207 protein-coding genes are annotated in these 207,749 nt (G+C 60.7%); 128 read left to right on the top strand and 79 right to left on the bottom strand.

All coding sequences use genetic code 11. From position 1 onward, the window contains the following. The first annotated feature begins 42 nt into the window (after positions 1 to 42). The 22 genes from INT12_RS05145 to recX all read left to right on the top strand — a co-directional run bounded on the left by INT12_RS05145 (position 43) and on the right by recX (position 13,528). Positions 43 to 558, top strand: a complete 516-nt coding sequence (locus tag INT12_RS05145) for a hypothetical protein (RefSeq protein WP_102617347.1) — start codon at positions 43 to 45, stop codon at positions 556 to 558. 3 nt (positions 559 to 561) lie between these two features. Then, positions 562 to 1,173, top strand: coding sequence for a phage baseplate assembly protein V (locus INT12_RS05140; protein WP_102617348.1), 612 nt, complete (start codon positions 562 to 564; stop codon positions 1,171 to 1,173). A gap of 9 nt (positions 1,174 to 1,182) precedes the next feature. Further along, the gene (locus INT12_RS05135; protein WP_017844644.1) at positions 1,183 to 1,515 is read left to right on the top strand and encodes a phage baseplate protein; all 333 of its coding nucleotides are present in this window, start codon (positions 1,183 to 1,185) and stop codon (positions 1,513 to 1,515) included. Beyond that, complete coding sequence (locus INT12_RS05130) at positions 1,512 to 2,507, top strand: baseplate J/gp47 family protein (RefSeq protein ID WP_169883789.1); 996 nt, start codon at positions 1,512 to 1,514, stop codon at positions 2,505 to 2,507. Before INT12_RS05135 ends, INT12_RS05130 begins: the two co-directional genes overlap by 4 nt. Next, a complete protein-coding gene (locus tag INT12_RS05125) occupies positions 2,504 to 3,142 on the top strand; it encodes a phage tail protein I (protein WP_046384531.1) in 639 nt (212 codons plus the stop codon). The genes INT12_RS05130 and INT12_RS05125 overlap by 4 nt, the downstream gene beginning before the upstream one ends. Beyond that, on the top strand, positions 3,139 to 3,672 hold the full coding sequence (locus INT12_RS05120) for a hypothetical protein (RefSeq protein ID WP_193040191.1): 534 nt from the start codon (positions 3,139 to 3,141) through the stop codon (positions 3,670 to 3,672). The genes INT12_RS05125 and INT12_RS05120 overlap by 4 nt, the downstream gene beginning before the upstream one ends. 88 nt (positions 3,673 to 3,760) lie before the next feature. Beyond that, the gene (locus tag INT12_RS05115; protein WP_226925996.1) at positions 3,761 to 4,507 is read left to right on the top strand and encodes a hypothetical protein; all 747 of its coding nucleotides are present in this window, start codon (positions 3,761 to 3,763) and stop codon (positions 4,505 to 4,507) included. 9 nt (positions 4,508 to 4,516) lie between these two features. Further along, the gene (locus INT12_RS05110; protein WP_104903827.1) at positions 4,517 to 4,753 is read left to right on the top strand and encodes a tail fiber assembly protein; all 237 of its coding nucleotides are present in this window, start codon (positions 4,517 to 4,519) and stop codon (positions 4,751 to 4,753) included. An 87-nt stretch (positions 4,754 to 4,840) separates the two neighbouring features. After that, the gene (locus INT12_RS05105; protein WP_177410562.1) at positions 4,841 to 5,014 is read left to right on the top strand and encodes a hypothetical protein; all 174 of its coding nucleotides are present in this window, start codon (positions 4,841 to 4,843) and stop codon (positions 5,012 to 5,014) included. Positions 5,015 to 5,016: 2 nt separating this feature from the next. Then, complete coding sequence (locus tag INT12_RS05100; protein WP_193040193.1) at positions 5,017 to 6,183, top strand: phage tail protein; 1,167 nt, start codon at positions 5,017 to 5,019, stop codon at positions 6,181 to 6,183. Beyond that, positions 6,183 to 6,689: a phage major tail tube protein gene (locus tag INT12_RS05095; RefSeq protein WP_017844651.1), complete on the top strand. Its 507-nt coding sequence runs from the start codon at positions 6,183 to 6,185 to the stop codon at positions 6,687 to 6,689. The genes INT12_RS05100 and INT12_RS05095 overlap by 1 nt, the downstream gene beginning before the upstream one ends. A gap of 51 nt (positions 6,690 to 6,740) precedes the next feature. After that, entirely contained in the window at positions 6,741 to 7,313 is a 573-nt protein-coding gene (locus tag INT12_RS05090; RefSeq protein WP_046384528.1) for a phage tail assembly protein, read from the top strand. Then, positions 7,310 to 7,435 carry a hypothetical protein gene (locus tag INT12_RS31625; RefSeq protein WP_260473885.1) on the top strand — a complete coding sequence of 42 codons (126 nt, stop codon included), beginning with the start codon at positions 7,310 to 7,312 and terminating at the stop codon, positions 7,433 to 7,435. The genes INT12_RS05090 and INT12_RS31625 overlap by 4 nt, the downstream gene beginning before the upstream one ends. A 5-nt stretch (positions 7,436 to 7,440) precedes the next feature. Beyond that, a complete protein-coding gene (locus tag INT12_RS05085) occupies positions 7,441 to 8,649 on the top strand; it encodes a hypothetical protein (RefSeq protein WP_193040194.1) in 1,209 nt (402 codons plus the stop codon). Next, positions 8,649 to 9,032 carry a phage tail protein gene (locus INT12_RS05080; protein ID WP_102617353.1) on the top strand — a complete coding sequence of 128 codons (384 nt, stop codon included), beginning with the start codon at positions 8,649 to 8,651 and terminating at the stop codon, positions 9,030 to 9,032. The genes INT12_RS05085 and INT12_RS05080 overlap by 1 nt, the downstream gene beginning before the upstream one ends. Then, positions 9,025 to 9,237, top strand: coding sequence for a tail protein X (locus tag INT12_RS05075; protein ID WP_193040195.1), 213 nt, complete (start codon positions 9,025 to 9,027; stop codon positions 9,235 to 9,237). Before INT12_RS05080 ends, INT12_RS05075 begins: the two co-directional genes overlap by 8 nt. Before the next feature lie 12 nt (positions 9,238 to 9,249). Beyond that, complete coding sequence (locus INT12_RS05070) at positions 9,250 to 10,260, top strand: contractile injection system protein, VgrG/Pvc8 family (protein WP_193040196.1); 1,011 nt, start codon at positions 9,250 to 9,252, stop codon at positions 10,258 to 10,260. A gap of 22 nt (positions 10,261 to 10,282) precedes the next feature. Further along, on the top strand, positions 10,283 to 10,840 hold the full coding sequence (locus INT12_RS05065) for a glycoside hydrolase family 19 protein (protein ID WP_017844658.1): 558 nt from the start codon (positions 10,283 to 10,285) through the stop codon (positions 10,838 to 10,840). Beyond that, the gene (locus tag INT12_RS05060; RefSeq protein ID WP_193040197.1) at positions 10,828 to 11,328 is read left to right on the top strand and encodes a lysis system i-spanin subunit Rz; all 501 of its coding nucleotides are present in this window, start codon (positions 10,828 to 10,830) and stop codon (positions 11,326 to 11,328) included. Before INT12_RS05065 ends, INT12_RS05060 begins: the two co-directional genes overlap by 13 nt. 81 nt (positions 11,329 to 11,409) lie before the next feature. Beyond that, the gene (locus INT12_RS05055) at positions 11,410 to 11,910 is read left to right on the top strand and encodes a CinA family protein (RefSeq protein ID WP_017844660.1); all 501 of its coding nucleotides are present in this window, start codon (positions 11,410 to 11,412) and stop codon (positions 11,908 to 11,910) included. An 83-nt stretch (positions 11,911 to 11,993) separates the two neighbouring features. Next, positions 11,994 to 13,052, top strand: coding sequence for a recombinase RecA (gene recA / locus INT12_RS05050; protein WP_193058774.1), 1,059 nt, complete (start codon positions 11,994 to 11,996; stop codon positions 13,050 to 13,052). An 8-nt stretch (positions 13,053 to 13,060) separates the two neighbouring features. Then, a complete protein-coding gene (gene recX, locus INT12_RS05045; protein WP_017844662.1) occupies positions 13,061 to 13,528 on the top strand; it encodes a recombination regulator RecX in 468 nt (155 codons plus the stop codon). A 60-nt stretch (positions 13,529 to 13,588) separates the two neighbouring features. On the opposite strand, the gene INT12_RS05040 is transcribed toward recX, so the two are convergent. Then, positions 13,589 to 14,701, bottom strand: coding sequence for a TIGR00730 family Rossman fold protein (locus INT12_RS05040; RefSeq protein ID WP_104903823.1), 1,113 nt, complete (start codon positions 14,699 to 14,701; stop codon positions 13,589 to 13,591). Positions 14,702 to 15,080: 379 nt separating this feature from the next. Beyond that, positions 15,081 to 15,521, bottom strand: coding sequence for a PA3611 family quorum-sensing-regulated virulence factor (locus tag INT12_RS05035; protein ID WP_017844664.1), 441 nt, complete (start codon positions 15,519 to 15,521; stop codon positions 15,081 to 15,083). Between the two features lie 198 nt (positions 15,522 to 15,719). Between INT12_RS05035 and INT12_RS05030 the strand changes: the two genes are divergently transcribed. The 3 genes from INT12_RS05030 to INT12_RS05020 all read left to right on the top strand — a co-directional run bounded on the left by INT12_RS05030 (position 15,720) and on the right by INT12_RS05020 (position 17,780). Further along, positions 15,720 to 16,439 (top strand): tRNA-uridine aminocarboxypropyltransferase, encoded by a 720-nt coding sequence (locus INT12_RS05030; protein WP_193040198.1) that lies wholly within the window; start codon positions 15,720 to 15,722, stop codon positions 16,437 to 16,439. Between the two features lie 252 nt (positions 16,440 to 16,691). Continuing rightward, on the top strand, positions 16,692 to 17,342 hold the full coding sequence (erdR, locus tag INT12_RS05025; RefSeq protein WP_017844666.1) for a response regulator transcription factor ErdR: 651 nt from the start codon (positions 16,692 to 16,694) through the stop codon (positions 17,340 to 17,342). Positions 17,343 to 17,417: 75 nt separating this feature from the next. After that, positions 17,418 to 17,780 carry a diacylglycerol kinase gene (locus tag INT12_RS05020; RefSeq protein WP_017137081.1) on the top strand — a complete coding sequence of 121 codons (363 nt, stop codon included), beginning with the start codon at positions 17,418 to 17,420 and terminating at the stop codon, positions 17,778 to 17,780. A 3-nt stretch (positions 17,781 to 17,783) separates the two neighbouring features. Here INT12_RS05020 and INT12_RS05015 read toward each other — a convergent pair whose 3' ends face one another. Further along, the gene (locus INT12_RS05015) at positions 17,784 to 18,710 is read right to left on the bottom strand and encodes a LysR family transcriptional regulator (RefSeq protein WP_017844668.1); all 927 of its coding nucleotides are present in this window, start codon (positions 18,708 to 18,710) and stop codon (positions 17,784 to 17,786) included. Between the two features lie 125 nt (positions 18,711 to 18,835). Here INT12_RS05015 and fpr point away from each other — a divergent pair, with 125 nt between their 5' ends. Further along, complete coding sequence (gene fpr, locus INT12_RS05010; protein WP_017844669.1) at positions 18,836 to 19,615, top strand: ferredoxin-NADP reductase; 780 nt, start codon at positions 18,836 to 18,838, stop codon at positions 19,613 to 19,615. Positions 19,616 to 19,732: 117 nt separating this feature from the next. On the opposite strand, the gene tsaA is transcribed toward fpr, so the two are convergent. From tsaA to rimO, 5 genes are all read right to left on the bottom strand, one after another. After that, positions 19,733 to 20,428: a tRNA (N6-threonylcarbamoyladenosine(37)-N6)-methyltransferase TrmO gene (gene tsaA, locus INT12_RS05005; RefSeq protein WP_193058773.1), complete on the bottom strand. Its 696-nt coding sequence runs from the start codon at positions 20,426 to 20,428 to the stop codon at positions 19,733 to 19,735. Between the two features lie 3 nt (positions 20,429 to 20,431). Then, positions 20,432 to 20,893: a DUF1456 family protein gene (locus INT12_RS05000; protein ID WP_017844671.1), complete on the bottom strand. Its 462-nt coding sequence runs from the start codon at positions 20,891 to 20,893 to the stop codon at positions 20,432 to 20,434. A gap of 68 nt (positions 20,894 to 20,961) precedes the next feature. Next, positions 20,962 to 21,672 carry an rRNA pseudouridine synthase gene (locus INT12_RS04995; protein WP_053254683.1) on the bottom strand — a complete coding sequence of 237 codons (711 nt, stop codon included), beginning with the start codon at positions 21,670 to 21,672 and terminating at the stop codon, positions 20,962 to 20,964. A 71-nt stretch (positions 21,673 to 21,743) separates the two neighbouring features. Beyond that, on the bottom strand, positions 21,744 to 22,217 hold the full coding sequence (locus tag INT12_RS04990) for a GNAT family N-acetyltransferase (RefSeq protein WP_126586102.1): 474 nt from the start codon (positions 22,215 to 22,217) through the stop codon (positions 21,744 to 21,746). Between the two features lie 115 nt (positions 22,218 to 22,332). Continuing rightward, positions 22,333 to 23,673: a 30S ribosomal protein S12 methylthiotransferase RimO gene (gene rimO, locus INT12_RS04985; RefSeq protein WP_046384502.1), complete on the bottom strand. Its 1,341-nt coding sequence runs from the start codon at positions 23,671 to 23,673 to the stop codon at positions 22,333 to 22,335. A 312-nt stretch (positions 23,674 to 23,985) separates the two neighbouring features. Between rimO and INT12_RS04980 the strand changes: the two genes are divergently transcribed. From INT12_RS04980 to INT12_RS04970, 3 genes are all read left to right on the top strand, one after another. Beyond that, the gene (locus tag INT12_RS04980; RefSeq protein ID WP_017844675.1) at positions 23,986 to 25,887 is read left to right on the top strand and encodes a potassium transporter Kup; all 1,902 of its coding nucleotides are present in this window, start codon (positions 23,986 to 23,988) and stop codon (positions 25,885 to 25,887) included. Positions 25,888 to 26,112: 225 nt separating this feature from the next. Beyond that, positions 26,113 to 27,219, top strand: a complete 1,107-nt coding sequence (locus INT12_RS04975; protein WP_017844676.1) for an NADH:flavin oxidoreductase/NADH oxidase — start codon at positions 26,113 to 26,115, stop codon at positions 27,217 to 27,219. Positions 27,220 to 27,490: 271 nt separating this feature from the next. Next, entirely contained in the window at positions 27,491 to 27,676 is a 186-nt protein-coding gene (locus tag INT12_RS04970) for a hypothetical protein (RefSeq protein WP_017844677.1), read from the top strand. A gap of 59 nt (positions 27,677 to 27,735) precedes the next feature. On the opposite strand, the gene INT12_RS04965 is transcribed toward INT12_RS04970, so the two are convergent. The 8 genes from INT12_RS04965 to INT12_RS04930 form a co-directional block, all read right to left on the bottom strand. Then, complete coding sequence (locus INT12_RS04965; RefSeq protein ID WP_169883785.1) at positions 27,736 to 29,361, bottom strand: glucan biosynthesis protein D; 1,626 nt, start codon at positions 29,359 to 29,361, stop codon at positions 27,736 to 27,738. Between the two features lie 355 nt (positions 29,362 to 29,716). Then, positions 29,717 to 31,141, bottom strand: coding sequence for a gamma-aminobutyraldehyde dehydrogenase (locus tag INT12_RS04960; RefSeq protein WP_046484929.1), 1,425 nt, complete (start codon positions 31,139 to 31,141; stop codon positions 29,717 to 29,719). 82 nt (positions 31,142 to 31,223) lie between these two features. Then, entirely contained in the window at positions 31,224 to 32,033 is an 810-nt protein-coding gene (locus INT12_RS04955; RefSeq protein ID WP_010563467.1) for an ABC transporter permease, read from the bottom strand. Then, complete coding sequence (locus INT12_RS04950; protein ID WP_046484936.1) at positions 32,023 to 32,946, bottom strand: ABC transporter permease; 924 nt, start codon at positions 32,944 to 32,946, stop codon at positions 32,023 to 32,025. The genes INT12_RS04955 and INT12_RS04950 overlap by 11 nt, the downstream gene beginning before the upstream one ends. A 1-nt stretch (position 32,947) precedes the next feature. Then, positions 32,948 to 33,982: an ABC transporter ATP-binding protein gene (locus INT12_RS04945; protein WP_017844681.1), complete on the bottom strand. Its 1,035-nt coding sequence runs from the start codon at positions 33,980 to 33,982 to the stop codon at positions 32,948 to 32,950. Positions 33,983 to 34,102: 120 nt separating this feature from the next. Beyond that, positions 34,103 to 35,254 carry a putative ABC transporter substrate-binding protein YdcS gene (gene ydcS / locus INT12_RS04940; RefSeq protein ID WP_017844682.1) on the bottom strand — a complete coding sequence of 384 codons (1,152 nt, stop codon included), beginning with the start codon at positions 35,252 to 35,254 and terminating at the stop codon, positions 34,103 to 34,105. 73 nt (positions 35,255 to 35,327) lie between these two features. Beyond that, positions 35,328 to 36,785: a gamma-aminobutyraldehyde dehydrogenase gene (locus INT12_RS04935; protein WP_017844683.1), complete on the bottom strand. Its 1,458-nt coding sequence runs from the start codon at positions 36,783 to 36,785 to the stop codon at positions 35,328 to 35,330. A gap of 131 nt (positions 36,786 to 36,916) precedes the next feature. Continuing rightward, positions 36,917 to 37,828 (bottom strand): LysR family transcriptional regulator, encoded by a 912-nt coding sequence (locus tag INT12_RS04930; RefSeq protein ID WP_017844684.1) that lies wholly within the window; start codon positions 37,826 to 37,828, stop codon positions 36,917 to 36,919. 168 nt (positions 37,829 to 37,996) lie between these two features. Between INT12_RS04930 and INT12_RS04925 the strand changes: the two genes are divergently transcribed. Continuing rightward, the gene (locus INT12_RS04925) at positions 37,997 to 38,707 is read left to right on the top strand and encodes a tellurite resistance TerB family protein (protein ID WP_017844685.1); all 711 of its coding nucleotides are present in this window, start codon (positions 37,997 to 37,999) and stop codon (positions 38,705 to 38,707) included. Between the two features lie 356 nt (positions 38,708 to 39,063). On the opposite strand, the gene INT12_RS04920 is transcribed toward INT12_RS04925, so the two are convergent. Together INT12_RS04920 and INT12_RS04915 are read right to left on the bottom strand one after the other, a co-directional pair. Then, a complete protein-coding gene (locus INT12_RS04920; protein ID WP_193039370.1) occupies positions 39,064 to 39,675 on the bottom strand; it encodes a hypothetical protein in 612 nt (203 codons plus the stop codon). 106 nt (positions 39,676 to 39,781) lie between these two features. Continuing rightward, positions 39,782 to 40,081, bottom strand: a complete 300-nt coding sequence (locus tag INT12_RS04915; protein WP_193039371.1) for a PAAR domain-containing protein — start codon at positions 40,079 to 40,081, stop codon at positions 39,782 to 39,784. A gap of 216 nt (positions 40,082 to 40,297) precedes the next feature. Here INT12_RS04915 and INT12_RS04910 point away from each other — a divergent pair, with 216 nt between their 5' ends. The 15 genes from INT12_RS04910 (at position 40,298) to INT12_RS04840 (ending at position 56,097) form a co-directional block, all read left to right on the top strand. Then, complete coding sequence (locus INT12_RS04910; RefSeq protein ID WP_017844689.1) at positions 40,298 to 41,920, top strand: methyl-accepting chemotaxis protein; 1,623 nt, start codon at positions 40,298 to 40,300, stop codon at positions 41,918 to 41,920. Then, on the top strand, positions 41,920 to 42,432 hold the full coding sequence (locus INT12_RS04905; protein ID WP_017844690.1) for a chemotaxis protein CheW: 513 nt from the start codon (positions 41,920 to 41,922) through the stop codon (positions 42,430 to 42,432). The genes INT12_RS04910 and INT12_RS04905 overlap by 1 nt, the downstream gene beginning before the upstream one ends. After that, positions 42,429 to 43,688 (top strand): CheR family methyltransferase, encoded by a 1,260-nt coding sequence (locus INT12_RS04900; RefSeq protein WP_193039372.1) that lies wholly within the window; start codon positions 42,429 to 42,431, stop codon positions 43,686 to 43,688. The genes INT12_RS04905 and INT12_RS04900 overlap by 4 nt, the downstream gene beginning before the upstream one ends. After that, positions 43,681 to 44,382 (top strand): chemotaxis protein CheW, encoded by a 702-nt coding sequence (locus INT12_RS04895; RefSeq protein WP_193039373.1) that lies wholly within the window; start codon positions 43,681 to 43,683, stop codon positions 44,380 to 44,382. The genes INT12_RS04900 and INT12_RS04895 overlap by 8 nt, the downstream gene beginning before the upstream one ends. Beyond that, positions 44,379 to 46,661 carry a hybrid sensor histidine kinase/response regulator gene (locus INT12_RS04890; protein ID WP_102617366.1) on the top strand — a complete coding sequence of 761 codons (2,283 nt, stop codon included), beginning with the start codon at positions 44,379 to 44,381 and terminating at the stop codon, positions 46,659 to 46,661. The genes INT12_RS04895 and INT12_RS04890 overlap by 4 nt, the downstream gene beginning before the upstream one ends. Then, entirely contained in the window at positions 46,658 to 47,668 is a 1,011-nt protein-coding gene (locus INT12_RS04885) for a chemotaxis response regulator protein-glutamate methylesterase (protein WP_026139760.1), read from the top strand. The genes INT12_RS04890 and INT12_RS04885 overlap by 4 nt, the downstream gene beginning before the upstream one ends. A gap of 51 nt (positions 47,669 to 47,719) precedes the next feature. Further along, positions 47,720 to 48,721, top strand: a complete 1,002-nt coding sequence (locus INT12_RS04880) for a response regulator (protein ID WP_017844695.1) — start codon at positions 47,720 to 47,722, stop codon at positions 48,719 to 48,721. 240 nt (positions 48,722 to 48,961) lie between these two features. Further along, a protein-coding gene (gene prfB / locus INT12_RS04875) for a peptide chain release factor 2 (RefSeq protein WP_098100956.1) occupies positions 48,962 to 50,057 on the top strand; the annotation gives its coding sequence in 2 pieces (ribosomal slippage) (positions 48,962 to 49,033 and positions 49,035 to 50,057; 1,095 coding nt in all). Positions 50,058 to 50,127: 70 nt separating this feature from the next. Further along, positions 50,128 to 51,630, top strand: a complete 1,503-nt coding sequence (gene lysS, locus INT12_RS04870; RefSeq protein ID WP_046490136.1) for a lysine--tRNA ligase — start codon at positions 50,128 to 50,130, stop codon at positions 51,628 to 51,630. A 106-nt stretch (positions 51,631 to 51,736) separates the two neighbouring features. After that, a complete protein-coding gene (locus INT12_RS04865; protein ID WP_193039375.1) occupies positions 51,737 to 52,453 on the top strand; it encodes a TetR/AcrR family transcriptional regulator in 717 nt (238 codons plus the stop codon). Between the two features lie 15 nt (positions 52,454 to 52,468). Beyond that, positions 52,469 to 53,017, top strand: a complete 549-nt coding sequence (locus INT12_RS04860; protein ID WP_193039376.1) for a hypothetical protein — start codon at positions 52,469 to 52,471, stop codon at positions 53,015 to 53,017. A 21-nt stretch (positions 53,018 to 53,038) separates the two neighbouring features. Further along, the gene (locus INT12_RS04855) at positions 53,039 to 54,316 is read left to right on the top strand and encodes a flavohemoglobin expression-modulating QEGLA motif protein (RefSeq protein ID WP_017844700.1); all 1,278 of its coding nucleotides are present in this window, start codon (positions 53,039 to 53,041) and stop codon (positions 54,314 to 54,316) included. Positions 54,317 to 54,419: 103 nt separating this feature from the next. After that, complete coding sequence (locus INT12_RS04850; RefSeq protein ID WP_046490139.1) at positions 54,420 to 55,325, top strand: alpha/beta hydrolase; 906 nt, start codon at positions 54,420 to 54,422, stop codon at positions 55,323 to 55,325. Further along, entirely contained in the window at positions 55,322 to 55,648 is a 327-nt protein-coding gene (locus INT12_RS04845; protein WP_017844702.1) for a hypothetical protein, read from the top strand. The genes INT12_RS04850 and INT12_RS04845 overlap by 4 nt, the downstream gene beginning before the upstream one ends. Positions 55,649 to 55,767: 119 nt before the next feature. Further along, positions 55,768 to 56,097 (top strand): hypothetical protein, encoded by a 330-nt coding sequence (locus INT12_RS04840; RefSeq protein WP_193039377.1) that lies wholly within the window; start codon positions 55,768 to 55,770, stop codon positions 56,095 to 56,097. A gap of 46 nt (positions 56,098 to 56,143) precedes the next feature. On the opposite strand, the gene INT12_RS04835 is transcribed toward INT12_RS04840, so the two are convergent. From INT12_RS04835 to INT12_RS04825, 3 genes are all read right to left on the bottom strand, one after another. Further along, the gene (locus INT12_RS04835) at positions 56,144 to 56,929 is read right to left on the bottom strand and encodes an OmpA family protein (RefSeq protein ID WP_017844704.1); all 786 of its coding nucleotides are present in this window, start codon (positions 56,927 to 56,929) and stop codon (positions 56,144 to 56,146) included. A 56-nt stretch (positions 56,930 to 56,985) separates the two neighbouring features. Further along, positions 56,986 to 57,411, bottom strand: coding sequence for a DUF4398 domain-containing protein (locus INT12_RS04830; protein ID WP_026139763.1), 426 nt, complete (start codon positions 57,409 to 57,411; stop codon positions 56,986 to 56,988). Between the two features lie 284 nt (positions 57,412 to 57,695). After that, the gene (locus INT12_RS04825; protein WP_017844706.1) at positions 57,696 to 58,040 is read right to left on the bottom strand and encodes a hypothetical protein; all 345 of its coding nucleotides are present in this window, start codon (positions 58,038 to 58,040) and stop codon (positions 57,696 to 57,698) included. Positions 58,041 to 58,238: 198 nt separating this feature from the next. Between INT12_RS04825 and ppc the strand changes: the two genes are divergently transcribed. The 6 genes from ppc (at position 58,239) to INT12_RS04795 (ending at position 64,763) form a co-directional block, all read left to right on the top strand. After that, a complete protein-coding gene (gene ppc, locus INT12_RS04820) occupies positions 58,239 to 60,884 on the top strand; it encodes a phosphoenolpyruvate carboxylase (protein WP_193039378.1) in 2,646 nt (881 codons plus the stop codon). 279 nt (positions 60,885 to 61,163) lie between these two features. Then, positions 61,164 to 61,811, top strand: a complete 648-nt coding sequence (gene adk / locus INT12_RS04815) for an adenylate kinase (protein WP_017844708.1) — start codon at positions 61,164 to 61,166, stop codon at positions 61,809 to 61,811. A 90-nt stretch (positions 61,812 to 61,901) separates the two neighbouring features. Further along, positions 61,902 to 62,588, top strand: coding sequence for a tRNA (adenosine(37)-N6)-threonylcarbamoyltransferase complex dimerization subunit type 1 TsaB (gene tsaB / locus INT12_RS04810; RefSeq protein ID WP_126585656.1), 687 nt, complete (start codon positions 61,902 to 61,904; stop codon positions 62,586 to 62,588). A gap of 160 nt (positions 62,589 to 62,748) precedes the next feature. Continuing rightward, positions 62,749 to 63,048, top strand: coding sequence for a hypothetical protein (locus INT12_RS04805; RefSeq protein ID WP_017844710.1), 300 nt, complete (start codon positions 62,749 to 62,751; stop codon positions 63,046 to 63,048). After that, positions 63,048 to 63,908 carry a DUF72 domain-containing protein gene (locus tag INT12_RS04800; RefSeq protein WP_193039380.1) on the top strand — a complete coding sequence of 287 codons (861 nt, stop codon included), beginning with the start codon at positions 63,048 to 63,050 and terminating at the stop codon, positions 63,906 to 63,908. The genes INT12_RS04805 and INT12_RS04800 overlap by 1 nt, the downstream gene beginning before the upstream one ends. A 27-nt stretch (positions 63,909 to 63,935) precedes the next feature. Next, complete coding sequence (locus INT12_RS04795) at positions 63,936 to 64,763, top strand: isocitrate lyase/PEP mutase family protein (RefSeq protein WP_193039381.1); 828 nt, start codon at positions 63,936 to 63,938, stop codon at positions 64,761 to 64,763. 40 nt (positions 64,764 to 64,803) lie between these two features. Here INT12_RS04795 and INT12_RS04790 read toward each other — a convergent pair whose 3' ends face one another. Then, on the bottom strand, positions 64,804 to 65,424 hold the full coding sequence (locus INT12_RS04790; RefSeq protein WP_046384481.1) for a hypothetical protein: 621 nt from the start codon (positions 65,422 to 65,424) through the stop codon (positions 64,804 to 64,806). 96 nt (positions 65,425 to 65,520) lie between these two features. Between INT12_RS04790 and INT12_RS04785 the strand changes: the two genes are divergently transcribed. Continuing rightward, entirely contained in the window at positions 65,521 to 66,303 is a 783-nt protein-coding gene (locus tag INT12_RS04785; protein ID WP_017844714.1) for a class I SAM-dependent methyltransferase, read from the top strand. Between the two features lie 18 nt (positions 66,304 to 66,321). Here the strand turns inward: INT12_RS04785 and INT12_RS04780 are convergent, their stop codons facing one another. Beyond that, positions 66,322 to 66,981: a TetR/AcrR family transcriptional regulator gene (locus tag INT12_RS04780; protein ID WP_046490153.1), complete on the bottom strand. Its 660-nt coding sequence runs from the start codon at positions 66,979 to 66,981 to the stop codon at positions 66,322 to 66,324. 93 nt (positions 66,982 to 67,074) lie between these two features. On the opposite strand from INT12_RS04780, the gene INT12_RS04775 reads away from it, so the two are divergent. Genes INT12_RS04775 through INT12_RS04765 form a run of 3 tightly spaced genes read left to right on the top strand, consistent with a single transcriptional unit; the run spans position 67,075 to position 71,843 of the window. Next, on the top strand, positions 67,075 to 68,175 hold the full coding sequence (locus tag INT12_RS04775) for an efflux RND transporter periplasmic adaptor subunit (protein ID WP_017844716.1): 1,101 nt from the start codon (positions 67,075 to 67,077) through the stop codon (positions 68,173 to 68,175). Positions 68,176 to 68,181: 6 nt separating this feature from the next. After that, positions 68,182 to 71,247, top strand: a complete 3,066-nt coding sequence (locus INT12_RS04770; RefSeq protein ID WP_169883770.1) for an efflux RND transporter permease subunit — start codon at positions 68,182 to 68,184, stop codon at positions 71,245 to 71,247. A gap of 2 nt (positions 71,248 to 71,249) precedes the next feature. Beyond that, positions 71,250 to 71,843 carry a LysE family translocator gene (locus INT12_RS04765; protein ID WP_193039384.1) on the top strand — a complete coding sequence of 198 codons (594 nt, stop codon included), beginning with the start codon at positions 71,250 to 71,252 and terminating at the stop codon, positions 71,841 to 71,843. 475 nt (positions 71,844 to 72,318) lie between these two features. On the opposite strand, the gene INT12_RS04760 is transcribed toward INT12_RS04765, so the two are convergent. From INT12_RS04760 to plsB, 3 genes are read right to left on the bottom strand one after another with little or no spacing between them, the layout of a single operon-like run. Further along, the gene (locus INT12_RS04760) at positions 72,319 to 73,008 is read right to left on the bottom strand and encodes a DUF4197 domain-containing protein (RefSeq protein WP_017844721.1); all 690 of its coding nucleotides are present in this window, start codon (positions 73,006 to 73,008) and stop codon (positions 72,319 to 72,321) included. A gap of 27 nt (positions 73,009 to 73,035) precedes the next feature. Continuing rightward, a complete protein-coding gene (locus INT12_RS04755) occupies positions 73,036 to 73,437 on the bottom strand; it encodes a YbaY family lipoprotein (protein WP_017844722.1) in 402 nt (133 codons plus the stop codon). A 50-nt stretch (positions 73,438 to 73,487) separates the two neighbouring features. After that, a complete protein-coding gene (gene plsB, locus INT12_RS04750; protein WP_193039385.1) occupies positions 73,488 to 76,007 on the bottom strand; it encodes a glycerol-3-phosphate 1-O-acyltransferase PlsB in 2,520 nt (839 codons plus the stop codon). Positions 76,008 to 76,187: 180 nt separating this feature from the next. Here plsB and INT12_RS04745 point away from each other — a divergent pair, with 180 nt between their 5' ends. Beyond that, positions 76,188 to 76,397 (top strand): cold-shock protein, encoded by a 210-nt coding sequence (locus INT12_RS04745; protein WP_017844724.1) that lies wholly within the window; start codon positions 76,188 to 76,190, stop codon positions 76,395 to 76,397. Positions 76,398 to 76,540: 143 nt separating this feature from the next. Here the strand turns inward: INT12_RS04745 and INT12_RS04740 are convergent, their stop codons facing one another. The 4 genes from INT12_RS04740 to INT12_RS04725 form a co-directional block, all read right to left on the bottom strand. Beyond that, positions 76,541 to 76,918: a hypothetical protein gene (locus INT12_RS04740; protein ID WP_046490163.1), complete on the bottom strand. Its 378-nt coding sequence runs from the start codon at positions 76,916 to 76,918 to the stop codon at positions 76,541 to 76,543. Between the two features lie 71 nt (positions 76,919 to 76,989). Continuing rightward, positions 76,990 to 77,799: a putative RNA methyltransferase gene (locus tag INT12_RS04735; RefSeq protein WP_017844726.1), complete on the bottom strand. Its 810-nt coding sequence runs from the start codon at positions 77,797 to 77,799 to the stop codon at positions 76,990 to 76,992. Then, positions 77,799 to 78,950, bottom strand: coding sequence for a succinyl-diaminopimelate desuccinylase (gene dapE / locus INT12_RS04730; protein ID WP_108525949.1), 1,152 nt, complete (start codon positions 78,948 to 78,950; stop codon positions 77,799 to 77,801). Before dapE ends, INT12_RS04735 begins: the two co-directional genes overlap by 1 nt. A gap of 226 nt (positions 78,951 to 79,176) precedes the next feature. After that, on the bottom strand, positions 79,177 to 81,768 hold the full coding sequence (locus tag INT12_RS04725; RefSeq protein ID WP_193039386.1) for a glycosyltransferase: 2,592 nt from the start codon (positions 81,766 to 81,768) through the stop codon (positions 79,177 to 79,179). 218 nt (positions 81,769 to 81,986) lie between these two features. Here INT12_RS04725 and tcdA point away from each other — a divergent pair, with 218 nt between their 5' ends. Continuing rightward, complete coding sequence (gene tcdA, locus INT12_RS04720) at positions 81,987 to 82,796, top strand: tRNA cyclic N6-threonylcarbamoyladenosine(37) synthase TcdA (RefSeq protein ID WP_026139765.1); 810 nt, start codon at positions 81,987 to 81,989, stop codon at positions 82,794 to 82,796. An 89-nt stretch (positions 82,797 to 82,885) separates the two neighbouring features. Here the strand turns inward: tcdA and INT12_RS04715 are convergent, their stop codons facing one another. The 4 genes from INT12_RS04715 to INT12_RS04700 all read right to left on the bottom strand — a co-directional run bounded on the left by INT12_RS04715 (position 82,886) and on the right by INT12_RS04700 (position 86,022). Next, positions 82,886 to 83,326, bottom strand: a complete 441-nt coding sequence (locus INT12_RS04715) for a SufE family protein (protein ID WP_193039387.1) — start codon at positions 83,324 to 83,326, stop codon at positions 82,886 to 82,888. Next, positions 83,323 to 84,528: an aminotransferase class V-fold PLP-dependent enzyme gene (locus INT12_RS04710; protein ID WP_079442985.1), complete on the bottom strand. Its 1,206-nt coding sequence runs from the start codon at positions 84,526 to 84,528 to the stop codon at positions 83,323 to 83,325. The genes INT12_RS04715 and INT12_RS04710 overlap by 4 nt, the downstream gene beginning before the upstream one ends. A gap of 64 nt (positions 84,529 to 84,592) precedes the next feature. Beyond that, the gene (dapD, locus tag INT12_RS04705) at positions 84,593 to 85,627 is read right to left on the bottom strand and encodes a 2,3,4,5-tetrahydropyridine-2,6-dicarboxylate N-succinyltransferase (protein WP_193058772.1); all 1,035 of its coding nucleotides are present in this window, start codon (positions 85,625 to 85,627) and stop codon (positions 84,593 to 84,595) included. Between the two features lie 32 nt (positions 85,628 to 85,659). Then, positions 85,660 to 86,022, bottom strand: coding sequence for an ArsC family reductase (locus INT12_RS04700; RefSeq protein WP_193039388.1), 363 nt, complete (start codon positions 86,020 to 86,022; stop codon positions 85,660 to 85,662). Positions 86,023 to 86,234: 212 nt separating this feature from the next. Between INT12_RS04700 and INT12_RS04695 the strand changes: the two genes are divergently transcribed. Beyond that, positions 86,235 to 87,878, top strand: coding sequence for a Na+/H+ antiporter (locus tag INT12_RS04695; RefSeq protein ID WP_017844735.1), 1,644 nt, complete (start codon positions 86,235 to 86,237; stop codon positions 87,876 to 87,878). Between the two features lie 196 nt (positions 87,879 to 88,074). Here INT12_RS04695 and INT12_RS04690 read toward each other — a convergent pair whose 3' ends face one another. From INT12_RS04690 to map, 4 genes are all read right to left on the bottom strand, one after another. Beyond that, positions 88,075 to 88,788, bottom strand: coding sequence for a M12 family metallopeptidase (locus INT12_RS04690; RefSeq protein WP_193039389.1), 714 nt, complete (start codon positions 88,786 to 88,788; stop codon positions 88,075 to 88,077). 89 nt (positions 88,789 to 88,877) lie between these two features. After that, entirely contained in the window at positions 88,878 to 90,077 is a 1,200-nt protein-coding gene (dapC, locus tag INT12_RS04685; RefSeq protein ID WP_046490180.1) for a succinyldiaminopimelate transaminase, read from the bottom strand. A gap of 39 nt (positions 90,078 to 90,116) precedes the next feature. Further along, positions 90,117 to 92,819, bottom strand: a complete 2,703-nt coding sequence (locus INT12_RS04680; protein WP_046490182.1) for a [protein-PII] uridylyltransferase — start codon at positions 92,817 to 92,819, stop codon at positions 90,117 to 90,119. 64 nt (positions 92,820 to 92,883) lie between these two features. Next, complete coding sequence (map, locus tag INT12_RS04675) at positions 92,884 to 93,666, bottom strand: type I methionyl aminopeptidase (protein WP_017844739.1); 783 nt, start codon at positions 93,664 to 93,666, stop codon at positions 92,884 to 92,886. A gap of 389 nt (positions 93,667 to 94,055) precedes the next feature. On the opposite strand from map, the gene rpsB reads away from it, so the two are divergent. The 23 genes from rpsB to ispD all read left to right on the top strand — a co-directional run bounded on the left by rpsB (position 94,056) and on the right by ispD (position 120,208). After that, entirely contained in the window at positions 94,056 to 94,793 is a 738-nt protein-coding gene (gene rpsB, locus INT12_RS04670; protein WP_017844740.1) for a 30S ribosomal protein S2, read from the top strand. Positions 94,794 to 94,984: 191 nt separating this feature from the next. Next, positions 94,985 to 95,848 (top strand): translation elongation factor Ts, encoded by an 864-nt coding sequence (gene tsf, locus INT12_RS04665; RefSeq protein ID WP_017844741.1) that lies wholly within the window; start codon positions 94,985 to 94,987, stop codon positions 95,846 to 95,848. Positions 95,849 to 96,058: 210 nt separating this feature from the next. Further along, complete coding sequence (gene pyrH / locus INT12_RS04660; protein WP_003172271.1) at positions 96,059 to 96,802, top strand: UMP kinase; 744 nt, start codon at positions 96,059 to 96,061, stop codon at positions 96,800 to 96,802. After that, positions 96,799 to 97,356, top strand: coding sequence for a ribosome recycling factor (gene frr / locus INT12_RS04655; protein WP_017844742.1), 558 nt, complete (start codon positions 96,799 to 96,801; stop codon positions 97,354 to 97,356). Before pyrH ends, frr begins: the two co-directional genes overlap by 4 nt. Before the next feature lie 16 nt (positions 97,357 to 97,372). Continuing rightward, positions 97,373 to 98,128, top strand: coding sequence for a polyprenyl diphosphate synthase (gene uppS, locus INT12_RS04650; protein ID WP_017844743.1), 756 nt, complete (start codon positions 97,373 to 97,375; stop codon positions 98,126 to 98,128). Continuing rightward, positions 98,128 to 98,934 carry a phosphatidate cytidylyltransferase gene (locus tag INT12_RS04645; protein ID WP_193039390.1) on the top strand — a complete coding sequence of 269 codons (807 nt, stop codon included), beginning with the start codon at positions 98,128 to 98,130 and terminating at the stop codon, positions 98,932 to 98,934. Before uppS ends, INT12_RS04645 begins: the two co-directional genes overlap by 1 nt. Continuing rightward, positions 98,931 to 100,121 (top strand): 1-deoxy-D-xylulose-5-phosphate reductoisomerase, encoded by a 1,191-nt coding sequence (gene ispC, locus INT12_RS04640; RefSeq protein WP_193039391.1) that lies wholly within the window; start codon positions 98,931 to 98,933, stop codon positions 100,119 to 100,121. The genes INT12_RS04645 and ispC overlap by 4 nt, the downstream gene beginning before the upstream one ends. Positions 100,122 to 100,174: 53 nt before the next feature. After that, the gene (gene rseP / locus INT12_RS04635; RefSeq protein WP_017844746.1) at positions 100,175 to 101,527 is read left to right on the top strand and encodes a sigma E protease regulator RseP; all 1,353 of its coding nucleotides are present in this window, start codon (positions 100,175 to 100,177) and stop codon (positions 101,525 to 101,527) included. Positions 101,528 to 101,601: 74 nt separating this feature from the next. After that, positions 101,602 to 103,989: an outer membrane protein assembly factor BamA gene (gene bamA / locus INT12_RS04630; protein WP_017844747.1), complete on the top strand. Its 2,388-nt coding sequence runs from the start codon at positions 101,602 to 101,604 to the stop codon at positions 103,987 to 103,989. A 44-nt stretch (positions 103,990 to 104,033) separates the two neighbouring features. Next, positions 104,034 to 104,537: an OmpH family outer membrane protein gene (locus INT12_RS04625; RefSeq protein ID WP_003172279.1), complete on the top strand. Its 504-nt coding sequence runs from the start codon at positions 104,034 to 104,036 to the stop codon at positions 104,535 to 104,537. Between the two features lie 3 nt (positions 104,538 to 104,540). Beyond that, entirely contained in the window at positions 104,541 to 105,596 is a 1,056-nt protein-coding gene (gene lpxD / locus INT12_RS04620; RefSeq protein ID WP_017844748.1) for a UDP-3-O-(3-hydroxymyristoyl)glucosamine N-acyltransferase, read from the top strand. Positions 105,597 to 105,706: 110 nt separating this feature from the next. Next, on the top strand, positions 105,707 to 106,147 hold the full coding sequence (fabZ, locus tag INT12_RS04615) for a 3-hydroxyacyl-ACP dehydratase FabZ (RefSeq protein ID WP_003172281.1): 441 nt from the start codon (positions 105,707 to 105,709) through the stop codon (positions 106,145 to 106,147). Continuing rightward, positions 106,144 to 106,920, top strand: coding sequence for an acyl-ACP--UDP-N-acetylglucosamine O-acyltransferase (lpxA, locus tag INT12_RS04610; protein WP_017844749.1), 777 nt, complete (start codon positions 106,144 to 106,146; stop codon positions 106,918 to 106,920). Before fabZ ends, lpxA begins: the two co-directional genes overlap by 4 nt. A 2-nt stretch (positions 106,921 to 106,922) precedes the next feature. Then, positions 106,923 to 108,062 carry a lipid-A-disaccharide synthase gene (lpxB, locus tag INT12_RS04605; protein WP_017844750.1) on the top strand — a complete coding sequence of 380 codons (1,140 nt, stop codon included), beginning with the start codon at positions 106,923 to 106,925 and terminating at the stop codon, positions 108,060 to 108,062. After that, positions 108,059 to 108,691, top strand: a complete 633-nt coding sequence (rnhB, locus tag INT12_RS04600) for a ribonuclease HII (protein WP_017844751.1) — start codon at positions 108,059 to 108,061, stop codon at positions 108,689 to 108,691. Before lpxB ends, rnhB begins: the two co-directional genes overlap by 4 nt. A 76-nt stretch (positions 108,692 to 108,767) precedes the next feature. Beyond that, a complete protein-coding gene (dnaE, locus tag INT12_RS04595) occupies positions 108,768 to 112,289 on the top strand; it encodes a DNA polymerase III subunit alpha (protein WP_046384461.1) in 3,522 nt (1,173 codons plus the stop codon). Between the two features lie 138 nt (positions 112,290 to 112,427). Next, the gene (locus INT12_RS04590) at positions 112,428 to 113,375 is read left to right on the top strand and encodes an acetyl-CoA carboxylase carboxyltransferase subunit alpha (protein ID WP_017844753.1); all 948 of its coding nucleotides are present in this window, start codon (positions 112,428 to 112,430) and stop codon (positions 113,373 to 113,375) included. A 161-nt stretch (positions 113,376 to 113,536) separates the two neighbouring features. Next, positions 113,537 to 114,856 carry a tRNA lysidine(34) synthetase TilS gene (gene tilS / locus INT12_RS04585; protein WP_102617375.1) on the top strand — a complete coding sequence of 440 codons (1,320 nt, stop codon included), beginning with the start codon at positions 113,537 to 113,539 and terminating at the stop codon, positions 114,854 to 114,856. Between the two features lie 273 nt (positions 114,857 to 115,129). Further along, the gene (locus tag INT12_RS04580; RefSeq protein WP_026139768.1) at positions 115,130 to 116,761 is read left to right on the top strand and encodes a CTP synthase; all 1,632 of its coding nucleotides are present in this window, start codon (positions 115,130 to 115,132) and stop codon (positions 116,759 to 116,761) included. Positions 116,762 to 116,766: 5 nt separating this feature from the next. Next, on the top strand, positions 116,767 to 117,612 hold the full coding sequence (gene kdsA / locus INT12_RS04575; protein ID WP_010563535.1) for a 3-deoxy-8-phosphooctulonate synthase: 846 nt from the start codon (positions 116,767 to 116,769) through the stop codon (positions 117,610 to 117,612). Between the two features lie 152 nt (positions 117,613 to 117,764). After that, positions 117,765 to 119,054, top strand: coding sequence for a phosphopyruvate hydratase (gene eno / locus INT12_RS04570; protein ID WP_017844757.1), 1,290 nt, complete (start codon positions 117,765 to 117,767; stop codon positions 119,052 to 119,054). A 171-nt stretch (positions 119,055 to 119,225) separates the two neighbouring features. Next, positions 119,226 to 119,504 carry a cell division protein FtsB gene (ftsB, locus tag INT12_RS04565; RefSeq protein WP_017844758.1) on the top strand — a complete coding sequence of 93 codons (279 nt, stop codon included), beginning with the start codon at positions 119,226 to 119,228 and terminating at the stop codon, positions 119,502 to 119,504. Continuing rightward, positions 119,501 to 120,208: a 2-C-methyl-D-erythritol 4-phosphate cytidylyltransferase gene (ispD, locus tag INT12_RS04560; RefSeq protein WP_017844759.1), complete on the top strand. Its 708-nt coding sequence runs from the start codon at positions 119,501 to 119,503 to the stop codon at positions 120,206 to 120,208. Before ftsB ends, ispD begins: the two co-directional genes overlap by 4 nt. A gap of 111 nt (positions 120,209 to 120,319) precedes the next feature. Here the strand turns inward: ispD and INT12_RS04555 are convergent, their stop codons facing one another. Beyond that, entirely contained in the window at positions 120,320 to 121,222 is a 903-nt protein-coding gene (locus tag INT12_RS04555) for a LysR substrate-binding domain-containing protein (protein ID WP_046384458.1), read from the bottom strand. Between the two features lie 109 nt (positions 121,223 to 121,331). Here INT12_RS04555 and INT12_RS04550 point away from each other — a divergent pair, with 109 nt between their 5' ends. From INT12_RS04550 to rpoS, 8 genes are all read left to right on the top strand, one after another. Then, positions 121,332 to 122,444, top strand: a complete 1,113-nt coding sequence (locus INT12_RS04550) for an S-(hydroxymethyl)glutathione dehydrogenase/class III alcohol dehydrogenase (RefSeq protein ID WP_193039393.1) — start codon at positions 121,332 to 121,334, stop codon at positions 122,442 to 122,444. Between the two features lie 8 nt (positions 122,445 to 122,452). Then, complete coding sequence (gene fghA / locus INT12_RS04545; protein WP_017844762.1) at positions 122,453 to 123,298, top strand: S-formylglutathione hydrolase; 846 nt, start codon at positions 122,453 to 122,455, stop codon at positions 123,296 to 123,298. A gap of 54 nt (positions 123,299 to 123,352) precedes the next feature. Then, positions 123,353 to 123,826: a 2-C-methyl-D-erythritol 2,4-cyclodiphosphate synthase gene (ispF, locus tag INT12_RS04540; protein ID WP_017844763.1), complete on the top strand. Its 474-nt coding sequence runs from the start codon at positions 123,353 to 123,355 to the stop codon at positions 123,824 to 123,826. Further along, complete coding sequence (gene truD, locus INT12_RS04535) at positions 123,823 to 124,881, top strand: tRNA pseudouridine(13) synthase TruD (protein ID WP_193058771.1); 1,059 nt, start codon at positions 123,823 to 123,825, stop codon at positions 124,879 to 124,881. The genes ispF and truD overlap by 4 nt, the downstream gene beginning before the upstream one ends. Further along, on the top strand, positions 124,869 to 125,618 hold the full coding sequence (gene surE / locus INT12_RS04530; protein WP_017844765.1) for a 5'/3'-nucleotidase SurE: 750 nt from the start codon (positions 124,869 to 124,871) through the stop codon (positions 125,616 to 125,618). The genes truD and surE overlap by 13 nt, the downstream gene beginning before the upstream one ends. Before the next feature lie 41 nt (positions 125,619 to 125,659). Beyond that, entirely contained in the window at positions 125,660 to 126,295 is a 636-nt protein-coding gene (locus INT12_RS04525) for a protein-L-isoaspartate(D-aspartate) O-methyltransferase (RefSeq protein WP_169850588.1), read from the top strand. 209 nt (positions 126,296 to 126,504) lie between these two features. Continuing rightward, positions 126,505 to 127,341: a peptidoglycan DD-metalloendopeptidase family protein gene (locus tag INT12_RS04520; RefSeq protein ID WP_026139769.1), complete on the top strand. Its 837-nt coding sequence runs from the start codon at positions 126,505 to 126,507 to the stop codon at positions 127,339 to 127,341. A gap of 105 nt (positions 127,342 to 127,446) precedes the next feature. Next, on the top strand, positions 127,447 to 128,451 hold the full coding sequence (rpoS, locus tag INT12_RS04515; RefSeq protein WP_017844767.1) for an RNA polymerase sigma factor RpoS: 1,005 nt from the start codon (positions 127,447 to 127,449) through the stop codon (positions 128,449 to 128,451). 190 nt (positions 128,452 to 128,641) lie between these two features. Here rpoS and INT12_RS04510 read toward each other — a convergent pair whose 3' ends face one another. Beyond that, positions 128,642 to 128,851, bottom strand: coding sequence for a cold-shock protein (locus tag INT12_RS04510; RefSeq protein ID WP_002554837.1), 210 nt, complete (start codon positions 128,849 to 128,851; stop codon positions 128,642 to 128,644). Positions 128,852 to 129,250: 399 nt separating this feature from the next. On the opposite strand from INT12_RS04510, the gene dcd reads away from it, so the two are divergent. After that, positions 129,251 to 129,817 (top strand): dCTP deaminase, encoded by a 567-nt coding sequence (gene dcd / locus INT12_RS04505; protein ID WP_017844768.1) that lies wholly within the window; start codon positions 129,251 to 129,253, stop codon positions 129,815 to 129,817. 107 nt (positions 129,818 to 129,924) lie between these two features. After that, the gene (locus INT12_RS04500) at positions 129,925 to 130,131 is read left to right on the top strand and encodes a hypothetical protein (RefSeq protein ID WP_017844769.1); all 207 of its coding nucleotides are present in this window, start codon (positions 129,925 to 129,927) and stop codon (positions 130,129 to 130,131) included. A gap of 232 nt (positions 130,132 to 130,363) precedes the next feature. Here INT12_RS04500 and INT12_RS04495 read toward each other — a convergent pair whose 3' ends face one another. From INT12_RS04495 to INT12_RS04460, 8 genes are all read right to left on the bottom strand, one after another. After that, positions 130,364 to 131,128 carry an ABC transporter ATP-binding protein gene (locus INT12_RS04495; RefSeq protein ID WP_046384454.1) on the bottom strand — a complete coding sequence of 255 codons (765 nt, stop codon included), beginning with the start codon at positions 131,126 to 131,128 and terminating at the stop codon, positions 130,364 to 130,366. Between the two features lie 13 nt (positions 131,129 to 131,141). Next, on the bottom strand, positions 131,142 to 132,260 hold the full coding sequence (locus tag INT12_RS04490; RefSeq protein ID WP_126585671.1) for a succinylglutamate desuccinylase/aspartoacylase family protein: 1,119 nt from the start codon (positions 132,258 to 132,260) through the stop codon (positions 131,142 to 131,144). A 9-nt stretch (positions 132,261 to 132,269) separates the two neighbouring features. Continuing rightward, positions 132,270 to 132,980: an ABC transporter permease gene (locus INT12_RS04485; RefSeq protein WP_017844772.1), complete on the bottom strand. Its 711-nt coding sequence runs from the start codon at positions 132,978 to 132,980 to the stop codon at positions 132,270 to 132,272. Next, positions 132,977 to 133,705 carry an ABC transporter permease gene (locus INT12_RS04480; protein WP_046384452.1) on the bottom strand — a complete coding sequence of 243 codons (729 nt, stop codon included), beginning with the start codon at positions 133,703 to 133,705 and terminating at the stop codon, positions 132,977 to 132,979. Before INT12_RS04480 ends, INT12_RS04485 begins: the two co-directional genes overlap by 4 nt. A 57-nt stretch (positions 133,706 to 133,762) precedes the next feature. Next, positions 133,763 to 134,542, bottom strand: coding sequence for a transporter substrate-binding domain-containing protein (locus tag INT12_RS04475; protein ID WP_046384451.1), 780 nt, complete (start codon positions 134,540 to 134,542; stop codon positions 133,763 to 133,765). A gap of 263 nt (positions 134,543 to 134,805) precedes the next feature. Then, a complete protein-coding gene (locus INT12_RS04470; protein ID WP_193039396.1) occupies positions 134,806 to 137,247 on the bottom strand; it encodes a penicillin acylase family protein in 2,442 nt (813 codons plus the stop codon). A 102-nt stretch (positions 137,248 to 137,349) separates the two neighbouring features. Beyond that, on the bottom strand, positions 137,350 to 137,550 hold the full coding sequence (locus INT12_RS04465) for an SEC-C metal-binding domain-containing protein (RefSeq protein ID WP_003189235.1): 201 nt from the start codon (positions 137,548 to 137,550) through the stop codon (positions 137,350 to 137,352). Next, positions 137,547 to 138,029 carry an LEA type 2 family protein gene (locus tag INT12_RS04460; protein WP_017844776.1) on the bottom strand — a complete coding sequence of 161 codons (483 nt, stop codon included), beginning with the start codon at positions 138,027 to 138,029 and terminating at the stop codon, positions 137,547 to 137,549. The genes INT12_RS04465 and INT12_RS04460 overlap by 4 nt, the downstream gene beginning before the upstream one ends. A gap of 889 nt (positions 138,030 to 138,918) precedes the next feature. On the opposite strand from INT12_RS04460, the gene INT12_RS04455 reads away from it, so the two are divergent. The 8 genes from INT12_RS04455 (at position 138,919) to INT12_RS04420 (ending at position 145,082) form a co-directional block, all read left to right on the top strand. Then, complete coding sequence (locus INT12_RS04455; protein WP_193039397.1) at positions 138,919 to 139,476, top strand: hypothetical protein; 558 nt, start codon at positions 138,919 to 138,921, stop codon at positions 139,474 to 139,476. Further along, positions 139,476 to 139,811 carry a hypothetical protein gene (locus INT12_RS04450; protein ID WP_193039398.1) on the top strand — a complete coding sequence of 112 codons (336 nt, stop codon included), beginning with the start codon at positions 139,476 to 139,478 and terminating at the stop codon, positions 139,809 to 139,811. The genes INT12_RS04455 and INT12_RS04450 overlap by 1 nt, the downstream gene beginning before the upstream one ends. Beyond that, entirely contained in the window at positions 139,811 to 140,218 is a 408-nt protein-coding gene (locus INT12_RS04445; protein ID WP_193039399.1) for a hypothetical protein, read from the top strand. The genes INT12_RS04450 and INT12_RS04445 overlap by 1 nt, the downstream gene beginning before the upstream one ends. Continuing rightward, positions 140,215 to 140,511 (top strand): hypothetical protein, encoded by a 297-nt coding sequence (locus tag INT12_RS04440; protein ID WP_193039400.1) that lies wholly within the window; start codon positions 140,215 to 140,217, stop codon positions 140,509 to 140,511. Before INT12_RS04445 ends, INT12_RS04440 begins: the two co-directional genes overlap by 4 nt. A 5-nt stretch (positions 140,512 to 140,516) precedes the next feature. Continuing rightward, on the top strand, positions 140,517 to 142,808 hold the full coding sequence (locus tag INT12_RS04435) for a hypothetical protein (protein ID WP_193039401.1): 2,292 nt from the start codon (positions 140,517 to 140,519) through the stop codon (positions 142,806 to 142,808). 64 nt (positions 142,809 to 142,872) lie between these two features. Beyond that, the gene (locus INT12_RS04430) at positions 142,873 to 143,202 is read left to right on the top strand and encodes a hypothetical protein (RefSeq protein WP_193039402.1); all 330 of its coding nucleotides are present in this window, start codon (positions 142,873 to 142,875) and stop codon (positions 143,200 to 143,202) included. Continuing rightward, positions 143,199 to 143,405 (top strand): hypothetical protein, encoded by a 207-nt coding sequence (locus INT12_RS04425; RefSeq protein WP_193039403.1) that lies wholly within the window; start codon positions 143,199 to 143,201, stop codon positions 143,403 to 143,405. Before INT12_RS04430 ends, INT12_RS04425 begins: the two co-directional genes overlap by 4 nt. Positions 143,406 to 143,858: 453 nt before the next feature. Beyond that, a complete protein-coding gene (locus INT12_RS04420; protein ID WP_193039404.1) occupies positions 143,859 to 145,082 on the top strand; it encodes a hypothetical protein in 1,224 nt (407 codons plus the stop codon). Between the two features lie 268 nt (positions 145,083 to 145,350). Here INT12_RS04420 and INT12_RS04415 read toward each other — a convergent pair whose 3' ends face one another. Then, positions 145,351 to 145,758, bottom strand: a complete 408-nt coding sequence (locus INT12_RS04415) for a hypothetical protein (RefSeq protein ID WP_193039405.1) — start codon at positions 145,756 to 145,758, stop codon at positions 145,351 to 145,353. A gap of 333 nt (positions 145,759 to 146,091) precedes the next feature. Here INT12_RS04415 and INT12_RS04410 point away from each other — a divergent pair, with 333 nt between their 5' ends. From INT12_RS04410 to INT12_RS04400, 3 genes are all read left to right on the top strand, one after another. Next, positions 146,092 to 146,415: a hypothetical protein gene (locus INT12_RS04410; RefSeq protein WP_193039406.1), complete on the top strand. Its 324-nt coding sequence runs from the start codon at positions 146,092 to 146,094 to the stop codon at positions 146,413 to 146,415. 294 nt (positions 146,416 to 146,709) lie between these two features. Next, complete coding sequence (locus tag INT12_RS04405; RefSeq protein WP_193039407.1) at positions 146,710 to 146,925, top strand: hypothetical protein; 216 nt, start codon at positions 146,710 to 146,712, stop codon at positions 146,923 to 146,925. Positions 146,926 to 146,989: 64 nt separating this feature from the next. Beyond that, entirely contained in the window at positions 146,990 to 147,685 is a 696-nt protein-coding gene (locus tag INT12_RS04400) for a recombinase family protein (protein WP_193039408.1), read from the top strand. A gap of 841 nt (positions 147,686 to 148,526) precedes the next feature. On the opposite strand, the gene INT12_RS04395 is transcribed toward INT12_RS04400, so the two are convergent. Genes INT12_RS04395 through INT12_RS04385 form a run of 3 tightly spaced genes read right to left on the bottom strand, consistent with a single transcriptional unit; the run spans position 148,527 to position 151,223 of the window. Beyond that, complete coding sequence (locus INT12_RS04395) at positions 148,527 to 150,224, bottom strand: recombinase family protein (protein ID WP_193039409.1); 1,698 nt, start codon at positions 150,222 to 150,224, stop codon at positions 148,527 to 148,529. Positions 150,225 to 150,232: 8 nt separating this feature from the next. Continuing rightward, the gene (locus INT12_RS04390; RefSeq protein WP_193039410.1) at positions 150,233 to 150,721 is read right to left on the bottom strand and encodes a YchJ family protein; all 489 of its coding nucleotides are present in this window, start codon (positions 150,719 to 150,721) and stop codon (positions 150,233 to 150,235) included. Positions 150,722 to 150,725: 4 nt separating this feature from the next. Then, complete coding sequence (locus INT12_RS04385; RefSeq protein ID WP_017844778.1) at positions 150,726 to 151,223, bottom strand: DUF6231 family protein; 498 nt, start codon at positions 151,221 to 151,223, stop codon at positions 150,726 to 150,728. 190 nt (positions 151,224 to 151,413) lie between these two features. On the opposite strand from INT12_RS04385, the gene INT12_RS04380 reads away from it, so the two are divergent. Continuing rightward, entirely contained in the window at positions 151,414 to 152,109 is a 696-nt protein-coding gene (locus INT12_RS04380; RefSeq protein ID WP_193039411.1) for an OmpA family protein, read from the top strand. 171 nt (positions 152,110 to 152,280) lie between these two features. Further along, positions 152,281 to 153,039 carry a hypothetical protein gene (locus INT12_RS04375; protein ID WP_017844780.1) on the top strand — a complete coding sequence of 253 codons (759 nt, stop codon included), beginning with the start codon at positions 152,281 to 152,283 and terminating at the stop codon, positions 153,037 to 153,039. A 60-nt stretch (positions 153,040 to 153,099) separates the two neighbouring features. Here the strand turns inward: INT12_RS04375 and INT12_RS04370 are convergent, their stop codons facing one another. Continuing rightward, positions 153,100 to 153,564, bottom strand: a complete 465-nt coding sequence (locus INT12_RS04370) for a CopD family protein (protein ID WP_193039412.1) — start codon at positions 153,562 to 153,564, stop codon at positions 153,100 to 153,102. Between the two features lie 99 nt (positions 153,565 to 153,663). Here INT12_RS04370 and dinG point away from each other — a divergent pair, with 99 nt between their 5' ends. The 5 genes from dinG (at position 153,664) to pdxH (ending at position 161,488) form a co-directional block, all read left to right on the top strand. Continuing rightward, positions 153,664 to 155,808, top strand: coding sequence for an ATP-dependent DNA helicase DinG (dinG, locus tag INT12_RS04365; RefSeq protein WP_017844782.1), 2,145 nt, complete (start codon positions 153,664 to 153,666; stop codon positions 155,806 to 155,808). Positions 155,809 to 155,906: 98 nt separating this feature from the next. After that, complete coding sequence (locus tag INT12_RS04360) at positions 155,907 to 158,204, top strand: beta-galactosidase (RefSeq protein WP_193039413.1); 2,298 nt, start codon at positions 155,907 to 155,909, stop codon at positions 158,202 to 158,204. Between the two features lie 82 nt (positions 158,205 to 158,286). Next, positions 158,287 to 159,432: an EstA family serine hydrolase gene (locus tag INT12_RS04355; RefSeq protein ID WP_017844784.1), complete on the top strand. Its 1,146-nt coding sequence runs from the start codon at positions 158,287 to 158,289 to the stop codon at positions 159,430 to 159,432. Positions 159,433 to 159,574: 142 nt separating this feature from the next. Beyond that, positions 159,575 to 160,813 (top strand): OmpA family protein, encoded by a 1,239-nt coding sequence (locus tag INT12_RS04350; RefSeq protein ID WP_104903804.1) that lies wholly within the window; start codon positions 159,575 to 159,577, stop codon positions 160,811 to 160,813. A 27-nt stretch (positions 160,814 to 160,840) separates the two neighbouring features. Then, positions 160,841 to 161,488 carry a pyridoxamine 5'-phosphate oxidase gene (gene pdxH / locus INT12_RS04345; RefSeq protein ID WP_017844786.1) on the top strand — a complete coding sequence of 216 codons (648 nt, stop codon included), beginning with the start codon at positions 160,841 to 160,843 and terminating at the stop codon, positions 161,486 to 161,488. Between the two features lie 54 nt (positions 161,489 to 161,542). Here pdxH and INT12_RS04340 read toward each other — a convergent pair whose 3' ends face one another. Next, positions 161,543 to 161,785, bottom strand: a complete 243-nt coding sequence (locus INT12_RS04340; RefSeq protein ID WP_017844787.1) for a hypothetical protein — start codon at positions 161,783 to 161,785, stop codon at positions 161,543 to 161,545. A gap of 157 nt (positions 161,786 to 161,942) precedes the next feature. Between INT12_RS04340 and INT12_RS04335 the strand changes: the two genes are divergently transcribed. Then, positions 161,943 to 162,407 (top strand): glycine zipper 2TM domain-containing protein, encoded by a 465-nt coding sequence (locus INT12_RS04335; RefSeq protein ID WP_003189251.1) that lies wholly within the window; start codon positions 161,943 to 161,945, stop codon positions 162,405 to 162,407. 76 nt (positions 162,408 to 162,483) lie between these two features. Here INT12_RS04335 and nhaA read toward each other — a convergent pair whose 3' ends face one another. Continuing rightward, positions 162,484 to 163,659 carry a Na+/H+ antiporter NhaA gene (gene nhaA, locus INT12_RS04330; RefSeq protein ID WP_017844788.1) on the bottom strand — a complete coding sequence of 392 codons (1,176 nt, stop codon included), beginning with the start codon at positions 163,657 to 163,659 and terminating at the stop codon, positions 162,484 to 162,486. 215 nt (positions 163,660 to 163,874) lie between these two features. Between nhaA and INT12_RS04325 the strand changes: the two genes are divergently transcribed. After that, positions 163,875 to 164,969 carry a PLP-dependent cysteine synthase family protein gene (locus INT12_RS04325; protein WP_169883707.1) on the top strand — a complete coding sequence of 365 codons (1,095 nt, stop codon included), beginning with the start codon at positions 163,875 to 163,877 and terminating at the stop codon, positions 164,967 to 164,969. Between the two features lie 58 nt (positions 164,970 to 165,027). Here the strand turns inward: INT12_RS04325 and INT12_RS04320 are convergent, their stop codons facing one another. From INT12_RS04320 to INT12_RS04310, 3 genes are all read right to left on the bottom strand, one after another. Continuing rightward, a complete protein-coding gene (locus INT12_RS04320) occupies positions 165,028 to 166,641 on the bottom strand; it encodes an NAD(P)/FAD-dependent oxidoreductase (protein ID WP_017844790.1) in 1,614 nt (537 codons plus the stop codon). A 106-nt stretch (positions 166,642 to 166,747) separates the two neighbouring features. Beyond that, complete coding sequence (locus INT12_RS04315; RefSeq protein WP_193039414.1) at positions 166,748 to 167,419, bottom strand: COG3650 family protein; 672 nt, start codon at positions 167,417 to 167,419, stop codon at positions 166,748 to 166,750. 96 nt (positions 167,420 to 167,515) lie between these two features. Further along, positions 167,516 to 168,115: a short chain dehydrogenase gene (locus INT12_RS04310; RefSeq protein WP_017844792.1), complete on the bottom strand. Its 600-nt coding sequence runs from the start codon at positions 168,113 to 168,115 to the stop codon at positions 167,516 to 167,518. Positions 168,116 to 168,219: 104 nt separating this feature from the next. On the opposite strand from INT12_RS04310, the gene INT12_RS04305 reads away from it, so the two are divergent. Next, positions 168,220 to 169,128, top strand: coding sequence for a LysR family transcriptional regulator (locus INT12_RS04305; RefSeq protein WP_017844793.1), 909 nt, complete (start codon positions 168,220 to 168,222; stop codon positions 169,126 to 169,128). Here INT12_RS04305 and INT12_RS04300 read toward each other — a convergent pair. The 9 genes from INT12_RS04300 to INT12_RS04260 form a co-directional block, all read right to left on the bottom strand. Further along, complete coding sequence (locus INT12_RS04300) at positions 169,125 to 169,610, bottom strand: DoxX family protein (protein ID WP_046384439.1); 486 nt, start codon at positions 169,608 to 169,610, stop codon at positions 169,125 to 169,127. The genes INT12_RS04305 and INT12_RS04300 overlap by 4 nt on opposite strands. After that, a complete protein-coding gene (locus INT12_RS04295; RefSeq protein ID WP_193039415.1) occupies positions 169,607 to 170,383 on the bottom strand; it encodes a DUF2063 domain-containing protein in 777 nt (258 codons plus the stop codon). Before INT12_RS04295 ends, INT12_RS04300 begins: the two co-directional genes overlap by 4 nt. Then, entirely contained in the window at positions 170,380 to 171,258 is an 879-nt protein-coding gene (locus tag INT12_RS04290) for a DUF692 domain-containing protein (protein WP_193039416.1), read from the bottom strand. The genes INT12_RS04295 and INT12_RS04290 overlap by 4 nt, the downstream gene beginning before the upstream one ends. A 23-nt stretch (positions 171,259 to 171,281) precedes the next feature. Continuing rightward, positions 171,282 to 171,587, bottom strand: coding sequence for a DUF2282 domain-containing protein (locus INT12_RS04285; RefSeq protein ID WP_017844797.1), 306 nt, complete (start codon positions 171,585 to 171,587; stop codon positions 171,282 to 171,284). A gap of 225 nt (positions 171,588 to 171,812) precedes the next feature. After that, positions 171,813 to 172,514: an ABC transporter ATP-binding protein gene (locus tag INT12_RS04280; protein ID WP_017844798.1), complete on the bottom strand. Its 702-nt coding sequence runs from the start codon at positions 172,512 to 172,514 to the stop codon at positions 171,813 to 171,815. Between the two features lies 1 nt (position 172,515). Continuing rightward, positions 172,516 to 173,283, bottom strand: coding sequence for a high-affinity branched-chain amino acid ABC transporter ATP-binding protein LivG (gene livG / locus INT12_RS04275; protein WP_017844799.1), 768 nt, complete (start codon positions 173,281 to 173,283; stop codon positions 172,516 to 172,518). After that, positions 173,280 to 174,533 (bottom strand): high-affinity branched-chain amino acid ABC transporter permease LivM, encoded by a 1,254-nt coding sequence (locus tag INT12_RS04270; RefSeq protein ID WP_017844800.1) that lies wholly within the window; start codon positions 174,531 to 174,533, stop codon positions 173,280 to 173,282. The genes livG and INT12_RS04270 overlap by 4 nt, the downstream gene beginning before the upstream one ends. Next, positions 174,530 to 175,453 carry a high-affinity branched-chain amino acid ABC transporter permease LivH gene (gene livH / locus INT12_RS04265; RefSeq protein ID WP_003231100.1) on the bottom strand — a complete coding sequence of 308 codons (924 nt, stop codon included), beginning with the start codon at positions 175,451 to 175,453 and terminating at the stop codon, positions 174,530 to 174,532. The genes INT12_RS04270 and livH overlap by 4 nt, the downstream gene beginning before the upstream one ends. A 228-nt stretch (positions 175,454 to 175,681) precedes the next feature. Next, positions 175,682 to 176,809, bottom strand: coding sequence for a branched-chain amino acid ABC transporter substrate-binding protein (locus INT12_RS04260; RefSeq protein WP_017844801.1), 1,128 nt, complete (start codon positions 176,807 to 176,809; stop codon positions 175,682 to 175,684). Positions 176,810 to 177,150: 341 nt separating this feature from the next. Between INT12_RS04260 and INT12_RS04255 the strand changes: the two genes are divergently transcribed. Beyond that, entirely contained in the window at positions 177,151 to 177,453 is a 303-nt protein-coding gene (locus INT12_RS04255) for a DUF2288 domain-containing protein (RefSeq protein ID WP_017844802.1), read from the top strand. A gap of 221 nt (positions 177,454 to 177,674) precedes the next feature. Here the strand turns inward: INT12_RS04255 and INT12_RS04250 are convergent, their stop codons facing one another. Further along, positions 177,675 to 179,852, bottom strand: a complete 2,178-nt coding sequence (locus INT12_RS04250) for a hypothetical protein (RefSeq protein ID WP_193039417.1) — start codon at positions 179,850 to 179,852, stop codon at positions 177,675 to 177,677. Positions 179,853 to 180,165: 313 nt separating this feature from the next. Continuing rightward, positions 180,166 to 180,534: a YkgJ family cysteine cluster protein gene (locus INT12_RS04245; RefSeq protein WP_046490246.1), complete on the bottom strand. Its 369-nt coding sequence runs from the start codon at positions 180,532 to 180,534 to the stop codon at positions 180,166 to 180,168. Positions 180,535 to 180,787: 253 nt separating this feature from the next. On the opposite strand from INT12_RS04245, the gene INT12_RS04240 reads away from it, so the two are divergent. Next, positions 180,788 to 182,140 carry a spinster family MFS transporter gene (locus INT12_RS04240; protein ID WP_193039418.1) on the top strand — a complete coding sequence of 451 codons (1,353 nt, stop codon included), beginning with the start codon at positions 180,788 to 180,790 and terminating at the stop codon, positions 182,138 to 182,140. 167 nt (positions 182,141 to 182,307) lie between these two features. On the opposite strand, the gene rapA is transcribed toward INT12_RS04240, so the two are convergent. After that, positions 182,308 to 185,154 carry an RNA polymerase-associated protein RapA gene (rapA, locus tag INT12_RS04235; protein ID WP_193058770.1) on the bottom strand — a complete coding sequence of 949 codons (2,847 nt, stop codon included), beginning with the start codon at positions 185,152 to 185,154 and terminating at the stop codon, positions 182,308 to 182,310. Between the two features lie 218 nt (positions 185,155 to 185,372). On the opposite strand from rapA, the gene INT12_RS04230 reads away from it, so the two are divergent. Next, the gene (locus tag INT12_RS04230) at positions 185,373 to 185,714 is read left to right on the top strand and encodes a hypothetical protein (protein ID WP_017844807.1); all 342 of its coding nucleotides are present in this window, start codon (positions 185,373 to 185,375) and stop codon (positions 185,712 to 185,714) included. On the opposite strand, the gene INT12_RS04225 is transcribed toward INT12_RS04230, so the two are convergent. The 3 genes from INT12_RS04225 to INT12_RS04215 all read right to left on the bottom strand — a co-directional run bounded on the left by INT12_RS04225 (position 185,711) and on the right by INT12_RS04215 (position 188,126). Further along, complete coding sequence (locus tag INT12_RS04225; protein WP_193058769.1) at positions 185,711 to 186,892, bottom strand: aminotransferase class V-fold PLP-dependent enzyme; 1,182 nt, start codon at positions 186,890 to 186,892, stop codon at positions 185,711 to 185,713. The two genes, INT12_RS04230 and INT12_RS04225, sit on opposite strands and share 4 nt — an antisense overlap. Then, positions 186,889 to 187,164: a RidA family protein gene (locus INT12_RS04220; RefSeq protein ID WP_017844809.1), complete on the bottom strand. Its 276-nt coding sequence runs from the start codon at positions 187,162 to 187,164 to the stop codon at positions 186,889 to 186,891. The genes INT12_RS04225 and INT12_RS04220 overlap by 4 nt, the downstream gene beginning before the upstream one ends. An 89-nt stretch (positions 187,165 to 187,253) precedes the next feature. Beyond that, positions 187,254 to 188,126 carry a LysR substrate-binding domain-containing protein gene (locus INT12_RS04215; RefSeq protein ID WP_126585681.1) on the bottom strand — a complete coding sequence of 291 codons (873 nt, stop codon included), beginning with the start codon at positions 188,124 to 188,126 and terminating at the stop codon, positions 187,254 to 187,256. A gap of 132 nt (positions 188,127 to 188,258) precedes the next feature. Here INT12_RS04215 and INT12_RS04210 point away from each other — a divergent pair, with 132 nt between their 5' ends. Together INT12_RS04210 and ccoM are read left to right on the top strand one after the other, a co-directional pair. Beyond that, positions 188,259 to 188,420: a hypothetical protein gene (locus INT12_RS04210; RefSeq protein ID WP_017844811.1), complete on the top strand. Its 162-nt coding sequence runs from the start codon at positions 188,259 to 188,261 to the stop codon at positions 188,418 to 188,420. Between the two features lie 143 nt (positions 188,421 to 188,563). Beyond that, on the top strand, positions 188,564 to 188,680 hold the full coding sequence (gene ccoM, locus INT12_RS31755) for a cytochrome c oxidase subunit CcoM (protein WP_017844812.1): 117 nt from the start codon (positions 188,564 to 188,566) through the stop codon (positions 188,678 to 188,680). Between the two features lie 176 nt (positions 188,681 to 188,856). Here ccoM and INT12_RS04200 read toward each other — a convergent pair whose 3' ends face one another. Beyond that, entirely contained in the window at positions 188,857 to 190,332 is a 1,476-nt protein-coding gene (locus INT12_RS04200; RefSeq protein WP_017844813.1) for an inorganic phosphate transporter, read from the bottom strand. Positions 190,333 to 190,665: 333 nt separating this feature from the next. Then, positions 190,666 to 190,866 (bottom strand): hypothetical protein, encoded by a 201-nt coding sequence (locus INT12_RS04195; RefSeq protein WP_003189295.1) that lies wholly within the window; start codon positions 190,864 to 190,866, stop codon positions 190,666 to 190,668. Positions 190,867 to 191,407: 541 nt separating this feature from the next. Here INT12_RS04195 and pcaR point away from each other — a divergent pair. The 11 genes from pcaR (at position 191,408) to pcaC (ending at position 202,098) form a co-directional block, all read left to right on the top strand. Next, entirely contained in the window at positions 191,408 to 192,250 is an 843-nt protein-coding gene (gene pcaR, locus INT12_RS04190; protein ID WP_193040800.1) for a pca regulon transcriptional regulator PcaR, read from the top strand. Positions 192,251 to 192,394: 144 nt separating this feature from the next. Further along, entirely contained in the window at positions 192,395 to 193,735 is a 1,341-nt protein-coding gene (locus INT12_RS04185; RefSeq protein ID WP_046384428.1) for an MFS transporter, read from the top strand. Positions 193,736 to 193,906: 171 nt separating this feature from the next. Next, positions 193,907 to 194,764, top strand: coding sequence for a CoA transferase subunit A (locus INT12_RS04180; RefSeq protein ID WP_017844816.1), 858 nt, complete (start codon positions 193,907 to 193,909; stop codon positions 194,762 to 194,764). Next, complete coding sequence (locus INT12_RS04175) at positions 194,764 to 195,543, top strand: CoA-transferase subunit beta (protein ID WP_017844817.1); 780 nt, start codon at positions 194,764 to 194,766, stop codon at positions 195,541 to 195,543. Before INT12_RS04180 ends, INT12_RS04175 begins: the two co-directional genes overlap by 1 nt. Continuing rightward, positions 195,540 to 196,745 (top strand): 3-oxoadipyl-CoA thiolase, encoded by a 1,206-nt coding sequence (gene pcaF / locus INT12_RS04170; protein ID WP_169850589.1) that lies wholly within the window; start codon positions 195,540 to 195,542, stop codon positions 196,743 to 196,745. The genes INT12_RS04175 and pcaF overlap by 4 nt, the downstream gene beginning before the upstream one ends. A gap of 17 nt (positions 196,746 to 196,762) precedes the next feature. Further along, positions 196,763 to 197,467: a protocatechuate 3,4-dioxygenase subunit beta gene (pcaH, locus tag INT12_RS04165; RefSeq protein WP_017844819.1), complete on the top strand. Its 705-nt coding sequence runs from the start codon at positions 196,763 to 196,765 to the stop codon at positions 197,465 to 197,467. Between the two features lies 1 nt (position 197,468). Then, complete coding sequence (gene pcaG / locus INT12_RS04160; RefSeq protein ID WP_193040801.1) at positions 197,469 to 198,035, top strand: protocatechuate 3,4-dioxygenase subunit alpha; 567 nt, start codon at positions 197,469 to 197,471, stop codon at positions 198,033 to 198,035. A 187-nt stretch (positions 198,036 to 198,222) separates the two neighbouring features. Further along, positions 198,223 to 199,518, top strand: coding sequence for an MFS family transporter (locus INT12_RS04155; RefSeq protein ID WP_046490261.1), 1,296 nt, complete (start codon positions 198,223 to 198,225; stop codon positions 199,516 to 199,518). Positions 199,519 to 199,528: 10 nt separating this feature from the next. Beyond that, positions 199,529 to 200,893 (top strand): 3-carboxy-cis,cis-muconate cycloisomerase, encoded by a 1,365-nt coding sequence (locus INT12_RS04150; protein WP_104903795.1) that lies wholly within the window; start codon positions 199,529 to 199,531, stop codon positions 200,891 to 200,893. 10 nt (positions 200,894 to 200,903) lie between these two features. After that, on the top strand, positions 200,904 to 201,695 hold the full coding sequence (gene pcaD, locus INT12_RS04145; protein WP_193040802.1) for a 3-oxoadipate enol-lactonase: 792 nt from the start codon (positions 200,904 to 200,906) through the stop codon (positions 201,693 to 201,695). 10 nt (positions 201,696 to 201,705) lie between these two features. After that, positions 201,706 to 202,098 (top strand): 4-carboxymuconolactone decarboxylase, encoded by a 393-nt coding sequence (gene pcaC, locus INT12_RS04140; protein ID WP_017844824.1) that lies wholly within the window; start codon positions 201,706 to 201,708, stop codon positions 202,096 to 202,098. An 88-nt stretch (positions 202,099 to 202,186) separates the two neighbouring features. Here the strand turns inward: pcaC and INT12_RS04135 are convergent, their stop codons facing one another. From INT12_RS04135 to INT12_RS04120, 4 genes are all read right to left on the bottom strand, one after another. Beyond that, a complete protein-coding gene (locus INT12_RS04135) occupies positions 202,187 to 203,653 on the bottom strand; it encodes a M91 family zinc metallopeptidase (RefSeq protein ID WP_193040803.1) in 1,467 nt (488 codons plus the stop codon). A gap of 137 nt (positions 203,654 to 203,790) precedes the next feature. Then, on the bottom strand, positions 203,791 to 204,690 hold the full coding sequence (locus INT12_RS04130) for a polysaccharide deacetylase family protein (protein WP_193040804.1): 900 nt from the start codon (positions 204,688 to 204,690) through the stop codon (positions 203,791 to 203,793). Between the two features lie 111 nt (positions 204,691 to 204,801). Further along, on the bottom strand, positions 204,802 to 206,274 hold the full coding sequence (locus INT12_RS04125) for a M91 family zinc metallopeptidase (protein ID WP_319017507.1): 1,473 nt from the start codon (positions 206,272 to 206,274) through the stop codon (positions 204,802 to 204,804). A gap of 160 nt (positions 206,275 to 206,434) precedes the next feature. After that, positions 206,435 to 207,685, bottom strand: a complete 1,251-nt coding sequence (locus INT12_RS04120; protein WP_193040805.1) for an OprD family porin — start codon at positions 207,683 to 207,685, stop codon at positions 206,435 to 206,437. Between the last annotated feature and the right edge of the window lie 64 nt (positions 207,686 to 207,749).

The following is a 207,749-nucleotide window of genomic DNA, read 5'->3' as shown; positions in this document are numbered from 1 at the left end:
CTCCCGCCCGGATCAGCAGTAACCGCTGCAAGGACGCGACTGATGACATCTATTGAAAAACCTTCCCAACTGCCCATCGCAATTGGCGAAGCGCTCAAGGGCGCCTTCCCACAATTGCGTGTGGGCAACCACCAGGACTTCCAGGGCACCGGGGATAAAACCGGCGTGCTGATTACCGTGGAACGCAACGGCCCCGGCGTTCGATCCCTTGAAGGACGTAAGGCCCATGCACTGTCGGTGTCACTCATGGCCAGGGTTGTCAGTGGTTCGGCGCCTTACGACGCCTGCGACCTGGCCAGTCAATTGATGGATTTGGCCCTCGATAATCGCTGGGGCCTGCCGTCGGACCAGTGTGACCTGCCAAGCGCCATCGTCGCGGCGCCGAGCCTACAGGGCAGTGCCGAAACCGACTACGACAGTTGGACAGTGTCCTTCACCCAAAACATCTACCTCGGCCCGCCGATACTCGAAGATCCCACCGGAAAACCGCTGTTTGCCTGCAGGTGGGAAGTCTCGAATATCGACGATCCTGACCAATACCGACCTTTGCAGGAGTAGTCCATGTTCGATGCTTTGTTACGCATGCAACTGGGACCGATCGTCGAGCGCCTGGCGGAAATGGAGGCCCAGCTCGAAGACCTGTACCGACGCGCTGAAAGCTTTTGTCGGATCGGCATATGCCAGCAGGTCGACGCCGCCAGCAATACCTGCATCGTCAGCCACGGCGATTTGCTTACCCCGGCAATTGGTTTTTTCAACCCCAGCGCGGGCGCGCAGACCGAAACGCGCATCCCGTCAGTGGGCGAGCAATGTTTGTTGCTCAACTATGGCGGTGGGGAAGGCGCTGCACAGTCGGTAGCGCTTTTCGGCCTCAACAGTAGCCTGTTTCCGCCGGTCTCCAGCGTTGCATCGTTGACCCGGCGCCGCCACCAGGACGGGACGCAAAGTGACTATGACGACGCCAGCCACACATTCAACTGGACCAACGGGCCCACCGTGTTCAGCGGTTCCCGCGAACAGGTCGAGGCGAAGGTCGGCGCTGCCACGCTGCAGATGAGCGCCAAGCACATCACCTTGCAACTCGGCGCCGTCGGTGTGCTGCTGGATGCCGGCGGCGTGCATTTGAGCGGCCCGCTGGTGGATCACCAAGGCCGCGTGATCAGCACCGCATAAGGATTTGCCATGATCGGAATCGATAGGAATACCGGGGCAGCGGTCGATGACTGGCTGCAATTCGTACAGCGTGCCACCCGAGCGCTGACCACCCCCGTGGGCACTCGCCAGAAGCGCCCGTTGTACGGCTCGCTGATCCCCCAACTGCTCGGGCAGAACCTCGGCGACGACCTCTTGATCCTCGCCCAAAGCCACGCCGCCAAAGCGTTCTACAACGTCGAGAACGGCATCGCCGACTTTCAACCCCAGGTCATCGTCGCCAGTCGCCAGGGCGCCGGTCTGTTGCTGCGGTTTGCCGGCACGTGGAAAAACCGCCAACAATCCTTCGAGGTCATGACATGAGCATGCTGATCCCTGGCCAGAACCAACTGGCGGAGCCGGCCATCATTGCCGTCGACGCGTTCGAGCCGTTGCTGGCGCAATTCAAGGCGTTCGTCATCGACTACGTCGCCGCCCGCGCGCCACAAAGTGCCGCCAAACTCAAGGTCAGCCTCGATAACGAAAGCGAACTGCTGAGTCTGGCCCTGGAAGCGTTTTGCGTGCGTCTGCAAACCCACGAACGCCAGTACAACGCACGCATCAAGCAGATGCTGGCGTGGTGGGCCACCGGCAGTAACCTCGACGCACGCCTGGCCGATATGGGCCTGGAGCGCCAGGTGCTGGACCCCGGCGACCCAGCGGCCTTCCCGCCGGTGCCGCCGACACTGGAAAGCGACGACGACGCCCGCTTGCGCTATTACTTGGCGCCCCACGCGCCGGCGGCGGGTTCTCGCATGCAGTATCGCCGCGAGGTGTTCACCCTCGGCGAACGACCTGCGGTCAATGTAGAAAGCGCGACACCGGGTGTGGTCACGGTCACCTATACCTTCGACCCGGATGGTTATGCGGCTCAGGTCAAGGATGGCAGCGGCCGACGCACCGCCCCCGGTGAGGTGATGGTGACGGTGCTGTCCAGGGACGGCGATGGAAGCGCTTCCGCCGATTTGCTTGACGGCGTGCGCAGACATTTCGCACGCCCCGATGTACGGCCGGAAACTGATCTCGTCACTGTCCAAAGTGCGCAGATCCAACGCTACAAGATTCGCGTGGTGGCCAAGATCAACGCCGGCCCGGACTCGGGCCTGACCCAAGTGGCCGCGCAACACTTGCTGCAAACCTACGCCGAATCCTGTCACCGCCTGGAAGGGCGCGTAGACCCGAGCTGGATCGACTACGCCATCCACAGCGCCGGAGCGGCGCAGCTGCAAATCCTTGAACCGCTGGCACCGATTGTCTGCTCGGCGTTCCAGGCGCCGTATTGCACGGGTGTCGAGGTGGAGGTACGCACGCTATGAGTGAGCCCAAACCGAGTCTGTTGCCCGCCAATAGCTCACCGCTGGAGAAAGCGTTGGACCTGGGGTTTGGCAGGTTGCTCGAGCGGATCATGCCGCCGTTTCCGGCCTTGATGAACCCGCTGCAAACACCCTCCGAATTCCTTCCTTACCTGGCCGCCGACCGAGGCGTCAGCGAATGGGACGCGGATGCCAGCGAAACGGAAAAGCGCCTCACCGTGGGCTTGTCCTGGCAGATCCAGCGCCAGGCCGGCACGCCCAAGGCTTTGAGTTATGCGGTGGAGTCGCTGGGTTTCAGCCCCAACATCAGCGCCTGGTATCAACAGCGGCCGCAGGGCGTGCCTTACACCTTCGATGTGCAGGCGATCATCGGACGCAGTTGGTCCAGCGGTGACCATAACCGATTGATCCGCCGTATCAACGCCGCGAAGAGCGAGCGCGACCAGGCGACGATTACCGTGGTTCACCAGACACAAGCACGCCTTGGCCTGACCGCGATTGTCCACGCCCCGTTTAACGACAGCGAGTTAAGCCTGCAAGGCGCGTTACCCGAACTTGCCTTGGGCGCTCGACTTAACAGTGCCGGCGTTGCCCGGCACTACACCATTAACGACTACGACCTCAGGGCGCAGCCATGACAGATGACATTACGCGCCTGGTGCGCTTCACCTCCAAGGGTTTGGATGAAGTGCTGCAGGCAAAGAACCAGGGCTTGAAAGGCGAAATCACCCACATCGGCGCCGGCACCGGCCGCTACAACCCAGACGGCACGGAAGTGGCCTTGCGTGACGAGCGCCAGCGGGTGGCGATTGTGGATTACGAGGAATTGGGCGAGCGCCAACTCAGGATGGCCGCGCTGTTCGATGGCGATGGCGAGTATGAGATTGGTGAGTTCGGTTTTTACCTCGCCAGTGGGACGTTGTTGGCGGTGTATTCCGTCGCTGGGAAGTTGCTGACGTATAAAGCGGCGGCGGCTCGGGTGCTGCAGAAGTTCACGTTGGATGTTTCGCCGTTGCCGGCGGAGAGCGTGACGATTGTGGTGGGGAGTGAAAACCTGAATGTGTTGCTGGCTGAGGAGTTGGCGGCACTATCGGCAGCGAGTATCGATAATATGGCGCGAGGTGTCGGTTTGTTGTTTCGTGTAATTGAAGGTGAGCGAAAAGTATAGGGTTCCATTAGTCTTGGGACTTATCCGAATTAATGGCTGAGTTTTTTGGTGCTCTGGATACAAAACTTAAGGAGTTATAATTTTGAGTATGGAACAACAGCTTGCTGCCGTCGTCAGTGCGGCTAATAATCTGGCCGGTGTGGTTACTGGGAAAATTGACGAGATAGATGAGGCAATCGCTAATGCTCGATTGGCATACGATTCGCAGCTTTTAGATCTCAAGCGTAAATTGCCACGGTTGGCAGTTACGAAGAATTTTAACTTGTACCCTAATGCTGATGCTACCTTGATTGATGGTTGGGGGATTCATGGCGAGGTTGCCTGCACTAAGCTGCGCTCAATTACGACTGAATCGCAAGCTACCGGGCGTCCGCAAGCGGATGTAGATTTTATGCTAAAAGTCCAAGCAGATATTCGCGAACAGTTTCCAACGTTTGATATTAGGGCGAGTGAATACTGGCGGACCGTTGTGAATGTCTGGCAAATGAAGTGGGCAGCCTCTGGGGTTAGCCCGTGGTTAGCATTTCCTTATACTGTTGACACCGCGCTTTCCAATGGTACGCGTGCGGTTCCTCTAAATTCTTATATAACGCTCGGTGCTTTCGTTCGGGTGTTGGAAGGCAGTGTTACCGGCGCTTGGAGTGTCGGTGCTGAAAAAGGTAAGTGGCGCTGGTGTTCGACGGTCGTTGCCCCGACAGAACTATTTGGTGCTTATTATCATCTTCATCCTATGCGAACTTCATCTTCCGGTGTCATTGAGGTGATGTTGGCGGGAGCATGCACGGGTGTGGTAACCAATCCAGGTGATTGGGGAACTATGTTGGCTTTGAGCTAAGGATATTTTATGAAACCTGTTTTTGTACCTTCAGAACTTCATCCACTTATTAAGTGGCAGGTCATTCGTAGTGCTCGTGATCAGGATTTGTCTGCCAGTGACTATGCGGCTATGCCCGATTATCCAATGCAGGATAAAAATAAATCGGCCTTCCTGGCGTACCGGCAGGGCTTGAGAGATATTCCTGATCAGGGAGGCGATCCTGACGCCGTTGTATGGCCCCCCAAGCCTGAGTTTCTCAAATAAACCAACCGCGAAAGCGGTTTTTTTTCGCCCCCCCCAAAGCCCCTCCCGCAGGGGCTTTGGCGTTCTACACCCGGAGATTTTCCCACCATGCCTAACCGCCAAACCTACACCGTCCTAATCCCATTCCCCACCGGCGCCGGCCATTGGTCCACCGCCGGCCAGGAACTGGAACTGCTGGACGTCGAAGCATCCGCCCTGCGCACCGCTGGCCGCTTGGAACTGACCAGCGTCCTCAATACCACCCCCAAGAAGGCTGAATAATCATGGCTGAGGTTTTGAACTTCGAGCACAACGGCATCACTGTGAACGCAACTGAGTCCCCCGAGGCCATGGGCGGCCTTGGCGACAACGTCATCGGCCTGGTCGGCACCGCGCCGAATGCCCACGCGTCGATCCCGAAAAACGCCCCGTTCCGCATCAACAGCTTCACCACCCAGGCGCTGCTGGACCCTACCGGCAGTGAGGCGGGCACGCTGTTTCAGGCGGTGTACCAGATCCTCAAAGTGGTCAAGGTACCGGTCTACGTGGTGATCGTGGAGGAGGGCGCAACCCCGGCTGACACGATCAACCATGTGATCGGCGGTAACGAACCGGTCACCGGGCGCAAACTTGGCCTGGCGGCCCTGAGCAGTGTGGCGGAAGATCTGACCATCATCGGCGCCCCAGGCTTCACCGGCACCAAGGCCGTGGCGAGCGAGTTCGCCGCCTTCGGCAAGCGCATCAAGGCCCGTGTGGTGCTGGATGGCAAGGACGCTTCTGTTGCCGATCAGGTGACCTACAGTGGTGAACTGGGCGGTGCCGATCTCGGTTTCGACCGCTGCCTGCTGGTACACAACATGCCGTCGGTGTACTCCAAGGCCGCGAAGAAGAACGTGTTTCTTTCGCCGTCGTCCCTGGCCATCGCAGCACTGGCCAAGGTCAAGCAGTGGGAAAGCCCGGGTAATCAGGTGACCTTCGCCGAGGACGTTTCCCGCGTGGTCGAGTACAACATTCTCGACACGTCCACCGAAGGCGACCTGCTCAACCGCTACGGCGTGAGCTACTACGCCCGCACCATCCTCGGCGGTTTTTCGCTGCTGGGTAACCGCTCAATCACCGGCAAGTTCATCAGCTACGTCGGCCTGGAAGACGCCATCAGCCGCAAGCTGGTCAAGGCCGGCCAGAAGGCCATGGCCAAGAACCTCACCAAGTCCTTCATGGACCAGGAGGTCAAGCGCATCAACGATTGGCTGCAAACCCTGGTCGCCGACGAAACCATCCCCGGTGGCAGTGTGTACCTGCACCCGGAGTTGAACAGTGTCGAGAAGTACAAGAACGGCACCTGGTTCATCGTTATCGACTACGGCCGCTATGCGCCCAATGAACACATGATTTATCAACTCAACGCCCGCGATGAAATCATCGAGCAGTTCCTGGAGGACGTTCTCTAATGTTTACCAACCGAGTCAGACAGGCCATTGCGGCCACCCTCCAAGGCCTGCCGCTGTCCGCGACCGTGGAAGAGTTCACCCCGCCGAAGATCGAGTTCGACATGGAGTCCATGTCCGGCGGGCGCTTCATTGCCGAGGAAATGGCCAAGAGCGGCAAAGTGCTCAACGCCAAGCTGATCCTGCAAGGCGCCGGCCCGGAAATCATGCTGGCCCTGGGCGTGCGGATGGGGGACGACATTCTGCTGAACGTGCGTGAAGCCGGCCAGGACCAGGACGGCAAGACCTACTTCACCTACCACACCGTGGGCGGCAAGCTCAAATCCCTGGAGGAGGCAAAGCTGAAGATGGGCGAGAAGGCCACCACCACGCTGGAGTTGTCCTGCCGCACCTATAACCGCCTGGAAAACGGCATTTCGGTGATCGACATCGACGTGCGTACCCAGAAGTTCGTCCTCAACGGCGTCGATATTCTGGGCGACGCCCGCCGCGCGGTGTTGATGCCGTAACCCCTCGGGGGCGGGTTCGCTCGCCCCCATACTTGACCAAGGAATTGCCTCATGGCCTGGATGCCACCGCTGCACCTCCTGCTGGCCCCGATCACCGCCGACACCGGCGCGACGATCGAGCAGGTGCAACTCAAACCGCTGTACTACGCCGCGCAAAAAGACGCGCTGGCCCGGGCCGGTGATGACGAGGACGACCAGTTCTTCGAACTGGCGAAACTCGCCACCGGCCTGTCGGAAAAAGAGCTCGACCAACTCAAGCGCCCGGACTACGTGAGCATCGCCCAATACGTACATGAGATGTCGACGCGCCCGGCGTCATTCTTCCTGCAAGCGCCCGAAGCTGCGACCCACGACCAGCCCGTCCACCTGCTGTTGCCCCTCGACGCGGCCGGCCGCACCTGGACCGAGCTGCCCCTGGAAATGCCCGCCCTGCGCGCGACCAAAGTGATGAAAAAACTCGCCACCAACAAAGAGCGCGCCGAGTTCATCACCGCCCACTGCACCGGCCTGATGATCCCCGACCTGGCTGGCCTGACCGTGCCTGACTGGACGGAATTGCAGGAGCGCATCGATGATTTTTTAAACAAACCGGCGGACTTCTTTCGGAGCGCGACATCGAAGTGATCCTCGACGTGGTGCCGCTGATTTACTCGGTCAATGAAGCGGAAATCCTCGACTGGGACGCCGGAAAAGCACTGCGCCGCTACGACATCGCGATCAATCGCCTTGGCGTTAAACAGGAGTAAGCGGGATGCAAGAGACTCAATACGAGATCAGGCTCGCCGAAGAAGACAAGCGCTGGATGACCTTTGCGGCCCTGTCCAACGAGGCGACACTCAACAGTGTGCTGACCCCCCTTCCTGATAGTTTTGTCGGGCCTTCCAGCCTGGATGCCGAACCGCAGCCATCGTCGGAACTCGGCCTGGCGCTGGTCACGGTGAGCCTGGATATCAACGCATTGACCCTTGAGCAAGTGCGGTTGCGCGAGACGTTGGAAACGCTCAACAGCACATTATTCATTACCAGTGATTCACTGGCGCTCAGGACGGTCGAGACCGTCTCGCAGGCGCAGAACAGTCAACCCAGGGAGCCGCCGCCGGCCGCCGACTCCTGGGTCGACAAAAGCCTGCAGTTCGGGGCCGATGCGGCGAAGACCATTGCCAAGGATGTGGGCTCGAGTTTGTGGGATACGGCCAAGAGCAGGGTCTCGGGCAAGGCCATCGATGCACTGGCGCAAAAGTTTCCCAAAGCCGGCAAGTGGCTTAAAGACGACAAAGACAAAGACAAAGACAAAGACAAAGACAAAGACAAAGACAAGGACAAGGACAACGACAAGGACTGCTGCTGCCGCGGCGAGTCTCTTCGTGGCGCCGTTACCCCGAGCATCATCTTGCCGCCTGGCTATGAGCGTTCTGGCGGGAAAAAGACTTCCGCGAAAAAGACCGCCAAGTCGACGCGGTGGCGGGAGTTGCCCGTCCCCCGTGGCCTCGGCCCGTTGAAGTATGCCGACACCGCCATCAATGTGATCCAGGGCATACGCGATGGCGACGCAAAAGCAGTCACCACCGGCCTGTCTACGGCCGGTGGTGCCTGGGCCGGCGCCTCTGCCGGCGCGGCCATTGGCACCCTGGTTTTGCCTGGCATCGGCACGGCTGTAGGCGGCGCAATCGGCGGCTTGCTCGGCAGTGAAGCGGGCGCTTGGCTTGGGGACAAACTGTTCAGCCCCGCTGACCGCCTGCCCGCACCCAATGCCGTCAGCAAGGAACTCAACAGCGCATGCACGGACAATGTGCAAGTCACCCTGGCCCCCAGCATCCAGATCACCGGCGTCAACCCCGCCGATGCCCAGCAGGTGGTCAATCAGGTGATCCAGGCTCTGCAATTCCAATGCCTGCCGATGCTCTCCGACACCCTCGGGGTTCGGCGCAATGCGGCACTGGCCGATCCAGGAGGTGATTGATGCGACAACAGATGGTGCTGGGCGATTTTATTTTTGGGCTCGCCCGTGGGTTTGCCTATTCCTCGCTGACCCGTAACAGCGACGGCGGCTGGGCTGACCTGGCGATTATCGCGAGCAAACCGCAGTCGCGGCAGAACGGCCAGAAGCTGGAAAAACTCACCTTCAGCGGCACGGCGATGTACGGCGTGGGCATGCAACGCCTGGACGAGTTGCGCGCCCTGCAAAATCAACGCGTGCCGCTGCCTCTGGTGGATGGCATCGGCCGCAACTGGGGCCTGTGGCGGATCAATTCGGTGATGGAAACCCAAAGCAACGTGATCGATGACGGTACCGCCATGCTCATGACCTGGAGCCTTGAATTGGAGGAATTCATCAATGCGTAGAGTGCGAAGTATTGCCGGTTATTCGGTCAACCTGCTGCTCTACCGCGAGCTGGGGCGTTGCGATGACGCCGCGGAAGAAACCCTCTGGCGCTTGAACCCCACGCTTGCTGAATACGGCCCGGTGCTGCCGGCTGGCGTGTGGGTGATCGTACCCGAAATGGCTTCGCGGCCGGCAGCGTTGCGCCTCGTTTCGGCGTGGGATTAAGAAGGAGGCTACATGGCTCAGGGATTTACGCCCATTGTGGAGTTCTATGGCGCCAACGCGGCGCTGCTCAATCAACGTCTGATGCACTGGAGCCATACCGACGCGGCGGGCCTTGAGTCCGACCGCCTTGAACTGACGCTCAACATCGAGGGCCTGGAGGGCCTGCCCAGTCTGAGTGGCAAGATCGGTTTGCGTGTCGGTTATCAAGAGTCCGGCTTGGTGGAAAAAGGCGAATTTGTCATTACCCAGCGCACGCCGGTGCTGTTTCCCATGCGCTTGATGATCGTCGCCACCGCGGCGCCCTTCAGCGCGGGCGATGCCAGTGGTTACCGCCAGCGTCGATCCGCCAGTTATGGACCGATCACCCTGGGCGCGCTGTTTCGCCAACTGGTCAGCCGCCACGGCTATTCGCCGCGGGTGGCACCGGCGCTGGAGGGTATTGCGATTGCCCACATCGACCAATCCAATGAAAGCGACATGGCGTTCATCACCCGCCTTGCCAAACGTTATGGCGCCGTCACCAAACCGATCAACGAACTGTACGTGCTCGCCGAGGCCGGGCAGGTCAAGTCACTCTCCGGCCTGCAACTGCCGGACGTGAAACTGTCGGTCACCGAGGACAATCGCCCCGGCGATCAAGCATTCATCACCGCCAAGCTCGACGAAACCTCGCGCGCCAAATACCAGGGCAGCCGCGTCACCTGGTGGGATGCCGCCGCGGGCAAGCAGCGGGTGGTTCAGGTCGGGGTTGCGCCCTTCAAGACCTTGCGCCAGCGCTGCCAGAACGAAGCCGAGGCGCGGGCGGTGGCTGAGGGTGAATTGCGCCGCGTGGGCCGTGAAGACCTCAAGCTGCAGATCGATTGTCCGGGGAACCCGCTGTTATCGGCCGAAGGGCTGTTGCTGCTGGATGACACCTGGCCTTCCTACATGCAGGGGCGCTGGTCGATCACCAAGGTGACGCATGTCGGCGACCCGGTGACGGGCTATCGCAGTTCGGTCACGGCCGGCGGGTTGTCGGCGTAGTACCTTTTACGGAGTAGGCACCATGCTGATAACACTGCCCCAGCTTCTTTACATCATGCCGGGCGCTCGCCTCAGCGCGGGCATTTTTCTATCCCCGTTAAATGCGGCATTCGCTCGCTACGCGATCGACAATCCGAAACGCCTCGCCGCCTGCCTCGCCCAGATCGGCCATGAATCCGGCGAATTGCGCTACGTCCGCGAACTCGGCAGCGATCAATACCTGAGCAAATACGACACCGGCCCCCTGGCCGTTCGCCTGGGTAACACCGCCGACGCGGATGGCGACGGCCAGAAGTATCGGGGCCGGGGGCTGATTCAGGTCACCGGGCGTCGCAACTATTTAATCTGCAGCCAAGCGCTGTTTGGCGATGAGCGCCTGCTCCTGCAACCGGAACTGTTGGAGCAGCCGCAATGGGCCGCCGAATCCGCCGCCTGGTTCTGGCACAGCAACGGCCTGAACGAACTGGCGGACAACGACCAGTTCACCACCATCACCCGACGCATCAACGGCGGGCTCAACGGCCTGGAGGAGCGTTTGCGCTTGTGGACGCGTGCGAAGGCGGTGCTATGCGTTTCCTAGCGGCCTGGCGTCTGATCGGCGCGTGCCTGTTGAGCGCGCTCGTGTGGCAGGTGCAAGCCTGGCGTTATGGCGCGCAGCTTGAGGCGCAATCGGCGGCCCAGGCGCAGGCGCTCAGCCAGCAAAGCCAGGTAGCTTTGCGCCAGCAACAGGCGCAGCAGGACAAACGGCTGGCGCTTGAGCAACAACTCAGCGCCATCGACCAACAACATGCTCGGGAGTTGAGCGATGCACAACGTCATCAGGCCGCTCTGCGTGATCGCCTGGCCACTGCTGATGTGCGGTTGTCAGTCCTTCTCGACGCCAGCGACAGCGCCAGTGGTTGCGCAATGCCTGCCGCCACCGCCGCCGGCGGCGTGGTTCATGCAGCCCCGCGAGCCCGACTTGACCCGGCGCATGCTCAGCGAATTATCGCCATCACCGACGACGCGGATAACGCCGTGATCGCCTTGCGCGCCTGTCAGGCATATGTGCGGGCCATCGTGCGTTAGTGTCTTGATGCACGCTGCAACTTGCATGGCCGATGGGCTCATGTAGGGTAGGCCAATGCCCGCTCATTCCAGGAGACCTCCGTGAAAGAAATCACCCAACTGGCCGCTGAACTGGGTCGCCGTCTACAGGTGCTCAATGCCCACGTCACCACCGCCGAGTCCTGTACCGGCGGCGGCATCGCCGAAGCCATCACGCGCATACCGGGGAGTTCGGCGTGGTTCGAGGCGGGATATGTCACCTATTCCAACCGGCAGAAAACTCGGCAGTTGGATGTGCCGGAGGCACTGTTCGGCAAAGTGGGGGCGGTCAGCCGCGAGGTGGTGGAGGCCATGGTCAGGGGCGCCCAGGAAAAAAGCCTGGCGCGCTTTGCCGTGGCGGTCAGCGGCGTGGCCGGGCCCGATGGCGGGTCACCGGAAAAACCGGTGGGCACGGTATGGCTGGCGTTCGGCGTGGGTGACGAGGTCACGGCCGAGCGCCAGCACTTCCCCGGCAACCGCGATGAGGTCCGCCGACAAACGGTAAAGGCCGCGCTAGAGGGCTTGTTGCGACGAGCTGCAGCAGAAATAGAAAATCAGGGGTAGGCGATCTCCGATCTTTGTGGAACAATACTGTCTACTTATACAGGTGTTGGCCGTCAGGCCTTATTGATTACGTGAGGACTTTAATGGACGAGAACAAGAAGAAAGCCTTGGCTGCGGCCCTGGGTCAGATCGAACGTCAATTCGGCAAGGGTGCCGTAATGCGTATGGGCGATCACGACCGTCAGGCGATCCCGGCTATTTCCACTGGCTCTCTGGGTCTGGACATCGCGCTCGGCATTGGCGGCCTGCCAAAAGGCCGTATCGTTGAAATCTACGGTCCTGAATCTTCCGGTAAAACCACCCTGACGCTGTCGGTGATTGCCCAGGCGCAAAAGATGGGCGCGACCTGCGCGTTCGTCGACGCCGAGCACGCCCTGGACCCTGAATACGCCGGCAAGCTGGGCGTGAATGTTGACGACCTGCTGGTTTCCCAGCCGGACACCGGTGAGCAAGCCCTGGAAATCACCGACATGCTGGTGCGCTCCAACGCCATCGATGTGATCGTGGTCGACTCCGTGGCGGCCCTGGTGCCAAAAGCTGAAATCGAAGGCGAAATGGGCGACATGCACGTCGGCCTGCAGGCCCGTCTGATGTCCCAGGCGCTGCGTAAAATCACCGGTAACATCAAGAACGCCAACTGCCTGGTGATCTTCATCAACCAGATCCGGATGAAGATCGGCGTCATGTTCGGCAGCCCGGAAACCACCACCGGTGGTAACGCGCTGAAGTTCTACGCGTCGGTCCGTCTGGACATCCGCCGTACCGGCGCGGTGAAGGAAGGTGACGAGGTTGTCGGTAGCGAACCCCGCGTCAAAGTCGTTAAGAACAAAGTGGCCCCGCCATTCCGTCAGGCTGAGTTCCAGATTCTCTACGGCAAGGGTATCTACCTGAACGGCGAGATGATCGACCTGGGCGTGCTGCACGGTTTCGTCGAGAAATCCGGTGCCTGGTATGCCTACAACGGCAGCAAGATCGGTCAGGGCAAGGCCAACTCGGCCAAGTTCCTGGCGGACAACCCGGACGTCGCCGCCGCGCTTGAGAAGCAGATCCGCGACAAGCTGCTGACCCCCGCGCCGGACGTGAAAGCAGCAGCCAACCGTGCGCCGGTTGACGAAATGGAAGAAGTCGACACTGACGTCTGAACCAAACGATGACCGTTGTGCTGGATACACTCGTCGCCGTTCGGCGCACTGCGATGGACCTGCTCGCGCGTCGCGAGCATGGTCGAGTCGAACTGACGCGTAAACTGCGTCAGCGCGGTGCGTCCGCCGAGATGATCGACACTGCCCTCGACCGGTTGACGGAAGAAGGGCTGCTGTCGGAAGCCCGTTACCTCGAAAGTTTTGTGTCCTACCGAGCGCGCTCCGGCTACGGCCCGGCGCGAATTCGTGAAGAGCTGAGCCAGCGCGGCCTGCAACGCGCCGACATCGACCTCGCCCTGCGCGAGTGCGGTATCAGCTGGCAGTCACAGCTGGAAGATACCTGGCGTCGCAAGTTTTCTGGGCATCTTCCGATTGATGCCAGGGAACGCGCGAAACAAGGGCGCTTCCTGAGTTATCGCGGGTTTTCGATGGAAATGATCAATCGGTTGTTCAGCGGTCGGGACATGGACGACTGAACAACGCAAAAAATAAAAGGCCCGCTATGAAAATAGCGGGCCTTTTTTTTTGCTCAAAAATCACGCCGGCTCCGGCGCCACCCGTTGTTGTGTCTTGCCCTGAGCCTGCGCCCAGTTCTCCGGCAAGTTGATGTAATCCACCAACTCCCGCAACCGGCCCTGATCACGCCCGTTGAAGTTGAACACCAGTCGCGTCAGATGACTGAACTGCGGCTCATCGTGCTCTTCTCCGGTGTAGGCGAGCTGCTGGAAGTCTCCACTCAGTCGCAGGCTAGCGAACTCTTTTTGCACCTGAGCCAGCGCCCGCTCACTGAGCGGATGATTCATGCGTATCACAAACTCACGCTTCAGCCAGCGGGTAGAGTGGAAGTTGGCATAGAACTGGTTGATCTCGTCCACCGCGTCTTCAGCGCTGTACACCAGGCGCATCAGCTTCAGGTCGGTAGGCAGCACATAGCGATTGGCTTCCAGCTGGCTGCGGATAAAGTCCAGGGCGCCTTGCCAGAAGCCACCACCTGGTGCATCGAGTAACACCACCGGCACCAGTGGGCTCTTGCCGGTCTGGATCAGCGTCAACACTTCAAGCGCTTCATCCAGGGTGCCGAAACCGCCGGGGCACAACACCAGCGCATCGGCCTCCTTGACGAAGAACAGCTTGCGCGTAAAGAAGAAGTGGAACGACAGCAGGTTCTCGGTGCCGTCGATGGTCGGGTTGGCATGCTGTTCGAACGGCAGGGTAATGTTGAAGCCCAGGCTGTGCTCCAGGCCGGCACCTTCGTGGGCGGCGGCCATGATCCCGCCGCCGCCGCCGGTGATCACCATCAGATCGGAGCGCGCCAGTGCCGCGCCCACTTCCCGGGCCAGGGCATAGATCGGGCTTTCCACCGGCGTGCGCGCCGAGCCGAATACCGTGACTTTGCGCCGCCCCTTGAACTGTTCCAGCACGCGGAAGGCGTGGTCCAGTTCGCGGATGGCTTGCAAGGTGATTTTGGCGTTCCAGCGGCTGCGGTCGTCCTGTGCCATGCGTAGCGCGGTGAGGATCATGTCGCGGTAAAGGGGGATATTCGGGCTGTTGGGTGCGATCAACTGGAGTTGAGCTTCGACCTGCTGCGTGAGGTCGACCCCGTTTGCTTCAAAATGCTGGAGCAGGCGGTCATTCGGTTCGTAAGGCATTCAACTTCTCCTTCTTCACAGAGCCTGGGCGGGCGGCGAAATATTCGTCCGTGGCCACGACACTGCATGTGTCGCTGCATGCCCATGGCATTGCACGGTGTTCGCCAAGCGGCAAAGCGCGACTCTGTATGTTCCTTGTGATTTAAAAACCTTTGCACTGCACATGGCAGGAGGACAACTCTGTTTTGCCCTGAAAATGTTACAGAACAGCATGGGAACTGGGCTGAGCGGGTTGTGGGAATGAGACGATCATGGGCCGAAAAACCCTTGGCTGGCAACCGCTTATTGGTCTCACGTCACAGCGTGCAGCGTTCGGCGGCAAACACAAACGAGGGAATTGCGCGCCACTGGACAGCAGCGCGCGGGGGGCATGCGCGAGTTACTTTTTCTTCTTCGCCGCAGTCGGTGCCGGGCAGTCTGCTTCGACGAATTTCACCGAAGCCACCGGGCGGTTGGTCTTGTTTTCGGTGATCTCGTAGCGCATCACCGCGCCCTTGGCCATCAGCTCGCGGTAGCCGTGGTTCAGGCACACGCTTTGTCCGAGCTGGAAATACACCGCCTTGGGGTTGGCACGCATCTGTTCGGCACGATCAGGCTGCACGCTGAGGTGATCGATCAACTGCATGCCTTCAACGGTGTAGGCCACTTCCAGGGTTTTTTCATCGATTTCCCGGGGCAGGTCTTTGTTGCTTTCAGCCGCGACGCTTTGCAGCTTCTTGTTCATTTGGGCCTCCAGCAGCGAGGCCGCCTGGGCGCCAACAGGCAAGACCAGCGCGAGGGCGACGGATGGGGCGACAAGACGCAGCATGGAACGCAGCATGAAACTCTCCTGATTCGGTTACTGGTGCATAGACCAGCCACTGGGCTGTGCGTTCAGTGGCGCGCAATTATAGGTGAGCCCTGGCCGGTACAGCCAGGCGTATTGCTGGGAAGTGCGTGTGGCTCTGGTAAACTGCGGCCACTTAAGCCTTCCTCGAGTTCCCCCAGTGTCGATTTTCCTTTCCGTGCGGCGCATCCGATGAGCCACGCCGTCTCTCGTCTGCGTACCCAGCGCCTGGCGCGCGCCATCAGGCCTTTCGTCAATCGGGGTTCGCGTGCCGAGCGCTGCCCCGGCTGCCGGGTGATCCCCGCGTATTGCTTGTGTGCCTGGCGGCCCAAGGTCCAGGCCCGGTCTGCGATGTGCCTGTTGATGCACGACGTCGAACCGATGAAGCCCAGCAACACCGGCTGGCTGATCGCCGATGTGATTGACGACACCAGCGCGTTCGCCTGGTCACGCACCGAGGTCGACCCCGGGCTGCTCACTTTACTGGCTGACCCGCAGTGGCAGCCCTACATCGTGTTCCCCGGCGAATTTGTCGCGCCGGAACGGGTTGTCAGTGAGGTCAAGGTGGGGGAGGGCAAACGCCCGCTGTTTATCCTGCTGGACGGCACGTGGAGCGAAGCGCGCAAGATGTTCCGCAAAAGTCCCTATTTGGAGCATTTGCCGGTCCTCAGCCTGGCTCCCGAGCAGTTGTCGCGCTACAAACTGCGTCGTTCCAAGCGGGATGATCATTTCTGCACCGCCGAAGTCGCCGCGCTGTGCCTGGAACTGGCCGACGACGACGCGGCCAGCGAAGTGCTGGACGCTTACCTTGATGTGTTCAGCACCCATTATCTGGCCGCCAAGTTCCAGTTACCGCTGGACTCGACGGATATCGTCCATACTCGTCTAGCGCCCTACATCCCGGCGGTATAACCAGACGACGTTTGCATGATGGCACCGTAAATCCGACAACCGCTAAACTGCCCATTGGCGTAGTGCTTGACCACCCAGGCTGCGCTGGGCATGCTGGGCGCCGATCAGGGCGCAACCGTGAATTTCCAACGTCGTTTCAGGTGCTTTTGACGTTGAGCATGCCCTGTGGTGATGGCTGCCTGGCCGTTACCTTGTGTATTGGCGAACCCTGAACCCATCAGGGCTGCCATAAAAAACAGGATCATTTAATCAATGGCCACATACGAAATCCTGATAGCTGATGACCACCCGCTGTTTCGCAGTGCGCTGCATCAGGCAGTAACGCTGGGCTTGGGCCCCGATGTCCGTCTGGTTGAAGTGGCCAGCATTGCCGAGCTGGAAACCCGCCTCACCGAAAAATCCGACTGGGACCTGGTGCTGCTCGACCTGAACATGCCTGGCGCCTATGGGTTTTCGGGGCTGGTGCTGTTGCGCGGGCAATACCCGCAGATTCCCGTGGTGATGGTCTCGGCCCAGGAAGAAGCCGATGTAGTGGTGCGCTCCAAGGAGTTTGGCGCCAGCGGTTTCATTCCCAAGTCGAGCTCCATGGAAGAGATCCAGAAAGCCGTGCGCGCGGTGCTGGAGGGCGATGTGTCCTGGCCGCCGCAAGCGTTTGAAGAGATCAACGTGTCCGACGAAGCCAAGGCTGCCCGCGATGGCCTGGCCAGCTTGACGCCCCAGCAGTTCCGGGTGCTCACCATGGTCTGCGAAGGCTTGTTGAACAAGCAGATCGCCTACGAGTTGAGCGTGTCGGAAGCGACCATCAAGGCCCACGTCACCGCGATCTTTCGCAAGCTGGGGGTGCGAACGCGAACCCAGGCGGCGTTGCTCTTGCAACAACTTGAGTCAATTTCGCAGCATTAAGCTATTGTCGATTCACGCTTTTTTGACTTCGCGTGATCTAGTTTTCCCACTTCTTTGGTTCAGTTGCCTACATTTATGTCGCCTTTCAAGGGTCAAACCGGTATCAAACGTATCTTCAACGCAGGGGGCTATTCCCTGGATGGCCTGCGCGCAGCCTTCACCGGTGAGGCGGCGTTCCGTCAGTTGGTGTTGCTGAACGTCATCCTGATCCCGCTGAGTTTTTTCCTGCATGTCAGCCGCGTCGAACGGGCGCTGTTGATCGCGGTGTGCCTGCTTGCGTTGATCGTCGAGTTGCTCAACTCAGCCGTGGAAGCGGCCATCGACCGCATTTCCCTGGACCGTCACCCACTGTCGAAAAACGCCAAGGACATGGGCAGCGCCGCGCAATTCGTGGCACTGACCATGATCACCCTGGTGTGGGCCGTGATCCTGATCTAAGCCTCAGGCAATGTTCGGCAGCACGATTTCGTCGCTGCGCTGAACCCCGGCGGTGAAGGCGCGGCACAGCTCGAGAAACTCGCGCATCGCCGAGGTCTGGTACTTCTGCTTGTGCCAGATGAAGTAGAACTGCCGGGCCAGGTCCAGGTCCGGGGTTTCTACCGGCACCAGGCTGCCGCGGCGGAAAGCATCGCGCAGCGCCAGCCGGGAAATGCAGCCAATCCCCAGCCCCGACTCCACCGCACGCTTGATCGCTTCGGTGTGTTCCAGCTCGAGGCGAATGTTCAGCACGCTGCGATGATGGCGCATGGCCTGATCAAAGGTCAGGCGCGTGCCCGAGCCCTGTTCGCGCAGAATCCACGCTTCATGGGTCAATTCCTCCATGGTCGCTACGCCGCGCTGGGCCAGGTGATGCTGAGGCGCGCAAAATACCACCAGCTCATCTTCCACCCAGGTCTGCACTTCGATATCCGGGTGGCTGCAGTCGCCTTCGATTAGACCCAAGTCAATTTCATAATGCGCAACCTGGTGCACGATATGTGCAGTGTTCTGCACGTGCAGCTTCACCTGGCTCTCGGGGTGCTGCTGCATGAAGCTGCCGATCAGCAGCGTGGCCAGGTAATTGCCGATGGTCAGCGTGGCGCCGACGGCCAGTGAACCGAAGCCAGACTTGCCGTTGAGCAGGTCTTCGATCTCCTTGGCCTGGTCCAGCAGGGCTACCGCCTGGGGCAACAACTGACGGCCGAGGGCGTTGAGGCTCAGGCGTTTACCCGCCCGGTCGAATAACTGGCAGCTGGATTGACGCTCCAGCTCGGTGATTGAGGTGCTGGCGGCGGATTGAGATAAGGCCAGAAGGCCAGCAGCGCGTGAGACGCTTTCCTGCTGGGCGACGGCGACGAAGACTTGCAGTTGACGGAGAGTAAATCGCATATCGATATAACCGATAACCCTTATCTTAATAATCCAGTTAACAGATATTGTCGCCGCCATTAGAATGCTGTGCAATTGCGCACTTATCATTTTGGCGCAGACCCATCTCCAGGAGTCCCCCGTACATGAGCAACATGAACCACGAGCGTGTCCTCAGTGTTCATCACTGGAACGACACTCTGTTCAGCTTCAAGTGCACCCGCGATCCGGGCTTGCGCTTCGAGAACGGTCAGTTCGTGATGATCGGCCTGCAACAACCCAACGGCCGCCCGCTCATGCGCGCTTATTCGATTGCCAGCCCGAACTGGGAAGAGCATCTGGAGTTCTTCAGCATCAAGGTGCCTGATGGCCCGCTGACTTCCCAGTTGCAGCATCTGAAGGAAGGCGACGAGATCATCATCAGCAAAAAACCGACAGGCACCCTGGTGCTTGACGATTTGAAGCCGGGTAAACACCTGTACCTGCTCAGCACCGGTACCGGCCTTGCGCCATTTATGAGCGTGATCCAGGACCCGGAAACCTATGAGCGTTTCGAAAAAGTGATCCTGTGCCACGGCGTGCGTTACGTCAACGAAGTCGCCTACCGCGAATTCATCACCAAGCACCTGCCGCAGAATGAATTCTTCGGCGAAGCCCTGCGTGAAAAGTTGATCTACTACCCCACCGTGACCCGCGAACCGTTCGAAAACCAAGGCCGTCTGACCGACCTGATGCGCAGTGGCAAGCTGTTCCGCGATATCGGCCTGCCACCGATCAACCCCCAGGACGACCGCGCCATGCTGTGCGGCAGCCCAAGCATGTTGGACGAGACCAGCGAAGTGTTGAACAGCTTCGGCCTGAAAGTTTCGCCACGCATGCGTGAACCGGGTGACTACCTGATCGAACGCGCCTTCGTCGAGAAGTAAGCGCGGTCAAAAAAATGTGGGAGGGAGCTTGCTCCCGATTGCTGAGTGTCAGTCAATGCATCCGGTGACTGACCCGCCGCTATCGGGAGCAAGCTCCCTCCCACATTGGTTTTTGGTTTATTTAGCTGCAATCACTTCCAGTACACAGATGACGCCCGCCTCGGGATAGTGCCAGCGCACATCCACGTCCCAGAACTGCGCGCCATATTCCCGCTCGGGCCCGGGCGTTTGATAGGCCGGCCGCGGGTCTTGTGCCAAACACTGTTCGATCAACGCCACCAGCGGTTCAGCAAGGCGCTGAGCGTGGCCTTGCGCCTGGTGCAGAGCCGTCTTCCGCCACTGCACGGGAATCAGTGGCGGCGTGCCATTGGCGATGCCGTTGGTGGCGTTGTCGACAATGTCGGCATACGGCACATACGGCTTGATATCCAGCACCGGCGTGCCATCGAGCAGATCGATCCCGGAGATCCACAACCGGCCCGGTTCGACCTTGTCCAGCTTCACCACCGACTGGCCAATCCCGTTGGGCCGATGGGTCGCACGGGTGGCAAACACGCCCATGGACTTATTGCCGCCCAGACGGGGCGGGCGCACTTTCAGGCGGGGTTTGTCTTCCAGGGCCTGGTGGAACAGAAACAGCAGCCACACATGGCTGACCTGCTCCAGGCCCTGCACCGCCTCGCCGTGGTCGAACGGCGCGACCAGCTCCAGCACGCCGCGGGCGGCAGGCGCCAGTTGCGGTTGGCGCGGGATGGCGAACTTCTCCTTGAAGCAGGAGCGCACGAAGCCGACGGGCGAGACCTGGTAACTCATGGCTTACGCGCGAACCCGCAGGGTCAGGCCCTTGAGGAAGTTGCGCAGCAACTGATCGCCGCAGGTGCGGTAATTGGTGTGGCCGAACTTGCGGAACAGCGCGCTCAGCTCAGGCTTGGACACCGGGAACTCGGCAGCCTTGAGGATGGCGTGCATGTCGTCTTCCTTCAGTTCGAAGGCCACGCGCAGCTTCTTGAGGATGATGTTGTTGGTCACCGGGGTTTCGATCGGTTGCGGCGGACGGCTGTCGTCCTTGCCGCGCTTGAAAATCACCAGGCCGTCAAGGAAGTGCGCCATGACCTCGTCCGGGCAGAACACAAAGCCTTCTTCCTCGTCTTTCTTGAGGTAAGTCAGCAGGTCTTCCTTGGTCACGTCCATGCCGCCGAGTTTGATCAGCTCGACCATCTTGTTGTCGCTGATGTCGAGCATGTAGCGCACGCTGCGCAGTACGTCGTTGTGAATCATGGTGGGCAATCCTGGTTTTCAACGGTGGACACCGCCCACGCAGGCGGTGTCGAAAAAGGGGGAGTGGCTCAGAACTTCTCTTTGCCGGACAGGTAACGCCATTGGCCGACCGGCACCTTGCCGATGGACACGCCGCCGATGCGGATACGACGGATGGCGATGACTTTCAAGCCGACAGCTTCGCAGAACAAGGCGATCACCCCCGGTTGCGGGTTTTTCATCGCAAAGCGCAGGCGGTTTTCGTTCTGCCAGCTGGCTTTCACCGCCGGCAGCTCTTTGCCTTTGTAGGTCAGGCCATGGTTGAGGCGGTTCAGGCCGTGAGCAACCATGTCACCTTCGACCTCCACCACGTATTCCTGCTCGATCTTGGCGGCATCGGCGGTCAGTTTGCGCAGAATCTTCCAATCCTGGGTGAACACCAGCAGGCCGCTGGCCTTGGCTTGCAGGTCAGCGCTGGCGGTCAGGCGCAGGAAGTGGCCCTTGAGCGGGCGCTTGCTGAAGCGGTGTTCTTCCGACAGCGTTTCGGCGCTGATCGACGCCATTGCCGTCTCGGCATCCACGCCCACCGGCGCGTGCAGCAGGATGGTCACAGGCTCTGGCGCGGTGGCCTTGGCCTCGGGGTCCAGTTCGACCTTCTGGGTGGTGACCTTGAACTGTGGCTCGTCGATCACTTCACCGTCCACCGAGACCCAGCCGCCTTCGATAAACAGCTCAGCCTCCCGACGGGAGCAACCGACCAGTTCGATAAGGCGTTTGGAGAGGCGTATGGGGTCAGTCATGACAAGGGCCGTAGCAAAAGGGGGCCGCTATTGTACCTGTGTGGGCGCGGTTAATCCCGGCCCCATTTCATTTAGCCCTGACGCGCCTCTTGCTGCACCTGGCGCAAACGCATGTGCAGCAGCGGATAAGGCTGCCCCAGGCCATCATGCTCCGTGCGGCCGATGACTTCGAAGCCTTGCTTGAAGTAAAAGCCCAGCGCCTGCGGGTTCTGTTCGTTGACGTCCAGCTCATCGGCGTTCATGCGCTCGATCGCGTAACGCAGCAATTGCCGGCCGAGGCCCTGGCCACGGTGCTGCGGGTCGATGAACAGCATCTCGACCTTGCCCGCGGCCACCCCGGCGAACCCGGTGATGCGCTGGCGCGTGTCCTTGGTGCAGATCAGCATCACCGCATCGAGGTAGCGGGTCAGCACCAGGTTTTTCAGCAGCGTGATGTAGCTGTCCGGCAGAAAGTCATGGGTGGCGCGCACCGACGCCTCCCAGATCCGCGCCAACTCGGCGTAGTCGCTGGTTTTAGGGGTGTGGATAACCGAATGCTGACGCATGCCCGCTGCCCTTTGTGGATGTTCGGTGTCGATGGGCAAAACGATAGACCCAAAAAAGCCCCGCATCTTGTCCAGAAGCAGGGCTTTTTCACTTTTTTATCCGCGCCTGATGCGATCAGTCGCGCTTTTCGGCCCACAGGTCGTATTCGTCGGCATCGGTCACCGTACACCAGACCTTGTCGCCGGGTTTCAAACCGCTGGCGTCGTCGATAAATACGTTACCGTCGATTTCCGGGGCGTCGAAGAAGCAGCGGCCTACGGCGCCTTGCTCGTCGACTTCGTCGATCAGCACTTCGATTTCCTTGCCGATGCGCAGTTGCAGGCGCGCCGAGCTGATCGCCTGCTGGTGCGCCATGAAGCGCTCCCAACGGTCCTGCTTGACGTCATCCGGTACTACGGCCAGGTCCAGCAGGTTGGCCGGGGCGCCTTCGACCGGCGAGTACTGGAAGCAGCCGACGCGGTCCAGTTGGGCTTCGGTCAGCCAGTCGAGCAGGTACTGGAAGTCTTCTTCGGTTTCGCCCGGGAAGCCGACGATGAAGGTCGAACGGATGATCAGTTCCGGGCAGATCTCGCGCCAGTTCTTGATGCGCGCCAGGGTCTTGTCTTCGAAGGCCGGGCGTTTCATGGCCTTGAGCACTTTCGGGCTGGCGTGCTGGAACGGGATGTCCAGGTACGGCAGGATCTTGCCGGCGGCCATCAACGGGATCAACTCGTCCACGTGCGGGTACGGGTACACGTAATGCAGGCGCACCCACACGCCCAGGCTGCTGAGGGCTTCGCACAGCTCGGTCATGCGGGTTTTCACCGGCGCGCCGTTCCAGAAACCGGTGCGGTATTTCACGTCGACGCCGTAGGCGCTGGTGTCCTGGGAGATCACCAGCAGTTCTTTCACGCCGGATTTGACCAGGCGCTGGGCTTCGTCCAGCACATCGCCCACCGGGCGGCTGACCAGCTTGCCGCGCATCGACGGGATGATGCAGAAGCTGCAACTGTGGTTGCAGCCTTCGGAAATCTTCAGGTACGCGTAGTGACGCGGGGTCAGCTTGATGCCTTGCGGCGGCACCAGGTCGATCAGCGGGTTGTGGTCCTGGCGCGGCGGCACCACTTGATGCACGGCGTTGACCACCTGCTCGTACTGCTGCGGGCCGGTCACGGCCAGCACGCTCGGGTGTACGTTGCGGATATTGCCTTCTTCCACACCCATGCAGCCGGTGACGATGACCTTGCCGTTTTCCTTGATGGCCTCGCCGATCACTTCCAGGGATTCCGCCTTGGCCGAGTCGATGAAGCCACAGGTGTTGACCACCACCACGTCCGCGTCCTGGTAAGTGGACACGACGTCATAACCTTCCATGCGCAGTTGCGTCAGGATGCGTTCGGAGTCGACCAGAGCCTTCGGGCAGCCCAGGGAAACAAAGCCGACCTTGGGGTTGGCTTTTGCGATGGTGGTGGACATGTCTAACCTCGGTATTGAATGACGCCGCCAGTCGGGCACGACAAGGCGGTAGACGGGCACTTGGCGCGCTCGTAAAAGAGCATGCTTTTGTGCCTCTGATCAAAAAGTGCGCAATTCTAGCGACGGGCAACGCACTTGACCAGCTTTATGCAGGGAAATACGACGAGTGCTGCGCTATGCTTCGCGCCGTTGCGAACGGGTGAAATCCTTGGGTCAACAAAACGTCTGTTACGAGAAGTAAAACAGCGCATGCTAAGGTCCGCTTAGATGCGTTGTTTATAAGAGACCTCAGGTATAGGGCAGGAGTGGTTGATGGGTCAGGCAAGTAGTCAGGCAGCGGGTGCCGAGCATTCCAATGCCAAGCCGATTGGCATGCTGGTGGCAGCGGTCGGGGTGGTTTATGGCGATATCGGGACCAGCCCGCTCTATACCCTTAAAGAGGTGTTCGGTGGAGGGTATGGGGTTCAGGTCAACCAGGACGGAGTCTTCGGGATACTGGCGCTGATCTTCTGGTCGCTGATCTGGGTCGTTTCGATCAAGTACGTGTTGTTCATCCTGCGCGCCGACAACCAGGGCGAGGGCGGGATCATGGCCCTCACTGCGTTGGCGCGGCGAGCGGCGTCGCCGTATCCGAAGCTGCGTTCGGTGCTGGTGATTCTCGGGTTGATCGGCGCGGCGCTGTTTTACGGCGACAGCATGATCACCCCGGCAATCTCGGTGCTCTCGGCGGTAGAAGGCCTGGAACTGGCCTTCGAAGGGCTTGAACGCTGGGTCGTACCGCTGTCGCTGGTGGTGCTGGTGGGGCTGTTCCTGATCCAGAAACATGGCACCGACCGTATCGGCAAGCTGTTCGGGCCGGTCATGGTGTTGTGGTTCCTGGTGCTGGCGGGCCTGGGCGTGCATGGCATCAGCCAGCATCCGGAAGTGCTCAACGCATTGAACCCGGTGTGGGGTGTGCGTTTCTTCATAGTCCACCCAGGCATGGGTGTGGCGATTCTCGGCGCCGTGGTGCTGGCATTGACCGGTGCCGAAGCGCTGTACGCCGACATGGGCCACTTCGGGCGCAAACCCATTGCCCGTGCCTGGTTCGCCCTGGTGCTGCCGGCGCTGGTGCTCAACTATTTCGGCCAAGGTGCGTTGCTGCTGGAAAACCCCGAAGCGGCGCGTAACCCGTTCTACCTGCTCGCACCGAGCTGGGCGCTGATTCCGTTGGTGGTGTTGTCTACCCTGGCCACGGTGATTGCGTCCCAGGCGGTGATTTCCGGCGCGTTCTCCCTGACCCGTCAGGCGATCCAACTGGGTTACATCCCGCGCATGCACATTCAGCATACGTCCAGCGCCGAACAGGGCCAGATCTACATCGGCGCGGTGAATTGGTCGCTGATGGTCGGCGTGATCCTGCTGGTGCTGGGTTTCGAGTCGTCCAACGCGCTGGCTTCAGCCTACGGCGTGGCGGTCACCGGCACCATGCTGATCACCAGCATCCTGGTGTCGGCAGTGATGCTGTTGCTGTGGAAATGGCCACCGGTGTTGGCGATTCCGGTACTGATCGGTTTCCTGTTGGTCGACGGGCTGTTCTTCGCCGCCAACGTGCCGAAAATCGTCCAGGGCGGTGCATTCCCGGTATTGGCGGGGATTGTGCTGTTTATCCTGATGACGACGTGGAAACGCGGCAAGGAACTGCTGATGGACCGCCTCGACGAGGGCGGCCTGCCGCTGCCGATCTTTATCAGCAGTATCCGCGTGCAGCCGCCCCATCGCGTGCAGGGCACCGCCGTGTTCCTCACCGCGCGGCCCGACGCGGTGCCCCATGCGCTGTTGCATAACCTGCTGCATAACCAGGTGTTGCACGAGCAAGTGGTGTTGCTGACGGTGGTCTACGAAGACATTCCCCGCGTTCCCGCCGCACGGCGCTTCGAGGTGGATGCCTACGGTGAAGGGTTCTTCCGCGTGATCCTGCACTTCGGTTTCACCGATGAGCCGGACGTGCCCGAAGCGCTGAAGCTGTGCCACCTGGATGATCTGGATTTCAGCCCGATGCGTACCACGTACTTCCTCAGCCGCGAAACGGTCATCGCCTCGCGCATCAAAGGCATGGCCCGCTGGCGCGAAGGCTTGTTTGCGTTCATGTTGAAGAACGCCAACGGCAACCTGCGGTTCTTCAAACTCCCGGTCAACCGGGTGATCGAGCTGGGCACCCAGGTCGAAATGTAAGCGGTTGTTGGACGGGAGCCGGCAATCGGCTCCCGCTTTGTCTTCTGAACCCTGTGCAATCCCTCGTTGTCGACTAGGCTCTAAGCACTGTTGTGTAGGAGCGGGCTTGCCCGCGAAAAACCTTAACGGTAACGCGTCGATCCTGGATAAACGCGGTGCCCATGAGGCTTTCGCGAGCAAGCTCGCTCCTACAGAAGTGCCCAAAAAGCCAAGAAGAGGTGCGCCATGAGTCAGTTGCTCGAACCGTATACCCTGCGCCAATTGACCCTGCTCAATCGCATTGCCGTGTCGCCGATGTGCCAGTACTCCAGCGTCGATGGCCTGGCCAACGACTGGCACCTGGTCCACCTCGGCAGCCGCGCTGTCGGCGGGGCGGGGCTGATTTTCACCGAAGCCACCGCCGTGACCGCCGAGGGCCGTATCACCGCCGAAGACCTGGGCCTGTGGAACGACGCACAGATCGCCCCGCTGCAACGCATCACGCGCTTTATCACTGCCCAGGGCGCCGTGGCCGGGATTCAACTGGCTCACGCCGGGCGCAAAGCCAGTACCCATCGGCCGTGGATCGGCAAACACGGCAGCCTCAAGCCGCAAGACGGCGGCTGGGTGCCGGTGGGGCCCTCGCCGATTGCCTTTGACCCGAACCACACGCAGCCCAGGTCGCTGGACGAGGCGCAGATCGAGCAAGTGATCGCCGACTTCGTCGCCGCCGCCAAGCGCGCGTTGACCGCCGGTTTCAAAGTGGTGGAGATCCACGCTGCTCACGGTTACCTGCTGCATCAATTCCTCTCGCCCATCAGCAATCAGCGTCAGGACCAGTACGGCGGCACCTTTGAAAACCGTATCCGCCTGGTGCTGCAAGTCACCGAAGCGGTGCGCGAAGTCTGGCCGCAAGACCTGCCGCTGTTTGTGCGGGTGTCAGCCACCGATTGGGTGGAGGACGGCTGGAACCCCGATGAAACCGTGGAACTGGCACGTCGCCTGAAAGCTTTGGGGGTCGACCTGATCGACGTGTCCTCCGGCGGCACCGCCGCCAACGCCGAGATCCCCATCGGCCCCGGCTACCAGACGCGGTTTGCCGAGCGTGTGCGCAAAGAGTCGGGCATCGCTACCGGCACCGTGGGCATGATTACCGAGCCGGCCCAGGCCGAACACATCCTGCGTACCTGCCAGGCCGACATCATCTTCCTCGCCCGCGAGCTGCTGCGTGACCCGTATTGGCCATTGCATGCCGACGATGACCTGGGCGGGCGCAAGGCGACCTGGCCGGCCCAGTACCAGCGGGCGACCCATCGGGAGCAGCCGATTCATGAGTCTGATCTCAGGGATTGAGCCTTCTTAGGTTCCAACAAAACCCACCCTTATCCGGTGGGTTTTTTTTGCCAGGCGCTGTGGGATAGGGCTGTAGGTATTTATTCCTGACCCAATTATTTAAGTGAATACTCTAAAAAAATCCCACACGTCATGAGATTGTTTCTACGCTTAGGGTACGTCTGATTTCTGGCCCAGGGAGTCAGTCGGTTTGTCTACCGGGGCATTGCGCTTCACGGCAGGCGGGTAATGGGCACACGGAGTTTTTGATCGATATCAGGAGAAACAGTCCATGGCCAAGTCCTATGGTGTAGCGGGTGTGGTGGCGTCTTTTCTGACCCGCAGGGTGTCCTTGCGTGCCCGAAGGTTGAGTTCCGATGAAGCTGAATTGCTCGCGCAGTATCGCGCCTTGACCGAGAACGATCAGGTGGCGATGCGCTATTTGATTGGGGCGATGAAGAGTGTGTCGCGGTTCTGAGCGGGCTGTGACCCCATGTGGGGGCGGGCAAGCCCGCTCTCACATGGTCGGTCACGGTGTCAGGTGTATTTACGCTGCTCCGGTGCCGGCGGGAAGTACTGATACAACCAGGTTTCACTCAAGGTGCGGTCCTGCGTGCGGATAAACAGGCGCAGTTCCACTGGCTCCACGCTGTCGCTGGTCGGGTACCAGTCGAAGAGGATGCGATAGCCCTTGATGCTGTCGAGCACCAGCACGCTGAAGTCTTTCACCTCGCCGTGGGAACAGGTCACCACCGGCTCGATCCCGGTGCCGGCTGCCAGGCGATCCAGGCCGCCGCCCTTGAAGTCCACGGCAAACCGCCGCGCCCAGACTGGCGGGTAATGTTCGCCCGGTGCCCAGCCTTCGGTGAAGCCGCCCATGCCTGAACGCGTGGCGTCGACTTGCGCCAACGGCGTGCTCACCGGTGGCAGGGCGCTCCAGTACAACTTGTAGCCATAGTTGAGCGAGTCACCGGCGGCCACCGGTTTTTTCGGGGTCCAGAAGGCCACGATATTGTCCAGGGTCTCGCCGGTGGTCGGGATCTCCAGCAGGTCGATCGAGCCTTCGCCCCACGCGGTGGTCGGTTCGACCCACAGGCTTGGGCGCTTGCTGTACCAGTCGACGGTGTCCTGGTAGCTGGCGAACTCATGGTCGGTCTGCACCAGGCCGAAGCCTTTCGGGTCGGTGTCGGCGAACGCATTGAATTGCAGCTTGGCCGGGTTGTTCAGCGGGCGGCAGATCCACTCGCCGTTGCCGCGCCACATCGCCAGGCGGTCCGAGTCGTGGATCTGCGGGTGGATGGTGTCGCACATGCGCCGCTCGTGGGTGCCGCAGCTGAACATGCTGGTCATCGGCGCGATGCCCAGTTGTTCGATGGCGGTGCGCGCATTGATATGGGCGTCGATTGCCATGACCACCTGGTTGGCCTGGCAGTCGATATCGAAACGGTAGGCGCCGGTGGCGCTCGGCGAGTCGAGCAGGGCGTAGACCACAAAGCGCGTGGCATTTTTATCCGGGGTTTCGAACCAGAACTGCGTGAAGTCGGGGAATTCCTCGCGCTTTTTCGCGTAGGTATCGATCGCCAGGCCGCGTGCGGAAAGGCCATATTGCCCCGTGGAATCCACCGCGCGGAAGTAACTGGCGCCGAGAAACGACAGCACGTCATGGCGATCCAGTTCCGGCGCCTTGAACAGCTTGAAGCCGGAGAAACCCAGGTCGCCGGTCAGTTGTTGGGTGTCGACCGTGGTTTTTTCATAGTTGAACAGCGAAGGGCGGAAATGCACTTCGCGGGCCTCACGGGTCGTGGGGTCGACGGCGTGCATGCGAACGGGCGTCTTGAAGCCCATGCCGACGTGGAAAAACTGCACGTCCAACTGGCCGTTCACTTCCTTCCACAGCGAGCGTTTGCCGTCGTAGCCGATGGCATTGAAATTTTGCGGGGTCATGGTCGCCAGGGTGGGCGGCAGCACCTGTTTGGTGTCTTTATAGGCGGTCCCGGCGAGTTGCCTGGCCTGGGTCTTCAGCGTTTCGAAGTCGAACGCCACGGCCTTGCCGTCGGCGGCGCGGTTCCCGGCCCAGGCTTGCGCAGCCAACAGGCCGCTGGCCGATAAACCGGTGTAAGCCGCAATGGCCATGGACGCTTTAAGCAAATTCCTGCGGTGCATAGAGACAACCTGTCGTGAGCAAATCCCGCGCCGGCCCTGGCGCGTGCTGGATCAAAGATAACGGTTCGGACATGCCTTCGGCCAAACGCAACGGACATTAAACAGACGCCGCATAGCTTAAGCGGTTCGATGGCGTAGGAAAAATGATTGATGGCGGGATGATGGCTTGGCAAATGAGACAAGACATTTCCGGGCTTTGAGTGAGCACATTACCCAGGAATTATGAAGATCCAATGTGGGCGGGGGCTTGCTCGCGACAGGCGCCTGGACACCGCGTTTAATCGGATGCCCCGCATTATCGTTGGCGTTCTTCGCGAGCAAGCTTGCTCCTACAGTCAAGGTATCAGGGCGAGGTTCAGTGCTTGAACATCACATGGCGCACGGTGGTGTAGTCCTCCAGCCCATACATGGACATGTCCTTGCCATACCCCGACAGTTTCTGACCGCCGTGAGGCATTTCGCTGACGAGCATGAAGTGGGTGTTCACCCAGGTGCAGCCATACTGCAAGCGCGCAGCCAAGCGATGGGCGCGTCCCACGTCGGCGGTCCATACGGATGACGCCAGACCGTAGTCCGAATCGTTGGCCCAGCCCAGCACCTGTGCTTCATCGGCGAACTTGGTCACCGACACCACCGGCCCGAACACCTCGCGACGCACGATCTCATCGTCCTGCTGCGCATCGGCCAAAACCGTCGGCTCAAAGAAGAAGCCGTTGCCTTCCACCGCCTTGCCGCCGGTGACCAGGCGGATATGCGGCTGCGCCACGGCACGTTCGACGAAACCGGCCACGCGGTCGCGGTGTTGCGCGGTGATCAGCGGGCCCAGTTCGGTGGTCGGGTCATCCTGCAAGCCGTACTTGATACTGGCGACTGCCGCGCCGAGCTTCTCGACGAACGCGTCGTAGATTTCCGCCTGGGCATAGATGCGGCACGCCGCAGTGCAATCCTGGCCGGCGTTGTAGAAACCGAAGGTGCGGATGCCTTCCACCGCCGCGTCGATGTCTGCGTCGTTGAAGATGATCACTGGCGCCTTGCCGCCCAGTTCCATGTGCATGCGCTTCACGCGGTCGGCGGTGTTGGAAATGATGTTGGCGCCCGTGGCGATGGAGCCGGTCAGCGACACCATGCGTACTTTCGGGTGGTTCACCAACGGGCTGCCCACGGTGGGCCCACGGCCGAAGACCAGGTTGAGCACGCCGGCCGGGAAGATCTCCGACGCCAGTTCGACCATGCGCAACGCGGTCAGCGGGGTTTGTTCCGACGGCTTGAGCACCACGGTATTACCGGCGGCCAGGGCTGGGGCGATTTTCCAGGCGACCATCATCAGCGGGTAGTTCCACGGGGCGATGGAGGCGATCACGCCCACCGGATCGCGGCGGATCATTGAGGTGTGGCCCGGCAGGTATTCACCGCCGGCCGAGCCGCTCATGCAGCGGCTGGCACCGGCAAAAAAGCGGAACACGTCGGCAATCGCCGGGATCTCGTCGTTCAGTGCCGCACTGTAGGGTTTGCCGCAGTTGTCCGATTCCAGCTTGGCCAGTTCTTCGCCGTGGGCTTCGATCACGTCCGCCAGTTTCAGCAGCAACAGCGAGCGATCCTTGGGCGTGGTCTGTGACCAGCTTTCAAACGCTGCATCGGCGGCCCGCACAGCGGCGTCGACCTGGGCTTCGCTGGCTTCGTTGATTTCCACCAGCACACGGCCCAACGCCGGGTTGAATACGGCCTGCGCCGGGCCTTCGCCTTCGACCAGTTGGCCGTTGATCAAGAGTTTGGTTTGCATGGTTCACTCCTCCAAAAAACTGTTGTTATTGCCCTGAAGAAACCGGCTCTGAGTGTGGGGGGGCACTTCTCCAATACCCACATTATTTGCCACCACTGCCTGCCACGCTTTCACCGCCGCGGGTCAGGTAATAGGCACCCAGAATCGGGAACATCGTCACGATCATCACCAGCATCGCCACCACGTTGGTCACCGGCACATCCCGTGGGCGACTCAACTGGTTGAGCAGCCACAGCGGCAAGGTGCGCTCATGCCCGGCGGTGAAGGTGGTGACGATGATTTCGTCGAATGACAGCGCAAACGCCAGCATGCCGCCGGCCAGCAGCGCCGAGCCGAGGTTGGGCATGATGATGTAGCGGAAGGTCTGCCAGCCGTCGGCGCCCAGGTCCATCGAGGCTTCGATCAGGCTGTGGGAGGTGCGGCGCAAGCGGGCGATGACGTTGTTGTAGACGATCACCACGCAGAAGGTCGCGTGGCCGACGATGATGGTGAACATCCCCGGCTCGATGCCCAGGGTCTTGAACGTCGCCAGCAGGGCGATACCGGTGATGATCCCCGGCAGCGCGATCGGCAGGATCAGCATCAGCGACACACCTTGCTTGCCGAAGAACTCGCGGCGATACAGCGCGGCTGAAGCGAGGGTGCCGAGCACCATGGCGATCAGGGTGGCGATGGCCGCGATCTGCAGCGACAGCTTGATCGCTTCGAGCACATCCGGGCGGGCGAACGCCACGCTGAACCACCTCAGGGTGAAGCCCTGGGGTGGAAAGCTGAATGCCGCCTCTTCGGTGTTGAAGGCATACAGGAAGATGATCAGGATCGGGAAGTGCAGAAACACCAAGCCGCCCCAGGCCGCGATCTTCAGGCCGATGGATGATTTCTCAGAGTGCATCGAAGGCCCCCAGGCGTTTGACGATGGACAGGTAAACCGCGATCAGCACGATCGGCACCAGGGTGAACGCCGCGGCCATGGGCATGTTGCCGATGGCGCCTTGCTGGGCGTACACCATGCCGCCGACGAAATAGCCCGGCGGCCCGACCAGTTGCGGCACGATGAAGTCGCCCAGGGTCAGCGAAAACGTGAAGATCGAACCGGCGGCAATCCCCGGCACCGACAGCGGCAGGATCACCTGCATGAAGGTCTGGCGCGGCTTGGCGCCCAGGTCGGCCGAGGCTTGCAGCAACGATGGCGGCAAACGCTCCAGCGACGCCTGGATCGGCAGGATCATGAACGGCAGCCAGATGTAGACGAACACCATGAACCGCCCCAGGTGCGAGGTGCTCAAGGTGCTGCCGCCCACGCCGGGGATCCCCAGCACGAACTGCAACAGCGGCCCCAGCCCCAGGTGCTGCACAAACCATTGCGCCACGCCGCCCTTGGCCAGCAGCAGGGTCCAGGCATATGCCTTGACGATATAGCTGGCCCACATCGGCATCATCACCGCGATATAAAAGAACGCCTTGGTCTTGCCCGTGGTGTAGCGCGCCATGTAATAGGCGATGGGGAAGGCGACGATGGCGCTGGCGAGCGACACTACGATCGCCATGCTCAGGGTGCGCAGGATGATGTCGAAGTTCGATGGCTGGAACAATGCGGCGAAGTTGGCCAGGGTCAGGTCCGGCGTGACCGCCATGGTGAAGTCATCGAACGTGTAGAAGCCTTGCCACAGCAAGGTCAGCAACGAGCCCAGGTAGATCGCGCCGAACCAGATCAGCGGCGGTATCAGCAGCATTGCCAGGTAGAGGTTGGGTCTGCGATACAGCAGGTTGGAAAACCTGCGCATCGGCGCTTGGGTCAGGCTCATGTCACACCTCGCCTGCGTGGTCGGTCAGGGTGGTCATGGCGGCCCGCGCCCAGCGTGCGGTGATGGGCTGGCCGACCTGATAGCCGTTGCTGATGTCCAGCCACTGGTTATTCGCCTGGCTGATGTTCAACGCCTGTCCGTTCGCCAGTTTCAGTTCGTAGCGGGTGGCGCTGCCCTGGTACTGGATGTCATGCAACAGGCCGCTGATTTCCACTTCGTCGGCCGCCAGCGGGCCTTCGGCAAAGCGCACGTGCTCCGGGCGGATCGAGAACGGCTGCGGGCTGCCGCTGAGGCGCTGGGCCAAATCGCCGCGAATCACATTGGAGGTGCCGACGAATTCGGCGACGAACGCGGTGGCCGGTTTCATATAGAGGTTGCGCGGGGTGTCGACCTGTTCGATGCGGCCCTTGTTGAACACGGCCACGCGGTCGGACATCGACAGCGCTTCGGTCTGGTCGTGGGTCACGAAGATAAACGTGATGCCGAGCTGGCGTTGCAGCTTTTTCAGCTCGCTTTGCATCTGTTCGCGCAGCTTGAGGTCGAGGGCACCCAGCGGTTCATCCAGCAGCAACACGCGCGGGCGATTGACCAGTGCGCGGGCCAGGGCGACCCGTTGGCGCTGGCCGCCGGAGAGCTGCACCGGCTTGCGCTCGCCGTAGCCGCCGAGGGCGACCATGGTCAGGGCTTCTTCGGCGCGGTCGAGGCGCTCGGTCTTGCCCACGCCTTTGACTTTCAGGCCGTAGGCCACGTTGTCGCGTACATTCATGTGGGGGAACAGCGCGTAATCCTGGAATACCGTGTTGACGTCACGCTGATACGGCGGCAAGCCGGCGGCTTCCTCGCCATGAATCCGGATCGAGCCTGCGCTCGGCTGCTCGAACCCGGCGATCAGGCGCAGGCAGGTGGTCTTGCCCGAGCCGGAAGGGCCGAGCATGGAAAAGAACTCGCCGTCCTGGATATCGATGGAAACCCGGTCAACGGCTTTCACTTCGCCGAACTGACGGGAAACGTGGGTGAATTGGACTGCAAGCGTCATGGTGCGGTGCTCCCAAAAGGCGCGGGTCGTCGCAGCGGCCCGGCCTGGACTTCTGAAAAAACAGAACATCTGTGAATGCGGTCAATGTGGGAGGGAGCAAGCCCCCTCCCACAGGGGGGATTAGCGCCCGCCCATGATCGCGATGTAATCCTGGGTCCAGCGGCTGTACGGCACGAACTTGCCGCCCTCAGCCTGCGGGGTTTTCCAGAAGGCGATCTTGTCGAACTGGTCGAAGCCGTTGGTCTTGCAGCCCTCGGCGCCGAGCAATTCGCTGCCGGTACAGGCCGCCGGCACCGCTGGCAGGGAGCCGAACCAGGCGGCGACATCGCCCTGGACCTTCGGCTGCAGCGACCAGTCCATCCATTTATAGGCGCAGTTCGGGTGCTTGGCCTCGCTGTGCAGCATGGTGGTGTCGGCCCAGCCGGTGGCGCCTTCCTTGGGAATGGTCGAGGCAATCGGCTGCTTCTCGTTGATCAGGCCGTTGACCTGATACGGCCAGGCGCTGGAGGCGACCACGCCTTCGTTCTTGAAGTCACTCATCTGTACGGTGGTGTCGTGCCAGTAGCGGTGGATCAACGGTTGTTGCGCGCGCAACAGGTCGAGCACGGCTTTGTACTGGGTTTCGGTCAGCTCGTAGGGGCTCTGGATGCCCAGCTCCGGCTTGGTCGACTTGAGGTACAGCGCCGCATCGGCGATGTAGATCGGGCCGTCGTAGGCTTGCACGCGGCCTTTGTTCGGCTTGCCGTCCGGCAGGTTCTGCGCTTCGAACAGCACATTCCAACTGGTGGGCGCGGTCTTGAACACGTTGGTGTTGTACATCAGCACGTTCGGCCCCCACTGGTACGGAGTACCGTAGGTTTGCTGGCCGACCACGTACCACGGCGCGTCTTTCAGGCGCGGGTCGATAGTCTTCCAGTTGGGGATCAACGCGGTATTGATCGGCTGCACCCGCTTGCCGACGATCAACCGCAGCGACGCATCGCCTGACGCGGTGACCAGGTCGTAACCGCCCTTGGCCATCAAGCTGACCATTTCGTCAGAGGTAGCGGCGGTTTTCACATTGACCTTGCAGCCGGTTTCCTTCTCGAAACCTGTGACCCAGTCGTAAGCCTTGTCGCTTTCGCCCCGTTCGATATAGCCGGGCCAGGCGACGATATCCAGCTGGCCTTCGCCGGCGCCTACCGCTTTGAGCGGTTCGGCGGCCTGCAGGCTGGCGCTGGCCAGCAGCGCGGTGGTCAGGGCACTGAGCAGTGCGGTCTTATGCGCGGACATGGGGAATCCCTCTTCTTTAATTATGGTCGGGGCAGTTTTTTGCAGCCGGTGACGCTTGAGCTTAGTTGTTGTTTTAAAGGTGCTGGCCGTGGCGGGCCATGATGTGCCGCACCACGCTGTAGTCCTGTAGCGAATCGCTGGACAGATCTTTGCCGTACCCGGAGCGCTTCAAGCCGCCGTGGGGCATTTCGCTGACCAGCATGAAATGGCTGTTGATCCAGGTGCAGCCGTATTGCAGGCGCGCCGCCACCTGCATGGCCTTGTCCAAGTTCTGCGTCCACACCGACGAGGCCAGGCCGTATTCGGAGTCGTTGGCCCAGTCCACCGCTTGTTCCAGTTCGTCGAAGCGGGTCACGGTGACCACCGGGCCGAACACTTCGCGCTGGACGATTTCGTCACTTTGTTTACAGCCGGCGAGCAAGGTCGGCTGATAAAAGAAGCCCGCGCCGGAATGCACGGCGGCGCCGGTGACGCGTTCGATATGCGGCTGGCCGAGGGCGCGTTCGACAAAGCTGGCGACGCGGTCGCGCTGGCGCGTGCTGATCAGCGGGCCGAGTTCGTTGTCGGCATCGCGCTTGCCAGCAAAGCGCAGGCTGCTGACCGCCGCGCCCAGGTCGGCGACCAATTTGTCGTGAATCCCCGCCTGGGCGTAGATGCGGCACGCGGCGGTGCAGTCCTGGCCGGCGTTGTAGTAGCCGTAGGCGCGCACGCCTTCGACCACGGCTTGCAGGTCGGCGTCGTTGCACACGATCACTGGCGCCTTGCCGCCCAGTTCCAGGTGCGTGCGTTTAAGGGTTTTTGACGCGGCTTGCAGGATCTTTTGTCCGGTGACGATATCGCCGGTCAACGACACCATCCGCACCTTCGGGTGGCTGACCAGATGGCTGCCGACGCCTTCGCCGCCGCCGCACACAATGTTGATCACCCCGCGCGGCAACAACTGGTTGAGCGCTGGAGCGAGGGCGAGGATCGACAGCGGCGTGTGTTCCGACGGCTTGAACACCAGGGTATTACCGGCGGCGAGGGCGGGGGCGATCTTCCACGCGGCCATCATCAGCGGGTAATTCCACGGCGCAATCGAGGCCACCACGCCAATCGGGTCACGCCGCACCATGCTGGTGTAGCCCGGCAGGTATTCGCCGCTGAGCTGGCCGGTCTGGCAGCGCACGGCGCCGGCAAAGAAGCGGAACACATCGACGGTGGCGCTCAAGTCATCCTGGCGGGCCAGGTGCAACGGTTTGCCGCAGTTCAGGGATTCGAGGCGGGCCAGGTAGTCGGCTTGGTGCTCGATGGCATCGGCGATGCCCAGCAGAATGTTCGAACGTTGCTGCGGCGTGGTGCGGGACCAGCCGGCAAATGCGCGGTGGGCGGCGAGGATCGCGGCTTCGACCTGTTCGATGCTGGCTTCGGCGATCTGGGTCAGCACTTCGCCCGTGGCTGGGTTGAGAATCGGTTCGACAAAGCCCTGGCCCTGGACCAGTTCGCCGTCGATCAGCAACGCAGTAAGCAGCGGGGTGGGCGCAGCGGACATTTTTCGCGATCTCTTTTCTTGTGTGGCCATGGGCGTTCTCTTACAAGGCGCCCGACTTCTCTTATGGATGCACAGAGACTAGAGGTCAGGCGCGAGGTCAACAAATACTAAATACTGAATGCAGCATTCGATTAAATAGATGGCTTGCGTGGGTGCGGCTGTTCCCGCGCCACGGTCAGGAACGGGTCGACCAGTGCCGGGCGCGCGGTGCCACGGCGCCAGGCGAGGCCGACGTCGAGGGTCTGGCTGAGGTCGGCGATGGGGCGCGCTTCGATAATGTCGCCTTCCAGGGACCAGGGGCGGTAGGTCATGTCCGGCTGGATCGACACGCCCAGGCCGGCGGCCACCAGGCTGCGCACGGCTTCGGTGGAGGCGGTGCGCAAAGTGACGTGTGGTTGCAGGCAGGCAGAGGCCCACATGCGTTGAGCGTTGTGGCCCATTTCGTCGACGTTCAGCTGAATCAACGGCTCACGCGCCACATCGGCCAGGTTGATGCTGTCGTGCTCCAGCAGCGGATGTTGCGCCGGCAGCCATAGGCGGTGGGGCGAGTGGGTGAGTACTTCGGTCTGCAGGGCGTGGCGGTCTTCGAGGTTGGAGAGGATCAACACGCCCACATCGATCTCGCCGCTGACCAGCAAATGCTCGATGTACGGGCGCTCATCCTCCATCACGCGGATTTCCACATTGGGGTAGGCGCGTTGGAAGCGGGTGAGCAGGTCGGCCAGGTAATAACCGGCCACCAGGCTGGTCACGCCGACGATCAATTGCCCGGCCACCTGGTCGGTGCTCTGCTGCAGGCTGCGCTTGGCGTTGTCGACGGTGGCCAGGATCAAGTGCGCCTGGCGCAGGAACTGATGGCCCTGGTGGGTCAGGGTCATGCCCTTGGCGTGGCGGTTGAACAGGTTGACGCCGATTTCCTGTTCCAATTGCTGGATCGCCAGGGTCAGGGTCGACTGCGAAATAAACGCGGTTTGCGCAGCGGCGGAGATCGAACCGGTCTCGGCCACGGCGATGAAGTGGCGGATCTGACGCAAGGTCATCATGCTGGAGTTACCAGTGGGGTGTTTTTATCGATTTGCTCGAGTGTATATCGATTTAACCGAAGGATAGCCGCGTTACATCTGGAAGCACTCTAGATCGGGGTTTTTTGGCGCTAAGTTTTACGCTGGGAGTCTATTGGTCTTATGAACCCTGGTGTCTGGAGGCTACGCATGAATACCCGTGGATTACTCGAACAACTGCTCAAGTCTGGTCAGGACATGTTGCAGAACAAGGCCGGCGGCCAGCGCAAATCCGACGACAAAGGCGCCCTCGGCGGCCTGCTCGGCAGTGGCGGGCTCGGCAGTTTGCTCGGCGGCGCTGGCGGCGGGGCCCTGGCCGCTGGGGCCATGGGCCTGCTGCTGGGCAATAAAAAAGCGCGCAAATTCGGCGGCAAGGCCCTGACCTATGGCGGGTTGGCGGCATTGGGCGTGATCGCCTACAAAGCCTATGGCAACTGGCAGGCGCAACAGGCCAGCGCGCCCCAAGGCGAGCCGCAGACCATCGACCGCCTGCCGCCAGCCCAGGTCGAGCAACACAGCCAGGGCATCCTCAAGGCATTGGTGGCGGCGGCCAAGGCCGACGGGCATGTGGATGAGCGCGAGCGCGCGCTGATCGAAGGTGAATTCAACAAGCTGGATAACGACCGTGAATTGCAAAGCTGGCTGCACGGCGAGCTGAACAAACCCCTCGACCCGGCCGACGTGGCGCGGGCCGCCGGCACCCCGGAAATGGCCGCCGAGATGTACATCGCCAGTGTGATGCTGGTGGATGAGGAGAACTTTATGGAGAAGGCGTACCTGGATGAGCTGGCGCGACAGCTCAAGTTGGAGCCCGGTTTGAAGGTTGAATTGGAGAAACAGGTGCGCCAGGCGACGCTTTAGGGATCGTTCCTCCTCATAAATGTTCTGGCGCGACCGCAAGCAGGTCTCAAGTGAGCCCAACCCCCGGTCCTCACCTTCAAGGGCGATGTCCACTTGGGTGATGCGAAAGCCCGTCAAACCGCCGACGACGGTCCCGCCAGCGGTGGTTTTGGCTCCTCGGGTAATGAAATAGCGGCGCATGCCAGCGATGTCCTTTTGTTAGCAGGGACCAGCACGCTAGGCTCGGCGAGAAAAGCCTGGTAGTCGGACGCTGTAGGTTGGTTCTGTGAAAAGGGTGCCTCAGGCCACCCTCTAGGCATGCCTGCGCACGATGAAGATCGTTCTCACGTTCTGTGGAAACGATTTAACAAATCTATTTATGGCAGCCCCCACGGCCTGGATAATTCCAGTGTAATGAGGTACCGCTCTTCTGTGGGATGCTGATAGTCCTTGAAGCGCCCAACTACCAACATGACTTGGTATTTGTTTTCTGCCCGCCAGTAAGACTTGCCACCCCGGTTCACATTTCGCAATCGAGCACGCCATTCAGGTGTGTCGGCGAATGGAGGGTTGGAGGCGACTCGGATGGGCAGCCAGCCGGCATTGCTCCATTGTTTTTGCAAATACAGCACGACGTTGAGGGTGTCATCGAGCAATAGCGGTTCGATTTGGGGGGACATGCGGATACTACCAACGCGCTCGTTGTCGAAACTTACCGCGAGGAAGCGGGCAGGCGGGGTAACGAATCCATATTGAGGGTCTATAAAGCGTAGGCGCGCATCGGACTTTGGTAGCCTCCCCCATATTTCTCCGGGAATAGCAGGGGCGATTGCTGCACTGGAGCGCTGACACATGTCTTCCCAAGGCTCCCCAAGCATCAGTGCGATTTCTGGCGTACTGGTGAAGAAACGTATCATCCCTACCAGTAGTGCGGCAGCGAACAATACAAGTGCGGCATGTCGCCAGTTTACTTGTGAGAGCCGGTTCATCGCATGCCCCGACCTTCAGCGACGTCATCCAGCGCTTGTTCGATTCGATGCCGCTCACCGCTATTTAACAGCTTGTCAAATTGCGCCGCGGCCTTGAGCACGAAGGTCATGCGTTGATCGATGTAAGGGTCTGAAACCGCTCGAACTGGTCGGTCAGCAGGCGCGGGGGCGGGTCGCATTTACAGCGGCAGAGATCGTCCGAGAGCGCCACCCGTCGTCCTCGTGCCCACTGCTCCAGGCGCGGGCCAACACAAACTATGACCCCGGTGGTTTTGCACACCGGGCAAAGCACCTCATGACCTTCAAGGGCGATATCCACTTGGGTGATGCAAAAGCCCGTCAAACCGCCGACGACGGTCCCGCCAGCGGTGGTCTTGGCTCCTCGGGTAATGAAATAACGGCGCATGCCAGCCGTGTCCTTTTGTTAGCAGGGACCTGCACGCTAGGCTCGGCGAGAAAAGCCCGGTAGTCGGACGCTTCGCGGGTTTTTGTAGGTTGGTTCTGTAATTACCTTCAGGGATGTTTTTGCATTCTGTGGGCACCACGTCGAAACCCATTGATAAATGAAGGCTTGTGCTCAGCTATACTCCCCCCCATTTGAATGGCTCTTCGAGGAAACACTGTGAAGAATTGGACCTTGCGCCAGCGGATTTTGGCGAGCTTTGCGGTCATTGTCGCGATCATGCTGCTGATGGTTGTGGTGTCCTACTCGCGGTTGCTGAAGATCGAAGTCAGCCAGGAATCGGTCCGGGACGATGCGGTACCGGGGGTTTACCTCAGTTCGATGATCCGCAGCGCATGGGTCGACAGCTATCTGCTGACCATCGATATCATCGGCCTGCGCGCAGATAAAACCCTCACCAGTGCCGATAAGACGGACTTCAAGTCTTTCGAAGCGCGTATTGAACAGCAGATCGCCAATTACGAAAAAACCGTCAACAGCCAGGCTGATCGCATGGAGTTCGATAACTTCAAGGCGGCGCATATCAACTACAACAAGGCCCTCGCCGAGGTGCTGGCGCGCATTGAAGCCAATGATTTGCCGGGTGCGAGCGTCCTGGTCGAAGAGCAATTGACGCCGATCTGGATCGAAGGGCGCATGAAGCTCAATGACATCATCACCGAAAACAAGAGCATGTCTGACCGCGCCACTTCGGCCATCGACGAGTCGGTGCTGTCGGCCAAGCTCAGCATGGCGGTTTCGCTGATTATCGCCATCTTCGCCGCCGGCCTGTGCGGTCTGCTGTTGATGCGCGCAATCATGGCGCCGATGCAGCGTATCGTCGAGATCCTCGACGTCATGCGTACCGGTGACCTGAGCAAGCGCTTGAACCTGGAGCGCAAGGACGAATTCGGCGCGGTCGAAACCGGCTTCAACGACATGATGACCGAACTGACCGCCCTGGTGTCCCAGGCTCAGCGTTCGTCGGTGCAGGTGACTACCTCGGTCACCGAGATTGCCGCCACCTCCAAGCAACAACAGGCCACGGCCACGGAAACCGCGGCGACCACCACCGAGATCGGCGCTACTTCGCGGGAGATCGCCGCCACTTCCAAGGACCTGGTCCGCACCATGACCGAAGTTTCCACCGCCGCCGACCAGGCCTCGGTCGCCGCCGGTTCCGGCCAGCAAGGCCTGGCGCGCATGGAAGAAACCATGCACTCGGTGATGGGCGCGGCTGAGCTGGTCAACGCCAAGCTGGCGATCCTTAACGAGAAGGCCGGCAACATCAACCAGGTGGTGGTGACCATCGTCAAGGTTGCCGACCAGACCAACCTGTTGTCCCTCAATGCTGCCATCGAGGCCGAGAAGGCCGGTGAGTACGGCCGCGGTTTTGCCGTGGTGGCCACTGAAGTGCGCCGCCTGGCCGACCAGACCGCCGTGGCCACCTACGACATCGAGCAGATGGTGCGCGAGATCCAGTCGGCGGTGTCCGCCGGGGTGATGGGCATGGACAAGTTCTCCGAAGAAGTGCGCCGGGGCATGTTCGAAGTGCAGCAAGTGGGCGAGCAACTGTCGCAGATCATCCACCAGGTCCAGGCCCTGGCGCCGCGGGTGTTGATGGTCAACGAAGGCATGCAGGCCCAGGCCACCGGGGCCGAGCAGATCAACCACGCGCTGGTGCAATTGGGCGATGCCAGCAGCCAGACCGTGGAGTCCCTGCGCCAGGCCAGCTTTGCCATTGATGAACTGAGCCAGGTTGCGGTCGGTCTGCGCAGCGGCGTGTCGCGTTTCAAAGTCTGATGAGCGACCTCGCGGCTAAACACGGCGTCGTCCCGGCAGCAAAAAAGGCGTTGTTCCTGGTGTTCCACATCGGCCACGAACGGTATGCCCTCAAGGCCACCGAAGTGGCCGAAGTGCTGCCGCGCCTGCCGCTCAAACCCATCGCCCATGCACCGCTGTGGGTGGCGGGTATCTTTGCCCACCGCGGCGCGATGGTGCCGGTCATCGACCTCAGTGCCTTGACCTTCGGCGAGCCGGCCCAGGCGCGGACCAGCACGCGGCTGGTGCTGGTCAACTATAAACCTGAGCCCTGGCTCGAGGCGCGTTGGCTGGGACTGATTCTGGAGCAGGCCACCGAAACCCTGCGTTGCGACCCGGCGGAGTTCAAGCCCTACGGCCTGGACAATCCCCTGGCGCCCTACCTGGGGCCGGTGCGCGAAGATGCTTTGGGCTTGATGCAATGGATCGGCGTCGCAGATATGCTCACCGATGACGTGCGCGCCTTGCTGTTTTCTGCCGAGCCGAGCCTATGAGCAACGACCCGCGCTTCTTTGCCTTCTTGAAGGAACGCATTGGCCTGGACGTGGCCTCGGTGGGCGAAGCCATCATCGAACGCGCCGTGCGCCAGCGCAGCCAGGCCGTCGCGGCCCACACGGCGGATGAGTACTGGCAGCACCTGCAGCACTCCCAGGACGAACAGCAAGCGCTGATCGAAGCGGTGATCGTGCCCGAGACCTGGTTTTTCCGTTACCCCGAATCCTTCGCGACCCTGGCCCGTCTGGCCAAGGCGCGCCTGGCCGAGATCAACCAGTTGCGCGCGCTGCGCATCCTCAGCCTGCCCTGTTCCACCGGCGAAGAACCCTATTCGATCGCCATGGCCTTGCTCGATGCCGGCCTGGCGCCGCACCAGTTCAAGGTGCAGGGCATGGACGTCAGCCCGCTGTCGGTGGAGCGTGCCCAGCGCGGCGTGTATGGCCGCAACTCGTTTCGCGGCGGCGACCTTGAATTTCGCGACCGCCACTTCACCGAGCAGGCCGATGGTTATCGCATCGAAGACCGCGTGCGCGAACAGGTGCGCCTGCAAGTCGGCAACCTGCTGGACCCGGGGTTGCTCGCCAATGAGCCGAGCTACGACTTTGTGTTTTGCCGCAACCTGCTGATCTATTTCGACCAACCCACGCAAAAACAAGTGTTCGACGTGCTCAAGAACCTGACCCACGTGGACGGCGTGCTGTTTATCGGCCCGGCCGAAGGCAGCCTGTTGGGGCGTCATGGCATGCGTTCGATCGGCGTGCCGCAGTCGTTTGCATTCAGCCGGCACACCGAGCCGGTCAAGCCTGAGCCGGTATTCGTGCCGATACCCGCGCCCGCACCTCGACGCAGCATCGCAGCGGTCCGGCCCAAGCCGCGACCGTTCAGCACGCTCAACGCCCAGGTGGTGCCGATCAAGGCGCCGGCGTCGGAGGCTGGCGACCTGCTCAGCCAGATCGCGACCCTGGCCAACGAAGGCAAAAGCGCCGAGGCCCGTGCCGCCTGCGAGCGTTATTTAAGTCAACACCCGCCGGCCGCCCAGGTGTTTTACTGGTTGGGGCTGCTCAGCGATGTGGCCGGCAACGCCCTGGACGCCCAGGGGTTTTATCGAAAAGCCTTGTACCTGGAACCGCAGCACCCGCAGGCCCTGATGCAGCTGGCCGCGTTGCTCGAAGCCCAGGGCGACATTGCGGCGGCGCGTCGGTTGCAGGCGCGGGCCGCGCGTAGCGAGCTGACAGTGAGCAAAAACCATGAGTAGCCCCAACGCGCTCGACACTGCGGGCCTGGCCCTGACGATGGACGACACCCAGGCCATCGACGATTGCTGGAACCGGATCGGCATTCACGGCGACAAGTCCTGCCCGTTGCTGGCGGACCATATCCACTGCCGCAACTGCTCGGCGTACTCCGCCGCGGCTACCCGCTTGCTGGATCGCTATGCGTTGCAGCAGGACGATCATCGCCCGGTCGCCGATACCCAGGCGAACGAAGACATCGTCACCCGTTCCCTGCTGATATTCCGCCTCGGCGAAGAATGGCTGGGGATCGCCACCCGATGCCTGGTGGAAGTGGCAACCCTGCACCCGATCCATTCCCTGCCGCACCAACGTTCCCGTGCATTGCTTGGCGTGGCGAACGTGCGCGGCGCGCTGGTGGCGTGCCTGTCGCTGGTCGAGCTGTTGGGCCTGGACGCCATCAGCCACGGCACGCCGGGCGGGCGCATCATGCCGCGCATGTTGATCATCGCCGCGCAGGATGGCCCGGTGGTGGTGCCGGTGGATGAAGTCGACGGTATCCATGCCATCGACGAGCGTACTTTGACGGCGGCGTCAGCCTCCGGCACCCAGGCCAGCGGCCGCTTCACTCAGGGCGTGTTGCAGTGGAAGGGCCGTAGCCTGCGTTGGCTGGACGAGGCTCAGTTGCTGTCTGCCGTGACCCGGAGCCTCACATGACCCCCGACCAGATGCGCGATGCCTCGCTGCTGGAATTGTTCAGCCTGGAAGCCGATGCCCAGACCCAGATACTGAGCGCGGGCCTGCTGGCCCTGGAGCGCAACCCGACCCAGGCCGACCAGCTCGAAGCCTGCATGCGCGCCGCGCACTCGCTCAAAGGCGCGGCGCGGATTGTCGGGGTGGACGCCGGGGTCAGCGTGTCCCATGTCATGGAGGATTGCCTGGTCAGCGCCCAGGAAAGTCGCCTGTATCTGCAGCCGGAACACATCGACGCGCTGTTGCAAGGTACCGACCTGCTGATGCGTATCGCCACGCCGGGCAATACCGTGGGGCCGGCGGATGTCGAGGCGTATGTGGCCTTGATGGAGCGCCTGCTCGACCCGTCGCAGCCCACCGCCAAGGTGGCGCCTCCGCCAACTGCGCCTGCTCCAGCGCCCACTCCGCTGATTGAAGCACTGCCCGCCGAACCCGAGCCTGCGCCGTCCCTCGGCAGCGAACCGCTGCGTCAGAACAAGCGCATGACCGAAGGCGGCGAGCGCGTACTGCGTGTGACCGCCGAGCGTTTGAACAGCCTGCTGGACCTGTCGAGCAAATCCCTGGTCGAAACCCAGCGACTCAAGCCATACCTGGCCAGCCTGCAACGCCTCAAGCGTGTGCAGGGTAACGGTGTGCGTGCGCTGGACCACCTCGATGGTCACCTCAAGACCCTCGACTTGAGCCTGGAAGCCCAGGAGTCCCTGGCCGATGCCCGCCGCTTGCTGAGCGAAGCCCAAGCCCTGCTGGCGGAAAAAACCGCTGAGCTCGATGAGTTCGGCTGGCAGGCCGGGCAACGCGCCCAGGTGCTTTACGACACCGCGCTGGCCTGCCGCATGCGCCCGTTTGCCGATGTGCTCGCCGGCCAGGTCCGCATGGTGCGCGACCTCGGCCGCAGCCTGGGCAAGCAGGTGCGCCTGGAGATCGAGGGCGAAAAGACCCAGGTCGACCGTGATGTGCTGGAGAAGCTCGAAGCGCCGCTCACCCACTTATTGCGCAATGCCGTCGACCACGGCATCGAAACGCCGGAACAACGCCTGCTGGCGGGCAAGCCGGCCGAAGGCTTGATCCGCTTGCGGGCCTCCCACCAGGCCGGTTTGCTGGTGCTGGAGCTGAGCGACGACGGGAATGGTGTCGACCTCGAACGCCTGCGTGGCACGATCGTTGATCGGCATCTGTCGACGGTGGAAACCGCCTTGAACCTCAGCGAGGAGGAGTTGCTGACGTTCCTGTTCCTGCCGGGCTTCAGCCTGCGCGACAAGGTCACCGAAGTCTCCGGGCGCGGCGTCGGCCTGGATGCGGTGCAGCATATGGTCCGCCAACTGCGCGGCGCGGTGGTGCTGGAGCAAGCGGCGGGGCAGGGCAGTCGTTTCCATCTGGAAGTGCCGTTGACCCTGTCGGTGGTGCGCAGCCTGGTGGTGGAAGTCGGCGAAGAAGCCTATGCCTTCCCGCTGGCGCATATCGAGCGCATGTGCGACCTGGCGCCCGACGACATTGTGCAGCTCGAAGGCCGCCAGCATTTCTGGCACGAAGGCCGGCATGTCGGCCTGGTCGCCGCCAGCCAACTGTTGCAGCGCCCGCCGGGGCAAGGTAATGACGAGACGTTGAAGGTGGTGGTGATCCGCGAGCGCGATGCGGTGTATGGCATTGCCGTGGAGCGTTTTATCGGCGAACGCACGTTGGTGGTGCTGCCGCTGGATGATCGGTTGGGCAAGGTCCAGGATATTTCCGCCGGGGCGTTGCTGGACGATGGCTCGGTGGTGTTGATCGTCGACGTCGAAGATATGCTGCGTTCGGTGGACAAGCTGCTCAATACCGGCCGCCTGGAGCGTATCGCCCGGCGCAGCCAGCAGGCCGCCGAAGCCCCGCGCAAACGCGTGCTGGTGGTGGACGATTCGCTCACCGTGCGTGAGTTGCAACGTAAATTGCTGCTTAACCGCGGTTATGAAGTGGCCGTCGCCGTCGATGGCATGGACGGCTGGAACGCCTTGCGCTCCGAGGACTTCGACCTGCTCATCACTGATATTGATATGCCTCGTATGGACGGGATCGAATTGGTCACACTCTTGCGCCGGGATGCTCGCCTGCAATCGTTGCCGGTGATGGTGGTGTCCTACAAGGACCGCGAAGAAGACCGACGCCGTGGACTCGACGCCGGCGCCGATTACTATCTGGCCAAAGCCAGTTTCCACGATGACGCCCTCCTTGATGCCGTGGTGGAACTGATCGGAGGCGCGCGGGCATGAGGATTGCAATCGTCAATGACATGCCCATGGCTGTGGAGGCGTTACGCCGCGCCGTGAGCTTCGAGCCCGCGCACCAAGTGGTGTGGGTAGCCAGTAATGGCCTGGAAGCGGTGCAACGTTGCGCCGAATTGACCCCGGACCTGATCCTGATGGACCTGATTATGCCGGTGATGGACGGCGTGGAAGCCACCCGGCGGATCATGGCCGAGAGCCCGTGCGCGATTGTGATCGTCACCGTCGACCGCCAGGCCAATGTCAGCCGGGTGTTCGAAGCCATGGGCCATGGCGCCCTGGATGTGGTGGATACGCCGGCCCTGGGCGTCGGTAATCCCAAGGATGCCGCCGCGCCGTTGTTGCGCAAGATCCTCAATATTGGCTGGCTGATCGGCCAGCGCGGCAGCCGTGTGCGCGCCGAAACCGCGCCGCCGCGCAGCACCGGCAAACGCCAGAGCCTGGTGGCGATCGGTTCTTCGGCTGGCGGCCCGGCGGCCCTGGAAGTCCTGCTCAAGGGCCTGCCCCGGGACTTTCCCGCCGCCATCGTGCTGGTGCAGCATGTGGACCAGGTGTTCGCCGCCGGCATGGCCGAGTGGCTGAGCAGCGCCTCCGGCCTGCCGGTGCGCCTGGCCCGCGAGGGGGAGCCGCCACAAAGCGGGGTCGTGCTGCTGGCTGGCACCAATCACCACATTCGTCTGTTGAAAAATGGCACGCTAGCCTATACAGCCGAGCCGGTGAACGAGATTTACCGGCCATCCATCGATGTGTTTTTCGAAAGTGTGGCCAGCCACTGGAATGGTGATGCCGTCGGCGTGCTGCTGACCGGCATGGGTCGCGACGGAGCCCAGGGGCTCAAATTAATGCGGGACCAAGGATATCTGACCATCGCCCAGGACCAGCAGAGTTCGGCGGTGTATGGCATGCCCAAAGCGGCGGCGGCGATTGACGCTGCTGTTGAAATTCGCCCACTGGACAGAATTGCGCCCCGACTGCTGGAGGTATTTGCAAAATGATCAATATCCCCGGCGGTGCTGGTTTGCGGGCAGTAATTCAGGTGATTGCAGATGAATGATTTACAGATCGACGGCATCAAGACCGACGAAAATGCCGCCATGGTGTTGCTGGTCGACGACCAGGCCATGATCGGCGAAGCCGTGCGGCGTGGCCTGGCCCATGAAGAAAACATCGACTTCCACTTTTGCGCCGACCCGCACCAGGCCATCGCCCAGGCGATCCGCATCAAACCCACGGTGATTCTGCAGGACCTGGTGATGCCCGGCCTGGATGGCCTGACGCTGGTGCGCGAATACCGCAACCACCCGGCCACGCAGAACATCCCGATCATCGTGCTTTCCACCAAGGAAGACCCACTGATCAAAAGCGCGGCGTTCTCGGCCGGGGCCAACGATTATCTGGTCAAGCTGCCGGACAACATCGAACTGGTGGCGCGTATCCGCTATCACTCGCGCTCCTACATGACCCTGTTGCAGCGTGACGCGGCCTATCGCGCGCTGCGCGTCAGCCAGCAGCAACTGTTGGACACCAATCTGGTATTGCAACGGCTGATGAACTCCGACGGCCTCACCGGGCTGTCCAACCGCCGGCATTTCGACGAATACCTGGAACTGGAATGGCGCCGCGCCATGCGGGACCAGACCCAATTGTCGCTGCTGATGATCGACGTGGACTTCTTCAAGACCTACAACGACAGCTTCGGCCACGTTGAAGGCGACGAAGCCCTGCGCAAGGTTGCCGCCAGCATCCGCGAAGCCAGCAGCCGGCCTTCGGACCTGCCGGCGCGCTACGGCGGCGAAGAGTTCGCCCTGGTGCTGCCGAACACTTCGCCGGGTGGCGCACGGCTGGTCGCCGAAAAACTGCGCATGGCCGTCGCCGCCCTGAAAATCCCGCACATCGCCCCGGCCGAGGGTGCGAGCCTGACCATCAGCATCGGCCTGTCGACCATGACACCGGTGCAAGGCACCGATTGCCGCCAGTTGATCATGGCGGCGGACAAGGGGCTGTATACGGCCAAGAACAACGGGCGCAATCAAGTCGGTATCGAGTGATCCGAGGCCAGTGCAGGTCCACATGTGCGAGGGGCGGCGCGACGACTCGACTTGCCCCCCGATGGCGGTGTGACAGTCACCGGGTGTAGGGCTGACACACCGCCATCGGGGGCAAGCGCCCTCTCACAGTGGATTTTCATGGTTCTTGGGCCTGCCTTTTCGCCAAGCGGGCTGCCGTTTGCGCCTGTTTGTCGTTATACTCGTCGGCTTTCAAAAGTTCGCCAACGAGTGCTGCCCGCCATGGAAATCAACCCGATCCTTAACACCATCAAGGACCTGTCCGAGCGCTCCGAAACTATTCGGGGGTATCTTTGACTACGATCAAAAGCATGAGCGTCTGACCGAAGTCAATCGCGAGCTTGAAGATCCGAGTGTCTGGAACAAACCCGAATACGCCCAGGAACTGGGCCGCGAGCGCGCAGCGCTGGCGCAGATCGTCGACACCCTCGACGAACTGAACACCGGTCTGGCCGATTGCCGCGACCTGCTGGACATGGCTGTCGAAGAAAACGACGAAGGCGCGGTAGGCGATGTCGTCGCCGAGCTGGCCCGTCTCGAGGAAAACCTCGCCAAGCTTGAATTCCGCCGCATGTTCAGCCACGAAATGGACCCGAACAACGCCTACCTGGACATCCAGGCCGGTTCCGGCGGCACCGAAGCCCAGGACTGGGCCAACATCCTGCTGCGGATGTACCTGCGCTGGGCCGACAAACGCGGTTTCGACGCGACCATCATGGAGCTGTCGGCCGGTGAAGTCGCCGGCATCAAAGGCGCCACCGTTCACATCAAGGGTGAATACGCCTTCGGCTGGCTGCGTACCGAGATCGGTGTGCATCGCCTGGTGCGCAAGAGCCCGTTCGACTCCGGCAATCGTCGCCACACCTCGTTCTGCGCGGTGTTCGTCTCGCCCGAGATCGACGACAAGGTGGAAATCGAGATCAACCCGGCCGACCTGCGGATCGACACCTATCGCTCCTCCGGTGCCGGTGGCCAACACGTAAACACCACCGACTCGGCGGTACGTATCACCCACGTGCCGACCAACACCGTGGTCAGTTGCCAGAACGAACGTTCCCAGCACGCGAACAAGGACACCGCCATGAAAATGCTGCGGGCCAAGTTGTACGAGCAGGAAATGCAGAAGCGCAACGCCGCTTCCCAGGCGTTGGAAGACACCAAGTCGGATATCGGCTGGGGTCACCAGATCCGTTCCTATGTTCTGGACGCGTCGCGGATCAAGGATCTGCGCACTAACATCGAACGCAGCGACTGCGACAAGGTGCTCGACGGCGACATCGACGAATACCTGGAAGCCAGCCTGAAATCGGGGCTGTAAACCGCCAGCCCGACCTCAAGTCCCCCGCCAGTGGCGGGGGCAACGAACCTGTGATGGAAAATTTAAAGACATGAGCGACCAACAACTCGACCCGCAAGCCCTGCAACAGGAAGAAAACTCCCTGATCGCCCTGCGCAAGGAAAAGCTTGCTGCCGAGCGCGCCAAGGGCAATGCCTTCCCCAACGACTTCCGCCGCGATGCCTACTGCGAAGACTTGCAGAAACAGTACGCGGACAAGACCAAGGAAGAGCTGGCAGAGGCTGCGATCCCGGTCAAGGTGGCAGGTCGCATCATGCTCAACCGTGGCTCGTTCATGGTGATCCAGGACATGTCCGGGCGCATCCAGGTCTACGTCAACCGCAAGACCCTGCCGGAAGAAACCCTGGCCGCCGTGAAAACCTGGGACCTGGGCGACATCATCGCCGCCGAAGGCACCCTGGCCCGTTCCGGCAAGGGCGACCTGTACGTTGAAATGACCAGCGTGCGCCTGCTGACCAAATCCCTGCGCCCGCTGCCGGACAAGCACCACGGCCTGTCCGACACCGAGCAGCGTTATCGCCAGCGCTACGTTGACCTGATCGTCAACGAAGACGTGCGCCACACCTTCCGCGTGCGTTCGCAAGTGATTGCCCACACCCGCGCCTTCCTGATGAAGCGTGACTTCCTGGAAGTGGAAACGCCGATGCTGCAGACCATCCCCGGTGGTGCCGCAGCCAAGCCGTTCGAAACCCACCACAACGCGTTGGACATGGGCATGTACCTGCGGATCGCGCCGGAGCTGTACCTCAAGCGCCTCGTGGTCGGCGGCTTCGAAAAAGTCTTCGAGATCAACCGCAACTTCCGCAACGAAGGCGTCTCGACCCGGCACAACCCTGAGTTCACCATGTTGGAGTTCTACCAGGCCTACGCCGACTACGAAGACAACATGGACCTGACCGAAGAACTGTTCCGCGAACTCGCGCAACTGGTCCTGGGCAGCACCGACGTGCCGTATGGCGACAAGGTGTTCCACTTCGGCGAGCCGTTCGTGCGGCTGTCGGTATTCGACTCGATCCTCAAGTACAACCCTGAGCTGACCGCCGACGACCTGACCGACATCGACAAGGCCCGCGCCATCGCCAAGAAAGCCGGCGCCAAGGTGCTGGGCTTCGAAGGCCTGGGCAAGCTGCAGGTGATGATTTTCGAAGAGCTGGTGGAACACAAACTGGAACAGCCGCACTTCATTACCCAGTACCCGTTCGAAGTGTCGCCGCTGGCCCGTCGCAACGATGACAACCCGAACGTCACCGACCGTTTCGAACTGTTCATCGGCGGCCGCGAAATCGCCAACGCCTACTCCGAGCTCAACGACGCGGAAGACCAGGCCGAGCGCTTCATGGCCCAGGTGGCCGACAAGGACGCCGGCGACGACGAAGCCATGCACTACGACGCCGACTTCGTGCGCGCCCTGGAGTACGGCATGCCGCCGACCGCGGGCGAAGGCATCGGCATCGACCGCCTGGTGATGTTGCTGACCAACTCGCCGTCGATCCGCGACGTGATCTTGTTCCCGCATATGCGGCCACAAGCGTAACCGTAGCGAAATCCGAAGCCGCCTTTTATAAGGCGGCTTTTTTATGTGGCGTAAATAAGCGTCAAGCAAACAGCGCCAGGTTTTGATCTTTTCAAGGATGTGTGTCGTGAACCGCGTAATCGCTCAGGAAGGAGCCGCTGGCATTGCCGCTGCCGTGGCTGAAAGTGTCCAGTACCAGGGCCGCAAGGCCAGTCGTCGGGGCAGCGAGCAACGCAGGCAAGATATTCTCGATGCCGCCATGCGGATCGTGGTGCGTGATGGCGTGCGAGCCGTGCGTCACCGTGCCGTGGCGGCGGAAGCAGGGGTGCCCCTGTCGGCGACCACCTATTACTTCAAGGACATCGATGACCTGCTCACCGATACCTTCGCCCAATACGTCGAGCGCAGCGCCGCATTCATGGGCAAGCTGTGGGTGCGTAACGAAGGCTTGTTGCGCGAGATGGTCGCGTATGGCGATGGCAGCCCGGAGTCGCGTTCGCAACTGGCCGATGACATTGCGCGGTTGACCGTCGATTACGTGCAGCGCCAATTGAGCAATCGTCGCGAGTACTTGATGGCCGAACAGGCCTTTCGCCAGGAAGCCTTGCTCAACCCGCGTCTGGCCGAGCTGGTGCGTTCTCACCAGCAGATCCTGTTGCAAGGCACCGGGCAGTTTTTCCAGGTATTGGGCTCGCGCGAGCCGCAACAGGATGCCAAAGTGTTGACGGCGATTATCGGTCGGATGGAATATCAGGGCCTGCTGGACGGCGCGGAGCCGCTGAGCGCTGACGACATGCTTGAGATCCTCAAGCGTTACATGCATTTGGTGTTGGCCTCGGTCTGACACCGGGAGTGTCCAATGAAAGCCTGGCGTGTCGCGGTCGTCGCCTTGTCGTTCCTCTTCCTCAGCGGTTGCCTGGTGACCTTCAAGGAACCGCTGCCGGCCAGCGAGGCGGCGCCCGCTGCGCTGGTGGGCCAATGGACGAGCAAGAATGCCTGGGGCGAGCCGCTCAACCTGCAGATCAGCCGCGCCGGCAAACACCGCTACAAAGCCGTGAGCTACCCTCAGGCCAAGCCCGGCCAGCGTGATGAGTACGTGTTCAGCGTCTCGCGCCATGGCAATCGCTGGTATCTGTCGGCGCCGTTGCCGGGCAAACTCGGTGGGCATTACGTTCTGGCGGGGTTCGAACTCGACGAAACGCACGAATTGGTGGTCTATAACCTCGACCTCGAGCAAATTCACCAGGCCATCGGGCAGCGGTCGTTGCACGGCAGCACCGTGGACACCGTGGAAGGCCCCGGCATACTGGTCGACAGCCCGATGGATCAGGTGTTTGCCTACCTGGATGAGCCGGCCAATGCCGATGTGTTCGTTGAAGCTGCGCGCTACCGGCGTGCGGATAAATAACGTTTAAAGAGGAAGTACCGGGTGGACGATTACCAGCAGACGATACGCAGTTTGTCCGATCGCATTGTGCTGGCGCAAACACCGATCCGCGTCCTCGACGCAGTGAAATGGGACGACAACATTCGCCAAGGCTTCCTCAAGGCCAAGGGCAAGGCAATGCCCGCGGTAGACCGCGATTACTACCTGAACCGGCCGCTGTCGTTCGATTCGAGCGCGGTGAAGCTGGAGTTCCAGAACATCGAGCGCGACATCACCCGCCGCCTCGGCCAGTTCAGCCCCGTAGGGCAGATCATGCGCCGCATGTGCCGGGAGTACCGCATGGTGGTGCGTATGCTCGAAGCGCGCGGCACCGAGGATTTCGGCCTGATTTCCCAGGAACTCTACGGCGCCGCCTCCGATGCCTTCCATGCCGGCGACCCGACCCTGGCCGACCTCGGCCTGATGCTCTCCGACTACCTGAACAATATCGACGTGCGTGGCGACCTGAAGGACGAGGCCAAGACCCTCACCGCCAAGGACGCGGTCAGCCTGCTGCAAACCCGTCTGAACAAGGTGTTTGGCGAGGCCGAGGAAACCATCCGCGTGTTCGAGTCCGACGGCATCGTCGCCGACGCAGCGGCGGGGGCCGACTACATCAAGATCCGCGCCGATGCGATGTTCAACGAGCGCGACGTGCGCGCCCTCGAAGTGCATGAAGGCCTGGTGCATGTGGGCACCACCCTCAACGGCCTGAACCAGCCGATCTGCACCTTCCTGTCCAAGGGCCCGCCATCGTCGACCGTGACCCAGGAAGGCCTGGCGATCCTGATGGAAATCATCACCTTCGCCTCCTACCCGAGTCGCTTGCGCAAGCTGACCAACCGCACCCGTGCCATCCACATGGTGGAAGAGGGCGCCGATTTCCTGCAGGTGTTCGAGTTCTTCCGCGAGCAAGGTTTTGAAATGGCCGAGAGCTACGGCAACGCCAGTCGGGTGTTTCGCGGTTCGGTGCCGAATGGTCTGCCGTTTACCAAGGATTTGTCCTACCTCAAGGGCTTTATCATGGTCTACAACTACATCCAGCTGGCCGTGCGCAAAGGCAAGCTGGAACAAGTGCCGTTGCTGTTCTGCGGCAAGACCACCCTGGAAGACATGCGTACCCTGCGCCAACTGATCGACGAAGGCCTGGTGGTGCCGCCCAAATACCTGCCGGAGCAGTTCCGCGACATGAACGCCCTGGCGGCGTGGATGTGTTTCTCCAACTTCCTCAACCATTTGAGCCTGGATCGGATCGAGGCGGATTACTCCAACATCCTGTAAAGGCTGAACTGACCCAACCGGTCCAACAAGGTGGGAGGGGCGTGCTCCCACAGTTGGACCTGCACACGCCTGAACATTTCGACCATCAGCGAGGCTTCAACGGATGAGAATCCTCGGCATTCTTTGCCTGTTACTCACACTGAACGGCTGCAGCTCCCTGCTGTTCTACCCGGAGCCCGGCTTGCCGTTCACGCCGCAAAAGGCGCACCTGGCGTATCGCGACGTCACGCTCACCACCGCCGATGGCGTCAAGCTGCATGCCTGGTGGCTGCCGGCCAAACCGGGAGTGCCGCTCAAGGGCACGGTGCTGCACCTGCACGGCAACGGCGGCAACCTGGCCTGGCACCTGGGCGGCAGTTGGTGGTTGCCGGAGCAGGGCTATCAAGTGCTGTTGCTGGACTATCGCGGCTATGGGCTGTCGCAAGGCAAGCCGTCGCTGCCGGCGATCTATCAGGACGTCGACGCGGCTTTCAGCTGGATCGACAAGGCGCCCGAAACCCAGGGCCAGCCGTTGATCGTCCTCGGCCAAAGCCTGGGCGGCGCGCTGGCCGTGCATTACCTGGCGGCCCACCCCGAGCGGCAGGCCCACCTCAAGGCCCTGGTGCTGGACGGCGTGCCCGCCAGTTATCGTGATGTAGGACAATTCGCCCTGAGCACCTCCTGGTTAACATGGCCGTTTCAGGTGCCCTTGTCTTGGCTGGTGCCCGACGCCGACAGTGCGATCAATGGCATGCCCCAGTTGAGCGGAGTCCCGAAACTGCTGTTCCACAGCCTCGATGACCCGATCGTGCCGCTGTCCAATGGCATCCGCTTGTATCAGGCCGCGCCTGCACCCAGGGTGTTGCAACTGACCCGCGGCGGCCATGTGCAGACCTTTGCCGACAAGACCTGGCAAACTGTGATGCTGCGTTATCTGGACGACCCGCAACACTTCAACGGCCTGCGTCGCCTGGGCGAGATTCCGAATTACCCTATTCCTAAAGTTGACTCATCAGAGAGCCCGCAATGAGCGAAGAACGCAACATGATCCCGCTGATCCTCACCGGTATCGGCACCATCATCGGCACCGTCGGCTGCCTGTGGTTTTATGGCTACCTGCATTTCGCCAAACCGGAAGACGCGTTGCTGCTCAGCGACTTCACCATGCTCAAGACCGTGCCCGGCGAGGACTACAAGATCTCCCTGACCCCGGCGGCGCAAGTGGCGCAATGCGTCGATGGCGTGCTGGTGATGTTCGATACCGAGCAAAAAGGCCTCAGCGGTGTGCTGGTGAACAACAAAAAGCAGGCCGTGCGTTGTGTCGGTCAGGAAACCCCACAGTTGCAGCAATAAACCGCTGCGCGCAGTACCGCCCGGCCTGAAATTTCTGGAACCGTTTTGCGTAAGACGCCACTGATTGGCTTGTCAGCGTTGCTGATAACAATCCTTACGAAAAAATCCGGGAGAGCGGTATGGCTATCAGTGCACTCGATAGAGCAATGGGCATGGTCAATGGGCAGAACAGCCTTGATCAGGGGGGCTTGCAAGAGGTTGGCCAGCAGCCGGGTAAGATGCTCGCCGATATGAAGAAGCTTCTGGAGAAGCTGGAAGGCAGCAACGGTGCTCAGGGCGGTGGCGGTGCTCAGGGCAGTAGCGGTGCTCAGGGCGGTGGCGATTCCTCGGGCTCTGGCGGTTCCGGCGATCAACTGGATATGGAGAAACTGAAGAAGATGATGGCCGGGCGCCAAGGCATGGAAGCGATGATGCCGGACAGCGACAACGGTCGTAAGATCGGCGGCTGACAGGCAAAAAAACCCACCGTTCAGGTGGGTTTTTTTCCAGCATCGATCAGTAAGCGACGGACGAACGTGGCTTGACCGGCTGGTTGTCGTTGGAGATGGTCACTTCAACGCGGCGGTTCATGGCGCGCCCGGAAACGCTGCCGTTATCGGCCACCGGGTATTCCTTGCCATAGCCCTGGGTCACGATGCGCGAAATGTCCACGCCTTGCTGGGCCAGTGCGCGCTGCACGGAGGCCGCACGGCGCTCGGACAGGCTCTGGTTGTACGAATCGGAACCGGTGCTGTCGGTGTAGCCTTCGACGATCACTTTACGGTCCGGGTTATCGCGCAGGAACTGCGCCAGTTTGGTGATGTTGACCAGGCCGTTGGACTTCAGGTCGGACTTGTTGGTGGCAAACAGCACGTCACCGAAGGTCACCAGGGTGCCACGCTCGGTCTGCTTGGCGTTCAGGCTGTCTTGCAGTTGCTTGATCTGCGCATCGCGGGCATCGAGCAGGGCGCGGGCGCGCTCGTCACCGGCGTTTTTCAGTTTGGCTTCGGATTCGCGCAGCGCGATGGTGTCTTTGGCCACTTCAACGCGCTGGTTGGTCAGGTAGGCCAATTGGTCGACTTTCTTCTGGTCTTCCTTGTCGCGGTAAGCCTTGTCAGCCTTGTCCAGCCATTCGCTGGCGTCCTTGGTTTCCAGGGCCGCCACTTTGGTGGCTTGCGGGTTGGACTGCAGGGCCGAGAAGTTGGTCCGTGCATTTTCCAGGTTCGCGTTCGGCGGAGTGGAGCATGCTGCCAGAGCAACGCTCATCGCCAGCAGGGCAGGGATCATCAATTGTTTGCGCATAGTCGTGTCGTCCTTTCAATTCGATATCAGGTGCGATGCAGCCAAGGGGCGGCGGCTTATTTCTGTTGGATAGCAGCCGGGCGCATGCCTTCCTTGCGCAGTTCATCAACCGCTTTCTGCGAGTCCTTCACCGCCTGCTCGGCCTTGGCGGCCTGGGCTTTACGCTCAGCGACGCGGGCGTCCCATTCGGCTTGCTCGGCCAGGCGACGGGCTTCGTCATAGTTTTTGTCGTGCATGGCAATTTCGGCTTGCTTGAGCTTGTCCTGGGCCGACTTCATTTCCACGGCGGCGAACTCGGTGCCGCCGGCGCTGACTGCGCTGTTGACCGCAGACTGAGTCACCGCGTATTGCTCGGTCGGTGGGTTGCCCGCGCAGCCCGCCAGGACGAAGCTAGTGCCGATGGCCAACGCGGCCAGTTTGAGCCCGCGCAGGTGGTTAAACGTGGATTTGGCAGTGCTGGTCTTCATCGTCTTCAACTCCATTGGATAACGCCTCAAAAACATCAAAATCCATCGCACTGGTCAGCGGCTGCGGGCCCGGCGGTAAAGCACGAAACGCCTATTCAAACGGCCGTTCCAAGTGATGGCTTACTGGTTGTGACCTGCGGCTTTTTTCAAAAGTTCAGAGAAGATGGCTATTGGCCTGAAAAAATACCTGACTGATCGGTCAGCGCTTTTTGGCTTGAACTTTTGCCGCGCGCAGAGGTATGCCGGGCCCTTGTGAGGCCCGGAAATACGCGGGATGGAGGGTGTTTAAGAACGGCTGATCAGTGCTTCGGTTCGTCGGCGCCGGCCGACATGTCGTGCAGATAGCGGCGCGACAATGTCAGGAACCGCGGGGTGGGGCCAACGTCTTCATACAACGGATCACCCTCTTCGTCGGTGGCAATCACATGCTGGCCCTTGATGTACGGAAAGCTGGTTTCCAGCTCTTCGAGGGCGGCGCCGATCAGCTCGCCGAGCAATTCTTCGGGGTGGCGCTTGGGGTACATCTCCGCGATGGCCGCCAGGCGGGCGGCGGATTCCACGTCCAGATGGATCGCGTACTCCGTCTTGGTCAGGCGACCCTTGGCGTTTTCTTCCCAATGTTGGGCCAGTTCTCGAATTTTCATGGCAACCTCAATAAAACCCTGGGTAACGGGCGGTGATGAGTGACCAGCCGCCAGCGTGGATAAACACGGCGACTCACTCATGAGACTAGCTGTAAGCCACAAGGTTTAAAGTGGTTTGTGCTTGGCCTTGTCAGAAAGTGACGCGGGCGGCACTCTGGAAGGCCTGCGCGTCCCGGATTTCTGGCTGGAGATTGGCTGATGAGTGATATCGATGCACGCTTGCGTGAGGATGTTCACCTGCTGGGTGAACTGTTGGGCAACACCATTCGAGAGCAGTACGGCGATGATTTTCTCGACAAGATCGAGCAGATCCGCAAAGGCGCCAAGGCTGACCGGCGTGGCGCGGTGGCCGATCAGGCGGCGGGCGAGGAACTCAGCGCCAGTCTGAACCAACTGCAGGAAAACGAACTGTTGCCGGTCGCCCGGGCCTTCAACCAGTTCCTCAACCTGGCCAACATCGCCGAGCAGTATCAGTTGATTCATCGGCGCGATGAGTCGCAACCGGCGCCTTTCGAATCGCGGGTGTTGCCGGAGTTGTTGGCGCGCCTGCAACGCGAAGGCCACAGCAATGAATCCCTGGCCCGTCAATTGGGGCGCCTGGAGATCGAACTGGTCCTCACCGCGCACCCCACCGAAGTGGCCCGTCGCACCCTGATCCAGAAATACGACGCGATTGCTGCGCAACTGGCGCTGAAGGATCACCGTGACCTCACCACCGCCGAGCGCGAACAGATCCGCGAGCGCCTGCAACGGCTGATCGCCGAGGCCTGGCACACCGAGGAAATCCGCCGTACCCGGCCCACGCCCGTGGATGAAGCCAAATGGGGCTTCGCGGTGATCGAACACTCGTTATGGCAGGCAATCCCGAATTACCTGCGCAAGGCCGACCATGCGTTGCAGGCCGCCACCGGCCTGCGCCTGCCTTTGGAAGCGGCGCCGATTCGCTTCGCCTCGTGGATGGGCGGCGACCGTGACGGCAACCCGAATGTCACCGCGCCGGTCACCCGCGAAGTCTTGCTGCTGGCGCGCTGGATGGCGGCCGATCTGTACTTGCGCGATATCGATCAGTTGGCCTCGGAGCTGTCGATGCAGCAGGCCAGCCCGGCGTTGCAGGCCAAGGTCGGCGACAGCGTCGAGCCGTATCGCGTGCTGCTCAAGCAACTGCGTGATCGCCTGCGGGCGACCCGCCAATGGGCCCAAGCCGCATTGAGCGCGGCCATCCCGGCACCGGCGGATGTGCTGCAACACAACCGCGACCTGCTGGACCCGCTGGAGCTGTGCTACCAGTCGCTGCATGAGTGCGGCATGGGCGTGATCGCCGATGGTCCGTTGCTCGATTGCCTGCGCCGCGCCGTCACCTTTGGCCTGTTCCTGGTGCGCCTGGATGTGCGCCAGGACGCCAGCCGCCACACCGCGGCGATGACCGAAATCACCGATTACCTCGGTCTGGGGCGTTACGAAGACTGGAACGAAGAGATGCGTATCGGCTTCCTGATGAAGGAACTGGTCAATCGTCGACCGCTGCTACCGGGCTATTTCAAGCCGTCGGCGGATACCGCCGAGGTGTTGAACACCTGCCGCGAAATCGCCGCCGCCCCGGCCGCGTCCCTGGGCTCGTATGTCATTTCCATGGCCGGCGCCGCGTCGGATGTGCTGGCGGTGCAACTGTTGCTCAAAGAGTCGGGCGTGCAACGGCCGATGCGCGTGGCGCCGCTGTTCGAAACCCTGGCCGACCTGGACAACGCCGGCCCGGTGATCGAAAAACTGTTGCTGCTGCCGGGTTACCGCGCGCGGCTGCAAGGCCCGCAGGAAGTGATGATCGGCTACTCGGACTCGGCCAAGGACGCCGGCACCACCGCCGCCGCCTGGGCACAGTACCGGGCGCAGGAACGTCTGGTGGATATCTGTCGCGAGCAACAGGTGGAACTGCTGTTGTTTCATGGTCGCGGCGGCACCGTCGGACGAGGCGGCGGCCCGGCCCACGCGGCGATTCTGTCGCAACCGCCGGGCTCGGTGGCGGGGCGGTTCCGCACCACTGAACAAGGCGAAATGATCCGCTTCAAATTCGGCCTGCCGGACATCGCCGAGCAGAACCTCAATCTGTACCTGGCGGCGGTGTTGGAAGCGACGTTGTTGCCGCCGCCGCCACCGCAGCCGGCCTGGCGCCATTTGATGGATGAATTGGCAGCGGACGGCGTCAGCGCCTACCGCGCGGTGGTGCGGGAAAATCCGCAATTCGTCGAGTATTTCCGCCAGTCCACCCCGGAGCAGGAGCTGGGGCGCCTGCCCTTGGGCAGTCGCCCGGCCAAACGCCGTGCCGGTGGTATTGAAAGCCTGCGGGCGATCCCGTGGATCTTCGGCTGGACCCAGACCCGCCTGATGCTGCCCGCCTGGCTCGGCTGGGAAGCGGCGTTGAGCAAGGCGCTGGAGCGCGGGGAAGGCGAGTTGCTGGGGCAGATGCGCGAGCAATGGCCGTTCTTCCGTACCCGCATCGATATGCTGGAAATGGTGCTGGCCAAGGCCGATGCCGATATCGCGCGGCTCTATGACGAGCGCCTGGTGCAGCCCGAGCTGTTGCCGTTGGGCGCGCATTTACGCGACCTATTGTCGCAGGCCTGCCAGGTGGTGCTTGGCCTGACTGGCCAGTCGCAACTGCTGGCCCATAGCCCGGACACCCTGGAGTTCATCCGCCTGCGCAACACCTACCTCGACCCCTTGCACCTGTTGCAGGCCGAATTGCTGGCGCGCTCGCGTCGCCAGGAAGCGGCACAAGACAGCCCTCTGGAACAGGCGTTGCTGGTGTCCGTGGCCGGTATCGCCGCCGGCTTGCGCAATACAGGCTGAGGTTTTTTGCGTGTGCTCAACGGCTTGCAGATAACCCACGACGGCCGCCCTTAACAGGGCGGTCGGCGTTTAGGGGGGCGGGTTGCACTCAGGCACACCTCTCCTATGACGCATGCGTGGTGCGGGTTTTTCCTACTTTTGGCGGCTTGTGTGGTTAAGGCCTGCTGTGTATCTTGATCAGCCTTTGGCCGTTTGGGCGGCCTGGACCCACATTTTTACGAGATTGGCCCCCGCGGCGAATCCGAGCGTCATCTCTATAAAAAATTGAGGAGCACATCGATGCGCGTCATTCTGCTGGGAGCTCCCGGGGCCGGTAAAGGTACTCAGGCAAAGTTCATCACTGAAAAATTTGGCATTCCACAAATCTCCACCGGTGACATGCTGCGCGCTGCGGTAAAAGCAGGCACCGAGCTGGGCATTAAAGCCAAAAGCATCATGGATGCTGGCGGTCTGGTTTCCGATGACCTGATCATCGCGCTGGTCCAGGACCGTATCGCGCAACCTGATTGCGCCAATGGCTTCCTGTTCGACGGCTTCCCACGCACCATTCCCCAGGCGGAAGCCCTGGTGACGGCGGGTGTCGAGTTGGACGCCGTGGTCGAAATCGCGGTTGAAGACGAAGAGATCGTGCAGCGTATCGCCGGTCGCCGCGTTCACGAGGCCTCGGGTCGCGTGTACCACACCATCTACAACCCGCCGAAAGTCGAAGGCAAGGACGATGTCACCGGTGAAGACCTGGTGCAGCGTAAAGACGACACCGAAGAAACCGTGCGTCATCGCCTGTCGGTCTACCATTCCCAGACCAAGCCGCTGGTGGATTTCTACCAGAAGCTGTCGGCTGCCCAAGGCAAGCCGAAGTACAGCCACATCCCTGGCGTCGGCTCGGTGGAAGCGATCACCGGCAAGGTGCTGCAAGCACTGAGCTGATCGAACGATCGGCTTTACGCACAACGGCCCGCTTGCGGGCCGTTGTTGTTTATACTGGCGCACTTTTTTTCGACTTGGACACCGACACCGATGAGCACCCTGCTGGCCCTGGACACTGCGACTGAAGCTTGCTCGGTTGCCTTGCTGCACGATGGCAAGGTCACCAGCCACTACGAGGTGATCCCGCGCCTGCACGCGCAGAAGCTGTTGCCGATGATCAAGCAACTGCTGGAGGACGCCGGCACGAGCCTGTCGGCCGTGGACGCCATCGCCTTCGGCCGTGGCCCGGGCGCCTTTACCGGCGTGCGTATCGCCATCGGCGTGGTCCAGGGCCTGGCCTTTGCGTTGGAGCGCCCGGTGTTGCCGGTGTCCAACCTCGCCGTGCTGGCCCAGCGTGCGTTGCGTGAACACGGCGCACGGCAAGTGGCGGCGGCGATCGATGCGCGGATGGATGAAGTCTACTGGGGCTGCTACCGCGAAACCGACGGCGAGATGCGCCTGGCAGGCGTTGAGGCCGTGCTGCCCCCCGAAGCGGCGGAGTTGCCGAGCGATGCCAGCGGTGATTGGTTCGGTGCCGGTACGGGCTGGGGTTATGGCGAGCGCATCGGTGTGCCGCTGGTTGGCCAGGACGCCACACTGTTGCCGCATGCCGAAGACCTGCTGACCCTGGCGCGCTTTGCGTTCGAGCGCGGCGAAGCGATTGCTGCGGACCAGGCGGCGCCGGTGTATCTGCGCGATAAAGTGGCGCAGACCAAGGCCGAACGCGGGGTAATTTGACGTCAAAAATACGGGTGTTTTTGGCCAAAGCGCGCCAATCGTCAGAATTTGCCCCGGCGTTTAAACCTTTTTCCATTTATGTGTTCTAGTTATCACCAGAGCATTTGCGCGCTACGGATTGCGCCACTAAAATGCCATTACTGATACCGAGTTCGCATCGATGCGTATAGACGGCTTTTCCTCACAGTCCTACCCCCTCAAGCGTAAGCCGCGCAAGGCAAACGTCACGGTAGACGAGTCCGTCGAGGATTCGCCGGACTTCATCGAGGTCCAGTCCGAAGCGTCCAGCCCCCAAGGCGCTGCAAACGCGCGTACCAGCGGTCTTCCTGCCCGTCAGCAAGACATGGTCTTCCCGCGCTCCATGAGCAAAAGCGTCGCCACCGCCCTGGCCAGCTACCTGACCACTGCCGGCTTTGTCGAATGGGATATGGAAGTGCTGGGTCTCGACATCCACATCTGATGCGCCTGCCTTATTTCATCGGTTGCCCGTCCTGGAGTGAAAACGCCTGGCGCGAGTACCTGTACCCTGTCGATGCCCGTTCCAGCGATTACCTCGCCCTCTACTCGCAAGTCTTCAACGCGGTGGAAGGCAACACCACGTTTTATGCGCGCCCGTCAGCCGCCACCGTGCAGCGCTGGGCCGAGATCATGCCCGCGGATTTTCGTTTCACTGCCAAGTTCCCCGGTGACATCAGTCACGGTGGCGACCTGCGTGAGCAACTGCCGGCGGCACACAGTTTCGTCGGCTTGATGAGCCCGTTGGGTGAGCGCGTTTCGCCGCTGTGGCTGCAATTGTCGGCCAGCTTTTCGCCGCAGCGCCTCGCTGAACTGGCCGGGTTTATCGACGGGCTGGAACGCCCCCTGGCCGTGGAAGTGCGCCACCCGCAATTCTTCGCCAAGGGCGATGCCGAGCGCATGCTCAACCGCCTGCTGCGCGACCGTGGCGTCGAACGGATCTGCCTCGACCCTCGCGCCCTGTTCAGTTGCACATCCACCTCGGCCGCGGTGCTGCATGCCCAGGCGAAAAAACCCAAGGTACCACCGCGTCCGGCGGCGTTGACGCTGTTTCCCCAGGTGCGCTTCATCGGCCACCCCGAGCTTGAAGCCAACGACCCCTTCCTGATCCCGTGGGTGGAAAAGATCGCCGGTTGGATCGAAGAGGGGCGCACCCCCTACGTGTTCCTGCACACCTCGGATAATCGCCTCGCCGCGCAACTGGCGCTGCGTTTTCACACCAAGCTGATGGCACGTTTGCCTGGCTTGCCCGCGTTGCCGACCTTGCACCGCGAACCCGTCGCGCAGCAACTGGGGTTACTCTAAGGCTCCTTTTCCCGCCAGGAGTCAGTCATGGATGCCCAAACCCTTCGCGCCGAAACCTTCAAGGCCCTGCATGCACGCGATCGTGCGTTTGTGATGCCCAACCCGTGGGACGCAGGCTCGGCGATCATGCTCGCCAGCCTCGGCTTCGAAGCCCTGGCCACCACCAGCGCGGGCTACGCGTTCAGCCTGGGGCGCCCGGATGCCGAAGGGGCGCTGTCCCTGGAAGACACCCTGGTCAACGCCACGATGATCGCCAAGGCCACCGCGTTGCCGGTGGCCGCTGACCTCGAAAACGGCTTCAGCGACACCCCCGACGGTTGCGCCCGGACCATTTTGCGCGCGGCGGCCAGCGGTATCGTCGGTGGCTCCATCGAAGATGCCACGGGTATCGCCGTCGACCCGATCTATTCCTTTGACCTTTCCGTCGAGCGTGTGGAAGCTGCGGTCGTTGCTGCGCGCAGCCTGCCATTCCCGTTCATGCTGACGGCCCGTGCAGAAAACCTCCTGCATGGTCGCCTGGATTTGCCTGACACTATTCGCCGCCTGCAGGCCTACGCCGAAGCCGGTGCGGACGTGCTCTATGCGCCGGGGCTGCGCAGTGCCGAGGAGGTGCTGGCGGTGGTCAAGGCCGTGGCCCCAAAACCGGTGAATGTGTTGATGTCCGGCGGCCTGAAACTCAGTGTGGCGCAGTTGAGCGCGATGGGCGTCAAGCGCATCAGCGTGGGCTCGGCCATGGCGCTGGCGGCGTATGGCGAGTTTTACCGCGCGGCGCGGGAGGTGTACCAGTCCGGCACGTTTACTTTCACCGAGCGCTCGATGCCCTACAGCCAGGCCAGCCAATTCTTCAAGGATTAAGCGGCGCGTGTTCGCACGGCATGGGGCGCGGCGTTGAGGCTTATGCTGCCAGGCGCAGGTTGTTGACGATCAGCGGACGCGCCCAGTGGTAGTCGAAGTCCAGGGCCTTTTGTTGGGCGGCCAGCTCTTCTTGTGGGAACGGCGTGGCGGCCGCTGGCAGCAGGTCCAGTTCGAACTCGGCGATCGGCAAGTGCAATGGGCGCGGTTCCGGCGCGGCGCCGGGTTCCGGTAGCGGTTGGCCGGCGCTCAGCACGATCGGGCGCACCCAAGTGCTTTCGAAATTCTGCTGGCGCTGCTGGGCGACGATCTCTTCTTGCGGGAATGGCGTGGCGGCCGGTGGCAACAACTCGGTTTCGAATTCGGCAATCGGCAGGAACAGCGGTTCAGGCGGGGCGATCTCGGTGTCTTTCACGTCGCACTCACGCTGGGTGAGGATCTGCGACAGCAGGTCAGCACCAGCACTGGGTTCCACCGCTGGGTCCAGCGGCGCTGGCGCCTTGGCCGCGAGCGCGTCCGGCGTTTCGCCGAGCTGCTCGGCCAACGCGCGGGCGAAGAAGTCCTGCCACACATGACTGACGCCGGCCAGCGCTTGAGTATTGCGCAGGCCGTAGTGGTTGTGGGTCGGCAGTACACCGATGGTTAGCGGAAGAATGTCTGACATTTTTCTCGGTCGACGCTCAGCTCTGGCAAAATACCTGATCCTTGTTTCTATCGGCCGTTGTTGGCCGATCCTTAATATTTTTGAGCGTAGCGATTCATGAGCGAACAACCAGCGGCCAGCCGCATCCAGGTCGAGGCCTTGGCCGACGGCTTCCAGGCCCGCGCCGAACAGTGGGCTGCGCTGCTGGGCTTGCCGCTACAGCTGGCGGATGCGGAGTTTTCCCTGCAAGTCGGGGAGCAAGGCCTGCAGTTGCAACAGCTCGGGCCTGACGCGCCAGGGCCGGTGCGCGTGGATTTCGTCGAAGGCGGCGCGGCGCATCGGCGGTTGTACGGTGGCGGCAGCGGGCAGATGATCGCCAAGGCCGTGGGCATCGCCCAGGGCGTGCGCCCACGGGTGCTGGACGCCACGGCCGGGCTGGGCAAGGACGCATTCGTGCTGGCCAGCCTGGGCTGCGAGATGAGCCTGATCGAACGTCAGCCGCTGATCGGCGCATTGCTCGAGGATGGCCTGGCACGCGCGGCGGAGGATTTTGAGGTGGCGCCGATCGTGGCGCGGATGACGCTGCTCAAGGGCAACTCCATCGAGGTGATGCTCAATTGGCAAGGCGAGCCGCCCCAGGTGATCTACCTCGATCCGATGTTCCCGCACCGTGAGAAAACCGCCCTGGTGAAGAAGGAAATGCGCCTGTTCCGCCCCTTGGTGGGCGACGATCCAGACGCACCGGCCCTGCTGGCGGCGGCGCTGGCCCTGGCCAGTCACCGCGTGGTGGTCAAGCGCCCGCGCAAGGCGCCGTGCATCGAGGGGCCCAAGCCGAGCCATGCGCTGGATGGTAAATCCAGCCGCTACGACATCTATCCGAAAAAGGCACTCAAGTCCTGAGCCTCGCGCTGCAAGCGATCACCCGTTGCCGCTTGCAGCGGGTTCTCGGCGATAGGCCCGCATAAACAATCCCACCACATCCTGCACGTGGGCTTCGGCCGCTTCCTCGCTCAATTGCCCGCCGCAGCCATACAACAAGCAGAAGTTCGCCGTGCCCTTGAGCAGGCAGAAGAAGTGTTCGGCTGCGGTAAGGGGCTTGTCGATACTCAGCGCGCCGCTCTGGTCGATGTGCCCGAGCAGACGCTCCATGCCTTGCAACATCCGCATCGGCCCGGCTTCGAAGAAGATCTGCGAGAGTTTCACGTCCTGATTGCCCGTGGTCATCATCAGGCGGTGCAGGTTCACCGATTCCTTGCTGTTGACCAGGCGATGGAAGCGGCGCCCGATATTCAGCAGCACCGTCTCCACAGGCACACCCTCGGGCAGCTCAAAGTACATCACCGGCAACTGTTCTTCGCACTTGGCCATCACGGCGGCGGTGAACAAGGTCTCTTTGTCGGTGAAGTGGCTGTAGACGGTCAGTTTCGATACGCCGGCCTCAAGGGCCACGGCATCCATGCTGGTATTTGCGTAACCGTTGCTCAAAAACAGGATTTTCGCTGCTTCGAGGATTGCCTGGCGTTTTGCCATGTCCTTGGGACGCCCAGGGCTACTGGTATTGACAAGATTGTCGGACATTTCCACCTTTAATACTGGACTGGTGAGTTTGGTATTAATAACATACTGCCCAGTATAATTATTCCTAGCACCATTTGCGAAAGGTCCTTCAGCATGCGCAGCATTCTCCTGCCCCTTGCGTTGCCTGCCAGCCTGGTCTTTCTACTCGCCGCCTGCGGCCATGAAGAATCGCCCCAGACTACCCTCCGCCCGGCCATGGTGGTGCAACCACAGCCTGCAGCGCAGATGATGGACAGTTATCCAGGCGAGGTGCGTGCCCGGTACGAGCCGGACCTGGCCTTTCGCATCGGCGGCAAGGTCAGCAAACGGCTGGTGGAGGAGGGCGAGCGGGTCAAGGCCAATCAACCGCTGGCGGAACTCGACCCTCAGGATGTGCGCCTGCAACTGGAAGCCACCCGCGCCCAGGTGGCCGCCGCCGAGGCCAACCTGCGGCTGGTGCGTGCCGAGCGTGACCGCTACAAGACCCTGATGGATCGTCAGTTGGTCAGCCGTTCCCAGTACGACAATGCTGAAAATCTGTACCGATCAGGTGAGGCGCGCCTCAAGCAGATCAAGGCCGAGTTCGATGTGTCCAGTAACCAGGCCGGTTATGCCGTACTCCGCGCTCCGCAGGATGGCGTGGTTGCCAAGCGCGCGGTGGAAGTCGGCCAGGTGGTGTCCGCCGGCCAGACCGTGTTCACCCTGGCCACCGATGGCGAGCGTGAAGTGCTGATCAGCCTGCCCGAGCAAGGCTTCGGCCGGTTCAAGATCGGCCAGCCGGTGTCGGTCGAGTTATGGAGCCAGCCGGGCCAGCGATTTGCCGGACGTATTCGCGAACTGTCGCCCGCAGCCGATCCGAAATCGCGCACCTTCGCTGCGCGCATCGCCTTCACCGGCGGCAAGGTTCCGGCCGAGCTGGGCCAGAGCGCCCGCGTTTTCATACAGGCAGACGGTGTTATTCCGCTGTCGGTGCCGCTGTCAGCCCTGAGCGCGGAGAACGGCGTGTCCTACGTCTGGCGCGTGCAGCCGGATGACACCCTTGTGCGTACCCCGGTGCGTATCGGCGCCTTTGGCGAAAAAACCGTACCCGTGCTCGAAGGCTTGAGCCCTACCGACTGGGTGATTGCCGCCGGCGTTCATGTGCTCCATGAGGGGCAGCAAGTGCGCCCGGTGGATCGCTCCAACCGGGTGGTGAATCTGGCGGTCAAGGAGTAGTCCCCGATGGGTTTCAATCTTTCCGAATGGGCGTTGCGTAATCGCCAGATCGTACTGTTCCTGATGATCCTGCTGGCGGTGGTCGGCACTTTGTCCTACACCAAGCTTGGGCAAAGCGAAGACCCGCCGTTCACCTTCAAGGCCATGGTGATCAAGACCAATTGGCCCGGTGCCACGGCCCAGGACGTGTCGCGCCAGGTCACCGAACGCATCGAGAAAAAGCTCATGGAGACCGGTGAGTACGAGCGCATTGTGTCTTTCTCGCGCCCCGGCGAATCCCAGGTCACCTTCATCGCCCGCGATGCCATGCGCTCGGCGCAGATTCCCGAGCTGTGGTACCAGGTGCGCAAGAAGATCAGCGATATTCGCCAGACCTTGCCGCCGGATATCCAGGGACCGTTTTTCAACGATGAATTCGGCACCACCTTCGGCAATATCTACGCCCTGACCGGCGACGGCTTTGACTATGCCGTGCTCAAGGACTACGCCGACCGCATCCAGATTCAACTGCAACGCGTGCCGGATGTGGGCAAGGTCGAACTGCTCGGCCTGCAGGATGAGAAGATCTGGATCGAGCTGTCCAACCTTAAACTCGCCACGCTCGGCTTACCGCTGGCCGCTGTTCAACAAGCGCTGCAGGAGCAGAACGCGGTCTCCACTGCCGGCTTCTTTGAAACCCCGACTGAGCGCGTGCAACTGCGGGTGTCGGGTAACTTCAAGAGTGTGGAAGAGATTCGCAGCTTCCCGATTCGTGTAGGCGACCGAACCTTCCGTATTGGCGATGTGGCCGACATCCACCGTGGCTTCAATGATCCGCCGGCGCCGCGCATGCGCTTTATGGGCGAAGACGCGATCGGTCTGGCCGTCGCCATGCACGAGGGCGGCGACATTCTGGTGTTGGGCAAAGCCCTCGAAGGCGAGTTCGCACGCCTGCAGAAGAACCTTCCGGCGGGCATGCAACTGCGCAAGGTGTCGGACCAACCGGCGGCGGTGAAAACCGGTGTCGGAGAGTTCGTCCGGGTACTGGCCGAGGCGCTGGGCATTGTCTTGCTGGTGAGTTTTTTCTCCCTCGGTATACGCACTGGCATGGTCGTGGCCCTGGCGATTCCGCTGGTGCTGGCGATGACCTTTGCCTGCATGTACTACCTCGGCATCGGCTTGCATAAGATCTCCCTCGGCGCGCTGGTGCTGGCCCTGGGCTTGCTGGTGGATGACGCGATCATCGCCGTGGAAATGATGGCGATCAAAATGGAGCAGGGTTACGACCGCCTTAAAGCGGCCAGTTTTGCCTGGACCAGTACCGCGTTCCCGATGCTGACCGGTACGCTGATCACGGCGGCCGGCTTCCTGCCGATTGCCACCGCGCAATCGAGTACCGGTGAATACACCCGTTCGATCTTCCAGGTAGTGACCATCGCGTTGCTCGCCTCGTGGGTCGCGGCCGTGGTGTTCGTGCCGTACCTGGGCGAAAAACTCCTGCCGGACTTGGCGAAAATTCATGCGGCTAAACACGGCGCTGACGGTCCCGATCCCTACGGCACACCGTTCTACCAGCGTGTCAGACGTTTGCTGGAGTGGTGTGTCAGTCGGCGCAAGACCGTGATCGTGCTGACGCTGCTGCTGTTTGTCGGCTCGGTCGCACTGTTTCGTTTTGTGCCGCAACAGTTCTTCCCGGCTTCCGGCCGCCTGGAGTTGATGGTCGACCTGAAACTCGCCGAGGGCGCGTCCCTGAGCAACACCGCTGGCCAGGTCAAGCGCCTGGAAGCCCTGCTCAAGGAACACGCCGGCATCGACAACTACGTGGCCTATGTCGGCACCGGTTCGCCGCGCTTCTATCTGCCCCTCGACCAGCAACTGCCGGCCGCCAGCTTTGCGCAGTTCGTGGTGTTGGCCAAGTCCATCGAAGAGCGCGAAAGCCTGCGCATCTGGTTGATCGAAACCCTCAACGAGCAGTTCCCCGACCTGCGTTCACGGGTCACACGCCTGGAAAACGGCCCGCCCGTGGGTTACCCGGTGCAGTTTCGCGTGACCGGCGAGCATATCGACGAAGTCCGTGCCCTGGCGCGCAAAGTGGCGGCCAAGGTGCGCGAAAATACCCACGTAGCTAACGTGCATCTGGACTGGGAGGAACCGAGCAAGATCGTCTACCTCAATATCGACCAGGACCGTGCGCGCGCCCTCGGTGTGAGTACCGCCAACCTGTCGAAATTCCTGCAGAGTTCTCTGACCGGCGCCAGCGTCAGCCAGTACCGGGAAGACAACGAGTTGATCGAAATCCTTCTGCGCGGCACTGTCCATGAGCGCACTGAACTGTCGCTGCTGCCGAGCCTGGCCGTGCCGACCGACAACGGCAAAAGCGTCGCGCTGTCGCAGATCGCCACCCTCGAATACGGCTTCGAGGAAGGCATCATCTGGCACCGTAACCGCCTGCCCACCGTAACCGTGCGCGCCGACATCTACGGCAAGGAACAACCGGCGACCCTGGTTCAGCAGATCCTGCCGACCCTCGAAGGCGTGCGTGCCGAACTGCCGGACGGCTACCTGCTGGACGTCGGCGGTACCGTCGAGGACTCGGCCCGCGGGCAGAATTCGGTCAAGGCCGGTGTGCCGCTGTTTATCGTGGTGGTGCTGACGCTGCTGATGCTGCAACTGCGCAGCTTCTCACGCACGGTAATGGTATTTCTCACGGCGCCCCTGGGGCTGATCGGGGTCACGCTGTTCCTGCTGGTGTTCCGCCAACCCTTCGGCTTCGTGGCCATGCTCGGCACCATCGCCCTGTCAGGAATGATCATGCGCAACTCGGTGATTCTGGTGGACCAGATCGAGCAGGACATCAAGGCAGGGCTGGCGCCGTGGCAGGCGATTATCGAAGCCACTGTCCGACGCTTCCGGCCGATTGTTCTCACAGCCCTCGCGGCGGTACTCGCGATGATCCCGCTGTCACGCAGTGTGTTCTTCGGGCCGATGGCAGTGGCGATCATGGGCGGGTTGATTGTGGCGACGGCATTGACCCTATTGTTCCTGCCGGCCCTGTATGCTGCGTGGTTCCGAGTGAGGAAGGACGTCGCGTAATCATGCTGGCCACTGTTTCAGCCTTAGTGTTGTTGTTGCTCGCCCCCGGCCCGACCAATACCCTGCTTTTGCGCGCTGGGGTGTTGTTCGGGTTTCGGGCTTCGTGGAAGCTGGTCTTCATCGAATGCCTGGCGTACCTGTTGCAAGTGACGCTGTGGGGTGTGGCGTTGCTCTACCTTTCGGTATACGCCCCATGGGCCGTGAAATTGACGCAGTTGGCCGCTGGCGCTTACTTGCTTTTGGTTTCGTATCAGTTGTGGTTGCGCGAAAAAGCTCAGGCCGCTGTAAACCAGGATCGATTCACCGGCTTGTCCTTTTTCTGGTTGACGGTGATGAATCCCAAGGGGCTGTTGATTGCCTCGTTGATCGCGCCGATCAATACCTTTATCCACTGGGCGGGTTACCTGGTTTTCATGAGCACCCTTGCACTGGTCGTGCTGCCAGTAGGCGCGGCCTGGGTAGCATTCGGTGCGGGAATCGTCGGGCGTCAACCGGGTTGGTTGAGTGCGCTTGCGATTAATCGGGTCGCCGCCATCGCCATCGGTTGTTTTGCCACGGTTCTATTGAGGCGCCTGGCCGATTCTATTTTCAACTGACGCGAGGCAGTATTTCACACGCAGGACGGAACCATTTTTGCCCTTGCTTCCACACAGGATTAGTCGACCGAGCGGTTCCCGCGTATGAGATGCGGGGCAGTGAGTTGGCGCTAATCTGAATAGGAAGGAGTGTGTATGCTTTTACTACCTTTGCTGGCGTTACCGATGCAAGTCGCGGGCTCGATGCTTGGGCTGGGAAATATGTTTGGACAGAATCAGCCAAACACCAATCGCGATATCAATATTAATATCAACAACGATAGCCATAACTTCAATGCGTCGTCGTCCAGCTCTCATCACTCACACATGTCTCACGGTGGCGCCCGACGAGCGTCGCACATCCACTATTGAGCCTACTCATCGACGCTGCCGGGCGTGAGCGTGCGGCGCCTGGTTCGGGGGCCTGATAGACGGTTCGGCGAAAAAAAGGCCCTGACATCGTCAGGGCCTTTTTTTCAGCTCAGGTCGCGTGGCGTTACAGCGCGCCAAACACCTTCTTTGCCAGACTGGTCGCCGCTGCCGCCGGGTTTTTGCGAATGGTCTCTTCCTGCTGCGCAATCATCTTGAACAAACCATCCAGCGCTTGTTCGGTTACATAGTTTTCGACGTTGGCACTTTTGGCATCGACCGCGCCAAACGCCGCGGCCTTGCCGGCCAGGGCGTTGTACTGCTGCGCCACGCCGACCTTGTCGGTGGCGGCCTTGACGATCGGCAGGAACTTGGCGCGGATGGCTTCGCGGCTGCTTTTGTTCAGGTACTGGGTGGCCGAATCCTGGCCGCCGGTGAGAATGCCCTTGGCATCGCTCACGCTCATGTTTTTCACCGCGTTGACCAGGATTGGCTGGGCCTGGGTCACGGCGGTTTCGGCGGCTTTGTTCATGCTGGTTTCCAGCTGCTCGACCTGGTCACCCATGCCGAACATCTTCAGCTTGTCGGCAACTTTGCCCAGTTTTCCCGGCAGGCCGATCTTGACGTCGGGGTTGTTGCTGAAACCACCCGGTACACCCAGTTGTTTCACGGCGATCTGTGCGCCTTGGGTCAATGCATCTTTGAGGCCGCCGGCGGCGTCGCCCTGGGACAGGCTGCCAAGATCCAGGGCCATGGCGTTGGCACCGAGCAGCAGGCCGGCGCACAGGGCGGTGAGACGAAGGGAATTACGGAGCATGGGCGCTTCCTTATAATCTGCAAATAATCAGTGTGCGACCGCATCAACCCGCAGGCGCAGCGGTTGAGCGTCTTGGCCATTGAGTTGCACAGGGTGCCGCTCGGTGGTGATGAACAGTAGCTTGCCCTCCACTTCGATGCGAGCGCTGACCGAGTAACTGTGGCCCGGCTTGACCTGGGCCGGGTCATAGCTCAAGTGGAACGGCAATGGCACCTGGCCTTTGACCGGGCCTTTCTGTTCGGCCAGGGTCACGGCCGGCGCGTCCATCAGCGATACGTCCTGCAGGCTGACGCTCAAGATGGCTGTCGGCGGCAGCGCGATGCGTTGCAGGTAGAACACTTCGCCATCGAGGCTGGCCTTGGGCGCGGGATTCATGGAATGGCAGGCGCCGAGCAGGGCGGTCAGGCCCAGGAGGATGATCTTTTTCATGGTGCAGCTCCTTTTCAACGGCGCCGTAACCCAGCGACGCCTTATTCAATTTAGCGGCTTTCTTCCGGTTTGCGGGCTTCGGCTTCGACCGGCGCTTCGGCCGCGCCGTCGACGCGGTGCAGGGCAACCTGGCGGATCGACAGGCGAATCTCAGCCGGCAGCACCCGTTTCGCCGCGCCTTCAGCCAGTTCGCCGAGCAGGTCGTGATAGCTCAACTTGCCGGCTTCGTCGCGGCGCAGCACATCTTGCTCCAGCAACGTCTGAATAAAATGTCGGAAAAGGCTCTTGTCGAAGAACTCCGGGGCATTGAGGCCATGCAGGATCGATAGGCGCTGGGCCATGATCGTACACAGGTCTTCCAGCTCTTCGGCGCTGATGCTGTTCTGGCCGCTGTTGAGCAGCAGCGAAATCGCCATGTAGAAGCGTTGCAGGGTCTGGGCGATGCTTTTGGACAGCAGTGTCAGCAGCACAAAGTGCCGCGAACTCGGCGCCGGGCGCAGGTACACGTTGTTCTCGAAACGCAGCAGGCCTTGTTCGACAAACGCCTCCAGCCACTGGTCGATCACCGTGTCCAATTCCTCCAGCGACCAGCGGATAAACAGCTCTGACTGCAGGTATGGGTACAGCGCACGGGTGTAGCGCAGAATCTGCTCGTGGCTCATCCGCGAGCTGCTCTGGAAGAAGCTCGCCAGCAGCGCCGGCAAGGCAAAGATATGCAGCACGTTGTTGCGGTAGTAGGTCATCAGGACGGCGTTCTGCTCGTCCAGGTACAGAATCTTACCGAGGGCATCGCTCTGTTCCGACAGCAGGTTCATGTCCTTGACGTGCTTGATCAACGCCATGCCATCCCCTTCGGGCAGGGTGGTATGCGGCGAGTAGGGCACCCGGCGCAGCAGCGCCAGGTACAGGTCCAACTGGCGGGCCATGGCCTGTTCGTCCAGGGCCAGGCGCGTGGTCGACAGCAGCGCCAGGGCCACCAGGTTCACCGGGTTGATCGCCGCCGCTTCGTTCAAATGGCGCGCCACCCGCTCGCCGAGGCGGTTGGTGGTTTGGTTGAGCCACGCCGGTTTGTAGTGCGGGCCCAGTTCCTGGGCGCGCCAGCCCGGTTGTTCGGCGTCGAGGAATTGCGCCAGTTTGATCGGTTCGCCGAAGTTGACCGCGACCTGGCCAAAGCGCTGCTTGAGCGCACCGATCACCTTGAAAATATCGAAAATCGACTCTTTTTTCTTGCTCGCGCCGCGCAGCTCACCGAGGTAGGTACGGCCTTCGAGCACACGCTCGTAACCGATATACACCGGCACGAACACGATCGGCATGCGCGAGGAGCGCAGGAAGCTGCGCAACGTGATCGCCAGCATGCCGGTTTTCGGTTGCAGCATGCGCCCGGTGCGCGAGCGTCCGCCTTCGACGAAGTACTCCACCGGGAAACCCTTGGTGAACAGGGTGTGCAGGTATTCGTTGAACACCGAGGTGTACAGCGGATTGCCCTTGAAGGTGCGGCGCATGAAAAACGCACCGCCGCGGCGCAGCAGGCTGCCGATCACCGGCATATTCAGGTTGATGCCGGCGGCGATGTGCGGTGGGGTCAGGCCGTTCTTGAACAGCAGGTAGGACAGCAGCAGGTAGTCGATATGGCTGCGGTGGCAGGGTACGTAGATCACCTCGTAACCCTGGGCAACCTGTTGCACACCCTCGATGTTATTGACCTTGATGCCGTCGTAGATCTTGTTCCAGAACCAGCTCAGCACCACTTCCAGGAAGCGGATCGCGGTGTAGGTGTAGTCCGAGGCGATTTCGTTGCCGTAGCGCAGGGCCAGGGCCTTGGCTTTTTCCGGGCTGATCTTCTCGCGTTCGGCTTCATCGAGGATGGCCTGGCGTACCAGCGGCATATTCACCAAGCCCTTCACCAGGTTGCGGCGGTGGGACAGGTCGGGGCCGATCACTGCGGTTTTCAGGTTGCGAAAGTGTACGCGCAGGATGCGTTGGGCCATGCGAACGGTGCGTTCGTGGCCTTTATTGTGCTCGATCAATTCACGCAGGTTGATAGGCGCGGAGAATTGTACGCGGGTCTTGCGCCCCAGGATCAGGATGCTCAGCAGCCGGCGCAGCCGCCCGGTGACGGCCCAGCTGTCGGCGAACAGCAGTTTCCATGGGCTGGACTCGCTGTCGGGCGACTGCCCCCAGAACACGCTGACCGGAATGATTTGTGCATTCTCTTGTGCGTGTGCGCTGAGGGTATTGACCAGGCGGGTCAGGGTCGGCGGCGCGCCGCGTTTGTCCTGGCGGCCGAGCCAGTCCGGCTCTGGCGTGAGGTAGAAGAACGCCGCGGGTTCCAGCAACGGCCCGACCGCTACCGGCAGCACCGGGCGCGGCAGGCCGGCCTTGGTGCACTCGGTATCGACCACGGCCAATTCGGTGAGGGAGGGTGATTGCAGGACGTAGAACACCGGCCGGCTGCGGTCGAGGTTAAGGGTAAGGGACGACTGGTTGATCGTCTCTGAGCGAACCCAGAGGTACAACAGTCGGCGCAAGGTGCCAAACACCAGACGGCGGAACGGGGAGCGGGTCATAGGCGAGCTGCTTCAAGTGGAAAAAACCGAGCAGGTGCTCGGGTGGGTAGTGTGCCGTATTCACCGAAAATCGGCAAAAAAGCAGCGATGTAAAGTTGGGTTGATCGTTTTTGAGCCTGTCTTATACTCGGCAGTTCAACGCGACCGACTCGACAATAACAATCATGTGGGAGTGAACAGATGACAACGCGCGAAACCGGTAATGTGAAGTGGTTCAACGATGCCAAGGGATACGGCTTTATTCAGCGTGAAGACGGCAAGGATGTGTTCGTACACTACCGCGCCATCCGCGGTGAAGGGCACCGTTCCCTGGCCGAAGGCCAGCAGGTGGAATACGCCGTGGTGAGCGGCGAGAAGGGCTTGCAGGCAGAGGATGTGGTGGGTTTGTAATGCGGGTTTTTGTTACACCGTAGAACCCATGTGGGAGGGGGCTTGCTCCCGATCGCGTTGGATCAGTCACTAAATGTATTGACTGGCCCACCGCGATCGGGGGCAAGCCCCCTCCCACATTTGATTGGGTTCACACATTCAGATCAGGTGGTTTTCCAGGTGATCTGTTCTTCACCGTCTTCGCTGATGCGAATCCAGGTGTCGGCGCTTTCCTCGCCTTCTTCCTCAACCCAGCTGCCCGGTGCGCAACGCACTTCGACGTTCAGCGCGGCAAAGGCGGCGCGGGCGCAGGCGATGTCGTCTTCCCACGGGGTCTGATCGCTTTCCAGGTACAGGCTGTTCCATTTGCCTACCGCCTTGGGCAACCAGGTGACAGGCACGTCGCCGGCCGTGCACTTGTAGGTCTGGCCGCGCTGGACCCAGGCGGTGCAAGGGCCAAGGGCGGCGCCCAGCCAGGCGGCGATGGCCTTGTGGTCGACGTCGGCGTCCTTCAGGTAAATCTCGATATCAGGTTGGCGCATGGATGTTCCTCGTTGCGGGATTCGAAAATCCATTCGCGGATTCAGGGTGGGCGGAGTGCCCGAAAAGTCGGTTATTGAAGCACGAAATAATCGTAGCGCATTGATACGCTGACCCGCAGCGGCTCGGCATGCTCGATCACCTCGGTGCGGCGCTCGGCGCTGGCGCGCCAGCCGTGAGGGGTCATGGCCAGCAGGTTGGCACGGTCTTTCGGGTCCGCCAGGCTCAGCGTGAACTCGAGGGTTTCGCTGTGCGCAAGGCTCATGCCGTCCGGCACCAGGGCCAGGTGTTTGTCGTCGGTGTACTCGCGCACTTCGTCGTACAGGCGCTCGCGCAGCTCCATCAGGTGACCGCGGGTCGGGCCGACTTTCATCAAGCCGCCGCCGGGGCTGAGCAGGCGTTTGGCCTCTTGCCAGTCCAACGGGCTGAACACGCTGGCGAGAAACTGGCAGCTGGCATCGGCCAACGGCACGCGGGCCATGCTGGCGATCAACCAGGTCAGCGCCGGGTTGCGCTTGCACGCACGCTTGACCGCTTCCTTGGAGATATCCAGGGCATAGCCATCGGCGTGGGGCAGGGCGTCGGCGATTTGTGCGGTGTAGTAACCCTCGCCACAACCGATGTCCACCCAGCGCTGCGGTGCTTGTTGCGCGGCCAGTTGCGCCAGGCGCTTGGCCACCGGGGCGTAGTGGCCGGCGTTGAGGAAGTCGCGGCGCGCCTCGACCATGGCGAGGTTGTCGCCCGGGTCGCGGCTGTTTTTGTGCTGCACCGGCAACAGGTTCAGGTAACCCTGGCGCGCGCGGTCGAAACGGTGTCCGACCGGGCACGCCACGCCATTGTCCACCGCGTGGAGCGGTGCGCTGCAAATGGGACAGGCCAGCATCAGGCGAGCAACTTGATCAGGGTCTGGTAGTAGATCTCGGTCAGCACGTCGAGGTCGCTGGCCAGAATGCGCTCGTTGACCTGATGGATCGTCGCGTTGACCGGGCCCAACTCGACCACCTGGGTGCCGAGGGTTGCGATGAAGCGCCCGTCGGACGTACCGCCGCTGGTGGACGCCTGGGTCTCGCGACCGGTGACCGCCTTGATGCTGGCGGACACCGCATCGAGCAAGGCCCCCGGTTCGGTGAGGAACGGCAGGCCGGACAGCGCCCAGTCTACGTGCCAGTCCAGGCTGTGTTTGTCGAGGATCGCGGCAACGCGCTGTTGCAGGCCTTCCACGGTGGATTCGGTAGAGAAGCGGAAGTTGAACACCGCTGTCAGGTCACCGGGGATCACGTTGGTCGCGCCGGTGCCGGCGTTGAGGTTGGAGATCTGGAAGCTGGTCGGCGGGAAGAAGGTGTTGCCGTCGTCCCAATGCTCGGCGGCCAGTTCCGCCAGTGCCGGGGCAGCCAGGTGGATCGGGTTCTTCGCCAGGTGCGGGTAGGCCACGTGACCTTGCACGCCGCGCACGGTCAGGGTAGCGCCGAGGGAGCCGCGCCGGCCGTTCTTGACCACATCGCCGACCAGGCTGGTGCTGGACGGTTCGCCGACGATGCACCAGTCCAGACGCTCCTTGCGCGCGGCCAGGCGTTCGATCACGGCCTTGGTGCCGTGGTGCGCCGGGCCTTCTTCATCGCTGGTGATCAGAAAGGCCACCGAGCCCTTGTGGTCCGGGTAGTCCTGCACGAAGCGCTCCGACGCCACCAGCATCGCCGCCAGGCTGCCTTTCATGTCCGCCGCGCCGCGGCCGCAGAGCATGCCGTGGTCGTCGATCAGCGCGTCGAACGGATCGTTCTGCCAGGCCTGTACCGGGCCGGTCGGGACCACGTCGGTGTGGCCGGCAAAGCACAGCACCGGGCCGTCGTGCTTGCCGTGGGTGGCCCAGAAGTTATCTACGTTTTCGATACGCATCGGCTCAAGCTGGAAACCGGCGTCGCCCAGGCGCTGCATCATCAGCTTCTGGCAATCGGCGTCGATCGGCGTCACCGAGGGACGGCGGATCAGGTCGATGGCAAGTTGAAGGGTCGGCGAAAGGTCGGCATGGGCCGTCATGGGAAACTCCGGAAATCGAGGCGGCGACGTTCTAATTGACTGTAGGAGCGAGCTTGCTCGCGAAAAACGCAAGAGCACCGCGTTCATTCAAGATGTTCGCGTGATCGTTGACGATTTTCGCGAGCAAGCTCGCTCCTACAGTGATATGTGCAAGGCTTACAAAACGGCCGTTATCTTATAGCAAAACGGCGGCCAGAGGCCGCCGTTTAGTGCATTGCACACGTTTTTACAGCGCGGTGGCCGGCTCTGCCTTAGGCGCCGGTTTCGGCAGCGACGACAGGAACGCCATGATCAACGCCGCCACATACGGCAGCGACTGCACCAGCAGCATCACCACCCAGAAGCGCATGTCGGCGCTCGGCAGGCCCTGCACCAGGTAGATCCCCAGCGCCGCGCCCCACAACAGCAGCATGATGAACATCTCTTCGCGGGCTTCGGAAATCGCTACCCAGAAGCCGTGGTTATCCGCGTTTTTCGGTGTACGAAAGAACGGAATGCTGGTGGTGAAGAAGCCATACAGCACCGCTTTGGCGATGGTGTGGGACAACGCCAGGCCGGCCAGCGCCGCACAGAACGCATCCTTGAGGTTAACCCCCACGGCACGACGGTACAGGAAGATGATCTTGCCCACCTTGAACACGAACAACGCCAACGGCGGGATCGCGAAAATCAGCAACGGCGGGTCGACCCGGGTCGGCACGATGATCATCGCCGCCGACCACAACAGCGCGCCGACGGTGAAGAAGATGTTCATGCCATCCGCCACCCACGGCAACCAGCCCGCGAGGAAGTGGTAGCGCTGGCCACGGGTCAGCTCGGTGTCCTTGCCGCGCAGCAGGCTGGCGGTGTGACGCTTGATGATCTGGATCGCGCCATAGGCCCAGCGGAAACGCTGTTTCTTGAAGTCGATGAAGGTGTCGGGCATCAGGCCCTTGCCGTAGCTTTCGTGGTAATACGCGGCCGACAGGCCTTTCTCGAACACGCGCAGGCCGAGTTCGGCGTCTTCGCAGATGCACCAGTCGGCCCAGCCCAGCTCTTCGAGCACCGAGCGACGGGTCATGGTCATGGTGCCGTGCTGGATGATCGCGTCGCGGTCGTTGCGGGTGACCATGCCGATATGGAAGAAGCCTTTGTATTCGGCGTAGCAGAGCTTCTTGAAGGTGCTTTCGTTCTGGTCGCGATAATCCTGCGGCGACTGCACCACGGCGATTTTCGGGTCGGCGAAGTGCGGCACCATGTGCTTGAGCCAGTTCGGCGACACGCAGTAGTCCGAGTCGATCACCGCGATCACTTCGGCATCCTTGGCGGTGTGCGGGATCAGGTAGTTCAACGCGCCGCCCTTGAAACCGGCCAGGGGCGCGACGTGGAAGAACTTGAAGCGCGGGCCCAGGGTTGCGCAGTAGTCGCGCACCGGTTCCCACACCGCCGGGTCCTTGGTGTTGTTGTCGATGATCAGGACTTCGTAGTCCGGGTAGTCGAGGGCGGCCAGGGCATCGAGGGTCTGTTTGACCATCTCTGGCGGCTCGTTGTAGCACGGCACATGGATCGACACTTTCGGGCGGTAGTCCGAGTCCCCCACGACCGGCAGGAATTCACGCCGACGTTTGTGGGTCCAGACCGCTTCCGCCAGTTCATGGGCTTCGGCCAGCAGCACGATAAACACGCCCAGGGCGCCGAGCGCCAGGAGGAAGCCGACCGTCAGGCTGAACCAGGTGCTGTATTGCTGGCTGTAGTCGTAGCCGATCCACACCAGCACCGAACCGCACAGGAACGCGATAAAGGTCAGGAAGGTCCGACCGCGTTGGCGCAGGGCCGAGCCGTCGATCATCAGCAGGATCAATGACAGCAGTGCAAGCACCACCGAACCGATGGCCAGCACGCGCCATTGCGGGATCGCGACCACCGGTCCTTCGAAGTTGAATTTCTGCTGACGCGCGGCGTTGTACACGCCCCAGTAGGCGCCGACCGAGCCTTCGTCGCTGGCTTTCCACGGTTGGTCGAAGGCCTCGATCACGAAGTAGTTGAAGCCCTGGCGGTTCAGCTTGTTCACCAGCGTGCGCAGGTAAATTGCCTGGTCGGCGGGAGACGCATCAGCACCGCCACGCATGCGGCCGTTGCTCGGCCAGCCGACTTCCGACAGCAGCAGCGGCTTTTTCGGGAAGGTCTTCTTCAGATCCCGTGCGCGGTCGAGTACGAATTGGCCCGCCTGGTCCACCGGAATATGTTCCCAGTACGGCAGGATGTGCGCTGCGATCAAGTCGACATGCTTGGCCAGTTGTGGGTTGTGCTCCCAGATGTGCCATTGCTCGGAGGTGGTCACCGGCACCTTGACGGCCGCGCGCACGCGATCCAGCAACACGATCAGTGCTTCGGGGGTGATCTCTTTACGGAACAACGCTTCGTTGCCGACCACCACACGCACGACGCTGCGCGAGCTGTTGGCGATCTCGATGGCGCGCTGGATCTCGCGTTCGTTGCGTTCCAGGTCCGGGCTGATCCAGATCCCCAGGGTGACGCGCAGGCCGAACTCTTCCGCCAGCTTGGGGATGTCTTCCAGAGTGCCGTCGACCGAGTAGGTCCGGATGTTGTCCGTCAACTTGCTCATGATCTCCAGATCGCGACGCATCTGGTCGTCGGTCGGGTACTGGTCTTTCTGTGGGTACTGGCCTTGTTGAAACGGCGAGTAGGAAAAACCGGAGATCTGTTCAGGCCAGTTGGGGGCAGTGACCGGGCGGTTGATCAGCGCCCAGAAGCCGGTGAACAGCGCGGCAATTGCCAGCACCACCACCAGGTTGAGTCCAAATTTACGCGATGACATGGCTATTTCGGGTTCCAAAAGGTGTGGAACGAAAAGAGGTGTCGGCCTACGCCGAACGGCGCGCATCCTACACCGGCCCTTCCCTGAGCGTACAGCAGACTGAGAAAAGCCGGACGTTAGTCCGCGAATCTCCAGCTAAGTTCTTTACGTGTATCGCGAAGTTTCGAACTTGTCCTGGCAAAGCCCTATAATGCGCGCCGGTTTTTGGGGTAATGGTCATGAGTACAGAAGATCCGCGGTTTGCAGGCGTCGCCCGCTTGTATGGCATTGAAGGCCTGGAGCGCTTGAAAGCGGCCCATGTGGCGATCGTCGGCGTCGGCGGCGTAGGCTCATGGGCGGCGGAAGCCATCGCCCGTTGTGGGGTGGGCGAGATCTCGTTGTTTGATTTGGATGATGTCTGCGTCAGCAACAGCAACCGTCAGTTGCATGCCCTCGACAGCACCGTGGGCAAGCCCAAGGTCGAGGTGATGGCTGAGCGCCTGCGCGGTATCAACCCGGACTGCACGGTGCATGCCGTGGCGGATTTCGTGACCCGCGAGACCATGGCCGAGTACATCACCCCCAACATCGACTGCGTGATCGACTGCATCGACGCCGTCAACGCCAAGGCGGCACTGATCGCCTGGTGCAAGCGCCGCAAGATCCAGATCATCACCACCGGCGGCGCTGGCGGGCAGATCGACCCGACGTTGATCCAGGTCTGCGACCTGAACCGCACCTTCAACGACCCGCTCGCCTCGAAAGTGCGCTCCACCCTGCGCCGTGACTATGGCTTCTCGCGCACGGTGACCCGCCATTACAGCGTGCCGTGTGTGTTTTCCACCGAGCAACTGCGCTATCCGAAGCCGGACGGCAGCATCTGCTTGCAGAAGAGTTTTGTCGGCGACGGCGTGAAGCTGGACTGCGCCGGCGGGTTTGGCGCGGTGATGATGGTGACGGCTACCTTCGGCATGGTGGCGGCGACCAAGGCGGTGGACAAGATCGTGGCCGGGGTGCGCCGGCCTTCCGATCGGGTCAAACCTTCTTGAATCTCAAGGCCTTGCACCATTCAAATGTGGGAGGGGGCTTGCTCCCGATAGCAGAGTGCCAGTCACTGAATACATTGACTGAACCACCGCTATCGGGGGCAAGCCCCCTCCCACATTGGGTTTTGTGTACGGCTTAGTTCGCGCATGCGCTGCAGCACGGCGTTCAGGCCATTGCTGCGCGACGGCGACAACTGGCGGGACAGCCCCAGTTGATTGAACCAGTCCGGCAAGTCGACCGCCTGCAACTCGGCGGCCGACAGCCCGTTGACCCGCGCCAGCAGCAACGCCACCAGCCCGCGGATCATGCGCGCTTCGCTGCTGGCGGCGAACTGCCAGTGGCCGTCGGATAACCGCCCGACCAGCCATACCAGGCTCTCGCAGCCCTGCACCAGATTGGCCTCGACCTTGTCTTCGTCCGCCAGTGGCGGCAGCCGCTCGCCCCATTGCATCAGCAGACGTGCGCGTTGCTCCCAGCTGCCCACCGCCTGAAACGACTCAAGCGCGCCGACAGCCTCGGCCGGCAGGCTCATCGCAGCATATCCAGGGCCTGGTCCAGCGCTTCGAAGAATCGCTCCAGATCATCGGAATTGTTGTACAGCGCCAGGGACACGCGAATCGCTCCCGACAAGTGCATCGCCTTGAGCAGCGGCATTGCGCAATGATGGCCGGCGCGCACGGCAATACCCTGCTCGGTCAGCAAGTGCGCAAGATCGGCGTTATGCACGCCTTCCACCACAAAACTGACCAACGCCACCTGCGGCGCGCCCAGTACGCGCACGCCATTGCGCGCTTTCAGCCCGCGCAACAGGTACTCGTGCAGGGCGGCTTCGTGGGCGATGAGCGCCGGTTGATCCAGTGAATTGAGGTAATCCAGGCTGGCGCCCAGGCCGATCACGCTGGCAATCGGTGGGGTGCCGGCCTCGAACCCCAGCGGCGCGGGGCGGAAGCTGGCGCTGTGGTAATCGGCCTGTTGCACCATTTCGCCGCCGAACTGCCAGTGGCGCAGCTGTTGCAGGGCTTGGGTGCGGCCGTACAGCACGCCGACGCCGTCCGGGCCGTAGAGTTTGTGGCTGGAAAATACGTAGAAGTCGCAGCCCAGGGCTTGTACGTCGTGGCGGCCATGGACGATGCCCTGGGCGCCATCGACCACGGTCAGCGCGCCCTCGGCCTTGGCCATGGCCAGCAAGGGTTCCAGCGGCTGCCAGGTGCCCAGCACGTTGGACAGTTGGCTCACCGCCAGCAGGCGCGTGCGCGGGCCGATCAGCGTGGCGGCGGCCTGAAGGTCGATCATACCGTCGTCGCCAACCGGCAGGATCACCAGTTCCAGCGCGCGACGTTTGGCCAGTTGCTGCCAGGGCAGCAGGTTGGCGTGGTGTTCCAGGGCGCTGATGACTAGTTCATCGCCCGCATTGAATAAGTGCTCGAGGCCATAGGCCAAGAGGTTCAGCGCCGACGTCGCGCCATGAGTGAAGACGATGTGCCCGCTGTCTCCTGCATTCAACCACTGCGCGACCTTGTTGCGACTGTCCTCGAAAGCCTGGGTCGCGTGGGCGCCCGGCAAATGCTGGGCACGGTGAACGTTGGCGGCGCCATTGGCGTAGTAATGGCTGATCGCGTCCAACAGGGCTTGAGGTTTTTGCGCGGTGGCGGCGCTGTCCAGATAGGTCTGGTCTTGCCGTTGCAGAGCGGCGATGGCCGGAAAGTCGACGCGCCAGGGAGAGGGCACAAGCATGGTGTTCAAGACTCGTATAAACGGGCCCCAGGATCGGGGCCCGCGAGTGGCATCGAGTCGCTGCTTAGTTGTGAGCGTGCAGCGCTTCGTTCAGTTCGATGGCCGACTTGTGGGTTTTGCACTCCACGGCACCGGTCTCGGAGTTACGGCGGAACAGCAGGTCCGGCTGGCCGGCCAGCTCACGCGCCTTGACCACTTTGACCAACTGGTTGCGCTCGTCGAGCAGGGCAACCTTGGTCCCGGCGGTGACATACAGGCCCGATTCCACGGTGTTGCGGTCGCCCAGCGGGATACCGATACCGGCGTTGGCGCCGATCAGGCAGCCTTCGCCGACCTTGATCACGATGTTGCCGCCACCCGACAAGGTGCCCATGGTGGAGCAACCGCCGCCCAGGTCCGAACCCTTGCCGACAAATACGCCGGCCGAGACACGGCCTTCGATCATGCCCGGGCCTTCGGTGCCAGCGTTGAAGTTGACGAAACCTTCGTGCATCACGGTGGTGCCTTCGCCCCCGTAGGCGCCCAAGCGGATACGCGCCGCGTCAGCGATACGCACGCCGCTGGGTACGACGTAATCGGTCATTTTCGGGAACTTGTCCACCGAGAACACTTCCAGCAGCTCGCCACGCAGGCGCGCTTCGAGTTGGCGTTCGGCCAGCTCATTGATGTCGATCGCGCCCTGGCTGGTCCAGGCCACGTTCGGCAGTTGCGCGAATACACCGGCCAGGCTCAGACCGTGGGGCTTGACCAGGCGGTGGGACAGCAGGTGCAGCTTGAGGTAGGCCTCAGGCGTGGAAGTCAGTGCGGCGTCTTCGGCCAGCAGGGTGGCGACCAGCGGGGTATGGCTTTCAGCCAGGCGGGTCAGCAGGGCTGCCTGGGTCGCGTCGACGCCTTTGAGCGCGTCAGCCAGTTGCAGGGCTTGGGCGACGGTGAAGGTGATCGCCTGGTTGCCTTCGCTGTAACCGAGGATCGGCGCGATGGCGGCGACGACTTCCGCCGACGGGTTGAGCACGGGTTGTGCGTAAAACACTTCCAGCCAAGCACCTTGGCGGTTCTGAGTGCCGACGCCGAAGCCCAGGCTGAACAGGGAATTGGACATGCTGTTACCTCTACAAAAATGGGATGGCCGGCCTACTTGAGGGCTGCCGAATAAGTATCTGGCTTGAAGCCAATCAGGGTTCTGTCTCCGAGATCAAGCACCGGGCGCTTGATCATCGAGGGTTGTGCGAGCATCAATTCAATGGCTTTCGACTGATCGAGATCGGCTTTGCGTTCGTCTTCGAGTTTGCGAAAGGTGGTGCCCGCACGGTTCAAAACCACCTGCCAACCGTGCTCGTTGCACCATTGGGTCAAGTGTTTGCGGTCGATACCGACGGTTTTGTAGTCATGGAACTCGTAGCTCACGCCGTGCTCGTCGAGCCAGGTGCGGGCTTTTTTCATGGTGTCGCAGGCTTTGATGCCGAAAAGGTGCAAGGTTTTACTTGATACGGTCAAGGAATTGCCCCCCTTTGGACCAATGAAGATGAAAGGTCTGGGATTATGCCACGACCAGCGGGTTTGGGTGCCGCTCGTCTCTAGCGTGGATTGCCCCGTGCGACTATTGTGCGAAAGCCATCGCACAGCATAGGCAGCTAATATGGCACTTCAATGGTGAGTTGTTGCCTGATGTGTGTCGTTGCAAGTCGATTGTCCGGGAAAACCGCGTTATGCAAACCGCCTACACCGTTCTTATCTTGCTGATGCTGGTCAGCGTTTCGCGTCTGGTCTGGCGAGTCATCCCACTGCCGTTACCGCTGGTGCAGATTGTCGCCGGGGCCTTGCTGGCCTGGCCCACGTTGGGGCTGCATGTCGCGCTGGACCCGGAGTTGTTTCTGTTTCTGTTCCTGCCGCCGCTGTTGTTCTCCGATGGCTGGCGCATGCCCAAGCGCGAACTGTGGCGCCTGCGCGGGCCGATTCTGACGTTGGCAGTGGGGCTGGTGCTGTTCACCGTGGTCGGCGCTGGCTACTTCATTCATTGGTTGTTGCCTTCGATTCCATTGCCGGTGGCCTTTGCCCTGGCGGCGGTGTTGTCGCCGACGGACGCCGTGGCGGTGTCGGCCATTTCCCAGAACCGTTTACCCACGCCGTTGATGCATATGCTCCAGGGCGAAGCCTTGATGAACGATGCCTCGGGCCTGGTGACCTTCAAGTTCGCCCTGGTGGCAGCCTTGACCGGGGTGTTTTCCCTGGCGGATGCCAGCCTGACCTTTGTACTGGTGGCCATCGGCGGTCTGGCGGTCGGGATCGCGTTGAGCTGGCTGGTGGGGCGCTTGCGTGTCTGGATGATTGCGCGAGGCTGGGACGACCCGGCCACCCACGTTGTGTTCATGTTGCTGCTGCCGTTCGCCGCCTATGTTCTGGCCGAACGCCTGGGCGCATCGGGGATTCTTTCGGCCGTGGCGGCGGGCATGATGCAAAGCTGGCTGGACCTGCTGCCCCGCCAGACCAGCACGCGCTTGCTCAATCGCAGTGTGTGGTCGCTGCTGGAGTTTGCCTTCAATGGCTTGATCTTCCTGCTGTTGGGGCTGCAACTGCCGGACATCATCAAGGCGGTGGTGAGTCATGAAACCACGCTGTGGCCGACCCTGCTGTATCGCTGCCTGGACGTGGTCGCGATCTTCCTGGTGTTGTTGGTATTACGCTTCATCTGGGTGCAAAGCATCTGGCGTCTGTCGGGCGTGCTCCGGCGCCTGCGTGGGAAAAGCGAGCTTACCCTGGTGCCGACGGCGCGTTCCTGCTGGCTGTTGACCGTGGGCGGTGTGCGCGGGGCGGTGACGTTGGCCGGTGTGATGTCGGTGCCCTTGCTGCTGGCGCCGGGCAAGGCGTTCCCGGAACGCGATCTGCTGATCTTTATCGCGGCCGGGGTGATCCTGCTGTCGCTCGTCGCTGCCTGTATTGCGTTGCCGCTGCTGCTGCGCGGCATTGAAAAAAGCCCCGATGAAAAACACCACAATGAAGTGCGCGAGGCGTGGAAAAAGACTGCCGTGGCGGCGATCCATGCGCTTGAGGTCGAAGAACCCACCGAGAGCCCTCCCGCGGACGCCGCCCAGGCCGCACTGGCTACCGAGCTGAAGGCGCGACTGATGTCGGAATACCGGCATCAGTTGGACGTCTTCAACGACTCCGCCGAAGCCCAGGCGCTGGCGTCGCAGATGGACCAACTGGAGCGAAAGCTACGGCTCAAGGCGTTGCGGGCGCAGCGCTTGGAGTTGTATAGCCTGAGCCGTCATCACCGGATCGGGGATGACGTGTTGAGGGAGGTGTTGGACGATCTGGACATGAGTGAGGCGAACCTGGGGTCGCCGAAGTAGGCAATTGGGGGCCGCCGTGCTGCCGGCGCTGAGTGTGTGGTGCCTTAAACGGTGCAGTCTGAGTCGGCATCACGAAAGCGTGGATGACGGATCACGGCGGGCATGGGGACGAGACACTGGTTGATTCGTGCCAATTGCAGGAAAGTTCCCGGCGGTGTTGAGTGAATACGTGAGCCGATGTTTACTCCTGGGCCCGCTACGTCGGGTTGACCGGGGGGTACAGCATTCTGATCGTTTGCTTGTCGCCCGCGGAAAGGGTTGTGTTTTTAGGAATGGCCTGGCCGTTGCGCCTCAATGCTGCCGGAATTTCATAATGCATCACGGACTGTGGATCGTATGGGGTGATCTGCAGGCCGGGCCGGTTGTCTGGCTCAAGGATATGCTCGCGTACCATGGCTTCGTTGAAAGAGTCGCTGGTGTAGTAGTCATACACTTGGGGGCTGTCCCAATCCAGGCTGTTCTGCGGGTGTTGGTGTTCGTGCAATAACCCGAGGGCGTGGCCGAATTCGTGCAGGGCCGTACTGCGCAACTTCTTCGAGTCGTCGGTCCGGTTGAGGTGCATCGTGGGTTGATCTTCATCGATGCGCTTGGCCTCTGTGCCAATGGCAGACCAATTGCCCTTGAGCCCTTCATCGTCAGAAATACGAATATCGCCCGTCTTGCCTTCGACGATATTGAAGCGCAGGGCCGGCGTGTGGTGGGCCCATTCGCGGATGGCGTCCACCACCAGCGCTTTGCTTTTTTCGCTGCTCAGGTCGAGCGCAACAGTGACCACGCCGGCCGGCCAGCGCTTGTCGCTGTCGGCGATGCCTCTTTTGGTTCGCCCGGCGGATTCGGGAGGGGAGGTGTGGTTATTCGGGAGCGGCTCATAAGCGGGGGGAGGGGCGAGCGGCGGGGTGATTAGGCTCATAGGCATTACTCGTAGGAAGTTTGCCTATTGGTGGTGAGCGAGTGAACAAGGTTCCCGCACTGTGCGACACAGTGCGGGATGTGGCGAGGTTACTTCCTGCGTTGAATGAAATCGCGAATGCGCTCAGCCGCTTCCACGCACTCCGCCAGTGGTGCAACCAATGCCATGCGAACGCGCCCGGCGCCTGGGTTGACGCCGTCCACCTCCCGCGACAGGTACGAGCCGGGTACTACGGTCACGTGTTCTTGCACAAACAGATCGCGACAGAAGGCGGCATCGTCACCCTCTACATTCGGCCACAGGTAGAAACCACCATCGGGGGCTTGTACGTCCAGCACCGGCTTGAGGATCGCCAGCACGGCGTCGAATTTTTCCCGATACAGGTCGCGGTTGGCCTGGACGTGGGCTTCGTCCTGCCAGGCGGCGATGCTTGCCAGTTGGGTTTGCACGGGCATCGCGCAGCCGTGGTAGGTGCGGTACAGCAGGAAGGCCTTGAGGATGTCGGCGTCGCCGGCCACGAAGCCGGAACGCAGGCCCGGCAGGTTGGAGCGCTTGGACAGGCTGTGGAACACCACGCAGCGTTTGAAGTCCTGGCGGCCGAGTTCGACGCAGGCGCTCAACAGGCCCGGCGGCGGGCTTTGTTCGTCGAAGTACAGCTCGCTGTAGCACTCGTCGGCGGCAATCACGAAGTCGTATTCGTCGGCCAGGGCGATGAGCTTTTTCAGGGTGTCGACCGGGATCAGCGCGCCGGTCGGGTTGCCGGGGGAGCACAGGAACAGGATCTGGCAGCGCTTCCAGACGTCTGGCGACACGGCGTCGAAATCCGGGTTGAAGCCATTGGCGTCCAGGCACGGCAGGTAGTGCGGCTTGGCGCCGGCCAGGAACGCAGCGCCTTCATAGATCTGGTAGAACGGGTTCGGGCTTACCACCAGCGCGTCGTCACTGCGATTGACCACGGCTTGGGTGAAGGCGAACAGTGCCTCGCGGGTGCCGTTGACCGGCAGGATGTTACGCGCCGGGTCCAGCCAGCCCTTGGGTACATTGAAGCGGCGTTCGCACCAGGCCGCGATGGCTTCGCGCAGCGCCGCAATGCCCAGGGTGGTCGGGTACACCGCCATCTGGTCGAGGTTATTGCTCAACGCCTCGGCGACGAAGGTCGGCGATTTATGCTTGGGCTCGCCGATGGACAACGCGATCGGACGTTTGTCCGGGTTCGGCGTGACGCTGCCGAGCAGGGCGCGCAATTTTTCGAACGGGTAGGGCTGCAGCTGGTTCAGGGCGTTGTTCATCGGTGGATCTCGTGCAAGGCGTTAAAAACTGGGCGGGTATCAAATCGTCAGGCGCGTCAGCTCGACCCCGGGCTCCTGGTGAACGCTCAACTGCTGGACGATTGCATCCTGCAGGCGGCGGCACAGTTCGGGGTCGGACAGCGGCTGGTTGTCGGCGTCGGTAATGAAGAACACGTCTTCCACGCGCTCGCCGAGGGTCGCAATCTTGGCGTTCTGCAACGACAGGTCGAACTCCAGGAAAATCCCGCCGATCCGCGCCAGCAGACCCGGGCGATCCGGCGCGCTGAGTTCCAGCACCGTCACCGGGCGCTGGGCGTCGTTGGAAATGGTCACCTGGGGCGCAAACGCAAAATGCTTGAGCTGGCGTGGCACGCGACGCTGGATGATGGTCGGGTAGTCGTCCGGGTTGCGTAACGCTTCGGTCAGGCCTTCGCGGATCTTTTTCACCCGCGCCGGGTTATCGCCGATGGACTCGCCCTCGGTGTCGAGCACGATGTAGGTGTCGAGGGTGAACTGGCTGCTGGAGGTGATGACCCGGGCGTCGTGGATGTTCAGGTTGAGCTGGTCCATGGCCGCCACGGTCACGGCGAAGAAGTCGTGCTGGTCGGGGGCGTAGATGAAGATCTGCGTGCCGCCTTCGAACTCGCGTTGGGTCGTCTCTTTGATCAGCACCAGCGGGCCGCCATCGGCCGGTTGCTGCAGGATTGCATCGCTGTGCCAGGCCACGTCGCCGGCGGTGTGGCGCAGGAAGTAATCGTCGCCCAGTTGCGACCACAATTGTTCGACGTCGTCCGGGTCGTTGCCGCCGCGCACCAGGATATCCAGGGCCGCGCTTTGGGTGCGGCGGATCTGTTCTTCGCGGTCCACCGGGTTTTCCAGGCCCCGGCGCAGGGCGCGCTTGGTCTCGGTGTACAGCTGGCGCAACAGGCTCGCGCGCCAGGAGTTCCAGAGGGTCGGGTTGGTGGCATTGATATCGGAAACGGTCAGCACATACAGGTAGTCGAGACGGGTTTCATCGCCGACGATCCCGGCGAAGTCGTGGATCACCTGCGGGTCGGACAAGTCCTTGCGCTGGGCGGTCGTCGACATCACCAGATGGTTCTGCACCAGCCAGACAATCAGGCGGCTGTCCCACAACGGCAACTGGTGACGCTGGCAGAACGCCTCGGCGTCGACTGCACCGACTTCCGAGTGATCGCCGTGGCGGCCTTTGCCGATGTCGTGGTACAGGCCGGCCAGGTAGATCAGTTCGGGTTTGGGCAGCTTGGCCATCAGCTTACTGGCCAGCGGGAATTTCTCTGACACCTGGGTGTACTGCAGCTTACGCAGGTGCTTGATCAGGTTCAGGGTGTGGGCGTCCACGGTGTAGATGTGGAACAGGTCGTGCTGCATCTGCCCGACGATAAAACCGAACTCCGGCAGGTAACGCCCGAGGATGCCGTAGCGGTTCATCCGCCGCAGGTTGCGGTGGATGCCGATCTTGCACTTGAACAGCTCGATGAACAGGCTGGTGTTGCGGATGTCATTGCGAAAGTCATCGTCGATCAGGTGACGGTTTTCTCGCAGCAGGCGAATGGTGTCGGCGCGCACGCCTTTGATTTCCGGCTGCTGGGCCATCAGCACGAAAATTTCCAGCATGGCAAACGGCGTGCGGCGGAACACGTTGTCGTTGCGCGCCTCGATATAGCCGTCGTGCAGCTGGAAACGCGGGTTGATCGGCTGCGGCGGCGCTTCGTCTTCCGGGGCCAGGATCACTTCTTCGAAGTGCTGGATGATCAGGTCGCTGAGCTGGGCGATGCTCATGACCACCCGGTAGTACTGCTGCATGAAACTTTCGATGCTGGTCTTCGCGTCTTCGCCCTCGAAACCCAGCAGGGTGGCGATGGAGCGCTGATGGTCGAACAGCAGGCGGTCTTCGGCGCGCCCGGCGAGCATGTGCAGGGCGTAGCGCACTTTCCAGAGAAATTCCTGGGACGAGGCGAGCAGGGCGTTTTCGCTTTCCATCAGAAAGCCTTCACCGGCCAGGGCGCGCAGGTTCAGGGTGCCGTACTGGCGACGGGCGACCCATAAAATCGTCTGGATATCGCGCAAGCCCCCCGGGGAGCCTTTGACGTTGGGTTCCAGGTTGTATTCGGTGTCGTTGTACTTGTGGTGCCGGGCTTTCTGCTCGGCGCGCTTGGCCAGGAAGAACTCCTTGCTCGGCCACATGTGCGCGGTGCTGGTGACTTCGAGCATGCGTTGGCGCAGACGCTCGGGGCCGGCGATGGTGCGGCTTTCCATCAGGTTGGTGATGACGGTGAGGTCGGCGCGGGCTTCTTCGCCGCATTCGGCCACCGAGCGCACGCTCTGGCCGACTTCCAGGCCGATGTCCCACAGCAGCGTCAGAAAACGCTCGATGGAATCGCGAAAGATCTCATGGTCGGCGCTGTCCAGCAGGATCAGCAGGTCGATGTCCGAGTAGGGGTGCAGCTCGCCGCGACCGTAGCCGCCGACCGCCACCAGGGCGATATCGGCGTCTTCGCTCCAGTTGAACTGTTCCCAGGCCTTTTGCAGGATGTTATCGACGAACCAGGCGCGGTCCTCGATCAGCCGACGGATGTCCCGGCCGCTGCGAAAGCGCTCGTCGAGCACCTCGCGGGCCTGGCGGATAGCCTTCTTGAAGGCAGCGATAGGGCTGGCCTTCAGCGCCAGTTCGGCCTGGAACTGGCCACGGTCGAAGAGTTCGGGATCCACCTGGGGCATCGTTCGGCTTTCCTTTCTATCTATCAGTCAGTCACAACACAGTCTGGGAAAACCAGGGCAGCCGTTACGCCGAGATGCGTGGGATGGTGTCGTCCGCGCGCAGGGTGAAGATCTCGTAGCCGGTGTCGGTGACCAGCAGGGTGTGTTCCCACTGGGCGGAGAGCTTGCGGTCCTTGGTGATGGCGGTCCAGCCGTCGCCCAGCACCTTGGTGTCGGCCTTGCCCTGGTTGATCATCGGCTCGATGGTAAAGGTCATGCCGGCTTTGAGTTCCATGCCGGTGCCGGCGCGGCCGTAGTGCAGGATCTGCGGCTCTTCGTGGAACACCTTGCCGATGCCGTGGCCGCAGAACTCACGGACCACCGAGAAGCCGTTCTTTTCAGCATGCTTCTGGATCACTTCACCGATATCGCCCAGGCGGCAGCCGGGTTTGACGATTTCAATCGCCTTGTACATGCATTCCTGGGTCACCTGGGACAGGCGCTCGGCCCAGACCGGCACGGTGCCGACATGGAACATGCGGCTGGTATCGCCGTGGTAGCCGTCTTTGATGACGGTGACGTCGATGTTCAGGGTGTCGCCGTCTTTCAGCGGTTTGTCGCCGGGAATCCCGTGGCAGACCACGTGGTTGATCGAGGTGCAGATCGACTTGGGGAAGCCCTTGTAGTTCAGCGGGGCAGGGATAGCTTTTTGCACGTCGACTATATAGTCGTGGCAAATGCGGTCCAGCGTTTCGGTGGTGACGCCGGGCTTGACGTGTTCGGCAATCATTTCCAGCACGTCGGCCGCCAGTTTGCCGGCAACGCGCATGCCGGCAATGTCTTCGGCGGTTTTCAAGGTAACGGTCATACAGGCTCTCTCTCTAGCGCGAGGCGCTGAAATCAATACGGTTTACGGGTGTGCGACAAAAGGTTGCAGAATTCGCACAAGCCCTGAAAAACGCGATTCTACCAGACGCGGGCGGCAAACCATGAGCGTCTGGCCATCGGTTATCTCTATAAGGTGGGGCTATAGTGGCGCGATTCAAAGGGTTGCGCAAAAGTCGTTGGCGGCAAATGTGATTGCGGGTTTCGTTTTTTCCCTTCGTGTGGTATAAAATGCGCCGCTTTCCGGGGATACCCCGCGAAGCTTAAATCCACACACGTGTCGACACGATGACCTGGGTGCCGGAGGCCTTGATGCCGCTGGTTGGTCATTGGGATACGTGGAGGCCAAACCCGACTTATTAAGGAACTATCATGTCCCAAGTCAACATGCGCGATATGCTGAAGGCCGGTGTGCACTTCGGTCACCAGACCCGTTACTGGAACCCGAAAATGGGTAAATACATTTTCGGCGCGCGTAACAAGATCCACATCATCAACCTTGAAAAAACCCTGCCAATGTTCAACGAAGCTCTGACTTTCGTAGAGCGTCTGGCCCAGGGCAAAAACAAGATTCTGTTCGTCGGCACCAAGCGTTCCGCTGGCAAGATCGTTGCTGAAGAAGCAGCACGTTGCGGTTCGCCGTACGTCGATCACCGCTGGTTGGGCGGCATGCTCACCAACTTCAAAACCATCCGTGCTTCCATCAAGCGTCTGCGTGACCTTGAAGTGCAAGCCGAAGACGGTACTTTCGCCAAGCTGACCAAGAAAGAGGCGCTGATGCGTACTCGCGACCTGGAAAAGCTCGATCGTTCCCTGGGTGGTATCAAGGACATGGGCGGTCTGCCTGACGCACTGTTCGTTATCGACGTTGATCACGAGCGCATTGCGATCACCGAAGCCAACAAGCTGGGCATCCCTGTTATCGGCGTAGTCGATACCAACAGCAGCCCAGAAGGCGTTGACTACATCATCCCAGGCAACGATGACGCCATCCGCGCTATCCAGCTGTACATGGGTTCGATGGCTGACGCTGTCATCCGCGGTCGCAACCACGTTGCTGGTGGTACCGAGCAGTTCGCTGAAGAAGCTCCGGTAGCCGCAGCTGAGTAATTGACGCCCTGGCGTTGACTCAGTAAGCAAAAAGGGGGCTTGGCCCCCTTTTTGCCCCCTCGAAAACCATTTGTCGGCAGCGCAGCTACAACATCTGTAACGTGCAGCGGCCTACAAGGGTGATTCGGGAAGAATTGATCGCCCGTTTGATCGGGTGGAATGGTTGAAAACCTATCCAAGAGGATTTTGAAATGGCAGAGATTACTGCAGCGTTGGTTAAAGAACTGCGTGAGCGTACCGGCGAAGGCATGATGGATTGCAAAAAGGCCTTGACCAAGGCTGGCGGCGACATCGAAAAAGCCATTGATGACATGCGTGCTTCGGGCGCCATCAAGGCTGCCAAGAAAGCAGGCAACGTTGCTGCTGAAGGCGCCATCGCGCTGAAAGAAGACGGTAAATCCGCAGTTCTGCTGGAAGTGAACTCGCAGACCGACTTCCTGGCTCTGCAGGACGACTTCAAGGCATTTGTTGCTGCCAGCATTGAGAAAGCGTTCGCTGACAAGCTGACTGACGCCGCTCCGCTGATCGCCGCTCAAGAAGCTGATCGCCTGGTACTGGTCGGCAAGGTTGGCGAAAACGTCAACATCCGTCGCCTGGCTCGCGTTGAAGGTGATGTTGTCGGTGGTTACCTGCACGGCAACAAGATCGGCGTTGTGGTTGCCCTTAAAGGCGGCAGCGTTGAGCTGGCCAAAGACATCGCTATGCACGTAGCGGCCAGCAACCCTGAATTCCTGCTGCCATCGGAAGTGTCCGCTGAAGCCATCGAACGCGAAAAAGCCGTGTTCCTGAGCCTCAACGCTGACAAGATCGCGGGCAAGCCAGAAAACATCGTTGAAAACATGATCAAAGGCCGTATCAGCAAGTTCCTGGCTGAAGCGAGCCTGGTTGAGCAGGCGTTCGTCAAGAACCCTGAAGTCAAGGTTGGCGAACTGGCCAAGAAAGCCGGTGCTGAAATCGTTTCCTTCACTTACTACAAAGTAGGCGAAGGCATCGAGAAGCCGGTCGACAACTTCGCTGAAGAAGTTGCTGCCCAGCTGGCTGCCGCCAAGCAATAAGACGGTTTTCAACTGTCGCCCGAAAGAGGCTGCCCGCTCACGCGCGCAGCCTCTTTTCAAATGGGAAGGCTAATTTTATTTGGCTTCCCTTCGGAACTGGCTTACAAAGCCGTGTTCCGATGGCGCTGTGATAGCGTCCAGCTAGAGTGAACGCAAGCCGTAAACGGCTCGCCAAGAATTTTTTAAAATACGCCGCAGGAGAGATTCGCAATGGCTCAGCAGGGCAGTGGTTATCAGGCTCGCTATAAACGCATTCTACTCAAGCTCAGCGGCGAGGCCCTGATGGGCTCGGAAGAGTTCGGGATCGATCCCAAGGTACTCGACCGCATGGCGCTGGAAGTTGGCCAATTGGTCGGCATCGGCGTGCAGGTCGGCCTGGTGATTGGCGGTGGCAACCTGTTCCGCGGTGCCGCACTGAGTGCGGCGGGCATGGACCGGGTCACCGGTGACCACATGGGCATGCTGGCCACTGTGATGAACGCCCTGGCCATGCGCGATGCCCTGGAGCGCGCCAACATCTCGGCGATCGTGATGTCGGCTATTTCCATGGTAGGCGTGACCGATCACTATGACCGTCGCAAAGCCATGCGCCACCTGAACGCCAAGGAAGTGGTCATCTTCGCCGCCGGTACCGGCAACCCGTTCTTCACCACCGACTCGGCCGCATGCCTGCGTGCGATTGAAATCGATGCTGACGTCGTGTTGAAAGCGACCAAAGTCGACGGCGTATACACTGCAGATCCATTCAAAGACCCGCATGCCGAGAAGTTCGATCATCTGACCTACGATGAAGTGCTGGATCGCAAGCTGGGCGTGATGGACCTGACGGCAATTTGCCTGTGCCGCGACCACAAGATGCCGCTGCGCGTATTTAACATGAACAAGCCCGGCGCCCTGCTGAACATCGTACACGGCGGCGCGGAAGGCACTCTGATCGAGGAAGGCCAACAATGATCAACGAAATCAAGAAAGACGCCCAAGCGCGTATGCACAAATCCCTGGAGTCTCTGGCCCATGCATTCGGCCAGATTCGTACAGGCAAGGCGCACCCCAGCATTCTGGGTAGCGTGATGGTGCCGTACTACGGTACCGACACCTCCATCACCCAAGTGGCCAATATCACCGTAAAAGACTCGCGCACCCTGCAAGTCGTCGCCTTCGAGCGCAACATGCTCGCGGCGGTCGACAAGGCGATCCAGAGCGCCGGCCTGAACCTCAACCCGACCAACCTGGGCGAGTTGCTGCTGATTTCCATGCCAGCCCTGACTGAAGAAACCCGCAAGGGCTTCACCAAGCAGGCGCGCAGCGCAGCAGAAGATGCACGTGTTGCCGTGCGCAACATCCGTCGCGATGCCCTGGGCGAGCTGAAGAAGCTGGTCAAGGACAAGGAAATCAGCGAAGACGAAGAGCGTCGTGCGGCGGCTGATATCCAGAAGCTGACCGACAAGGCCGAAGCTGATATCGATGCGGCCACCAAGCAAAAAGAAGCGGACTTGATGGCCGTATAAGGGTCAGGGCGCTTTCATGGAAAAGACCAAGCAGACTGTGCCCTCCGTGGTGCCGCGCCATGTCGCGATCATCATGGATGGGAATAATCGCTGGGCGAAAAAACGCTTCCTGCCTGGCGTCGCCGGGCACAAAGCGGGTGTCGATGCGGTACGGGCAGTGATCGAGGTATGCGCCGAGGCCAAGGTCGAAGTGTTGACCTTGTTCGCGTTTTCCAGTGAAAACTGGCAGCGCCCGGCCGAGGAAGTCAGTGCCTTGATGGATCTGTTCTTCAGGGCTCTGCGTCGTGAGGCCAAGCGCCTCAACGACAACAACATCACGCTGCGCATCATTGGTGATCGCTCGCGGTTCCACCCGGAGCTGCAAGCGGCCATGCGTGAGGCCGAAGCCATTACCGCCGGCAGTAACCGTTTTGTGCTGCAGATTGCCGCCAACTACGGTGGCCAGTGGGACATCGCCCAGGCTGCGCAACGGCTTGCCCGTGAAGTGCAGGCCGGCCACCTGCAGCCGGACGAGATCACGCCCGAACTGTTGCAGACTTGCCTGGTTACCGGCGACCTGCCGCTGCCGGACTTGTGCATCCGTACCGGTGGCGAGCACCGCATCAGTAATTTCCTGTTGTGGCAGTTGGCCTATACCGAGCTGTATTTCTCCGACCTGTTCTGGCCGGACTTCAAACACGATGCCATGCGTAAAGCGCTGGCCGATTTCGCTTCCCGTCAGCGTCGCTTCGGTAAAACGAGCGAGCAGATCGAAGCTGGAGCCCGGGTTTAATGCTTAAACAACGAATCATCACTGCACTGATCCTGCTGCCGATTGCCTTGTGTGGCTTTTTTCTGCTCGACGGATCCGGCTTTGCGCTGTTCATCGGCCTGGTCGTGACGCTCGGTGCCTGGGAATGGGCGCGTCTGGCCGGCTTCAGTGCGCAGTTGCCGCGGGTGGTGTATGCCGCCATCGTGGCGCTGTTGCTGTTCCTGATGTATATCCTCCCCGATCTCGCTCCTTGGGTGTTGGGTGCGGCGGTGCTGTGGTGGGCGTTGGCGACCTTCCTGGTGTTGACTTATCCGCGCACCAGCAGCCAGTGGTCCAGTGTTGCCTGCAAGCTGGTGATCGGCTTGTTGATTCTGCTGCCGGCCTGGCAAGGGCTGGTGGAGATCAAGCGTTTTCCGATCGGCAATGAGTTGATCCTGGCGGTGATGGTGTTGGTCTGGGGTGCCGATATCGGTGCCTACTTCTCCGGTCGGGCCTTCGGCAAGCGCAAGCTGGCGCCGGCGGTCAGCCCGGGCAAGAGCTGGGAGGGCGTGTACGGCGGCCTGGCCTTGACCTTGGTGATCACGCTCGTGGTCGGTGTTGTGCGTGGCTGGTCGGTGAAAGAGGTGTGCCTGGCCTTGCTGGGCGCGGCCATCGTCGTATTGATCTCGGTCGTGGGCGACCTCACCGAGAGCATGTTCAAGCGCCAGGCCGGGATCAAGGACAGCAGTAATCTGTTGCCGGGCCATGGCGGCGTGCTGGACCGTATCGACAGTCTGACCGCTGCGATCCCGATCTTTGCCGTGCTGTTGTGGATGGCTGCGTCGTGAGCCGCCTGCAACAGGTCACCGTGCTGGGTGCGACCGGCTCGGTAGGGTTGAGCGCCCTGGATGTGATCGCGCGCCACCCGGAACGCTATCAAGTTTTCGCATTGACCGGCTTCACTCGCCTGACTGAGCTGCTGGCGTTGTGCGTGCGCCATGCGCCACGTTTTGCCGTCGTGCCTGGGGGCGCCGCCGCGCGAGGCTTGCAGGATGACCTGCGCGCCGCCGGCCTGGCCACTCAGGTGCTGGTGGGCGAGGAAGGGTTGTGCCAGGTGTCGGCCGATGCCGAGGTGGATGCCGTGGTGGCGGCCATCGTCGGCGCCGCTGGCTTGCGCCCGACCCTGGCCGCCGTCGATGCGGGCAAGAAGATCCTGCTGGCTAATAAAGAAGCGCTGGTCATGTCCGGCACACTCTTTATGCAGGCGGTGCGCAAGAGCGGGGCGGTATTGCTGCCGCTCGACAGTGAGCACAACGCGATTTTCCAGTGCATGCCCGGCGATTTTGCCCGCGGCCTGAGCCAGGTCGGTGTACGCCGGATTTTGCTGACAGCATCCGGTGGGCCTTTTCGCAAAACTCCGCTGGCGGACCTGGAGCATGTGTCTCCGGATCAGGCGTGCGCCCATCCGAACTGGTCCATGGGGCGCAAGATCTCCGTGGATTCGGCCAGCATGATGAACAAGGGCCTGGAGTTGATCGAGGCCTGCTGGTTGTTCGATGCGCGGCCCGATCAGGTCGAGGTGGTGATTCATCCGCAAAGTGTGATTCATTCCCTGGTCGACTATGTGGATGGCTCGGTGCTGGCGCAGTTGGGTAACCCCGACATGCGAACGCCGATCGCCAATGCCCTGGCCTGGCCTGAGCGGATCGATTCCGGTGTTGCACCGTTGGACCTGTTCGCGATTGCACGCCTGGACTTCGAGGCGCCGGACGAGCAGCGCTTTCCATGCCTGCGCCTGGCGCGACAAGCCGCGGAGGCGGGCAACAGCGCGCCGGCGATGCTCAATGCGGCTAACGAGGTGGCGGTGGCGGCGTTTCTCGAACAGCGCATCCGCTTTCCGCAGATCGCGAGTATCATCGAGGATGTTCTGAGTCTTGAGCCCGTGGTGGCTGTGAATGATCTGGGGGCAGTGTTCGAGGCGGATGCCAAGGCCCGCGCCCTGGCCGAACAATGGTTGAGCCGCAACGCGCGTTAGTCTTTGGGCGTGTTTGCGTCTTCAGGCACTGGATTGGAATGCGGAGAAATTAGATGAGTGCGCTTTACATGATTGTCGGCACCCTGGTTGCTCTGGGTGTGCTGGTTACCTTCCACGAATTCGGCCACTTCTGGGTGGCGCGTCGTTGCGGCGTCAAGGTACTGCGCTTCTCCGTTGGTTTCGGCATGCCGTTGCTGCGTTGGCACGACCGCCGCGGCACCGAGTTCGTGATCGCGGCCATCCCCTTGGGCGGCTACGTCAAGATGCTCGATGAGCGCGAAGGCGAAGTGCCGGCGGATCAACTGGATCAGTCCTTCAATCGCAAGACCGTTCGTCAGCGCATCGCTATCGTCGCCGCCGGCCCGATCGCCAATTTCCTGTTGGCCATGGTGTTCTTCTGGTTCCTGGCCATGCTCGGCAGCGAACAGATACGCCCGGTGATCGGTGCGGTTGAAGCGGACAGCATGGCGGCGAAGGCGGGATTGGTCGCCGGGCAGGAAATTGTTTCCATTGATGGCGAACCAACCACCGGTTGGGGCGCGGTCAATTTGCAGTTGGTACGTCGCCTGGGCGAAAGCGGCACCGTCAAGGTGGTGGTGCGCGAGCAGGACTCTTCCGCCGAGACCCCGCGTGAACTGGCCCTCGACCATTGGCTCAAGGGGGCCGATGAGCCGGACCCGATCAAGTCCCTGGGTATTCGCCCGTGGCGCCCGGCCTTGCCGCCGGTGCTCGCCGAGCTTGACCCGAAAGGCCCGGCCCAGGCCGCAGGTCTGAAAACCGGCGACCGCCTGCTGGCCCTCGATGGTCAGGCGCTGGGCGACTGGCAGCAAGTGGTCGACCTGGTGCGTGTACGGCCTGATACCAAAATTGTGCTGAAAGTTGAGCGCGATGGTGCTCAAATCGACGTCCCCGTGACCCTGGCGGTTCGCGGGGAAGCCAAGGCGGCCGGGGGTTACCTCGGTGCTGGCGTGAAAAGCCCGGAGTGGCCGCCGTCGATGATGCGCGAGGTCAGTTTCGGGCCGTTGGCGGCAATTGGCGAGGGTGCGAAACGCACTTGGACCATGAGCGTGCTGACTCTCGAATCGCTCAAGAAAATGTTGTTCGGCGAGCTCTCGGTAAAAAACTTGAGTGGGCCGATAACCATTGCTAAAGTGGCGGGCGCTTCTGCCCAGTCGGGTGTCGCGGATTTCCTGAATTTCCTGGCTTATCTGAGTATTAGCCTTGGGGTTCTGAATTTGTTGCCCATTCCAGTATTGGATGGGGGGCATCTGTTGTTTTATCTGGTCGAGTGGGTGCGTGGTCGCCCCTTGTCGGATCGGGTGCAGGGTTGGGGGATACAGATCGGTATCAGTTTGGTGGTCGGGGTGATGTTGTTAGCCTTGGTCAACGATCTGGGACGACTGTAACGCTTCGCTGAATTGCGAATCTGCCGCATTTTGCGGCAGTTTGTTTATTGCCAGTTGGAATAAGAAAGGACTTCATGAAACGTCTGCTGCTAACTGCGGTTCTCACCGTATTGATGATCGCCGAAGTTCACGCCGAGTCCTTCACTATCTCCGATATTCGCGTCAACGGCCTCCAGCGGGTTTCCGCGGGTAGCGTCTTTGGTGCCTTGCCGTTGAACGTCGGGGAACAGGCTGATGACCGTCGCCTGGTGGAATCCACTCGTGCGCTGTTCAAAACCGGGTTCTTTCAAGATATCCAACTGGGTCGCGAAGGTAACGTCCTGGTCATCACCGTCGTCGAGCGACCTTCCGTCGCCAGTATCGAGATCGAGGGTAACAAGGCGATCTCCACTGAAGACCTGATGAAGGGCCTCAAGCAATCCGGCCTGGCCGAGGGCGAGATCTTCCAGCGCGCCACCCTCGAGGGTGTGCGTAACGAGCTGCAACGCCAGTACGTTGCCCAGGGCCGCTACTCCGCGACCGTGGAAACGGAAGTGGTCCCGCAGCCTCGTAACCGTGTCGGCCTCAAGGTCAACATCAACGAAGGCACCGTGGCGGCCATTCAGCACATCAACGTGGTGGGCAACACCAAGTTCCCTGATGAAGACCTGATCGGCCTGTTCGAGCTCAAGACCACCAACTGGCTGTCGTTCTTCAAGAACGACGACAAGTACGCCCGTGAAAAACTCTCCGGTGACCTGGAGCGCTTGCGTTCCTACTACTTGGACCGTGGCTATATCAACATGGATATCGCTTCGACCCAGGTGTCCATTACCCCTGACAAGAAGCATGTGTACATCACCGTCAACGTCAACGAGGGTGAGAAGTACAAGGTCCGCGACGTCAAGCTCAGCGGCGACTTGAAAGTGCCTGAAGACCAGGTCAAGGCCCTGTTGCTGGTGCAGAAAGACCAGGTGTTCTCGCGCAAGCTGATGACCACCACGTCCGAACTGATCACCCGTCGCCTGGGTAACGAAGGCTATACCTTCGCCAACGTCAACGGCGTGCCGACCCCGCACGATGACGACCACACCGTGGACATCACCTTCGTGGTCGACCCGGGCAAGCGTGCCTACGTGAACCGCATCAACTTCCGTGGCAACACCAAGTCTGCGGACGAAGTGCTGCGTCGTGAAATGCGTCAGATGGAAGGTGGCTGGGCGTCGACCTACCTGATCGACCAGTCCAAGACCCGTCTTGAACGTCTGGGCTTCTTCAAGGAAGTCAACGTCGAAACCCCGGCCGTACCGGGTGTGGACGACCAGGTTGACGTGAACTACGCCGTTGAAGAACAAGCCTCGGGCTCGATCACCGCCAGCGTCGGTTTCGCACAGAGTGCCGGCCTGATCCTTGGTGGTTCGATCACCCAGAACAACTTCCTCGGTACCGGTAACAAGGTTTCCATCGGCCTGACCCGCAGCGAATACCAGAGCCGCTATAACTTCGGTTATGTCGACCCCTACTGGACCGCTGACGGTGTGAGCCTGGGCTATAACGCCTTCTACCGCACCACCGACTACAAAGACCTCGACGTCAACGTTGCCAGCTATGCGATCGACAGCCTGGGTGCCGGCGTCAACATCGGTTACCCGATCAGTGAGACCTCGCGTCTGACCTTCGGCCTGACCGCGCAGCAGGATGAGATCAAGACCGGTGTGTACACCGTGGATGAGATCTTCGACTTCACCCGTCGCGAAGGCGACAAGTTCCTGAACTTCAAGGCGTCTGCCGGCTGGTCCGAGTCGACCCTGAACAAAGGCGTACTGGCCACCCGCGGTCACTCCCAGAGCGTGACCCTGGAAGCCACCACGCCGGGCAGCGACCTGTCGTTCTTCAAGCTCGACTACCGTGGCCAGTTGTTCCAGCCTTTGAGCGACAACTACACCATGCGCCTGCACACTGAACTGGGCTATGGCGACGGTTATGGTTCGACCAACGGCTTGCCGTTCTATGAAAACTACTATGCTGGTGGTTTCAACTCGGTGCGTGGCTTCAAGGACAGCACCTTGGGTCCTCGTGGTACCCCTAGCCGTGGCGCTGGCGTGACCGGTAACACCGGTACCGTGGCGGATACGGACACTAGCGCACTGCCATTCGGTGGTAACGTGCTGATCCAGGGTGGTGCCGAGATCCTGTTCCCACTGCCGTTCGTGAAAGATCAGCGGTCCCTGCGTACTTCGGTTTTCTGGGATGTGGGTAACGTATTCGACTCCAAGTGCGATCAGGTCACCAACCCGACTGGCGTGAAGTCCAATACCCAGTGTAACGAAGTAAGCCTCAGCAACCTGGCGAGCTCCGTAGGTGTTGGCGTGACGTGGGTGACTGCGCTTGGTCCGTTGAGCTTTGCTCTGGCTATGCCAGTCAAGAAACCGGATAACGCTGAAACCCAGATTTTCCAATTCTCCCTCGGCCAGACGTTCTAAGCGTCTGACCCAAGATAACGACAACGGATCTGTAGGAGTACATCGTGCGTAAGTTGACTCAATTGGTTCTGCTGGCCACTGTGCTGGTAACCACCCCGGCCTTCGCCGAGATGAAAATCGCCGTCCTGAACTATCAGATGGCCCTGCTGGAATCCGACGCGGCCAAGAAGTACGCGGTGGATGCCGAGAAGAAGTTCGGTCCGCAACTGACCAAGCTCAAAACGTTGGAAAGCAGTGCCAAGGGCATCCAGGATCGTCTGGTAGCCGGTGGCGACAAGATGCAGCAAGGCGAGCGCGAGCGCCTGGAGCTTGAATTCAAGCAAAAGGCCCGTGACTACCAGTTCCAGTCCAAGGAACTGAACGAAGCCAAGGCTGTTGCCGACCGCGAAATGCTCAAGCAGCTCAAGCCGAAACTCGACAGCGCTGTGGAAGAAGTCATCAAGAAAGGTGCCTTTGACCTGGTGTTCGAGCGCGGCGCCGTGATTGACGTCAAGCCTCAATACGACATCACCCGCCAGGTGATCGAGCGCATGAACCAGCTGAAGTAAGCCATGACCGCGACTATCAAGCTCGGCGAGTTGGCCGAGTTCCTGGGAGCCACCTTGCGTGGTTCCCCGGAGAAAGAAATCACTGGGCTAGCCACCTTGCAGGAGGCTGGCCCATCTCAGTTGAGCTTCCTCGCAAATCCCCAATACCGTAAATACCTGGCCGATAGCCAAGCCGCAGCCCTGCTGCTGAAGGCTGCTGACGCCGAGGGTTACGCCGGGGATGCGCTGGTGGTGCCTGATCCGTACCTCGCTTATGCGCGGGTATCCCACCTGTTCGATCCGAAACCCAAGGCGGCTGGAGGGATCCACCCGACGGCGGTGATCGCCGATGATGCCCAGGTTGATCCTGCGGCGAGCATTGGCGCCTTTGCCGTGATCGAAAGTGGCGCGCGCATTGGCGCCGGTGTCACCGTGGGCGCTCAGTGCTTTATCGGCGCACGCTGTGAAATCGGTGCCGATGGCTGGCTGGCGCCCCGCGTGACCCTGTACCACGATGTGCGTATCGGGCAGCGGGTGGTCATTCAGTCGGGCGCAGTGATCGGTGGCGAAGGCTTCGGTTTTGCCAATTCGAAAGGCGTTTGGCACAAGATTGCCCAGGTCGGCGGCGTATTGATCGGCGACGATGTGGAAATCGGCGTCAATACCGCTGTTGATCGCGGGGCTTTGGCCGATACCGTGATCGGCAATGGTGTGAAGCTCGATAACCAGATCCAGATTGCCCACAACGTACAGATTGGCGATCACACCGCCATGGCGGCCTGCGTAGGCATATCCGGCAGCACCAAGATCGGCAAGCATTGCATGCTCGCCGGTGGCGTAGGGCTGGTTGGGCACATCGATATTTGCGACAACGTCTTCATCACCGGCATGACCATGGTCACCCACTCGATTACCGAGCCCGGTGCCTATTCGTCCGGTACCGCCATGCAGCCTGCGGCTGAATGGCGCAAGAGTGCAGCGCGTTTGAGGCACATCGACGACATGGCTCGACGTCTCAAACAGCTGGAAAAGCGTGTTGGGGACGTGACCCCTGGCGGTAATGCTTCATCAGAAGGCTGATACCATTTCCATATCAAGTGTGCACAGCCGCTAGACTGCCTCCTTGATTTGCTAGCGGGGCGTGCGTTTAGTCGCCCGCCCCCAATCTTTATTACAGGCTTCCCCCCGAAATGATGGACATCAACGAGATTCGCGAATACCTGCCTCACCGTTACCCGTTCCTGCTGGTGGACCGTGTAGTGGACCTCAATGTTGAGGAAAAGCGCATTCGTGCCTACAAGAATGTCAGCATCAACGAACCGTTCTTCAATGGTCACTTTCCCGCGCATCCGATCATGCCGGGCGTGTTGATCATCGAAGCAATGGCCCAGGCTGCCGGTATCCTTGGTTTCAAAATGCTCGACCTCAAGCCTGCCGACGGCACGCTTTATTATTTCGTGGGCTCCGACAAGTTGCGTTTCCGCAACCCGGTCACCCCGGGTGACCAGTTGATCCTGGAAGCCAAGTTCATCAGCTGCAAGCGCCAGATCTGGAAGTTCGAATGCCAGGCCTCGGTGGATGGCAAGCCGGTGTGCTCCGCCGAAATCATCTGCGCGGAACGCAAACTATGAGTTTGATTGACCCTCGCGCAATCATCGATCCGTCGGCCGTACTGGCCGCCGACGTTGAGGTCGGCCCTTGGTCGATCGTCGGCGCAGGTGTGGAAATCGGCGAGGGGACTGTCATCGGGCCGCACGTGATCCTCAAGGGACCGACCCGCATTGGCAGGCACAATCGCATCTATCAGTTTTCCTCGATAGGCGAAGACACCCCCGACATGAAGTACAAGGGGGAAGAAACACGCCTGGTAATCGGTGATCACAACATCATTCGTGAAGGCGTGACCATTCACCGTGGCACCGTGCAGGACCGTGCCGAGACCACGTTGGGTGATCACAACCTGGTCATGGCTTACGCGCATATCGGCCACGACAGTGTGATCGGCAACCACTGCATCCTGGTCAACAACACCGCGTTGGCAGGCCATGTACACGTTGACGATTGGGCGATCCTGTCCGGTTTCACCCTGGTGCATCAGTACTGCCACATCGGCGCCCATAGTTTTTCCGGCATGGGCACGGCTATCGGCAAGGATGTCCCGGCGTTCGTCACGGTGTTCGGCAACCCTGCCGAAGCCCGCAGCATGAACTTCGAAGGCATGCGCCGTCGGGGTTTCAGCGACGATGCGATCCACGCCCTGCGTCGCGCCTACAAGGTGGTTTACCGCCAGGGCCTGACGGTTGAGCAGGCATTGGCCGAACTGACCGAGCCGGCAACGTTGTTCCCGGAAGTCGCGGTGTTCCGTGACTCGATCCAGGCGTCGACCCGCGGCATCACGCGCTGATCATGGCCAATCTGCGTATCGCATTGGTCGCCGGGGAAGCTTCCGGCGATATCCTGGGCGCGGGGCTGATGCGGGCGCTCAAGGCCCAGCATCCGGCGGTCGAGTTCATTGGCGTGGGCGGCCCGTTGATGCAGGCCGAGGGCCTCACCTCCTACTTCCCCATGGAGCGCTTGTCGGTCATGGGGTTGGTGGAAGTGCTGGGCCGTCTGCGTGAGCTGCTGGCACGGCGCAAGCTGCTGATTCAGACCCTGATCCAAGAAAAACCTGACGTGTTCATCGGAATCGACGCGCCGGATTTCACCCTCAATATCGAGCTCAAGTTGCGTCAGGCCGGGATCAAGACCGTGCATTACGTCAGCCCGTCCGTGTGGGCGTGGCGGCAGAAGCGCGTGCTGAAGATCCGCGAAGGCTGTGATTTGATGCTGACCTTGCTGCCGTTCGAAGCCCGTTTCTACGAAGAGAAGGGCGTGCCGGTGCGGTTTGTCGGGCACACGCTGGCCGACACCATCCCGCTGCACGCCGATCGTGCTGCGGCGCGTGCCGAACTGGGCTTGCCGGACGGCCCGCTGGTCGCGCTGATGCCGGGCAGTCGGGGTGGCGAAGTGGGCCGCCTGGGCGCGCTGTTTTTTGATGCCGCCGAGCGCCTGCTGATCATGAAGCCTGGCGTGCGCTTTGTGCTGCCGTGTGCGAGCCCGCAACGTCGCGCACAGATCGAAACCTTGCTGCAAGGGCGCAACCTGCCGTTGACCCTGCTCGATGGTCAGTCGCACCTGGCCCTGGCGGCGTGCGACGCGGTGCTGATCGCCTCGGGTACCGCGACCCTGGAGGCGTTGCTGTACAAGCGTCCGATGGTCGTGGCTTACCGCCTGGCGCCGCTGACCTTCTGGATTCTCAAGCGCATGGTTAAAAGCCCCTACATCTCCTTGCCCAATCTGCTGGCCCAGCGCCTGTTGGTGCCGGAATTGTTGCAGGACGATGCAACGCCCGCAGCCCTGGCGCAGACGCTACTCCCCTTGATCGACGGCGGCGAAGAGCAGACCCGCGGCTTTGACGAGATCCACCGCACCCTGCGGCGCGATGCGTCAAACCAGGCGGCGGATGCCGTGTTGACCTTGATCGGCCATAAACAGGAAGCCCTATGACGACGCAAATGGGGCTGGATTTCAGCCTGGTCGCGCAAGCCCACGAACTGGTGGCCGGCGTGGATGAAGTCGGGCGCGGCCCGCTCTGTGGTGCCGTGGTGACGGCGGCGGTGATTCTTGACCCGAACCGGCCGATCCTCGGCCTCAACGACTCGAAGAAACTCACCGAAGCGCGTCGGGAAAAACTCTTCGACGAGATCTGTGAAAAAGCCCTGAGCTGGCATATCGCCCGGGCCGAAGTCGAAGAAATCGACGAGTTGAATATCCTCCACGCCACCATGCTTGCCATGCAGCGCGCCGTCGAGGGCCTGCATATCACCCCGAAACTGGCGATGATCGATGGCAATCGCTGCCCGAAACTGGCGATGCCGGCTGAAGCGGTGGTCAAGGGTGATAGCAAGGTGCCTGCCATCGCGGCCGCCTCGATTCTGGCCAAGGTCAGCCGTGACCGTGAAATGGCTGCGTTCGAATTGATCTACCCCGGCTACGGCATCGCGGGCCATAAAGGCTACCCGACGCCCGTTCATCTGGAAGCACTGGCCCGTCTCGGCCCGACGCCGATCCACCGCCGCTCGTTCGCCCCGGTGCGCCTGGCTTACGAACAGCGCGAGAGCCTCAGCGAGGTTTAGTCGCGAGGCTGATGTTTTTGCCCAGGCCCGGTACAATCCCGGGCCTTGTTGTTTCTACGTTTAAGACAGGATCACTATGCCGGCTTCATTCGTTCACCTACGCCTGCACACTGAATACTCCCTGGTCGACGGCCTGGTACGGATCAAACCGCTGGTCAAAACCCTGGTGGGCATGAACATGCCTGCCGTCGCGGTCACCGATCAGAACAACATGTGTTCCCTGGTCAAGTTCTACAAGAACGCCATGGGCGCCGGCATCAAGCCGATCTGCGGCGCCGACCTGTGGCTGTCGAACAAAGACCCGGATAACCCTCTGAGCCGCATCAGCCTGTTGGCGATGAACGGCGTCGGTTATCGCAACCTCACCGAACTGATTTCCCGTGGCTTCATCGACGGCCAGCGCAACGGCGCGGTGATCATCGAGCGCGAGTGGGTGGCCGAGGCCAGCGAGGGCGTGATCATGCTCTCGGCGGCCAAAGAGGGTGAGATCGGGATCGCGCTGCTGGGCGGCAACCCGCAGGAAGCCGAAGTACTGGCCCGCGAGTGGATGGCCGTGTTCCCTGACCGCTTCTACCTGGAAGTCCAGCGCACCAACCGCCCCAACGATGAAGAACATCTGCACGCCGCCGTGGCCCTGGCCGACAAGCTGGGCGCGCCGCTGGTGGCGACCAACGATGTGCGCTTCATCAAGAAGGAAGATTTCGAAGCCCACGAAACCCGCGTGTGCATCGGCGAAGGGCGGGCCCTGGATGACCCGCGCCGCTCGAAAAACTACAGCGAAGAGCAATACCTCAAAAGCGCCGAGGAAATGGCCGAGCTGTTCAGCGACCTGCCCGAGGCCCTGGAAAACTCCGTCGAAATCGCCAAGCGCTGCAATATCGAAGTGAAGCTGGGCAAGCACTTCCTGCCCAACTTCCCGATTCCCGAAGGCATGACCATCGATGAGTATTTCCGCAAGGTATCGTTCGATGGCCTGGAGGAACGCCTCTCGGTCCTGCTGCCCAAGGACACCACCGAAGATTACGAAGCCAAGCGTCAGGTCTACGTCGACCGGCTGAATTTCGAGCTGGATATCATCATCCAGATGGGGTTCCCCGGTTACTTCCTGATCGTGATGGACTTTATCCAGTGGGCCAAGAGTAACGGCGTGCCGGTTGGTCCTGGCCGGGGCTCGGGTGCCGGCTCGCTGGTTGCCTATGTGCAGAAGATCACCGACCTCGACCCGCTGGAATATGACCTGCTGTTCGAACGCTTCCTTAACCCGGAACGGGTCTCCATGCCCGACTTCGACGTCGACTTCTGCATGGACGGTCGCGACCGTGTGATCGAATACGTGGCCGATAAGTATGGCCGCAACGCCGTGAGCCAGATCATCACGTTCGGTTCCATGGCGGCCAAGGCGGTAATCCGCGACGTGGCCCGGGTGCAGGGCAAGTCCTACGGCCTGGCGGATCGCCTGTCGAAGATGATCCCGTTCGAAGTCGGCATGACCCTGGAAAAGGCCTACGAGCAGGAAGAAATCCTGCGCGACTTCATCAAGGTCGACGAAGAAGCCGCCGAAATCTGGGAGATGGCGCGCAAACTCGAAGGCGTGGTGCGTAACGTCGGTAAACACGCCGGTGGCGTGGTGATCGCGCCGACCAAGCTCACCGACTTTTCGCCGATCTATTGCGACGAAGAAGGCGATGGCCTGGTGACCCAGTTCGACAAGGACGACGTGGAGGCGGCCGGCCTGGTGAAGTTCGACTTCCTCGGCCTGCGGACTCTGACGATCATCGACTGGGCGCTCAAGACGATCAACCGCGACCGTGCCAAGGTCGGCGAAGCACCGCTGGACATCGCGTTTATCCCGCTGGATGACAAGCCGACCTACAGCCTGCTGCAAAAAGCCGAAACCACGGCGGTGTTCCAGCTGGAATCCCGCGGCATGAAAGAGCTGATCAAAAAGCTCAAGCCCGACTGCCTGGAAGACTTGATCGCACTGGTCGCCCTGTTCCGTCCGGGCCCGCTGCAATCGGGCATGGTGGATGACTTCATCAACCGTAAGCACGGTCGCGCCGAACTGGCCTACCCGCACTCGGACTACCAGTACGAAGGCCTCAAGCCGGTACTGGCACCGACCTACGGCATAATCCTGTACCAGGAACAGGTGATGCAGATCGCCCAGGTCATGGCCGGTTACACCCTCGGTGGTGCGGACATGCTGCGTCGCGCCATGGGTAAGAAAAAGCCCGAGGAAATGGCCAAGCAGCGCGGCGGTTTCATCGAGGGCTGCGCCACCAACAATATCGACGCCGACCTTGCCGGTAACATTTTCGACCTGGTGGAAAAATTCGCCGGTTATGGCTTCAACAAATCCCACTCCGCTGCCTACGGCCTGGTGTCGTACCAGACCGCCTGGCTGAAGGCCCACTACCCGGCGCCGTTCATGGCCGCGGTACTCTCGGCGGATATGCACAACACCGACAAGGTCGTGACCTTGATCGAGGAAGTGCGAACCATGAAGCTGCGCCTCGACGCGCCGGACGTGAACGCCTCGGAGTTCAAGTTCACCGTGAACGACGAAGGCCGCATCATCTATGGCCTGGGGGCGATCAAGGGGGTGGGCGAGGGCCCGGTGGAAGCGATCACCGAGGCGCGCCAAAACGGCCCGTTCAAGGATCTGTTCGATTTCTGCGCGCGGGTCGACCTCAAGCGCATCAACAAACGCACCCTCGATGGCTTGATCCGCAGCGGCGCCCTCGACCGTCTCGGCCCGTATTTCCATGATGAGCCGAAGGCCTACCAGGCGAATATCGACCGCAATCGCGCGGTGCTGCTGACCGCCATGGAAGAAGCGATCAAGGCCGCCGAACAGACCGCCCGCACCCACGACAGCGGTCACGCCGACCTGTTTGGCGGGTTGTTCGTCGAAGAAGACGCGGATGTCTACGCCAACCATCGCAAGGCCAAGGAACTGACCCTCAAGGAACGCCTCAAAGGTGAGAAAGACACCCTGGGCCTGTACCTGACCGGTCATCCGATTGACGAATACGAAGGGGAAATCCGTCGTTTCGCCCGTCAGCGCATCATCGACCTGAAACCGGCGCGCGACACCCAGACCGTCGCCGGCATGATCATCGCCCTGCGGGTGATGAAAAACAAAAAGGGCGACAAGATGGGCTTTATCACCCTCGACGACCGCTCCGGCCGGATCGAGGCGTCGCTGTTTGCCGATGCGTTCCATTCGGCGCAGTCGCTGTTGCAGACCGACGCTATGGTGGTGGTGGAAGGGGAGGTCAGCAACGACGACTTCTCCGGCGGCCTGCGCCTGCGGATCAAGCGCGTGATGAGTATGGAAGACGCGCGCACCAACCTGGCCGAAAGCCTGCGCTTGAAGGTCAAGACCGAGGCGCTCAAGGGCGATCAGCTGCGCTGGTTGGGGGACTTGCTCAAACGCCACCGTGGCGCATGCCCGGTGACCATGGAATACACCGGTAACGACGCCAAGGCCATGCTGCAGTTCGGCGAGACCTGGCGAATTGATCCCGCTGATGGCTTGATTCAAGCATTGCGTGACCAGTTCGGTCGTGACAACGTCTTCCTCCAATACCGTTGACGATCAGGTGATGGCAAATAGCCTGATCTCGACCAAACATTTAATCTCGACCTAGACGCGCCTCTCCCTTAAGGTAGGGCGCGAATAGACAACCGGCTGGCCAGGCACTCCTTGGCCGTCGACCCAAGACGGACGCTTATGAACCCGAATTTTCTTGATTTCGAACAGCCGATCGCTGACCTGCAAGCCAAGATCGAAGAACTGCGCCTGGTCGGCAATGACAACTCGCTGAATATCGGCGATGAAATCGCTCGCCTGCAAGACAAGAGCAGCTCGCTCACCGAAGACATCTTCGGCAAGTTGACCAGTTGGCAGATCGCGCGCCTGGCCCGCCATCCGCGCCGTCCGTACACCCTGGACTACATTCAGCACATCTTCACCGAGTTCGACGAGCTGCACGGCGACCGCCACTTCTCCGACGACGCGGCCATCGTGGGCGGTATCGCTCGCCTGGACGACCAGCCGGTGATGGTGATCGGTCACCAGAAAGGCCGTGAAGTGCGCGAGAAAGTCCGCCGTAACTTCGGCATGCCGCGTCCGGAAGGCTACCGCAAGGCTTGTCGCCTGATGGAAATGGCCGAGCGCTTCAAAATGCCGATCCTGACGTTCATCGACACCCCGGGCGCGTACCCGGGTATCGACGCCGAAGAGCGCAACCAGAGCGAAGCGATCGCCTGGAACCTGCGCGTCATGTCCCGCCTGAAAACCCCGATCATTGCCACCGTGATTGGTGAAGGTGGTTCCGGCGGTGCGTTGGCCATTGGTGTCTGCGACCAATTGAACATGCTGCAATATTCGACCTACGCGGTGATCTCGCCGGAAGGTTGCGCCTCGATCCTGTGGAAAACCGCCGAGAAAGCGCCGGACGCTGCCGAAGCGATGGGCATCACCGCCGATCGCCTCAAGGGCCTGGGGATCGTGGATAAAGTCATCGCCGAACCATTGGGCGGCGCCCACCGCGACCCGGCCGCCGCTGCCGCGACCATCCGTGCCGAACTGGGTTCGCAACTGGCGATGCTCAAGAAGCTGGATACCGAAGCACTGTTGGCCCGGCGTTACGAGCGCCTGATGAGCTACGGTCTCTAAACCGCAGCCGTAAAAAATGTGGGAGGGGGCTTGCTCCCGATTGCCGAGTGTCAGTCAATGCATCTGGTGACTGACCTGCCGCTATCGGGAGCAAGCCCCCTCCCACATTTGCTTTGTGTATGCTTGGCCAACGTATTCCAGGTTTGCGGCGGTAACATCTGATGAAACCATTACTTTCCGCCAAACTCCTGCAAACCCTGGCCCCCTGGCGCAACGCTCCGGCCTGGCATATCGCTTTTTCCGGCGGGCTTGATTCCACCGTCCTGCTGCACCTCCTGGCAAATCTCGCCAAAACCGAGAAGCTTCCTACGCTCGGCGCTGTTCATGTCCACCATGGCCTGCAAGCTGCAGCCGATGCCTGGCCCGCTCATTGTCAGTCGGTCTGTGACGCCCTTGGCGTACCCTTGAAGGTGATGCGCGTGCAGGTGCGGGCTGGCGCAAGCCTGGAGCGCGCGGCCCGTGATGCGCGCTATCAGGCATTCAGTGAGGTGGTCGGGGCAGGGGAAGTGTTGCTCATCGGCCAGCATCGCGACGATCAGGCCGAAACCTTGCTGTTTCGTCTGTTGCGCGGCGCGGGGGTGCAAGGATTGGCGGCCATGCCGATGCAGCGTGCGCTGGCGGGCGGTCATCTGCTGCGGCCGTTGCTGCGCAGTTCACGCGCGCAGCTGCAGGCCTACGCCGAGGAGCACCAGTTGACGTGGATCGAAGACCCTTCCAACGCCGATCCCCGCTTTTCGCGCAATTACCTGCGCCATCGTGTATTCCCGCGGCTGACCGAGCGCTGGCCCCAGGCCGTGGCCAACCTGGCCCGTGCCGCTGAACATTTGAGCGAAGCCCAAGGCCTGTTGGACGAGTTGGCGCACATCGACCTGCAAGCCGCCGAGCAGCCTTCGCCTTTTCCGTGGCTGCCCTTGCCGTCCTTGGCCCTGGCGCCGTTGTGTGAGCTTTCCGACGCGCGTCAACGCAACGCCCTGCGCCATTGGCTGAGCCCGCTCACGCGTTTACCCGACAGCGACCACTGGGCCGGCTGGCATTCCCTGCGCGACGCCAAGCTCGATGCACAACCCCTGTGGCGCTTGGCCAACGGCGATCTGCACCGTTGCGGCGAGCGCATCTGGTGGCTGCCCTCCGGTTGGTCGGAGTTTTCCGACGCATCGGTGAGCTGGGCGCAGCCGCAAAACCCGCTAGAGTTACCGGGTAATGGCCAACTCCGGTTGATCGGCCGGGTTCCCGAGGGCGTGTTGCAGGTTCGCTATCGCCAGGGCGGCGAAATCATCGACATTCCGGGGCGCGGTCGGCGCGATTTGAAGCGTCTGCTCAACGAAAGTGGGCTGCCGGGTTTTGTCCGTGGCAGATTGCCGCTGCTGTATCGGGGCGAGCAATTGCTGGCTGTGCCCAGCCTTGCAGGGCTTTGGAAGACGTCGAATGACGGCTGGCAATTACATTGGATGCCACAGACCTGCGATCAAGGTTTGAGCTGATAGCGCCTTTCCGGTAGACTACGCTCCCTTCTTGATACAACTTCTGTGGATTCGCCTGAATCGCAGCAGTTGCCGATTACCAAGCAGTCTTTGCTGGGCGATTCCAAAAAATGTGTAGCGATCAACGTACCGGTGTTTCATTGCTGGTCTGTCACCACGCGGCGGTTTTTTTGAAAGGTGCACTGTGATTAATGCAGGTGATCGGGGGCTTCGGCCTTCCTTCGCTTTCCCCGGCGGCTCGGACCGCTTTAACGCAGACTTCTAGGGTTTTTCATGACGCGCTACATATTCGTCACGGGCGGTGTTGTTTCTTCATTGGGGAAAGGCATTGCCTCCGCTTCATTGGCGGCCATCCTGGAGGCGCGGGGACTTAAGGTCACCATGCTCAAGCTGGACCCGTACATCAACGTTGACCCGGGCACCATGAGCCCGTTCCAGCACGGTGAAGTGTTCGTCACCCACGACGGCGCCGAGACCGACCTGGACCTGGGCCACTACGAGCGGTTCATCCGCACGACCATGACCCAGAACAACAACTTCACCACCGGCCGTGTCTACGAACACGTGCTGCGCAAGGAGCGTCGTGGTGACTACCTGGGTGCAACCATCCAGGTGATCCCGCACATCACCGACGAAATCAAGCGCCGCATCATCAAGGGCGCGGGCGATGCCGACGTGGCGATGGTCGAGATCGGTGGCACCGTGGGTGACATCGAATCCCAACCGTTCCTCGAAGCCATCCGCCAGTTGCGTTTCGAAGTCGGCGCCAAGCGCGCGATGCTGATGCACCTGACACTGGTGCCCTACATCGCCACCGCCGGCGAAACCAAAACCAAGCCAACCCAGCACTCGGTCAAGGAACTGCGTTCCATCGGCCTGCAGCCGGACGTGCTGGTGTGCCGTTCCGATCACCCGATCGATATTTCCTCGCGTCGCAAGATCGCGCAGTTCACCAACGTTGAAGAGCGTGCGGTGATTGCCCTGGAAGACGCCGACACCATCTACAAGATCCCGGGCATCCTGCATTCCCAGGGCCTGGACGATTTTGTGGTCGAGCGTTTCGGCCTGCAATGCGGCGGCGCGGATCTGTCCGAGTGGGAAGCCGTGGTCGACGCCAAGCTCAACCCTGAGCACGAAGTCACCATCGCCATGGTCGGCAAGTACATGGAGCTTTTGGACGCGTACAAGTCGCTGATCGAAGCGATGAGCCACGCCGGCATCAGCAACCGTACCAAGGTCAACCTGCGCTATATCGATTCCGAAGACATCGAGAACCAAGGCACCGCGCTGCTCGAAGGCGTCGACGCGATCCTCGTTCCAGGCGGTTTCGGCCTGCGTGGCGTGGAAGGCAAGATCACCGCCGTGCAGTACGCTCGTGAGCACAAGGTGCCGTACCTGGGGATCTGCCTGGGCATGCAAGTGGCCGTTATCGAGTTCGCTCGTAACGTGCTGGGTTGGAAAGACGCCAACTCCACCGAGTTCGATCATTCCAGCGGCCACCCGGTCGTAGGCCTGATCACCGAGTGGGAAGACGCCACCGGCGCCGTTGAAACCCGTACCGAATCGTCCGACCTGGGCGGCACCATGCGCCTCGGCGCGCAAGACTGCCTGCTGGAGCCGGGTTCGCTGGTCCACGACTGCTACGGCAAGGACGTGATCGTCGAGCGTCACCGTCACCGCTACGAAGTGAACAACAACCTGCTGCCGCAGATCAAGGCAGCCGGCCTGAAAGTCTCCGGTCGCTCCGGTGACGGCAAGTTGGTCGAAGTGGTCGAGGCGCCGGATCATCCATGGTTCGTGGCCTGCCAGTTCCACCCTGAGTTCACCTCGACGCCGCGCGACGGTCACCCGTTGTTCAGCGGTTTCGTTAAAGCAGCACTGACGCAACATCAGAAGAAGGCGTGAAGCTGATGGCCCAGAAGATCATTCGCGTAGGCGACATCGAGATTGCCAACGACAAGCCCATGGTGCTGTTCGGCGGCATGAACGTGCTGGAAAGCCGCGACATGGCGATGCAGGTCTGTGAAGAGTACGTCAAGGTTACCCAGAAACTGGGTATCCCTTATGTGTTCAAGGCCAGCTTCGACAAGGCCAACCGTTCGTCCGTGACCTCCTATCGCGGCCCGGGCCTTGAAGAAGGCATGCGGATCTTCCAGGACATCAAGCAAGCCTTCGGCGTGCCGATCATCACCGACGTCCACGAGCCTGAACAGGCTGCCGTGGTCGCCGAGGTGTGCGACATCATCCAGTTGCCGGCCTTCCTGTCGCGCCAGACCGACCTCGTGGTCGCCATGGCCAAGACCGGTGCGGTGATCAATATCAAGAAAGCCCAGTTCCTCGCGCCCCAGGAAATGAAGCACATCCTGAACAAGTGCGTGGAAGCGGGTAACGACCAGTTGATCCTCTGCGAGCGCGGTTCGAGCTTCGGCTACAACAACCTCGTGGTGGACATGCTCGGTTTCGGCATCATGAAACAGTTTGAATACCCGGTGTTCTTCGACGTGACCCACGCGCTGCAAATGCCGGGTGGTCGCGCCGATTCCGCTGGCGGGCGTCGTGCCCAGGTATTGGACCTGGCCAAGGCCGGCATCAGCCAGTCCCTGGCCGGCCTGTTCCTGGAAGCCCACCCGGACCCGGACAACGCCAAATGCGATGGTCCTTGCGCCCTGCGCCTGGACAAACTGGAGCCATTCCTGGCCCAGCTCAAGCAGTTGGACGAGCTGGTCAAGAGTTTTCCGACGGTAGAGACCGCGTAAGCGCCATTTCTCCGTGCAGGAGCCGAGCTTGCTCGCGATGAGGCCCGAGAGGGCACTATTACTGGCAAGTTCGTTCCAAATATTGCAATGTGCGCGACAAGTTAAATCGAGCGGTATAGAGCGTTTTCGTCAACTTTGGAGTGTTTACAACAATGGCAAAAATCGTCGACATCAAAGGTCGTGAAGTTCTCGACTCCCGTGGCAACCCCACCGTCGAAGCCGACGTGCTTCTCGATAACGGCATCATCGGCAGCGCTTGCGCGCCGTCCGGTGCTTCCACAGGTTCCCGCGAAGCGCTGGAACTGCGTGATGGCGACAAGAGCCGTTACCTGGGCAAGGGTGTCCTCAAGGCGGTAGCCAACATCAACGGTCCGATTCGCGACCTGTTGCTGGGCAAAGACCCGCTGGACCAGAAAGCCCTGGACCACGCGATGATCAAACTCGACGGCACTGAAAACAAAGGCAGCCTGGGTGCCAACGCCATCCTCGCCGTGTCCCTGGCCGCCGCCAAGGCCGCCGCGCAGGACCAGGACCTGCCGCTGTACGCCCACATCGCCAACCTCAACGGCACACCGGGTGTGTACTCGATGCCGGTGCCGATGATGAACATCATCAACGGCGGCGAGCACGCCGATAACAACGTCGACATCCAGGAATTCATGGTGCAGCCGGTTGGCGCCAAGACCTTCTCCGAAGGCCTGCGCATGGGCACCGAGATTTTCCATCACCTCAAGGCTGTGCTGAAGGCCCGTGGCCTGAGCACCGCCGTGGGTGACGAAGGTGGTTTCGCGCCGAACCTGGCGTCCAACGAAGATGCACTGAAAGTCATCTCCGAAGCCGTGGCCAACGCCGGCTACACCCTGGGCACCGACGTGACCCTGGCCCTGGACTGCGCCGCCAGCGAATTCTACGAAGACGGTAAGTACAACCTGTCCGGCGAAGGCCAGGTGTTCAACTCCGAAGGGTTTGCCGAGTACCTCAAGGGCCTGACCCAGCGCTACCCGATCATCTCGATCGAAGACGGCCTGGACGAGTCCGACTGGGACGGCTGGAAAATCCTCACCGACAAGATCGGCGAAAAAATCCAGCTGGTGGGCGACGACCTGTTCGTGACCAACACCAAGATCCTGAAAGAAGGCATCGACAAGAAGATCGCCAACTCGATCCTGATCAAGTTCAACCAGATCGGCACCCTGACCGAAACCCTGGAAGCCATCCAGATGGCCAAGGCCGCGGGCTACACCGCCGTGATCTCGCACCGCTCCGGCGAAACCGAAGACTCGACCATTGCCGACCTGGCCGTGGGCACGTCGGCGGGCCAGATCAAGACCGGCTCGCTGTGCCGTTCCGATCGCGTGTCCAAGTACAACCAATTGCTGCGTATCGAAGAGCAACTGGCGGGTAAAGCCAAGTACAACGGTCGCAGCGAGTTTCGCGGCTGATCAGTAAATGGTAAAAAGTCGGCAGATTGTGTCGGAAAAATCACGAGAGTGTGCAATTCGACGCTAATCTGATGACGATCAAGCACAAGCCTGGGTCTTCCAGGCTTCGTGCTATCCGTTGCTGCAAAAGTTTTGTATGGCGGTCTTTTTTCACTGGATACCCGATATTCGATGCGCAGTCCCAATTGGTTGTTCCTCGTCTTGCTCTTGTTGCTGGCTGGCCTGCAGTACCGCCTATGGGTGGGTAATGGCAGCTTTGCGCAGGTAAAAGACCTGACCCAGCAAATTGCCGACCAGCACGCCGAAAACGAACGCCTGCTGGAGCGCAATCGCGTTCTCGATGCCGAGGTGCTTGAGTTGAAAAAGGGCATGGAGACCGTCGAAGAGCGGGCTCGCCATGAATTGGGCATGGTCAAGGAGGGCGAAACCCTCTACCAGTTGGCCCAATGAATCACCGTTTGCCGGCCTTCTGGGCCGTGATTCCTGCCGCGGGCATCGGTGCCCGTATGGCTGCGGACCGTCCCAAGCAGTACTTGCAACTGGGCGGGCGCACTATTCTCGAACACAGCCTTGGCTGTTTTCTCGACCACCCCTCGCTCAAGGGCCTGGTGGTCAGTCTTGCTGTTGATGACCCTTACTGGCCTCACCTTGCGTGTGCCGCTGACCCGCGTATCCAGCGGGCGGACGGTGGCTCGGAGCGTTCGGGCTCGGTACTCAATGCGTTGCTGCAGCTCAATGCCCTGGGCGCCAGCGATGATGATTGGGTCTTGGTGCATGATGCGGCGCGGCCTAACCTGAGTCGTGACGATCTCGACAAACTGCTCGCCGAACTCGCGGACGATCCGGTGGGCGGCCTGCTGGCTGTGCCGGCCCGCGATACCCTCAAGCGTGTAGACAAGCATGGTCGCGTCATCGAGACCGTTGACCGCAGCCTGATCTGGCAAGCCTACACACCGCAGATGTTCCGCTTGGGCGCGTTGCATCGCGCATTGGCCGACAGCCTGGTGGCCGATGCGGTGATCACCGACGAAGCCTCGGCCATGGAATGGTCAGGCCAGGCGCCGCGCCTGATCGAAGGACGCTCAGACAATATCAAGGTGACCCGGCCCGAGGACCTGGAATGGCTGCGACTACGCTGGGCCAATCGGCTGTAGGAGCGAGCTTGCTCGCGAAAAACGTCAACGATAACGCGGACAATCTGGATTGAAGCGGCGCTCTCAAGTTTTTCGCGAGCAAGCTCGCTCCTACATAAACGATAAACGCCATCAATGCTCAGTACCGTACTCCGGCCGTTCGGCCAACCCTGCCTTTAAATAATCCACCAGCTTCCTGACCTTCGGCGACAAATGCCGCTGCTGCGGATATAACGCCCACACCGCCGTATTCGGCGGCTGATGCGCTTCCAGTAACGACACCAGCGCGCCACTGTGCAAATGCTCGAGCACGTAATAGTCCGGTAACTGACACAAGCCCACCCCTTGCAACGCCGCGTCCAACACCGCTTGCCCACTGTTGCAGCGCCAGTTGCCCTGCACCCTTTGGGAAAATTCGCGCCCGTCCTGGGCCAGTTGCCAGATGTCCGAGCTGCCGATCAGGCAGTTGTGCCGAGTCAATTCCGACAAACTGTGCGGCCGCCCATACCGCGCCAGGTAGGACGGCGACGCGCACAAGTACATGCGGCGCGGCGCCAGGCGGCTGGCGACCATGCGCGAGTCTTGCAGGCGTCCCAGGCGAATCGCCAGGTCGAGGCCTTCGTGTACCAAGTCCAACTGACGATTGCTCAGTTCGATGTCCACCCGCAGTTGCGGGTAAAGCCCCATGAACCGCGTCACCAGCGGCACGATGAATCGTTCGCCATACGCCACGGCGCAGGTCATGCGCAGCATGCCCTTGGGCTCGCTGGCGAGGTCGCCGACGGCGCGCAGGGCCTCTTCGCGACCATCCTGCAGGCGCTGGCAGTGTTGCAGAAAGGTCTGGCCGGCTTCGGTCAGGGTCACCTTGCGCGTACTGCGATACAGCAAGCGCGTTTGCAGCCGTTCTTCCAGGCGAGCCACTTGCCGGCTGATGTGCGACGAAGATACCCCAAGGCGTTCCGCCGCCGCGGTGAATTGGCTGCATTCAGCGACGGCGACGAACTCATCGATGCCTTCCCAGCGGTTTTCCAGCATGGCGATTATCCCTGTACAGCAATAAAGTTTTGCTTTTACCTGGATTATTAATCAGCGGGGCATGTTTTACACTCGCCGTCTTAGTTTTTAACTCCCAGGAGAAACCCGGATGATCAAGTCCCGCGCCGCCGTAGCCTTCGAAGCCAAGAAGCCCCTCGAGATCGTAGAAGTGGATGTCGCCATGCCCAACGCCGGCGAAGTGCTGTTGCGCGTGGTTGCGTCCGGTGTGTGCCATACCGACGCCTACACGTTGTCGGGCGCCGACCCGGAAGGCATCTTCCCGTCGATTCTCGGCCATGAAGGCGGTGCGGTGGTTGAGGCGATCGGCGAGGGCGTGACCTCGGTTGCAGTCGGCGACCATGTGATCCCGCTCTACACCCCGGAGTGCGGCAAGTGCAAATTCTGCCTGTCGGGCAAGACCAACCTGTGCCAGGCGATTCGTGCCACCCAGGGCAAAGGCCTGATGCCCGATGGCACCACGCGTTTCTCCTACAAGGGTCAGCCGATTTTCCACTACATGGGCACCTCGACCTTTTCCGAGTACACCGTGCTGCCGGAAATTTCCGTGGCGAAGATTCCTAAAGACGCGCCGCTGGAAAAAGTCTGCCTGCTCGGCTGTGGCGTCACCACCGGCATCGGTGCGGTGATCAACACCGCCAAGGTCAAGCCCGGCGATACCGTCGCCATCTTCGGCTTGGGCGGTATCGGCCTGTCGGCGGTGATCGGCGCGGTAAAAGCCAAGGCCGGTCGCATCATCGCCATCGACATCAACCCGGCCAAGTTCGAAATCGCCAAGCAACTGGGCGCCACCGACTGCATCAACCCGAAAGACTACGATCGCCCGATCCAGGACGTGATTGTCGATTTGACTGACGGCGGCGTGGACTTTTCCTTCGAGTGCATCGGCAACGTGCAACTGATGCGCGCCGCCCTCGAGTGCTGCCACAAAGGCTGGGGCGAATCGGTGATCATCGGCGTTGCCGGTGCCGGCCAGGAAATTTCCACCCGTCCATTCCAACTGGTGACCGGCCGCGTCTGGCGCGGTTCGGCCTTTGGCGGCGTGCGTGGTCGCAGCGAGCTGCCCAGCTACGTGGAAATGGCCCAGAGCGGCGAGATCCCGTTGGACACCTTCATCACCCACACCATGGGCCTGGAAGACATCAACAAAGCGTTTGATCTGATGCATGAAGGCAAGAGCATTCGTACCGTCATTCACTTCTGAGGTCGGCCATGAGTCTGGAAAACCTGTCGTGCCAGAAGAGCTTCGGCGGCTGGCATAAACGCTACAAGCATCATTCCGAGGTGCTCGGTTGCGACATGACCTTCGCCGTCTACCTGCCGCCGCAAGCGGAGCAGGGCGGCAAGCTGCCGGTGGTGTACTGGCTGTCCGGGTTGACCTGCACCGATGAAAACTTCATGCAGAAAGCCGGCGCCCAGCGCATGGCGGCCGAACTGGGGCTGATCATTGTTGCGCCGGACACCAGCCCGCGTGGTCCTGGGGTGCCGGGCGATCCGGACAACGCCTGGGATTTCGGCCTGGGGGCCGGTTTCTATCTGAATGCCACCCAGGAACCCTGGGCCAAGCACTATCGGATGCATGACTACGTGGTGCAGGAATTGCCGGCGTTGGTTGAGGCGCATTTCCCGGCTTCGCAGAAGCGCGGTATCAGCGGCCACTCCATGGGCGGCCACGGTGCGCTGGTATGTGCATTGCGCAACCCCGGGCGTTACCTATCGGTGTCGGCGTTTTCGCCGATCAACAACCCGATGGATTGCCCATGGGGCCAGAAAGCCTTCTCCCGTTATCTGGGCGAAGAGCGCTCGAAGTGGCGCGAGTGGGACGCTTGCGTGCTGATCAGCGAAGCCGCGGAAAAGCTGCCGTTGCTGGTGGACCAGGGCGACCGCGACGACTTCCTCGCGGTGCAGCTCAAGCCCGAAGCCCTGCAGCAAGCGGCGAAAGCGGCCAACCATCCGCTCGAACTGCGCCTGCAACCGGGCTACGACCACAGCTACTTCTTTATCGCCAGCTTCATCGAAGACCATTTGCGACATCATGGCCGTGCTTTGCTCGGTTAATATGCGACAAAAGTAGGTAGAATCACGCCCTGAATTAAATCGGGGCGTTTTTTTATGCGTATTGGCCACGGCTACGATGTGCACCGTTTCGCTGAAGGCGATTTCATCACCCTGGGCGGCGTGCGGATCGCGCACCACCATGGGTTGCTGGCTCATTCCGACGGCGATGTCCTGCTGCACGCGTTGAGCGACGCCTTGCTCGGCGCCGCGGCGCTCGGCGATATCGGCAAGCACTTTCCGGACACCGACCCGACCTTCAAGGGCGCGGACAGCCGGGTATTGCTGCGCCATGTGGTCGGCCTGATCCACGCCAAAGGCTGGAAGGTCGGCAACGTCGATAACACCATCGTGGCCCAGGCGCCGAAAATGGCCCCCCACATCGAGTCGATGCGCGCGTTGATCGCGGCGGATCTGCACATTGAATTGGATCAAGTGAACGTGAAAGCCACCACCACCGAAAAGCTCGGGTTTACCGGTCGTGAAGAGGGCATCGCGGTACATTCCGTCGCTTTGTTGCTGCGCGCATGAACGACTTGCAACTGCTGGGCCCACGGGCCTATGGCGAGGCCTTGGGCAGCGCCGTGCTGAAGGCTACCGCGGAAGATTTCCAGGTCGACGAAGTGCTCGATATCCCGCTGAGCGGTGAGGGTGAGCACCTGTGGCTGTGGGTGGAAAAGCGTGGCCTCAACACCGAAGAAGCTGCGCGCCGGATCGCCAAGGCCGCCGGCGTGCCGTTGCGCACCGTCAGCTATGCCGGGCTAAAGGATCGCCAGGCGTTGCCCCGCCAGTGGTTCAGTGTGCAACTGCCGGGCAAGGCCGATCCGGACCTGAGCGGAGCGGAAAACGACACCCTCAAGATCCTCAAGACCGGCCGCCACAAGCGCAAGCTGCAACGCGGTGCTCATTCGGCCAACGGTTTTACCTTGCGCCTGACGCAACTGGCGGGGGATCACGCGGCCATCGATGCGCGCTTGCAACTGATCGCCCAGCACGGCATTCCCAATTATTTCGGCACCCAGCGCTTTGGCCACAACGGCGGCAATGTGGTGGATGCGCGTGAGTGGGCGGCCCGCAAGGCCTTGCCGGAGCAGCGCAACGTGCGTTCGCGGTTGCTGTCGACGGCACGCAGTTTCCTCTTCAACAAAGTGTTGGCGGCCCGTGTCGCGGACGGTTCCTGGCAGCGTGCGCAGGTCGGCGATCTGCTGGCCTTCACCGACAGTCGCAGTTTTTTCCCGGCGGGGGAGGCTGAATGCAGCGACCCGCGCCTGGCGATCCTCGATCTGCACCCCACCGGACCGCACTGGGGCGAAGGCGATTCGCCAGCCAGCGGTGCAACCCATGCGCTGGAGCAGGCGGTTGCCGCCAGTGAGGCCGACCTGCGCGATTGGCTGGTGAATGCCGGCATGAGCCAGGAACGTCGCATTCTGCGACTGCCCATTGGCGGGTTGACGTGGCATTATCCCGGGCCTGACATTCTGCAATTGGAATTCGTCCTGCCGGCCGGATGCTTCGCCACTGTCTTGGTGCGCGAGCTTGTTGATCTGGTGCCGGTGGGGCAGACGGACAGCCCATGCGTATTCTGATATCAAATGACGACGGTGCCACCGCACCCGGCCTCGCCGCGCTTCATGCTGCGCTGGCGGATTACGCCGAGTGCGTGGTGGTTGCCCCCGACCAGGACAAGAGCGGCGCCAGCAGTTCGCTGACGCTCGACCGTCCGCTGCACGTACACGTTCTGGCCAATGGCTATATCAGCGTGAACGGCACCCCCACCGACTGCGTACACCTGGCGATCAACAGTTTGTTGGATCAGGAGCCGGACCTGGTGGTGTCGGGCATCAACCTCGGCGCCAACCTGGGGGATGACGTGCTGTATTCCGGCACGGTGGCGGCGGCCCTGGAAGGGCGTTTCCTGGGGCGGACCTCGTTTGCCTTTTCGTTGACCTCGCGTCAATTGGACAACCTGCCGACGGCCGCGCATTTCGCGCGCAAGCTGGTGGAGGCCCACGGTTCCCTCGATCTGCCGCCCCGGACGGTGCTTAACGTCAATATCCCCAACTTGCCCCTCGAGCATATTCGCGGTATCCAGCTCACGCGCCTGGGCCATCGCGCCCGCGCGGCGGCGCCGTTGAAGGTGGTCGACCCGCGTGGCAAGGAAGGTTATTGGATCGCCGCTGCGGGCGATGCCGAAGACGGTGGGCCGGGCACTGACTTTCATGCGGTGATGCAAGGCTATGTATCGATTACCCCGTTGCAGCTCGATCGCACCTTCAGTGATGCCTTCAGTAGTCTCGATGGCTGGCTGGAGGACTTGCGCTGATGGCTCGTGAACAAGACGACCTGTTGCGTCGCGGCATCGGGATGACCTCCCAGCGCACCCGCGAGCGTCTGATCCAGCGCCTGTACGAAGAGGGCCTGTCCAACGCCCAGGTACTGGAAGTGATCCGGCGCACGCCCCGGCACCTGTTTGTCGATGAGGCCCTGGCCCATCGCGCCTACGAAGACACGGCGTTGCCGATCGGGCATAACCAGACCATTTCCCAGCCGTATATGGTTGCGCGCATGAGCGAGCTGCTGCTGGCGGCGGGCCCGTTGGACAAGGTGCTGGAGATCGGCACCGGTTCCGGCTACCAGACTGCCGTGCTGTCGCAGTTGGTAGAGCGCGTGTTCTCGGTGGAGCGCATCAAGGTGCTGCAGGATCGCGCCAAGGAACGCCTGGTGGAACTGAACCTGCGCAACGTGGTGTTCCGCTGGGGCGATGGCTGGGAAGGCTGGCCGGCGCTGGCGCCGTATAACGGCATCATCGTCACCGCGGTCGCCACCGATGTACCGCAGGCGTTGCTTGATCAACTGGCCCCCGGCGGTCGGCTGGTGATCCCGGTGGGTTCCGGCGAAGTGCAACAATTGATGCTCATTATCCGTGAAGACGAAGGCTTTTCCCGGCATGTGCTCGGCGCCGTGCGTTTCGTGCCGTTGCTCAATGGCCCGCTGGCCTGATCATTTATTCGCGAGCAGTGAATTCTGTTGGCAGTGATGTGTCTTACGGCGGGGTCTATAGAGTCAACATGATCGGTCGTTGGTTTTAAACGCGATGAATCTTTCGTTTCAGTCGTGTGCCAGTAAAAAGCCAATGCCCAGTTATACTTACGACATATTTCAAGCCTGATACAGGCATTCATGTTCAGCCACCACAAAGGGAGCGGCGGGTGAGTCTCACAGGTCTTGCGCAGCGTATGAGTAAAACAAGCTTTCAGCGACTGGTGCTTGGCCTTGTCTTGAGTTCCTTATTGGCGGCTTGTTCGAGCACGCCTTCCGGGGGCGCGAGGGTGGTTGATCGCACGAATGCCGCGCCGCAGAAGCCGACCGTGACCACGGGGCAGTATGTGGTGCGCAAGGGCGATACGCTGTTTTCGATTGCCTTCCGCTATGGCTGGGACTACAAGGCGCTCGCCGCACGCAACAATATTCCGGTGCCCTACACGATACATCCGGGTCAGACGATTCGCTTCGATGGGCGCACCGGTTCAACACCGACATCAGTGGTGACAAACACCACATCTTCGCCCTCGTCCTCGAGCAAAACCACGATCATCACGCGGCCTGCAGGCAGCGCCGCGCCTGCGGTTGCGAGCAAACCGGCAGCCGCGCCGCTGCCGCCTGCGGGGCCTGCGCCGACCGGCTGGGGATGGCCGTCGAACGGCGTATTGATTGGAAAATTCTCTTCAAACGGTAGTTTGAATAAAGGCATTGATATCGCCGGGGATTTGGGACAGCCTGTTTTAGCTGCATCTGATGGGACAGTGGTGTACGCCGGGAGTGGTTTGCGGGGCTACGGCGAGCTGGTCATCATCAAACACAGCGATACCTACGTCAGTGCTTACGGCCACAACCGTAGGCTGTTGGTTCGGGAGGGGCAGCAGGTCAAAGTCGGACAGACAATTGCCGAAATGGGGTCAACTGGTACAGACCGGGTGAAACTGCACTTTGAGATTCGCCGCCAAGGGAAACCTGTAGATCCTCTGCAATTCCTACCCCGTCGTTGATGTGTTGCCAGCCTGTTCCCTCACGTAGAAGGAACAGGCTCTAGCGTTGCCAAGGATAAAGGCGTCGCTTGAGCTTGAGGTCGAACTCACCAAAGGACTATAACAATGGCTCTCAGTAAAGAAGCGCCGGAGTTTGACATCGACGATGAGGTTCTCCTTACGGAGACCGGCATCGCTATGGAATCGATGTCGAATGAGGGAATGGCTGTACCTTCAGTTCGCACCAAATCCAAGAACTCCACTGCGTTAAAGCAACATAAGTACATTGACTACACGCGGGCGCTCGATGCGACCCAGCTGTACCTCAATGAAATCGGCTTTTCCCCTCTGCTGACTCCCGAAGAAGAAGTCCATTTTGCGCGCTTGTCGCAAAAGGGCGATCCGGCTGGGCGCAAGCGCATGATTGAAAGCAACCTGCGCCTGGTGGTGAAAATCGCCCGACGCTACGTCAATCGCGGGCTGTCACTGTTGGACCTGATCGAGGAGGGCAACCTGGGCTTGATCCGGGCGGTGGAGAAGTTCGACCCCGAACGCGGCTTCCGCTTCTCGACTTATGCCACCTGGTGGATTCGTCAGACCATCGAACGGGCGATCATGAATCAAACCCGCACGATCCGGTTGCCGATCCATGTGGTCAAGGAGCTCAACGTCTACCTGCGGGCGGCGCGTGAGCTGACACAAAAACTCGATCATGAACCCTCTCCTGAAGAAATCGCCAACCTGCTGGAAAAACCGGTGGGCGAGGTCAAGCGCATGCTCGGTCTTAACGAGCGCGTGTCTTCGGTCGACGTCTCGCTGGGCCCGGATTCGGACAAAACCCTGCTGGACACCCTGACGGATGATCGCCCGACAGACCCTTGCGAGCTGTTGCAGGACGATGATCTTTCCCAAAGCATTGACCAGTGGTTGTCGGAGCTTACGGACAAGCAGCGCGAGGTGGTGATTCGCCGCTTCGGCCTGCGCGGTCATGAGAGCAGCACCCTGGAGGATGTAGGCCTGGAGATCGGCTTGACCCGTGAGCGGGTGCGGCAGATCCAGGTAGAAGGGCTCAAGCGCTTGCGTGAGATCCTGGAGAAGAACGGCTTGTCGAGCGAGTCGTTGTTTCAGTAACGACGCAGTCTGAATGTGGGAGGGAGCTTGCTCCCGATGGCAGTGGATCAGTCACTGGATGTATTGACTGACCCACCGCCATCGGGAGTAAGCCCCCTCCCATATTTTTTGCGCTCATGCATGCCCAAATCCAAGGCATAAAAAAACCCCGCTTTTAAGGGCGGGGTTCTTTCGACTGAGTCAGTACAAGTTAGATAACTTGAACTTCTTCAGCTTGCATGCCTTTCTGACCGCGGGTAGCGATGAAAGAAACCTGTTGGCCTTCTTTCAGGCTTTTGAAGCCGTCGGATTGGATAGCTTTGAAGTGAACGAACAGGTCGTCACCGGATTGTGGAGTGATGAAGCCGAAGCCTTTTTCATCGTTGAACCACTTAACGGTACCAGTTTGGCGATTAGACATGGTGTATCTCCTTGGACAAAGTTAACTGCGACTCAGGAAAAGCCCTGGCCGAGACTGAGTGCAAAGAGCAGGAAAAATTCTTGGAGATGGTTGGATCGAAATTCAACATATCGTGTAGAGATTCTCAGTGACACAAGCAGCACAGTGGCGCCACCTTAACCCTTTTTCCGGAACGTGCCAATGGTATTTCCGAAGGTTTCTCTAATTTCGTGACTGGCGGTGGTATTTACGTCCGTCGCGCACGCCGATTCGGGTCCCGGCCCCAATGGGCGCGGCTTGTACAAGGCGGGCATTGATCAACACATTCGTCAACAAAAGCCCCACGCCCTTTGAACCCCAACGCCTGCCCCGGTAAGATGCCCAACAGAATTTTTCCACCTCGCTATCAGGACACCCGCCATGAGCATCAAATCGGACAAGTGGATTCGCCGCATGGCGCAAGAGCACGGCATGATCGAACCGTTCGTTGAGCGCCAGATCCGTGGTGACGACGCCGATCGCGTGATTTCGTATGGTGTTTCCAGCTACGGCTACGACGTGCGTTGTGCCGATGAGTTCAAGGTGTTCACCAATATCAACTCGGCGATCGTCGATCCGAAGAACTTCGACGAAAAGAGCTTCGTCGACGTCAAGAGCGACGTGTGCATCATCCCGCCCAACTCCTTCGCCCTGGCGCGCACCGTGGAGTTCTTCCGTATTCCCCGCGACGTGCTGACCATCTGTCTGGGTAAAAGCACTTACGCGCGCTGCGGCATCATCGTCAACGTGACGCCGCTTGAGCCTGAGTGGGAAGGTCACGTCACCCTGGAGTTCTCCAACACCACCACCCTGCCAGCGAAGATCTACGCCAACGAAGGCGTGGCGCAGATGCTGTTCCTGCAGTCCGATGAGGCCTGTGAAGTGTCCTACAAGGACCGTGCTGGCAAGTACCAGGGCCAGCGCGGCGTCACCTTGCCACGCGCTTGATCGAAAGCTCCTACGCGTAAAGGGAATTAGTCTGCGGAAAGTGACTCTATTGGGTGTACTGCTTCGGTGCGTGCAATGCGCGCCGAGCCACGCTTGAGGAGTACCTTATGAAACTCGACCCGCGAATCAGCGCCGAACTCGCCCGGCTTGAACCCAACCAGATTGGTGTTCTGGCCTGGTCCCTGATGGCCGACCCTGCTTATGCGGGTGGTATCCCCGGTCAACCTGAGCCCGATTCCCCGTACCCTACCGAACCCGACGAACCTGGCGAACCGACCCTTCCGGACGAGCCGCCACCCGCGCCGATGGCCTGATGCCTGCAGATTGGAATGTGGTCAGTCCTTCCGCGGGCTGGCCATCTCTCCTGGCGGCCGATCACAAATATCTGCCGTGTTGCACTCAGTATCCCCAGCAAAGCCCCAAAACGCGGGCAGCGGGCCGCCTGCGCGCTTATCGTGGATTGCCGCGCTCAAGCGCATGGGCCGGCTGGGCGGGCTCTCAGAGCGCTTAGGCGGCGCAGGGGCGTGCGGGAAGATCAGCGAAGGCTTACTTCAGATTGCCACTCAGGAACTGTTGCAGGCGCTCACTCTTCGGGTTGCCCAGCACATCCTCCGGCGTGCCTTGCTCTTCCACCAGGCCCTTGTGCAGGAACAGCACCTGGCTCGACACCTTGCGCGCAAAGCTCATCTCGTGGGTCACCATGATCATGGTGCGGCCTTCCTCGGCCAGGCCCTGGATCACCTTCAGCACTTCGCCCACCAGCTCCGGGTCGAGGGCCGAGGTGGGTTCGTCGAACAGCATCACTTCCGGTTCCATCGCCAGGGCGCGGGCGATGGCCACGCGTTGCTGCTGGCCGCCGGAGAGAAATGCCGGGTATTGATCGGCCACGCGGGCCGGCAGTCCGACTTTGTCCAGGTAGCGACGGGCACGCTCTTCGGCGTCTTTCTTACTGCAGCCCAGCACCCGGCGCGGGGCCATGGTGATGTTTTCCAGCACGCTCATGTGGCTCCACAGGTTGAAGTGCTGGAACACCATCGCCAGGCGTGTGCGCAGGCGCTGCAGCTCGGCATCGTCGGCCACGCGCATGCCGTGGCGGTCGCTGACCATGCGGATCGGCTTGTCATCGAGGGTCATCGCGCCGTCGTTGGGGGTTTCCAGAAAGTTGATGCAGCGCAGGAAGGTGCTCTTGCCCGAGCCGCTGGCGCCGATCAGGCTGATCACGTCACCGGTCTTGGCCTTGAGCGAGACGCCTTTGAGCACTTCATTGTCGCCATAGCTTTTATGCAGGCCTTCAACGGTCAGTTTGTACATGGGGCGTGCATCCTCAAGGCGAAAGTAGGTAGCCGCTGCGGTAGGCCTCTGAACCTGCGACATGGCCGATGACCATCCCCGCAGTGGCCATGCGCCGTAGCGAACGGGCGTAAAGCAGGCCGGCGTTTTGACAATGCACAGGCGTTACGCGGTCAGTAATGGGGTCGATGATTTCGGCGATCAGTTGCCCGGCTTCGAGGTACTCGCCGGGCAAGGCACTGAACACCAGCAGGCCGCCGACCGGCGTCGCCACCGGTTCGACTCCCGCCAGCGGGGTGGCCGGGTAGGGCAGGGCGGGCAGCGGTGCCACGTCGCCGGCAATCGCGCCGAAGTGAATCAGGTAGTCGATGATCGCCTGGCAGTCGAGGCCGGCCAGGCCGTGGTTGACGTCACCCTGGCCGCGCAGCTCGACGGTTACCGAAAAGCTGCCCATGGGGATCGGGAAGCGCTCGCCGAAGCGTTGCTGCAATTGCCACCACACCAGGCTGAAGCACTCATCGAAAGATTGCCCGCCGGAATCGGTGGCCAGCAAGTTGGCCTCCGAGCCGATATAGCGCGCCAACGGCTCCACCTGCGGCCAGGCCTCGGGCGTGGTGTACAGGTGCGCCACGGCTTCGAAATCGCAATGCAGGTCGAGCACCATGTCGGCATCGCAAGCCAGGCGTTGTAGCACCAGGCGCTGGGACTGCAACTGCGTCGCGGCGGTTTGTGCGGCCAGCGCGGTGGACAGTGCCGTGCGGATCAATTCGACGTTGCGCTGGGGATCATCCCCGAGCAAATCCTTGACCCGATCGCTCACCTCTTCACTGAGGTCGACAAACAGGCGATTGAAGTTCTGCCCGCTTTCCAGCTCATAGCGGCCCAGCGGGATGTCCATCAACACTTGTTCGAGGCCCGCCGGGTTGGCGATCGGCACCAGCACGATCTCGCTGCGCAAGCGCCCGGCGGCGGCCAGTTGCGCCAGGCGCGCCTTGAGGTGCCAGGCCACCAGCATGCCCGGCAATTCATCGGCATGCAGTGACGACTGGATGTAGACCTTGCGTTCGGCCAGTTCCGGGCCGAAGTGGAAACTGTGAATCTGCCGTGCCGTGCCAGGCACGGGCGCGATCAGTTCATGAACCTGATGACGCATGAAGGCTCCTTAGTGGCTCGGCCCGAGGAAGGCCAGCCAGCGGCGCTCCGCCAGACGAAACAGACCGACCAGGGCAAAGGTCACGGTCAGGTAGATCAGCGCAGCGATGCCGAACGATTGAAAGGTGAGGAACGTGGCCGAGTTGGCGTCCCGGGCCACTTTGAGAATGTCCGGGATGGTCGCGGTAAACGCCACTGTCGTCGAGTGCAGCATCAAAATCACTTCGTTGCTGTAGTACGGCAATGAACGGCGCAGGGCCGACGGCATGATGACATAGGCGTACAGCTTCCAGCCGCTGAGGCCATAGGCTTTGGCCGCTTCGACTTCGCCGTGGGCCATGCTGCGGATCGCCCCGGCGAAAATCTCGGTGGTGTAGGCGCAGGTGTTGAGGGCAAACGCCAGGACTGTGCAGTTCATCGCATCGCGAAAGAACGCATCCAGCACCGGTTGGGCGCGCACGGCGGCGATGCTGTAGATGCCGGTGTAACAGATCAGCAGTTGGATATAGAGCGGCGTGCCGCGAAACAGGTAGGTGTAGAACTGCACCGGCCAGCGCACCAAGGGATTGCGCGACACCCGGGCGATGGACAGCGGAATCGACACCAGGAAGCCGATCACCAGCGAGGCGCTGAGCAACCACATGGTCATGGCCAGGCCGGTGATGTGCTGGCCGTCGCTGTAAAGGAATGGGCGCCAGTATTCCTGCAAGAGTTCGATCATCGCACGGCCTCCCGCGAGCCTGCCGAATAGCGACGTTCAAGACGGCGCAGGACAAAGTTGGACGCACTGGTGATCAGCAGGTAGATCAGTGCGGCGATCACCAGGAAGTAAAACAGCTGATAGGTGCTCTTGCCGGCGTCCTGCGCGGCCTTGACCAGATCCGCGAGGCCGATGATCGACACCAGTGCGGTGGCCTTGAGCATCACCATCCAGTTGTTGCCGATGCCCGGCAGGGCAAAGCGCATCATTTGCGGGAAGGTCACGTAGCGAAACCGCTGCCCGCGCTTGAGGCCGTAAGCCGTGGCAGCTTCCAGTTGGCCACGGGGCACCGCGAGGATCGCGCCGCGAAAGGTTTCGGTGAAGTACGCACCGTAAATAAAGCCCAGGGTGATCACCCCGGCGCTGAATGGGTCGATTTCGATGTATTCCCATTCCATGAAGTCGGTAAGACCGGTCAGCCAGGTTTGCAGGCTGTAGAAAATCAGCAGCATCAGCACCAGGTCGGGCACGCCACGAATCAGCGTGGTGTAGAGCTGGGCGGGAATGCGCAGGAACGGCAGGCTGGACAGTTTGGCGCTGGCGCCGAGCAGGCCCAGCAACACGCTGACGGCCAGGGACAGCACCGACAACTTGATGGTCATCCAGGTGCCTTGCAGCAACAGCGGGCCGAAACCCTTCAAACTGAACGCGCTCAGCCCGAGGGTTTGCAACAGTTCTTCGAACATAAATCAGGACCTATGGCGATAAAACAGCGCCCCTCGCGGGAAGGGGCGCCCCAGGCATTATTTGCCGCTGTACAGGTTCAGATCGCCAAAGTGTTTCTTCTGGATGCTGGCGTAGGTGCCATCATCGTGTAACGCTTTGATACCTTTATCCAAAAGGGCCTTCAGCTCAGTGTTACCTTTTTTGATACCGACCGCGGTTTTCGACGGCAGTAATGGGTCGTCGATGGCCGCGCTGACTTCGTAACCGGCACCGGCCGGCGACTTCAGGAAGCCCAGTTCGGCTTGCAGCATGTCCTGCACGGACGCGTCGAGACGGCCGGAGGTCAGGTCAGCGTAGACCTGGTCCTGGTTGGCATAAGCCTTGGTCGTCACGCCGGCCTTGTCCAGCACGGCCTTGGCGTAGGCTTCCTGGATGGTGCCTTGCTCGTAGCCCACGGTTTTGCCCTTGAGCGACTCAGGCGTGGAGTAGCCGGCACCCTTCTTGAATACCAGCGAAGTCGGGCCGGAGAACAGTTCGTTGGAGAAGTCGATGGCCTTCATGCGGGCTTCGGTGACGGTCATGGACGAAATCACACCGTCGAATTTGTTGGCTTTGAGGCCTGGAATCATGCCGTCGAAGTCGCTTTCGACCCACTTGCACTTGACCTTCAGCTCGGCGCAGATCGCATTGCCCAGGTCGATGTCGAAGCCCACCAGGCTGCCGTCAGCGGCTTTGGACTCGAACGGTGCGTAGGACGGATCGACACCAAAACGCAATTCCTTGTATTCCTTGGCCAAGGCGGAACCAGCGGCCATGCACAGAGCCAGTGCAGAAAGGGTCAGCAATGCTTTTTTCATTATGTAATCCCTGGAAACCAAGATAAGCGCTTGTGGCGCGTTTAGGACTGTTACTGAACGGTGTCAGACGGATCACAAGTAGCAATTTCTGCACCATAGTTCCGAATGCAGCTCCGAATGATCGTTTTAAAAGGTGGGAAGAGGGAGCTATGAGTATAGGAGGTGCCCGAAAATGGGCATGAAAAATAGGCTGCACTATTTTGGATCGAGCGCAGATTAAAAAATGTGGGAGCAGGCAAGCCTGCTCCCACCTGTTGGTACGGTTATTTGCCGGGCGTGAGGGTCAGCCTGGCTTTCCCATACACCTTGTCAAAGTTCTGCGGCTGCATTGGGAAGCTCAGGTATTGCGCCTTGAGCGACGGATCGATGCCATTGGCATAGTTCGGGCTGACCGGGTTGCCGGACTGGCCGATACCGCCCTGGCCCGTCATCGGTTCTGCCTGGCCGAAGTCGACAATCATGCGCAGTGCCGGCACTTGGGTGGTGTCGAAACTCTGTCCCCAGTTGTACGGCGCCGGGTTCAGGGTGTTGTGGTCGCCGCCGCTGGCCAGCGGGCCGCGGATCACCTGGCCATTGCGGTTCTTCCAGGTGGTGCTGTGCAGTTTGCCCCACTGCCAGGCCTTGTGATCGGTACCCAGTTGGCTGTCGCCGGCAGTGATCGCGGCGGCCAGGCTGCGGGCGAGGATCGTCGGCTTGTCTTCTTTCTGCGCAGTGCGGACATCGTCCCAGAACGGGCTGTCTTCACGGCCCAGCAGGTGGTCGGCCTGGGCGGCGTAGGACAGGCTCGCGTTGCTGACAAAGGCTTTCCAGCTGGCGCTGTTTTGCGGGCCGAGTTCGTCGAGGAAGATCTGTTTGCTGCTTTCCTGCAGGAACAGCTCATACATCGCTGCGTCGGCGGACGTCGGCGTCAGGCGGCCGTCAAACGCCATCAGACGATTCAACGCTTCACGGGCCTTGGTCTGTTCGGCCGCGGGCAGCGCAGCGATCGCCTGTTTCAGCGGCTGTGCCATGCCCGGCGCCTGGAACATGTTCTTGAGCTTGGCTGCGAACGTGGTGGTCTGGTCGTATTGCATGGCGATCATGCTGCGGCTGTCATGCTTGCCGGCATTGGCCAATTGCGCCAGGCGCTCGCTGCGCTCCGGAGCGTCCCAGGAGTTGGACAGTTGCATGCCATAACCGCGCGGCGCGGTACGCTGGTTGGCGGTGCCGATCCAGCCTTGGGCCGGGTCCTGGTCATAAGGGTGCAGCATCGCGTCGGCGTAACCGTCCCAGTCGAAGCGCGCATCCCAGCCCGGCGAGGGCAGCAGGCCCTCGCCTTCGCGGCGGTTGGGGAAGCGCCCGGTAACCTGCCAGCCGATGTTGCTGGCGTCGGCGAACACCATGTTCAAGGCGATGGCGCGGATTTCCCGGGTCGCATCCGAGGCCTTGGCGGCATTTTGCGCGCGGGACAGGTCGAAGAACGCATCAAGGCTCTTGTCGTCCTTGAAGTTCGCCGTTTGCAGGGCCAGGCCCAGCCCGCTGGTCAGCGCCTGGCTGCTGTTGAGCAGGGCGCCGTGGCGGGTTTCGTACACCACCTCACGTATCGAGCGTTGGCCTTTGATGAAAAAGGTCTCGTTGCGCACAGCGGCCGGTAGCCATTTACCGTTGTTCTCGTAGTACAGCGCGCTGCCCTGGCGTTTGACCTTTTCCAGGAACAGGTCCTGGGTGTCGCCCTTGACCGTGCTCATGCTCCACGCCACTTTGCCGTTGAAGCCGGACAACAGGGTCGGCAGGCCGGCGATCGAGGCGCCGACGGCCTGGTATTTCGGTGCGCGGATCTGCACGTAGTTCCATGGCGACGGGGCTTGCGGCTGGGCCGCGAGGTCATTGGCCAGCAGGCTCTTGCCGCTGCGGCTGCGTTGCGGGCCGATGGCCCAGTTGCTCGAAGTGGTCACCGCCAGTGAGTTGAGGCTGCTCAGTTGCTGGCTGACCGTGTCCAGCCCGGCCAGGCCGGTGATCTGGCTCAGGTTCACGCCCTTGAGCTTGTCGGCTTCGGCCAGGGGGATCGGCTCGTCCGGCGCGCTTGGGGTGAGCCAGGCGAGTTTGTCGACACCGACCTTTTGCGCCAGCACCAGCGATGACAATTCTTCCTGCAGGTTGGCCGACTCGCTGAAATTCAGCAGGCAGAACAACAGCGCCGAATCTTCCGGCTTCCAGTACTCGGGTTTGTAGCCGGTCTGGGCCAGGTCCGGCGGCAGCTTGTCGCGGTAGCGGAACAGGTAGGCGTTGACGCCACGGGCATACACTTCAAAGAAGCGCTTGAGGCGCGGCGACGAGGCGTTGTAGAGCTCGCCGGCGCTTTTTTTCAGGTTGACCGCGCGCATGAAACGGTCGACATCCAGCACCTCGGGGCCGGACATTTCCGCCAGACGGCCCTGGGCCAGCAGGCGCAACGTGACCATCTGCGTGATGCGGTCGCTGGCATGCACATAGCCGAGGCTGAACAGTGCGTCGTGGAAGGTATTGCTTTCAATCAGCGGCATGCCCTGGGCATTGCGGCGTATCGAAACATTCTGCGCGAGGCCCTTGATCGGCTGGACGCCGGTAACGGGTGGCAGGGTGTCCTGGGTGCTCTGGAGCTGGCAACCGGCCAGGCTTAATGCACTGGCCACTGCCGCGGCAACGCCGAACCGGGGAAGAAAATGTGAAAGGGCTGGCGAGGCCATGGCAAAGCTCCTGCGGGGGGTAGCGTCAGTAAAGGCGCTACGTTAGTGAGCGCGGTGAAACGACGCAAGCAGGAGCTAAAGCTTATTTTCAGTAGCCAGGTTTCAAGCGCCGTGGCACTTCTTGAATTTCTTCTCGCTGCCGCACGGGCATGGATCGTTGCGGCCAACGTCTTTCAGGGCGTTGCGCACCGGCTCCTGGTGAGCGTGGCCGCAGTTCGGGCCGTGGACATGGCCGTGGTCGTGATCATGGTGATCGTGATCGTGGTTGCAGTCAGGACCATGGACATGGGGTTGCTGAGTCATCGATGTCGCTCCGGAATAAAATCGCCGGGGATTATCTCGCCATTGTGGTCCACGCGCACGTCATTACCGATGAATAATCCGGTTTTCAGCTCGCCTTCCAGCCGATAAGGCACGGGCCGGTCGGGGTTTTTCAGCATCTGCACGACGTCACGGATCTGCGGCCAGAGGTTGGTGCGTACCGAGATCTTGAAAAAGGCGTGACCACGCGGCGGCACGGTGAGCCATTCGTTGGATTCGCCTTCGGTCAGCAGCATGCGACCCAGGGTGACCTTGTAGATCAGGCCGCGCACCGTGAGGTCGGCGTCGTCGCGGTTATCCACGCGGAAATACAGCTTGAACTTCTGTTCGAGCAACTTGGCCCGCACCACTTCGACCTTCACCAGGGCGACGTGGGGCGGTGGGGCGTCGTCCTCGAACCATGAGGCGCAGCCGCTCAAGCCAAGGGTCAACGCCAGCAACAAGCTGTAAGTGCGGAGCATGGCGCGATCCCTGTGAGGTGGTTAGAGGTAGCTGGAGCAACACTTCTTGAAGTTGTACAACAAAACACTACTAGTGTGCGTGGCTCCATTGGTGGGCTCAGATGCACCACAACATAGTCTCTCGGATACCGAGTTTACGGTAGGTGTAGCTCAAGAGGGTGGGACACGTCGCCGCCCGCTCTTCCTTTCGTCATAAAAAATAGATAATGCTTGCTTTTATTTCAATTCCGTGATTGACAAATCGTGATGTAGGGCTTATAATAAGAGTGTAGAGGCAGAAAGGTTTCTGTCTGACCCTCTTCTCCCCGCATCGCCTCCAAAATTCTCCTGAGACTCGTTAGAGTTTCAGCCCGGCCACGTGAAAACGGTTCCTGGCGCTCAGCAGTGCGACGGCCGAAAACTGTTAGACCGGATTTATCACCCGGTTGGTCACAGTCCTTGACTGAGGGAATGGACAACTAATTCAGCAACAACCGAAAACAAGCATCAGCTACATCTTAAAGGCGAGAACCTTAAAACTCTCGCCTTTTTCTTTGCCTTTCATTCAATAACGAAACTTAAAGCAACAACTATCTAACCACCTTCATCGAAAGGAGTTGTACCCCTGTGTCAATCATAATCAAAAAGCCGTGCTTGCACTGTAACAAGCTATTCAACTCAAAGCGTAGTCACGGAGTTTATTGCAGCGCCAGTTGCAGGACTCTACACGGGCGAGCAAAGCGCGCCAGCACGAAAACAGTACGTATTGGGATTCTATCCGTAGAGTTTCAGAACGTCGCTGATAAATCCTATGAAGAGTTACATGCTCTTGTAGCAAACGAACTTACCCCAGAAATGCTCGAAATCATCCATTCAGATCAACCAACACAAATCCCAGGAGAAACACACAATGCTTAAACAAGTAGACCAGCAAGAACTAAAAGCAAGAATCGAAGCCGCTCAAACACTTTACAAAGACCGGAAGAGCGGGATTGACCACTTCGCTGAAATTGACCCTGTATCCGGGCGCCCAATCGGTAAATACGTTGACGGCGGCGTTGAAACGTTTCCTGTGCCAAGCGCCTTTGAAGTACTTCCCGTGTACTTTGAGGCAATCGCCCTTGGAAACACACTCCACCCGCTTGGACTTGTGCAGGTTGGTTTGGACTATCATGGTAATCCACAGTTCGAGTTGTACACGCACCGGCCTACTCAGGTTCAGAAGCTAGCATTGGACAAGATTGCCGCTGATGTAACAACCCGGTACGCCAAAGAGATCGAAGAGCATAACGCAGCTTTCATAGAGTCGGAAGTGCAAGCCCAACTCTCTATTGAGGCTCGCCGTCAAGAGCGCGAACTTGCAGAAGCAGCCGCTAAGCGTCGTGCAGACATTGAGGCAGAAGTTCGTGCGGCTTATCAACCAGCCGAGTCTGTAGAAGTTCCACCAGCTAAAGGGAAGCGCTCTTAATGGACTCCCTTACAAGGCTCTTGCTACGCCGATACGCTCCCAATGATCCAAGACTAACAGAGCCCTCAGGGGCTCTTGCAGCAATTGCAAAGGCCACATCCTCATTATCGAATGTCCCAGACATTAAAGTGTCTCCAGAAGCATTGGAGAAGGCTACAGGTATGAAGGTTGTTATGTCGGCAAGTGACTACAACGAGAGCGTAATCTTTGCTGCTGTCACAAAGTTTAATCGAGCGTTCCCAGAGTTAATGGCGCGTAGTTACATGCTGCCCGTTGCTCAATACGGTATCCCGATTGGTTCCTGGGTATTTATGATTTCAGAGGAAGATGATTAATGGATAAACTTGAAACACCCGCTCCATTGACGGCGCGTATCGTCAAACTTGCAGAACCCGCTCCACGTCGCATCATCTTTAGAATCAAATCAGATAGTGCCATTGACATTCAACACGTCCTTGGCAACTTCAAAGCCACAGTAAGGCGCGTATATGGCGAACAAGTCTACAAGCTGGCTTGGTTTAACTGTTCGGATGGATCGCACGTTATCGCAATCGCTGGAAGTCGCCCTGTGATCGCTCATGTAAAGCTGTTCTTGCTGAGCAATAATCGCTTGAAACTATTCAATATGGGTGAGGTGCTTTACGAGGGTATCGGCTCTTCTGTGTTTAGCTCCACCCTGGATAACTTGCTTGAGGGCTACTCGCCAACATTGATTCGACACTCGTTTGGAGGTAGCCAATGATTGATAAGCAATTTAAACTAACGCCTGCTCAGCTCGCATTCTTCAAGAGCTTTACACGTGATGCTGTTATCGCCGCGCTATCAGAAACATCTCGGTCTGATGAAGTTGAAACGCTCCTAAAGGAAGTCGATTTAACGCCATTGATGATGGAAGTTGCCGAGGCAATGCTATCTAAGACAGCTTTCACCGCCATTAAGCGTGTGGATCGTTTCATGCAGTCAGATGAATATGTTGCGGTGATGGGGGCTCTTGCAAGTGCATTGGCAAGCATCGCTGAGGCTGTTAAGTCATGAGCGGAATGTCTGAACAAACCATTGCTAGGCTCGTTGGGGTTTTAGACTTCAGGGTTAACACGGGTGGGCTTGAGAAGTTCCAGCAGTACCTGCAACGAGTGTCTCGCCAAATGAAACAGGTGGGCTCTCAGGCTAACAAGCTCCAAGAGCAGTTGAACCTAAAGCTCGGGATTAACCAGGGGCAGGCTGCAAAGCAATGGAAAGCTACGCAAGCAATGACGAAACAGCAGTTCCAGGCCCAGATGCAAATGTCCAAGTTTACCCTCGCCACTGAGAAAGCAAAGACTCAATTAGCTGGTGAGCAAGTTCGGCAATCAACGCTCCAAACTCGTCAAGCCCTGGCAAGAGGCAAGTTAGTTGAGCAACATGGGAAGCTCAACGCTCAAACTAATAAAGCTGCCCAACAGCACAATATGCGTGCCGAGCTACATGCTCAGAAGATGGTACGCCAACAAGCCATGACAGCAGCCGCTGAGGCACGTTCTAGGACTGCAATCGGACGTGCTGAGGCTTGGGCCAAGGGACAGCGCCAGAAGGCTCAGGCACGCACTGAGCGAGCCGCACAGCGTGCTCAGTTCAGCGGTGGTGGCATGTCTGGATCGCGCCTTCCGCACCTGGGGGGAGCTGTCTCCGGTGGTGTGCGTGGGCTAGGCAGTTTTGCGGGTAGGGCGGCGTCCATGACTGGCGGCATGGCTGGCTTTGAAGGATTGACCGCGTTCTCTGGCCTTGCTGGAGCTGCTGGTGGGGCAACGATGGCCCTGGGCGCTCTCGCTGTAGCCGTTGCCGCTGCAAGCGTTGCATTCGCTGGAGCTGCTGAACGATCAGCTAACGTCCGTGACCTGCGCATGGCGCAACTGAGATCCATGACTGGCAGCGATGTTGGCGCTCAAAGAGCTGATCAACACTTCCGTGACTTGGCAGACAAGTTGGGTATTTCAGTTGGAGACAACGGACGCGACTACGCGAAAGTTACCGGGAGTCTCGCCAAGAAAGTTGGTATTGATCGAGCTGAGGCTACAACAGGCGGAATCTTGAGCTATGGCAAAGCTCAGGGCATGTCATCCGTTGAAATCGGTAACATGACACGCGGCATCTTACAGGCACTTGGCAAGAATCAGTTATATGCCGAAGAGTGGACTGGCCAAATCGCCGAACACATGGGCGCTAATGCCAATTTGTTTGGTGCTGAGGCTTGGCAAAGAGCTAAGGGTGGTCACGCCACTGGCGATAAAGCCATGCGAGAGTTTAGCGATGATCGTCAGAACAAGTTGATTGTAGGAACACGGCTTACTGCCTTCTTTGAGAACCTGGGCAAGATTCTACAACAACACGCCAATGACGGTGGCGCTCTTGATGTCGCAATTAACACCCAGGAGAGTCGTAAGAATCGCACTCAGAACCATGTTGATGCACTCTTGCAACATGCGTGGGACGCTGATGATGGAAAACTAAATAAGTCTGTCGCTCAATATACCACTGCAAAGTTGGCTTTATTGGATGCAATGGGTCCAGCATTTGACAAGTTTGGGTCTATGGCTGCAAGTACATTGGATCTCATCACTCGTGCAATGGACACATTTACAGAGTTTGTCCATGCTTTAAGTTCAACAGATAGTCGTTTCATGGAAAAGTTCTTTGATCCTGCTGTTATGAAGACTTTCAAGGCTGCATGGTCTGACTTGGGTGGTGATATGTCCCATCTGTTTGAGACATTGGACGGTGTATGGAAACGCATCTTTGGTGACACTTCTGGTGCTGATATTTTCTCAGCGGTTCTAACTGGGTTGACGAGTATCGTTACAGTGGTTGGTGACGTTGCCAGTTTGATTGATTCGATGATTAATCGGTTGATTGCCGTATTGAAAGCAGCCGGACTAATCAAGGCCGAACCAAGCGACGCGAAGACGCAAACTAATCAACAGGCTCGTGACCAGACAGCCGATCGCTATGGCGGTAGTGAGGATGTCCCTCAAACAGCCGCCGGGCTGGAAAAGTATTTGTCTGGTGTTCAGACCATTCAAACACTACCGAAACCAATGACTGCTGATTCTGTATATCGAAGTGCTTCGGATCGAGCTGCTCAGCAAGCTAATCCGACAACCACGGCGCCAACTACAAGCAGTGTCATTAACAATAACATTGCATCTCCTCAGGTTAGCGTGGTGAACAATATTAGTGTTCCGACTGGAACGAGTACGGAAGGGTTGGCGGATCTGATTGACCAGAAGTCTCGCCAGAACGTCCGTGAGGAAGTTCACAAGGTGTTGTCTGAGTTCCAGCCTAAAGAAGTGCATTGATATAACAAGCCTGCTAACTCCAGGCTTTCCCCCCTTTCATAATCAGATAGATCAAGGAGGCTCTGTGCCTGATCCTTATAAACTGATGAAACGATTACTCATAACAACCATTGTTGTAGTTCTGTTGAATGTCGGTGTTACATCATTCGGAGTTGTCCGTAATGAGCGAATGTACATTCAGGTTGCAGAACAACTAACAGACTACGCCATTCAGCGAGAAAGCAAACTCTCTGCCCAGCTACGAGACTACATTGAACATCAGGCAAATAGCCTGCGGAATAACTGGCTTGATTGGCAGCAGGAAGACTTAACCCGCTCAAGGAAGTTTGCAGAACTTGAAGTGGCGCGGCAACTTCATGGACATACACGAGAAATATTTGGAGAAGGCCAATGAGATATGAAGATATTGCTATTCAGGCGGATTACCACGCCGCCGCAATTCAATATGTTGGGGCTGTTTATGGTGAGAAAGTCGCCCAGCAGTTTCCCGGCGTGGCCGACACAGTTTGGTCTTGCGTAATGATGGGCATGCCCGAAGGGCTTTGCTGGATAACCGTCTTGGGTGATCACAGGTTGCCACTGCCAGAGCGTCACTAACAAACAACCACGCCTCTAGTAGAGTAATCGCATGATTACTTACCCCTACAAGCCACGGTCTATATGGGCTGTAGCCATTTTTAGTGACTCAAATTCGTGTGCTACGCACACAACATACCCAACCAACAGGAGAGCACTCTCATGGCAAGGCCATACGAGTTCACATCATCAGGGGCGGCGCTTACAGCCGCCATGACTCTGTGCGGGACAACCCGCAAGCGTTTCATTGTCCAAGAAGTAACTAACCCCCAGGGCTATCCGCGCTGGGTAGTAGTTCACCCGGATGGTAATCCGGCCATTCCCTACGTGGAGTTTTCAGTATGAAGACATGCACATGTCGCGCCTGTAAGGCACGGTTCACCTCTACCAAACTTCAAGTCTTTTGCAGCGGACGCTGCCGACACATCTTTACTTCAACCAATCCCAAGAATGCTAACCGTGACGGAGCAATGAATGAAATCAGCAACACCGGAAAAAACAACTAAGGCAGTACGCCGCCCAAGATGCAAACAATGCCGTAAGCAATTCCGTACCACCAGCACCGTTAAGGTGTTCTGTACTCCCGCCTGTCAACGGCAAGCCACCAAAGTGAAGCGCCATGTTAATCGTGTTGAACGAGCAACAAACAGCGCTTTCATGTACCACGTAGCCTTCGAATGCGAACGTGCGGGAACCCTGCAAATTCTCACCGGCCACACAGTCCAATCACTGGTAGACCTCCATGCCGTCTATCTGCTCAAGCTCAAGGCCAATCAGTACGGACAGACAAGAGACTTCGAAATCAGCCACATCTGTCCATCCAGGGGTCACGATTGCATCGGCCTCTACCACGCTCAAAACCTCGTAGTGGCACCCGCTCACCTCAACCGAGCCCACGGTGCAAAACACTATGGTGGCGGGCTAAGCATCAAGCGTAGCGCTCTGGTATCCAAGCACGCTGTTGAGAAGGGCGCTCCACGTAAGCAAACCGTAGAACGCATCATCGCCTTCCTTGGGCCTGATGTAGTTGCCGAGTTGGTGAAGACTGCCAAGATTCAAACCACACGCCGACACGCTCTAACGTCATGGCTACATGATCACATGGACGCAACAGACCCAGAACAACGCCAGTACCTCGACCAGCTCGACAGCATGACTCCTCAGGCTTTGACAGCTCTCAAGGCAAAACTGGAGGGCAAGGAGGGGAGTGGGTCTTTCGTGGTGAAGACCATCACGTACACAGCCTCTGACGTTTTCCTGCTGGAGCTTGAGCGCCACTCCACATACCGGCCAGAACTAGCCAATGTCGTGGGCATACTTCGGAAGCGTGTAGCCCCGTTTACATCGCAGCACTTGAGTCGGATCAATCTCAACACCCAGGAACAGCGGGCAGTCTTTGACGTGTTACACGGCCAGCCTGTTGAAGCCATCCAGAACGTCCTAGATGAATACATTGCTCGCCACACGAGTGTCGTAGATCACGGTGAACGCATCCCCGCTTACGCGCCCATCGTGTTTAACGTTCCATCCAAGCAAACAGCACCATCAGTCACTCCCGTTGCACAGGCTCCCGCAAGGATGCTGGCGACGCTGATGGGCTTTGCTGAGTCTCTTGATGACCCAGTGCTAGACGTGGTTCCGGTGATGCCTCGGGCTCACCTGGCGGTGGTGGTTGATCCGCTTCCGTGGGAGCGGTAGGTAAAGGGCGAAAGCCCCGGTACACCCATTCTATAGCGTGTAGGAACAGACCTGTTGCTCCTCCTATAACCCCGCTTACGAGTAAAACCCCAACGAACAGGTTAGTAGCTTTATCGGCTTCAACTTGCGGGGCAGCCTCAAAGAGCGTGAATGCTGTGTAGAGCCCAGCGGCTATGGATGTTAACCACTTCACCAGCTCCCACAGCCTTCTCCATCCTTCTCCGTGCATCTGAACCCTCCGGTTGTTCGCAGCTTAAACTGTAGTTGGTTATGCAACTTTGGGGCGGAAGCCCCGGATCACCCACCTCGTAGTGGTAAACACGATGAAAATGACGAGGTTGGTGATGGCCCATATACCTAGAATGGCCCCAGCCCAACCCAGGCGCCTGGTAGGTAATCGCTCCAATTCATCGTTATATTCGAATGCCGTCTTCCTGTAGGCCAGCACCACATCATCTTTTTTCAAATCTAGGCAGGGTGATGGTGGCGTTACCGGCGCTAGCTTGTGACCTTGGTAGTAGAAGCTACAGTCGCCCCAAAACTTGAGGCGTGCCTGATACTTGTCTTTGACTTCGGATTGGCTAGGGTAGGAATTCGCCCCGCCCAGGGTGATCGCGGCAAGTAGGATTACTGCCACCACAATCCACAGCCTTTGCCACCCGCTCAGTCTAGTCATTCGCCTGCTCTCCTTGGTAGTGGGCATGATTATCCATGCTGGCGCCGTGGTGTCATACCCCGCCAGCGCTACAGGCGCATACGGTGGCGTATGAAGCGGACCCCTTGCCATGGGATTGAAACTTAGCAAGGGAATGTCTCTGGGATAATTATTATGCGTATATATTCACCGTAACTAACGGTGGTTGTTCCGTAACTAACGGTCTTGCTGTCGTTAATAATCGCAAGAAGACCGTTAATAACGATTATAGTGGCTGGCACCACTAAAAATAAATTTGCATAGGTGTTCTGAGTAGGTATATGTTCATGTCTCAACCACTTGCCGAGTAATGCCATGAACACTAACGTGCTGCTTTCGTTCGACCTGAAACAGAACACAACTACAGAACACCGCGACCTCTTCGACGAATATTTGGAAGGGCACGGCTGGAAGGACTGCCCTGATGTCAGTAGCGCTAAGACTAAGGCTTTCAAGGGTGGCGACGCAGAAGGTGCCCAGATCACTGCTGTAAAGGAAATTTACGAGGCTATATACCACGCTAGGATTAAGGAGACTTCTTTTGTTATCCAGTGTGGCAACTTGGAGCCGATTAGCAAGACGTATCTTTATTCTGATCCTTACGACGCGTTAATTAAGAGCCTTGCTCGGTTTTCGTGAAACCCTCAACGAAACTGTCAAACAACCTGGGCTAAACCCACCCAATTCCTGTGGTCGCTGTGAGCGCTCCATCTAAGTGTGAGAGTTGTAGCACGTCTGTAGCCCAGTGTTTCCGTGGCCTGTAGGCGAGATCGACTAAGCAGTTTCCGCTGGCTGCGTTTAAATTGAGGTTTCCACGCCAGAACGGCAGTTCTGAGTCGGAATCACCGTTTTTTCACAGAACGGCAGCACCCAGGACCGTCCAGATTCTGGGCGAGCTACGATCCCTGCACCACGCCATCAAGGAGGGCCGCCATGTCAGATTCAAGTGAAGTAATCGCCGATACGTTGGAGCTGCTACAGATGAACCAGAACGCCTTGGGCGCTGCTGTTGAGGAAATATCGCTTTGGGCACGCTCACGCGGCGAACCGGGGGTCCATGCCAATGTCATGGGCGCATTGCGAACCCTTGACCAGAACGCCGAGAGCATCACAAACGCCATCAAATACCTTCGTCAGAAAGGGTCATAACATCTCTACAACGAACGTACTAGAAGTGTTATGATTCAGCCCTGCACATGATTGAGGGCTGAAAATGAGAGTTGTGGCGTACTACCGGGTCTCGACAGGGGCTCAGGAGAAAAGTGGTCTTGGTCTTGAGGCTCAGGTGGATTACGTCCATTCCGCTGCCCGTCAGCAAGGCTGGGAAATCGTCGCTGAGTACACTGAAACCGTTAGCGGTACAGTCACCCCTCAGGATCGGCCTGAGTGCAAGAAAGCTCTGGCTCATGGCTTGCCGCTGCTGGTGGCAAAGCTCGATAGGATTGGCCGGGATGTTGGTCATATTGCTGACCTGATGAAACGTACATCACTGAAAGTGGCTACCATGCCGCTCGCTGATAACTTCCAGCTTCACCTGTTTGCAGCCCTGGCCGAGCAGGAGCGCTCGTTCATCGCCAGTCGTACAAAGGACGCTCTCAAGGCTCTACAGGACCGAGCTGATAGTGGTTGTGCTGAGAGTGTAGCGAAGGTGGCTCGCCGCTCAGAGACTTTAGCCAGGGGGCGTACACCCACCAACCGTGCAAAGGCCGGTGAAGCTGTTCAGCAGCGTGTTACTACCTGGCTTGATACGGTGCGAGATCCTATCGATCTGTGCATTCGTAAGGGCGCCAGGACTCTGCCCCAGGTTGCCCAGTGCTTGAGCGAGAAGGGTGTTCCCACAAGCCGAGGTGGTGAGTGGTCTCCAATGCAGGTTAAGCGAGTGATGGCTAAACTAAGTCTGTCATTCTGACTTTATTCTCCATGTAAGCTCCTGTAGAGCCGTATAAGGCTACATGTGACATGCATTGCTACACTGGTAGCTGTTATGTATGTACACGCCTTGTAGAGGCTTGTAGAGGCTTTAAGTGAGTGTGGGCGCTTGAGGTTATTTAATAATCATTCTCAATTAGATGGCCTTAGAGGGCGCCTCGTTAAGCAGCACTCGCAACTATCTGCCTGCCCAGCTTATTTTCCTGGCTGAAACCTCAATCGCCCATCGAGTTGCACCCCTTTCCAAGCGGCGGGGCATGATCCCCAGAAATATACGCCCTCTCGGTGATCATGAAATATCCAGTAAAATCAATGAGGTACAAGCGCTTATACAAGTTCAGATATAACGTTGCAATATTATAAGCAAAGCTGCTACCACACTCCAATCGTCTTTGCAACAAATATCGCTTGACACGATAGTGGCGTTTTGGTATAATGCACTTGATCCTCAGCACAATCAGCACCAGCGCTTAATCTGGATCAGCCCCCGGATACATCCATACGTCACCACAGATTAGAGCTTCCGCTCTTGCTTTTGACTTGCCCGAAAGCGCGAGCTTTCAAGTTATCCCGCCTTCGACGTTCCGTCGCCAGTGAATCCTTAGATAGCGTCTAGCTATCAATCTTGCCAATCTAATAGATCAAGATCAAGATCAAGATCAAGATCCAAAGGCTGGTTTTGTGGATACAGGGTATGGATCGAGGTACATCCAGGCGGAAGGCAGTGTTCTCACTTCTGAGGTGATTCATGACCTTCGGTCAAAGGTGATCACCTGTCAGCGGCGCTGACGATTAACAGACGCTGGAGTGGTTTGACGGCTTCACTCAGCCAGGCTGGCGAGATTCTTTTTCTCCACGGAGTGCTCCCAGTCAAATAGAGCCTGTACCAATTTCATGGTCCCTTGGGACTCGCCCATGTCCTTGATCTGATCAAGCTGCAACCGCTCCTGTGGAGTGATCTCACCGTGCAGCACCTGCTTATCAAGGATGTGTGTATCTACCGAGCGGATGGTGAGTATGGTTTCGTGGTGGTAGATCAGAAACGCGAGGGCGCCACCCAGGTTGACTGAGTAGATCTCGTTCAATCGTCCGAGCTTGGTGACATTGACACGGACATCCAGCCGCTTAACCAAATTGTTTGCTGCTGCACGCCCTTCGTAGCTTGTCAGGTCGAGCCTTTCAAAGAAGTCTGCCTTGCTCTCCACTTGATCGGTGGCGAGATTCTGGGCGAGTGCCTCACGTTCCGCATTGAGTGTTTCTAGGTCGGTCTCGATTTGCTGCAACAGCTTGGCGGTGATCCTGCTGGGGAATTCTTCGTGTGAGGATTCCGCGCTGGCCTGCTTAGTCCTCAGTTCCTCAACTCGCCCGTCGAGCACTTGTAGCTTCTTGGTCAGGCTTCCTGAGCTTGAGCGTACCAGGGACAAACTATCAATCTTGGCTAAAACTTCTTGGAACACCGCCTCCGAGCGTTCCGAGCCAATCACGCCCGCGTCACACATCCCTTTTTGTTTGTTGGTGCATTTGAAGTATTTCCGGTCCTTGAAGCCTTGTAGGTGCATGGCCCCACCGCATTTCTGGCAAAAGAAAATCCCGGCCAGCACGTTGAAGTTCTTCGTCACCTTAGTGACCTTGTGCAATCTACGGGAGGCTCTGGCGGCAGCAGCCAGATAGAACTGCTCCTCAGTAACCACGGGCGGAAAATAGCCCTTGATAGGTTCGCCGTCTGGAGTGCGTACACCATCTACAAAGATGTGGGGCTGATACTCGCCCAGGGTCGTGCGGCTTTCTAAGATGTGCCGAACGGTGCTGAATCCCCAAAGGCCACTGGAGTTCTTCCGGTCTGCCGAGAATGTGGGAGTGCCGTCTTGGTTGAGGGTGGCAGCGATTACGCGAGACCCATAGCCCCTGGCAGATAGATCGAAGATCCGTCGCACAACCTTTGCATGGTCGGGGTTCAGGGCATATCCGTCCGGTGTAACGTCCAGCCATAAAGGTCTTAGCTTGCCGAGCGGTTTACCTGTCTCACGAGCGTCCTTGTGTTTGTTCCGCCAGGCGGATGATACCCGGCTCCCCTTGGTGGCACTCTCCTCGTGGGCACGGCTCATGGTGATGATCGAGACGATCAGGTCTATCTCGTTGTAGTCACTGGTGTAGAGGCGTCTGTCCGTGCTGGTGTAGACATTGATCCCTTTTGCCAGTAGGTCAAGAAAGCGGGGCAGGGCGTCGCGTACTCGCTCTCGACTTAGCCGGTCCAGCGATTCGATAACCAGAATACTCCCAGCAGGGACAGTTCCGTCTTCCACAAATGCAAGGAAACGGGCCAGCTCACCTGTGTCGTCAAGATGTTTGCCCTTGTATGCCGACCGGCCAGCGTCGAAGAACAGGTAGTCCTTCGGGTCTGCCAGCTCGTACCCGTGTTCATCGGCAAACGCCTTGGCTGATTTGATTTGTCGCGCTTTGCTGTCGCCCGATGATTGCTTGGCGCTTGAGAATCTGACGTAACTGAACACTTTGGGCATGTTGCCTCCTACCGCACCGGATTGGCTTGTAGGTAATTGTGGCAACACTTCTTGAACTTCTGCCCACTCCCGCAGACGCATGCATCATTGCGTCCGGCCTTCACTTCCACGGTGGGGTCGATGAAGTACCAGTGTCCCTCATTCTGTACGAAAGAGGACTGTTCGCGGTGGCTGTGTTCGCCGGTGCTGTCATGCCAGCGCGCGGTAAACGTCACGAACGCATGTTCCGGCTGGCCGCCGAACACCTCGGAGCTTTCCACTTCCAGGCCGAGCCAGGTGCTCTGGGCGCTCCAGGTGGCGATGGCATCACGGTCCAGGCCGGCCTGCTGCGCAGGCAACGTGGTAGCCACCAGGTAGTCCACCAGGCCCAGTACGTAGGCGCTGTAGCGCGAGCGCATCAGCGCGGTGGCGCACGGCGCCGGGTGGCCGGCGTGATAATGGCCGCAGCACGCGTCCAGCAGGTTGCCGCTGCCACAGGGGCAAATGGATGTACTCATCGGGTTACCACCAATACTTTCCGAAGTTTTCCGGGTTGGCCCAGAAGCGGGCGTTGAGCCAGTCCGGCACCTGTTTATAGTCAAGCAGATCATAGGTAAACAGCGTCAGTACCTGCTCATCGCGCTGGAAGCGCTCGCCGGCCTGCAGGGCCAGGGAGAAGAAGTCAGTGTCTTTCCAGTCGCAGGCGCCCAGGTCGACCAGCACCGCAATGCGGCTGGCATTGAGGTTGCGGATGCCACCCAGCAGGGTCAGGCCTTGTGGTTTTGACAGGTGCTCCAGGCAATCGACCACCAGCGCCAGGTCAAAACGCTGCGCCGCGAGGTCCGCCGGCAGCGCGCCAGGCGTCGCGACGGACACCTGAGTCTCAGGGTGCGCCTTTTGAAAGGCCTCCAGCGCCGGGAACTGGCTGGCACCCAACAGCAACAGGCGTTTGGGCTGGTGCAAATCGAGCAAGGCAGCCAGGGCTTGCTGGGGTGTACGGGAAGAAATACCAGCGGTCATCAGAGATCCTCACATCAGGACCCTAGAGACTAGCGCGGCTGAGCGTGCGGGCCTAGAGCGGGTGGTTGCGAAAAGTCCTTCAAGTACGCCCATCCTCAATGAATCCGGGGGTGTGACGTACTGGCGCAGTTGAAAGGAGCGGTCTTTACTCCACCCATCGGCCCCTGCCGATCCCCTCAGGAGAAATCAAATGAGCATCATGCGGACAGCTCTACCCTTGGTTCTGCTCACCGGAGTATTGACAGGTTGTGCAGGTTTGCAAAAAACCGATTGGCCCACCTGCGCCGCCTTGGGCGGCGTGACCGGTGCGGCGATCGGTGCGACGGAAAGCTCAGCCTATGCCGGCTACGGCGCGTTGTTGATCGGCGGCATGGCCGGCGCCTATTGCTGGGTACATGGCGATGGTGACGAAGACGGCGACGGCGTGCCGGACAGCCGCGACAAGTGCCCCGGCACGCCGAAAGGCGTACAGGTCGATGCCAATGGTTGCCCTCCTGCGCCACCCGCGGCGGTGGTTGAAGAGGTGGTTGTGGTCAAGGAAGAAACCATCGTGATTCGCGATGTACACTTCCAGTTCGACTCGGCGAAGCTGACGGCGGCGGATAAAACCGCGCTCGACACCATCGCCACCCGCTTGAAACGCGAAGCCCCGAGCGCCCAGTTGCGGGTCAGCGGGCATACCGACAGCGTCGGCAAGGACGCCTACAACCAGACACTCTCGGAAAAACGCGCACATTCGGTGACGGACTACCTGATCGGCGCCGGTGTGCCTCGCAGTAACTTCGTGTCGGTGACCGGTGCGGGCGAAAGTCATCCGGTGGCTGACAACAAAACCGCTGAAGGCCGTGCCCTGAACCGCCGCGTAGAAATCCAGATCAACCGCTGACAGGCCTTGCCCCTGTGGGATTCCACAGGGGCATCGTTGGCGATCCTCGCTGAAACTGCCGCCTTCTCAAGTTTTTTGATCCTTCACTGGCAAATCGCCTGTAGAAGTCGTTACTGTGCGCCCAAAGAAAAATTTGAAATAACAAATTCCCCATCACTCAGGAGCCCCATGATGCGTAAGGTTTTTCTGTTGGCCCTGTTGGTCAGCCCCGTTGCCCTGGCCCAGAGCGTGAGTGTTGAAACCAACTCGTTGATGCGCTTGCCCAGCAGTACCGGCGTATTGCAGCTGGAACGCCTGGACGTCGCGGACTACGGCACGTTGCTCATCCCGGCCACGATCAGCCAGATCTCGGTGGATGAGTTGCACCTGGGCCGCGAAGCACGCATCGCCATCGCTCCGGGGAGCACCGGGCTGCAATTGCAGGCGCGGCATGCGCAACTGGAACATGGCAGCCAGATCACCTCGCGTGGCGCTCCCGGTACCCACGAAAAACCAGCCAGGGCCGGACGTGACCTGACCTTGCGCATCAATGCCCTGACGGCGCAGGAACTGTCGGTGGATGCCCGTGGTGGCGCTGGCGCCCAAGGTTATGCCGGGCTGGACGGCGCCAACGGCGAAGACCCGGGTTGCACTTGGGGCTCCGCTGGGCGCGGCGCCAACGGTGATAACGGTGGCGACGGGTTGCCTGGCGCGGCGGGTGCGCAGGTGCGGGTCGAACTGCCCCAGGACTTCCCAAGCGACAAGATCAAGGTCTGGGTCGATGGCGGCGCGGGCGGTTTGGCGGGGACGGCGGGCAAGCCTGGGCGTGGTGGGCAATCCAAGGGTTGCCTGGTGTACCGCGCCGATGGTGGCGAGAAAGGCCGGCCAGGGGTGGAAGGGCAGCCGGGGCCGGCCGGGCCTGCGGGAACTGTGACCATTCAGCGACTTTGAGTCGTCCGATCTGACGCCATCGGGAGCACGCCCCCTCCCGATGGCCGTTTAAGGCCCGTCTCAGAACATCGGCCGCGCCGAAGCAATCGCGACCACCACCAACCCAACGAGCAGGTTAATGCCCACCAGCTTGCGGATCTGCCCCAGTGCAGCCGCACCCGCCGGCCAATCCTCAGCCGCCACCGCTACGCGCAATTCGGGGAACTTCAACGCCTGGATGCGGATGAACAGCGCCGTCATCACCACATACAAGCCCATCATCACCTGCACGTAACGCGGTGCGGTTTCAAACCCGCTGAAGCGCAGTTGCAACAGGCCGACACCGCTGATCGGCAAAACCAGCACCGCCACCCAAACCCACACGAAAAAACGTTGAAACACATTCGCCCACAGCTTGAGCCGGGCAGGGCCCTCGAGGGCCGCCACAGCGGCCGGGCGCAGGATCATCCAGGCGAAAAACATGCCGCCGACCCAGATCAGGGCGGCCAATACATGCAGGGTGTAAACGAGGCTGAACACGGTCATTGCGGTACTCCGTTCTGCGCGGGATTAATTAGCGGGGTATGATAGCGGTCGATCCGAACCACTGAAAATTTATCCAGCGTTTTTTGCGCCCGACTATCCATGATCAGCACTGAACTCAAAACCACGATCCAGGGCGCCTATTCGCGTTTTCTCGAAGCCAAGAGCTTGAAACCGCGCTACGGCCAACGCCTGATGATCGCCGAAGTGGCCAAGGTCCTCGGGGATATCGACACCGACGACGAAGGCCGGCGCAGCGGTGACCCCGCGGTTGTGGCCGTCGAGGCCGGCACCGGTACCGGCAAGACCGTGGCCTATAGCCTGGCGGCGATTCCCACCGCCAAGGCCGCCGGCAAGCGCCTGGTGATCGCCACCGCCACCGTCGCCCTGCAGGAGCAGATCGTCTACAAAGACCTGCCCGACCTGATGCGCAACAGCGGCCTGAACTTCACCTTCGCCCTGGCCAAGGGCCGTGGCCGCTATATGTGCCTGTCCAAGCTCGACGTGCTGCTGCAGGAAGGCCACGCGCAAACCGCCACGGCCTCCTTGTTCGAAGAAGAAGGCTTCAAGATCGAAGTCGATGAAGTCAGCCAGAAGCTGTTTACCAGCATGATCGAAAAACTGGCCGGGAATAAATGGGACGGCGACCGCGACAGCTGGCCCACCGCCCTGGAAGACGCTGATTGGGCGCGCCTGACCACCGACCACAGCCAATGCACCAACCGGCATTGCCCCAACTTCGGCCAGTGCGCCTTCTATAAAGCGCGCGAAGGCATGGGCAAGGTCGACGTGATCGTCACCAACCACGACATGGTCCTCGCCGACCTGGCCCTGGGCGGCGGCGCCGTGCTGCCGGACCCGCGCGACACGCTCTACGTATTCGACGAAGGCCACCACCTGCCCGACAAGGCCATCGGCCACTTCGCCCATTACACGCGCCTGCGCTCCACCGCCGACTGGCTGGAGGCCACCGCCAAGAACCTCACCAAACTGCTGGCCCAGCACCCGCTGCCCGGCGACCTGGGCAAGCTGATCGAACAGGTGCCGGAACTGGCGCGGGAGATCAAGACCCAGCAGCAGTTCATGTTCAGCGCCTGCGAGCAGGTTGCCGACTTCAAGCCCGGCGAAGACGTCGAAGGCCGCGAGCGCCCGCGCCATCGCTTTGTCGGCGGGCTGATCCCCGAGCACATGCGTGAAATGGGCGTCGAACTGAAGAAGGGTTTTTCGCGCCTGACCGACCTGTTCACCCGCCTGACCGACCTGCTCAAGGAAGGCATGGACGGCGAGGTCAACATCGGCATCGCCAGCAACCAGGCCGAGGAATGGTACCCACTGTTCGGCAGCCTGTTGTCCCGCGCCCAGGGCAACTGGGAGTTGTGGACGGCCTTCACCGTCGAAGACCCGGAAGACAACCCGCCCATGGCCCGTTGGCTGACCCTGTCGGAAAGCGGTGCGCTGTTCGATATCGAGGTCAACGCCAGCCCGATCCTTGCGGCGGAAATGCTGCGGCGCAACCTGTGGAACGTGGCGTATGGCTGCCTGGTCACCTCGGCCACGCTGACCGCCCTGGGCACCTTCGACCGCTTCCGTATGCGCGCCGGCCTGCCGAAAAAAGCCGTCACCGCCGTGGTGCCGAGCCCGTTCCATCACGCTAACGCCGGTGTGCTGCGCGTGCCAGACCTCAAGGCCGACCCTCGGGATGCGCCGGCCCACACCGCCGCGATCATCCGTGACTTGCCGGAGCTGGTCGAAGGTTCACGCGGCACCCTGGTGCTGTTCTCGTCGCGCAAACAGATGCAGGACGTGTTCGACGGCCTCGACCGCGACTGGCGCAAGCAGGTGTTTATCCAGGGCAACCTGTCCAAGCAGGAAACCCTGAACAAGCACAAGGCGCGGGTCGATGGCGGCGATTCCAGCGTGCTGTTCGGCCTGGCGAGCTTTGCCGAAGGCGTGGACTTGCCCGGTGCCTACTGCGAACACGTGGTGATCGCCAAGATCCCGTTCTCGGTGCCGGATGACCCGGTCGAGGCCGCGTTGGCCGAGTGGATCGAGGCCCGTGGCGGCAACCCGTTCATGGAAATCTCGGTGCCGGATGCGTCCCTGAAGCTGGTGCAGGCCTGCGGGCGCTTGCTGCGGACCGAAGAAGACCGGGGCACCATCACCTTGCTGGACCGCCGTCTGGTCACGCAGCGCTATGGCAAGGCCATCCTGAATGCCTTGCCGCCGTTCCGGCGCGAAATTTCTTAAGCCACAGTGGGCAAAATCGCCCACTTCGTGGTCTATCTCACTGCCATCGCATTATGTCATCAGGCCATTTATCGGCCGTTTGGGAGAACCTTGCTCGTATGATTCGCACGCTGCCCGCCCTTTTTGCCCTGCTGTTCGCTGCGCCACTGCTGGCCGCGCCCGCCGGGCAACAAACGTTGTTCAACTTCGTCCGACCTGCCGATGTGGTCAAAGTGGCGACCCAGGACGCCAGCCTGCCGCAATACAACGCCGAACAAACCCCTGAAGGCGAGGTGCTGCGCCGCATCACCTTCAACCCGGCCGCCGAACCGAGCCTGGTGCTCAGCCCGCAGACCGGTGCCTGGGACTGGTCGCAATCCGGTGCCATGAGCCTGCGTATCCAGAGTGCCATGGACTGGGCGCTGACCCTGTACGTCAAGGTGCAGAGCAACGACGGCAAGACCCTGGTCAGCCGCATCGACCTGCCGGCCGGTCCGGCCCAGACCCTGCTGATCCCGCTGCAAGCCAACTCGCCATTGAGCCAGGGCATGAAGGCCGGCCCGCCGATGCCGATCAGCGTCGACGGCCAGCGCGTGTTACTGGCCAGCAGCGCCGGAGACATCGACCGCAGCCAGGTGGTGTCGGTGACCCTGTCGATGATCAAGCCGAATGTCGCCCAAAGTATTCTGCTGGAACGCTTTGGCGTGCAGGACAGCGAGCCGGTGCTGAAGGCGGCCTACAGCGAACTGGTGGATGCCTATGGCCAGTCCACCCGTGCGCGCTGGCCGGAAAAGGTCAACAGCGACGAGCAACTCAAGGCCGCCGCCACCAAGGAGCAGCAACAGCTCAAGGCTTGGCTGGCCGAGCGGGATAAATCCTCCCTGGACCAGTACGGCGGTTGGAACAAAGGCCCGGCGTTCGACGCCAGCGGCTTTTTCCGCACCGAGAAGCGCGATGGTCGTTGGTATCTGGTGACGCCGGAGGGGCATCCGTTCTATTCCCTGGGCGTCAACACCGTGGCTTCGGATAACAACCAGACCTACGTGGCGGGCCGTGAATGGATGTTCGCGGCGCTGCCCAAGGCTGGGGAACCCTTTGACAAGTACTACGGCAGCGGCGACAACCGCACCGGTAACGGCGCCGGCGAAGGGCGTAGCTTTGGCGCCGGGCGTTGGTACGATTTCTACCGCGCCAACCTGCAGCGCACGTATGACACTGACGGTTTCGACCAGAAGCGCTGGGTCAGCCACACCCTCGACCGCCTGCAGGCCTGGGGTTTCAACACCGTCGGCAACTGGAGCGCTGCGCAACTGGCCAGCGCGGACCGCGTGCCGTACACCTTGCCGCTGTCGATCGTCGGCGATTACGCCAGCATCAGCACCGGCACCGACTGGTGGGGCGGCATGCCCGACCCGTTCGACCCGCGTTTCGCCATGGCCACCGAGCGCGCCGTGGCCATCGCCGCCCGCGATCATCGCGACGATCCTTGGCTGATCGGTTTTTTTGCCGATAACGAACTCGCCTGGGCCGGTCCCGGTGACGATGCAAAATCCCGTTACGCCCTGGCCTACGGCACCCTGCGCATGACCACCGATGTACCGGCCAAGCGTGCATTCCTCAAGCAACTGCGTGACAAATACCGTAACGAAGAAGGCCTGTCGAAAGCCTGGGGCATCCACCTGGCGGGCTGGGAACTGATGGAAGACCCGGGCTTCGAACCGCCGATGCCCAATCCTGAGCACCCGGAAATCGAAGCCGACTTCAAATACTTCCAGAAGACCTTCGCCGATACGTACTTCAAGACCATCTCCGATGCACTCAAATGGCACGCGCCCAACCAGTTGCTGCTGGGCGGGCGGTACGCGGTGAGTACGCCGGAGGCGGTGGCGTCCTGTGCGCAGTATTGCGACGTGTTGAGCTTCAACCTGTACACGCTCAAACCCCAGGACGGCTATGACTTCGCCGCCTTGCGCGCGTTGGACAAGCCGGTGTTGATCACCGAATTCAACTTCGGCTCGGCAGACCGCGGCCCGTTCTGGGGCGGTGTGACCCAGTTGGCCAAGGAAGAAGATCGCGGCGCCGCGTATGCCAACTTCCTCAAGCAGGCCATGGCCGAGCCGTCGATTGTCGGCGTTCACTGGTTCCAGTACCTGGACCAGCCCGTGACCGGGCGTCTGCTGGACGGCGAAAACGGCCACTTCGGTCTGGTCGGCATTACCGATGTGCCGTTCCAGGGCTTTGTCGACAGCGTGCGTCGAAGCAACCTGGCGGCGGTCGACCAACTGGGCAAGGAAGCCGAAAAGGCCAAGGCGGCCCGCGCGGTTCGCGAGCATGAAGGCAGCAAGCCCGGGCATGACGGTAAAGGTGCGGGGCAGGGCGCCGGACACACCGGTGGGCATGCCGGAAATGGTCATTGATTCAGTGTTGACGGGTTCACAAATCCTACAAGGGCTGGAACAATGTCGGCCACTTTTTACAGCGTTTTCCGAGGGGGCTTAGGTGCAGGTTCAGGGGCATTACGAACTCCAGTTCGAAGCGGTACGTGAAGCGTTCGCCACGTTGTTCGATGACCCGCAGGAACGTGGTGCGGCGCTGTGCATCCAGATCGGCGGGGAAACCGTGGTCGACCTGTGGGCCGGCACCGCCGACAAGGACGGGGCACAGGCCTGGCACAGCGACACCATCGTCAACCTGTTCTCCTGCACCAAGACCTTCACCGCCGTTGCGGCCCTGCAATTGGTGGCCGAAGGCAAGCTGCAACTGGATGCGCCAGTGGCCAACTACTGGCCGGCATTTGCCGCGGCCGGTAAAGAAGCGATCACCTTGCGCCAGTTGCTCTGCCACCAGGCCGGGTTGCCGGCGATCCGCGAGATGCTGCCCACCGAAGCGCTGTACGACTGGTCGTTGATGGTCGACACCTTGGCCGCCGAAGCGCCGTGGTGGACGCCGGGCCAAGGCCACGGCTACGAAGCGATCACCTATGGCTGGCTGGTCGGGGAATTGCTGCGCCGTGCCGACGGGCGTGGGCCGGGCGAGTCCATCGTGGCGCGGGTTGCACGCCCGTTGGGGCTGGATTTTCATGTGGGCCTGGCGGACGAAGAATTTTATCGCGTGGCCCATGTAGCGCGCGGCAAAGGCAACATGGGCGATGAAGCCGCGCAACGTTTACTGCAAGTAATGATGCGTGAACCCACGGCCATGACGACGCGGGCATTTGCCAATCCGCCGTCTATTCTGACCAGCACTAATAAACCCGAATGGCGGCGTATGCAGCAGCCAGCGGCAAACGGTCACGGTAATGCGCGTAGCCTGGCGGGTTTTTATAGTGGTTTATTGGACGGTAGTTTGCTGGAAAGCGACATGCTCGAACAATTGACCCGTGAACACAGTATCGGGCCCGATAAAACCTTATTGACCCAAACCCGTTTCGGCCTGGGCTGCATGTTGGATCAACCGCAATTGCCGAACGCGACCTTCGGCCTTGGCCCGCGTGCATTTGGACATCCTGGTGCGGGCGGTTCGCTGGGGTTTGCCGACCCCGAACATGATGTAGCGTTCGGTTTTGTGACTAATACGCTGGGGCCCTACGTACTTATGGACCCACGTGCGCAGAAGTTGGTCAGAATATTGGCCGGTTGTCTGTAAACCCCTTGCTGTTTCACGTTTTTTTGTTACAAATGCAAGTATAAGAAGACGCTGAGCAAAATATTGTAACTTTAATGTTCTGGAAGCGTCTGTTTAACGGGTCATTCAGGCCCTCGGTTTTTTCTCATTTTGTGGATATCTCATGTTATCGAACAAGTCCTTGGCACTGGCGCTGTGCCTATCTATTACTGGCTGCGCACAAACACCACAAAATGATGCCGAAGGCGGGCATTGGTGGTCATTTGGATCTGACAAGGCTGCTACCAAGGACGCAGTGAGCCAAACCGACGCCAAGCCGGACGCCAAACCCGCCGCGGGCGCCAAACCTGCCGCACCGGTAGCGGCTGCTGCCAGCGCCAAGCCGGCTGCACCGGTAGCTGCCGCTGCTGGCGCCAAGCCTGCCGCACCGGTAGCCGCCGCTCCTGCGCCAGCCCCGGTGGCCAAAGCGGATACCGGCTCCAGTTGGTGGCCGTTCTCCTCCAAGAGCGCCGACGAAAAGGCCGCCGATGCCAAGGCTGACCTGAAGGCCGACCTCAAGGCCGCCACCCCGGCGCCAGCCGCTGCTCCTGCCGCCCCCGCCGTGGCCAAGACCGACTCCGAGACTCACTGGTGGTGGCCGTTCGAAAGCACGTCCAAGCCTAAGCCATTGGCCAAGGTCGACGTGACCAACGTGCCAATGCCCGACCCGAAAATCACCCAGGCTTGGCTGGACGACTATGAGCCGCGCCTGCGCGCCGCGATCAAGGACAGCAACCTGCAACTGGAACGTCGCGACAACGTACTGGTGGTGATTGCCCCGGTAGACGGTTCCTACAACCCGAAACGCCCGGCGATGTTGCTGCCGGTCACCCTGGGCCCGTTCACTCGCGTCGCCAAGGCTGTTGAAGCCGACCCGAAGACCGCCGTACTGGTCCTCGGTCACGTTGATGCCACCGGCGCGGCCCCGGCGAGCCAGGCGCTGACCAAAGAACGCGCGCAATCCATCGCATCGATTTTCAGCCTCAGCGGCCTCAAGCAAGACCGTCTGATGCTGCGTGGCATGGGCGACATGATGCCGCGTGCCGCCAACGACAGCACCCAAGGCCGTGCGCTGAACCGTCGCATGGAAATTATGTTTACTCAGCGTACAACTATGTTGGCCTTGCTGAGCAAGTACAACTCGGGCAAGACCCCGCCTGTGGCTGAAATGGTTGCCGTGCAGGACGTTCCCGCGCCGGCACCGGTCGCAAAAGCCTCGGCGAAAAAGACGGTCGCGAAAAAATCCGCTGCCAAGCCAGCCGCGAAAAAGGCTCCGGCCAAGGCAGCCGCCAAGAAACCCGCAGCGGCCAAAGCCAAGGCCAAGGCTGCTGCACCGGCTGCGAACGACCAGGCCAAAAACTGATCCGCTGAACCAGAAGGATAAAGTCGCATGACCCAGGTGTTGGCTGATATGCGCCGTGACTACACACGAGATGGTTTGAGCGAGGCCCAGGCCCCGAGCGAGCCGTTTGCCTTGTTCCACCAGTGGTTCGGCGATGCGGTGAAAACCGAGCAGCCGCCGGTGGAGGCCAATGCCATGACCCTGGCCACGGTCGACGAGGACGGTCGCCCGCACTGTCGCATCCTGTTGCTCAAGGGCCTGGATGCGCAGGGCTTTACCTTCTTCACCAACTATGAGAGCGCCAAGGGCGATCAGCTTGCGGCGCGGCCCTTCGCGGCCATGACCTTTTTCTGGCCGACCCTGGAGCGTCAGGTACGCATCGAGGGCCGGGTGGTCAAGGTCACGCCGGAAGAGTCGGATGCCTATTTCCAGGTGCGCCCCTTGGGCAGCCGCCTGGGCGCCTGGGCTTCCCCGCAGAGCAAGGTGATCCGTGACCGCGAAGAATTGCACGACTTGCTCAAGGTCACCGAACAGCGGTTCAGCGACACTCAGCCGCACTGCCCTGAACACTGGGGCGGCTATCGCTTATTGCCCGAGCGCATCGAGTTCTGGCAAGGCCGCGCCAGCCGCCTGCATGACCGCCTGAACTACCGCTTGCACGGGGCCGACTGGACCCGTGAGCGCCTGGCGCCCTGATCGTCGTCTTGCGTCACCCTTTCTGACTGTTGCTCGTCACCCCGAAGCCTCTGTTCAAGAGGCCTCGGGCGTGTACTGTTGCGCCGCATTTTTCAACCAGTCCGGCAGCTCGCGGCGGTTGATCTTCAGGGTGCGGGCTTTTTCCAGTTGTTGCAGCATGAAGGCCCGCTTGTGCAGGTCGTTGCCCGCCAGGGAGAGCGCCAGGTCGCGGTCGATCCAGCGGCGGATGCGCAGGTATAACCAGCCATGGAAATACAAGCCGGCTACGGTCGTGACTATAATGATGAAATAATCCATGAGCGTCCTGTTTACGAGATGAGAGCTACCGTTTGTCGTCTGTTTTGGTGCTGGCACTCTGTACTAGGGCTGAATGAAAGCAATTTTCTGCGGAGCTTGCCGTGACAGGCGTCAAGCGGCCGCGTCTAATGAACACCTGTCCTTTGGAGTTGATGCTATGCGTAAGTCCGTTTTACTAGTTGCCTGCTTTACTACCCTGTCGTTGTTGTTGGGTGGCTGCGCCTCGAGTCTGACCGGCGACTCATACTCCCGTGACGAAGCGCGTCGCGTGCAGACCGTTCGCATGGGGACCATTGAATCCCTGCGTCCGGTGAAAATCGAAGGCACCAAGACCCCAATCGGCGGTGCGGCCGGTGCCGTCATTGGCGGCGTGGGCGGCAGCGCCATCGGTGGCGGCCGTGGCAGTATCGTGACCGCCGTGATCGGCGCCGTCGCCGGCGGCCTGTTGGGTTCGGCCACCGAAGAAGGCCTGACCCGCACCCAGGGCGTGGAAATCACCGTTCGCGAAGACGACGGCAGCATGCGTGCCTACGTGCAGGCCGTGCAGGAGAATGAAATCTTCCGCATCGGTGATCGCGTTCGCATCATGACCGTTGATGGTACCAGCCGCGTGACTCGCTAAGCGTTAAGCCGCGAGCAAAGAAAAACCCCAGCCGGGTGACCGGCTGGGGTTTTTTGTGCGCGGTGTTTTGTGCGAGTCAGGCTTTCTTGCGACTCGCCATCGCCGTCACTGCATAACCGATACACGCCGCGAGTATCGACCCGGTCAGAATCCCCATTCGATCTTCCCCGGCAAATTCGCTGGCGCCCGGCACGAACGCCAGAGAGCCGACAAACAGGCTCATGGTGAAGCCGATGCCGCACAGGATCGCCACGCCGAACACCTGGCCCCAACTGGCGCCGCTGGGCAGCGCGGCGAGGCCGGTCTTGATGGCGAGCCAGGTCAGGCCGAACACGCCGATGGTCTTGCCGATCAGCAGGCCGAGGGCGATGCCCAGCGGTACGTGGTGGGTGAAGCTCTCGAGGCTGACCCCGCTCAGGGACACGCCGGCGTTGGCGAACGCGAACAGCGGCAGGATGCCATAGGCCACCCATGGATGCAGGGCATGTTCGAGCGTCAACAGCGGCGAGGTTTCGGCGTTTTTGGTACGCATCGGGATGCAGAACGCCAGCGTTACGCCGGCCAAGGTGGCATGCACGCCACTTTTCAGTACGCAGACCCACAGGATCAGGCCGATGATCAGGTACGGCCCGAGCTTGATCACGCCCAGGCGGTTCATGGCAATCAAGGCGATCAAGCAGGCGCCCGCGCCCGCCAGGGCGGCGCCGGACAGGTCGCTGGAATAGAACACGGCGATCACGATGATCGCGCCCAGGTCATCGATGATGGCAAGGGTCATCAGGAACAGTTTCAGCGACACCGGCACGCGCTTGCCGAGCAGCGCCAGGACGCCCAATGCGAAGGCGATATCGGTGGCCATGGGGATCGCCCAGCCGGAAAGCGCCGCCGGGTAATCCTTGTTGATTGCCCAGTAGATCAATGCCGGCACGACCATGCCGCCGATCGCCGCGGCGCCTGGCAGGACGACTTGCGAAGGCTTGGACAGGTGGCCGTCGAGCAGCTCGCGCTTGACCTCCAGGCCGATCAGCAGGAAGAACAGGGCCATCAGGCCGTCGTTGATCCACAGCAACGCGGGCTTGGCGATCTTCAGCGCGCCAATCTGCGCCACCACGGGCACGTCGAGGAACGCGCTGTAGAGGTGCGACAACGGTGAGTTGTTGACGATCAGCGCCAACGCGGCTGCGGCGATCAACAATAGACCGCTGGCGGCTTCCAACTGGAAGAAACGGGTGAACGTGCTACGCAGAGCCAAGGGGTGCTCTCCAATCCAGATTCAATAGATGCGTACCCTAACCCGTACCGTTAGTTGTTAAAACAAAAGTTATATTCTTATTTGTTATAAGAAAGGAGCGCGGTCGGAGTTGGGGCGGAGCCTAGCAATTGTGTGTCCGATTGAGTCGTTACTGTATCTGTGTGTGGCGTAGGAAACATCCTAAGATTCAGGCTGAAATCCTTAGAGATCCTCTCATGAGCGACCACCGTCCCTGGGCCCGCGAAGCCATTCGTATCATTGAAGCAGACTTCCAGCGCAGCGCCGACACCCACCTGATCCCTTTGGCGCTACCCGGCTTGCCGGGTATCGAGTTGTACTTCAAGGATGAGTCCAGCCACCCCACCGGCAGCCTCAAACACCGGCTGGCGCGCTCGCTGTTCCTGTACGCGCTGTGCAATGGCTGGCTGAAGCCGGGAGCGCCGGTGATCGAAGCCTCCAGCGGTTCGACGGCGATCTCCGAAGCCTACTTCGCACGCTTGCTCGGCCTGCCGTTTATCGCCGTGATGCCGGCCACCACCTCCCAGGAAAAGATCGCCCAGATCGGCTTCTACGGCGGCAAGAGCCATCTGGTACAAGATCCGACGCAGATCTACGCCGAATCCGAACGCCTGGCGCAGGAAAGCGGTGGTCACTTCATGGACCAGTTCACCTACGCCGAACGCGCCACCGACTGGCGGGCGAACAACAATATCGCCGAGTCGATCTTCCAGCAGATGCGCTTCGAGCGTCATCCGGAGCCGAGCTGGCTGATTTCCAGCCCCGGCACGGGCGGTACCACCGCGACCCTGGGACGCTATGTGCGTTATCGCCAGCATTGCACCCGCGTGTTGTGTGCCGACGCCGAGCGCTCGGTGTTCTTTGACTACTACCTGAGCGGCGATGCCGGCTTGCGCCTGGAGTGCGGCTCGCGGATTGAAGGCATTGGTCGACCGCGGGTCGAAGCGTCGTTTTTGCCCAAGGTCATCGATGCGATGGTCAAGGTGCCGGACGCGCTGTCGCTGGCGGCCATGCATTACCTGGCCGAGCGGTTGGGTCGGCGGGTCGGCGGGTCGAGCGGGACCAACCTGATCGGTGCCCTGATGGCGGCGCAGCAGATGACAGCGGCGGGGGAGTCGGGGTCGATCGTGGCGATCTTGTGTGACGGGGGCGAGCGATATGCCACCACCTATTACGATCAGGCGTGGCTGGCGGGGCAGGGGTATGAACTGCAGGGCTTGATAGCCGCGGTGGCGGCCAGCGTCGAGCGCGGTGAGCCACTGCCCGACGACATCCTGCGCGCGAATATCTGACACGCTACAAAAACCAATGTGGGAGCGGCCGCGCTCCCACCTTTGGACGACGCTGTTTTCAGGCCTCGATACCCAACATATCCCGCGCCAACGCCTCGGCAATCCGAATGCCGTCGACGCCTGCGGACAGAATCCCACCGGCATAACCCGCGCCTTCGCCGGCCGGGAACAGGCCTTTGACGTTCAGGCTCTGCATCGATTCGTTACGGGTAATCCGCAACGGCGATGAGGTGCGTGTCTCGATCCCGGTCAAGACGGCATCGTGCAACGAGTAGCCCTTGATCTGCTTCTCGAACGCCGGCAAGGCTTCACGGATCGCTTCGATGGCGAAGTCCGGCAGTGCCAGGGCCAGATCGCCCATGGACACCCCAGGTTTGTAGGACGGTTCCACGCTGCCGATGGCCGTGGACGGCTTGCCGGCGATGAAATCGCCGACCAGTTGCGCCGGGGCTTCGTAATTGCTGCCGCCGAGGATGTAGGCGTGGGATTCCAGGCGCTCCTGCAGCTCGATGCCGGCCAGCGGACCGCCCGGGTAATCGACCTCAGGCGTGATGCCGACGACGATGCCGGAGTTGGCGTTGCGCTCGTTGCGCGAGTACTGGCTCATGCCGTTGGTCACCACGCGATGCGGCTCGGACGTCGCGGCCACCACGGTGCCACCGGGGCACATGCAGAAGCTGTAGACCGAACGGCCATTCTTGGCGTGGTGTACCAGTTTGTAGTCGGCCGCGCCGAGTTTCGGGTGCCCGGCGTATTTGCCCAGGCGCGCGGCGTCGATCAGCGACTGTGGGTGTTCGATACGGAAACCCACGGAAAACGGCTTGGCTTCCATGTACACGCCACGGCCGTGGAGCATGCGGAAGGTGTCGCGGGCGCTGTGGCCGAGGGCGAGGATCACGTGCTTGGAGAGGATCTGCTCGCCGCCGTCGATGACCACGCCGTTCAGTTGACCGTCTTCGATCAATACGTCGGTCACCCGTTGCTCGAAGCGCACTTCACCGCCCAGGGCGATGATTTGCTCGCGCATGTTTTCCACCACGCCGGTCAGGCGGAACGTACCGATGTGCGGCTTGCTGACGTAGAGGATTTCTTCCGGCGCGCCGGCCTTGACGAACTCGTGCAGCACTTTGCGCCCGTGGAATTTCGGGTCTTTGATCTGGCTGTAGAGCTTGCCATCGGAAAAGGTCCCGGCGCCGCCCTCACCGAACTGCACGTTGGACTCCGGGTTGAGCACGCTTTTGCGCCACAGGCCCCAGGTGTCCTTGGTGCGCTGGCGCACTTCCTTGCCGCGCTCGAGGATGATCGGCTTGAAGCCCATCTGCGCCAGCAGCAGCCCGGCGAAAATCCCGCACGGGCCAAAACCGACGACGATCGGACGTTCAACCAGATCCGCGGGCGCCTGGCCCACCACCTTGTAGCTGACATCCGGCGCCGGGTTGATGTTGCGGTCGTCGGCAAACTTGAGCAGCAGGGCGGCTTCACCCTTCACGTTCAGGTCGACGGTGTAGATGAAGCACAGCTCCGACGATTTCTTGCGGGCGTCGTAGCTGCGCTTGAACAGGGTGAAATCGAGCAGGTCATCACTGGCGATGCCCAGGCGCTGCACGATGGCGGGCCGCAGGTCTTCTTCGGGATGGTCGATGGGCAGCTTGAGTTCGGTGATTCGTAACATGACAGGATCCGGTGTGCGGCGTTTGGTGGGGCCGGCAGTTTTGCAAACCGGCGATTATAAGCCCCAACGGCAGGTTCCCGTCATGTTAAAACAGCGCGGGCCCGCATCAATCGTCGCGCGAACCGCCGAAAGCCGCGCAGCCACGCTGGACTTGACCGTTGACCCGCAACTCGGCGGTCATGTGTTGCAAGCTGCCGCTGGCACTGTCGACACAGCGCTGGGGGGCCACCCACAGTTCGATGTGCTGGTTATTGGCTTCGGTCATCAGGTTGAAACGACCGTCACCCAGTTGTTCCTCGACATAGGGAACCGGCAGCGGCGGCTGGCCTTCGCGCTCCAGCACCATGCCCTTGGCGGTGACGTTCAGCGCCCAGGCCGGCTTGTGGCCGTTGGCACGCAGGATCATGCGCTTGAAGTCGGGATCATCGCAGGCCGAGGTCGAGCGCTCGACGCGGTACAGCTGTTGCAGCTCCACTTCGCCCTGGGTGCCGGCAGCGACGCCGGAGAACTTGCCGCGCAGGTCGGCAAACAGTGCGCCTTGCTGGCCGGCCAGGGACGCGGCTTCCTGCAGGATGCTGGTGCCGCCGGTGTCCTTGACCACGTAATTGCGCTGGTCGTGGCACGGTTGGAACAACAGCTTGCCGGCGACTGCCGTGAGCTCGCCCTGCATGCGGGTCAGCCCGGCGGTGGACGGTTTGGCCGGCTCGCTTTCGAACAACTGGCAGGCGGTGAACAAGGGGAGCAAGGCAAACAGCATGAAGGTACGGGCGGCACGCATTATCGGGTCTCCTGACAAGTGCCGCCACGTTACGCAGGCTGGCGGTGCATCACAAGCCCACGCGCCAGCTTCAGGCATTTCTTACAGCTTTGGCGTTCAACCTACGATAAAGGTTTGGCCGGTCTGCAAGCCCTCGACGCTTTTCGCGTAGGCCAGTGCCACATCGGCGCCCGCAGCCGGTTTGTACCCGCGAAAGTACGGTGCATAGCTGCCCATGGCTTCCAGCAGCACTGTCGGGCTTACGGAATTGACGCGCAGGCCCCGTGGCAATTCGATTGCGGCGGCTTTCACAAATGCATCCAGTGCGCCATTGACCAGTGCCGCCGAGGCGCCGGTGCGAATCGGGTCGCGGTTGAGGATGCCGCTGGTAAAGGTGAACGAGGCGCCGTCGTTGGCGTACTCGCGGCCGATCAGCAGCAGGTTGACCTGGCCCATCAGTTTGTCGCGCAGGCCCAGTTCGAAATCGGTTTCGCTCATCTCACCCAGCGCGACGAAATTCACACTGCCTGCGGCGCAGACCAAGGCATCGAACCGGCCGGTCTGCTCGAACAACCGACGGATCGAGGCGCTGTCGCTGATATCCACCTGGAAGTCGCCGCTGCTGCGACCAATGCTGATCACCTCGTGACGCTGCGCCAGTTCCGCCTTGACCGCCGAGCCCACGGTGCCGCTGGCACCAATCAATAGGATTTTCATCGTGCTGTTTCTCCAGTGGGTAAGTGAGGGTTCAGTCTAGTGTGGCTTTTCAAGTGGATAAACGCGCTAATAGGCAACCTTTGGTTTTCAAATGGAAACAATCCATGAGCGAGATGGATGACCTGGCGGCGTTTGCCGTATTGATCGAGGCCGGCAGTTTCACCGTGGCGGCTGAGCAACTGGGTTGCAGCAAAGGGCAACTGTCCAAGCGCATCAGCCAGCTGGAGGCCGGGTACTCGGTGGTGTTGCTGCATCGCACCACGCGCAAGCTCAGCCTGACCGCTGCCGGCGCTGCGTTGTTGCCCCAGGCGCAGGCGTTGGTGGCGCAGGTCGAACGGGCACGTCAGGCGCTGGCGCGGCTCAAGGACGACTTGGCCGGGCCGGTGCGTATGACGGTTCCGGTGTCGTTGGGCGAAACCTTCTTCGACGGCTTGTTGCTGGAGTTTTCCGAGCACTACCCGCAGGTGCAGATCGAACTGGAGCTGAACAACAGCTACCGCGACCTGGCGCGGGATGGCTTCGACCTGGGGGTACGCTCGGGCGCCATCGAAAATCAGCGCCTGGTGGCCAAGCCGCTGTTGGCCTGGCACGAGATGACCTGTGCCAGCCCGGCCTACCTGGAGCAGCACGGCGAACCGCTGACCCCAGCCGATCTGGCGTCCCACACCTGCCTGCTGAACAGCCACTACAGCGGCCGCGAAGAGTGGCTGTACCACCAGCAGCACGAGCTGCTGCGCGTGCGGGTGAGCGGGACCTTCGCCTCCAATCACTACAACCTGTTGAAAAAGGCCGCTCTGGTGGGCGCCGGTATTGCGCGGCTGCCTTCCTACGTTTTACCGGCGGAACTGGCTGACGGCCGATTGCGCTGGCTGCTGCGGGATTATCAGACGCGGAGCCTGCCGATGTACCTGGTGCATCCCTATCAGGGCGGCTTGCCGCGACGCACCCAAGTGTTGGCCGACTACCTGGTGGACTGGTTCAAGCGCAGCGGCGAAGCCCTCGACCGACTCTAGCGATAGCGGCGGGCGATCAGGTGGTCGACGGAGAGGCGCCCCGGGCCTTTGGCCACTAACAGCAGTAGGACGGCCAGCCAGGTGCCGTGGGTCGGGTAGGCATCGGGGTACACGAACAGTTGAATGGTCAGGGTCATGCCGATCAACGCCAGGGCCGAGAAGCGTGTGGCCAAGCCCAGCAGGATCAGCACCGGGAAGAAGTGTTCGGCAAATGCCGCCATGTGCGCGGCCACTTCCGGCGACAGCCAGGGCAGCTTGTATTCGCTGCGAAACAGCGGCAGCGTCGAGGCGGCGAGGCGCGGCTCGCCCAGTTGGAAGGTGCCGCTGATCAAGTCGATGGCAAAGCCTTCGACTTTGGTTTGCCCGGACTTCCAGAACACCGCCGCGATGGAGAAACGTGCGAGAAAGGCGATCAAGCTGTAGGGAATTTTTTCGAAAAGCTGGATGGCCCGGTTGATCAGGCACGTTGATCGAGGGTTCATGGCGATACCTTGTGTTCCAGAGACAGATGAGTGATGGCGGCTTGGTTGATCAGCAGCGCCAGGCATTGGTGCAGGTCGAACTCGGCTGAGGCCTCGAGTGCGTGCGCGAGCGCCTTCTCCAGCACCGCGCCCTGGTTCAGGCTGTCGATAAACGCCACCGAGCCGCTGTCGATGGCGAACACCCTGACCTCCATGCCCCGGCGCAACACGAGGGTGCCCTGGGCATGCCAGGGATTCAACGTGGCAATCGCGCCCTCGGTCTGGTGCGCCGCCCACACCGCGACGACGGCGTAGCGCGAGTCCAGCGTGGCCAGGGATGGGTGCAGTTGCAGGTGCAATGTGCCCAGCTCGGTGTGCGTTTGCAGTTGCTGCAGAACAGCCTGCGGTTCCAGCGCGAGGGCATCCGCCGCGTGATAGGCACGGACCCGCAAGCGTTCCAGGCGTGCTACATCCGCCAGGTAAGGCACGCTCGCGGCCGGTTCAAAGCCCTGGATAAAACCGGAAAATGTCGCGCCGTATTCGCTGATCAATGGGCTGCCGGGCGGGCATGCCTGTACGTAGCAGCCGGCCATGGCGCGGAAAAACTCATCGCCCACCAGTTGCAACGTCACCGGGTAAGCGGTCGCCAGCGCGTTGATCAACGAGCCGTGGACATTGTTGCGATACACCGCAAAACGGCTGGCCGGGTCGGCGCCGTTGCTGCTGAACAGGCCGGCCGGGCAGGCTTGGTCCGGCGCCAGCAGGGCGGCGGCAAAGTCTTCGAGAAGGCTCATGGGCGGCCCCGCGACAAGTGCCGTTCGGCCTGCTGTGCCTCGGCCAGCAGCACGCTGAAGGCCGGTACCTGGTTATCCCTTTCGATCAGCGTGGCCACCGGGCCGGTACGCGCGAGCACATGTTCGTACAACTGCCAGACAGCGTTATCGATGGGCGCGCCGTGATCGTCGATCAGCAGGCGCTCACCCAGGCTGTCGGTGTCTTCGGCAAAGCCTGCCAGATGAATCTCAGCCACGGCGTGCAAGGGCAGCGCGTCGATGTAGGTCAACGGATCGCGCTGATGATTGATGCACGACACATAGACGTTATTCACGTCCAGCAGCAGGCCGCAACCGGTGCGGCGGATGATTTCGCCGATGAAGTCCGTTTCGTCGAGGGTCGAGCGCTGGAACTGCAGGTAGGTCGATGGGTTCTCCAGCAGCATTGGCCGCTTGAGGGTGCTCTGAACCTGATCAACGTGTTCGCACACTCGATTGAGGGCGGCGACATCGTAGGCCAGGGGCAGCAAGTCGTTGAGAAACACCGGGCCGTGGGTCGACCAGGCCAGGTGCTCGGAAAAGGCCTGGGGTTGATAGCGCTCGATCAGTGTTGCCAGCCGTGCCAGGTGCTCACGGTTCAGCGGGTTTTCGCCGCCGATGGACAGGCCCACGCCGTGCAGCGACAGCGGGTACTGCGCGCGAATCAAACCCAGGTAGTGATGAAACGGGCCGCCGGCCACCATGTAGTTTTCGGCATGCACTTCAAAAAAACCGATATCGGGGCAGGTGTCGAGCACTTCGGTGAAGTGCTCGTTTTTCAGCCCCAGCCCGGCCCGCAGGGGGAGGCCGGGCACCTGAGCCGCTGAGGGCGTTTGCAGGAACGAAAGCGTCATCATCAGTACTCAGGCTGCGGGCTGCTTCAGGACTTGGCGGTAAAGGCCGCTTCCTGGCCGAAGCCAGTCGACGAGGTGGTGCTTGGGGTTTGGGTGCAGGTGCCGGCCGGGACCAGTTTCCAGGCGTTGGCCTGATCCTTGGTTTTGGAGGTGCCGGCGCAGGAAGTGCCAGCGCCGGCGGCGCAATCGTTCTTGCCGGCTTCGGCGACGCCGAAGCATTTCTGCATGTCGTCGGCCGCGTGGGCGCTGGTGCTCAAGGCGGACAGGCTCAGGGCGGAACTCAGGGCGAGGACGAGGGAAGCAGCGGACAGCGAACGGTGTTTAACGGTCATGGTGTATCTCCAGCAGTGGGATGAGTCGGCGGGCATGATTGCCTGCTTGTACCACTAGAGGCTGGACGCTGGAATTCGTTACAAGCCGTTTGAAAAAAATTTCAGCGATCACCCGAAACAAATGTGGGAGGGGGCTTGCCCCGATGACGGTATATCAGTCACATATTCTGTGCCTGACATGGCGCCATCGGGGGCAAGCCCCCTCCCACATTTAGCAACCGGGTGTTAACCGCCGAGGTACGCCTCACGCACCTTCGGATCGGTCAGCAACTGCTCACCCGTGCCCTGCATCACCACCCGGCCGTTTTCCAGCACATAGGCACGGTCGGCGATTTTCAGCGCCTGGTTGGCGTTCTGTTCGACCAGGAACACCGTCACACCGTCCTTGCGCAGCTGTTCGATGATGTCGAAGATCTGCTGGATGATGATCGGCGCCAGGCCCAGGGAAGGTTCGTCGAGCAGCAACAGCTTGGGCTTGCTCATCAGCGCGCGACCGATGGCGAGCATTTGCTGCTCGCCGCCGGACATGGTGCCGCCGCGCTGGCTGAAGCGTTCCTTGAGCCTGGGGAACAGGTGCAGCACCTTGTCCATTTGCTCCTGGTAGTCGCCCTTGTCGGTGAAGAACCCGCCCATGGCCAGGTTCTCTTCGACAGTCAGGCGCGAAAACACCCGTCGGCCTTCCGGCACCACGGCAATGCTTTTGCGCATGATGTGCGACGACTGCTGGCCCACCAGCTCTTCACCCATGTAGCGGATGCTGCCGCTGTGGGCCTGCGGCGAACCGCACAAGGTCATCAGCAAGGTCGACTTGCCGGCACCGTTGGCGCCGATCAGCGTGACGATCTCACCCTGGCGCACTTCGACGTTGACGCTGTGCAGGGCCTGGATCTTTCCGTAGAAAGTGGAAACGTTTTCGAATTGCAGCATTTTACGCTTCCCCCAGATAGGCTTTGATCACTTCAGGATTGTCGCGGATCTGCTCCGGCGTACCGTCGGCCAGGGGCGTGCCCTGGTTGATCACCACGATGTGGTCGGAAATGCTCATGACCAGTTTCATGTCGTGTTCGATCAACAGCACGGTGGCGTTGTTTTCCTCACGCAACACGCCGATCAGCGCCTTGAGGTCTTCGGTTTCCTTGGGGTTCAAACCGGCGGCCGGTTCGTCGAGCATCAGGATCCGCGGGCGGGTCATCATGCAGCGGGCGATTTCCAGGCGACGTTGCTGCCCATAGGCCAGGGTGCCGGCGGGGCGGTTGGCGAACTCGGTGAGGTTGACCTTGTCCAGCCAATACTCCGCGTATTCCATGGCCTCGCTCTCGCTCTTGCGGAACGCCGGGGTCTTGAACAAACCAGCGAAGAAGTTGGTGTTCAAGTGACGGTGCTGAGCGATCAGCAGGTTCTCGACCGCCGTCATGTCCTTGAACAACCGCACGTTCTGGAAGGTCCGCACCACGCCCTTGCGGGCGATCTCGTGACCGGCCAGGCCCTGGATCGGCTGGCCGTCGAGCAGGATGCTGCCACCGCTGGGCTTGTAGAAACCGGTGAGGCAGTTGAACACCGTGGTCTTGCCGGCGCCGTTGGGGCCGATCAGCGCAACCACTTGTTTTTCCTTCACGGTCAGGGCCACGCCATTGACCGCCAGCAAGCCGCCGAAGCGCATGCTCAAGTTTTCGACTTTCAGGATCTCGCGGCTCATTTGCGCAGCTCCATGTGTGGACGTTGCATGGGCAGCAGGCCTTGAGGACGCCAGATCATCATCAGCACCATCATGGCGCCGAACATCAACATGCGGTATTCGCTGAACTCACGCATCATTTCCGGCAGCAGGATCATCACGATCGCCGCGAGAATCACGCCCAACTGCGAGCCCATGCCACCCAGTACCACGATGGCGAGGATGATCGCCGACTCGATAAAGGTGAACGACTCCGGCGTCACCAGGCCTTGGCGAGCGGCGAAGAAGCTGCCGGCAAAACCGGCGAACGCGGCGCCCAGGGTGAACGCAGACAGCTTGATGATGGTCGGGTTCAGGCCCAGGGCCCGGCAGGCGATTTCATCTTCGCGCAGCGCTTCCCACGCACGGCCGATCGGCATGCGCAGCAGGCGGTTGATCACGAACAGTGCGGCCAGGGCCAGCAACAGCGCCACCAGGTACAGGAACACCACTTTGCTCACCGGGTTGTAGGCAATCCCGAAGTACTCGTGGAAGGTCTGCATGCCTTCGGCCGCGGAGCGCTCGAACGACAGCCCGAAGAACGTCGGCTTGGGAATGCTGCTGATGCCGTTGGGGCCACCGGTGATGTCGGTCAGGTTACGCAGGAACAGTCGGATGATTTCCCCGAAGCCCAGGGTCACGATGGCCAGGTAGTCACCGCGCAGACGCAGCACCGGGAAGCCCAGCAGGAAGCCGAACGTCGCCGCCGCCATGCCGGCCAGGGGCAGGCAGATCCAGAAGCTCCAGCCCAGGTAGTGCGAGAGCAGCGCATAGGTGTAGGCGCCCACGGCGTAGAAACCCACATAACCCAGGTCGAGCAGGCCGGCCAGACCGACCACGATGTTCAGGCCCAGGCCCAGCAACACGTAGATCAGGATCAGGGTGGCGATGTCGACCGCACCGCGCGAACCGAAGAACGGCCAGATCAGCGCGGCCACGATCAGGCCGATGATGATGTAGCGCTGGGTGCGCGGCAGGGTCAGGAATTGGCTGACCTTGGGCGATACCAGCGGGCCACGGTTGCCCTTGAACAACGCGCCGACCTGCCGGGTGAACAGCACGCGCAGGAACATCAGCACCGAACACAGGGCGATGATGGTCAGGGTCACGGGACCGGTGCCATGCACTTCCAGGTTGATGCCGACAATGCTCAGCTTGAGGCCGAGTACCGGGAACGCCACGGCCCAAACCAACAGGGCGCTGAAAAACGCCGATTTAAGATATCTGCTCATACTTTCTCAACCTCCGGACGGCCCAGGATGCCGGTCGGACGGAACAACAGCACCAGAACCAAAAGGCCGAACGCCACGACGTCCTTGTACTGGTCGCCGAAGATATCGGCGCCAAACGCTTCGGCCACACCCAGCACCAGCCCGCCGAGCATCGCGCCCGGAATGCTGCCGATGCCGCCCAATACCGCTGCGGTAAAGGCCTTGAGGCCGACCAGGAAACCGGCGTTGGGGTTGATCACGCCGTACTGCATGCTCAGCAACACGGCGGCGACGGCCGCCAGTGCGGCACCGATGACGAAGGTCAGGGCGATGATGTTGTTGGTGTTGATGCCCAGCAGGTTGGCCATCTTGATGTCTTCGGCGCAGGCCCGGCAGGCGCGCCCCAGACGGGAGCGGGAAATGAACAGGGTCAGGCCCAGCATGGCCACCAGGGTGACGACGAAGACCAGGATCTGCATGTACGAAATCAGCACTTCTTGTGCGCCGCCCGGGCCGAAGGAGAAGCTCCCCGGGATCAGGTTGGGAATGGACTTGTCCTTGGAGTCCTGGGACAGCAATACGGTGTTCTGCAGGAAAATCGACATGCCGATGGCGGAAATCAGCGGGATCAAACGGTTGCTGCCACGCAAGGGACGATAGGCAACCCGTTCGATACTGTAGCCATAGGCACTGGTTACGACGATCGACGCCAGGAACGCGGCGGTCATCAACAACGGCAGGGAGTGGATCCCCATCATGGCCAGCCCGGCAAGGGCAATGAAGGCCACGTAGGAACCAATCATGTAGACCTCGCCATGGGCGAAGTTGATCATTCCAATGATGCCGTAAACCATTGTGTAGCCAATGGCTATCAAGGCATAGGTGCTGCCAATGGTCAGGCCATTAACCAGCTGTTGGAAAAAATGATAGATCTCAGGCATTACAACGCTCCTAAAAACCCGATACGCATTTCACTGGTGGAGTCATGTTCCGGCCCTGCGCTGTGTTCTGTGAGCACATTTGCGCAAAGCGTTTGCCAGCGAACCGCTGGTGACGGTTTTAAGATTTTCAGGTGAGCCAGCGCCCGGATCGCGGGTGACAGGCCCATAAACCTCGTAAAACAAAGCCCACTGCTCTCACAGTGGGCTTGTTGACCAGTAACGCCTGGCTTACTGAGGGGAAACTTCGGTTTTCGGTTTGCCGAAGTGCCACTCGTAGACCACGAACTTGAAGTCCTTCAGGTCGCCCTTGGCGTCGAAGCTCAGATCGCCGGTAGGGGTCTTGAAGGTGCCCGCGTGGATAGCTTCGGCCACTTTGGCGGTGTCTTCGCTTTTCGCGGCTTTGATACCACCGGCGATGACTTCAATGGCCGAGTAGGCCGGGAACACGAACGGACCGGTTGGGTCCTGCTTGTTCTTGGCGAACTCTTCAACGATGGCTTTGTTGGCCGGGTCGGTGTCGAAGGATTTCGGCAGGGTCACCAGCAGGCCTTCGGAAGCGCCCTGAGCGATTTGCGAGATGGAGTCGTTGCCGACGCCTTCTGGGCCCATGAACTTGGCGTTCAGGCCTTTTTCCTTGGCTTGGCGCAGGATCAGGCCCAGCTCAGGGTGGTAGCCGCCGTAGTAGACGAAGTCGACGTTGGCTTGCTTGAGTTTCTGGATGATCGAGGAGAAGTCCTTGTCACCGGCGTTCAGGCCTTCGAAAACGGCAACCTTGGTGCCTTTCTTCTCGAGGGTCTGTTTAACGGCAGTGGCGATGCCTTCACCGTATTGCTGCTTGTCGTGCAGCACGGCAACGATCTTCGGTTTCACGTGGTCGGCGATGTAGTTGCCGGCCGCTGGGCCCTGGGCGCTGTCCAGGCCGATGGTGCGGAAGATCAGCTTGTAGCCACGGGCGGTGATTTCCGGGCTGGTGGCTGCCGGGGTAATCATGATCACGCCTTCGTCTTCATAAATGTCGGACGCGGGCTGAGTGGAGCTGGAGCAGAGGTGACCGACCACGAACTTGACGCCGTCGTTGACCACTTTGTTGGCGACGGCCACGGCTTGCTTGGGATCGCAGGCGTCGTCGTATTCCTTGGCTTCGAGCATTTTGCCATCGACGCCGCCTTTGGCGTTGATGTCGGCGATCGCTTGCTTGGCACCCATGAACTGCATGTCGCCATATTGTGTGACAGGGCCGGTTTTAGGCCCGGCGATGCCGATCTTGATGGTATCGGCTGCGAACGAATGGCTGGCAACCCCGGCCAGGACCATAGCGGCAAACAGTTTGGAAATCTGCTTAGTAGCCTTATTCATAGTGCTCCACTCTTACTGTTGTCTTTTTTATAGTTCTAGCGGCCTTGTGAGCTGCAGAACCGGATCAGATATCTTGAATATCCCCCCGGCAGTGCCCTGGCAACTGTACCGGTACAGTGTAGAGCGCCGGTTGATCGCTTGAAAAGCTGGCTGCTGGGGGCAATACCCGGGCGTGTCGCTTAAATGAAAGAAAAAGACAGAATTGCGCCGGGACGCTGCCGCAGTGGCGGACAATCCGTGGCTTTCCTGACGCTTTCAATCGCTCACTCATTTGCAACTGGGTTTTTCTACGAGAGACACGACGTTATGATTGCGCCGATTTTTTCCCAAGGTGAATCCCCATGACGCAAGAACCTAGCACCCTCTATGCCAAGCTGCTCGGTGAAACCGCCGAAATCTCCTGGAAGGAGCTCGAACCGTTCTTTGCCAAGGGTGCCCTATTGTGGGTCGACGCCGGCCTGGATTTGATCGAGGCGGCCGAAGGCATGGCCGAGGATCAGCGCGATAAAGTCGCTGCCTGGCTGGCCTCGGGGAGCCTGGGCGAAGTGTCTGCGACGCGGGCATTGGACCTGCTGGAGCGTGATCCGAGCCTGTGGGCGGTGGTGGTTTCGCCGTGGATTCTGATCCAGGAAAGGGCAGCGTAAGAAAAGCCTGCACGAAAATGGTGCGCAGTTTGCGCCGCTGCAAGTGTGTAGCGGAGTAACCGCTGATGCGGTGATGGCATCTTGCCGTGGAGAAAGGTCACAGCTGAGGGTGACGTGCGCGTCACGGGAACAGTTTTGCCGACGGCGAAATGCCCGGGGAATTGTTTCTTGGTGTTAGCAGATCGCTGTGGCGAGGGAGCGTGCTCCCTCGCCACAGACAACTAGGCGGTTTTGCCGGTATGGTTGTTCAACGAAATAATCTTCGTCTTGCCGATCCGATGACGGTAAATCTCACGCAAGTACTTGATCGCCTTCTTCACGCAATCCCGTGACAGGCGAATGTCATTGATCGAGACAAACTTATCTTTGTCATTGATCAACTCACGGTACTTCTTCTCATACATCGGCTTGATCGCGTACCAGTTGGTGTCGAGGATCTTCGCTGGGTTTTCAAACTCATTGAGCAGTTCGTCGATACGCTCTTCGTCGAAATCCTCGTGGATGATGAAGTCCAGGATCGAGTTGTCCAGCGTGTCGTCGAAACGGTACGGGTTGCGCGCAAAGCAGCGTTTGATGAACGCCACGATCAGCGTCAGGAAATCATCCGACAGGCACGGGCTCTTGGCGATCAGGGTGGTCAGCGACAGGTTGGCCGACGCGCCGATCACCAGGGCGTAGCGCTTGAGCGTGGTGTTGGGGAACAGGCTGTTGAGGTGGGTCTTGAGGCGGTTCAGGTCCATGTAGGACAGTTTGTAGTCCTTGGGCAGCGACACGATCGACACCACCGACGAGCAGTTCTTGAAGAAGTGCAGGTCGTGCAGCGCCGCCGCGTCATAGCCGGAGTTCTTGTACTGCTCCAGGGAAGCCTTGTAGCGCTTGGACTCGATCGGCAGCAGGCTGATGCCTTCGATGGCCTGGGTGACTTTGTTGAAGTGCGGCAGGTCGATGGAGCGGAAGAACAGGTCGTCGATGTTCAGGCGCTGCGGCTCTTTGTCGAACACCTTGAACTTGTCACCCGACGGCGCCGGGGTTTCCGGGACCACCGATTCGGCGTAGGCAATCGCCACCGGGCCGGCCAGGCTCATGAACAGGTCGTTGGCATCCAGGCGGATGGTTTCGCCGATGTCGATACCGGCGCGACGGAAGTAGTTTTGGTCGTAGTCGGTGGTGACCGCCTGGGCGGTAAGAATGTTGAAGATTTGCTGCGAAATATACTGGTTGGCGTGCTTTTCCATGGCATTGACATCAATGTTCTGGATATTGCCGTCATCGCTCTCTTCGGCGTAACGCATGATGTCGTTGGAGATCAGCATCATCGCGTTCCACGGGCGGATACGGCCCTTGACGCTGGCTTCGCTGCTGTCTTCATTGGCGAAGTTGTACGAGAAATCCCATTCTTCCGACAGATACTTGCAGAGCAGCCGCCCGGCGTTGATGTGCAGCGCCTCGGACATTTCGCTGCGGTGGTCGGAGATGTTCGGCAGCACGCAGATGCCGCTGGTGAAGATCGGTTCGAAGACGAAGGCATGGCCGCTTTTGCTGTCGTGCTCGTCGGCCGGCTTGGTGTCGAACGTCTTGTTCATGTATGAATGCTGCTGGGCCAGGCCGAATTCCGACGCCATGCCCGAGCCGGTGCCGCCGCCGGCGCTGAAGATCGAGAAATACAGGCGCGACTGGTTGGCCTTGATGCCGCAGGAGTCGATCAGGTACGAATGGATCATCTTCCAGTCGGGGCTGGAAAAACGCTGGGTGTCTTTATTGAGGATGATCTTGGCCAGGTACTGGCCGAGGATCGGCGCGTTACCGGCGCCACCGGCATGGACTTCCGAGAGGTCCATGATTTTCATCTTGCTGTAATCGCGCAGGAAGCCGCTTTTTTCGCCCTTGCGCGAGAATCGGATGCGCCCGGCGATGTCTTTGTCCAAGTCGCCCAGCATCACCAGCGGCTCCACCAGGAACACCGGTTTGCTGGCCTTGCCGACGCCCAGGCGCAGGTTGTTGCGAATCCATTGGGCGGGGCTGTAGCCCTTGTCTGTCGACTTGTCTTCGGTACTGAATTCGTTCAGGTAGAACTTGCGTGCGTTATAGACCAGCTCGGCCACGTCCAGCGCAATGTTCGAACCGCAGCGGCCCAGGCCGATCAGGCACACCGAGGGGAATTCCTGTTCGCTGTGCGGCTCGCCATCGACTTCCTGATGGGGCAGGCGCGGGAACACCATGTCGCGCAGGCCGTCGAGGTTGTCGAGGATGCGGTCGGTATTGGTCTCGGTGAAGTACAGGTATTGCTGGGTCGCCAGTGGACGGGGGCTGCTCAATGACTTCGAACCTGAAGGTTTTTCCGCAGGAGCTGTCGGCAACACATCGGAGACCACGGTGGCAGAGTTATTTTTAGAAGTCATTGTGCGCCATGTACCTGGGCGGATGGCTGTGAAATGTTAAAAAGCCATCACTGAGTGGGAGTTCGCGACTTTACAGTGCGTTCGGGTCCGGGGCGATAGGTTTAACCCTAGCGTTTCAAGGGGAAATCCCGGCCCGACTCTGATGAATCGGCCGTTTACCGGCATTCTTTAGATAAATGATGGCGAAATGCCAAAGATTCGGCGTCAGCGAATTGCTCTGGCAGGCAAGTGGGCGCCGCTACGGGCAGCGGAAATGTTCATGATCGCGCTGGCGGGCAGCTCACCCGGACCGACATCACGGCCCTGTTGGCGGCTAAGCGCTGATGGGCAGGTCCAGCTCGAAAGGCGGTGGCTCCAGCGGCGCCAGACCAAATGCTGCGCGCGCGGCATCGCAATCGGTGTTTTGCACACCTTGGCTCCAGGAGGAGTCGAACTCGCGGCACACGCTGGAGCGTTGCTCATAGATCGTGCAATGAGTGCCTTTGCCCACTTCGCCCTCAAGGCTGCAGCAGCGCGCGGGTTTCTGGTCGGTCCCGATCATCGCCACGCGTGTGGGGTTGATCTGCACCACCAGGTCATCGGGCACCGTGCCCCCCGACGAGGCGCACTCACCCCAGAAGAAAGACACACGGAAGTGTGAACAGCAGGCACCGCAATTCAGACACGGACTGGCTTCGGACATGGGCGTCTTCGATAAGGAAAGTAAGAAGGGTTGCGACAGGAAGGCTCGCCATTCTAATCGCGCCATGGCCGTTGGGAAGAGCAGGGCACACTTATATTTTTCGTAGGGAAAGTCCCGTAGTTTCGGGTGAAATCATGCCCTATCAGCGTTACGAATCATTACAGACAAGCGTCGCCGGCCTGACTATGTTGCAGATACCTGAGCAGGATGCATCGGGCATCGCAGCTCTCATAACAATAAAAGAGACGGACCCATGCAGAACTCGACCCAAGCGGCGAATGCCTGGCGCATTCTGTTCCTGCTGTTCCTCGCCAACCTGTTCAACTTTTTCGACCGCACCATTCCGGCGATCATCATCGAGCCGATCCGCATGGAATGGCACCTGAGCGACTTTCAGCTGGGCATCATCGGCACCGCCTTCACCATCGTCTACGCCATTGCCGGCCTGCCGCTCGGGCGCCTGGCCGATACCGGTTCGCGCAGCAAACTCATGGGGTGGGGCCTGTTCGCGTGGAGCGGGTTGACGGCGATCAACGGCATGGTCGGCAGTTTCTGGACGTTCCTGTTGGTGCGTATGGGCATCGGCATCGGCGAAGCCAGCTACGCGCCGGCGGCCAACTCGCTGATTGGCGACCTGTTCCCGGCCCACCGCCGTGCGCGGGCCATGGGCATTTTCATGCTGGGTCTGCCGTTGGGCCTGTTGCTGGCGTTCTTTACCATTGGCGCGATGGTCAAAGCGTTCGACAGCTGGCGCGCGCCGTTCTTTATCGCGGCCGTGCCGGGGCTGATCCTCGCGGTCTTCATGTTCTTTATCAAAGAACCCAAGCGCGGCGCGGCAGAAACCGTGCAAGTCTCCCAGGAACGCGTCGACCGCCCGATCCGCCGCGTGCTGGCGGTGCCGACCTTTCTCTGGTTGGTGCTGGCCGGGCTGTGCTTCAACTTCGCGACTTATGCGTGTAACTCGTTCCTGGTGCCGATGCTGCAGCGCTATTTCCTGATGCCGTTGCAGGACGCGGCGGTTGCCACCGGGGTGATCGTCGGGTTGACCGGGCTGGTCGGCCTGACGTTGGGCGGCTGGGTTGCCGACAAGATCCATCAACGGGTTGCCAATGGCCGCCTGTTGTTTGCCGCGTTCAGCCTGATCATTTCCACCGTCACCACCGCCTGGGCCTTGCACGCCGGGCGTATCGAGATCGGTGTGTTTGTCGCGCTGTTCAGTGTGGGTTGGTTGTTTGCCTACAACTTCTACACCTGTGTGTACACGGCGATCCAGGACGTGGTCGAGCCGCGCCTGCGGGCCACGGCGATGGCGCTGTTCTTTGCCGGCCTGTACTTGCTGGGCGGCGGCATGGGGCCAGTGGTGGTGGGGGGCTTGTCCGATCACTTTGCCCATTCGGCGATGTATGCCGCCGGGGCGGAGCAGATGACCGAGGCCTATAAAGCGGTGGGGTTGCATGACGCCATGTACCTGATTCCGGTGGCGCTGTTCTTGACCATGCTGTTTCTGTTTCAGGCGTCGCGCAGTTTTGTGCGGGATGCCAATCGGATGAAAGACGGGCTGGTGGCGGTGGAGGTGGCGGTGCCGGCTGCTGCTGCGACGGCTTGAGATCGTGTTGACGCCATCGGGAGCAAGCTCCCTCCCACACTGGAACTGCATTCCAAGTGTGGGAGGGAGCTTGCTCCCGATGAGGCCATGACTGGCGAAGACCTTCTTCAGTGAATAAAAAAGGCCCGCATTGCGCGGGCCTTCTTTTTAGCTGAGCAACGCAGCAATCAACCCGCCACCAACACCCGGATCGCTTCCAGGCGCAGGGCGGCTTTGTCGAGCATGGCCAGGCCTTGCTCGCGCTGTTGGCGCAGGGCAACCAGTTCGCTGTCGCGCACGGTCGGGTTGACCGCTTGCAACGCGGTCAGGCGCGCCAGTTCTTCGTCGGTGTCGGCTGCCAGGCGACGCTTGGCCTCGGCCACGCGCTCGGCATGGCGCGGGGTGATCTTCTCTTCGCCGGCGTTGATGCGTGGCGTCAGCTGGTCGCGCTGGGCCTGGACGAACTTGTTGGCGCTGGCCCGTGGCACGCTTTCCAGCTGGTCGTTCAAGGTTTCGAACGACACGCGGCCGGACAGGTCGTTGCCGTTGGCGTCCAGCAGGCAGCGCAGGGCGGCCGGCGGCAGGTAGCGGCCCAGTTGCAGCGAACGCGGGGCAACCACTTCGCTGACGTAGAGCAGCTCCAGCAACACGGTGCCGGGCTTGAGCGCCTTGTTCTTGATCAGCGCGACGGCGGTGTTGCCCATGGAACCGGACAGCACCAGGTCCATGCCGCCCTGCACCATCGGGTGTTCCCAGGTGATGAACTGCATGTCTTCACGCGACAGCGCCTGGTTACGGTCGTAGGTGATGGTCACCCCTTCGTCGTCGCCCAGGGGGAAGCTGGCGTCGAGCATTTTTTCGCTGGGCTTGAGGATCAGCGCGTTTTCCGAATGGTCTTCGCTGTCGATACCAAACGCATCGAACAGGGTTTCCATATAGATCGGCAGGGCGAACTGGTCGTCTTGCTCGAGGATGTCTTCCACCAGCGCATCGCCTTCACCCGCGCCGCCGGAGTTGAGCTCCAGCAGACGGTCGCGGCCGGTGTGCAGTTCCTGTTCCAGGCGCTCGCGCTCGGCACGGGCTTCGTCGATCAGGGCTTGCCACTCGCCGTCGTCGGCGTTTTCCAGCAGCGGCAGCAGGCGTGGGCCGAACTGATGCTGCAAGGCGTTGCCGGTCGGGCAGGTGTTGAGGAACGCATTCAGCGCTTCGTGGTACCACTGGAACAGGCGCTCTTGCGGGCTGGTTTCCAGGTACGGCACGTGCAGTTCGATCACATGTTTCTGGCCGATCCGGTCCAGACGGCCGATCCGCTGTTCCAGCAGGTCGGGGTGGGACGGCAGATCGAACAGCACCAGGTGGTGGGAAAACTGGAAGTTGCGGCCTTCGCTGCCGATTTCCGAACAGATCAGCACCTGGGCGCCGAATTCTTCATCGGCGAAGTAGGCGGCGGCGCGGTCACGTTCGAGGATGTTCATGCCTTCATGGAACACCGTGGCCGGGATGCCGGAGCGCACGCGCAGGGCGTCTTCCAGGTCCATCGCGGTTTCGGCGTGGGCGCAGATCACCAGGACCTTGGTGCGCTTGAGCATTTTCAGCTGGTCGATCAGCCATTCAACCCGTGGGTCGAAGCGCCACCAGCGATTGTCTTCCTCGATATCCGGCTGCGACTGGAAGCTGACTTCCGGGTACAGCTCGGCATGTTCGCCCAGCGGCAATTCGAGGTATTCGTCCGGGTTCGGCAGCGGGTAGGCGTGCAGCTTGCGCTCCGGGAAGCCCTGCACCGCGGCGCGGGTGTTGCGGAACAGTACGCGGCCGGTGCCGTGGCGGTCGAGCAGCTCGCGCACCAGGCGCGCGCTGGCTTCGGTGTCGCCATCGTTGACGGCGGTGAGCAGCGCTTCACCTTCGTTGCCGAGGAAACCCTGGATGGTGGTGTGCGCGGCCGGGGAGAGACGGCCCTTGTCCAGCAGTTCCTGCACCGCTTCGGCCACCGGGCGATAGTTCTCGCTTTCGGCGCGGAACGCTGGCAGGTCGTGGAAACGGTTCGGGTCCAGCAGGCGCAGGCGCGCGAAGTGGCTGTCCTGGCCCAGTTGTTCCGGGGTGGCGGTGAGCAGCAGCACGCCCGGGATGACCTCGGCCAGCTGTTCGACCAGCGAGTACTCGGCGCTGGCGTTGTCTTCATGCCAGACAAGGTGGTGGGCTTCGTCGACCACCATCAGGTCCCAGCCGGCGGCGAACAGTGCGTCCTGGGCCTTCTCGTCGTCCACCAGCCACTCCAGGGCCACCAGGGCCAGCTGGGTGTCTTCGAACGGGTTGGCGGCATCGCTTTCGATGAAGCGTTCTTCGTCGAACAGCGCCACTTGCAGGTTGAAGCGCCGGCGCATTTCCACCAGCCATTGGTGCTGCAGGTTTTCCGGAACCAGGATCAGCACGCGGTTGGCGCGCCCGGACAGCAACTGGCGATGGATCACCAGGCCGGCTTCGATGGTCTTGCCCAGGCCCACTTCGTCGGCCAGCAATACCCGTGGCGCGATACGGTCGGCGACTTCACGGGCGATGTGCAACTGGTGGGCAATCGGTTGCGCACGCACGCCGCCCAGGCCCCACAGCGAAGATTGCAACTGGCGGCTGGTGTGTTCCAGGGTGTGATAGCGCAGCGAGAACCAGGCCAGCGGGTCGATCTGCCCGGCGAACAGACGGTCGCTGGCCAGGCGGAACTGGATGAAGTTCGACAGTTGGGTTTCCGGCAGGGTGACCTGCTCGTTCTGCCCATTGAGGCCGTGGTAGACCAGCAGGCCGTCGATGTCGTCGACTTCTTGCACGGTCATTTTCCAGCCTTCGAAATGGGTGATGCTGTCGCCCGGCGAGAACCTCACGCGGGTGAGGGGCGCATTCCGTAGCGCATACTGGCGCGTGTCGCCAGTGGCCGGATAGAGCACGGTCAGCAAGCGGCCGTCCTGTGCCAGAACGGTGCCTAAACCCAGCTCTGCTTCGCTGTCACTAATCCAGCGTTGCCCCGGTTGATACTGCTGCGCCATGCTGCCTGACTCCCGCCGTGAAAAAGCCGACTATCTTAACGGAACAAGGCCCTCATCCAAAGGACTCTGACAAAAACTACGCGGTTTGCGCCGTGCATCGAATGTTGAGTCGACAGATGGCGGGCACTTGTGAGTGTCGACTGGGTCACAGGTTGGCAAGCCTGCGCTCAAGTCCGCCCGCCGCCCGCCGACAGCCTGCTGACAGGAGAACAACTATTATGCTGCCACCTATGCTGCCCGTCAGCGTTGTGCCGGTCACGTCGCAACTCGACCCGGTGCGTCAAAAACCCGATATTCCGCCCGTGGTGCCCGTACAAGCGAGTTCCAACGAGAGCACGATCGACCTGAAAAAAGGCGATGCCGAGCAGTCGACGTTTTTGCTGCGCGAGGAGCAACGTCGCCAGCAGGAGCAGCAGAAACGCCGGCGTGAAGCCGATGACGACCCGGAGGCGCACTTGGCGATCCCGGGCGACGAGCTCAACGCCGATAACACCGTGCCCGTGGCGCCGTTGATCGAAGACGCGCCGCGCCAGGGGTTGTGGGTGGACGTCGAGGTTTAATCGCGCAGTTCGCGCAAGGCCGCCATCAGCCGTTCAATGTCCTGATCGGTGTTGAGCGGGCTGACGGAGATTCGCGCAATGCTGGCCAGGCCTCGTGCCTGCATATCCAGTGGGGTATACGCCACATCGTTGGCGCCGATATTGATGCGCTTGAGCTCCAGGCGACGTTTGAGCTCGAAGGCGTCCCAGCCGGTGAGGTTGAAGGCGATCAAGCCTGAGTGGCTGGTGCCCAAGTCATGCAGGGAGATTCCCGGAGTCTGACGCAACGTTTCGCGGATTCGCTCGCTGGTCTGCCGGACCCGGTCCCACACCCGCTCAATCCCCAGTTGATTGAGTTCCTGCAACGCATTGCCCAAACCTGCGAATAAGGCGTAGGACGTTTCGCTGGTTTCAAAGCGTCGGGCATCGTTGCGCAGGCCGAACCCCTGGGCGCTCCACGGCGCTGAAAACACATCGCGCTGCGCAGGGTTCAACCGCGCCAGAAAGTCCGGCCGCACGTACAGCAGCGCCGTGCCCCGCGGCCCGCGCAGGTGCTTGCGGCCCGCCGACTTGAGCACGTCGCAGTGCAGCGCCTGCACATTCACCGGCACCTGGCCGACCGCCTGGCCGGCATCGATGAAGTAGGGGATGCCATGCCGCCTGGCCACTTCACCAATCGCCTGGGCGGGGTTGATCAGGCCGCCATTGGCGGGGAGCCAGGTCAGGTCGATCAGTTTCACGCTTGCGTCGATCATCGCTTCCAGGGCTACCGGGCAGACTGCACCGGTTTCATCGCAGGGGATCACCTCGATTCGCGCACCGGCCTGCACCGCCAGTTCCATGCTCGCCAGGTTGCCGCCCCATTCGTGGCGCCCCACCAGAATCCTGTCGCCCGGCTGCCACCGGCCCAGCGCCTGGAACGCCAGGCTCCAGGCGGTCGAGCCGCTGCTGGCAAAGGCAATCGACGCGGTGGGTGCATTGAGCAACTGGCCGGCGGCGCGGCGGGCTTTTTCCACCAGGATGGTGCCATGCTCACTGGCCTCCATCGGGCCGTCGCACGCTTCGCGTTGCAGTTGCTCGATGATGGTGTCGAGGGTCGCCTGGCTCGGCAATGCAGCACCGGCCGTGTTGAAGTGTACGAGCCCGGACCGACAACCCGGCGTGGCCTCGCGCAGGCGCTGGACGTCGAGCGGGCTCATGGCTGCAGCTCGAACACGGCGTCGACTTCCACCGCCACGCCCCCCGGCAGGCTGGACACACCGACAGCCGTGCGTACATGCCGGCCTTTGTCACCGAGGGATTCGCCCAGGCGGCCGACATAGGCCGGTTTGCCGCCCAGCAACGGGATTTGCCCGGAGATAAACAACGGATTTCGGCTGATCACATGGTTGATGTAATTGGCAATCGGCTGGCTGGGCGTCGGCAGCGTGAGGCCGAGGGCCTGCACGCGTTGGCGGATGGAATCACGCATGTTGAATCCTCTGGGTTGAGAGGTTTCAGCATGTTGATCAAGGTGATGGACGACAAACGCATAGATATCATCCGACGTATCTAAATAACTCACGCGTCGGCGCAGGCAGCCTTCAACCACGCGCTGAAACATTCGGCCGCCGCGCTGGCGGGGCCTTGGGGCGCGATCAGCCAGTAGCCGATTTCGCTGCGATACGGCGGCCAGTCGAAGGCTTCTACCAGGCTGCCGTCCTGGAGCCGGCGCTCGATCAAGCGGTGACGGCCCATGGCGATACCTTGGCCGGCCACGGCGGCTTCGACCACGATGTTGTAGTCATGCAGCACCACGCGCGGATGCGGGCTGAGGTCGACTTGATAATGGCCGGACCAATCCGTCCATTCGAACGGGCGGTGCGAGGTGGCCATCAGCAGAGCGCCGTTGTGCTGCCGGCTGGCCTTGAACGCCGGGCTGCACATGGGGGAGAGCACTTCCGGCATCAGCCGCGTGGCTTGCACGTCGGGCCAGTCGCCCTTGCCATAGCGGATGGCCAGGTCGACCTCGGCCGCCGCGACGTTCGCCAGTTGAATCGCTGGCACCAGCTCCACCTGGATCTGCGGGTAGCGTTGCAGAAAACCGGCCAGGCGCGGCGCCAGCCATAAGGTGGCAAAGGACGCGAGCAAGCCGATGCGCAACACCGTGACGCTGGACGCCACCCGTTGGCTGCGGGTGGCGGCGGCGATCAGGTCGAGGGCAGGGCGGATTTGCTCGTAGTAGTGTTGGCCGTCTGCGGTCAGATCAATCGCGCGGGTGCGTCGGACAAATAGTGGTTTGCCCAGGTACTGTTCGAGCTTGTGTACCTGGTGGCTGAGCGCGCTCTGGGTCACTGACAACTCATGGGCCGCCTTGATAAAGCTCAAGTGCCGCGCCACGGCCTCGAAGGCGCGCAGGGCCAGCAACGGCGGAAGGTCCTTGTGCAGTGCCACCTGTGTGCGCCTCTTGGGTAAGGGGGAAGTGTCGATTTTGGGCGATGACCTGCATTTTGTCGCCCGCTGATTTGCTGTCGGGCAAGTGAGGCCGCATTATTAAGCGATCCCCGCCACGACGTAAGCCAAGCCATGAGTGATGACGACAAACTGATCGACCTGAACGCCGAACGCGCTAAACGGGTGCATGACCTCAACGACAAACGTCTGAATGAGGTTCGCCAGGCGTTTGAACAGGCGATGCCGCTCGGAAAAGTTAAGAAAAAACCGAAAAACAAACCGAAAAAGCGTTGAAACAGCCTGCATCTATTGATGCAGGTCAGTTATTTCCCTTCTTTACGCCCCGTCGTGGGCGACATTGATCCTCGTCAATTTCCCAACCCGCCTTCTCCTTTAACTTAGCCCTATCGCAACAAGGCAACAGCAGGAGGCCAGTCATGTTTTTCGATAATGTGGTGTTTGCCGGAGTGCTGACAGTTGGCCTCATGGTGCTGTTCTTCGTAGGGTTTGGATTTTTTATCTGGAGAGACGCGAACAAGCGTAAAAAACCATAGGTTTTTCCAGGTTACATGAGCACGCAAGGCATTTTGGGCGACTTCGGTCGCCCTTTTTTTTGCCCGCGATTTAATCAACACCGCTCTCACTTCTGAACGGCGTTCGGCTTGAGATCGACCGCATAAAAAAAGGTGCGACCCTCGCGGATCGCACCTTTGTCATGGCCAGCGGGCTATCAGCTGCCCAGCGCCTTGGACGCCATCCAGAACAACCCGGCCGACAGGCCTACGGTCGCCGGCAGGGTCAATACCCAGGCCATCAGGATGGTCTTCACCGTGCCGCCTTGCAGGCCGCTCTTGTTGGCAACCATGGTGCCGGCAACACCGGACGACAACACGTGGGTGGTCGATACCGGCAGGCTGAAGATGTTGGCCAGAGCGATCATGCTGGCGGTGGTGATTTGCGCTGACATGCCTTGGGCATAGGTCATGCCCTGCTTGCCGATCTTCTCGCCGATGGTCAGTACCACGCGCTTCCAGCCGACCATGGTGCCCAGGCCCAGGGCGAGTGCGACCGCGATAATCACCCAGAACGGTGCGTATTCGGTGGTGGCGGTCAGGTCTTTGCGCAGCTTGTCGAGGTCGGATTTCTCACGGGCGTCCAGGCCTGGCAGCTTGCCGACTTTCTTCGCGGTGTCGTCCAGGCACAGCAGGTAGCGGCGTACCTCGATGCGCTGGTCGGACGTCAACGAATGGTAGTCGGAAACACCTTTCAAGGTGTCGAGCAGCGCGTTGATGGTCGGTTCAGTCTGCTGTGGGTTGCAGCGGAACTTGCCCGGCAGGTCGTCCTTCACGCTTTTGCCCAGAGCCAGGAATTCGCCCAGGGTTACTTGATTGCGCTGGTAGAACTGGTTCAGGTGCAGGGTGGCGTCGCGGGTACGCTCGATCTGGTAAGTGGTGCTGCCCAGGTCGAGAACGAACTGCGCCGGCACGATACCGATCAGCACCAGCATGATCAGGCCGATACCTTTTTGCCCATCGTTGGAGCCGTGGACGAAACTCACGGCCATGGCGGAAATCACCAGAACCAAGCGGTTCCAGAACGGCGGGCGCTTCTTCTCGTCGACCTTGCGGCGCTCGTCCGGAGTTTTATGCATCTTGGACAGCGGACGCCACCACTTCAGGCTGATCAGCAACAGGGCTGCGACCAGAAAGCCGGCCATGGGCGAGAACACCAGGGACGCACCGATATCGATAGCCTTCTGCCAGTTCACCCCGTCAGCCAGGGGAATGTCGTTGATCAGCGCATTCGCGAGGCCGACACCCAGGATCGAGCCGATCAGGGTGTGAGAGCTGGAGGCGGGAATACCGAAGTACCAGGTGCCCAGGTTCCAGGTGATCGCCGCGGCCAATAATGAGAAGACCATCGCCAGACCATGGCCGGTGTTCACATTGATCAGCAATTCCACCGGCAGCAAATGCACGATGGCGTAGGCGACACCGACACCGCCGAGCAATACGCCGAGGAAGTTGAACAACCCGGAGAAGAACACGGCCAGATGCGGCGGCATGGCTTTGGTATAGATGACTGTGGCCACCGCGTTAGCGGTGTCATGAAAGCCATTGATGAACTCGAAGGCGAGGACAAAGGCCAGGGCGAGCAGCAGGCTCACGAGAACCCAAGCATCCAGTCCGCTGAATAAATCGATCATGAAGGTTTTCTGACCCGGTCGTAAGGGGGCGCGATTATGCCAGAAAACCTCGGTAATCGATGCACTAGCTGCTCATCGGTAACAATCTTCATTGAAAAAAAGCCGGGCAGCAGCGCGCATCCCAGGGTTTTCGGGGGCTCGGCAAGTCTTTGATTTACAAAGCGCGGCGTCGTAGAGGTGGGTTTTTGTCACCTAAACGTCATCTCTGAAACATTTGTACGAAATTTCGTTGGTCGCAGCAGGACGCTGAATAATTGACCCACGAGCGAGGTGCCCTCCGCCGGCGGTGAGCCGGCGGAGACAGCAGAACCCGTTGGACTCAAACCTTGATGCTTATGGCTCTTCGGTTTTGAGTTCCTGTTCAATCTTTTGGATCTCCTGGGCAAAGGCCTGATCGAGCAGACTCGCTCGTTTGCGCCATGGCTTGCGCTCTGGTTCAGGCTGAGCGGCGTAGGTGGTGACTTCCCCGCCGTATACGTCCTTGTAACGTTGCTCCTGGCGCTCAAGTTCCGCGCGCAGTTCATCTTTCGTCACAGTGTTACCTAATTTGAGTTGAGTTTAATTAACGTGCAGTGCTACACCCGAACATTGCCCTCGGCATGTTTTAAGTTGAGCAGGTGAACCCTTCAACTTTAGACGAATTGCCAGCGGTGACTTCCTTGAACCGGTATTTATAAACGGCAGCATAATCAACATACGATGCCGGGCGAGCTCCCATCCCGATATGGATATCGGGCTGACCTCTGCACAGGTTGCATTATAGCGACGCATTTTAATAACACTATCATCATAAAGTTAAAAAGCGTCAACGTTGTGTGAGGCTTTTGTTACATGCACGCGTCAGTCCTGGTTGGGAAGTGGCCGGCATAAATGCCGGCGTAAGCCCAATGCTGTCATGCAATCCGGTTTTTATGATCGCGCCGGCAAAATTGCGATAATCGCATGATCGTCCGATAATCGCCCAACGTTGCTGGCTCAACCTTGTGTCTCCCGGTCGGGGCGGCTTTCAATAGGGAGCAACCTTTGCGGTTGCCGATAAGCGCCAGCGGTTGAAAATAATAAAGAGGACCTTGAAATGAACGATCAATTGCGCAACTCCTTTGTGTCAGCGGCGCCGCCGATCGTGGCTTCACCGGCCAAACGCATCCAGGCATTCACCGGTGATCCGGACTTCATGACCTCCCTGGCCCGTGGCCTGGCCGTGGTGCAGGCGTTCCAGGAACGCAAGCGTCACTTGACCATCGCCCAAATCAGCCACCGTACCGAAATCCCCCGCGCCGCCGTGCGCCGTTGCCTGCACACCTTGATCAAGCTCGGCTACGCCACCACTGACGGGCGCACCTATTCGCTGTTGCCCAAGGTGCTGACCCTCGGGCATGCCTATCTGTCCTCGACGCCGTTGGCGGTCTCCGCTCAACCGTACCTGGACCGTATGAGCGAGCAGCTTCACGAAGCCTGCAACATGGCCACCCTGGAAGGCGACGACATCCTCTATATCGCCCGGTCGGCCACCACACAGCGCCTGATTTCCGTGGACCTCTCGGTAGGCGGGCGCTTGCCGGCGTACTGCACTTCCATGGGCCGCATCCTGCTGGCGGCGCTGGACGATGCGTCGCTGCAGGACTACCTCGACCACGCCGACCTGCAAACCAAGACCAGCCGCACCCTTACCACGCCCGAAGCCTTGTTCGAGTGTCTGCAACACGTGCGCCAGCAGGGCTGGTGCATCGTCGATCAGGAGTTGGAACAAGGCCTGCGTTCCATTGCGGTGCCGGTGTATGACGCGTCCGGCCAGGTGCTGGCGGCGCTCAACGTGAGTACCCATGCCGGTCGTGTCAGCCGTAGCGAACTGGAGCAGCGCTTCCTGCCGAGCATGCTCAGCGCCAGCCGTGAGTTGAGTGCGCAACTGTTTGCCTAAGCTGTTCGGTGACCGCACAGATCCCGGTTCGATCAATTGACGTTGTTTCCCCTGGGTTATTACTGTGCGGCAGCGCTCTGAGCGCCGCCCAATAATAATGACGACCCCAGGTCGTTGGCCCGCCATCGGTGTGGAATAACAATAATGAATCAACCTTCTGTCGCTACCACCCTGGACGTGCAGTCCTTCATCAACGCCCAGCCACTGTCACGCTATCAGTGGCGTGTGGTGATCCTGTGTTTCCTGATTGTCTTTCTCGATGGTCTCGACACCGCCGCCATGGGCTTCATCGCGCCCGCGCTGTCCCAGGACTGGGGCATTGACCGCGCCAGCCTCGGCCCGGTGATGAGCGCCGCGCTGATCGGCATGGTATTCGGCGCCCTGGGTTCCGGCCCGCTGGCGGACCGTTTCGGGCGCAAAGTGGTATTGGTGAGTGCGGTGCTGGTGTTTGGCGCCTTCAGCCTGGCCTCGGCCTACAGCAGCAACGTCGATCAGTTGCTGGTGTTGCGCTTCCTCACCGGGCTGGGGTTGGGCGCCGGTATGCCGAATGCCACCACGCTGCTGTCCGAATACACCCCCGAACGCCATAAATCGCTGCTGGTGACCAGCATGTTCTGCGGTTTCAACCTGGGCATGGCCGGTGGCGGGTTTATCTCGGCCAAATTGATCCCGGCATTCGGTTGGCACAGCTTGCTACTCATCGGCGGTATTTTGCCGTTGATCCTCGCGGTGGTGTTGTGGGGATGGCTGCCGGAATCGGCGCGCTACCTGGTGGTGCGCAACCGCGGCACCGACAAGGTGCGCAAAGCCTTGTCACCCATCGAGCCCGGCATCGTCGCCCAAGCCAGCGGTTTCAGCGTGCCCGAGCAAAAAACCGTGAAGGCGCGCAACGTATTCGCGGTGATCTTCTCCGGCACCTACAGCGCCGGCACCTTGTTGCTCTGGCTCACCTACTTCATGGGCCTGGTGATTGTGTACCTGCTGACCAGTTGGCTGCCCACGCTGATGCGCGACAGTGGCGCGAGCATGGAACAGGCCGCGTTCATCGGCGCGCTATTCCAGTTTGGTGGCGTGTTGAGTGCGGTCGGGGTGGGCTGGGCGATGGACCGGTTCAACCCGCACAAGGTCATCGGCACGTTCTACCTGCTGGCCGGGGTATTTGCCTACGCGGTAGGGCAGAGCCTGGGCAATATCACCGTGTTGGCGACCTTGGTGCTGATCGCCGGGATGTGCGTCAACGGTGCGCAATCGGCGATGCCGTCCCTGGCCGCACGCTTCTACCCGACCCAGGGCCGCGCCACCGGCGTGTCATGGATGCTCGGTATCGGCCGCTTCGGCGCGATCCTCGGCGCGTGGATGGGCGCCACCTTGCTGGGCCTGGGCTGGAACTTCGAGCAGGTGCTCACCGCGCTGGTGATCCCCGCCGCATTGGCCACGGCCGCCGTGGTGATCAAAGGCATGGTCAGCCATGCCGACGCCACCTGAAGACACGCGCAATTCCTGTGGGCGCAAGAAAGATTAGCTAGACAACAATTGGTTCGATAATCGAACACTGTGTCGATTATCGGATTGTTTGGCTTTTTGCCCCGGCTTAACCTTCAAGTACTTCGGCGCCACCTTCGCGCCTTTTTCGATCCACACCGGGAGCCCGAACCCATGGCTGAAATTCTTGCGCTGCGTGACGCGGTGAAGCGATTCGTGAACGACGGCGATACTGTCGCACTGGAAGGCTTTACCCACCTGATCCCTACGGCAGCGGGTCATGAAATCATTCGTCAGGGCAAGAAAGACCTGACGCTGGTACGTATGACGCCTGACCTGATCTACGACCAGTTGATCGGCGCCGGCTGCGCCCGCAAGTTGATTTTTTCCTGGGGCGGCAACCCTGGCGTGGGTTCCCTGCATCGCCTGCGTGATGCGGTCGAGAAACACTGGCCGCAACCCCTGGAGATTGAGGAACACAGCCACGCCGACCTGGCCAATGCCTACGTCGCCGGTGCTTCCGGCCTGCCGTTCGCGGTGTTGCGTGCCTATGCCGGTTCCGATCTGCCCAAAGTCAACCCGCTGATCAAGACAGTCACCTGCCCATTCACCGGCGAAGTGCTGGCGGCGGTGCCGTCGGTACGTCCGGACGTCAGCGTGATCCACGCGCAAAAGGCCGACCGCAAGGGCAATGTGCTGCTCTGGGGCATTCTTGGCGTGCAGAAGGAAGCGGCGCTGGCCGCCAAGCGTTGCATCGTCACCGTCGAAGAAATCGTCGACGACCTCAACGCGCCGATGAACAGCTGCGTGCTGCCGACCTGGGCGCTGACGGCGGTGTGCCATGTGCCTGGTGGCGCGCACCCGTCCTATGCCCATGGCTATAACCAACGCGATAACCGTTTCTACCAGGCCTGGGACCCGATCGCTCGCGACCGTGGGACGTTTACCGCCTGGATCGACGAATACATCCACGGCACTGCCGATTTCAGTGAATTCCAGGCCAAGCTGGCCGCCGCGCAGGAGGCCAAGTAATGGCTTACTCGACCAATGAAATGATGACCGTCGCCGCTGCACGCCGCCTGAAGAATGATTCGGTGTGTTTTGTCGGCATCGGCCTGCCGTCCAAGGCGGCCAACCTGGCGCGCCTGACGTCCTCGCCGGATGTGGTGCTGATCTACGAGTCCGGCCCGATTGGCGCCAAGCCCAGCGTATTGCCGCTGTCCATTGGTGACGGCGAGTTGGCCGAGACTGCCGACACTGTCGTCCCCACCGGTGAGATCTTTCGCTACTGGCTGCAGGGCGGGCGCATCGACGTCGGTTTTCTCGGCGCGGCCCAGGTCGACCGTTTCGGCAATATCAACACCACCGTGGTCGGCGATTATCACCAGCCCAAAGTGCGCCTGCCGGGTGCCGGTGGCGCGCCGGAGATTGCCGGCTCGGCCAAGAGCGTGCTGATCATTCTCAAGCAGTCGGCGCGTTCGTTTGTCGACAAGCTGGACTTCATCACCTCCGTCGGCCACGGCGAGGGCGGCGATTCACGCAAGCGCCTGGGTCTGCCCGGCGCCGGTCCTGTCGGGATTATTACCGACCTGTGCATCATGGAGCCGGAAGAGGGCAGCCATGAGTTCGTGGTCACCGCGCTGCACCCCGGCGTGACCCGCGAGCAAGTGGTCGCGGCCACCGGTTGGGCGATTCGCTTTGCCGATCAGGTCAGCACCACCGCGGAACCGACGGCAGTCGAGCTGACCGCTCTGCGTGATCTCGAAGCCCGCACAGCGGCCGCCCACGGCCAAGCACCCGGAGAAGCCTGATGCGCGACGTATTTATCTGCGATGCAATTCGTACCCCCATCGGCCGTTTCGGCGGTGGCCTGTCCACGGTGCGCGCCGACGACCTGGCGGCACTGCCGATCAAGGCGCTGATCGAACGCAACCCTAGCGTGGATTGGCACGCCGTCGATGAAGTGTTCCTCGGCTGCGCCAACCAGGCCGGTGAAGACAACCGCAACGTCGCGCGTATGGCGCTGTTGCTGGCGGGCCTGCCTTCGAGCATTCCCGGCGTGACCCTCAACCGTTTGTGCGCTTCGGGCATGGACGCGATCGGCACCGCCTTTCGTGCGATTGCCAGCGGAGAAATGGAATTGGCGATTGCCGGCGGCGTCGAGTCGATGTCCCGCGCGCCGTTCGTGATGGGCAAGGCTGACACGGCGTTTTCGCGCAACATGAAGCTCGAAGACACCACCATCGGCTGGCGCTTCATCAACCCGCTGATGAAGGCCCAGTACGGCGTGGATGCGATGCCGCAGACCGCCGATAACGTCGCCGACGACTACCATGTGTCCCGCGCCGACCAGGACGCCTTCGCCCTGCGCAGCCAGCAACGCACCGCCGCCGCCCAGGCCGCCGGGTTCTTCGCCGAAGAGATCGTGCCGGTGCGGGTCGCCCATAAAAAAGGCGAAACCGTGGTGGAACACGATGAGCATCCACGGGCCGACACCACCCTGGAAACCCTGGCCCGGCTCAAACCGGTCAATGGCCCGGACAAGACCGTCACCGCCGGCAATGCGTCGGGTGTGAACGACGGGGCGGCGGCGCTGATTCTTGCGTCTGCCGAGGCCGTAAAAAAACATGGCCTGACCGCCCGTGCCCGAGTGCTGGGCATGGCCAGCGCCGGTGTCGCGCCACGGGTGATGGGCATCGGCCCGGTGCCGGCGGTTCGCAAGCTGGTGGAACGCCTGGGCCTGGCCGTCACCGATTTCGATGTGATCGAACTCAACGAAGCCTTCGCCAGCCAGGGCCTGGCGGTGTTGCGTGAATTGGGCATCGCCGACGATGCGCCCCAGGTCAACCCGAACGGCGGCGCCATCGCCCTCGGCCATCCTCTGGGCATGAGCGGTGCGCGACTGGTGCTGACGGCCCTGCATCAACTTGAAAAAACCGGCGGCCGCAAAGGTCTGGCGACCATGTGTGTCGGGGTGGGCCAGGGCCTGGCGCTGGCGATTGAACGCATCTAATAAGAGAGGACCGCTCCATGAGTGACAAGCCCGGTTACCGGCGCCCGCAAGCGGGCACTCAACCTGATTACCTGCACCCGGCCTACCAGTCGACGAACCTGCGTTCGCCGTCTCAGCCGTTGGTGTTCCTGCCCCATTCCCTGTCGGAAATCACCGGGCCGACCATCGGCGCCGAGCGCATCAACGAGAAGGACAACGACCTGACTGCGCAGCACGACGGCGAGCCGCAGGGCGAGCGCATCATCGTTCACGGGCGCGTGCTCGATGAAAACGGTCTGCCGGTACCGGGCATCCTCGTGGAGATCTGGCAGGCCAACGCGGCCGGCCGCTACAACCACGCGCGCGATCTGCACGACGCGCCGCTCGACCCGAACTTCACCGGCACCGGGCGTACCGTCACCGACGCCGAGGGCTGGTACCAGTTCCAGACCATCAAGCCCGGCGCCTACCCGTGGGGCAACCACCACAATGCGTGGCGCCCGGCGCATATCCATTTTTCGCTGTTCGGCCCGAGCGTGCTGACGCGCCTGGTCACGCAGATGTATTTCCCCGGCGACCCGCTGCTCGAGTACGACCCGATCTACAACTGCGTACCGGACACCTCGGCCAAGCAACGCCTGATCGCCACGTTCGACCTGGAAAAAACCATTCCTTCCTATGCCCTCGGCTACCGCTGGGACATCGTCCTGCGCGGCCGCGACGCCACGCCGATGGAGAAATGAGATGAGCCTTTACGCGACCACATCCCACACCGTCGGGCCGTATTACCACATCGGCCTGACCTGGCTGAACCGCGAAGCCCTGGCCAACGCCGCGACCCTTGGCGAACGCGTGGCGATCAGCGGGCAAGTGGTGGATGGCAACGGTGATGTCGTCAACGACGCCATGCTGGAAGTCTGGCAGGCCAATGCCGCCGGCAAGTACGACCACCCGGAGGACGACCAGGACAAAGCGCTGGACCCGAACTTCGAAGGCTTCGGCCGGGTGCCGGTGGATGCTGAAGGGCGCTTCCGCTTTACCACCATCAAGCCGGGCAGCGTGCCGGGGCTGGCGGGCACGACCCAGGCGCCGCACCTGGTGGTGCTGGTATTTGCCCGTGGCCTGGTGAAACACTTGCTCACGCGGATTTATTTTGACGGTGAGGCGCTGAATGCGGATGACCCGTTGCTCGCGCGCGTGCCCACAGAGCGGCGCAGTACCTTGATTGCCAAGCCGGATGCGGACGGTGTGCATCAGTGGAATGTGGTGTTGCAGGGGACAGATAAGGAAACGGTGTTCTTTGATTACTGAGTTGGCTTGAGAACCTATCGGGGGCAAGCCCCCTCCCACCTTTGATGTGTGAATACATTCAAGTGTGGGAGGGGGCTTGCCCCCGATGAGACCATTTCAGGCAACACCTATGTAAATGTCTACAAGCGGAACATGGTTGTTGCAAAGTGTGTCTAGGCTATAACCGTTCCCACTGAGTGAAAAAAACATGACAACAACAACCAGTCACTACACCGGAGAAGAACGCAGCAAACGGATTTTTGCGATTGTCGGGGCATCCTCCGGTAACCTCGTCGAATGGTTCGACTTCTACGTCTACGCCTTCTGCGCCATTTACTTCGCCCCGGCGTTTTTCCCCTCGGACGACCCCACGGTGCAACTGCTCAACACCGCCGGGGTGTTCGCCGCCGGGTTCTTGATGCGGCCCATCGGCGGCTGGCTGTTTGGCCGGGTGGCCGATAAGCACGGGCGCAAAAACTCGATGATGATCTCGGTGCTGATGATGTGCGCCGGTTCCCTGGTCATCGCCTTCCTGCCCACCTACAAAGACATCGGCGCCTGGGCCCCGGCGTTACTGCTGGTGGCGCGGCTGTTCCAGGGCTTGTCGGTGGGCGGCGAATACGGCACCACCGCGACCTACATGAGTGAAGTGGCGCTCAAGGGCCAGCGTGGGTTCTTCGCTTCCTTCCAGTACGTGACCCTGATCGGCGGGCAACTGCTGGCGGTGTCGGTGGTGGTGGTCCTGCAACAGATCCTCAGCGAAGACGAACTGCGCGCCTGGGGCTGGCGGATTCCGTTCGTGATCGGCGCCATCGCGGCGGTGATCTCCCTGCTGCTGCGTCGCAGCCTGAAAGAAACCACCAGCAAGGAAATGCGCGAAGACAAGGACGCCGGCAGCATCGCCGCGCTGTTCCGTGACCATAAAGCGGCCTTTATCACCGTGCTCGGCTATACCGCCGGTGGCTCGCTGATTTTCTACACGTTCACCACCTACATGCAGAAGTACCTGGTGAACACCGCCGGAATGCACGCCAAGACCGCCAGCTACATCATGACCGGCGCGCTGTTCCTTTATATGTGCATGCAGCCGCTGTTCGGCATGCTGGCCGACAAGATCGGTCGCCGTAATTCGATGCTGTGGTTCGGCGCGCTGGGCACCTTGTTTACGATGCCGATCCTGCTCAGCCTGAAAACCGTCAGCAGTCCGTTCCTGGCGTTTGTGCTGATCACGCTGGCGTTGGCCATTGTCAGTTTCTACACCTCCATCAGCGGCCTGGTGAAAGCGGAAATGTTCCCGCCCCAGGTGCGCGCCCTGGGTGTGGGCCTGGCTTATGCGGTGGCCAACGCAATCTTCGGCGGCTCGGCGGAATACGTGGCCTTGGGTTTGAAATCCTTGGGCATGGAGAACACCTTTTATTGGTACGTCACCGGCATGATGGCGGTGGCTTTCCTGTTCAGCCTGCGCCTGCCGAAACAGGCGGCGTACCTGCATCACGATTTATAAAGGAGGCGGTATGACGCTGCGCACGAGCAACCAACTGTTCGACGCTTACTTCTGCGCTGAGAGCATGGCCGAGGTGTTCTGCGACCAGGGGCGCCTGCAGGGCATGCTGGATTTCGAAGCCGCACTGGCACGGGCCGAGGCCCAGGTCGGGTTGATCCCGCAGGCGGCCGTCGCGCCGATTGCCCAGGCCTGCCTGGCGTCGCTGTATGACGTCGACGCCCTCGGCGTGGCGATTGCCTCGGCGGGCAATTCGGCGATTCCGCTGGTGAAGGCGCTGGGCAAGTGGGTGGCCGGTGAAGACCCTAGTGCCGAACGCTATGTGCATTTGGGCGCGACCAGCCAGGATGTGATGGACACCGGCCTGGTCCTGCAACTGCGGCGCGCGCTGGCGTTGATCGAAGCCGACCTGGCTCGCCTCGGCGATATTCTGGCAGCCCAGGCCCAGCGGTATGCGGCTGTACCGTTGGCCGGGCGGACGTGGTTGCAGCATGCCACGCCGGTCACCCTGGGCATGAAAATCGCCGGTTGGTTGGGCGCGGTGACCCGCAGCCGCCAGCGCTTGATCGAGCTGAAACCGCGCTTGCTGGTGCTGCAATTCGGCGGCGCTTCCGGCACGCTGGCCGCGCTTGGCGAACAGGCAATGCCCGTTGCCCAAGCGTTGGCGGCGCAGTTGCAACTGACGTTGCCCGAGCAACCCTGGCATACCCAGCGTGATCGCCTGGTGGAGTTCGCCAGCGTGTTGGGTCTGATCGCCGGCAGCCTTGGCAAGCTGGGCCGCGATATCAGCCTGCTGATGCAGACCGAGGCGGCGGAAGTATTCGAGCCGGCGGCGCCCGGCAAAGGCGGCTCGTCGACCATGCCGCACAAACGCAACCCGGTGGGCGCCGCCGTGCTGATCAGCGCCGCGACCCGCGTGCCCGGCCTGGTGGCGACGCTGTTCAGCGCCATGCCCCAGGAACACGAACGCAGCCTGGGCCTGTGGCATGCCGAATGGGAAACCCTGCCGGAGATTTGCCGCTTGGTCTCTGGCGCATTGCAACAGGCGCTGCTGGTGAGCGCAGGGCTGGAAGTCGACCCCGAGCGCATGGCGCGCAACCTCGACCTGACCCAGGGCCTGGTGTTGGCCGAAGCCGTCAGCATCGTGCTCGCGCAGCGCCTGGGCCGCGACACCGCGCACCATCTGCTGGAGCAGTGCTGCAAACGCGCGGTGGCCGAACAACGCCATCTGCGCGCCGTCCTCGCCGATGAGCCGCTCATTACCGCCGAGTTGTCGGCGACAGACCTGGACCGCCTGCTCGACCCGGCGCACTACCTGGGCCAGGCCCAAACCTGGGTCAGCCGCGCTGTAACCGAACACTTTGCACTGACTGCCTGAGGAGATTGCTGTGGCTTTTGTACAACTCGCCGAGGGCGAACTGCATTACCAACTGGATGGCCCCATTGATGCACCGGTGCTGGTGCTGTCCAATTCGCTGGGTACCGACCTGAATATGTGGGACACCCAGGTCCCGGCCTTTGCCGAGCACTTTCGCGTGCTGCGCTTCGATACCCGTGGCCACGGCCAATCCCTGGTGACCGAAGGCCCCTACAGCATCGAACAACTCGGCCGCGACGTGATTGCGCTGCTGGACGCGCTGGACATCCCGCGCGCGCATTTCTGCGGGCTGTCCATGGGCGGGCTGATCGGCCAATGGCTGGGGATTCACGCGGGGGATCGTTTGCAGCGCCTGGTGGTGTGCAACACTGCGGCCAAGATCGGTACATCAGACGTGTGGAACCCGCGTATCGAGATGGTCCTGCGCGACGGTGCGGCCGCGATGGTGGCGCTGCGCGACGCGTCGATTGCGCGCTGGTTCACCGCCGATTTCGCGGCGGCCAACCCGCAGCAGGCCAAGCGCATTACCGACATGCTCGCGGCCACCTCGCCCCACGGCTACGCTGCCAATTGCGCAGCGGTGCGCGATGCAGACTTTAGCGAGCAACTGTCGGCGATCCACGTGCCGACCCTGGTGATCGCCGGCACTGAAGACGCTGTCACACCGCCCGCCGGCAGCCACTTTATCCAGCGCCAGGTGCAGGGGGCCGAGTACGCCGAGTTCTACGCCGCCCACCTGTCCAACGTGCAAGCCGGAGCCGCGTTCAGCGACCGGGTCATTCAATTCCTGCTGGCCCGCTGAGGAGTCTTTTGTGGACGAGAAACAACGTTACGCCGACGGCCTGCAAGTGCGCCGCGAAGTGCTGGGCGACGCGCATGTCGACCGCAGCCTGAATGCCTTGACCGAGTTCAACAGCGAATTCCAGGACATGATCACCCGCCACGCCTGGGGCGATATCTGGACCCGCCCCGGCCTGCCCAGGCACACCCGCAGTTTGATCACCATCGCCATGCTGATCGGCATGAACCGCGGCGAAGAACTCAAACTGCACCTGCGCGCCGCCGCCAGCAATGGCGTGACCCGTGCCGAGATCAAGGAAGTGCTGATGCAAAGCGCGATCTACTGCGGGATTCCGGCGGCGAATGCGACGTTTCATCTGGCCGAATCGGTGTGGGATGAATTGGGGGTCGAGTCGCGCGCTTAGTGCGACTCGGCACTGCACTCCTGGCGAGAGGCAACAGGTTGTCGAGGAGCGGTCGCTGACCGTCACGGGGCTGAGCGGTCAGGTCGACTCACAGGGAGCCGTAGCTTTTTCGCAGGGGCAGGCCCATTTCTTCTCGTAACGCGTTTTCGGTCAGTGGGTAAGGATTTGACGTGGTTGGCGCGGTTGCGGGGTCGTTGTCAAAGTCGAAGGGCGGACTGGCAGTATCCAGGCCGACGACCTGGCGTTCATCATTGGGCTCCTGGGTGCGTGTGCCGTCCGGGCGGATAATTTCCGTATTGCCGAGAAATGTGCTGCCTGTGGCTGCGTTATAAGCGTGACCCAGTTCGTGGTACAGGGTCGTGGTGGTCGGCAGAAACACACGCGACTCGTCCGAGGCTTCTCTGGGGATGACCGGGTTATAGGTCACAAACGATTCTGTCGTGCCCGCGCCACGGACCCCATCGTGGATGATCGTGGGGTCCTGCCATTCTTCCAGGGGAACGCCCTCCGGCGGCACGACGATGTGAGTATCAGTGATATCTTGCATTATCGTGACTTTGGCTCCGCTGCGCTCTGCGGCGGCGTCCAGTTCATTCAACATGTGCTGGCTGTTGGGAGAGCCTCGGTAAAACTCCAGGTCATCCTCAACCCGTTGCTTGAATGCCGGGGAACCTTCGATATCAATCGCCTTGCGCCCTGCATTTTCGGGCAATGGCACGGTCTCGATAAACTTGAATCCGAATGGCAATCCCAGGTGATCGCTGCGCTTACCGTACACAACGTCGTCGCTTGAGTTGGAATAGACGCTGTCTTGACCTCTACCCGTGTAGATGTGGCTTCGGCCATAAGCGTTTATCTGATCATCGCCTTTGCCGCCGTGCATGATGTTGTGGCCGCTTCCGCCGTGCATCAGGTCGTCATCGTTTCCCCCGTCCATGTAGCTGGTTTTGCTGTCAGGACCGTAACCCGCGTACATGCGGTCGTTGCCGTTCCCGCCGTACATGGTGTGATTGCCTGTGCCGCCCATCATGGTGTCATCGCCGTCGTCACCGCCGGCGTAACTGCTTGCGCTGCCCAGTTGGATGATGTCATTACCCGCGCCGCCGTAAACTTGGCTTTTACCACCTCCGGTCTGTATATGATCGTTACCTTCACCTCCATGGATTTGGGTGTAAGCCATCACATCAGGATCAATGCGAACGGTGTCGTCACCTTTGTTCGCCCTGATGGCTATCGCTGTCGCATCGCTGTTAGCAGCGGGCAGTAAATAACTTTTGCCATTTATCATGGCATTGAGTTGGCCGCGTTCGCCTTTGCTGATGTGAATGTCGTCTGCGCCATCGGCAGTATCGATTTTTAGAATCGTCACATTTTTTTTCCCGCTTTCCCCCTGATACGACGTGGTTGTCAGTGTGATATCGACATTCTTGTCACTGACAATCTTGCTGGTCTGGGGGGGAGGGCTGTTTACGAGTGCAGTGGCGCCTGGAGCTGGCGATCCGCCGGGGAGGGCATTAGGTTCGGGCGCTTTAGGCGCAACGGAAGAGGTTTGCATCGTCAATACTCTTTCTTGTGAGCGTCGGTGATTTACCGCCGATCAGTGGTGAAAAAGTTGGAGGGGTTCCCGCATGACGATAACTACTTCATTACAGCATGTATGAAAAAAGACAACGCACTGCCCGATAACGCACATCAGTTGGAATCGGCGTCCCACACCCAATTCCACACCCCGGGCAGATGCACTTCTTCACTCGCTTGTTTCACGGTACGCGCCAATGCCGCCCGCTTCAGTGCTGCGTGATCGGTGTAGAACGGCTCGGCGGCGGTCTTCAGGCCGTCGATCCGGGCGCTGTCCATCAGGATCTGCAGGTACTCTTGCAGATGCCGTGCGGTGTAGCGGTTGATGTCGTGGAAGGTCACCACCACCGGTATCACGCCGTCGACTGTCGGCAATTCCCCCAAGGCGATGCGTTCGCGCACCACCGACAGCTGGCGGATCAGGTTCTCGCGGCGGCGCGGGCTGGCGTTGAAGCCCCAGATCTTGCCGTCGTTGGCGCTCAGGTCGGTCAACAACACCTTCATGCCGTGGCGCTGGTAGGCGGCGAAGGTGCGCCGGTCGTAGTTCCAGAAGGGCGGGCGCACCAGCGTCGGCGACACGCCGGTGATCGCGGCGATATCCGCAGCGCCCTGGCTGAGGGTGCGTTCAAGCTCGGCGTCGCTCAACCAGCGATGGTTGGTATGAAAGGCCGTGGCCGTGTGGAACGCCAGCACATGCCCGGCCGCGAACTCACGTTCCATGGTCTTGCGGCCCCGTGAACTGCCGCCGGAGCGCGAGGCTTCGGTCTGCAGAAAGAACACCGCCTTGATGCCCGGCAATACCGGGTTGTTTGCCAGGTCGGCCATCACCGAGCGGGTCGGGTTGTTGTACCCCGAGGCGCTGGGACCGTCATCGAACGTCAGCAGAAAACGGATCGGCGCCTGGGCCTGCAGGCGTTGTTCGGTCTGCGGCGTCAGCGCGATGGGCGCGCTGATGCAGCCGCTGAGGCTCAAGGCCAGGGCAAGCAAGGCGGATGCGATGGCGAAAGATTTCATGGGTGCGCAGGCTCGAATAAAACCCGCTGCTGGATGGGTCAGCTGCGGCAGGCGCGCACGATACCGCAAGATGCTCGACGTGGGGTTAAAGGCTGACAAACGCGATCTGGTTTAACCTACGTATTGCGCTCGCAGTGGCCTACCCATTTCCTCGTTCAAAGCGTTTTCAGTGAAGGGCTTGGGGTTGGTAGTGATGGCCGGCGTGGCAGGATCGTTGTCAAAATCAAAGGCGGCTGCGCTGCTCTCAAGGCCGACGGCCTGGCGTTCACTGTTAGGCACTTCGTGCGCCTGCCCCTCGAATACTTCCTGCGTGGAACCCGTGAAGGCGGTGCCGTTGGCGGCGTTATAGGCGTGAGCCATTTCGTGGTAGAGCCCGATGATGGGCGGGTGAGTCGTGCCCGCCGAGGGGTTCAGTTGGGACCGGTTGTATTCAATGCGCGCGCGGTCAGCCCGAGACCCTGGTACTCCGTCGACCATGAACCCCCACTTGGGATCGTCGCCGACTACCGGCGCACGTTCGTCCTGCAGCAGGGCCTGGAGTTCCTGGCTGCCGTAGATGTACCCGCTGCCGTTCTCCTGCCGATCTTCCACAATCGTTACCGGGGCGCCGTTGCGATCGGCAGCCGCGTCCATCTCTGCGAGCATCTGCTGGCCTTGGGGAGAGTGGCGTAACAGCGCCAAATCGTCTTCGACCCGTTGGATGAACGCGGCAGATCCCTTGATTGCAAACCCCTTGATTGGGCCGGCGTGGGCAGACACGGCCGTCAATAGCGAGCCATTGAGGTGGTTGATCGAATCGCCGGGCTGGGCGTAGATCCGGTCGCCCGGTCGATTGGCGATGACGGTGTCATAACCGTCGCCGGTGTAGAAGGTGCTTCGGTCGTGGCCGATCAAGCGATCGTGCCCGGTGCCGCCATGCAGCACTGTGTGGCCGGAGCCGGCGTACAGCCGGTCATTACCGTTGCCGCCATCCAGATAGCTGGCTTTTCGGCGCGATCCCGCGCCCGCATAGAGGCGGTCATTGCCGTTGTTGCCATAGAGCACGCTGTCGCCGCTGCCGCCCATGAGCAGGTCGTCACCGTCATTGCCCTCGGCGTAGCCAAGGCCGCTGCCAAGGCGCACGACGTCGTTACCGTTGCCGCCGAATACGCGGGTGTCGCCACCGCCGGCCTGGATTCGGTCATTGCCGTCCCCCGCTTCAATCACGATGGGCTGCATGACGTTGGCGTCAATGTGTACGTGGTCATTGCCGCCGTGGGTCTTCAGGTACAGGGTCAGCGGTTTGCCATCGTTATCGTGGCTGGCAAAACGATACAACCGGCCATTGAGGCGAATGTTCAACTGATCGTCAGAAGCCTGGCTGATGTGGACCTGGTCCGCGTCGTTGCCGGTTTCCAGGAGCAGGCTGTTGTTCAGGCTGAAGGAATAGCCGCGCTCCCATATCGACTGCCCGCTGGCTTTTAGATTGCCGTCATTCAGGAACGGGTGCAGATAAGTCTGGATCGACGTGCCTGGGAGGAACTGCAAATGGGCAGGTTTGGCCAGCCCGTAGTGACCAGTGTCGAACGTTGCTACTGGGCGCACTGCAGGTAAGGGCGGTACGCCATCGAGGAGGCGTGGGAGAGGGCGGGTACTACCGTTGAAAACATCCATGTGTGGTCCTTGTTTAAGCGCCAGGTATCAGCCCTGGCGCTTAACAGTGACCACCCGCAGCAAATCGTTCCCGCCAAGGTGTAATACGGCTTTACAGCAGACTGAGCGGGTAGCTGACGATCAAGCGGTTTTCATCGAACTCATTGTTGCTGAAGTCGCGGCGGATGCTGGAATTGCGCCAGCGCAGCGTGAGGTCTTTCAGGGCGCCGCTCTGCAGCGTGTAGCCCAATTCGCTTTCGCGGCCCCACTCCTTACCGTCGGTGATGGTGCCGGTATGCACGTTGCTGCCGCTGATATAGCGGTTCATCAAGGTCAGGCCCGGTACGCCGAGGGCGGCAAAGTTATAGTCGTGCCGCACCTGCCAGGATTTCTCCTGGGCGTTGTCGTAGCTGGAGTTGTAACTGTCGTTGGCCAGAGTGCCGCCGCTGGTGCCGTTGACGCGCATCCAGGCGCTGTTGCCGGTGAGTTTTTGCAGGCCGACGTAGAAGGTGTTGCCGCCGTACTTGGCCGAGAACAGGCCGGACCAGGTTTTGTTGTCCAGCTCGCCTGCGCGGGCGCTGCCGTCGTCCTTGCCATAGAAGAACCCGAGGTTGGCGCCCAGGGTCCAGTCGCCCACGGGTTGGCTATGGACCAGGTTGACGAACTGCTGGCGGTAGATGTCTTTGAGCTGGGCATTCCACAGGCCGACCTGGGTGCGTTTGTCGTTGAACGTGTATTCGCCGCCCTGGAAGTTGAAGCGGTCGGAGGTGAAGGCGGTTTTGCCGAACATCGACATGTCCGACATGCTGCTGTCGTCCCGCGGGCTGTTGGCGCGGAACTGGCCGCCGTAGAGGGTCAGGCCGTCGATTTCCTTCGAGGTGATCTGCCCGCCGCGCAGGGTTTGCGGCAGGGAACGACCGTCGTCGGCGCGCAGGATCGGCAGCGTCGGCATCCATTCGCCGACCTTCAGTTCGGTCTTCGAAATCCGCGCCTTGAACGCCACACCCAGGCGCCCGAAATCGTCGGCGGGGCGGCCGTCATGGTCCAGCGGCAATAACTGTGAACCGCCAGTGCCGCGCCCGCCATCAAGCTTGAGCGAGTACAGCCCCAGTACATCCACGCCAAAACCCACGGTGCCCTGAGTGAAGCCGGACTTGGCGTCGAGGATGAAACTTTGCGTCCACTCCTGCGCGCCGCCCTGGGCTTTGGTCGGGTTGGTGAAGTTACGGTTGATGAAGAAATTGCGCAGGTTGAGGTTGGCGCTGGCGTCCTCCATAAAGCCGTGTTCTTCGGCGACGACGGGAAACGCAAGGCTGGCGACTGCGGTGGCCAGCAATAGCTGGCGAGGGTGAAAAGTGCTCATGGCATTGGGCCTGTTGTTATTGGGGTTATGCAGGTGGCGGCCATGGTGCGGGGCAGTGCGGGGG

The organism is Pseudomonas sp. K8, from assembly GCF_014889455.1.
Lineage (GTDB): Bacteria > Pseudomonadota > Gammaproteobacteria > Pseudomonadales > Pseudomonadaceae > Aquipseudomonas > Aquipseudomonas veronii.
Note: the sequence above shows the minus strand (reverse complement) of the source record. Positions and strands in the feature narration are given on the sequence as shown.

Bases quoted from the DNA above. Each gene is read 5' to 3' on its own strand.
- INT12_RS05145 (WP_102617347.1), top strand. From the start codon at position 43: ATGACATCTATTGAAAAACCTTCCCAACTGCCCATCGCAATTGGCGAA.
- INT12_RS05140 (WP_102617348.1), top strand. From the start codon at position 562: ATGTTCGATGCTTTGTTACGCATGCAACTGGGACCGATCGTCGAGCGC.
- INT12_RS05135 (WP_017844644.1), top strand. From the start codon at position 1,183: ATGATCGGAATCGATAGGAATACCGGGGCAGCGGTCGATGACTGGCTG.
- INT12_RS05130 (WP_169883789.1), top strand. From the start codon at position 1,512: ATGAGCATGCTGATCCCTGGCCAGAACCAACTGGCGGAGCCGGCCATC.
- INT12_RS05125 (WP_046384531.1), top strand. From the start codon at position 2,504: ATGAGTGAGCCCAAACCGAGTCTGTTGCCCGCCAATAGCTCACCGCTG.
- INT12_RS05120 (WP_193040191.1), top strand. From the start codon at position 3,139: ATGACAGATGACATTACGCGCCTGGTGCGCTTCACCTCCAAGGGTTTG.
- INT12_RS05115 (WP_226925996.1), top strand. From the start codon at position 3,761: ATGGAACAACAGCTTGCTGCCGTCGTCAGTGCGGCTAATAATCTGGCC.
- INT12_RS05110 (WP_104903827.1), top strand. From the start codon at position 4,517: ATGAAACCTGTTTTTGTACCTTCAGAACTTCATCCACTTATTAAGTGG.
- INT12_RS05105 (WP_177410562.1), top strand. From the start codon at position 4,841: ATGCCTAACCGCCAAACCTACACCGTCCTAATCCCATTCCCCACCGGC.
- INT12_RS05100 (WP_193040193.1), top strand. From the start codon at position 5,017: ATGGCTGAGGTTTTGAACTTCGAGCACAACGGCATCACTGTGAACGCA.
- INT12_RS05095 (WP_017844651.1), top strand. From the start codon at position 6,183: ATGTTTACCAACCGAGTCAGACAGGCCATTGCGGCCACCCTCCAAGGC.
- INT12_RS05090 (WP_046384528.1), top strand. From the start codon at position 6,741: ATGGCCTGGATGCCACCGCTGCACCTCCTGCTGGCCCCGATCACCGCC.
- INT12_RS05085 (WP_193040194.1), top strand. From the start codon at position 7,441: ATGCAAGAGACTCAATACGAGATCAGGCTCGCCGAAGAAGACAAGCGC.
- INT12_RS05080 (WP_102617353.1), top strand. From the start codon at position 8,649: ATGCGACAACAGATGGTGCTGGGCGATTTTATTTTTGGGCTCGCCCGT.
- INT12_RS05075 (WP_193040195.1), top strand. From the start codon at position 9,025: ATGCGTAGAGTGCGAAGTATTGCCGGTTATTCGGTCAACCTGCTGCTC.
- INT12_RS05070 (WP_193040196.1), top strand. From the start codon at position 9,250: ATGGCTCAGGGATTTACGCCCATTGTGGAGTTCTATGGCGCCAACGCG.
- INT12_RS05065 (WP_017844658.1), top strand. From the start codon at position 10,283: ATGCTGATAACACTGCCCCAGCTTCTTTACATCATGCCGGGCGCTCGC.
- INT12_RS05060 (WP_193040197.1), top strand. From the start codon at position 10,828: ATGCGTTTCCTAGCGGCCTGGCGTCTGATCGGCGCGTGCCTGTTGAGC.
- recA (WP_193058774.1), top strand. From the start codon at position 11,994: ATGGACGAGAACAAGAAGAAAGCCTTGGCTGCGGCCCTGGGTCAGATC.
- recX (WP_017844662.1), top strand. From the start codon at position 13,061: ATGACCGTTGTGCTGGATACACTCGTCGCCGTTCGGCGCACTGCGATG.
- INT12_RS05040 (WP_104903823.1), bottom strand. From the start codon at position 14,701: ATGCCTTACGAACCGAATGACCGCCTGCTCCAGCATTTTGAAGCAAAC.
- INT12_RS05035 (WP_017844664.1), bottom strand. From the start codon at position 15,521: ATGCTGCGTTCCATGCTGCGTCTTGTCGCCCCATCCGTCGCCCTCGCG.
- INT12_RS05030 (WP_193040198.1), top strand. From the start codon at position 15,720: ATGAGCCACGCCGTCTCTCGTCTGCGTACCCAGCGCCTGGCGCGCGCC.
- erdR (WP_017844666.1), top strand. From the start codon at position 16,692: ATGGCCACATACGAAATCCTGATAGCTGATGACCACCCGCTGTTTCGC.
- INT12_RS05020 (WP_017137081.1), top strand. From the start codon at position 17,418: ATGTCGCCTTTCAAGGGTCAAACCGGTATCAAACGTATCTTCAACGCA.
- INT12_RS05015 (WP_017844668.1), bottom strand. From the start codon at position 18,710: ATGCGATTTACTCTCCGTCAACTGCAAGTCTTCGTCGCCGTCGCCCAG.
- fpr (WP_017844669.1), top strand. From the start codon at position 18,836: ATGAGCAACATGAACCACGAGCGTGTCCTCAGTGTTCATCACTGGAAC.
- tsaA (WP_193058773.1), bottom strand. From the start codon at position 20,428: ATGAGTTACCAGGTCTCGCCCGTCGGCTTCGTGCGCTCCTGCTTCAAG.
- INT12_RS05000 (WP_017844671.1), bottom strand. From the start codon at position 20,893: ATGATTCACAACGACGTACTGCGCAGCGTGCGCTACATGCTCGACATC.
- INT12_RS04995 (WP_053254683.1), bottom strand. From the start codon at position 21,672: ATGACTGACCCCATACGCCTCTCCAAACGCCTTATCGAACTGGTCGGT.
- INT12_RS04990 (WP_126586102.1), bottom strand. From the start codon at position 22,217: ATGCGTCAGCATTCGGTTATCCACACCCCTAAAACCAGCGACTACGCC.
- rimO (WP_046384502.1), bottom strand. From the start codon at position 23,673: ATGTCCACCACCATCGCAAAAGCCAACCCCAAGGTCGGCTTTGTTTCC.
- INT12_RS04980 (WP_017844675.1), top strand. From the start codon at position 23,986: ATGGGTCAGGCAAGTAGTCAGGCAGCGGGTGCCGAGCATTCCAATGCC.
- INT12_RS04975 (WP_017844676.1), top strand. From the start codon at position 26,113: ATGAGTCAGTTGCTCGAACCGTATACCCTGCGCCAATTGACCCTGCTC.
- INT12_RS04970 (WP_017844677.1), top strand. From the start codon at position 27,491: ATGGCCAAGTCCTATGGTGTAGCGGGTGTGGTGGCGTCTTTTCTGACC.
- INT12_RS04965 (WP_169883785.1), bottom strand. From the start codon at position 29,361: ATGCACCGCAGGAATTTGCTTAAAGCGTCCATGGCCATTGCGGCTTAC.
- INT12_RS04960 (WP_046484929.1), bottom strand. From the start codon at position 31,141: ATGCAAACCAAACTCTTGATCAACGGCCAACTGGTCGAAGGCGAAGGC.
- INT12_RS04955 (WP_010563467.1), bottom strand. From the start codon at position 32,033: ATGCACTCTGAGAAATCATCCATCGGCCTGAAGATCGCGGCCTGGGGC.
- INT12_RS04950 (WP_046484936.1), bottom strand. From the start codon at position 32,946: ATGAGCCTGACCCAAGCGCCGATGCGCAGGTTTTCCAACCTGCTGTAT.
- INT12_RS04945 (WP_017844681.1), bottom strand. From the start codon at position 33,982: ATGACGCTTGCAGTCCAATTCACCCACGTTTCCCGTCAGTTCGGCGAA.
- ydcS (WP_017844682.1), bottom strand. From the start codon at position 35,254: ATGTCCGCGCATAAGACCGCACTGCTCAGTGCCCTGACCACCGCGCTG.
- INT12_RS04935 (WP_017844683.1), bottom strand. From the start codon at position 36,785: ATGTCCGCTGCGCCCACCCCGCTGCTTACTGCGTTGCTGATCGACGGC.
- INT12_RS04930 (WP_017844684.1), bottom strand. From the start codon at position 37,828: ATGATGACCTTGCGTCAGATCCGCCACTTCATCGCCGTGGCCGAGACC.
- INT12_RS04925 (WP_017844685.1), top strand. From the start codon at position 37,997: ATGAATACCCGTGGATTACTCGAACAACTGCTCAAGTCTGGTCAGGAC.
- INT12_RS04920 (WP_193039370.1), bottom strand. From the start codon at position 39,675: ATGAACCGGCTCTCACAAGTAAACTGGCGACATGCCGCACTTGTATTG.
- INT12_RS04915 (WP_193039371.1), bottom strand. From the start codon at position 40,081: ATGCGCCGTTATTTCATTACCCGAGGAGCCAAGACCACCGCTGGCGGG.
- INT12_RS04905 (WP_017844690.1), top strand. From the start codon at position 41,920: ATGAGCGACCTCGCGGCTAAACACGGCGTCGTCCCGGCAGCAAAAAAG.
- INT12_RS04900 (WP_193039372.1), top strand. From the start codon at position 42,429: ATGAGCAACGACCCGCGCTTCTTTGCCTTCTTGAAGGAACGCATTGGC.
- INT12_RS04895 (WP_193039373.1), top strand. From the start codon at position 43,681: ATGAGTAGCCCCAACGCGCTCGACACTGCGGGCCTGGCCCTGACGATG.
- INT12_RS04890 (WP_102617366.1), top strand. From the start codon at position 44,379: ATGACCCCCGACCAGATGCGCGATGCCTCGCTGCTGGAATTGTTCAGC.
- INT12_RS04885 (WP_026139760.1), top strand. From the start codon at position 46,658: ATGAGGATTGCAATCGTCAATGACATGCCCATGGCTGTGGAGGCGTTA.
- INT12_RS04880 (WP_017844695.1), top strand. From the start codon at position 47,720: ATGAATGATTTACAGATCGACGGCATCAAGACCGACGAAAATGCCGCC.
- lysS (WP_046490136.1), top strand. From the start codon at position 50,128: ATGAGCGACCAACAACTCGACCCGCAAGCCCTGCAACAGGAAGAAAAC.
- INT12_RS04860 (WP_193039376.1), top strand. From the start codon at position 52,469: ATGAAAGCCTGGCGTGTCGCGGTCGTCGCCTTGTCGTTCCTCTTCCTC.
- INT12_RS04850 (WP_046490139.1), top strand. From the start codon at position 54,420: ATGAGAATCCTCGGCATTCTTTGCCTGTTACTCACACTGAACGGCTGC.
- INT12_RS04845 (WP_017844702.1), top strand. From the start codon at position 55,322: ATGAGCGAAGAACGCAACATGATCCCGCTGATCCTCACCGGTATCGGC.
- INT12_RS04840 (WP_193039377.1), top strand. From the start codon at position 55,768: ATGGCTATCAGTGCACTCGATAGAGCAATGGGCATGGTCAATGGGCAG.
- INT12_RS04835 (WP_017844704.1), bottom strand. From the start codon at position 56,929: ATGCGCAAACAATTGATGATCCCTGCCCTGCTGGCGATGAGCGTTGCT.
- INT12_RS04830 (WP_026139763.1), bottom strand. From the start codon at position 57,411: ATGGAGTTGAAGACGATGAAGACCAGCACTGCCAAATCCACGTTTAAC.
- INT12_RS04825 (WP_017844706.1), bottom strand. From the start codon at position 58,040: ATGAAAATTCGAGAACTGGCCCAACATTGGGAAGAAAACGCCAAGGGT.
- ppc (WP_193039378.1), top strand. From the start codon at position 58,239: ATGAGTGATATCGATGCACGCTTGCGTGAGGATGTTCACCTGCTGGGT.
- adk (WP_017844708.1), top strand. From the start codon at position 61,164: ATGCGCGTCATTCTGCTGGGAGCTCCCGGGGCCGGTAAAGGTACTCAG.
- tsaB (WP_126585656.1), top strand. From the start codon at position 61,902: ATGAGCACCCTGCTGGCCCTGGACACTGCGACTGAAGCTTGCTCGGTT.
- INT12_RS04805 (WP_017844710.1), top strand. From the start codon at position 62,749: ATGCGTATAGACGGCTTTTCCTCACAGTCCTACCCCCTCAAGCGTAAG.
- INT12_RS04800 (WP_193039380.1), top strand. From the start codon at position 63,048: ATGCGCCTGCCTTATTTCATCGGTTGCCCGTCCTGGAGTGAAAACGCC.
- INT12_RS04795 (WP_193039381.1), top strand. From the start codon at position 63,936: ATGGATGCCCAAACCCTTCGCGCCGAAACCTTCAAGGCCCTGCATGCA.
- INT12_RS04790 (WP_046384481.1), bottom strand. From the start codon at position 65,424: ATGTCAGACATTCTTCCGCTAACCATCGGTGTACTGCCGACCCACAAC.
- INT12_RS04785 (WP_017844714.1), top strand. From the start codon at position 65,521: ATGAGCGAACAACCAGCGGCCAGCCGCATCCAGGTCGAGGCCTTGGCC.
- INT12_RS04780 (WP_046490153.1), bottom strand. From the start codon at position 66,981: ATGTCCGACAATCTTGTCAATACCAGTAGCCCTGGGCGTCCCAAGGAC.
- INT12_RS04775 (WP_017844716.1), top strand. From the start codon at position 67,075: ATGCGCAGCATTCTCCTGCCCCTTGCGTTGCCTGCCAGCCTGGTCTTT.
- INT12_RS04770 (WP_169883770.1), top strand. From the start codon at position 68,182: ATGGGTTTCAATCTTTCCGAATGGGCGTTGCGTAATCGCCAGATCGTA.
- INT12_RS04765 (WP_193039384.1), top strand. From the start codon at position 71,250: ATGCTGGCCACTGTTTCAGCCTTAGTGTTGTTGTTGCTCGCCCCCGGC.
- INT12_RS04760 (WP_017844721.1), bottom strand. From the start codon at position 73,008: ATGCTCCGTAATTCCCTTCGTCTCACCGCCCTGTGCGCCGGCCTGCTG.
- INT12_RS04755 (WP_017844722.1), bottom strand. From the start codon at position 73,437: ATGAAAAAGATCATCCTCCTGGGCCTGACCGCCCTGCTCGGCGCCTGC.
- plsB (WP_193039385.1), bottom strand. From the start codon at position 76,007: ATGACCCGCTCCCCGTTCCGCCGTCTGGTGTTTGGCACCTTGCGCCGA.
- INT12_RS04745 (WP_017844724.1), top strand. From the start codon at position 76,188: ATGACAACGCGCGAAACCGGTAATGTGAAGTGGTTCAACGATGCCAAG.
- INT12_RS04740 (WP_046490163.1), bottom strand. From the start codon at position 76,918: ATGCGCCAACCTGATATCGAGATTTACCTGAAGGACGCCGACGTCGAC.
- INT12_RS04735 (WP_017844726.1), bottom strand. From the start codon at position 77,799: ATGCTGGCCTGTCCCATTTGCAGCGCACCGCTCCACGCGGTGGACAAT.
- dapE (WP_108525949.1), bottom strand. From the start codon at position 78,950: ATGACGGCCCATGCCGACCTTTCGCCGACCCTTCAACTTGCCATCGAC.
- INT12_RS04725 (WP_193039386.1), bottom strand. From the start codon at position 81,768: ATGTCATCGCGTAAATTTGGACTCAACCTGGTGGTGGTGCTGGCAATT.
- tcdA (WP_026139765.1), top strand. From the start codon at position 81,987: ATGAGTACAGAAGATCCGCGGTTTGCAGGCGTCGCCCGCTTGTATGGC.
- INT12_RS04715 (WP_193039387.1), bottom strand. From the start codon at position 83,326: ATGAGCCTGCCGGCCGAGGCTGTCGGCGCGCTTGAGTCGTTTCAGGCG.
- INT12_RS04710 (WP_079442985.1), bottom strand. From the start codon at position 84,528: ATGCTTGTGCCCTCTCCCTGGCGCGTCGACTTTCCGGCCATCGCCGCT.
- dapD (WP_193058772.1), bottom strand. From the start codon at position 85,627: ATGTCCAATTCCCTGTTCAGCCTGGGCTTCGGCGTCGGCACTCAGAAC.
- INT12_RS04695 (WP_017844735.1), top strand. From the start codon at position 86,235: ATGCAAACCGCCTACACCGTTCTTATCTTGCTGATGCTGGTCAGCGTT.
- INT12_RS04690 (WP_193039389.1), bottom strand. From the start codon at position 88,788: ATGAGCCTAATCACCCCGCCGCTCGCCCCTCCCCCCGCTTATGAGCCG.
- dapC (WP_046490180.1), bottom strand. From the start codon at position 90,077: ATGAACAACGCCCTGAACCAGCTGCAGCCCTACCCGTTCGAAAAATTG.
- INT12_RS04680 (WP_046490182.1), bottom strand. From the start codon at position 92,819: ATGCCCCAGGTGGATCCCGAACTCTTCGACCGTGGCCAGTTCCAGGCC.
- map (WP_017844739.1), bottom strand. From the start codon at position 93,666: ATGACCGTTACCTTGAAAACCGCCGAAGACATTGCCGGCATGCGCGTT.
- rpsB (WP_017844740.1), top strand. From the start codon at position 94,056: ATGTCCCAAGTCAACATGCGCGATATGCTGAAGGCCGGTGTGCACTTC.
- tsf (WP_017844741.1), top strand. From the start codon at position 94,985: ATGGCAGAGATTACTGCAGCGTTGGTTAAAGAACTGCGTGAGCGTACC.
- pyrH (WP_003172271.1), top strand. From the start codon at position 96,059: ATGGCTCAGCAGGGCAGTGGTTATCAGGCTCGCTATAAACGCATTCTA.
- frr (WP_017844742.1), top strand. From the start codon at position 96,799: ATGATCAACGAAATCAAGAAAGACGCCCAAGCGCGTATGCACAAATCC.
- uppS (WP_017844743.1), top strand. From the start codon at position 97,373: ATGGAAAAGACCAAGCAGACTGTGCCCTCCGTGGTGCCGCGCCATGTC.
- INT12_RS04645 (WP_193039390.1), top strand. From the start codon at position 98,128: ATGCTTAAACAACGAATCATCACTGCACTGATCCTGCTGCCGATTGCC.
- rseP (WP_017844746.1), top strand. From the start codon at position 100,175: ATGAGTGCGCTTTACATGATTGTCGGCACCCTGGTTGCTCTGGGTGTG.
- bamA (WP_017844747.1), top strand. From the start codon at position 101,602: ATGAAACGTCTGCTGCTAACTGCGGTTCTCACCGTATTGATGATCGCC.
- lpxD (WP_017844748.1), top strand. From the start codon at position 104,541: ATGACCGCGACTATCAAGCTCGGCGAGTTGGCCGAGTTCCTGGGAGCC.
- fabZ (WP_003172281.1), top strand. From the start codon at position 105,707: ATGATGGACATCAACGAGATTCGCGAATACCTGCCTCACCGTTACCCG.
- lpxA (WP_017844749.1), top strand. From the start codon at position 106,144: ATGAGTTTGATTGACCCTCGCGCAATCATCGATCCGTCGGCCGTACTG.
- lpxB (WP_017844750.1), top strand. From the start codon at position 106,923: ATGGCCAATCTGCGTATCGCATTGGTCGCCGGGGAAGCTTCCGGCGAT.
- rnhB (WP_017844751.1), top strand. From the start codon at position 108,059: ATGACGACGCAAATGGGGCTGGATTTCAGCCTGGTCGCGCAAGCCCAC.
- dnaE (WP_046384461.1), top strand. From the start codon at position 108,768: ATGCCGGCTTCATTCGTTCACCTACGCCTGCACACTGAATACTCCCTG.
- INT12_RS04590 (WP_017844753.1), top strand. From the start codon at position 112,428: ATGAACCCGAATTTTCTTGATTTCGAACAGCCGATCGCTGACCTGCAA.
- tilS (WP_102617375.1), top strand. From the start codon at position 113,537: ATGAAACCATTACTTTCCGCCAAACTCCTGCAAACCCTGGCCCCCTGG.
- INT12_RS04580 (WP_026139768.1), top strand. From the start codon at position 115,130: ATGACGCGCTACATATTCGTCACGGGCGGTGTTGTTTCTTCATTGGGG.
- kdsA (WP_010563535.1), top strand. From the start codon at position 116,767: ATGGCCCAGAAGATCATTCGCGTAGGCGACATCGAGATTGCCAACGAC.
- eno (WP_017844757.1), top strand. From the start codon at position 117,765: ATGGCAAAAATCGTCGACATCAAAGGTCGTGAAGTTCTCGACTCCCGT.
- ftsB (WP_017844758.1), top strand. From the start codon at position 119,226: ATGCGCAGTCCCAATTGGTTGTTCCTCGTCTTGCTCTTGTTGCTGGCT.
- ispD (WP_017844759.1), top strand. From the start codon at position 119,501: ATGAATCACCGTTTGCCGGCCTTCTGGGCCGTGATTCCTGCCGCGGGC.
- INT12_RS04555 (WP_046384458.1), bottom strand. From the start codon at position 121,222: ATGCTGGAAAACCGCTGGGAAGGCATCGATGAGTTCGTCGCCGTCGCT.
- INT12_RS04550 (WP_193039393.1), top strand. From the start codon at position 121,332: ATGATCAAGTCCCGCGCCGCCGTAGCCTTCGAAGCCAAGAAGCCCCTC.
- fghA (WP_017844762.1), top strand. From the start codon at position 122,453: ATGAGTCTGGAAAACCTGTCGTGCCAGAAGAGCTTCGGCGGCTGGCAT.
- ispF (WP_017844763.1), top strand. From the start codon at position 123,353: ATGCGTATTGGCCACGGCTACGATGTGCACCGTTTCGCTGAAGGCGAT.
- truD (WP_193058771.1), top strand. From the start codon at position 123,823: ATGAACGACTTGCAACTGCTGGGCCCACGGGCCTATGGCGAGGCCTTG.
- surE (WP_017844765.1), top strand. From the start codon at position 124,869: ATGCGTATTCTGATATCAAATGACGACGGTGCCACCGCACCCGGCCTC.
- INT12_RS04525 (WP_169850588.1), top strand. From the start codon at position 125,660: ATGACCTCCCAGCGCACCCGCGAGCGTCTGATCCAGCGCCTGTACGAA.
- rpoS (WP_017844767.1), top strand. From the start codon at position 127,447: ATGGCTCTCAGTAAAGAAGCGCCGGAGTTTGACATCGACGATGAGGTT.
- INT12_RS04510 (WP_002554837.1), bottom strand. From the start codon at position 128,851: ATGTCTAATCGCCAAACTGGTACCGTTAAGTGGTTCAACGATGAAAAA.
- dcd (WP_017844768.1), top strand. From the start codon at position 129,251: ATGAGCATCAAATCGGACAAGTGGATTCGCCGCATGGCGCAAGAGCAC.
- INT12_RS04500 (WP_017844769.1), top strand. From the start codon at position 129,925: ATGAAACTCGACCCGCGAATCAGCGCCGAACTCGCCCGGCTTGAACCC.
- INT12_RS04495 (WP_046384454.1), bottom strand. From the start codon at position 131,128: ATGTACAAACTGACCGTTGAAGGCCTGCATAAAAGCTATGGCGACAAT.
- INT12_RS04490 (WP_126585671.1), bottom strand. From the start codon at position 132,260: ATGCGTCATCAGGTTCATGAACTGATCGCGCCCGTGCCTGGCACGGCA.
- INT12_RS04485 (WP_017844772.1), bottom strand. From the start codon at position 132,980: ATGATCGAACTCTTGCAGGAATACTGGCGCCCATTCCTTTACAGCGAC.
- INT12_RS04480 (WP_046384452.1), bottom strand. From the start codon at position 133,705: ATGTTCGAAGAACTGTTGCAAACCCTCGGGCTGAGCGCGTTCAGTTTG.
- INT12_RS04475 (WP_046384451.1), bottom strand. From the start codon at position 134,542: ATGAAAAAAGCATTGCTGACCCTTTCTGCACTGGCTCTGTGCATGGCC.
- INT12_RS04470 (WP_193039396.1), bottom strand. From the start codon at position 137,247: ATGGCCTCGCCAGCCCTTTCACATTTTCTTCCCCGGTTCGGCGTTGCC.
- INT12_RS04465 (WP_003189235.1), bottom strand. From the start codon at position 137,550: ATGACTCAGCAACCCCATGTCCATGGTCCTGACTGCAACCACGATCAC.
- INT12_RS04460 (WP_017844776.1), bottom strand. From the start codon at position 138,029: ATGCTCCGCACTTACAGCTTGTTGCTGGCGTTGACCCTTGGCTTGAGC.
- INT12_RS04455 (WP_193039397.1), top strand. From the start codon at position 138,919: ATGCTTAAACAAGTAGACCAGCAAGAACTAAAAGCAAGAATCGAAGCC.
- INT12_RS04450 (WP_193039398.1), top strand. From the start codon at position 139,476: ATGGACTCCCTTACAAGGCTCTTGCTACGCCGATACGCTCCCAATGAT.
- INT12_RS04445 (WP_193039399.1), top strand. From the start codon at position 139,811: ATGGATAAACTTGAAACACCCGCTCCATTGACGGCGCGTATCGTCAAA.
- INT12_RS04440 (WP_193039400.1), top strand. From the start codon at position 140,215: ATGATTGATAAGCAATTTAAACTAACGCCTGCTCAGCTCGCATTCTTC.
- INT12_RS04435 (WP_193039401.1), top strand. From the start codon at position 140,517: ATGTCTGAACAAACCATTGCTAGGCTCGTTGGGGTTTTAGACTTCAGG.
- INT12_RS04425 (WP_193039403.1), top strand. From the start codon at position 143,199: ATGAGATATGAAGATATTGCTATTCAGGCGGATTACCACGCCGCCGCA.
- INT12_RS04420 (WP_193039404.1), top strand. From the start codon at position 143,859: ATGAAATCAGCAACACCGGAAAAAACAACTAAGGCAGTACGCCGCCCA.
- INT12_RS04415 (WP_193039405.1), bottom strand. From the start codon at position 145,758: ATGACTAGACTGAGCGGGTGGCAAAGGCTGTGGATTGTGGTGGCAGTA.
- INT12_RS04410 (WP_193039406.1), top strand. From the start codon at position 146,092: ATGAACACTAACGTGCTGCTTTCGTTCGACCTGAAACAGAACACAACT.
- INT12_RS04405 (WP_193039407.1), top strand. From the start codon at position 146,710: ATGTCAGATTCAAGTGAAGTAATCGCCGATACGTTGGAGCTGCTACAG.
- INT12_RS04400 (WP_193039408.1), top strand. From the start codon at position 146,990: ATGAGAGTTGTGGCGTACTACCGGGTCTCGACAGGGGCTCAGGAGAAA.
- INT12_RS04395 (WP_193039409.1), bottom strand. From the start codon at position 150,224: ATGCCCAAAGTGTTCAGTTACGTCAGATTCTCAAGCGCCAAGCAATCA.
- INT12_RS04390 (WP_193039410.1), bottom strand. From the start codon at position 150,721: ATGAGTACATCCATTTGCCCCTGTGGCAGCGGCAACCTGCTGGACGCG.
- INT12_RS04385 (WP_017844778.1), bottom strand. From the start codon at position 151,223: ATGACCGCTGGTATTTCTTCCCGTACACCCCAGCAAGCCCTGGCTGCC.
- INT12_RS04380 (WP_193039411.1), top strand. From the start codon at position 151,414: ATGAGCATCATGCGGACAGCTCTACCCTTGGTTCTGCTCACCGGAGTA.
- INT12_RS04375 (WP_017844780.1), top strand. From the start codon at position 152,281: ATGCGTAAGGTTTTTCTGTTGGCCCTGTTGGTCAGCCCCGTTGCCCTG.
- INT12_RS04370 (WP_193039412.1), bottom strand. From the start codon at position 153,564: ATGACCGTGTTCAGCCTCGTTTACACCCTGCATGTATTGGCCGCCCTG.
- dinG (WP_017844782.1), top strand. From the start codon at position 153,664: ATGATCAGCACTGAACTCAAAACCACGATCCAGGGCGCCTATTCGCGT.
- INT12_RS04360 (WP_193039413.1), top strand. From the start codon at position 155,907: ATGATTCGCACGCTGCCCGCCCTTTTTGCCCTGCTGTTCGCTGCGCCA.
- INT12_RS04350 (WP_104903804.1), top strand. From the start codon at position 159,575: ATGTTATCGAACAAGTCCTTGGCACTGGCGCTGTGCCTATCTATTACT.
- pdxH (WP_017844786.1), top strand. From the start codon at position 160,841: ATGACCCAGGTGTTGGCTGATATGCGCCGTGACTACACACGAGATGGT.
- INT12_RS04340 (WP_017844787.1), bottom strand. From the start codon at position 161,785: ATGGATTATTTCATCATTATAGTCACGACCGTAGCCGGCTTGTATTTC.
- INT12_RS04335 (WP_003189251.1), top strand. From the start codon at position 161,943: ATGCGTAAGTCCGTTTTACTAGTTGCCTGCTTTACTACCCTGTCGTTG.
- INT12_RS04325 (WP_169883707.1), top strand. From the start codon at position 163,875: ATGAGCGACCACCGTCCCTGGGCCCGCGAAGCCATTCGTATCATTGAA.
- INT12_RS04320 (WP_017844790.1), bottom strand. From the start codon at position 166,641: ATGTTACGAATCACCGAACTCAAGCTGCCCATCGACCATCCCGAAGAA.
- INT12_RS04315 (WP_193039414.1), bottom strand. From the start codon at position 167,419: ATGCGTGCCGCCCGTACCTTCATGCTGTTTGCCTTGCTCCCCTTGTTC.
- INT12_RS04310 (WP_017844792.1), bottom strand. From the start codon at position 168,115: ATGAAAATCCTATTGATTGGTGCCAGCGGCACCGTGGGCTCGGCGGTC.
- INT12_RS04305 (WP_017844793.1), top strand. From the start codon at position 168,220: ATGAGCGAGATGGATGACCTGGCGGCGTTTGCCGTATTGATCGAGGCC.
- INT12_RS04300 (WP_046384439.1), bottom strand. From the start codon at position 169,610: ATGAACCCTCGATCAACGTGCCTGATCAACCGGGCCATCCAGCTTTTC.
- INT12_RS04295 (WP_193039415.1), bottom strand. From the start codon at position 170,383: ATGAGCCTTCTCGAAGACTTTGCCGCCGCCCTGCTGGCGCCGGACCAA.
- INT12_RS04290 (WP_193039416.1), bottom strand. From the start codon at position 171,258: ATGATGACGCTTTCGTTCCTGCAAACGCCCTCAGCGGCTCAGGTGCCC.
- INT12_RS04285 (WP_017844797.1), bottom strand. From the start codon at position 171,587: ATGACCGTTAAACACCGTTCGCTGTCCGCTGCTTCCCTCGTCCTCGCC.
- INT12_RS04280 (WP_017844798.1), bottom strand. From the start codon at position 172,514: ATGCTGCAATTCGAAAACGTTTCCACTTTCTACGGAAAGATCCAGGCC.
- livG (WP_017844799.1), bottom strand. From the start codon at position 173,283: ATGAGCCGCGAGATCCTGAAAGTCGAAAACTTGAGCATGCGCTTCGGC.
- INT12_RS04270 (WP_017844800.1), bottom strand. From the start codon at position 174,533: ATGAGCAGATATCTTAAATCGGCGTTTTTCAGCGCCCTGTTGGTTTGG.
- livH (WP_003231100.1), bottom strand. From the start codon at position 175,453: ATGCCTGAGATCTATCATTTTTTCCAACAGCTGGTTAATGGCCTGACC.
- INT12_RS04260 (WP_017844801.1), bottom strand. From the start codon at position 176,809: ATGAATAAGGCTACTAAGCAGATTTCCAAACTGTTTGCCGCTATGGTC.
- INT12_RS04255 (WP_017844802.1), top strand. From the start codon at position 177,151: ATGACGCAAGAACCTAGCACCCTCTATGCCAAGCTGCTCGGTGAAACC.
- INT12_RS04250 (WP_193039417.1), bottom strand. From the start codon at position 179,852: ATGACTTCTAAAAATAACTCTGCCACCGTGGTCTCCGATGTGTTGCCG.
- INT12_RS04245 (WP_046490246.1), bottom strand. From the start codon at position 180,534: ATGTCCGAAGCCAGTCCGTGTCTGAATTGCGGTGCCTGCTGTTCACAC.
- INT12_RS04240 (WP_193039418.1), top strand. From the start codon at position 180,788: ATGCAGAACTCGACCCAAGCGGCGAATGCCTGGCGCATTCTGTTCCTG.
- rapA (WP_193058770.1), bottom strand. From the start codon at position 185,154: ATGGCGCAGCAGTATCAACCGGGGCAACGCTGGATTAGTGACAGCGAA.
- INT12_RS04230 (WP_017844807.1), top strand. From the start codon at position 185,373: ATGCTGCCACCTATGCTGCCCGTCAGCGTTGTGCCGGTCACGTCGCAA.
- INT12_RS04225 (WP_193058769.1), bottom strand. From the start codon at position 186,892: ATGAGCCCGCTCGACGTCCAGCGCCTGCGCGAGGCCACGCCGGGTTGT.
- INT12_RS04220 (WP_017844809.1), bottom strand. From the start codon at position 187,164: ATGCGTGATTCCATCCGCCAACGCGTGCAGGCCCTCGGCCTCACGCTG.
- INT12_RS04210 (WP_017844811.1), top strand. From the start codon at position 188,259: ATGAGTGATGACGACAAACTGATCGACCTGAACGCCGAACGCGCTAAA.
- ccoM (WP_017844812.1), top strand. From the start codon at position 188,564: ATGTTTTTCGATAATGTGGTGTTTGCCGGAGTGCTGACAGTTGGCCTC.
- INT12_RS04200 (WP_017844813.1), bottom strand. From the start codon at position 190,332: ATGATCGATTTATTCAGCGGACTGGATGCTTGGGTTCTCGTGAGCCTG.
- pcaR (WP_193040800.1), top strand. From the start codon at position 191,408: ATGAACGATCAATTGCGCAACTCCTTTGTGTCAGCGGCGCCGCCGATC.
- INT12_RS04185 (WP_046384428.1), top strand. From the start codon at position 192,395: ATGAATCAACCTTCTGTCGCTACCACCCTGGACGTGCAGTCCTTCATC.
- INT12_RS04180 (WP_017844816.1), top strand. From the start codon at position 193,907: ATGGCTGAAATTCTTGCGCTGCGTGACGCGGTGAAGCGATTCGTGAAC.
- INT12_RS04175 (WP_017844817.1), top strand. From the start codon at position 194,764: ATGGCTTACTCGACCAATGAAATGATGACCGTCGCCGCTGCACGCCGC.
- pcaH (WP_017844819.1), top strand. From the start codon at position 196,763: ATGAGTGACAAGCCCGGTTACCGGCGCCCGCAAGCGGGCACTCAACCT.
- pcaG (WP_193040801.1), top strand. From the start codon at position 197,469: ATGAGCCTTTACGCGACCACATCCCACACCGTCGGGCCGTATTACCAC.
- INT12_RS04155 (WP_046490261.1), top strand. From the start codon at position 198,223: ATGACAACAACAACCAGTCACTACACCGGAGAAGAACGCAGCAAACGG.
- INT12_RS04150 (WP_104903795.1), top strand. From the start codon at position 199,529: ATGACGCTGCGCACGAGCAACCAACTGTTCGACGCTTACTTCTGCGCT.
- INT12_RS04135 (WP_193040803.1), bottom strand. From the start codon at position 203,653: ATGCAAACCTCTTCCGTTGCGCCTAAAGCGCCCGAACCTAATGCCCTC.
- INT12_RS04130 (WP_193040804.1), bottom strand. From the start codon at position 204,690: ATGAAATCTTTCGCCATCGCATCCGCCTTGCTTGCCCTGGCCTTGAGC.
- INT12_RS04120 (WP_193040805.1), bottom strand. From the start codon at position 207,685: ATGAGCACTTTTCACCCTCGCCAGCTATTGCTGGCCACCGCAGTCGCC.